The sequence below is a fragment of the Microbacterium sp. AC215 genome (assembly GCF_979258645.1).
In genome coordinates, this window is record NZ_OZ409869.1 from 614,084 (window position 1) to 834,691 (window position 220,608).

General features: G+C 67.4%; 223 protein-coding genes, 7 tRNA genes, 1 other RNA gene and 1 pseudogene (2 of these 232 only partly in view). 82 read left to right on the top strand and 150 right to left on the bottom strand.

What is annotated here, in order from left to right:
• The 9 genes in view from lnt to ACZZZF_RS03255 are tightly spaced (at most 54 nt apart) and all read right to left on the bottom strand, a layout consistent with a single transcriptional unit that may run on beyond the window.
• Positions 1–345, bottom strand: the start of a protein-coding gene (gene lnt, locus ACZZZF_RS03215; protein WP_463497027.1) for an apolipoprotein N-acyltransferase. It extends 1,179 nt beyond the left edge of the window; the window shows 345 of its 1,524 coding nt (coding positions 1–345); the start codon lies at positions 343–345; its stop codon lies beyond the left edge, outside the window.
• Positions 346–356: 11 nt separating this feature from the next.
• A complete protein-coding gene (locus ACZZZF_RS03220) occupies positions 357–2,834 on the bottom strand; it encodes a DEAD/DEAH box helicase (RefSeq protein WP_463497030.1) in 2,478 nt (825 codons plus the stop codon).
• Positions 2,831–3,589 (bottom strand): twin-arginine translocase subunit TatC, encoded by a 759-nt coding sequence (gene tatC, locus ACZZZF_RS03225; RefSeq protein WP_056278720.1) that lies wholly within the window; start codon positions 3,587–3,589, stop codon positions 2,831–2,833. Before tatC ends, ACZZZF_RS03220 begins: the two co-directional genes overlap by 4 nt.
• A gap of 54 nt (positions 3,590–3,643) precedes the next feature.
• Positions 3,644–3,901: a Sec-independent protein translocase subunit TatA gene (tatA, locus tag ACZZZF_RS03230; RefSeq protein WP_053096064.1), complete on the bottom strand. Its 258-nt coding sequence runs from the start codon at positions 3,899–3,901 to the stop codon at positions 3,644–3,646.
• Between the two features lie 27 nt (positions 3,902–3,928).
• Positions 3,929–4,918 carry a helix-turn-helix transcriptional regulator gene (locus tag ACZZZF_RS03235; RefSeq protein ID WP_295102627.1) on the bottom strand — a complete coding sequence of 330 codons (990 nt, stop codon included), beginning with the start codon at positions 4,916–4,918 and terminating at the stop codon, positions 3,929–3,931.
• Entirely contained in the window at positions 4,915–5,910 is a 996-nt protein-coding gene (locus ACZZZF_RS03240) for a helix-turn-helix transcriptional regulator (RefSeq protein ID WP_187249637.1), read from the bottom strand. Before ACZZZF_RS03240 ends, ACZZZF_RS03235 begins: the two co-directional genes overlap by 4 nt.
• Positions 5,910–6,827, bottom strand: coding sequence for a hypothetical protein (locus ACZZZF_RS03245; RefSeq protein WP_053096061.1), 918 nt, complete (start codon positions 6,825–6,827; stop codon positions 5,910–5,912). Before ACZZZF_RS03245 ends, ACZZZF_RS03240 begins: the two co-directional genes overlap by 1 nt.
• A gap of 10 nt (positions 6,828–6,837) precedes the next feature.
• Positions 6,838–7,857, bottom strand: coding sequence for a tRNA (adenine-N1)-methyltransferase (locus ACZZZF_RS03250; RefSeq protein WP_053096060.1), 1,020 nt, complete (start codon positions 7,855–7,857; stop codon positions 6,838–6,840).
• Positions 7,854–8,537 (bottom strand): HAD family hydrolase, encoded by a 684-nt coding sequence (locus ACZZZF_RS03255; RefSeq protein WP_072591272.1) that lies wholly within the window; start codon positions 8,535–8,537, stop codon positions 7,854–7,856. Before ACZZZF_RS03255 ends, ACZZZF_RS03250 begins: the two co-directional genes overlap by 4 nt.
• Positions 8,538–8,628: 91 nt before the next feature.
• On the opposite strand from ACZZZF_RS03255, the gene ACZZZF_RS03260 reads away from it, so the two are divergent.
• Complete coding sequence (locus ACZZZF_RS03260; protein WP_463497031.1) at positions 8,629–9,477, top strand: PAC2 family protein; 849 nt, start codon at positions 8,629–8,631, stop codon at positions 9,475–9,477.
• An 18-nt stretch (positions 9,478–9,495) separates the two neighbouring features.
• On the opposite strand, the gene ACZZZF_RS03265 is transcribed toward ACZZZF_RS03260, so the two are convergent.
• Positions 9,496–10,320, bottom strand: coding sequence for an undecaprenyl-diphosphate phosphatase (locus ACZZZF_RS03265; RefSeq protein WP_053096057.1), 825 nt, complete (start codon positions 10,318–10,320; stop codon positions 9,496–9,498).
• A gap of 45 nt (positions 10,321–10,365) precedes the next feature.
• On the bottom strand, positions 10,366–11,661 hold the full coding sequence (locus ACZZZF_RS03270) for a M20/M25/M40 family metallo-hydrolase (RefSeq protein ID WP_056278716.1): 1,296 nt from the start codon (positions 11,659–11,661) through the stop codon (positions 10,366–10,368).
• A 113-nt stretch (positions 11,662–11,774) separates the two neighbouring features.
• Between ACZZZF_RS03270 and ACZZZF_RS03275 the strand changes: the two genes are divergently transcribed.
• A tRNA-Leu gene (locus ACZZZF_RS03275) sits at positions 11,775–11,857 on the top strand.
• A 122-nt stretch (positions 11,858–11,979) separates the two neighbouring features.
• Here the strand turns inward: ACZZZF_RS03275 and ACZZZF_RS03280 are convergent.
• The gene (locus tag ACZZZF_RS03280) at positions 11,980–13,077 is read right to left on the bottom strand and encodes a VIT1/CCC1 transporter family protein (protein ID WP_072591270.1); all 1,098 of its coding nucleotides are present in this window, start codon (positions 13,075–13,077) and stop codon (positions 11,980–11,982) included.
• 126 nt (positions 13,078–13,203) lie between these two features.
• Positions 13,204–14,946, bottom strand: coding sequence for a DEAD/DEAH box helicase (locus ACZZZF_RS03285; RefSeq protein WP_072591269.1), 1,743 nt, complete (start codon positions 14,944–14,946; stop codon positions 13,204–13,206).
• 147 nt (positions 14,947–15,093) lie between these two features.
• On the opposite strand from ACZZZF_RS03285, the gene ACZZZF_RS03290 reads away from it, so the two are divergent.
• A complete protein-coding gene (locus tag ACZZZF_RS03290) occupies positions 15,094–15,921 on the top strand; it encodes an SGNH/GDSL hydrolase family protein (protein WP_053096053.1) in 828 nt (275 codons plus the stop codon).
• Positions 15,922–15,939: 18 nt separating this feature from the next.
• On the opposite strand, the gene ACZZZF_RS03295 is transcribed toward ACZZZF_RS03290, so the two are convergent.
• Positions 15,940–16,743 (bottom strand): TrmH family RNA methyltransferase, encoded by an 804-nt coding sequence (locus ACZZZF_RS03295; protein WP_463499907.1) that lies wholly within the window; start codon positions 16,741–16,743, stop codon positions 15,940–15,942.
• A 98-nt stretch (positions 16,744–16,841) separates the two neighbouring features.
• On the opposite strand from ACZZZF_RS03295, the gene ACZZZF_RS03300 reads away from it, so the two are divergent.
• Together ACZZZF_RS03300 and ACZZZF_RS03305 are read left to right on the top strand one after the other, a co-directional pair.
• Positions 16,842–17,681 (top strand): Sir2 family NAD-dependent protein deacetylase, encoded by an 840-nt coding sequence (locus ACZZZF_RS03300; RefSeq protein WP_463497034.1) that lies wholly within the window; start codon positions 16,842–16,844, stop codon positions 17,679–17,681.
• The gene (locus tag ACZZZF_RS03305) at positions 17,678–18,265 is read left to right on the top strand and encodes a histidine phosphatase family protein (RefSeq protein WP_463497035.1); all 588 of its coding nucleotides are present in this window, start codon (positions 17,678–17,680) and stop codon (positions 18,263–18,265) included. The genes ACZZZF_RS03300 and ACZZZF_RS03305 overlap by 4 nt, the downstream gene beginning before the upstream one ends.
• A 26-nt stretch (positions 18,266–18,291) precedes the next feature.
• Here ACZZZF_RS03305 and ACZZZF_RS03310 read toward each other — a convergent pair whose 3' ends face one another.
• From ACZZZF_RS03310 to ACZZZF_RS03330, 5 genes are read right to left on the bottom strand one after another with little or no spacing between them, the layout of a single operon-like run.
• On the bottom strand, positions 18,292–19,098 hold the full coding sequence (locus ACZZZF_RS03310) for an HpcH/HpaI aldolase/citrate lyase family protein (protein ID WP_463497037.1): 807 nt from the start codon (positions 19,096–19,098) through the stop codon (positions 18,292–18,294).
• Positions 19,095–19,574, bottom strand: coding sequence for a MaoC family dehydratase (locus tag ACZZZF_RS03315; protein ID WP_463497039.1), 480 nt, complete (start codon positions 19,572–19,574; stop codon positions 19,095–19,097). Before ACZZZF_RS03315 ends, ACZZZF_RS03310 begins: the two co-directional genes overlap by 4 nt.
• A 47-nt stretch (positions 19,575–19,621) precedes the next feature.
• Positions 19,622–20,770, bottom strand: coding sequence for an acyl-CoA dehydrogenase family protein (locus ACZZZF_RS03320; protein ID WP_230100808.1), 1,149 nt, complete (start codon positions 20,768–20,770; stop codon positions 19,622–19,624).
• A gap of 2 nt (positions 20,771–20,772) precedes the next feature.
• A complete protein-coding gene (locus ACZZZF_RS03325; RefSeq protein WP_463497041.1) occupies positions 20,773–22,695 on the bottom strand; it encodes an acetyl/propionyl/methylcrotonyl-CoA carboxylase subunit alpha in 1,923 nt (640 codons plus the stop codon).
• 5 nt (positions 22,696–22,700) lie between these two features.
• The gene (locus ACZZZF_RS03330) at positions 22,701–24,254 is read right to left on the bottom strand and encodes a carboxyl transferase domain-containing protein (RefSeq protein ID WP_463497043.1); all 1,554 of its coding nucleotides are present in this window, start codon (positions 24,252–24,254) and stop codon (positions 22,701–22,703) included.
• 112 nt (positions 24,255–24,366) lie between these two features.
• On the opposite strand from ACZZZF_RS03330, the gene ACZZZF_RS03335 reads away from it, so the two are divergent.
• On the top strand, positions 24,367–24,960 hold the full coding sequence (locus ACZZZF_RS03335) for a TetR/AcrR family transcriptional regulator (RefSeq protein WP_463497044.1): 594 nt from the start codon (positions 24,367–24,369) through the stop codon (positions 24,958–24,960).
• Here the strand turns inward: ACZZZF_RS03335 and ACZZZF_RS03340 are convergent.
• Genes ACZZZF_RS03340 through pdhA form a run of 3 tightly spaced genes read right to left on the bottom strand, consistent with a single transcriptional unit; the run spans position 24,953 to position 28,442 of the window.
• Positions 24,953–26,317 (bottom strand): dihydrolipoamide acetyltransferase family protein, encoded by a 1,365-nt coding sequence (locus ACZZZF_RS03340; RefSeq protein WP_320488243.1) that lies wholly within the window; start codon positions 26,315–26,317, stop codon positions 24,953–24,955. The genes ACZZZF_RS03335 and ACZZZF_RS03340 overlap by 8 nt on opposite strands.
• Complete coding sequence (locus ACZZZF_RS03345) at positions 26,314–27,324, bottom strand: alpha-ketoacid dehydrogenase subunit beta (protein WP_463497046.1); 1,011 nt, start codon at positions 27,322–27,324, stop codon at positions 26,314–26,316. Before ACZZZF_RS03345 ends, ACZZZF_RS03340 begins: the two co-directional genes overlap by 4 nt.
• 2 nt (positions 27,325–27,326) lie before the next feature.
• A complete protein-coding gene (gene pdhA / locus ACZZZF_RS03350) occupies positions 27,327–28,442 on the bottom strand; it encodes a pyruvate dehydrogenase (acetyl-transferring) E1 component subunit alpha (protein ID WP_463497047.1) in 1,116 nt (371 codons plus the stop codon).
• Positions 28,443–28,610: 168 nt separating this feature from the next.
• On the opposite strand from pdhA, the gene ACZZZF_RS03355 reads away from it, so the two are divergent.
• Positions 28,611–29,084 (top strand): Lrp/AsnC family transcriptional regulator, encoded by a 474-nt coding sequence (locus ACZZZF_RS03355; RefSeq protein WP_053096043.1) that lies wholly within the window; start codon positions 28,611–28,613, stop codon positions 29,082–29,084.
• On the opposite strand, the gene ACZZZF_RS03360 is transcribed toward ACZZZF_RS03355, so the two are convergent.
• Both ACZZZF_RS03360 and ACZZZF_RS03365 read right to left on the bottom strand, forming a co-directional pair.
• Entirely contained in the window at positions 29,056–29,673 is a 618-nt protein-coding gene (locus ACZZZF_RS03360) for an alpha/beta hydrolase (RefSeq protein WP_463499909.1), read from the bottom strand. The two genes, ACZZZF_RS03355 and ACZZZF_RS03360, sit on opposite strands and share 29 nt — an antisense overlap.
• Positions 29,674–29,686: 13 nt before the next feature.
• Positions 29,687–29,956, bottom strand: a complete 270-nt coding sequence (locus ACZZZF_RS03365) for an alpha/beta fold hydrolase (RefSeq protein ID WP_463497049.1) — start codon at positions 29,954–29,956, stop codon at positions 29,687–29,689.
• 80 nt (positions 29,957–30,036) lie between these two features.
• On the opposite strand from ACZZZF_RS03365, the gene ACZZZF_RS03370 reads away from it, so the two are divergent.
• The 6 genes from ACZZZF_RS03370 (at position 30,037) to ACZZZF_RS03395 (ending at position 34,488) form a co-directional block, all read left to right on the top strand.
• Positions 30,037–30,789 (top strand): exonuclease domain-containing protein, encoded by a 753-nt coding sequence (locus ACZZZF_RS03370; RefSeq protein ID WP_463497051.1) that lies wholly within the window; start codon positions 30,037–30,039, stop codon positions 30,787–30,789.
• Positions 30,770–31,708: a helix-turn-helix transcriptional regulator gene (locus ACZZZF_RS03375; RefSeq protein WP_053096041.1), complete on the top strand. Its 939-nt coding sequence runs from the start codon at positions 30,770–30,772 to the stop codon at positions 31,706–31,708. The genes ACZZZF_RS03370 and ACZZZF_RS03375 overlap by 20 nt, the downstream gene beginning before the upstream one ends.
• Before the next feature lie 86 nt (positions 31,709–31,794).
• A complete protein-coding gene (locus ACZZZF_RS03380) occupies positions 31,795–32,127 on the top strand; it encodes a DUF7882 family protein (protein WP_463497054.1) in 333 nt (110 codons plus the stop codon).
• Positions 32,128–32,231: 104 nt separating this feature from the next.
• Positions 32,232–33,035, top strand: a complete 804-nt coding sequence (locus tag ACZZZF_RS03385) for a glycosyltransferase family 2 protein (RefSeq protein ID WP_463497056.1) — start codon at positions 32,232–32,234, stop codon at positions 33,033–33,035.
• Positions 33,032–33,865 carry an endonuclease/exonuclease/phosphatase family protein gene (locus ACZZZF_RS03390; RefSeq protein WP_394194145.1) on the top strand — a complete coding sequence of 278 codons (834 nt, stop codon included), beginning with the start codon at positions 33,032–33,034 and terminating at the stop codon, positions 33,863–33,865. Before ACZZZF_RS03385 ends, ACZZZF_RS03390 begins: the two co-directional genes overlap by 4 nt.
• Positions 33,862–34,488: a hypothetical protein gene (locus ACZZZF_RS03395; RefSeq protein ID WP_295102183.1), complete on the top strand. Its 627-nt coding sequence runs from the start codon at positions 33,862–33,864 to the stop codon at positions 34,486–34,488. The genes ACZZZF_RS03390 and ACZZZF_RS03395 overlap by 4 nt, the downstream gene beginning before the upstream one ends.
• Here ACZZZF_RS03395 and ACZZZF_RS03400 read toward each other — a convergent pair.
• Both ACZZZF_RS03400 and ACZZZF_RS03405 read right to left on the bottom strand, forming a co-directional pair.
• Positions 34,470–34,543 (bottom strand) — tRNA-Ile (locus tag ACZZZF_RS03400). The two genes, ACZZZF_RS03395 and ACZZZF_RS03400, sit on opposite strands and share 19 nt — an antisense overlap.
• A gap of 29 nt (positions 34,544–34,572) precedes the next feature.
• The gene (locus ACZZZF_RS03405; RefSeq protein ID WP_295102184.1) at positions 34,573–35,109 is read right to left on the bottom strand and encodes a gamma carbonic anhydrase family protein; all 537 of its coding nucleotides are present in this window, start codon (positions 35,107–35,109) and stop codon (positions 34,573–34,575) included.
• Positions 35,110–35,249: 140 nt separating this feature from the next.
• Between ACZZZF_RS03405 and ACZZZF_RS03410 the strand changes: the two genes are divergently transcribed.
• Entirely contained in the window at positions 35,250–35,735 is a 486-nt protein-coding gene (locus ACZZZF_RS03410) for a Dps family protein (RefSeq protein WP_053096038.1), read from the top strand.
• Between the two features lie 57 nt (positions 35,736–35,792).
• On the opposite strand, the gene ACZZZF_RS03415 is transcribed toward ACZZZF_RS03410, so the two are convergent.
• Genes ACZZZF_RS03415 through ACZZZF_RS03435 form a run of 5 tightly spaced genes read right to left on the bottom strand, consistent with a single transcriptional unit; the run spans position 35,793 to position 40,658 of the window.
• Positions 35,793–37,289 (bottom strand): amidohydrolase, encoded by a 1,497-nt coding sequence (locus ACZZZF_RS03415; RefSeq protein ID WP_320488231.1) that lies wholly within the window; start codon positions 37,287–37,289, stop codon positions 35,793–35,795.
• Complete coding sequence (locus tag ACZZZF_RS03420) at positions 37,286–37,927, bottom strand: FMN-binding negative transcriptional regulator (RefSeq protein WP_463497058.1); 642 nt, start codon at positions 37,925–37,927, stop codon at positions 37,286–37,288. Before ACZZZF_RS03420 ends, ACZZZF_RS03415 begins: the two co-directional genes overlap by 4 nt.
• Before the next feature lie 23 nt (positions 37,928–37,950).
• A complete protein-coding gene (locus ACZZZF_RS03425) occupies positions 37,951–38,949 on the bottom strand; it encodes an Fpg/Nei family DNA glycosylase (protein ID WP_056278701.1) in 999 nt (332 codons plus the stop codon).
• Between the two features lies 1 nt (position 38,950).
• Positions 38,951–39,436, bottom strand: coding sequence for a ribose-5-phosphate isomerase (locus tag ACZZZF_RS03430; RefSeq protein WP_053096034.1), 486 nt, complete (start codon positions 39,434–39,436; stop codon positions 38,951–38,953).
• Positions 39,437–39,473: 37 nt separating this feature from the next.
• A complete protein-coding gene (locus tag ACZZZF_RS03435; protein WP_463497060.1) occupies positions 39,474–40,658 on the bottom strand; it encodes a ferrochelatase in 1,185 nt (394 codons plus the stop codon).
• A 124-nt stretch (positions 40,659–40,782) separates the two neighbouring features.
• On the opposite strand from ACZZZF_RS03435, the gene pepN (ACZZZF_RS03440) reads away from it, so the two are divergent.
• The 4 genes from pepN (ACZZZF_RS03440) (at position 40,783) to ACZZZF_RS03455 (ending at position 46,583) form a co-directional block, all read left to right on the top strand.
• Positions 40,783–43,335, top strand: coding sequence for an aminopeptidase N (gene pepN / locus ACZZZF_RS03440; RefSeq protein WP_463497062.1), 2,553 nt, complete (start codon positions 40,783–40,785; stop codon positions 43,333–43,335).
• 73 nt (positions 43,336–43,408) lie between these two features.
• Positions 43,409–44,482 carry a mechanosensitive ion channel family protein gene (locus ACZZZF_RS03445; protein ID WP_320488224.1) on the top strand — a complete coding sequence of 358 codons (1,074 nt, stop codon included), beginning with the start codon at positions 43,409–43,411 and terminating at the stop codon, positions 44,480–44,482.
• The gene (locus tag ACZZZF_RS03450) at positions 44,437–44,928 is read left to right on the top strand and encodes a globin (protein ID WP_394194394.1); all 492 of its coding nucleotides are present in this window, start codon (positions 44,437–44,439) and stop codon (positions 44,926–44,928) included. The genes ACZZZF_RS03445 and ACZZZF_RS03450 overlap by 46 nt, the downstream gene beginning before the upstream one ends.
• On the top strand, positions 44,925–46,583 hold the full coding sequence (locus ACZZZF_RS03455; RefSeq protein ID WP_463497065.1) for an FAD-binding dehydrogenase: 1,659 nt from the start codon (positions 44,925–44,927) through the stop codon (positions 46,581–46,583). The genes ACZZZF_RS03450 and ACZZZF_RS03455 overlap by 4 nt, the downstream gene beginning before the upstream one ends.
• A gap of 12 nt (positions 46,584–46,595) precedes the next feature.
• Here the strand turns inward: ACZZZF_RS03455 and ACZZZF_RS03460 are convergent, their stop codons facing one another.
• Positions 46,596–47,261, bottom strand: coding sequence for a hypothetical protein (locus tag ACZZZF_RS03460; RefSeq protein WP_463497068.1), 666 nt, complete (start codon positions 47,259–47,261; stop codon positions 46,596–46,598).
• Between the two features lie 51 nt (positions 47,262–47,312).
• On the opposite strand from ACZZZF_RS03460, the gene ACZZZF_RS03465 reads away from it, so the two are divergent.
• On the top strand, positions 47,313–48,200 hold the full coding sequence (locus ACZZZF_RS03465) for an acyl-CoA thioesterase (protein WP_056278695.1): 888 nt from the start codon (positions 47,313–47,315) through the stop codon (positions 48,198–48,200).
• Positions 48,201–48,229: 29 nt separating this feature from the next.
• Here the strand turns inward: ACZZZF_RS03465 and ACZZZF_RS03470 are convergent, their stop codons facing one another.
• From ACZZZF_RS03470 to ACZZZF_RS03485, 4 genes are all read right to left on the bottom strand, one after another.
• Positions 48,230–48,718: an acyl-CoA thioesterase gene (locus ACZZZF_RS03470; RefSeq protein ID WP_056278694.1), complete on the bottom strand. Its 489-nt coding sequence runs from the start codon at positions 48,716–48,718 to the stop codon at positions 48,230–48,232.
• 7 nt (positions 48,719–48,725) lie between these two features.
• A complete protein-coding gene (gene ettA / locus ACZZZF_RS03475) occupies positions 48,726–50,405 on the bottom strand; it encodes an energy-dependent translational throttle protein EttA (RefSeq protein WP_053096025.1) in 1,680 nt (559 codons plus the stop codon).
• An 83-nt stretch (positions 50,406–50,488) separates the two neighbouring features.
• Positions 50,489–50,992 (bottom strand): DUF6993 domain-containing protein, encoded by a 504-nt coding sequence (locus ACZZZF_RS03480; RefSeq protein WP_463497070.1) that lies wholly within the window; start codon positions 50,990–50,992, stop codon positions 50,489–50,491.
• An 81-nt stretch (positions 50,993–51,073) separates the two neighbouring features.
• Positions 51,074–51,619 (bottom strand): single-stranded DNA-binding protein, encoded by a 546-nt coding sequence (locus ACZZZF_RS03485; RefSeq protein WP_053096024.1) that lies wholly within the window; start codon positions 51,617–51,619, stop codon positions 51,074–51,076.
• 202 nt (positions 51,620–51,821) lie between these two features.
• On the opposite strand from ACZZZF_RS03485, the gene ACZZZF_RS03490 reads away from it, so the two are divergent.
• The gene (locus ACZZZF_RS03490) at positions 51,822–52,091 is read left to right on the top strand and encodes a hypothetical protein (protein WP_400340983.1); all 270 of its coding nucleotides are present in this window, start codon (positions 51,822–51,824) and stop codon (positions 52,089–52,091) included.
• Between the two features lie 24 nt (positions 52,092–52,115).
• Here the strand turns inward: ACZZZF_RS03490 and ACZZZF_RS03495 are convergent.
• Positions 52,116–52,191, bottom strand: a tRNA-Arg gene (locus ACZZZF_RS03495).
• A gap of 59 nt (positions 52,192–52,250) precedes the next feature.
• Between ACZZZF_RS03495 and orn the strand changes: the two genes are divergently transcribed.
• From orn to ACZZZF_RS03525, 6 genes are all read left to right on the top strand, one after another.
• Positions 52,251–52,877 (top strand): oligoribonuclease, encoded by a 627-nt coding sequence (gene orn, locus ACZZZF_RS03500; protein WP_463497072.1) that lies wholly within the window; start codon positions 52,251–52,253, stop codon positions 52,875–52,877.
• A 36-nt stretch (positions 52,878–52,913) separates the two neighbouring features.
• Positions 52,914–52,989, top strand: a tRNA-His gene (locus ACZZZF_RS03505).
• A gap of 124 nt (positions 52,990–53,113) precedes the next feature.
• The gene (locus ACZZZF_RS03510; RefSeq protein WP_394194153.1) at positions 53,114–53,743 is read left to right on the top strand and encodes a LysE family transporter; all 630 of its coding nucleotides are present in this window, start codon (positions 53,114–53,116) and stop codon (positions 53,741–53,743) included.
• A 36-nt stretch (positions 53,744–53,779) separates the two neighbouring features.
• Entirely contained in the window at positions 53,780–54,127 is a 348-nt protein-coding gene (locus ACZZZF_RS03515) for a metallopeptidase family protein (RefSeq protein ID WP_056278692.1), read from the top strand.
• Positions 54,124–54,417, top strand: coding sequence for an ATP-dependent Clp protease adapter ClpS (gene clpS, locus ACZZZF_RS03520; RefSeq protein ID WP_053096019.1), 294 nt, complete (start codon positions 54,124–54,126; stop codon positions 54,415–54,417). The genes ACZZZF_RS03515 and clpS overlap by 4 nt, the downstream gene beginning before the upstream one ends.
• Positions 54,414–54,905, top strand: coding sequence for a DUF2017 family protein (locus ACZZZF_RS03525; protein WP_463497075.1), 492 nt, complete (start codon positions 54,414–54,416; stop codon positions 54,903–54,905). Before clpS ends, ACZZZF_RS03525 begins: the two co-directional genes overlap by 4 nt.
• A 1-nt stretch (position 54,906) precedes the next feature.
• Here ACZZZF_RS03525 and ACZZZF_RS03530 read toward each other — a convergent pair whose 3' ends face one another.
• The 6 genes from ACZZZF_RS03530 to gatC are packed head-to-tail and all read right to left on the bottom strand — an operon-like array spanning position 54,907 to position 60,458.
• A complete protein-coding gene (locus ACZZZF_RS03530; RefSeq protein ID WP_157538167.1) occupies positions 54,907–55,488 on the bottom strand; it encodes a nucleoside/nucleotide kinase family protein in 582 nt (193 codons plus the stop codon).
• On the bottom strand, positions 55,472–55,789 hold the full coding sequence (locus ACZZZF_RS03535) for a hypothetical protein (RefSeq protein WP_053096016.1): 318 nt from the start codon (positions 55,787–55,789) through the stop codon (positions 55,472–55,474). Before ACZZZF_RS03535 ends, ACZZZF_RS03530 begins: the two co-directional genes overlap by 17 nt.
• Before the next feature lie 37 nt (positions 55,790–55,826).
• A complete protein-coding gene (gene dinB / locus ACZZZF_RS03540) occupies positions 55,827–57,083 on the bottom strand; it encodes a DNA polymerase IV (RefSeq protein WP_463497077.1) in 1,257 nt (418 codons plus the stop codon).
• Positions 57,084–57,130: 47 nt separating this feature from the next.
• Positions 57,131–58,645 (bottom strand): Asp-tRNA(Asn)/Glu-tRNA(Gln) amidotransferase subunit GatB, encoded by a 1,515-nt coding sequence (gene gatB, locus ACZZZF_RS03545; protein WP_320488209.1) that lies wholly within the window; start codon positions 58,643–58,645, stop codon positions 57,131–57,133.
• Positions 58,645–60,162 carry an Asp-tRNA(Asn)/Glu-tRNA(Gln) amidotransferase subunit GatA gene (gatA, locus tag ACZZZF_RS03550; protein ID WP_463497079.1) on the bottom strand — a complete coding sequence of 506 codons (1,518 nt, stop codon included), beginning with the start codon at positions 60,160–60,162 and terminating at the stop codon, positions 58,645–58,647. The genes gatB and gatA overlap by 1 nt, the downstream gene beginning before the upstream one ends.
• A complete protein-coding gene (gene gatC, locus ACZZZF_RS03555) occupies positions 60,159–60,458 on the bottom strand; it encodes an Asp-tRNA(Asn)/Glu-tRNA(Gln) amidotransferase subunit GatC (RefSeq protein WP_053096012.1) in 300 nt (99 codons plus the stop codon). The genes gatA and gatC overlap by 4 nt, the downstream gene beginning before the upstream one ends.
• Before the next feature lie 67 nt (positions 60,459–60,525).
• Here gatC and ACZZZF_RS03560 point away from each other — a divergent pair, with 67 nt between their 5' ends.
• Entirely contained in the window at positions 60,526–62,226 is a 1,701-nt protein-coding gene (locus tag ACZZZF_RS03560; RefSeq protein ID WP_463497082.1) for a long-chain-fatty-acid--CoA ligase, read from the top strand.
• Between the two features lie 47 nt (positions 62,227–62,273).
• On the top strand, positions 62,274–64,118 hold the full coding sequence (locus ACZZZF_RS03565; protein WP_463497084.1) for a DEAD/DEAH box helicase: 1,845 nt from the start codon (positions 62,274–62,276) through the stop codon (positions 64,116–64,118).
• Between the two features lie 103 nt (positions 64,119–64,221).
• Here the strand turns inward: ACZZZF_RS03565 and ACZZZF_RS03570 are convergent, their stop codons facing one another.
• From ACZZZF_RS03570 to ACZZZF_RS03585, 4 genes are read right to left on the bottom strand one after another with little or no spacing between them, the layout of a single operon-like run.
• Positions 64,222–64,698, bottom strand: coding sequence for a hypothetical protein (locus ACZZZF_RS03570; protein WP_463497086.1), 477 nt, complete (start codon positions 64,696–64,698; stop codon positions 64,222–64,224).
• Entirely contained in the window at positions 64,695–67,010 is a 2,316-nt protein-coding gene (ligA, locus tag ACZZZF_RS03575; protein ID WP_463497088.1) for an NAD-dependent DNA ligase LigA, read from the bottom strand. The genes ACZZZF_RS03570 and ligA overlap by 4 nt, the downstream gene beginning before the upstream one ends.
• A 42-nt stretch (positions 67,011–67,052) precedes the next feature.
• Entirely contained in the window at positions 67,053–68,150 is a 1,098-nt protein-coding gene (gene mnmA / locus ACZZZF_RS03580) for a tRNA 2-thiouridine(34) synthase MnmA (RefSeq protein ID WP_187249587.1), read from the bottom strand.
• A gap of 9 nt (positions 68,151–68,159) precedes the next feature.
• Positions 68,160–69,335, bottom strand: coding sequence for a cysteine desulfurase family protein (locus ACZZZF_RS03585; RefSeq protein WP_463497091.1), 1,176 nt, complete (start codon positions 69,333–69,335; stop codon positions 68,160–68,162).
• Between the two features lie 95 nt (positions 69,336–69,430).
• Here ACZZZF_RS03585 and glgX point away from each other — a divergent pair, with 95 nt between their 5' ends.
• The 3 genes from glgX to glgB all read left to right on the top strand — a co-directional run bounded on the left by glgX (position 69,431) and on the right by glgB (position 75,844).
• Positions 69,431–71,503 (top strand): glycogen debranching protein GlgX, encoded by a 2,073-nt coding sequence (gene glgX, locus ACZZZF_RS03590; protein ID WP_053096005.1) that lies wholly within the window; start codon positions 69,431–69,433, stop codon positions 71,501–71,503.
• Positions 71,504–71,579: 76 nt separating this feature from the next.
• Positions 71,580–73,643: an alpha-1,4-glucan--maltose-1-phosphate maltosyltransferase gene (locus ACZZZF_RS03595; protein WP_463497094.1), complete on the top strand. Its 2,064-nt coding sequence runs from the start codon at positions 71,580–71,582 to the stop codon at positions 73,641–73,643.
• On the top strand, positions 73,640–75,844 hold the full coding sequence (glgB, locus tag ACZZZF_RS03600) for a 1,4-alpha-glucan branching protein GlgB (RefSeq protein ID WP_053096004.1): 2,205 nt from the start codon (positions 73,640–73,642) through the stop codon (positions 75,842–75,844). The genes ACZZZF_RS03595 and glgB overlap by 4 nt, the downstream gene beginning before the upstream one ends.
• Positions 75,845–75,912: 68 nt before the next feature.
• Here glgB and ACZZZF_RS03605 read toward each other — a convergent pair whose 3' ends face one another.
• Both ACZZZF_RS03605 and ACZZZF_RS03610 read right to left on the bottom strand, forming a co-directional pair.
• On the bottom strand, positions 75,913–76,842 hold the full coding sequence (locus ACZZZF_RS03605; RefSeq protein ID WP_285364806.1) for a tetratricopeptide repeat protein: 930 nt from the start codon (positions 76,840–76,842) through the stop codon (positions 75,913–75,915).
• Entirely contained in the window at positions 76,839–78,857 is a 2,019-nt protein-coding gene (locus ACZZZF_RS03610; RefSeq protein WP_463497096.1) for a glycosyl transferase, read from the bottom strand. Before ACZZZF_RS03610 ends, ACZZZF_RS03605 begins: the two co-directional genes overlap by 4 nt.
• A 179-nt stretch (positions 78,858–79,036) precedes the next feature.
• Here ACZZZF_RS03610 and ACZZZF_RS03615 point away from each other — a divergent pair, with 179 nt between their 5' ends.
• Positions 79,037–80,098: an AI-2E family transporter gene (locus ACZZZF_RS03615; RefSeq protein ID WP_053096001.1), complete on the top strand. Its 1,062-nt coding sequence runs from the start codon at positions 79,037–79,039 to the stop codon at positions 80,096–80,098.
• On the opposite strand, the gene ACZZZF_RS03620 is transcribed toward ACZZZF_RS03615, so the two are convergent.
• From ACZZZF_RS03620 to rpsB, 9 genes are all read right to left on the bottom strand, one after another.
• Complete coding sequence (locus tag ACZZZF_RS03620) at positions 80,095–80,808, bottom strand: alpha/beta hydrolase (RefSeq protein WP_463499910.1); 714 nt, start codon at positions 80,806–80,808, stop codon at positions 80,095–80,097. The genes ACZZZF_RS03615 and ACZZZF_RS03620 overlap by 4 nt on opposite strands.
• Before the next feature lie 2 nt (positions 80,809–80,810).
• Positions 80,811–81,098: a hypothetical protein gene (locus tag ACZZZF_RS03625; RefSeq protein ID WP_320488202.1), complete on the bottom strand. Its 288-nt coding sequence runs from the start codon at positions 81,096–81,098 to the stop codon at positions 80,811–80,813.
• A 9-nt stretch (positions 81,099–81,107) separates the two neighbouring features.
• On the bottom strand, positions 81,108–81,782 hold the full coding sequence (locus tag ACZZZF_RS03630) for an aggregation-promoting factor C-terminal-like domain-containing protein (RefSeq protein ID WP_463497099.1): 675 nt from the start codon (positions 81,780–81,782) through the stop codon (positions 81,108–81,110).
• 48 nt (positions 81,783–81,830) lie between these two features.
• Positions 81,831–82,415, bottom strand: a complete 585-nt coding sequence (locus tag ACZZZF_RS03635; protein ID WP_056278677.1) for a DivIVA domain-containing protein — start codon at positions 82,413–82,415, stop codon at positions 81,831–81,833.
• Entirely contained in the window at positions 82,415–83,554 is a 1,140-nt protein-coding gene (locus tag ACZZZF_RS03640) for a phosphatidate cytidylyltransferase (protein WP_056278676.1), read from the bottom strand. Before ACZZZF_RS03640 ends, ACZZZF_RS03635 begins: the two co-directional genes overlap by 1 nt.
• 5 nt (positions 83,555–83,559) lie before the next feature.
• Positions 83,560–84,114: a ribosome recycling factor gene (gene frr, locus ACZZZF_RS03645; protein ID WP_053095997.1), complete on the bottom strand. Its 555-nt coding sequence runs from the start codon at positions 84,112–84,114 to the stop codon at positions 83,560–83,562.
• A 66-nt stretch (positions 84,115–84,180) separates the two neighbouring features.
• Complete coding sequence (gene pyrH / locus ACZZZF_RS03650) at positions 84,181–84,897, bottom strand: UMP kinase (RefSeq protein ID WP_056278675.1); 717 nt, start codon at positions 84,895–84,897, stop codon at positions 84,181–84,183.
• A 90-nt stretch (positions 84,898–84,987) separates the two neighbouring features.
• The gene (gene tsf, locus ACZZZF_RS03655) at positions 84,988–85,815 is read right to left on the bottom strand and encodes a translation elongation factor Ts (RefSeq protein WP_053095995.1); all 828 of its coding nucleotides are present in this window, start codon (positions 85,813–85,815) and stop codon (positions 84,988–84,990) included.
• Between the two features lie 44 nt (positions 85,816–85,859).
• Complete coding sequence (gene rpsB, locus ACZZZF_RS03660; protein ID WP_053095994.1) at positions 85,860–86,804, bottom strand: 30S ribosomal protein S2; 945 nt, start codon at positions 86,802–86,804, stop codon at positions 85,860–85,862.
• A gap of 305 nt (positions 86,805–87,109) precedes the next feature.
• Here rpsB and ACZZZF_RS03665 point away from each other — a divergent pair, with 305 nt between their 5' ends.
• Positions 87,110–87,637 carry a murein hydrolase activator EnvC family protein gene (locus tag ACZZZF_RS03665; protein ID WP_463497102.1) on the top strand — a complete coding sequence of 176 codons (528 nt, stop codon included), beginning with the start codon at positions 87,110–87,112 and terminating at the stop codon, positions 87,635–87,637.
• Between the two features lie 16 nt (positions 87,638–87,653).
• Here ACZZZF_RS03665 and ACZZZF_RS03670 read toward each other — a convergent pair whose 3' ends face one another.
• The 9 genes from ACZZZF_RS03670 to ACZZZF_RS03710 all read right to left on the bottom strand — a co-directional run bounded on the left by ACZZZF_RS03670 (position 87,654) and on the right by ACZZZF_RS03710 (position 94,658).
• Positions 87,654–88,556 (bottom strand): tyrosine-type recombinase/integrase, encoded by a 903-nt coding sequence (locus ACZZZF_RS03670; protein ID WP_463497104.1) that lies wholly within the window; start codon positions 88,554–88,556, stop codon positions 87,654–87,656.
• A 35-nt stretch (positions 88,557–88,591) separates the two neighbouring features.
• A complete protein-coding gene (gene dprA / locus ACZZZF_RS03675; RefSeq protein ID WP_463497106.1) occupies positions 88,592–89,773 on the bottom strand; it encodes a DNA-processing protein DprA in 1,182 nt (393 codons plus the stop codon).
• Positions 89,770–91,299: a YifB family Mg chelatase-like AAA ATPase gene (locus ACZZZF_RS03680; RefSeq protein ID WP_463497108.1), complete on the bottom strand. Its 1,530-nt coding sequence runs from the start codon at positions 91,297–91,299 to the stop codon at positions 89,770–89,772. Before ACZZZF_RS03680 ends, dprA begins: the two co-directional genes overlap by 4 nt.
• A complete protein-coding gene (locus ACZZZF_RS03685; RefSeq protein ID WP_372983585.1) occupies positions 91,296–91,658 on the bottom strand; it encodes a YraN family protein in 363 nt (120 codons plus the stop codon). The genes ACZZZF_RS03680 and ACZZZF_RS03685 overlap by 4 nt, the downstream gene beginning before the upstream one ends.
• A gap of 101 nt (positions 91,659–91,759) precedes the next feature.
• A complete protein-coding gene (locus ACZZZF_RS03690; RefSeq protein WP_042541663.1) occupies positions 91,760–92,086 on the bottom strand; it encodes a DUF2469 family protein in 327 nt (108 codons plus the stop codon).
• 47 nt (positions 92,087–92,133) lie between these two features.
• Positions 92,134–92,793, bottom strand: coding sequence for a ribonuclease HII (locus ACZZZF_RS03695; protein ID WP_053095954.1), 660 nt, complete (start codon positions 92,791–92,793; stop codon positions 92,134–92,136).
• A complete protein-coding gene (lepB, locus tag ACZZZF_RS03700) occupies positions 92,790–93,524 on the bottom strand; it encodes a signal peptidase I (protein WP_053095952.1) in 735 nt (244 codons plus the stop codon). The genes ACZZZF_RS03695 and lepB overlap by 4 nt, the downstream gene beginning before the upstream one ends.
• 118 nt (positions 93,525–93,642) lie before the next feature.
• Positions 93,643–93,990, bottom strand: coding sequence for a 50S ribosomal protein L19 (rplS, locus tag ACZZZF_RS03705; protein ID WP_053099097.1), 348 nt, complete (start codon positions 93,988–93,990; stop codon positions 93,643–93,645).
• A 179-nt stretch (positions 93,991–94,169) separates the two neighbouring features.
• A complete protein-coding gene (locus ACZZZF_RS03710) occupies positions 94,170–94,658 on the bottom strand; it encodes an MFS transporter permease (RefSeq protein WP_072591208.1) in 489 nt (162 codons plus the stop codon).
• A 121-nt stretch (positions 94,659–94,779) separates the two neighbouring features.
• On the opposite strand from ACZZZF_RS03710, the gene map reads away from it, so the two are divergent.
• Positions 94,780–95,562, top strand: coding sequence for a type I methionyl aminopeptidase (gene map / locus ACZZZF_RS03715; protein ID WP_053095949.1), 783 nt, complete (start codon positions 94,780–94,782; stop codon positions 95,560–95,562).
• Here map and ACZZZF_RS03720 read toward each other — a convergent pair.
• Positions 95,542–96,018, bottom strand: a complete 477-nt coding sequence (locus tag ACZZZF_RS03720) for a pyrimidine dimer DNA glycosylase/endonuclease V (RefSeq protein WP_053095948.1) — start codon at positions 96,016–96,018, stop codon at positions 95,542–95,544. The two genes, map and ACZZZF_RS03720, sit on opposite strands and share 21 nt — an antisense overlap.
• The gene (locus ACZZZF_RS03725; protein ID WP_463497111.1) at positions 96,015–96,752 is read right to left on the bottom strand and encodes a class I SAM-dependent methyltransferase; all 738 of its coding nucleotides are present in this window, start codon (positions 96,750–96,752) and stop codon (positions 96,015–96,017) included. The genes ACZZZF_RS03720 and ACZZZF_RS03725 overlap by 4 nt, the downstream gene beginning before the upstream one ends.
• An 87-nt stretch (positions 96,753–96,839) precedes the next feature.
• Between ACZZZF_RS03725 and ACZZZF_RS03730 the strand changes: the two genes are divergently transcribed.
• Complete coding sequence (locus ACZZZF_RS03730) at positions 96,840–97,412, top strand: histidine phosphatase family protein (protein WP_400340965.1); 573 nt, start codon at positions 96,840–96,842, stop codon at positions 97,410–97,412.
• On the opposite strand, the gene trmD is transcribed toward ACZZZF_RS03730, so the two are convergent.
• The 4 genes from trmD to rpsP are packed head-to-tail and all read right to left on the bottom strand — an operon-like array spanning position 97,409 to position 99,414.
• Positions 97,409–98,119: a tRNA (guanosine(37)-N1)-methyltransferase TrmD gene (gene trmD, locus ACZZZF_RS03735; protein ID WP_053095944.1), complete on the bottom strand. Its 711-nt coding sequence runs from the start codon at positions 98,117–98,119 to the stop codon at positions 97,409–97,411. The genes ACZZZF_RS03730 and trmD overlap by 4 nt on opposite strands.
• Before the next feature lie 19 nt (positions 98,120–98,138).
• A complete protein-coding gene (gene rimM, locus ACZZZF_RS03740) occupies positions 98,139–98,750 on the bottom strand; it encodes a ribosome maturation factor RimM (protein WP_053095943.1) in 612 nt (203 codons plus the stop codon).
• Entirely contained in the window at positions 98,743–98,973 is a 231-nt protein-coding gene (locus ACZZZF_RS03745; protein WP_053095941.1) for an RNA-binding protein, read from the bottom strand. Before ACZZZF_RS03745 ends, rimM begins: the two co-directional genes overlap by 8 nt.
• Positions 98,974–98,979: 6 nt before the next feature.
• A complete protein-coding gene (gene rpsP / locus ACZZZF_RS03750) occupies positions 98,980–99,414 on the bottom strand; it encodes a 30S ribosomal protein S16 (protein WP_053095939.1) in 435 nt (144 codons plus the stop codon).
• Between the two features lie 209 nt (positions 99,415–99,623).
• Here rpsP and ACZZZF_RS03755 point away from each other — a divergent pair, with 209 nt between their 5' ends.
• Positions 99,624–100,775, top strand: a complete 1,152-nt coding sequence (locus tag ACZZZF_RS03755) for a glutamate--cysteine ligase (RefSeq protein ID WP_072592271.1) — start codon at positions 99,624–99,626, stop codon at positions 100,773–100,775.
• A gap of 2 nt (positions 100,776–100,777) precedes the next feature.
• Here the strand turns inward: ACZZZF_RS03755 and ACZZZF_RS03760 are convergent, their stop codons facing one another.
• Complete coding sequence (locus ACZZZF_RS03760; RefSeq protein WP_053099094.1) at positions 100,778–101,749, bottom strand: sugar-binding transcriptional regulator; 972 nt, start codon at positions 101,747–101,749, stop codon at positions 100,778–100,780.
• 100 nt (positions 101,750–101,849) lie between these two features.
• On the opposite strand from ACZZZF_RS03760, the gene ACZZZF_RS03765 reads away from it, so the two are divergent.
• The 3 genes from ACZZZF_RS03765 to glpK all read left to right on the top strand — a co-directional run bounded on the left by ACZZZF_RS03765 (position 101,850) and on the right by glpK (position 105,948).
• The gene (locus ACZZZF_RS03765; RefSeq protein ID WP_053095938.1) at positions 101,850–103,559 is read left to right on the top strand and encodes a glycerol-3-phosphate dehydrogenase/oxidase; all 1,710 of its coding nucleotides are present in this window, start codon (positions 101,850–101,852) and stop codon (positions 103,557–103,559) included.
• Positions 103,560–103,651: 92 nt separating this feature from the next.
• Positions 103,652–104,404, top strand: a complete 753-nt coding sequence (locus tag ACZZZF_RS03770) for an MIP/aquaporin family protein (protein WP_053095936.1) — start codon at positions 103,652–103,654, stop codon at positions 104,402–104,404.
• A gap of 29 nt (positions 104,405–104,433) precedes the next feature.
• Positions 104,434–105,948 (top strand): glycerol kinase GlpK, encoded by a 1,515-nt coding sequence (gene glpK, locus ACZZZF_RS03775; RefSeq protein ID WP_053095934.1) that lies wholly within the window; start codon positions 104,434–104,436, stop codon positions 105,946–105,948.
• Between the two features lie 2 nt (positions 105,949–105,950).
• Here the strand turns inward: glpK and ACZZZF_RS03780 are convergent, their stop codons facing one another.
• Positions 105,951–106,886, bottom strand: coding sequence for a LysR family transcriptional regulator (locus tag ACZZZF_RS03780; RefSeq protein WP_053095933.1), 936 nt, complete (start codon positions 106,884–106,886; stop codon positions 105,951–105,953).
• Between the two features lie 78 nt (positions 106,887–106,964).
• Here ACZZZF_RS03780 and ACZZZF_RS03785 point away from each other — a divergent pair, with 78 nt between their 5' ends.
• Positions 106,965–107,873, top strand: a complete 909-nt coding sequence (locus ACZZZF_RS03785) for an EamA family transporter (RefSeq protein ID WP_463497113.1) — start codon at positions 106,965–106,967, stop codon at positions 107,871–107,873.
• Positions 107,874–107,882: 9 nt separating this feature from the next.
• On the opposite strand, the gene ffh is transcribed toward ACZZZF_RS03785, so the two are convergent.
• On the bottom strand, positions 107,883–109,436 hold the full coding sequence (gene ffh / locus ACZZZF_RS03790; protein ID WP_053095928.1) for a signal recognition particle protein: 1,554 nt from the start codon (positions 109,434–109,436) through the stop codon (positions 107,883–107,885).
• A gap of 13 nt (positions 109,437–109,449) precedes the next feature.
• Positions 109,450–110,070 carry a TetR/AcrR family transcriptional regulator gene (locus tag ACZZZF_RS03795; RefSeq protein WP_053095926.1) on the bottom strand — a complete coding sequence of 207 codons (621 nt, stop codon included), beginning with the start codon at positions 110,068–110,070 and terminating at the stop codon, positions 109,450–109,452.
• 93 nt (positions 110,071–110,163) lie between these two features.
• Between ACZZZF_RS03795 and lipB the strand changes: the two genes are divergently transcribed.
• Positions 110,164–110,817: a lipoyl(octanoyl) transferase LipB gene (lipB, locus tag ACZZZF_RS03800; protein ID WP_320488162.1), complete on the top strand. Its 654-nt coding sequence runs from the start codon at positions 110,164–110,166 to the stop codon at positions 110,815–110,817.
• Positions 110,814–111,803 carry a lipoyl synthase gene (gene lipA / locus ACZZZF_RS03805; protein WP_053095923.1) on the top strand — a complete coding sequence of 330 codons (990 nt, stop codon included), beginning with the start codon at positions 110,814–110,816 and terminating at the stop codon, positions 111,801–111,803. The genes lipB and lipA overlap by 4 nt, the downstream gene beginning before the upstream one ends.
• 16 nt (positions 111,804–111,819) lie before the next feature.
• Here lipA and ACZZZF_RS03810 read toward each other — a convergent pair whose 3' ends face one another.
• The 3 genes from ACZZZF_RS03810 to smc are packed head-to-tail and all read right to left on the bottom strand — an operon-like array spanning position 111,820 to position 116,801.
• Entirely contained in the window at positions 111,820–112,320 is a 501-nt protein-coding gene (locus tag ACZZZF_RS03810) for a DUF2004 domain-containing protein (protein ID WP_053095921.1), read from the bottom strand.
• A 44-nt stretch (positions 112,321–112,364) separates the two neighbouring features.
• Entirely contained in the window at positions 112,365–113,237 is an 873-nt protein-coding gene (gene ftsY / locus ACZZZF_RS03815; protein ID WP_053095919.1) for a signal recognition particle-docking protein FtsY, read from the bottom strand.
• A gap of 24 nt (positions 113,238–113,261) precedes the next feature.
• Positions 113,262–116,801 carry a chromosome segregation protein SMC gene (gene smc, locus ACZZZF_RS03820; RefSeq protein WP_463497115.1) on the bottom strand — a complete coding sequence of 1,180 codons (3,540 nt, stop codon included), beginning with the start codon at positions 116,799–116,801 and terminating at the stop codon, positions 113,262–113,264.
• 543 nt (positions 116,802–117,344) lie between these two features.
• Between smc and ACZZZF_RS03825 the strand changes: the two genes are divergently transcribed.
• The 5 genes from ACZZZF_RS03825 to ACZZZF_RS03845 all read left to right on the top strand — a co-directional run bounded on the left by ACZZZF_RS03825 (position 117,345) and on the right by ACZZZF_RS03845 (position 121,905).
• Positions 117,345–117,623, top strand: a complete 279-nt coding sequence (locus ACZZZF_RS03825) for a hypothetical protein (protein WP_463497117.1) — start codon at positions 117,345–117,347, stop codon at positions 117,621–117,623.
• A 13-nt stretch (positions 117,624–117,636) separates the two neighbouring features.
• Positions 117,637–118,725: a GNAT family N-acetyltransferase gene (locus ACZZZF_RS03830; RefSeq protein ID WP_463497118.1), complete on the top strand. Its 1,089-nt coding sequence runs from the start codon at positions 117,637–117,639 to the stop codon at positions 118,723–118,725.
• Entirely contained in the window at positions 118,722–119,801 is a 1,080-nt protein-coding gene (locus ACZZZF_RS03835; RefSeq protein ID WP_463497120.1) for a GNAT family N-acetyltransferase, read from the top strand. The genes ACZZZF_RS03830 and ACZZZF_RS03835 overlap by 4 nt, the downstream gene beginning before the upstream one ends.
• Positions 119,802–119,890: 89 nt before the next feature.
• A complete protein-coding gene (locus ACZZZF_RS03840) occupies positions 119,891–120,586 on the top strand; it encodes an ABC transporter ATP-binding protein (protein ID WP_053099093.1) in 696 nt (231 codons plus the stop codon).
• Complete coding sequence (locus ACZZZF_RS03845) at positions 120,583–121,905, top strand: FtsX-like permease family protein (RefSeq protein WP_394194175.1); 1,323 nt, start codon at positions 120,583–120,585, stop codon at positions 121,903–121,905. Before ACZZZF_RS03840 ends, ACZZZF_RS03845 begins: the two co-directional genes overlap by 4 nt.
• A 3-nt stretch (positions 121,906–121,908) precedes the next feature.
• On the opposite strand, the gene mutM is transcribed toward ACZZZF_RS03845, so the two are convergent.
• The 6 genes from mutM to ACZZZF_RS03875 all read right to left on the bottom strand — a co-directional run bounded on the left by mutM (position 121,909) and on the right by ACZZZF_RS03875 (position 127,020).
• Positions 121,909–122,772: a bifunctional DNA-formamidopyrimidine glycosylase/DNA-(apurinic or apyrimidinic site) lyase gene (gene mutM, locus ACZZZF_RS03850; RefSeq protein ID WP_394194176.1), complete on the bottom strand. Its 864-nt coding sequence runs from the start codon at positions 122,770–122,772 to the stop codon at positions 121,909–121,911.
• On the bottom strand, positions 122,765–123,457 hold the full coding sequence (rnc, locus tag ACZZZF_RS03855; protein WP_053095908.1) for a ribonuclease III: 693 nt from the start codon (positions 123,455–123,457) through the stop codon (positions 122,765–122,767). The genes mutM and rnc overlap by 8 nt, the downstream gene beginning before the upstream one ends.
• Before the next feature lie 17 nt (positions 123,458–123,474).
• Positions 123,475–123,684, bottom strand: a complete 210-nt coding sequence (gene rpmF / locus ACZZZF_RS03860; RefSeq protein ID WP_017830754.1) for a 50S ribosomal protein L32 — start codon at positions 123,682–123,684, stop codon at positions 123,475–123,477.
• A 2-nt stretch (positions 123,685–123,686) separates the two neighbouring features.
• Positions 123,687–124,235 carry a YceD family protein gene (locus tag ACZZZF_RS03865; protein ID WP_053095906.1) on the bottom strand — a complete coding sequence of 183 codons (549 nt, stop codon included), beginning with the start codon at positions 124,233–124,235 and terminating at the stop codon, positions 123,687–123,689.
• An 82-nt stretch (positions 124,236–124,317) separates the two neighbouring features.
• Positions 124,318–124,815, bottom strand: coding sequence for a pantetheine-phosphate adenylyltransferase (coaD, locus tag ACZZZF_RS03870; protein ID WP_053095905.1), 498 nt, complete (start codon positions 124,813–124,815; stop codon positions 124,318–124,320).
• Positions 124,816–124,845: 30 nt separating this feature from the next.
• Positions 124,846–127,020, bottom strand: a complete 2,175-nt coding sequence (locus tag ACZZZF_RS03875) for an ATP-dependent DNA helicase RecG (protein WP_463497123.1) — start codon at positions 127,018–127,020, stop codon at positions 124,846–124,848.
• A gap of 61 nt (positions 127,021–127,081) precedes the next feature.
• Here ACZZZF_RS03875 and rsmD point away from each other — a divergent pair, with 61 nt between their 5' ends.
• Positions 127,082–127,684 carry a 16S rRNA (guanine(966)-N(2))-methyltransferase RsmD gene (gene rsmD, locus ACZZZF_RS03880; RefSeq protein WP_187249563.1) on the top strand — a complete coding sequence of 201 codons (603 nt, stop codon included), beginning with the start codon at positions 127,082–127,084 and terminating at the stop codon, positions 127,682–127,684.
• Here the strand turns inward: rsmD and thiL are convergent.
• Positions 127,654–128,649, bottom strand: coding sequence for a thiamine-phosphate kinase (gene thiL, locus ACZZZF_RS03885; RefSeq protein ID WP_463497126.1), 996 nt, complete (start codon positions 128,647–128,649; stop codon positions 127,654–127,656). The genes rsmD and thiL overlap by 31 nt on opposite strands.
• A gap of 23 nt (positions 128,650–128,672) precedes the next feature.
• Between thiL and ACZZZF_RS03890 the strand changes: the two genes are divergently transcribed.
• Positions 128,673–129,179 carry a DUF3515 family protein gene (locus tag ACZZZF_RS03890; protein ID WP_320488123.1) on the top strand — a complete coding sequence of 169 codons (507 nt, stop codon included), beginning with the start codon at positions 128,673–128,675 and terminating at the stop codon, positions 129,177–129,179.
• 11 nt (positions 129,180–129,190) lie between these two features.
• Here the strand turns inward: ACZZZF_RS03890 and ACZZZF_RS03895 are convergent, their stop codons facing one another.
• The 6 genes from ACZZZF_RS03895 to leuC all read right to left on the bottom strand — a co-directional run bounded on the left by ACZZZF_RS03895 (position 129,191) and on the right by leuC (position 135,549).
• Positions 129,191–130,273, bottom strand: coding sequence for a D-alanine--D-alanine ligase family protein (locus ACZZZF_RS03895; protein WP_400340951.1), 1,083 nt, complete (start codon positions 130,271–130,273; stop codon positions 129,191–129,193).
• Positions 130,179–131,336 (bottom strand): NAD(P)H-dependent glycerol-3-phosphate dehydrogenase, encoded by a 1,158-nt coding sequence (locus tag ACZZZF_RS03900; protein WP_150115057.1) that lies wholly within the window; start codon positions 131,334–131,336, stop codon positions 130,179–130,181. Before ACZZZF_RS03900 ends, ACZZZF_RS03895 begins: the two co-directional genes overlap by 95 nt.
• Positions 131,302–132,057, bottom strand: coding sequence for a lysophospholipid acyltransferase family protein (locus ACZZZF_RS03905; RefSeq protein WP_463497128.1), 756 nt, complete (start codon positions 132,055–132,057; stop codon positions 131,302–131,304). The genes ACZZZF_RS03900 and ACZZZF_RS03905 overlap by 35 nt, the downstream gene beginning before the upstream one ends.
• Positions 132,058–132,062: 5 nt before the next feature.
• Entirely contained in the window at positions 132,063–133,430 is a 1,368-nt protein-coding gene (gene murA, locus ACZZZF_RS03910; RefSeq protein ID WP_053095889.1) for a UDP-N-acetylglucosamine 1-carboxyvinyltransferase, read from the bottom strand.
• Between the two features lie 65 nt (positions 133,431–133,495).
• Positions 133,496–134,095, bottom strand: a complete 600-nt coding sequence (gene leuD, locus ACZZZF_RS03915; protein WP_072591193.1) for a 3-isopropylmalate dehydratase small subunit — start codon at positions 134,093–134,095, stop codon at positions 133,496–133,498.
• A gap of 2 nt (positions 134,096–134,097) precedes the next feature.
• The gene (gene leuC / locus ACZZZF_RS03920) at positions 134,098–135,549 is read right to left on the bottom strand and encodes a 3-isopropylmalate dehydratase large subunit (RefSeq protein WP_056278653.1); all 1,452 of its coding nucleotides are present in this window, start codon (positions 135,547–135,549) and stop codon (positions 134,098–134,100) included.
• A 187-nt stretch (positions 135,550–135,736) separates the two neighbouring features.
• Here leuC and ACZZZF_RS03925 point away from each other — a divergent pair, with 187 nt between their 5' ends.
• Positions 135,737–137,032: an O-acetylhomoserine aminocarboxypropyltransferase/cysteine synthase family protein gene (locus ACZZZF_RS03925; protein WP_463497131.1), complete on the top strand. Its 1,296-nt coding sequence runs from the start codon at positions 135,737–135,739 to the stop codon at positions 137,030–137,032.
• Positions 137,029–138,342, top strand: coding sequence for an LLM class flavin-dependent oxidoreductase (locus ACZZZF_RS03930; protein WP_230100556.1), 1,314 nt, complete (start codon positions 137,029–137,031; stop codon positions 138,340–138,342). Before ACZZZF_RS03925 ends, ACZZZF_RS03930 begins: the two co-directional genes overlap by 4 nt.
• Positions 138,343–138,359: 17 nt before the next feature.
• Here ACZZZF_RS03930 and ACZZZF_RS03935 read toward each other — a convergent pair whose 3' ends face one another.
• On the bottom strand, positions 138,360–138,857 hold the full coding sequence (locus tag ACZZZF_RS03935) for a DUF427 domain-containing protein (protein WP_400340948.1): 498 nt from the start codon (positions 138,855–138,857) through the stop codon (positions 138,360–138,362).
• A gap of 36 nt (positions 138,858–138,893) precedes the next feature.
• On the opposite strand from ACZZZF_RS03935, the gene ACZZZF_RS03940 reads away from it, so the two are divergent.
• Entirely contained in the window at positions 138,894–139,487 is a 594-nt protein-coding gene (locus ACZZZF_RS03940) for an LON peptidase substrate-binding domain-containing protein (RefSeq protein WP_463497133.1), read from the top strand.
• A 51-nt stretch (positions 139,488–139,538) separates the two neighbouring features.
• Here the strand turns inward: ACZZZF_RS03940 and ACZZZF_RS03945 are convergent, their stop codons facing one another.
• Positions 139,539–140,543, bottom strand: a complete 1,005-nt coding sequence (locus ACZZZF_RS03945) for a TerC/Alx family metal homeostasis membrane protein (RefSeq protein WP_053095882.1) — start codon at positions 140,541–140,543, stop codon at positions 139,539–139,541.
• 247 nt (positions 140,544–140,790) lie between these two features.
• On the opposite strand from ACZZZF_RS03945, the gene ACZZZF_RS03950 reads away from it, so the two are divergent.
• The 4 genes from ACZZZF_RS03950 (at position 140,791) to ACZZZF_RS03965 (ending at position 144,294) form a co-directional block, all read left to right on the top strand.
• Entirely contained in the window at positions 140,791–141,348 is a 558-nt protein-coding gene (locus ACZZZF_RS03950) for an RNA polymerase sigma factor (protein WP_056278648.1), read from the top strand.
• On the top strand, positions 141,345–142,424 hold the full coding sequence (locus tag ACZZZF_RS03955) for a DUF4349 domain-containing protein (protein ID WP_463497136.1): 1,080 nt from the start codon (positions 141,345–141,347) through the stop codon (positions 142,422–142,424). The genes ACZZZF_RS03950 and ACZZZF_RS03955 overlap by 4 nt, the downstream gene beginning before the upstream one ends.
• A 77-nt stretch (positions 142,425–142,501) precedes the next feature.
• A complete protein-coding gene (locus ACZZZF_RS03960) occupies positions 142,502–143,050 on the top strand; it encodes an ArsR/SmtB family transcription factor (RefSeq protein WP_072591187.1) in 549 nt (182 codons plus the stop codon).
• Positions 143,047–144,294, top strand: a complete 1,248-nt coding sequence (locus ACZZZF_RS03965) for an MFS transporter (RefSeq protein WP_463497137.1) — start codon at positions 143,047–143,049, stop codon at positions 144,292–144,294. The genes ACZZZF_RS03960 and ACZZZF_RS03965 overlap by 4 nt, the downstream gene beginning before the upstream one ends.
• 52 nt (positions 144,295–144,346) lie before the next feature.
• Here ACZZZF_RS03965 and ACZZZF_RS03970 read toward each other — a convergent pair.
• A tRNA-Glu gene (locus tag ACZZZF_RS03970) sits at positions 144,347–144,419 on the bottom strand.
• 153 nt (positions 144,420–144,572) lie between these two features.
• On the opposite strand from ACZZZF_RS03970, the gene ACZZZF_RS03975 reads away from it, so the two are divergent.
• Together ACZZZF_RS03975 and ACZZZF_RS03980 are read left to right on the top strand one after the other, a co-directional pair.
• Complete coding sequence (locus ACZZZF_RS03975; protein ID WP_053095878.1) at positions 144,573–145,211, top strand: MBL fold metallo-hydrolase; 639 nt, start codon at positions 144,573–144,575, stop codon at positions 145,209–145,211.
• A gap of 1 nt (position 145,212) precedes the next feature.
• Entirely contained in the window at positions 145,213–146,091 is an 879-nt protein-coding gene (locus ACZZZF_RS03980) for an aminoglycoside phosphotransferase family protein (protein ID WP_463497140.1), read from the top strand.
• On the opposite strand, the gene pepN (ACZZZF_RS03985) is transcribed toward ACZZZF_RS03980, so the two are convergent.
• Complete coding sequence (gene pepN / locus ACZZZF_RS03985) at positions 146,088–148,571, bottom strand: aminopeptidase N (RefSeq protein WP_463497142.1); 2,484 nt, start codon at positions 148,569–148,571, stop codon at positions 146,088–146,090. The two genes, ACZZZF_RS03980 and pepN (ACZZZF_RS03985), sit on opposite strands and share 4 nt — an antisense overlap.
• Positions 148,572–148,653: 82 nt before the next feature.
• Between pepN (ACZZZF_RS03985) and ACZZZF_RS03990 the strand changes: the two genes are divergently transcribed.
• Together ACZZZF_RS03990 and ACZZZF_RS03995 are read left to right on the top strand one after the other, a co-directional pair.
• On the top strand, positions 148,654–149,100 hold the full coding sequence (locus tag ACZZZF_RS03990; RefSeq protein WP_463497144.1) for a MarR family winged helix-turn-helix transcriptional regulator: 447 nt from the start codon (positions 148,654–148,656) through the stop codon (positions 149,098–149,100).
• A 35-nt stretch (positions 149,101–149,135) separates the two neighbouring features.
• Positions 149,136–149,993 (top strand): 3-hydroxyacyl-CoA dehydrogenase, encoded by an 858-nt coding sequence (locus ACZZZF_RS03995; protein ID WP_463497147.1) that lies wholly within the window; start codon positions 149,136–149,138, stop codon positions 149,991–149,993.
• Positions 149,994–149,999: 6 nt separating this feature from the next.
• On the opposite strand, the gene ACZZZF_RS04000 is transcribed toward ACZZZF_RS03995, so the two are convergent.
• Positions 150,000–150,959 (bottom strand): DNA topoisomerase IB, encoded by a 960-nt coding sequence (locus ACZZZF_RS04000; protein WP_431739069.1) that lies wholly within the window; start codon positions 150,957–150,959, stop codon positions 150,000–150,002.
• A 194-nt stretch (positions 150,960–151,153) separates the two neighbouring features.
• Here ACZZZF_RS04000 and ACZZZF_RS04005 point away from each other — a divergent pair, with 194 nt between their 5' ends.
• Positions 151,154–151,975: a hypothetical protein gene (locus ACZZZF_RS04005; protein WP_072591174.1), complete on the top strand. Its 822-nt coding sequence runs from the start codon at positions 151,154–151,156 to the stop codon at positions 151,973–151,975.
• A 51-nt stretch (positions 151,976–152,026) separates the two neighbouring features.
• On the opposite strand, the gene ACZZZF_RS04010 is transcribed toward ACZZZF_RS04005, so the two are convergent.
• Together ACZZZF_RS04010 and gltX are read right to left on the bottom strand one after the other, a co-directional pair.
• Positions 152,027–152,098, bottom strand: a tRNA-Gln gene (locus tag ACZZZF_RS04010).
• 149 nt (positions 152,099–152,247) lie between these two features.
• On the bottom strand, positions 152,248–153,753 hold the full coding sequence (gltX, locus tag ACZZZF_RS04015) for a glutamate--tRNA ligase (protein ID WP_056278639.1): 1,506 nt from the start codon (positions 153,751–153,753) through the stop codon (positions 152,248–152,250).
• A gap of 173 nt (positions 153,754–153,926) precedes the next feature.
• Between gltX and ACZZZF_RS04020 the strand changes: the two genes are divergently transcribed.
• The gene (locus ACZZZF_RS04020) at positions 153,927–155,171 is read left to right on the top strand and encodes an acyl-CoA dehydrogenase family protein (RefSeq protein ID WP_463497149.1); all 1,245 of its coding nucleotides are present in this window, start codon (positions 153,927–153,929) and stop codon (positions 155,169–155,171) included.
• Between the two features lie 87 nt (positions 155,172–155,258).
• Here ACZZZF_RS04020 and ACZZZF_RS04025 read toward each other — a convergent pair whose 3' ends face one another.
• The 6 genes and pseudogenes from ACZZZF_RS04025 to ACZZZF_RS04050 all read right to left on the bottom strand — a co-directional run bounded on the left by ACZZZF_RS04025 (position 155,259) and on the right by ACZZZF_RS04050 (position 161,942).
• Positions 155,259–156,023 carry a class I SAM-dependent methyltransferase gene (locus ACZZZF_RS04025; RefSeq protein ID WP_463497151.1) on the bottom strand — a complete coding sequence of 255 codons (765 nt, stop codon included), beginning with the start codon at positions 156,021–156,023 and terminating at the stop codon, positions 155,259–155,261.
• Complete coding sequence (locus ACZZZF_RS04030) at positions 156,020–157,276, bottom strand: MFS transporter (RefSeq protein WP_187249546.1); 1,257 nt, start codon at positions 157,274–157,276, stop codon at positions 156,020–156,022. Before ACZZZF_RS04030 ends, ACZZZF_RS04025 begins: the two co-directional genes overlap by 4 nt.
• A pseudogene (locus tag ACZZZF_RS04035) lies at positions 157,273–158,048 on the bottom strand (fumarylacetoacetate hydrolase family protein). The gene ACZZZF_RS04030 and the pseudogene ACZZZF_RS04035 overlap by 4 nt, the downstream one beginning before the upstream one ends.
• Positions 158,049–158,126: 78 nt before the next feature.
• Positions 158,127–159,227, bottom strand: coding sequence for a branched-chain amino acid aminotransferase (locus tag ACZZZF_RS04040; protein WP_053099091.1), 1,101 nt, complete (start codon positions 159,225–159,227; stop codon positions 158,127–158,129).
• A gap of 60 nt (positions 159,228–159,287) precedes the next feature.
• The gene (locus ACZZZF_RS04045) at positions 159,288–160,331 is read right to left on the bottom strand and encodes a 3-isopropylmalate dehydrogenase (protein ID WP_463497154.1); all 1,044 of its coding nucleotides are present in this window, start codon (positions 160,329–160,331) and stop codon (positions 159,288–159,290) included.
• A 75-nt stretch (positions 160,332–160,406) separates the two neighbouring features.
• Positions 160,407–161,942, bottom strand: a complete 1,536-nt coding sequence (locus ACZZZF_RS04050; protein ID WP_053095866.1) for an MFS transporter — start codon at positions 161,940–161,942, stop codon at positions 160,407–160,409.
• A gap of 112 nt (positions 161,943–162,054) precedes the next feature.
• On the opposite strand from ACZZZF_RS04050, the gene ACZZZF_RS04055 reads away from it, so the two are divergent.
• Positions 162,055–162,600 carry a TetR/AcrR family transcriptional regulator gene (locus tag ACZZZF_RS04055; RefSeq protein WP_053095865.1) on the top strand — a complete coding sequence of 182 codons (546 nt, stop codon included), beginning with the start codon at positions 162,055–162,057 and terminating at the stop codon, positions 162,598–162,600.
• A gap of 72 nt (positions 162,601–162,672) precedes the next feature.
• Here the strand turns inward: ACZZZF_RS04055 and serA are convergent, their stop codons facing one another.
• The 3 genes from serA to ACZZZF_RS04070 all read right to left on the bottom strand — a co-directional run bounded on the left by serA (position 162,673) and on the right by ACZZZF_RS04070 (position 165,260).
• Positions 162,673–164,277, bottom strand: coding sequence for a phosphoglycerate dehydrogenase (serA, locus tag ACZZZF_RS04060; protein WP_295100317.1), 1,605 nt, complete (start codon positions 164,275–164,277; stop codon positions 162,673–162,675).
• A 114-nt stretch (positions 164,278–164,391) separates the two neighbouring features.
• Positions 164,392–164,742 carry a hypothetical protein gene (locus tag ACZZZF_RS04065; RefSeq protein ID WP_056278633.1) on the bottom strand — a complete coding sequence of 117 codons (351 nt, stop codon included), beginning with the start codon at positions 164,740–164,742 and terminating at the stop codon, positions 164,392–164,394.
• Positions 164,739–165,260: a hypothetical protein gene (locus tag ACZZZF_RS04070; RefSeq protein WP_056279044.1), complete on the bottom strand. Its 522-nt coding sequence runs from the start codon at positions 165,258–165,260 to the stop codon at positions 164,739–164,741. The genes ACZZZF_RS04065 and ACZZZF_RS04070 overlap by 4 nt, the downstream gene beginning before the upstream one ends.
• Positions 165,261–165,337: 77 nt before the next feature.
• On the opposite strand from ACZZZF_RS04070, the gene ACZZZF_RS04075 reads away from it, so the two are divergent.
• Positions 165,338–166,267: a hypothetical protein gene (locus ACZZZF_RS04075; protein WP_285362953.1), complete on the top strand. Its 930-nt coding sequence runs from the start codon at positions 165,338–165,340 to the stop codon at positions 166,265–166,267.
• A 67-nt stretch (positions 166,268–166,334) separates the two neighbouring features.
• On the opposite strand, the gene ilvC is transcribed toward ACZZZF_RS04075, so the two are convergent.
• The 7 genes from ilvC to ACZZZF_RS04110 form a co-directional block, all read right to left on the bottom strand.
• Positions 166,335–167,522, bottom strand: coding sequence for a ketol-acid reductoisomerase (gene ilvC / locus ACZZZF_RS04080; RefSeq protein ID WP_268778156.1), 1,188 nt, complete (start codon positions 167,520–167,522; stop codon positions 166,335–166,337).
• Positions 167,410–167,919: an acetolactate synthase small subunit gene (ilvN, locus tag ACZZZF_RS04085; RefSeq protein ID WP_056278631.1), complete on the bottom strand. Its 510-nt coding sequence runs from the start codon at positions 167,917–167,919 to the stop codon at positions 167,410–167,412. Before ilvN ends, ilvC begins: the two co-directional genes overlap by 113 nt.
• A 2-nt stretch (positions 167,920–167,921) precedes the next feature.
• Positions 167,922–169,724 carry an acetolactate synthase large subunit gene (locus ACZZZF_RS04090; protein ID WP_053095859.1) on the bottom strand — a complete coding sequence of 601 codons (1,803 nt, stop codon included), beginning with the start codon at positions 169,722–169,724 and terminating at the stop codon, positions 167,922–167,924.
• Between the two features lie 61 nt (positions 169,725–169,785).
• Complete coding sequence (ilvD, locus tag ACZZZF_RS04095; protein WP_053095858.1) at positions 169,786–171,504, bottom strand: dihydroxy-acid dehydratase; 1,719 nt, start codon at positions 171,502–171,504, stop codon at positions 169,786–169,788.
• Positions 171,505–171,513: 9 nt separating this feature from the next.
• The gene (otsB, locus tag ACZZZF_RS04100) at positions 171,514–172,308 is read right to left on the bottom strand and encodes a trehalose-phosphatase (RefSeq protein WP_463497156.1); all 795 of its coding nucleotides are present in this window, start codon (positions 172,306–172,308) and stop codon (positions 171,514–171,516) included.
• 63 nt (positions 172,309–172,371) lie between these two features.
• Complete coding sequence (locus tag ACZZZF_RS04105; protein ID WP_463497159.1) at positions 172,372–173,781, bottom strand: alpha,alpha-trehalose-phosphate synthase (UDP-forming); 1,410 nt, start codon at positions 173,779–173,781, stop codon at positions 172,372–172,374.
• A 51-nt stretch (positions 173,782–173,832) separates the two neighbouring features.
• Positions 173,833–175,104 (bottom strand): MFS transporter, encoded by a 1,272-nt coding sequence (locus ACZZZF_RS04110; protein ID WP_463497161.1) that lies wholly within the window; start codon positions 175,102–175,104, stop codon positions 173,833–173,835.
• A 237-nt stretch (positions 175,105–175,341) separates the two neighbouring features.
• On the opposite strand from ACZZZF_RS04110, the gene ACZZZF_RS04115 reads away from it, so the two are divergent.
• Positions 175,342–175,623, top strand: coding sequence for a hypothetical protein (locus tag ACZZZF_RS04115; protein WP_053095855.1), 282 nt, complete (start codon positions 175,342–175,344; stop codon positions 175,621–175,623).
• Positions 175,624–175,626: 3 nt separating this feature from the next.
• Here the strand turns inward: ACZZZF_RS04115 and ACZZZF_RS04120 are convergent, their stop codons facing one another.
• Genes ACZZZF_RS04120 through ACZZZF_RS04130 form a run of 3 tightly spaced genes read right to left on the bottom strand, consistent with a single transcriptional unit; the run spans position 175,627 to position 178,278 of the window.
• A complete protein-coding gene (locus tag ACZZZF_RS04120; protein WP_463497163.1) occupies positions 175,627–176,829 on the bottom strand; it encodes an acetyl-CoA C-acetyltransferase in 1,203 nt (400 codons plus the stop codon).
• A 23-nt stretch (positions 176,830–176,852) separates the two neighbouring features.
• Complete coding sequence (locus tag ACZZZF_RS04125) at positions 176,853–177,503, bottom strand: CoA transferase subunit B (protein ID WP_463497165.1); 651 nt, start codon at positions 177,501–177,503, stop codon at positions 176,853–176,855.
• A 1-nt stretch (position 177,504) separates the two neighbouring features.
• Positions 177,505–178,278: a CoA transferase subunit A gene (locus tag ACZZZF_RS04130; protein ID WP_056279039.1), complete on the bottom strand. Its 774-nt coding sequence runs from the start codon at positions 178,276–178,278 to the stop codon at positions 177,505–177,507.
• Between the two features lie 106 nt (positions 178,279–178,384).
• On the opposite strand from ACZZZF_RS04130, the gene ACZZZF_RS04135 reads away from it, so the two are divergent.
• From ACZZZF_RS04135 to ACZZZF_RS04145, 3 genes are read left to right on the top strand one after another with little or no spacing between them, the layout of a single operon-like run.
• Positions 178,385–179,170 (top strand): IclR family transcriptional regulator, encoded by a 786-nt coding sequence (locus tag ACZZZF_RS04135; protein WP_053095854.1) that lies wholly within the window; start codon positions 178,385–178,387, stop codon positions 179,168–179,170.
• 39 nt (positions 179,171–179,209) lie between these two features.
• Positions 179,210–179,647 (top strand): MarR family winged helix-turn-helix transcriptional regulator, encoded by a 438-nt coding sequence (locus tag ACZZZF_RS04140; RefSeq protein WP_056278629.1) that lies wholly within the window; start codon positions 179,210–179,212, stop codon positions 179,645–179,647.
• Positions 179,644–180,870: an MFS transporter gene (locus ACZZZF_RS04145; RefSeq protein ID WP_463497167.1), complete on the top strand. Its 1,227-nt coding sequence runs from the start codon at positions 179,644–179,646 to the stop codon at positions 180,868–180,870. The genes ACZZZF_RS04140 and ACZZZF_RS04145 overlap by 4 nt, the downstream gene beginning before the upstream one ends.
• A gap of 99 nt (positions 180,871–180,969) precedes the next feature.
• Here the strand turns inward: ACZZZF_RS04145 and ACZZZF_RS04150 are convergent, their stop codons facing one another.
• Both ACZZZF_RS04150 and ACZZZF_RS04155 read right to left on the bottom strand, forming a co-directional pair.
• Positions 180,970–181,380: a protease inhibitor I42 family protein gene (locus ACZZZF_RS04150; protein WP_072591162.1), complete on the bottom strand. Its 411-nt coding sequence runs from the start codon at positions 181,378–181,380 to the stop codon at positions 180,970–180,972.
• 110 nt (positions 181,381–181,490) lie between these two features.
• Positions 181,491–181,563: transfer RNA gene (locus ACZZZF_RS04155), tRNA-Lys, on the bottom strand.
• Between the two features lie 145 nt (positions 181,564–181,708).
• Here ACZZZF_RS04155 and ACZZZF_RS04160 point away from each other — a divergent pair.
• Positions 181,709–182,506, top strand: a complete 798-nt coding sequence (locus tag ACZZZF_RS04160) for an inositol monophosphatase family protein (RefSeq protein WP_463497169.1) — start codon at positions 181,709–181,711, stop codon at positions 182,504–182,506.
• Between the two features lie 20 nt (positions 182,507–182,526).
• Entirely contained in the window at positions 182,527–183,090 is a 564-nt protein-coding gene (locus tag ACZZZF_RS04165) for a hypothetical protein (RefSeq protein ID WP_463497172.1), read from the top strand.
• A 3-nt stretch (positions 183,091–183,093) separates the two neighbouring features.
• On the opposite strand, the gene ACZZZF_RS04170 is transcribed toward ACZZZF_RS04165, so the two are convergent.
• Positions 183,094–183,408, bottom strand: coding sequence for a DUF7882 family protein (locus tag ACZZZF_RS04170; protein WP_285362958.1), 315 nt, complete (start codon positions 183,406–183,408; stop codon positions 183,094–183,096).
• An 88-nt stretch (positions 183,409–183,496) separates the two neighbouring features.
• Between ACZZZF_RS04170 and ACZZZF_RS04175 the strand changes: the two genes are divergently transcribed.
• Together ACZZZF_RS04175 and ACZZZF_RS04180 are read left to right on the top strand one after the other, a co-directional pair.
• On the top strand, positions 183,497–184,351 hold the full coding sequence (locus ACZZZF_RS04175) for a transposase (RefSeq protein WP_463497174.1): 855 nt from the start codon (positions 183,497–183,499) through the stop codon (positions 184,349–184,351).
• Positions 184,352–184,476: 125 nt separating this feature from the next.
• Positions 184,477–185,841: an excalibur calcium-binding domain-containing protein gene (locus ACZZZF_RS04180; RefSeq protein ID WP_463497176.1), complete on the top strand. Its 1,365-nt coding sequence runs from the start codon at positions 184,477–184,479 to the stop codon at positions 185,839–185,841.
• A 101-nt stretch (positions 185,842–185,942) separates the two neighbouring features.
• On the opposite strand, the gene ssrA is transcribed toward ACZZZF_RS04180, so the two are convergent.
• Positions 185,943–186,312: a transfer-messenger RNA gene (ssrA, locus tag ACZZZF_RS04185) on the bottom strand.
• 131 nt (positions 186,313–186,443) lie between these two features.
• Between ssrA and ACZZZF_RS04190 the strand changes: the two genes are divergently transcribed.
• Positions 186,444–187,115, top strand: coding sequence for an SIMPL domain-containing protein (locus ACZZZF_RS04190; RefSeq protein ID WP_463497178.1), 672 nt, complete (start codon positions 186,444–186,446; stop codon positions 187,113–187,115).
• 24 nt (positions 187,116–187,139) lie between these two features.
• On the opposite strand, the gene hflX is transcribed toward ACZZZF_RS04190, so the two are convergent.
• Positions 187,140–188,651 carry a GTPase HflX gene (gene hflX, locus ACZZZF_RS04195; RefSeq protein WP_053095845.1) on the bottom strand — a complete coding sequence of 504 codons (1,512 nt, stop codon included), beginning with the start codon at positions 188,649–188,651 and terminating at the stop codon, positions 187,140–187,142.
• Positions 188,652–188,719: 68 nt separating this feature from the next.
• On the opposite strand from hflX, the gene ACZZZF_RS04200 reads away from it, so the two are divergent.
• Positions 188,720–189,361 (top strand): class I SAM-dependent methyltransferase, encoded by a 642-nt coding sequence (locus tag ACZZZF_RS04200; RefSeq protein WP_463497179.1) that lies wholly within the window; start codon positions 188,720–188,722, stop codon positions 189,359–189,361.
• An 18-nt stretch (positions 189,362–189,379) separates the two neighbouring features.
• Here the strand turns inward: ACZZZF_RS04200 and ACZZZF_RS04205 are convergent, their stop codons facing one another.
• The 16 genes from ACZZZF_RS04205 to dapA all read right to left on the bottom strand — a co-directional run bounded on the left by ACZZZF_RS04205 (position 189,380) and on the right by dapA (position 204,656).
• On the bottom strand, positions 189,380–190,030 hold the full coding sequence (locus ACZZZF_RS04205) for an HAD family hydrolase (protein WP_463497181.1): 651 nt from the start codon (positions 190,028–190,030) through the stop codon (positions 189,380–189,382).
• Positions 190,030–190,902, bottom strand: a complete 873-nt coding sequence (gene dapF, locus ACZZZF_RS04210) for a diaminopimelate epimerase (RefSeq protein WP_463497184.1) — start codon at positions 190,900–190,902, stop codon at positions 190,030–190,032. The genes ACZZZF_RS04205 and dapF overlap by 1 nt, the downstream gene beginning before the upstream one ends.
• Before the next feature lie 22 nt (positions 190,903–190,924).
• Entirely contained in the window at positions 190,925–191,401 is a 477-nt protein-coding gene (locus ACZZZF_RS04215; RefSeq protein ID WP_463497187.1) for a GNAT family acetyltransferase, read from the bottom strand.
• Complete coding sequence (locus tag ACZZZF_RS04220; RefSeq protein WP_056278524.1) at positions 191,394–191,921, bottom strand: dihydrofolate reductase family protein; 528 nt, start codon at positions 191,919–191,921, stop codon at positions 191,394–191,396. Before ACZZZF_RS04220 ends, ACZZZF_RS04215 begins: the two co-directional genes overlap by 8 nt.
• Positions 191,922–191,979: 58 nt before the next feature.
• On the bottom strand, positions 191,980–192,918 hold the full coding sequence (gene miaA / locus ACZZZF_RS04225) for a tRNA (adenosine(37)-N6)-dimethylallyltransferase MiaA (protein ID WP_463499911.1): 939 nt from the start codon (positions 192,916–192,918) through the stop codon (positions 191,980–191,982).
• A gap of 32 nt (positions 192,919–192,950) precedes the next feature.
• Positions 192,951–194,498, bottom strand: coding sequence for a tRNA (N6-isopentenyl adenosine(37)-C2)-methylthiotransferase MiaB (gene miaB, locus ACZZZF_RS04230; protein ID WP_463497189.1), 1,548 nt, complete (start codon positions 194,496–194,498; stop codon positions 192,951–192,953).
• A gap of 81 nt (positions 194,499–194,579) precedes the next feature.
• Positions 194,580–195,068, bottom strand: coding sequence for a regulatory protein RecX (locus ACZZZF_RS04235; protein WP_463497192.1), 489 nt, complete (start codon positions 195,066–195,068; stop codon positions 194,580–194,582).
• Positions 195,069–195,464: 396 nt separating this feature from the next.
• Positions 195,465–196,508: a recombinase RecA gene (recA, locus tag ACZZZF_RS04240; protein ID WP_053095836.1), complete on the bottom strand. Its 1,044-nt coding sequence runs from the start codon at positions 196,506–196,508 to the stop codon at positions 195,465–195,467.
• Positions 196,509–196,793: 285 nt separating this feature from the next.
• On the bottom strand, positions 196,794–197,018 hold the full coding sequence (locus ACZZZF_RS04245) for a DUF3046 domain-containing protein (protein ID WP_072591153.1): 225 nt from the start codon (positions 197,016–197,018) through the stop codon (positions 196,794–196,796).
• A 23-nt stretch (positions 197,019–197,041) separates the two neighbouring features.
• The gene (locus ACZZZF_RS04250; RefSeq protein WP_042541772.1) at positions 197,042–197,350 is read right to left on the bottom strand and encodes a helix-turn-helix domain-containing protein; all 309 of its coding nucleotides are present in this window, start codon (positions 197,348–197,350) and stop codon (positions 197,042–197,044) included.
• 141 nt (positions 197,351–197,491) lie between these two features.
• The gene (locus ACZZZF_RS04255; RefSeq protein ID WP_187249525.1) at positions 197,492–197,974 is read right to left on the bottom strand and encodes a CinA family protein; all 483 of its coding nucleotides are present in this window, start codon (positions 197,972–197,974) and stop codon (positions 197,492–197,494) included.
• The gene (pgsA, locus tag ACZZZF_RS04260; protein WP_053095833.1) at positions 197,971–198,546 is read right to left on the bottom strand and encodes a CDP-diacylglycerol--glycerol-3-phosphate 3-phosphatidyltransferase; all 576 of its coding nucleotides are present in this window, start codon (positions 198,544–198,546) and stop codon (positions 197,971–197,973) included. Before pgsA ends, ACZZZF_RS04255 begins: the two co-directional genes overlap by 4 nt.
• Positions 198,546–201,284 (bottom strand): FtsK/SpoIIIE family DNA translocase, encoded by a 2,739-nt coding sequence (locus ACZZZF_RS04265; protein ID WP_056278509.1) that lies wholly within the window; start codon positions 201,282–201,284, stop codon positions 198,546–198,548. Before ACZZZF_RS04265 ends, pgsA begins: the two co-directional genes overlap by 1 nt.
• An 81-nt stretch (positions 201,285–201,365) precedes the next feature.
• Positions 201,366–201,860: a GNAT family N-acetyltransferase gene (locus ACZZZF_RS04270; protein WP_056278507.1), complete on the bottom strand. Its 495-nt coding sequence runs from the start codon at positions 201,858–201,860 to the stop codon at positions 201,366–201,368.
• Between the two features lie 73 nt (positions 201,861–201,933).
• On the bottom strand, positions 201,934–203,610 hold the full coding sequence (locus tag ACZZZF_RS04275) for a ribonuclease J (RefSeq protein ID WP_053095830.1): 1,677 nt from the start codon (positions 203,608–203,610) through the stop codon (positions 201,934–201,936).
• 68 nt (positions 203,611–203,678) lie between these two features.
• Positions 203,679–204,656, bottom strand: a complete 978-nt coding sequence (dapA, locus tag ACZZZF_RS04280; protein WP_053095829.1) for a 4-hydroxy-tetrahydrodipicolinate synthase — start codon at positions 204,654–204,656, stop codon at positions 203,679–203,681.
• Positions 204,657–204,768: 112 nt separating this feature from the next.
• Here dapA and ACZZZF_RS04285 point away from each other — a divergent pair, with 112 nt between their 5' ends.
• Positions 204,769–205,308, top strand: coding sequence for an NUDIX domain-containing protein (locus ACZZZF_RS04285; protein WP_072591150.1), 540 nt, complete (start codon positions 204,769–204,771; stop codon positions 205,306–205,308).
• A 60-nt stretch (positions 205,309–205,368) separates the two neighbouring features.
• Here ACZZZF_RS04285 and ACZZZF_RS04290 read toward each other — a convergent pair whose 3' ends face one another.
• From ACZZZF_RS04290 to ACZZZF_RS04300, 3 genes are read right to left on the bottom strand one after another with little or no spacing between them, the layout of a single operon-like run.
• Positions 205,369–206,130: an SDR family NAD(P)-dependent oxidoreductase gene (locus ACZZZF_RS04290; RefSeq protein ID WP_056278502.1), complete on the bottom strand. Its 762-nt coding sequence runs from the start codon at positions 206,128–206,130 to the stop codon at positions 205,369–205,371.
• The gene (locus ACZZZF_RS04295) at positions 206,130–206,606 is read right to left on the bottom strand and encodes a dihydrofolate reductase (protein ID WP_053095826.1); all 477 of its coding nucleotides are present in this window, start codon (positions 206,604–206,606) and stop codon (positions 206,130–206,132) included. The genes ACZZZF_RS04290 and ACZZZF_RS04295 overlap by 1 nt, the downstream gene beginning before the upstream one ends.
• Positions 206,603–207,412: a thymidylate synthase gene (locus ACZZZF_RS04300; RefSeq protein ID WP_320488063.1), complete on the bottom strand. Its 810-nt coding sequence runs from the start codon at positions 207,410–207,412 to the stop codon at positions 206,603–206,605. Before ACZZZF_RS04300 ends, ACZZZF_RS04295 begins: the two co-directional genes overlap by 4 nt.
• Before the next feature lie 96 nt (positions 207,413–207,508).
• On the opposite strand from ACZZZF_RS04300, the gene ACZZZF_RS04305 reads away from it, so the two are divergent.
• The 3 genes from ACZZZF_RS04305 to ACZZZF_RS04315 all read left to right on the top strand — a co-directional run bounded on the left by ACZZZF_RS04305 (position 207,509) and on the right by ACZZZF_RS04315 (position 209,016).
• Positions 207,509–207,922: a thioredoxin family protein gene (locus ACZZZF_RS04305; RefSeq protein ID WP_053095824.1), complete on the top strand. Its 414-nt coding sequence runs from the start codon at positions 207,509–207,511 to the stop codon at positions 207,920–207,922.
• 16 nt (positions 207,923–207,938) lie between these two features.
• Entirely contained in the window at positions 207,939–208,505 is a 567-nt protein-coding gene (locus ACZZZF_RS04310) for a DUF4395 domain-containing protein (protein ID WP_463497194.1), read from the top strand.
• Between the two features lie 85 nt (positions 208,506–208,590).
• The gene (locus ACZZZF_RS04315) at positions 208,591–209,016 is read left to right on the top strand and encodes an OsmC family peroxiredoxin (protein WP_056278497.1); all 426 of its coding nucleotides are present in this window, start codon (positions 208,591–208,593) and stop codon (positions 209,014–209,016) included.
• Positions 209,017–209,022: 6 nt separating this feature from the next.
• Here the strand turns inward: ACZZZF_RS04315 and ACZZZF_RS04320 are convergent, their stop codons facing one another.
• The 6 genes from ACZZZF_RS04320 to ACZZZF_RS04345 all read right to left on the bottom strand — a co-directional run bounded on the left by ACZZZF_RS04320 (position 209,023) and on the right by ACZZZF_RS04345 (position 216,690).
• Positions 209,023–209,457 (bottom strand): hypothetical protein, encoded by a 435-nt coding sequence (locus tag ACZZZF_RS04320; protein ID WP_083569321.1) that lies wholly within the window; start codon positions 209,455–209,457, stop codon positions 209,023–209,025.
• Entirely contained in the window at positions 209,457–210,197 is a 741-nt protein-coding gene (gene dapB, locus ACZZZF_RS04325; RefSeq protein ID WP_053095820.1) for a 4-hydroxy-tetrahydrodipicolinate reductase, read from the bottom strand. The genes ACZZZF_RS04320 and dapB overlap by 1 nt, the downstream gene beginning before the upstream one ends.
• Before the next feature lie 70 nt (positions 210,198–210,267).
• Positions 210,268–210,870: a histidine phosphatase family protein gene (locus tag ACZZZF_RS04330; RefSeq protein ID WP_053095819.1), complete on the bottom strand. Its 603-nt coding sequence runs from the start codon at positions 210,868–210,870 to the stop codon at positions 210,268–210,270.
• A gap of 80 nt (positions 210,871–210,950) precedes the next feature.
• Positions 210,951–211,979 carry an aldo/keto reductase gene (locus ACZZZF_RS04335; protein ID WP_463497195.1) on the bottom strand — a complete coding sequence of 343 codons (1,029 nt, stop codon included), beginning with the start codon at positions 211,977–211,979 and terminating at the stop codon, positions 210,951–210,953.
• 216 nt (positions 211,980–212,195) lie between these two features.
• Positions 212,196–214,472, bottom strand: a complete 2,277-nt coding sequence (locus ACZZZF_RS04340; RefSeq protein ID WP_463497198.1) for a polyribonucleotide nucleotidyltransferase — start codon at positions 214,470–214,472, stop codon at positions 212,196–212,198.
• A gap of 292 nt (positions 214,473–214,764) precedes the next feature.
• Positions 214,765–216,690, bottom strand: coding sequence for a GDSL-type esterase/lipase family protein (locus ACZZZF_RS04345; protein WP_463497201.1), 1,926 nt, complete (start codon positions 216,688–216,690; stop codon positions 214,765–214,767).
• Positions 216,691–216,844: 154 nt separating this feature from the next.
• Here ACZZZF_RS04345 and ACZZZF_RS04350 point away from each other — a divergent pair, with 154 nt between their 5' ends.
• Both ACZZZF_RS04350 and ACZZZF_RS04355 read left to right on the top strand, forming a co-directional pair.
• Positions 216,845–217,417 (top strand): DedA family protein, encoded by a 573-nt coding sequence (locus tag ACZZZF_RS04350; RefSeq protein ID WP_463497202.1) that lies wholly within the window; start codon positions 216,845–216,847, stop codon positions 217,415–217,417.
• Between the two features lie 39 nt (positions 217,418–217,456).
• Entirely contained in the window at positions 217,457–217,633 is a 177-nt protein-coding gene (locus ACZZZF_RS04355) for a DUF5302 domain-containing protein (protein ID WP_091232420.1), read from the top strand.
• Positions 217,634–217,693: 60 nt separating this feature from the next.
• Here the strand turns inward: ACZZZF_RS04355 and ACZZZF_RS04360 are convergent, their stop codons facing one another.
• Entirely contained in the window at positions 217,694–219,133 is a 1,440-nt protein-coding gene (locus tag ACZZZF_RS04360; RefSeq protein WP_053099083.1) for a cation:dicarboxylate symporter family transporter, read from the bottom strand.
• Between the two features lie 161 nt (positions 219,134–219,294).
• On the opposite strand from ACZZZF_RS04360, the gene ACZZZF_RS04365 reads away from it, so the two are divergent.
• Positions 219,295–220,566: a sensor histidine kinase gene (locus tag ACZZZF_RS04365; RefSeq protein WP_463497204.1), complete on the top strand. Its 1,272-nt coding sequence runs from the start codon at positions 219,295–219,297 to the stop codon at positions 220,564–220,566.
• Positions 220,563–220,608, top strand: partial view of a response regulator gene (locus ACZZZF_RS04370; protein ID WP_187249520.1) — the 5' portion only. The gene runs 653 nt beyond the window's last position; the window shows 46 of its 699 coding nt (coding positions 1–46); the start codon lies at positions 220,563–220,565; its stop codon lies beyond the right edge, outside the window. Before ACZZZF_RS04365 ends, ACZZZF_RS04370 begins: the two co-directional genes overlap by 4 nt.

Here is a 220,608-nt window from a genome sequence, read left to right on the forward strand (position 1 = left end):
TCGGGGCATCCAGCGATAGGCGAGGGTGATCAGGATCACGGCCACCGCCGTGAGCACGCCTTCCAGGACACTCAGCGCCGCCCAGGGCAGCGGGCCCAGGTAGCGAGACGTGAACGACACGAGCAGTCCGAAGAAGAGCACACCGTAGACGAGTCCGACCGCCAGAGCTCCGCCGGCCCGTCGGCCGATCAGCGCCACGAGCAGCAGCGCGGTGGCCGGGAAAGCCAGCACCCACACCGCAGTGGACGGATAGGACAGATTCATCAGGAGCGCGGCCATCGCCGCAGCGGGGAGGGCGAGCGAGAGCGGCAGGAGGGGGCGCTGCGGCACGCGGGGTTCGGGCATCCTTCCTATTCTCACATCGAGGAATAGGCGACGATGCCGCGACGGACGCCGTCCAGAGCCACGCGGGCGTTGCGGGCCAGCGCACCGTCTTCCGCGACGATCGAGAGCTGATCGAGCAGATCGATCGTCTGTTTGGCCCATCGCACGAAGTCGCCGGCCGCCATGTCTGCGTCCACGAGGACGCGGTCGAGCATCCCTCCTCGCGCCCACGAGTGCATCGCACCGGCGAGGCCCGCCGACAGAGGCTCGGATCCCGGCAGATGGTGGTCCTTCTCGAGGTCGTCCAGCTCGGCCCACAGGGTCGTCGTCTTCTCGTACGCTGCGCGGAAGGCACCTCGGGGCAGGTCCCGCTCCCCCGCATTCGCCTCGTCGCGACGAGGCTCGTAGACGAGGCAGCACGCGATCGCAGCGAGGGACGGCGCGTCGAGACCGTTCCACAGCCCCTGTCTGAGAGATTCGGCCACCAGCAGATCGCGTTCGCCGTAGATCCGGCGCATCGTCCGCCCGGCCTCGGTGAGCGTTGTCTCCCCCTCGTCGTCTCGGTGGAGATAGTCCAGGGTCTCGAGCACCTCGACGACGCGATCGAAGACGCGCGCCACCGTGCCGGTCCTCGTCTCGATCTGTCGGCGGATGCGATCGTTCTGACGCTTGAGCTTCCAGTACCGCTCGGCCCAGCGCGCATGGGCTTCGCGATCAGGGCATCGATGGCATCCGTGACGCTGCATGCGCGTGCGGAGGCTGTGGATCTGCTTCATGCGCTTGTCGCGCGATGTGCGCGGCGCGTTCGAGTCCTGGCGGTTCTTCTTCTCGAGATCGCTCAGCTCGCGGCGGATGGAGGCGTAATCGAGGAAGTCGCCGTGATCGCAGACCATCGCCGCCTTGTACCCGTCCAGCGACTCCTCCGCTTCGCGGACCTGTCTCGCCAGTCCGACGACTGCGCGGTCGGCCTGGAACTGCGCGAAAGACGACTCGAGCACTTCGCGGGCCCGGGGCTTGCCGAACAGATCGATCAGGTTGACGGCCATGTTGTACGTCGGCCGGAAGCTGGAGTTCAGCGGATAGGTGCGGCGAGACGCGAGGGCCGCGACCGCCTGCGGATCCATGCCCTCGGTCCACTGCACCACCGCGTGACCTTCGACGTCGATGCCGCGTCGTCCCGCGCGACCGGTGAGCTGCGTATACTCCCCCGATGTGATCGCGACTCGGGCCTCGCCGTTGAACTTCTCCATCTTCTCGAGAACGACGGTTCTCGCGGGCATGTTGATGCCCAGAGCCAGGGTCTCGGTGGCGAAGACGACCTTCACGAGCTTGCGCTTGAAGAGGTCCTCGACAACCTCCTTGAAGGCCGGCAGCAGACCCGCATGGTGCGCAGCCACACCGCGCTCGAGGTTCTCGAGCCACTCCCAGTAGCCCAGCACACCGAGGTCCTCATCCTGCAGCGAACGGGTCCGGTCCTCGACGATCGCTCGAATCTCCGCGCGCTCCTCGGTCGACGTCAGCCGCACGCCCGATCTCCGGACCTGCTGCACCGCCGCGTCGCACCCGACTCTGCTGAAGATGAAGAAGATGGCAGGCAGGAGATTGGCCTGCTCGAGCAGCCGCACCACGTCCGGGCGATCCATGCGCTCGATCCGACGCACATTCGCGGAACGGACGGGGCGACGTCCGCCTCGTGGCGGGCGCTGCGCCTGTCGGCCGGCATGGCGATTGCTCCGATACTCCTGCGCCGAACGATTGTTGTCGTAGTTGGAGCCGGTGAAGGAGCGGATCCGCATCAGCTCCTGATTGACCTGTGCGGTCGCGATCCCCGCCCGATCGTCGAAGAGCGGCAGCAGATCATCGCGGACGAGCACGTGCTGCTCGAGCGGAACCGGACGGATCTCCGAGACGATCACCTCGGTGTCCCCGCGCACAGTGTCGAGCCAGTCTCCGAACTCCTCGGCGTTCGAGACGGTGGCGCTCAAGGAGACCAGCCGTACGTGCTGCGGCAGGTGGATGATCACCTCCTCCCACACTGCCCCGCGGAAACGATCCGCGAGGTAGTGGACCTCGTCCATGATGACGTAGCGGAGGTCCCGGAGCGCGGCCGAGTCGGCGTAGATCATGTTGCGCAGCACCTCGGTCGTCATCACGACGATCCGGGCGTTGCCGTTGATGTTCGTGTCGCCGGTGAGCAGACCGACGTCGTCCGGGCCGTACACATCGACCAGCTCGCGGAACTTCTGATTCGAGAGCGCCTTCATCGGCGTCGTGTAGAAGGCCTTGTCCCGTGGAGTCTGCATCGCGAGATGGATCGCGAACTCGCCGACGATCGTCTTGCCTGCACCGGTCGGCGCGGCGACGAGCACGCTCTGGCCGTCTTCGAGTGCGTGGCATCCTTCGACCTGGAAGGGGTCGAGCTCGAACTTCTGGTTCGCGGCGAAGGCGACGGTCGCCGGGTGCCCTGCCGCCTGTCGAGCCGCGGCGTATCGTTCGGCCGGCGAGCTCATACGGCCACGGGTTCGATGCCTGCAGCGGCGTCGCGCTTGCGCTTGCGTCGGTCGAAGAGCATCGAGATGAAGGTCGCCGCGAAGTACAGCACGATCATCGATCCCATCAGCAGCAGCATCGAGAACACATCAGCAGGCGGAGTCGTGACGGCGGCGAAGATCGTGCACACCAGGATGGCGACTCGCCAGCCCTTCAGGATGTCGCGGCCCGACATGATGCCGGCGAGATTGAGTGCCACCAGGAAGACAGGCAGCACGAAGGCGATGCCGAGCACGAGCAGGAACTTGAAGACGAAGTCGTAGTAGGTGGAGTAGTCGAAGAACTGCGCCATGCCGGTGGGGACGAACGATGCCATGACTTCGATCACATGCGGAAGCACGAAGAACGCGACCGTGCAACCGCCGAAGAACAGCGGGATGGCCGCCCCGAGGAATCCCCAGGTGTACTGGGTCTCCTTCTTCGTGAGCCCCGGCATGACGAAGGCCCAGACCTGCCACAGCCACACCGGCGCGGAGATCAGGAGTCCGATGGCGAAGGCGATCCGCATGCGCAGATCGAACCCGCTCGTCACGGTGGTGAAATTCAGGCCGGTGTACTCGCGCCCCTGCTGCTCCGCGATCGTGGCGATCGGCACCGAGAGCAGGTCGATGATCGGCCCTGTCACGAAGAAGGCGATGATCATGCCGACCACCAGGGCACCAGCCGCGATGAACAGACGCTTACGGAGCTCGATCAGGTGCGCGCCGAGAGACATCCGCCTGTCACGGCCCGGCGTCTCCTGGTCGGCGGAATCGAGAGCGGACACGAACTAGGCGGATCGAGGAGGCTGACCCGGATCCGTGTCGCGAGCCGTCACCGTGGTGTCTGCGACCGAGGTCGTGGTGGTCGGGGATGCCGGATCTGCGGCATCAGTCGCGTCCTCGTTCTTCATCGCCTTCATCTCGCCCTTGAACACCCGGGCGGACTGACCGAGGCTCTTCGCCAGTGCCGGCAGCTTCGCCGCACCGAAGAGCAGCAGGATGACGGCGAGGATGATCAGCAGATGTGGCCAACCGAAAGCGCCCATGATTCTCCTTCGTCGTTTGGTGAAAGTCTAACGGGCGTTGTCGCCTTCGGGGTGGCGATACAGGGCGAGTCCGGCCGCAGCCCATTCCCGCGCCGCAGTTCGAGCGACCCCGGGATCCACCACTTCGAGGGCGCCGCCGAACTTCGCCGCCAGTCGCTTCACTCCCCGAGGGTCTGCGAGATGCAGCCGAACGGTGACGATCCCATCGCTGGCGTCGGAGTTGTCGGCCGTCAGGAAGTCTCCGAGCAGGGGCGCCATCCGCTCGGGCACCCGCACTCGCACCTCCCCCTCGTCCTCGACGGCCGAGAAGGCCTCAGGGACGTGCTCGCCCGCGTGCGTGATCGGGATGTCGGTCAGCCGGGCATCGCTCACGCGATCCAGGTGGAAGGTGCGCATGGCCTGTCGCATGTGGCACCACCCCTGCAGATACCACTGCGCGTTGGTGATGAGCACCTGCACGGGATCCACGGTGCGCGTCGTGGGCGCGGCATCGGGCGCCTGATACGTGAACGACACGGCGACGCCGTTCTGCACGGCCCTCGACACCACCTGGCGGACCTCGTCGACGGCGCTCGGCGCGACGACGACCTCGGCCGGCGCATCGGCCGCGCCGCGCGAGAGCTTCGAGATGAGGCCGCTGACCAATCCCGAGTCGGAGACCGCCGGCACGGCGGCGACCATCTGCAGGCCCGCGAGGAGCGCGGCGGCTTCTCGGGCCGTGAATCGAGGAACCCGGCGCAGAGCGACGTCGTTGGTGATCTCGATGATGTCCTCTTCGTCGAGGAGGTCCCAGTTGATGTCGAACATCTCCTGCGGCTGCTGCCAGAAGCCGGAATCACCGGGCAGTCCGATGACCGTGAGCTTCTCGACCATCTGCCGCATCTCCGTCGAGGTCACACCGAACTCGGCAGCCGCCTCGGCGAGCGAGACCTGTCCGTGCTCGAGGAGATAGGGCACCAGAGTCAGATAGACGCGGACTCGGTCGGCGGCGAGCAGCGGCTTGCCTTGGGCGCTCATCGGACCTCCCCCTCATCCGAATTCGTCGCCACGACCGCGGTCAGGCGATCGACGACCGCCGAGCGGAGCTCCGCAGGCTCGACAACCCGCACCTCGGGACCGTACGACGCGAGCTCGTCGGCGAAGATGTGCAGGTCCACGAACGGGACGAGGATGCCCTGGGTCGCCGCCGGAGTCGCCCGGCGGCCGAGCCGCAGCGACGCCTCGGTGCCGGGTGTGACCTCGAGCAGCGCAGAGTTCTGAGCGGCGACGCGCTCGAGACCGGCCAGGGCACGCTCCCCCGCGCCCTCGCGCAGCGCAGGGTCGAATGCCTTCGCCGTGATCTTCACATCGCCGACGATCCTGCTGAGCAGGAACATGCGGTCCTGCTCGATGTCCACATCGACGCCGAACACGTGCCATCTCGCTTCATAGTCGACGAGTGCGAGCGGGCGGATGCTGCGGCGCCGCGGTGCGCCCTCCCCCGGCTTGAGGTAGTCGAAGACGACCACGCGGCTCTTCTCGATCGCATCCTGCAATGGAGGGAAAGCGGCATCGCGCGCGGTGATCCGCGGCGCGAACCCGATGATCGGTTCGTCGCCGTCGATCCCGAGCGCCCGGATCTTGCGCACGCCGGCCTTGGCGTCGCCGGATGCGGACTCGGCGCTCCACACGCTCCCCGCCAACTGCAGCACGGCGAGCTCGGCGGCCGTGAACTCGATATCGCTGGGCAGGTCGTATTCCGCCTGCGGAATACGGTATCGCGCTTCGCGGAGGTCATTCGGATCGGCCTGATCCCCGATCGTCTCGACGGGGACGCCGAGAGTGCGCAGCTCATCCTTGTCGCGCTCGAACATCTTCTCGAGTGCATCCGAGCGCACGCCCGCATCGGCGCGCTGACGATAACCCGACACGTTGTCGAGGATCTGCTGCTTGGTGAGCCCGATCTCCGTGGCCATGAGCGCCACGACGAGATTCGTCAGGCGCTCTTCCGCGGGAATACGGGCCGCCATCACTGCTCCGGGACGGGAACGACGCCCAGGATGTCGACCACGATAGCGGTCGCCGGGTTTCCGTCTGCCTCGGGCACGACGACCAGGAGCTGGGAGCCGACCGTCGCGCCGACGAGCTCCTTCGCTGCGGGGCCGATGTTGGGCTCGGCACCCCACGTGCTCGAGGTGACCGTCTTGTCGTCCCATCCGAGCGCCATGATGTTGGTCACGATGGTCGATTCCTTCTCGACCTTCTCCCCGTCACCCTTGATGAGCGTCTGAGTGACGGTTTCGGTGGGGGCGTCGCTGTCGGGGATGATCACTCCGGGGGTGCCATCGGGAGCGCGGACGACGGTCGGCAGGCCCCGGGCGTCGTTGAACTGCGATGAGCCCTCGGCGTGAGCGAGGTAGACATCCTGGAGGTCGATGATGGCGACCACGTTCTCATCCTCTTCGAGACCGAACGCCTCGACATTCGCCTCGCCGAAGTCCTCGGGGGTCAGCACCGCGACGATCCGGCTGCCTCCGGTCGCGCACTCCAACACGGTCTCGAGACCGGCGGACCGCTCTGCCCAGTAGGAGATGCTGTGCACACGGCTCGGGTCGCCGTTGAACTCGGACTCGTACAGCTTCTCGCCGCTCTCGCCGCCATAGAAGGCGATGTCGAGCACCATCGGCTGGGAGGTGGTGGTGAGGGTGTTTCCCTCGCCGGTCACCACGTCGGCGAAGGACGTCTCGTCCGCCTTCACCGGGCTGTACACGGTGACGTCCGGAGCCTCTCCGAGGTCGCCCTCGACGGTGACCGAATCCTTCACGGATGCGGTCGATGCCGCCGCCCGATCGCACGCATCACCGGCGAACGAGGGCGCCGAGGCGCATCCGGTCAGAGTGAGGACGGCGAGGCTGATGGTTGCCAGAACGGCGGACGTTTTACGCACGCGCTCCAGTCTATTCCGTCGGTGGCTCGGATTCGCGCGAACCGGCGGCGAGACGGGCGCCCTCAGCGGCCTTCGCGGCCTCTCTCGCCCGCTTGCGCAGATTCTTGTCGTTGATCTCGCGATCGCCGACAGCCCCCGGCGTCCACGCCTCGACATCCGCATCGCCGTAGCTGCTCTTCGATGCCCTACGCTTCACCTGAGGGGCCACGGCGCCCGGCGCCAGCCGACGAGCCGTGAGGAGGAAGCCGGTGTGCGCCACCATCCGGTGATCGGGCCGCACGGCGAGACCCTCGACGTGCCAGCCGCGAACCATCGTCTCGGACGCCTCGGGATCCGTGAACAGGCCCGTGCTCCGGATGTACTCGGCCACCCGCGAGAGCTGCGTGGCGGTGGCCACGTAGCACAGCACGACGCCGCCGGGGGTGAGTGCGTCGGCGACGACATCCATGCATTCCCACGGCGCGAGCATGTCGAGTACGACACGGTCGACCGTGCCCGCCGGGAACTCCGCCGGCAGCGCATCCGCGAGATCTCCCACCACGACGTCCCAGGTGTCCGGCGTCTCGCCGAAGAAGGTCTCGACGTTGCCCCGTGCGACCTGGGCGAAGTCCTCACGACGCTCGAACGACACCAGCCGGCCGACCGGACCGATGGCCCGCAGGAGCGAGAGCGAAAGGGCACCGGACCCGACACCCGCTTCCACGACGACGGCACCGGGGAAGATGTCGGCCTGCATCACGATCTGCGCGGCGTCCTTGGGGTAGACGATCGCGGCGCCGCGCGGCATCGACATCGCGAAGTCGCGGAGCAGAGGCCGGAGCGCGAGGTACTCGTGCCCCGAGCTGTTCGCGGCCACTGAGCCGTCGGGCAGACCGATGAGGTCGCGGTGCCGGAGCACGCCCTGGTGCGTGTGCAGCTCGCCGTCCTCTCGGAGGGTCACGGTGTGCAGGCGACCCTTGGGGCCGGTCAGCTGCACCCGATCGCCCTCGCGGAACGGCCCGCTCGGCCGCTGTGAGGTGGTGTCGGTCATCGGGTGGCTCCCGTCATGGAGGTCTTTCGGTCGAAGAGTTCGATCAGGTCGGCGGCGGTGCGCCCCTCGAGGCTCGGCCACAGCTCATGCGCGCCCACGTGATCGAGCGAGACGATGTGCGGCACGCCGAGGGCGACGGCGCCGGATGCGATGCCCGCGCGGAGCCCGGTCGGCGAGTCCTCGATGACCACAGCATCGGCGATGTCGATCTCAAGCAGGGATGCCGCGTGCAGGTAAGGCTCGGGGTGGGGCTTCGGGTTGGTCACATCATCGCCGGCGACGACGATGTCGAAGGCCTGGAACTCGATCAGGTCGACGACGCTCAGCGCCATGCGACGCAGCGACATCGTGACGAGTCCTGTGGGGATCCCCGCTGACCTCAGGTCCTGCAGCAGCTCGCGGGCGCCGGGCCGGAAGGGCACTCCCTGCGTGCGCAGTGCATCCTGCACGCCGTCGGTGAGGAGCGAGATGATCGCCTCGGCATCCATGTCGACGCCCGCGTTCTGAAGGATGATCGCGCTGTCGATGAGTCCGTTGCCGACGAGCTGAAGCGCATCCTCGTGGGTCCACGTGCCACCGAAGGATTCGACCAGCGCGGTCTCGGCCGCCATCCAGTACGGCTCGGTGTCGACGAGTGTTCCGTCCATGTCCCAGAGGATCGCGCGGGGCTGTCTGCTCACCGAACCATGTTACCCGTGGCTCCACCCCGTCCCCGCGCCGTCGGACTAGCCTGGAGGGATACCGATCCGGAATCCACGAAGGGAGCCCACGATGGATGGCCTCGGTTCACGCATCGTCATCGTCGCCTTCGACGGGTGGAACGACGCAGGGGAAGCCGCGAGCGGCGCGGTCGCCGCACTGCGCGAGACGACGGACTACGACCTCGTGCACTCGATCGACCCGGAGCTGTACTTCGACTACCAGTACACGCGCCCTGCGACGAAGATGGACGCCGAAGGGCGTCGCCAGCTCACCTGGCCCGAAGCCGGACTCTGGCGCCCGCGCGACCCCGGTCCCGGTCCCGAGTTCTGGATCCTCACGGGCGTGGAGCCTGCGCGCACCTGGCAGGCTTTCGCGTCGGAGTTCATCGACGTCGCTCTCCGCGACGACATCACGGGCTTCGTGACGCTCGGCGCGATGCTCTCCGACGTGCCCCACACCCGCCCCATCTCGATCTTCGCCTCGAGCCAGAACGGGCAGGTCCGCGAGGCGCACGGCCTCGAGCGCTCGCTCTACGAAGGCCCCGTCGGAATTCTCAGCGTCATCGAGCACTTCGCCGAGAGCGCCGGCATTCCGACCGCCAGTCTGTGGGCGAGCGTGCCGCACTACGTCGCCTCCGCCACGCCGTCGCCCAAGGTGACCCTCGCTCTTCTCGATCGGCTCGAGGAGCTGACCGGCGTGGATGTGCCTCGAGACCACCTGCGCACCGAGGCCGCCGCCTGGGAGGCATCGATCGATGCCGCCGCCGCGGACGACGAGGACATGACCGAGTACATCCATCAGCTCGAGCGCACGCGCGACACGTGGGACTCCCCCGATGCGTCGGGCGATGCCATCGCTCAGGCCTTCGAGCGCTATCTCAAGCGCCGTGGCGACGGCCCCGGCGACCACAAGCGGTAGTCGCCGGGGCCCTCGTCATCACGCCGCGATGACGCCGGTCCCCAGCAGCACCAGGAGGACGGTGCCCAGGAGGATGCGGTAGATCACGAACGGCAGGAAGCTCCGCTTCGAGATGTAGTTCATGAAGAAGGCGATCACGCCGAGCGCCACGACGAATGCGATGCCCGTCGCCGCGAGCGTGTCTCCGAAGGAGAAGAACGACGGCTCGTCCCAGCTCTTGAACACCTGGTAGAAGCCACTGCCGAAAACGGCGGGGATCGCGAGCAGGAACGCGTAGCGAGCGGCAGCGGCACGCTCGTAGCCGAGGAAGAGTCCCATCGTGATCGTTCCACCGGAGCGCGAGACTCCGGGGATCAGCGCCAGAGCCTGCGCGAAGCCGTACGCGATGCCGTGCGGGTAGGTGAGCTGATCGAGCTTGCGCCGCTTCGCGCCGACGTGGTCGGCGATCCCGAGCAGGATGCCGAAGACGATCAGCATGATCGCGACGATCCAGAGGGAGCGGAAGACGGTCTCGATCTGGTCCTGGAAGAGCAGCCCCAGGACCACGATCGGGATGCTGCCGATGATGATCATCCATCCCATGCGCGCATCCGGATCGCTGCGCGGGACCCTGCCGGTCAGCGACCGGAACCACTGCGCGATGATCCGCACGATGTCGCGCCAGAAGAACACCACGACCGCCGCCTCCGTGCCGATCTGGGTGATCGCGGTGAACGCGGCGCCGGGATCCTCGCCCGACGGCAGGAAGGTGCCGAGGATGCGCAGATGGGCGCTGGAGGAGATCGGGAGGAACTCGGTGAGTCCCTGGACGATGCCGAGGATGAGCGCTTCGAACAAGTGCATGGAGGAGCTTTCTGAGTCGTGGTGCGCGGACGTGGAGCCGAGAGCTCAATACGTGCGCAGCAGATCGGCCAGCACCCGCTGACCGAAGACAAGCGATTCTACGGGCACCCGCTCATCGACCCCGTGGAACATCCCGGTGAAGTCGAGGTCTGCGGGAAGCCGCAGCGGCGCGAACCCGTACCCGGTGATTCCGAGATATGCGAGCGCCTTGTTGTCGGTTCCTGCACCCAGCAGGTACGGGATGACCGGCACGCCGGGGTCATGCCGGCCGAGACTCGCGACCATCGCCTCGACGAGCTCGCCGTCGAAAGGCGTCTCCATGCCGATGTCCCGCACCACCGTCTGGATCTCGATCTCGTCGCCGACGATCTGCTGCAACTCGGCGAGCACGTCGTCTTCAGTTCCGGGGATCACCCGCACGTCGATCAGCGCCTCGGCACGCTCGGGGATCACGTTGTGCTTGTATCCGGCGGACAGGGCGGTCGGGTTCGTCGTCGTGCGGAACGACGAACGGAGGAAGGCCTCGGCGGGCCCCGCAGCCGCCGCGAGGGCATCCGGGTCGTCGACGGAGCGCCCGGTGAGATCGCTCAAGCCCTGCAGCAGTGCCTCGGTGGTGGGAGTGAGTCGCAGGGGCCACCGCGTGCGCCCCAGGGCCGCCACGGCCTCCGCGAGCTTCGTGACCGCATTGTCATCGTGGAGACGGCTTCCGTGGCCGGCGCGGCCCTTCGCCACGAGGCGTATCCAGATGAGCGCCTTCTCCCCCACCTGCAGCAGGTAGGCGCGGCGATCGTCGACCGTGATCGAATAGCCGCCCACCTCGCTGATCGCCTCGGTCGCGCCCTCGAACCACTCGGGGCGGTTCTGCACCACGAGAGCCGATCCCTCCACTCCGCCGTTCTCCTCATCGGCGAAGAAGGCGAGCACCAGGTCGCGTTCGGGCTGCTCGCCCGCTCGCAGCAGGTCGCCGACCGCCGTCAGGATCATCGCGTTCATGTTCTTCATGTCGACGGCGCCCCGCCCCCAGAGCATGCCGTCCTTGACGACGCCCGCGAAAGGATCGACGGTCCAGTCCTCGGCCATGGCCGGGACGACGTCGAGGTGGCCATGCACCACGAGCGCCGGCTTGCTCCGGTCGCGTCCGGGCACCCGCGCCATGACGTTCGTGCGCCGCGGGATGGGCTCGTAGTACTCGACTTCCAGGCCGAGATCCTGCAGATAGGCGCCGACGTACTCGGCCGCTTCCCGCTCGCCCTTCGCGTTGCCCCCGCCGAAGTTCGAGGTGTCGAATCGGATCAGGTCGCGCGCGATGCGAACCACCTCGGGCAGAGACACGTCAGTCATGGAGTCCAGGCTATCGAAAGGCCGTGGCGCGCCCGGGCGTCGCCGTCGGTTTCTGAGTGCCCCGAAGCTCGTGCTAATGTAAATCTTCGTTCGGCAACGAACATCCAACACCTGCGCGGGTGGCGGAATGGTAGACGCGCTACGTTGAGGTCGTAGTGCCCGTAAGGGCGTGGGGGTTCAAGTCCCCCTCCGCGCACAGACAGGCCCCGGATATCCACATGATATCCGGGGCCTTCTTCGTTTCCGATGTCGCCGTGTCATCGGACAGGACTCGCGTGGATCGTCGAGTCCTGTCCGACGCGGTCGGGCCGGCGCCTGTCAGACCGCGCCGACGCCGAACACCAGACCGAGCACGTACGTGACCGCTGCGGCTCCGAAACCGATCGCCAGCTGACGCAGCGCACGACGCAGGGGCGGCCCTCCGGACAGGATGCCGACCATCGCTCCCGTCGACAGGAGCGCGATGCCCACGAGCACGAGAGCGACGACCACCGCTGTGGTCCCCTCGAGCCCGAAGAGCCACGGGAGCACGGGGATGATCGCGCCGGATGCGAAGAGCAGGAAGCTCGAGATCGCAGCGGTCCAGTCGCTGCCGACGATCTCGTGGTCGTCTCCGGCGTGGACGTGGACCGGCCCTGTGGCGGTGCGTTCCACGCCGGCGCGCGCGGCATCGACGATGCGCCGTGCGCGCTCCAGAGCCTCCTGCTGGCCGATCCCGCGCGCCCGGTATACCAGAGCGAGCTCGTTCTCATCGATGTCGAGGTCGGCGGCGGATGCGGCAGCATCCTCGTTGGCCTCCGTCGACGCGAGCAACTCTCGTTGAGACCGCACGGACACGAACTCCCCCGCTCCCATCGACAGCGCGCCGGCGAGCAGGCCTGCGATGCCGCTGAACAGGACGAAACCCGAACTGACGCCCGTGGCGCCGATGCCGAGCACGAGCGCGAGGTTGCTCACGAGGCCGTCGTTGGCCCCGAAGACCGCTGCGCGGAACGAGCCCGACAGGCGACGCCGGCCCCGCGCAGCGAGACCGCGAACCACCTCGTAGTGCACTTTCTCGTCAGCGCGCATCGCCGGCGTCGCGTACTGCTCCGAGTCGTACGGTGAACGTGCCTCGGCGCTCTGCGCGAGGGCCAGCACGAAGATGGATCCGAAGCGGCCCGCCATCCAGCCGAGGAGGCGGGAGCGGATGCCGGCGCGTGGCAATCGGACCGGTTCCGCGCCGAGCAGATCGAGCCAGTGCTGCTCATGGCGCCGCTCGGCGTCGGCGAGGCTGAGAAGGATCTCACGCTCCTCCCCCGTGCGTCGGCTCGCGAGCTTCTGGTACACGTGTCCTTCGGCGCGTTCCTCGACGAGGTACCGCGCCCAGCGGCGGCGGTCTGCGGCGGTGGGCTCGGCGGCAGCGGGGGCTGTCATGAAGTCTCCTGATCGACGGTCCCCGTTCTCGGGGGCAACCGTTCAACGCTAGCTTCGGGAGCCCGTCTCCATCGCACCCGGCGACGGTATTGCCAGCTTTTCGGGTCTCCGAACCGACGCCAGGATTCAGGAGCGGACGCGCTTGCGGAGTACGTCGATACGGGACTGCAGCTGCGTCACGGTCGCCTGGGCGACTGCTGGTCCGCCGCAGATCCGGCGCAGCTCGGCATGGACCGCACCATGCGGTTCGCCCTTCTGACGGGCGTACAGCCCAACGAGGCTGTTCAGCAGCTGCCGTTGCTCGCGCAGCGTGCGGTGCAGGGGCGCAGGGAGCGTCGTCGTCTCGGTGGGACCCGCCTCGGCTTCTCTCGTCTCTCGCAGTCGCGTCTGCCGCGCCTGTCGCTGCATCAGGAGCTCGTGCACGTGCTCGGGCTCGAGAAGACCGGGAAAGCCGATGAACTCCTCTTCTTCGGGGGTGCCCGGTTCGGCCAGCTGACCGAACTCCTGGCCCTCGAACACGACCCGGTCGAAGTGGGCCACCGACGAGAGCGCCTGATAGCTGAATTCCTGGGTCAGCGCGTCGGACGCGTCGTCCTCGCGGTTCGCGGAGTCGAGCAGCGAGTCCTCGAGCCCGTCGTCGTCCTTCGACTGACGGTCGAGCGCGTGATCGCGCTGCTTGTCCATCTCGTTCGCGAGACCCATCAGGACCGGCACCTGAGGGAGGAATACGCTCGCGGCCTCGCCACGGCGGCGTGCTCGCACGAATCGGCCGATGGCCTGAGCGAAGAACAGCGGCGTCGACGACGACGTGGCGTAGACGCCGACCGCGAGGCGCGGCACGTCCACCCCCTCGGACACCATGCGCACCGCGACCATCCAGCGGTCCTCGCTGTTGCTGAACTTCTCGATGCGTTCGGAGGCCGTCGCGTCATCGGACAGGACGATCGTCGGCTGCTGACCGGTGATGCTGTGCAGGATCTTGGCGTAGGCACGCGCGACGGTCTGATCGGTCGCGAGCACCAGGCCGCCGGCATCCGGAACGTGATGCCTGATCTCGGTCAGACGACGATCGGCTGCGGACAACACAGCCGGCATCCACTCGCCCTCGGGGTCGAGCGCCGTGCGCCAGGCCTGCGAGGTCACGTCCTTGGTGTTGTCCTGCCCGAGATGCGTCTCGAGTTCGTCTCCGGTGCTCGTGCGCCATCGCATCTTGCCGGCGTACATGTGGAACAGCACGGGGCGGACGACGCCGTCGGCCAGGGCGCGACCGTAGCCGTAGTTGTAGTCGGTGCGGGAGATCCGTGCACCGGACTCGTCAGGGTGATACTCCACGAACGGGATCGGTGCGGTGTCGCTGCGGAAGGGCGTTCCAGACAGCAGCAGTCGGCGCTTCGCCGGCCCGTACGCGTCTCGGATCGCATCACCCCAGCTGAGGGCGTCTCCGCCGTGATGCACCTCGTCGAGGACGACGAGGGTCTTCGCATCCTCGGTCAGATGACGGTGGACCGACGACTTCGCCGCGACCTGCGCGTAGGTCACGACGGCGCCGTGGTAATGCCGCGCCGGCGCCCAATGACTGTTGCGGAACCGGGGATCCAGACGGATGTGCACCCGCGCTGCTGCATCGGCCCACTGCGTCTTGAGATGCTCGGTCGGCGCGACCACGATGATCCGGTTGACCTCCCCCATGCGCATGAGCTCGACCGCGAGGGTGAGCGCGAAGGTCGTCTTGCCCGCACCGGGTGTCGCCGCGACGAGGAAGTCACGCTGATCCGCCTGGAAGTACTGTTCGAGCGCCTCCTGCTGCCAGGCGCGCAGCTTGTTCGCAGTACCCCAGGGGGCGCGCTGGGGGAAGGACGGAGAAAGCATCGAGTCAACGATAATCGCTGCCGCCGACACTCGGCACGCTCACGCGATCCGCCGCGCGCGTCCTCCCCACAGCCCACGCACCCGAGTAGGCTCGGTCACTGCGTGGCCGCCCCACATGGGCCGCGTTCGTTCGCGAAGGAGAGCTGGATGACAGACCAGGATTCGATCCGAACCCCGGAACTCGACAACGAGAATCCGCACCCCTGGCGGAGGTTCGTCGCGATCGGCGACTCGTTCACCGAGGGGATCGGCGACCCCGACCCGTCGCAGCCCGGCAGCCACCGCGGCTGGGCCGACCGCGTCGCCGAGGTGCTCTCGCGTCAGGTCGACGACTTCGCGTACGCCAACCTCGCCGTGCGCGGCAAGCTGATCGCCCAGATCGTGCGCGACCAGATCGAACCCGCCGTGGCGCTGCATCCCGACCTGATCTCGATCTGCGCGGGCGGCAACGACGTGATCCGTCCGGGCACCGACCCCGACGCCATCGCCGTCCAGCTGGAGGACGCCGTCGCACGCCTGTCGTCGACGGGTGCCGCCGTGCTGCTGTTCACCGGGATCGACACCGCCTTCACTCCTGTCTTCCGAGCGTTCCGCGGCAAGGTCGCGATCTACAACGAGAACGTCCGCGCGATCGCCGAGCGCCACGACTGCATCGTCGCCGACCAGTGGGCGCTCAAGGTCGTGCAGGACATGCGGTTCTTCGATGACGACCGTCTGCACTACAACTCGCTGGGCCATCATGAGGTCGCCCGCATGGCGCTGCGCGCGCTCAACGTGCCCAACGACCTCGAGTCCATGCAGCCCGAGCCGCTTCCGCTGCGCACCTGGCGGGAGGCGCGCTCCGAAGACCTCGGCTGGGCGCGGGAGCATCTGGTTCCGTGGGTGCTGCGGCGTCTTCGCCATGAGTCATCCGGTGATCACATCGTCGCGAAGCGTCCCGAGCCCTCGCCGATCATCTTCCCGTCGTCCGACTGACCATCTCATCTCATCCCGTCAGCGGCGTCCGAGCGCCCACAGCGCCACGGCCGCGGCAGACGCCACGTTCAGCGAGTCGACGCCTCCCGACATGGGAATCGTCACCACGGTGTCTGCCTCGTCGAGGGCGGTGCGTGAGAGTCCGTCGCCTTCGGATCCCATGACGAGAGCGACGCGCTCGGGGCGGGACGCGACGTAGGCGTCGAGAGTCACCGCGTCGTCGCTCAGCGCGAGGGCTGCGACGTCGAACCCCGCGGCATGAAGGTCGGTGACGGCGGACGCCCAGTCCGTGATCCGGGTCCACGGCACCTGGAACACCGTTCCCATGCTGACGCGCACGCTGCGCCGGTACAGGGGGTCGGCTCCCCCGGGAGACACCAGCACGGCATCCGCTCCGAGCGCGGCGGCCGCACGGAATGCGGCGCCGACATTCGTGTGATCGCCGACGTTCTCGAGAATCAGCACGAGCGTGGCGGAGTCGATGACCTCACGCACCGTCGGCAGGTCAGGACGATGCATCGAGGCGATCGTGCCCCGGTGCACGGCAAAACCGGTCAGCGCCTCCGCCACGTCGTCCGGGACGACGTACACAGGTACATCGAGTTCGCCGACGATCGCTCGGATGTCCTCCACCCGCCGCTCCTGAACGAGGACCGATCGCGGATGATGCCCCGCAGCGACGGCTCGCGCGATGACTTTCGTCGATTCGGCGATGTACAGCCCGCCGGCCGGGTCGCTCACACTTCGGAGCGCGGTGTCGGTCAGTGCGCGATAGTCGTCGAGTCGTCGATCATCGGGATTCGTCACGCGCAGCAGTTCCACGAGCCCCAGTCTGCCATCGCTCTCCGAGTCGCCGTCGCGGTCGGCCGCGACGCGTCGAGCGGGCCTGCGCACGCCGTAGACTCGCAGAGGGAGGTCCTGTGAGCGCATCGAGTCCGGTCGAACTGTCGACCACCATCGCTCGCACCGCCGAACTCCTGCACGGTCGAAAGATCGCCTTGCTCACCGGCGCCGGGATCTCCACGGACTCGGGAATCCCCGCTTACCGCGGCGAAGGGTCACGCAACCGGACTGATCCCATGACGATCCAGCGGTACCTGGCCGATGAGACGGCGCGGCGTCGTTATTGGGTCGGCGGGCATCTCGGCTGGCGGGCGTTCGCCCGCGCCGAGCCGAACCCCGGCCATCTCTCTCTCGCCGCCATGGAGTCCTCCGGACACGTCACCGGCGTCATCACCCAGAACGTCGACGGACTGCATCTGCGCGCGGGCAGCTCGCACGTCATCGAAGTGCACGGCACCATGCGCAGGGTTCTCTGCCTGAAGTGCGGCCAGGTCTTCGATCGCCGCGACATCGCAGTGCAGATCGAAGAGCGCAATCCCTGGATCTCCGTCCCCGAGAACGTGGCGCTCGCTCCCGACGGCGACGTGCTCCCCGAGAGCACCGACGGCTTCATCGTGCCGGTGTGCACGGTGTGCGAAGGGATGCTGAAGCCCGACGTCGTGTTCTTCGGCGAATACGTGCCGCAGGGGCGCTTCAAGGCCGCGGAGTCGCTGCTCCGGGCGAGCGATGCGCTGATCGTCGCCGGCTCATCCCTCGTCGTCAACTCCGGTGTGCGCCTCGTCGAGCGCGCACGACGCCGCAGCATCCCCCTCATCATCATCAACCGCGAGCCGACGCGCGCGGATGTCTGGGCCGATGCCACCATCGCCGCAGGCACCAGCGACGTGCTCCCCGCGATCCAGGAGCTCCTCGAATGACTCTGCTCACGCTCATCCGCCACGGCCAGACGGATTGGAACCTCGCCCGACGGATCCAGGGCTCCACCGACATCCCCCTGAACGAGAAGGGCCGTGCGGACGCACGGACCGCCGCGGATCGTCTCGAGGGCGTGACACATCACTCGATCTACGCCAGCCCGCTGAAGCGGGCGCGGGAGACGGCAGAGATCATCTCCGAAAGCCTGGGCCTCGGGGCTCCCGTGCTGGTGCCGGACATGCGCGAGCGCGAGTTCGGTGAGGGCGAGGGCATGCTCGTCTCCGACTACATCGAGAAGTACGGCGATTGGCTCTCGCCGGTTCCCGGCGCGGAGACCCTGGAAGGTGTCGCCGAACGGGTGCTGGTCGCCCTCGACGCGATCGCCCGCGATGCTCGCCGTCGCTCCGCACCGGTGGCGGAGTCCGTCATCGTCGTGACGCACGGCGGCGTGATCCGGTCACTGATCAACCACGTCTCGGGCGGCACGCTGCCGCGCGTCGGCGAGGTGCTCGCGAACGGTTCCGCCCACCGTTTCGAGGCCTCCCCCGGATCTCTGCGTCTCATCGACCAGGCGATCCTGGTCTGAACGACCGACCGCGGGAGATCGTTCGATCAGCGGGTGCGACCGAGCAGCGACCGAGCATGCCTCAGCACGGGCTCGTCGATCATGCGTCCGTCGAAGCGGAACACTCCTCGCTCGCTCGCTGAGGCGGCGAGAACCCGGCGGGCCCACTCGAGCGTCGCGTCGTCCGGAGCGTACGCCGCGCGGATGACCGCCACTTGACTCGGGTGGATGCACGCGGTCGCGATGAACCCGGACGCGGCAGCGTCGACAGCCTCGGCCTCCTGACCTGCGACATCGCCGATCTCGATGTGCACGGCGTCGATGGCGCCTTTGCCCTGTGCCCCCGCTTCGAGGAGAACGCGGGAGCGGGCATAGCGCGCGATGTCTCGATAGCCACCCTCCGGTGTGCGGCTCGATGTGCCGCCGAGGGAGGCGACGAGATCCTCCGCGCCCCACATCATCGCGACGACCTGCGGATGTGCTGCGATGCGATCTGCCGCGTGGATCCCCTTCGCCGTCTCGCACAGGGCGATCAACGAGAACCTCTCGTCGAAAGCGGTGAGGCTCTCAGCGCTCTCGGTCTTCGCGACCATCACGGTGCGGAAGTCGGTCTGAGAGAGCATGGCGAGGTCTGAGACGAGGGCGTCGGAACCCGGTGCGTTCACGCGGACGATCACTCGATCGGGGTCCAGGTCGGCATCGACGAGATTGTCGCGAGCTGCGGCCTTCGCCTCGGCCAGCACCGCGTCTTCGAGGTCGAGGATGACAGCGTCCGCCTTCTCGAGGGCGCCGCGGAACCGTTCGGGTCGATCGGCAGGGCAGAAGAGCAGTGCCGGTCCGAGATCGAAGCTCATCGTTCCCCCTCGGGAAGGCAGTGCACGAGCACTGTTCGGGTCGCGGTGGCGACGACTGTGCCGTCCTGGTTGCGTCCGGTATGCGCGATGGTCACTATCCCCTGCCTCGCTCGCGACGTCGAGAGCCGCTTGTCGACGACCACGGTCTCGGTGTACAGCGTGTCACCGGCGAACAGCGGATGCGGGAAGGCGATCTCGCCCAACCCGAGCTGAGCCACCAGGGTGCCTTGCGTGAGCTGCGCGACGGATGCCCCGACCATGGTCGAGAGCGTCCACATCGAGTTGATCAGACGCGCACCGAACGGCTGCTGCCCATCGGCGAAGGCGGCGTCGAGGTGCAGCGCCTGGGTGTTCATCGTGAGCGTCGTGAAGAGGACGTTGTCGGCCTCGGTCGCGGTGCGCCCAGGGCGATGAAGATACCGGGCATCGGTGACGAACTCCTCGAAGAAGAGACCGCGCTGGACGATGTCGTGCATGATCACCTCACCTCCTCGGTTCGCTGAGCGGATGGCATCCTGCCACGCTACCCGGCGAGCCCCAGCGCTCGCGCGATCACTAGGAGCTGCACCTCGGTGGTGCCCTCGCCGATCTCGAGGATCTTCGAGTCGCGATAGTGACGGGCCACCGGGAACTCGTTCATGAAGCCGTTGCCGCCGAAGATCTGCGTCGCGTCCCTGGCGTTGTCCATCGCGGCCTCGCCCGCCACGAGCTTCGCGATCGCCGCCTGCTCCGCGAACGGCCGCCCGGCGTCACGGAGCCGTGCCGCATGGTGCCAGGCGAGCCGTGCCGTGTGCACTCGGGCACGCATGCGCGCGAGGGTGAACTGCGCGTTCTGTCGCGTGCTGAGGGCGCTGCCGAAGATGGTGCGACTCTTCGCATACTCGACGGCTGCCTCGAGGCAGCCCTCCGCGGCGCCGGTCGACAGCGCGGCGATCGCGATGCGGCCCTCGTCGAGGATGCTCAGGAAGTTGCGGAAGCCGCTCCCCTGCTCGCCCAGGAGGTTGCCGGCGGGGACCCGTGCCCCGGTGAAGCTGAGCGGATGCGTGTCGGACGCGTTCCACCCGACCTTGTCGTACGGCGCCTCGACGGTGAAACCGGGTGTGCCGTTGGGCACGATGATGGTTGAGATCTGCTTGCGGCCCCCCTCGTTCCCGGTGACCGCGGTGACCGTGACGAAACGCGTGATGGGCGTTCCTGAATTGGTGATGAACTGCTTCGACCCGTCGATGACCCATTCGTCGCCGTCGAGCCGGGCGGTGGTCCGGGTCGCTCCCGCGTCGCTCCCGGCCTCCGGCTCGGTGAGGCCGAAGCCCGCGAGCGCTCGGCCGGCGAGCAGGTCCGGCAGGTACTCCTGCTTCTGCTCCTCGGTGCCGAAGCGGAAGACGGGCATCGCACCGAGGCTGACTCCGGCTTCGAGCGTGATGGCGATGGACTGGTCGACGCGTCCGAGCGCCTCGATCGCGATGCCCAGCGCCATGTAGTCGCCGCCCTGACCCCCGTACTCCTCGGGGAACGGCAGGCCGAACAGCCCGAGGTCACCCATCTGGGCGACCACGTCCATCGACAGCGTGTGCGTGCGGTCCGCCTCGTAGGACTGCGGCGCGACGACCGTCTCGGCGAACTCGCGCACCATCGCCGCGAGTTCGCGCTCTTCATCGGTCAGCTCATGCATCGTCACTTCGCCTCCGTCGTCATGTGCGCGACCGGCTGGTCGCGTCGAACCTGATCGCCGACGGCGACCATGAGGCGCACCGTCCCGTCCTGGGGCGCGAGCACCGGGTGCTCCATCTTCATCGCCTCGATCGATACGAGCGGCGTGCCGGCGGTCACGACGTCGCCGTCGCGGACATGCACGGCCACCACGCTTCCCGGCATCGGGGCTCTCGCATCCGGACCGTTCGCGGACTCGCTCTGCTCCGTTTGCTGCAGACGGTGCAGCAACAGGGCTCGGCGATCGAGAGGCTCCAGGCGCACGGTGCGTCCGTCCTCGCTGACCCAGACCGCACCGTCGTCATCCACCGCAGCCATGGCGCGCGACCGCGAGCCGCTGGATGCAGGCGCGGGGATGACCTCGCCGCGTTCGGTCCGGAAGGAGATCTCGCGCCGATCGTCCTGCGTGAGGTCCTGCCACACCGCGCCCGCTCGCTGACTCGCCCTGGTCGCGCCGCCCGCGTCATCCGTGCCCGAGACGGTTCGCCGTGCGGCGGCCAGCATCGTCGGCGATGGCGGCTCCTCGACGAGCGGCAGAAGCGTCTCGATGAGTCCCGTGTCGAGGTCCCCGGCCGTGACCCGCTCATCGCGGCAGAGTGTGCGCAAGAACCCGATGTTCGTGTCCACACCCAGCACGACGGTCCTGCTCAGAGCCTCATCGAGCAGGCGGAGCGCGGTGGTCCGGTCGTCAGCGAACGCGATGATCTTCGCGATCATCGGGTCGTAGAAGCCGGTCACGTCGTTGCCCGTCTCCACGGCCGCATCGACCCTCACGCCGCGCGGCGGATCGAACAGCAGCACGCGTCCGGTCGAGGGCAGGAACCCGCGCTCCGGTGATTCCGCGTACACGCGCGCCTCGACGGCGTGACCGTGCAGACCCGGCGCAGGGTCGAGACGTCCGCCTGCCGCGACGTGGATCTGCAGGGCGACGAGGTCGAGGCCGGTGACCTCCTCGGTGACGGGGTGCTCGACCTGCAGACGGGTGTTCATCTCGATGAAGAAGACCTGGTCCGGAGCATCGGCGTCGATGAGGAACTCCACGGTTCCGGCGCCGACGTACGAGACGCTCTGTGCGGACTGCGTGGCGGCTTCGAGGAGTCGGTCCCTCGTCGACTCGGGGATCCCCGCAGAGGGAGCCTCCTCGATCACCTTCTGGTGACGTCGCTGCAGCGTGCACTCGCGCTCGCCGAGGGTGATCACCGTTCCGTGAGCGTCGCCGAACACCTGGACCTCGATGTGCCGGGGGCGTCGGATGAGCCGCTCCAGGATCAGGGAGTCGTCACCGAACGCCGAACGCGCCACCCGTCGAGCGGACGCCAGTGCGGCGCTGAGCCCGGATGCCGCCTCGACGACCTCCATACCCTTGCCGCCGCCGCCCGCACTCGGCTTGACGAGCAGCGGGTAGCCGACAGCGTCGGCCTCGTCAGCGATCTCCGCGTCCGACAGTCCTCTCGCATCGAAACCCGGCACCACCGGGACCCCGGATCGCACGACATGGTCGCGGGCCTTCGCCTTGTCTCCCATGATCTGGAGTGCGTCGACCGACGGACCGATGAAGACGATGCCGCTCTCCGCGCATGCCTCGGCCAGCCCGACGCTCTCCGAGAGGAATCCGTAGCCCGGATGGATGGCCTGCGCTCCGGTCGCGCGGGCTGCGGCGATGACGGCATCGATGTCGAGGTACGACTCGGCGACCGGCGCCGGGCCGATCCGCACGGCTTGATCGGCCTCGCGCACATGGGGGGCGTCGGCATCCGCATCGCTGTAGACGGCGACGCTGCGGATGCCCATCGCACTGAGAGTGCGGATGACCCGGCGTGCGATCTCGCCTCGATTGGCGACGAGGACGCTGTCGAAACGATGGGAGGTGGAGACACTGTTCGTCATTGCGGTCACATCCGGAAGAGGCCGAAACGCGGCTCGGGCAGCGGGCTTCGCGCGACCACATCGAGGGCGAGCCCCAGCAGGTCGCGGGTCTGGGCGGGGTCGATGATGCCGTCGTCCCACAGGCGGGCGGTGGCGTAGTACGGCTCACCCTGGGTCTCGTACTGCTCCCGGATGGGCTGTTCGAACGCGAGCCTCTCGTCGGTATTCCACGCCTGTCCGCGAGCCTTCAGCTGGTCGTCCTTCACCGTCCCGAGAACGGAGGCCGCCTGGGCGCCGCCCATCACCGAGATACGGCTGGCCGGCCACGTCCACAGGAAGCGAGGCGAGTACGCACGTCCGCACATGGAGTAGTTGCCGGCCCCGAAGGATCCGCCGATGATGACGGTGAGCTTCGGCACGCGGGTGCTGGCGACGGCGGTGACCATCTTCGCTCCGTCCTTCGCGATGCCGCCCGCTTCGGCTTCCGATCCGACCATGAAGCCGGAGATGTTCTGCAGGAACACCAGAGGGATGCCGCGTTGGTCGCAGAGCTCTATGAAGTGCGCGCCCTTCAGGGCGGATTCGCTGAAGAGCACTCCGTTGTTCGCGACGATCCCGACCGGGTGCCCGTGCAGGCGCCCGAAGCCGGTGACGAGGGTCGTGCCGTACTCCTTCTTGAACTCGCGGAACGTGTCGCCGTCGATCAGCCGATCGATCACCTCGTGCACGTCGTACGGGGTGTTGACGTCGACCGGGACGACGTCATAGAGCGAGCCGGGTTCGGACGGCCGACGCGACTCGACCACGTCCCAGACCGGAGCGAGGGGCGACGGCAGGGTGGCGACGATGTCGCGCAGGATCTCGAGTGCGTGCTCGTCATCCTCGGCGAGATGGTCGACCACCCCGCTGCGCCGGGCGTGCAGTTCGCCGCCGCCGAGCTCTTCCGCCGACACGATCTCACCGATCGCCGCTTTCACGAGCGGAGGGCCGCCGAGGAAGATCGTCCCCTGGCCACGCACGATGACGGTCTCGTCACTCATCGCGGGGACATAGGCTCCGCCCGCCGTGCACGAACCGAGCACGGCGGCGAGCTGCGGAATCCCCTCCGCGGACATCCTGGCCTGGTTGAAGAAGATGCGTCCGAAGTGCTCGCGGTCCGGGAACACCTCGTCCTGCTTGGGGAGGAAGGCGCCGCCGGAGTCGACGAGGTAGAGACACGGAAGTCGATTCTCGAGCGCTATCTCCTGTGCGCGCAGGTGCTTCTTGACCGTGAGCGGATAGTAGGTTCCGCCCTTGACTGTCGCGTCGTTGCACACGACCATCACGTGCCTGCCGTGGACGAGGCCGATCCCCGCGATGACTCCTGCGGCTGGCGCCTCTCCCCCGTACAGTCCGTCGGCCGCCAACGGGGCGATCTCGACGAAGGGGCTGCCCTCGTCGAGGAGTCTGGTCACGCGATCACGCGGGAGGAGCTTGCCGCGCGCGATGTGCCGTTCCCGGGATGCCTGCGGCCCCCCTTGAGCGGCGACGGCCAGTCGTTCGTGCAGCTCGGCAGCGAGAGACTGCTGGGTTGCGGGCATCGTGACGTCCTCCTCGACCACATCGCGCCGGCGTCATCGCCCTGGCGCATTCGATGCTTTCTCGGTTAGTGTTCACTAACCGATCGCATCAGGTTAGCGAGGATTAACTGAGATGACAAGCCCTCCCACTGCGCGAGACCGCGCCAAGGCGGAGCGGTCTGACGCCATCCTCCGAGAAGCCGCACGACTCTTCGCCGAGAGCGGATACAACGGTGTGAGCCTCGAAGACATCGGCGCCGCCGTAGGCGTCTCCGGACCGGCGGTCTACCGCCACTTCGCCGGCAAGCAGGCGCTGCTCGGCGCCGTGCTCGTCCAGGTGAGCGATGACCTGGTCTCGGGCGGCACGAGTGTCGCGGCGGGCGGGTCCACACCCGAGGAGCGCATCCGCGCGCTCGTCGCCTTCCACGTGGAGTTCGCGCTGGGTCACGCGGATGTGATCCGAGTGCATGACCGGGACGTCGCGCATCTCGCCGCTCAGGATCATGCCGAGGTCCGCCGGCTGCAGCGCGCATACATCGAGCTCTGGATCGAGACCCTGAGCCCTCTGATCGATGCCGACGCCGACGAGCTTCGTCTGCGGGTGCAAGCGTGCTTCGGGCTCATCAACTCGACACCGCACAGCACGCGCGCGGCGTCCCGGCAGCGCTCCGCCACCGCGACAGTGCTCGCCGCGATGGCGGAATCAGCGCTCCGAGCGACTACCTGAGCAGCATCGCCCTCCCCGGTTCCTCCAACACGTCCGCGACGTCCTTGAGGAACCTCGCTCCCTCCGCCCCGTCGACGATCCGGTGGTCGAAGGACAGGCTGAGAGTCATCACCTGGCGAAGGGCGATCTCGCCGCGGTACTCCCACGGAAGGCGCCGGACGGCGCCGACGGCGAGGATTCCCGACTGCCCCGGAGGCAGGATGGGGGTGCCCGCGTCGATGCCGAACACACCGATGTTCGAGATGGAAAAGGTGCCGCCCGCCAGCTCGACAGGAGATGTGCGTCCTTCCCGCGCGGTGACGGCGAGAGATGCCACCGCATCGGCGAGCTCTGTGAGTGTCAGAGACTCGGCGTCGCGGATGTGAGGCACGATGAGTCCCCGCTCGGTCGCTGCGGCGATCCCGAGGTCCACGTATCCGAACTGCACGATCTCGCCCGCGGACTCGTCCCATCGGGCATTGAGCCCGGGCGTGCGACTCAAGGCGAGACAGGCCGCTTTCGCCACCACCGCAAGCGGACCGATCCGATGCTCCGAGAGTGAGCGGTCGCCCCGCAGCGAGGCGATGAGGTCCATCGTCGCCGTGACATCCACCGTGTGGAAGACCGTGACGTGCGGTGCGGTGAACGCGCTCTCGACCATCGCCGCAGCCGTGTGCTTGCGAACTCCGCGGATGGGGATCCGCGTCTCCCGAGAGCCATCACGGAGGCTCGCGGCATCGTCCGGAACCCGCGGTCGGGGAGGCGCGGGATCGACCTGTTCTGCGGTCGTCGCCGTGCGAGACGCGTAGTCGTCGACATCCCCGCGGGTGATCACGCGATCCCCCACCGTCGCCGCCACCAGCACGAGATCGATCCCGAGACGCTTGGCATACGCACGCACGGGCGGAGTGGAGCGCGGCCGCTCGGCGACGACCTCGACGCTCACGGTCGGCGACGCGTCGTGCGGCGCCGCTTCGAGCACGGCCGTGTCGGTCGCCGCCCGTCCGCCGACCGCACGTCTGGCACGTCGGGCCGGTCGCCCGGATGCTGATGGCGCAGCTCCGTAGCCCACGAGGTTGGGTTGCGCCTTCTCCTCAGCACCGCCGCCATCCGAGGCAGCAGACGAAGCATCGTCGGCTCCCTCGACATCGAACTCGATCAGCGGCGCGCCCACTGCGACGGTCTCCCCCGCCGCAGCATGCAGGGCTGTGACGACGCCTGCGTGCGGAGAAGGCAACTCGACGATCGCCTTGGCGGTCTCGACCTCGGCGAGAGTCTGATTGAGCGCGACGACATCGCCGGGAGCGACGAGCCACTGGACGACCTCCGCCTCTGTGAGTCCTTCTCCGAGGTCGGGCAGTCTGAACTCCGCGTTCACGCGTCTGCTCCCGTCAGGCTGTTCGGACGGTCGAGCACCCGGTCGACGGCGTCCAGCAGTCGGTCGAGATCCGGCAGATGGTATTTCTCGAGCTTCGCCGGCGGGTACGGGACGTCGTGTCCGGTCACGCGCAACGGCGCCGACTCGAGGTACTCGAAGCAGCGCTCCGTGACGCTCGCGATCACCTCAGCCGCCATACCGGCCTCTCGCGACGCCTCGTGCGCGACGACGACACGGCCGGTCTTGCGGACCGACGTCGCCACGGTGTCGTAGTCGACCGGCGACAGCGAACGCAGATCGATGACCTCGAGCGAGATGCCATCGTCTTCGGCGGCCTCGGCGGCCTGCAGCGCGGTCGTCACCATCGCCCCGTAGGTGATGAGCGTCGCATCATCGCCTGTGCGGACGACTCGCGCGAGTCCCATGGGGGCGGCATCCGCGAGCGGGGCGTCGAGATCGACATCGCCCTTGTGGTGGTAGAGCCGCTTCGGCTCGAAGAAGATCACCGGGTCGTCCGACGCGATCGCCTGGCGAAGACTCCGGTAGGCGTCTTCCGGATTGGAGACCGCGATCACACGGAGCCCTGCGGTGTGCACGAAGTACGCCTCAGGCGACTCCGAGTGATGCTCGGCAGCACCGATGCCTCCCGCCCAGGGGATGCGGATCGTGATCGGCATCTTCACCCGGCCCTGCGTCCGGTAGTGCAGCTTCGCCACCTGCGCGACGATCTGGTCGAAAGCCGGATAGACGAAACCGTCGAACTGGATCTCGACCACAGGCCGATAGCCGCGGAACGCCAACCCGACCGCCATGCCGACGATGCCGGATTCAGCGAGGGGCGTGTCGATGACACGCTGGGGCCCGAACTCGTCGAGGAGTCCATCCGTGATGCGGAAGACGCCTCCGAGCTTGCCGATGTCCTCGCCCAGCAGCACGACCTTGTCGTCGTCGCGCATCGCCCGTCGTAGACCTGCTCCGAGCGCCTTTCCGAGAGTGATCTCAGTCATGCTCACGCCTCGCCGTCGAACGACGCGAGGTACGCGGCGTACTCGTCGCGCTGCCGCTCGAGGCCGGAGTGCGGCTCTGCGTAGACGCCGTCGAACACCGCGAGCGGAGGACGCGTCACCATGCCCAAGCACTCGGCGCGCATGTCTCGAGCCGCGGCGTCCGCCGCTCTCTGCGTGTCCGCGAGCTGGTCGTCGTCGAGCTCCCCGATCGAGCGCAGGTGTGCCTCCAGCCGGGCGATCGGGTCACGCTCACGCCATGCCTGGAGTTCGTCGTCGCTGCGGTAGCGGGTCGGGTCGTCGGCTGTCGTGTGCGGCCCCATGCGATATGTGACGGCCTCGATGTAGGCGGGGCCCTGTCCGGACCGCGCGTGCGCGAGAGCCCAGCGCATCGCGGCCATGCAGGCCAGCACGTCGTTGCCGTCCACGCGCAGGCTCGGGATGCCGAAGCCGGGCGCGCGTCCGGCGATCGGATACTGCGATTGCACCGACACCGGCTCCGAGATGGCCCAGTGGTTGTTCTGGCAGACGAACACCACCGGAGCCTGATACGAGGACGCGAAGATCATCGCCTCGTTCACATCTCCCTGGCTCGTGGCACCGTCGCCGAAGTAGGTGACGGCGACCTCGTCCGCATCTTCATGACGGATGCCGAGCGCATACCCCACCGCGTGGAGCGTCTGCGCTCCGATGATGATCTGCAACGGAGCGACGCGGAGCGCTGCGGGGTCGTGACCCGCGCCCTCTTCACCACGCCACATACGGACGAAGTCGCCCGGCTGCGCGCCCCGTGCATAGATGACACCCGTCTCGCGGTAGCTCGGGAAGACGTAATCCTGCGGTGCGAGCGCCCTCGCGGTTCCGATCTGGGTCGCCTCCTGCCCCTGGCATGGCGCCCAGAGCCCCAGCTGGCCCTGGCGCTGGAGCGCCACCCCCTCCGCGTCGATGCGCCGGAGGACGACCATGTCGCGGTGGAGCGCGCGCAGTCCGGCACCGTCGACGTCGGCGACGAACCCGTCGAGACGAGTGTTCGCGACGCGCTCGCCGTCCGGCGCGAGGATGCGCTCCGCGAGTTCGAGATCCTGCGCCATGTCGGCGATCGGAGTGATCTGGGGTGACATCGTCGTCCTCCTCGTTCGTGGCCGTCGTCACGGGTTCTACGCGCGGCCCCGGCCTCAGCGCCGGTTCACTTGAGAGTACGTCCGCTCATCACCTCGCTCAAGCAATCGAGAGCGGCTTGAGCATGTTGCCAAATATGGGGTGCATCGTCCCTGCTATCGTTTGGCACTATGGCCGGACTTGACCGCATTGATCTGGAACTTCTCGCCGCACTCGCCGATGACCCTCGCGTGACGATCGTGGCGCTGGCGGAGAATCTCGGACTCTCCCGCAACACCATCCAGGCGCGCATGGCGCGACTCGAGCAGACAGGGATCTTCCAGTCGTACGAGCGGTCGTTCTCGACCGACGTGCTGGGGTTCCCCCTTCAGGCGTTCGTGAGCATCGGCGTGCGTCAGACCGAATTGCCGCGGATCATCAACGAACTGGCGCGCATTCCCGAGGTCGTGCAGGCGCACGGACTCAGCGGATCGATCGACCTGCTGGCACGCGTCGCGTGCAGGGACGCCCGCCACCTGTTCGACACCGATGCGCGCATCCTGTCCATCGACGGAGTCGAGCGGACCGAGACCTCCCTGGCCATGGGCGAGGTCATCCCCTTCCGGGTTGCCGGCCTCATCGGGCTCGCGAGACGGGAATCCTGAGGAATCGTCGTACGGCGCCTGCAGCCTCGGCAGGCGTCTCGTAATGGATCAGGTGTCCGACCTCGGCGATCTCCACGAGGGTCGCGTCATCGAATCTGGTGGCGAGCTCCCGCTCGACCTCGATCGGTGTGATGTCGTCGCGCTGAGCGGCGATGAGCAGAGTCGGGGTCGGGATCGAGCGGGCGAATTCGCTCACATCATGCGACACGCTCGTCACGAAGGCGTCCCGCAGGACATCGCGGTCGGCGAAGCGCGAGAAGTAGGTGTCGTGCTGATCGTGGATGAAACGGCGCAGCTGCGGGTCCGACGTCTTCGCCATCGCGATGCTCATGACTCTGACGATCAGTCGGTTCCGCAGCAGAGCAGTGCCCAGCCGCTCGGGCAGCCGCGCCCCGAGCGAGTAGTACAGCACGGCCAGCCGCGTCATGATGCCCTTGGGGCCCTCGAGGGCGGGTGCGCCGATCGGATTGATGAGGATCAGCCGCGGAGTCTCGAGCCCTGCCGCCACGGCCGCGGAGGCGACGATCGATCCGAAGGAGTGCCCGAGGATCACCGCCCCGGGGGCTACCGCAGCGGCGAACTCGGTCAGCCACGCGACATACTCATCGAGATTCGTACGAGCGCCCGGCGACGGGCGCCGTCTCTCCGAAGCCGGGAAGGTCGGGAGAGATGACCCGGACCTCGGGAAGGAACGCGAGAACCGGCTCGAGACCGTGGTGCTCACCTCGGAATCCATGCACGGCGACGACTGTCACATCTGCATCGGAGGGACCGTACTCCCAGTACACGGTCGTCCCGCCTCTGGCCTCGACCTCATGACGCACGACCGGCAGTCGGCTCAGACGGTCGGCATACGGAGAGGGCGCTGGCATGGATCAAGTCTAGGGTCGTCGCATGCGGGATCCCCGTGTGCCTCCGCCCCGATGTCGGAGCCCGGTTCTACGGTGAGATCATGCCCCCGGCACCCTCGCTCCCGCACTGGATCACTCGCGTAGGCGTGTTCGACCTCGAGACGACCGGTGTGGACGTGGAGCACGACCGCATCGTCAGCGCACACGTCGGGCTCCTCGACGCCGGCGGCCGCGAGATCGCCGCACGGGACTGGCTCGCGGATCCCGGCGTGCCGATTCCGGACGGCGCCACCGCCGTGCACGGGATCACGACCGAGCACGCGCGCCGCCACGGACGGCGGGGCGCCGAGGTGGTCCGAGAGGTCACGGCGGCCCTGCGATCCCTGCTTTCTCAGGGTGTGCCGATCGTGGCCTACAACGCCGCATACGATTTCTCCCTCCTGGCACACGAGGCGCACCGCCACGGCATCCCGCCACTGGAGGACCCTTCACCGATCATCGACCCGCTCGTGATCGACAAGGCCTATGACCGCTATCGTCCGGGCAAGCGCACGCTCGAGGTGGTCGCAGCCCTCTATGCGGTGCGCCTCGAGGACGCCCACGAAGCGGCGGCGGATGCCGTGGCCGCCGGCCGGGTCGCGCAGGCTCTGGCCCGCCAGTTCGTGCTTCCGGATACGCTGGAAGAGCTGCACACACGCCAGATCGGGTGGGCCCGCTCTCAGGCGGCGAGCCTCACGGAGTACTTCATCCGGATGGGCCGCATCGAACCTGATGAGCGCCTCGACGGAACCTGGCCGGTCCGTGCACGTCGAACCGTTCAGGAGGTGCCCCGCGATGCGATTCCGTACCAGTGACGTCTCGCGTGTCGAGAGCACCTGGAAGCAGTTCGTCCCGTCCGCCGTACTGCACGACGTCGACCCGCAACGCTTCCGCTTCGACTGGCACTCTGCCGATCTCGGTGCCGTGAGTCTCGTGCGGTACGACCTCGCCGCCGAGGTGCGCTCGACAGCCGAACCACAGGACCAGGTGCTGGTCTGCCGTGTCGATGGGCCCGATGCCCGGGTGTACTCCGATCGAGGAGATCTCGATGCGAGTCTCCCCTGGATCTCCGATGGTCCGAGAGTGCGCGCCCGCTGGGATGCGGGAGCGAGGGTCACGGCACTCGTCTTCGAGCGGGACACCCTGACCCACCTCGCGAAGAGGATCAGTGGCGACGACGGCGTATCCGTCCGCGTGGGCGATCTCGCTCCGCGCTCCGCGCACGCTGGGGCCGCCTGGGATCGCATGTTCGCGTATCTCGAGATGAGCGCCGCGGATCTCGTCGACGATGCGGACGATGACGATCTCGTGCGCAGCGAACTGGCCCGCCATGCCGCGGCGACGACGCTCGCGGCCTTCGCGACGACGAGTCGCCTGCAACGGCATCGGCCGGCGCAGAGCACGCCGGCGCCGGCGACGGTGCGTCGCGCCCTCGCCTTCATCGCCGAGAACTCGCACCGGCCGATCACGGTCGACGACGTCGCCGCTGCCGTCCACATCTCGACGCGAGGCCTTCAATACGCCTTTCGGCGCGCGCTCGACACGACGCCGGCGGAGTCGCTGAGGCAGGCGCGCCTCGATGGAGCGCACCGCGACCTGCGTACGGGCTCACCGACGACGGTCGCCGCGGTGGCCCGCCGGTGGGGTTTCTCGCATCCGTCTCGCTTCGCCGCGGCGTATCGCGAGAGCTTCGGCGTGCTTCCTTCTGTGACGGCGGCGAAGCACCGTCGATGACACTATGCGAACAGATTGTTCGCACGTGTCGCGCGCCGCGACCAGCACGCCGAGAGCGGCGCCGACTGAGACATATATTCCGAGATATGGGTTCTCTCTATTACGGCGGCTCGGAGCCGATCCATATCGAAGATCGGGCGCTCGCGCACCTCAAGGTCGTCGTCGCGACGAAGTTGCGTCGCAACGAGAGCTTCACACTCACGTGGAAGCATCCCGACGGTGACACCGAAGGCCGTTCGACGGTCTGGCTGCATCCGTCGATCCCGCTGCGGTTCGTCTTCGACGAGAGCGAGACGCCCGCGCTCAGCCGCCGATGGATCGAGGATCTCGCTCATTCGGCCAACTCGAGCGGGGGCATCACGCTCGTCGACGAGGTCATCGACCCCTCGCCCGACCTCGACGCCGCGGGCACTCACTGACGTCCACAGGCATCGGCACGCACCCGCCGGTGTCAAGTCCCTCGCGCCCGACGTCGGGTGATGCCACGATCGAACCGATGAGGGCACACACCGAGGGGCACACGATGGAGACGGTGGATGGCCTTCCGTCGACGGCGAATCAGGGCACACGGCTCACCACGTCCGTGGTCATCCCGGTCAAGGACGATGCCGAGCTGCTGGCGCGCTGCCTGAGCGCTCTGCACGCCCAGGACCAGCCGGCCGACGAGATCATCGTCGTCGACAACGGCTCATCCGACTCGTCGGCCTCCGTCGCCCTCGCCTGGGGTGCGCGCGTGCTGACGTGTCTCGATCCCGGCATTCCCGCTGCAGCGTCGACCGGGTATGACGCGGCTCTCGGCGAACTGATCCTGCGCCTCGACGCGGACTGCGAACCGGATGCTCAGTGGATCACGGCCATCGTCTCGGCCTTCGACGACGACGAGCACCTCGGGGCGATCACTGGGCCCGCGCGCTTCACGGACGGGCCGGCAGCCCTGCGCACGCCACTCTCGCGGCTCTATCTCGGCGCCTATATGACCCTCTTGAGCGTCACTCTCGGACATCTGCCTCTCTTCGGATCCAATCTCGCGTTCCGCAGGGAGGCCTGGCAGGCCGTGCGGTCCGACGTGCACCGAGGAGACCCCGACATCCACGACGACCTCGACCTCGCCTTCCACCTCGGCGAGAACCACCGCATCGCGCGGCTCCCGCACACCACGATGGGGATGTCGATGAGGCCGCTCACCGCAGGACAGTTCGGTCGACGCGTGCACCGAGGCGTCCGTAGCGTGCTCGTGCACTGGCCCCGCGACTTCCCACCCGTGCGTTGGGGACGGCTCATCGTTCGCCGCCGCCTGTTCAGCACCGCGGGACGGAGCGCCCGGTGACGGTCGTGCCGCTGATCGGTCCCGCTGCTGCACCGGACCTGCACGTGATGTCGTTCAACATCCGTCGCGCGATGGAAGGCGCCCTGCGTCGGAAGCGTGACCGCTGGAGCCATCGCGAGCCTGCGGTCGCCGAGATGGTCCGCTCGGAGCGGCCGACCGTCCTCGGACTGCAGGAAGTGCTCCCCCGATCGCTGAAGGCCGTCGCCGACGCGCTCGGGCGGGACCATCGGTTCGTCGGCAGAGGGAGGAACCGCGATGGCACGGGTGAGGGAACACCCATCCTCTACGACGCATCGCGGCTGGAACTGCGCGGGTGGGACCAACACGCTCTCTCGACACGGATCGACGAGCCGGGCAGCCTGTCATGGGGAGCGCTCTTTCCTCGCATCGTCGTCTCCGCGGAGTTCAGGGACAGGTCGACAGGGGTCGCGTTCCTGGTCGTCAACACCCATCTCGATCATCTCTCGCGTCGGTCTCGGCGACGTTCTGCCGAGGTCATCGCCGCACTGGTTCGCGCGCGCTCCCTTCCGACGGTCGTGATGGGAGACCTCAATGCGGGCCCCGGCTCCCAGGCCCTGCGCACACTCGTCTCGCGCGCCGATCTGAGCGACTCCTGGGGCGCGGCAGATGATCGGCTGACGCCCCTGTGGAGCACCCTCAGCGGATATCGGCGTCCGAAGGTCGGCGGTCGACGCATCGATTGGCTGCTCGTCAGTCCGGATGTCCGAGTCCGTGCCGCTGCAGTGAACGCACACGTCTTCGACGGGATCGCGCCCTCGGATCATCGACCGGTGCAGGCGCTCCTGCGCCTGACGGGGAGGACACCGTGAAAGAGGACTTCCTGCGACCGCCGCGCACCGTCACGGAGTGGTCGGCCGACGCCGTGCGGGCGGTGGGCATCGTCGGGGTCGCCGTCGCGCTGATATGGCTCGCCCCGACCGACGCCGGCATCGCGGCGCTTGCCCTTCCCGCACTGATGCTGCCGCGAGTTCTGGGCATGCGCGGGTGGTTCGACCTCACCGTGTGCGCCACCGTGCTCGTGGCGGCGTGGAGCAATGTGCTCGACCTGTACCGGTCGATCCCCGGATGGGACCTGCTCCTGCACCTGATCTGCACGGGGGTTCTCACGGTCGTCGCCGCGCTGATCCTCACCCGGGCAGATGTCGTTCCCCTGACTCGCGACTCGGGCGCCAGCCGACGCACGTCGCTGATCCTCGCGCCCGTCGTGGCGCTCGCGCTGAGCGCGGTGTGGGAGATGATCGAGTGGCTCGGCTGGGCCTACCTCAGTGACGAGATCTTCGTCACCTACCAGGACACGATCGGCGACATGGTCTTCGGCGCCTTGGGCGGGATCGCCGCCGGAACAGTCCTGGCGACGTCGTCCCTCGATCGACAGCGGTCGACCGATGACGTCGCTGCGGAGCGGAGCAGGAGTAGGGCGGGCGGGACTTGAACCCGCGATCGTTGGGTTATGAGCCCACTGCCTTAACCAGCTTGGCCACCGCCCCGTGAGGACCAGCCTATCGGTCGAATCCGATCAGATCGGTGTCGCCGCGGCGTGGGTCCGGACGTGCGCGAGGTAGACGTCGGCGTTCGCGATCAGGTCGGCACGCTCCTGGTCGCTGAGCGCTCGGCGCACCTTCGCGGGCACCCCGGCCACCAGTGATCCGTCTGGCACCTCTGTGCCTCCGAGCACGACGGCTCCACCGGCGATGAGACAGCCGGCGCCGATGACGGCCCCGCTGAGCACGACGGCTCCCATGCCGATGAGCGAACCGTCTCCGATCGTGCACCCATGGACGACCGCGTTGTGACCGATCGACACCTTCGCGCCGATGACGACCGGATGCGCCGCGTCGACATGGACCGAGACGTTGTCCTGGACGTTGCTGTCCCGTCCGACCACGATGGAGGCAGAGTCGCCTCGAAGGACCGCGTTGTACCAGACACTCGCGCCCTCGGCCAGCGACACGTCTCCCACGATGCGTGCGCCCTCGGCGATGAACGCGTCGGCGGCGATCCACGGGGACTTCCCCGGCAGAGCGAGGACGGAGGCTCCGGCAGCGATGCTCATAAGGTGAGACTATCCTCCCAAGCCCGGATTTCCGCGTGATTCCGGGCCACTAAGCCGAGCCTTCGCTTGCTTGCGGAATGATTTCAGACGAGTAGCGTTGTCCTCATCAGGCACGAAGAGACAACTCCGGAGGAGTCACAATGAGCAAGGTACAGACCGTTTCCACCACCGCCAGCGACCCGACCGTGGCCGCTGCAGCGTCTCAGTTCCTCTCCCCCGTCGTGCTCGGTCTCCAGGCACTGACGATCGACGGCAAGCAGGCGCACTGGCATGTCCGCGGCGCCAACTTCGTCGGAGTTCATGAGCTCCTCGACACCATCGTCGCGCACGCCGGCGACTTCGCCGACACGGCCGCCGAGCGGATCGTCGCCCTCGGTCTCCCGATCGACGCGCGCATCAGCGCCGTCGCCGCCAAGGGCGGTGCGACGTCGGTTCCGGCTGGCTTCACCCAGTCCGATGAGCTCGTGCGCGCCGTCATCTCCGACATCGACGCGATCCTCGTCGACGTGAAGGCAGCGATCGACGGGCTCGACGAGGTCGACCTCACGAGCCAGGACGTCGCGATCGAGATCATGCGCGGGCTCGAGAAGGACCGCTGGTTCCTCGTGTCGCACATCGCAGCCTGAGCACCCACGCGACGAAGAAGGGCACCGGGCTTCCGGTGCCCTTCTTCGTTCTCGCGCTCATCCGCCGTAGGTCAGCCGCCCGGCGACCATCGTCGCCATGACCGGCATCCCTCGCAGATCCGCACCTGATGCGGAGAGCGGGTCGTAGCCGCACAGGGCGATGTCTGCGGCCTCCCCCGGACGCAGAGCCGTGCGGACGCTCGCCTGGATCGCCTGTTCCCTCGTCAGTCGCTCTTCGGGGTGCCAGGGGTCGCGATCATCGTCCGTGCGGGTGACCGCCGCGGCGATCGCCTGCCAGGGATCGAGGGGAGCCACGGGAGCGTCGGATCCGAAGCGGATCTCCACACCGGCGTCTCGGAGGGCACTGAGCGGATAGCCGATCGACGTCTGCCCGGCCCAGTGCCGGCCGACCAGATCCCTGTCATCGAGCGCGTGCTGCGGTTGCACACTCGCGATGACGCCGAGCCTGCCGAACCGCGCGAGGTCGGAGTGCCGCACCAGCTGAGCGTGCTCGATGGTTCCGACGGCACCCGACACCGTGAAGGCGTCCAGCGCCCCGGTGACGGCGCGATCACCGATCGCATGCACCGCGACCGAGAGCCCTGCGCCGGTGGCGGTCGTGAGCAGCTCGGCGAGCTCGGCGGTCGGTACATTGAGCACCCCGAAGTTCTCGGGATCGCCAGGATACGAATGCGAGCAGGCCGCGGTGCGCGTGCCCAGCGAGCCGTCGCTGATGATCTTCAGCGGCCCGATCCGGATCAGGCCGCGCCCGGCTTCCGGTGCGTCCGCCGCCTCGTGCAGCTCGCCCGACCGGAGCCCGGCGCGGATCGCACGTCCGAGGTCGAAAGGGTAGATGGCGAACTCGACACGATGGGCAGCGAACCCGGCGCCGATACGCCGCGGCCAGGCATCGGCGTTCCAGGCCATGTCGAAGTCCACCAGGCCGGTGATGCCTCGAGAGGCGGCCCTCTCCCCCGCGTCGCGGACCGCTCTGTCGCCGCGTTCCGGGTCGACGGCGTTCAGGCGACGGGAGATCTCGAAGGCTTGCTCCTCTCTGAGCATCCCGTCCGGACTGTCGAAGCCCTCGAGCCGCAACGCCGCCGAGTTGAGCCACGTGCTGTGCACATCCGCGTTGATGAGATAGGTGGGCACTTCTCCCGTGGCGCTGTCGAGAAGTGCGAGCGAGGGCTGATCGGGCCACATCGCATCACGGAACCCGCTGCCGACCTTCCGCCCGTCCGGGAGGGGCGCCGCGGAGGACATGATCGCAGCCGCCTCAGACGCGGAGCCCGCGCCACCGAGAGCGACGCGTTCGGCGGCCAGAGCCCACTGCACCGTGTGCACGTGGTTGTCCCAGAGGCCCGGCACGGCCCACGCTCCGTTGCCGTCGAGGATGCGCCCCTGTGGCGGCAGCGCTCCGGCGGGGGCGATGTCGCTGATCCGGCCGTCTTCGATGAAGATGTCGACGGGCTCGTCGTCGATCAGGAACTCCTTGCCCGGTCCTGAGACCCGGACGCCCGACAGGGTGGCCACGCTGTCTGCGGCTCCGGTCACGAGCGGGCTCCGACGCGCGCCTGCTGGGCGCGACGCATCTCGGCGGCGAGGGCGGGCTGTGCGTACGGCCCATCGGCCTCGAGTTCGGCGATGATGGTCTCCACTGTCTCGGCCGGCTTGTTCTGACTCAGTTTGCGTTTGGCGACGACGCGTGTCGGGGTGAGCCTGAATCCCACCGTCCCTGCGGCCAGCCGTGTGATGAACGCGGGGTCGTTCGGCCGTTCCCACATCTGCCGTGGCTCCGGCATCCGCCCCTCGAAACGGTCGACGAGTCGATCGAGAACGGCGAGATTCTCTTCGTCGCTGAGTATCTCGGGAACTCCGGCAAGATGAACGGCCGTGTAGTTCCACGTCGGAACGGACGGGACATCGCCATACCAGCCCGGTGAGATGTAGCCGTGCGGCCCCTGGAACACGATGAGCAGTTCCCTCTCGCCCAAGCCGTGGATCAGGTCGTCGGGCCGGCCGACGTGACCGACGACCGTGAGATCATCGCGATCCTGGTCGAGCAGCACGACGTAGTGAGAGGAGACGAGGCCCTCCGGTCCGTCGCTCACTATGGTCGCCCACGGATCGGCATCGATGACCCGACGGAGCTCGGCCACATCAGCGAGCGTGAAACTGGGGTTCTGACGCATCCTCTCAGCCTACGGCTGACCGGTCAGGCCTGGCAGCGCGGGCACCAGTACAGCTTGCGGGCGCCGATCTCCTCGAGGGCGATCTCGGTGCCGCAGATACGACACGGCAGACCGGCACGATGGTAGACCCAGTGGCGATCGTCGCGGCTCGCCATCGCCGCCCGATAGGCGTCGGGCGACAGATCATCCATGGTCATCATCTGGCCGGTCTCCACACCGACGGCCAGCAGCCGCACCCAGTCGCGCCACAGTGCTCGCACGACCTCCTCGGGCACCTCGCGGCCGGGCGTGTGGGGGTTCAGCCGCTGTCGAAACAGCATCTCCGCCCGATACACGTTTCCGATGCCGCTGACCACGGCCTGATCCATCAGCAGAAGTGCGATCACCGTCTGCTTCTTACGGACCGCCTGCACGAAGCGCTCCTCGTTCTGCGCGGGATCCCCCACGAGGGGATCCGGGCCGAGCTTGGCGACGCTTGCGAGCATCTCCTCCGGACTCTGGAGCACGCAGGCCGTGGGGCCGCGCAGATCGGCAGCCGTGATGTCGGTCATCAGACGCAGTCGAACCTGACCGACGACCGGTGGGGGCCATTCGAGTCCCTCGTCGGCGAGCCCCTTCGTCTGCTCCGACATGCGCACGTGCACCCGAGTCCGGCGAGGTGCGCCGATCGAGGCGAGCGAGTTCTCTCCGGCATCGTCGAGGATCTCCTCGTCGACCACAGTTCCGCGCTGGTTCGTCTGGCCCATGCGGCCGTTCGCAGAGGCGATCGTCGGGTCGACCAGGATGTCGCCGGCGAAGTCCCACGCTCCGTACAGGCCGAGGTGCACCCGAAGCCACACATCGCCTTCGGCCTCGAGGAACATCTGCTTCCCCACCGCCTGCACGCTGATCGCCTCACGACCGTTCAGGACGGCCGCCCCCTCGGCGAATCGTCCCTGGGGGCTCGAGGCGAGCATCTGCTTGCCGACGAAGTTACGGTCGAACTGGCGCGCGATGCGGTGGACCGAATGTCCCTCGGGCATCTCAGGCTCTCGGATCCGGGAGCAGCGAGCCGTTGCGCTCGAAGTCCGCGATCTGACCGATTCGGCGGATGTGGCGCTCGTCCTCCGAGAACGGCGTCGCGATGAAGGTGTCGATGAACGAGGTGACCTCGTCGAAGGAATGCTGCCGCGCCCCGATCGAGATCACGTTCGCGTCATTGTGCTGGCGGGCCAGCTCGGCGGTCGACGTGTTCCACACCAGCGCGGCACGGACGCCCTCGACCTTGTTCGCGGCGATCTGCTCGCCGTTGCCGGAGCCGCCGAACACCACACCGAGCGTCTCGACACCGGCCGCCTGATCCGCGACGACGGCCTGCGCCGCACGGATGCAGAATGCGGGGTAATCGTCGAGCGCGTCGTACTCGATCGGCCCGTGGTCCACGACCTCGTGTCCCGCGCCGCGGAGGTGATCCTGTAGCTGCGTGGAGAAGTCGAGACCGGCGTGATCGGTGGCGATATGGATGCGCATGGCATCCATCCTAGAAGCGCCGCGGGTCAGCGGGTGCTCACGGGGCCACGCCGGCGGCGGCCGGCTTGAATCCGGCGCGGACGTTCTCGCAGCAGCCCGGACGGCACACGTCGAACGCACCCGGCAGCGACGTCACGTGAGGGCGCTCCTCGTTGGGGCGGCCTTCCAGCCGCTCGACGATCAGGTCGACGATGCCGGTGACGAATGACGGCGCCACCCCGGGCGTGGGAGTGCGTGTGAAAGCCAGTCCGGCCTCTTCCGCAGCTTCGGCCGCCTCGGTGTCGAGGTCCCAGAGGACCTCCATGTGGTCGCTCATGAAACCGACCGGCACGACCGCCACGGCTTTCCGACCGCGCTCGGGGAGTTCGCCGATCACGTCGCACACATCCGGCTCCAGCCACGGCTGCGAGGCGGGACCCGAACGGGACTGGTAGACGAGCTCCCACGACACGTCGGCCGCCTCGGGGATGCTCTCGCGGACTCGATCCATGACCCACGCGGCGACCGCGAGGTGCTGCGCCGCGTAGGCGCCGCCCTCGCCCCAGTCGATGTCCCGCGCACCGGAGCGCTCCGCGTCGGCCGTCGGGATGCTGTGGGTCGAGAACAGGATCTGGATGTCCGCGGGGGCGATGCCCTGTCCGAGGAACGCCTCCACGGCCTCGCGGACGCCCGTCTCGAACGACTCGACGAATCCGGGGTGGTCGTAGAAGGGACGGATCTTGTCGATCGTCACCGTCTCGCCGAGCTTCGTCTCCTCGAGCACGCGTGCGAAGTCCTCGCGATACTGCCGGCAGCTCGAGAACGAGCTGTAGGCACTGGTGGCGAACGCGAGCAGCGTCGTCTTCCCGTCGGCGGCCGCCTCGGTCACGACCTCCTCGAGGTACGGACTCCAGTTGCGGTTGCCCCAGTACACCGGAAGATCGATGCCGCGGCGTGCGAGCTCGCCCTCCAGAGCCTCCTTGAGGATGCGGTTCTGACCGTTGATCGGGCTCACGCCACCGAAGTGACGGTAGTGATGCGCCACCTCTTCCAGTCGTTCATCGGGGATACCGCGACCGCGCGTGACGTTGCGGAGGAACGGGATGACGTCGTCCTGTCCCTCGGGCCCTCCGAATCCGGCGAGCAGGATGCCGTCGTACGCCGTCGGCGTCGATACGTAGGGCGCACCTTCGGCAGCGGCAGCAGAGGCAAAGAGGACGTGGTTCGGCTCGATCGCGGTCACCCCTCCATCCTTTCACCTTCCAGACGTGAGACAGGCCGCCGTGCTGGCGTAGGCTGTCATGGTTGCCGTGGGCGCCAACTGCGCTGGGTTGCGGCAGCATCCCCTCACCCCTGGGAGTACAGCTGTGCCTGGAGAGAACCTCACCCGCATCGAAGCGCAGGAGCGCCGCGACGTCATCGACACCCAGTCGTACGAAGTCTCGCTCGACCTGACGAAGGGTGCGGAGGTCTTCGGCTCCCGCAGCGTCGTCCGGTTCACCGCGACGCCGGAGAGCACCACCTTCATCGATCTGATCGCCCGCGACGTGCGCGAGATCTCGCTGAACGGCGAGCAGCTGGACCCCGACGAGGTCTTCGCCGACTCGCGCATCGCACTCGCCGGTCTGCAGGCCGAGAACGTCCTCGTGGTCGACGCGGACTGCCTCTACACGAACACCGGAGAGGGACTCCACCGGTTCGTCGATCCCGTGGACGGCGAGGTCTACCTCTACTCGCAGTTCGAGGTCCCCGACTCCCGACGCGTGTTCGCGGTGTTCGAGCAGCCCGACCTCAAGGCGACGTTCCAGTTCACGGTCACCGCACCGGCGTCGTGGAAGGTCGTCTCCAACTCCCCCACGCCCGAGCCCATCGTGCACGACGACCACTCGGTCGCCACCTGGGGCTTCGAGCCCACCCCGCGCATCTCCTCGTACATCACCGCGCTCGTCGCCGGGCCCTACGAAGCGACGTTCTCCGAGCTCACCAGCGCCTCGGGCCGGGTGATCCCGCTCGGCGTCTACGGACGCAAGAGCCTCTGGCAGCACCTCGACGCCGACTACATCTTCGACAAGACCCGCGAGGGATTCGCATACTTCGAGTCGAAGTTCGGCGTCCCCTACCCGTTCGCGAAGTACGACCAGCTCTTCGTCCCGGAGTTCAACGCCGGCGCCATGGAGAACGCGGGCGCGGTGACCTTCACCGAGACCTACGTCTTCCGCAGCAAGGTGACCGACGCCGTCAAGGAGCGTCGCGTCGTCACGATCCTGCATGAGCTCGCACACATGTGGTTCGGCGACCTCGTCACGATGAAGTGGTGGAACGACCTCTGGCTGAACGAATCGTTCGCCGAGTGGGCGTCGACGATCGCGACCGCCGAGGCCACCGAGTGGACCGAGGCATGGACCACGTTCAACGCGATGGAGAAGACCTGGGCCTACCGTCAGGATCAGCTTCCGTCCACCCACCCGATCGTGGCCGAGATCAACGATCTCGAAGACGTGCAGGTGAACTTCGACGGCATCACCTACGCGAAGGGCGGCTCGGTTCTCAAGCAGCTCGCCGCCTGGGTCGGCATCGAGGAGTTCTTCGCGGGTGTCTCGCAGTACTTCCAGAAGCACTCGTGGGGCAACACCGAGCTGAGCGATCTGCTCACCGAGCTCGAGGCCACCAGCGGTCGCGATCTGAGCACCTGGTCGAAGAAGTGGCTCGAGACCGCGGGCGTGAACACGCTCGAACCGGTTATCGCCGACGACGTCGACGGCACCATCACGCGGTTCGCCGTGACGCAGACTGCTCCCGCGGACTACCCCACCATCCGCCCTCACCGCCTCGGCATCGGCTTCTACAACCTCCAGGACGGCGCACTCGTGCGGTCGCACTATGCCGAGGTCGACGTCGACGGAGACCGCACCGAGGTCCCCGAGCTGCACGGCCTCAAGCGCCCCGACCTGGTGCTGCTCAACGATGACGATCTCGCCTACGCGAAGATCCGCCTCGATGACCGTTCCCTCGCCACGGCGATCGAGCACCTCGCAGACATCCGTGATCCCCTCGCACGCTCGCTCGTGTGGGGAGCGGCGTGGGATCAGACCCGCGACGCCGAGACCGCCGCATCCGATTACATCGATCTGGTGCTGGGGAACATCGGCCGCGAGACGGAGTCGACCACGGTCCGTACGACCCTTGCGCAACTGCGCACGGCTGCGACGCTCTACGTCACGCCGGAGGACCGCCTGGCGGCCCGCCAGAAGGTCGCCGACGGTCTCTGGACACTCGCAGAATCCGCCGAATCGGGCAGCGACAGCCAGCTCCAGTTCGTGACGGCCTTCGCGAACGCGCTCGTCACTCCCGAGCACGCCGGCATCGTGGGTCGACTGCGCTCCGGCGAGGAGACGCTTCCCGGTCTCGAGATAGACGCGGACCTCAGTTGGCAGCTCCTTGTGGGCCTCGCCACGATCGGAGCGACGGACGCAGCATCCATCGATGCCGCGCTGTCCTCGGACAACACCTCGAAGGGCGGCGAGTTCGCCGCGCAGGCCCGTGCCGCGCTGCCGGACTCCGCCTCGAAGAAGGCCGCGTGGGCCTCGCTGATCGATCGTGACGACGCTCCGAACACGGTCGTGCGTTCCGCCGCACTCGGGTTCGTCCACCCGGCGGGCGCCGAATCGCTCCGCGAGTTCGTTCCGGCGTACTTCGACATGCTCGTGCCGATCTGGGAGTCCCGCAGCTACCAGATCGCGCAGTACCTCATCGTCGGCCTGTTCCCCACCGCCATCGCAGATGTCGAACTGCGCGACGCGACTCGGGCCTGGCTGTCCGCGAATCAGGACGCCGCACCGGCACTCCGTCGCCTCGTGCTCGAGAACCTCGCAGACGTCGAGCGGTCGCTCGCCGCGCAGTCTCGCGACGCAGAGGACTGACCCGTCTCTCCCGATCAGGCCTCTGTGCGGTGCATCCAGCCCGCGCAGAGGCCTGATCGCTACTCTGGAGGGGATGATGCAGCCATTCGATACGAACCCTGACCCTGCAGAGACCCCACTCCCCGACTGGTGGATGGATGCTGTCACCGTGCTCCGGGACGTGGGCCTCCAAGCTCTCGGGGTCGTCGCGATCATCGGCGGCTGCATCCTGATCGGTCTGGTCCTCCGGGTGGTCATCCGACGCGTCGTGCACCGGATCGTCGACAGTGCGAAGAGCAAGGCAGACGTCGACGACACCCAGGCCCTCGAGCGATCTCCGCTCGCCGACATGCGCCTCGTGCAGCGGACGCGAACTCTCGGGACGATCCTGCAGAACATCGTCAATGTGATGCTCGTGGTGATCGCGATCGTGCTGGTGGTCAACCATCTGTCCCCCACCCTGCTCGGTTCCCTCACCCTGCTCACTGCGGCGGTCGGCGCGGGCCTCGGCTTCGGCGCTCAGAACATCGTCAAGGACGTGCTGAACGGCATGTTCATCGTCGCGGAGGATCAGATCGGCATCGGCGACGTCGTCGATCTCGGTCTCGCGTCAGGCGTCGTCGAGTACGTGAGTGTGCGCATCACCCAGGTCCGTGATGTGAACGGCACCCTCTGGTACGTCCGCAACGGCGAGGTGCTCCGCATCGGCAACATGTCCCAGGGTTGGGCGCGCGCGATCATCGACGTCGGTGTGCCCGTCGACTCGGACTTCGACAAGGCCGAGCAGACCATGTTGGACACCGCGCTGGCGCTGGCCAAGGATCCGAAGTGGCGAACTCGCATCGTCGAGAAGCCGGAGCTGTGGGGTCTCGAGTCGATCGACGGCGACGCCCTGGTCATCCGTCTCGTGATCAAGGCTCGCGCGAACGCCAAGGACGACGTCGCGCAGGAGCTGCGCAAGCGTCTGCGGTCGGCCCTGCTCGAGAACGAGATCGCGCTCCCGAGCATGACGACGGTCGTGCCCACCGGTCTCGACGGTGCACGCCGGGTTCGAGGTGCGAATCCGCCCAAGACCCGTCCGAACGCGGTCACCGGCGTGCCTGTGATCCCGGACAGGGGAATCTGGCGACGCAAGAAGACGAACGACGACGGGAGCTCCCAGAAGTGACTTTCTACGACGAGGTCGGCGGTCGCGACACCTTCGCGAAGATCGTGTCGGTCTTCTACCGCGAGGTCGCACTCGATCCTGTCCTGAAGCCGATGTATCCCGAAGAGGATCTCGGCCCCGCCGAGGAACGCCTGCTCCTGTTCCTCGAGCAGTACTGGGGTGGCCCCACGACGTACGGCGAGACTCGTGGCCACCCCCGCCTCAGGATGCGCCACATGCCGTTCCACGTCGACCCCGACGCGCGTGACCGGTGGCTCCGGCACATGCGAACGGCCGTGGACGAGGCGCAGTTGTCGCCACTCCACGAATCGACGCTCTGGGACTACCTGGAACGAGCCGCGTATGCCATGGTGAACACATTCGAGCCGTCCGGCATCGGCGCACCCTCCGCCGGGCGTCCCACGCTCGAGACGCGATCACGTCAGGAATCAACGGAGAGCACATGACGACCACGCCCCTGTCTGCAGACGTACTGGTCATCGGATGGGGGCTTGCCGGGCTCGTCGCGGCGAGTGAGGCGTTGGATGCCGGGCGTCGCGTGATCCTCGTCGACCAGGAGCCGCGCACGAATCTCGGCGGGCAGGCGTGGTGGTCGTTCGGCGGACTCTTCTTCATCGATTCGCCCGAGCAGCGACGGATGGGGATCCGGGATTCGCTCGCGCTGGCGACCCAGGACTGGTTCGGAACGGCCTCCTTCGACCGCCCGGAGGATCACTGGCCGCGCCGGTGGGCCGAGGCCTACCTCCAGTTCGCGGCCGGTGAGAAGCGCGCGTGGCTGCGCGAACGCGGCGTCACGTTCTTCCCCGTGGTCGGATGGGCCGAGCGAGGCGGATACGGTGCACTCGGTCCGGGCAACTCGGTTCCGCGATTCCACATCACCTGGGGCACCGGGCCCGGTGTCGTGGCGCCGTTCGCCGCAGCAGTCGAACAGGGTGAGCGCGAGGGCCGGATCACGATCCTGCCCCGCCACCGGGTGACCGAACTCATCACCACCGACGGAGCCGTCACCGGCGCACGCGGAACGATCCTGGAGTCGAGCCCCGCGCTTCGCGGCGTCGAGTCGTCACGGTCCGCGATCGGCGACTTCGAGATCAGCGCCGGAGCGACGATCGTCTCCTCGGGCGGCATCGGCGGCAACCACGATCTCGTGCGTGCGGCATGGCCTGCGAGCCTCGGCGTGCCGCCCGAGCACATGCTGACGGGGGTGCCCGCGTACGTGGACGGATCGATGCACGCCGTCTCGGACGCGGCGGGGGCTCGCCTCGTGAACGGTGACCGGATGTGGCACTACGTCGAAGGCATCACGAACTGGGATCCGGTCTGGCCGTCCCACGGCATCCGCATCCTCCCCGGACCCTCGTCGCTGTGGCTCGATGCCACAGGGACGCGATTGCCTGTCCCCCTGTTTCCTGGCTTCGACACGCTGGGCACGCTCGCCCACCTCCGCCGCACCGGCTACGACCACTCGTGGTTCATCACCTCTCGTCAGATCGTCGAGAAGGAGTTCGCCCTCTCGGGAAGTGAGCAGAACCCCGACCTGACGGGCAAGGACGTCGGTCTGCTGGTGAAGTCCCGACTGGCGAAGGGACCGACCGGCCCGGTGCAGGCATTCCTCGACGAGGGTGAGGACTTCATCGTCGAGAACGATCTCGAGTCCCTGCTCGAGCAGATGAAGCGGCATCCCGGCGGCGAATCGCTCGACATAGACCACGTCCGACGGGAGGTCGTGGCGCGCGACCTGGAGATGGACAACGAGTTCTCGAAGGACGCCCAGATCGGCATGCTTCGCTCCATGCGCGGATACCGCGGCGACAGGCTGATCCGCACCGCCGCACCGCACCGGCTCCAGGATCCGGCAGCAGGTCCGCTCGTCGCTGTGAAACTGCACGTCCTCACGCGGAAGTCACTCGGCGGAATCAATACCGATCTCGACGGCCGCGCTCTCGGAGCCGACGGCGAACCGATCCCCGGCCTGTATGCCGCGGGCGAGGCGAGCGGCTTCGGCGGCGGCGGGATGCACGGCTACCGCGCACTCGAGGGCACGTTCCTCGGCGGATGTCTCTTCTCGGGTCGTCAGGCCGGGCGCGCTGCCGCGCGGTGAGCTCGTACGCGTCTACTGTGCGGAGCCCGTACCCCTGACGGCGGTCAGCCCTGAGGCGACGGGACCTCGGGAGAGGACGTGTCCGCGACGGAAGGCGAGCCGAGTCCATCGCCCCGATTGCATGACCGGAACGTCCTCCTCGCCGGAGATGAAGCCGAACGCGTCCGCCGCGAATGCCACTCCGCGCGGCAGACCGCCGAGATCGTCATCGGGCTCGCCCCAGATGGCCGCACGGAGGGCTCTAACCGCCTCCTCGCCCGCGCCCGGCGTCGCTCCACGAGCGACGGCGCTGATCCCCCACTGGGCGCGTCGGGCGATCACGGATGCCGTCAAAGTCGACGTCGCCTGCCAGGGGCCGCGCGGCGGGGCGACCCCGGCCCACGCGGGTGAGAGCCCGGTCTCCGGCAGTGTCAGGGCGCGCTCGTCGTCCGTCGCTGTGAGCGCGGCGACGACGACGTCGCACTCGAGCTCGGGGTCCGCCTGGACGACTCGCATCGCCAGCACCGTCGGAGTCTGATCGAACAGGCCGTGGGGAGAGAGCGCGGCGCCCGTCAGCGCGAGGACTCCCCTCGCTGCCTGCAGCCGAACCCCTTCATCGGAGATGCGGGTCGCTCGTCCGAGGAAGGTCAGAACGTCCTTCGCGGTCTCGGCGTCTGCGAGAAGAAGCTGGTGGGGCACACCCTCTAAACTAGCAACGCCAGAAGCATCCGCAGTCGCGGGAAGGAAGTCATGACCGCCGACGCCCACGCGATCCGCACCGTCGAACAACTCCTCGACGTGCTCGATCTCGACTCGACGCAGGCACGCACCACCGAGGACATCTTCACCGGTTCGTCGCATCCGATGCCGTCCGGACGGATCTACGGTGGCCAGGTGCTCGCGCAGAGCCTGCTCGCCGCGGAGCGCACGCTTCCGGAGGATCGGGCCGTCCACTCCATGCACGGCTACTTCCTGCGGCCGGGCGACGCGAGTCAGGGAATCACGATCGCCGTGGATCGCATCCACGACGGGCGATCCTTCTCGACTCGCCGATCACAGGCCTATCAGAACGGCGTACCGATCTTCTCGATGATCGCGTCCTTCCAGGACGAGGATCCGGGACTCGAGCATGCCGTCCCCATGCCCGCCGATGTCCCCGGTCCTGACTCCTTGCTCCCCGATGAGCAGCGCGTCGACGGTCTGCCGTCCGGCGTCGTGCGGATGCTCAGTGATCGCGCGGCCGACGTGCGCCATATCGACTCGCCTCTGTTTCTGCCGAGCGCAGACGACCGCGTCCCTCAACAGGGTGTGTGGATGCGCATGAAGGCGCCGCTTCCCGATGACCAGCGCATCCATAGGGCGGCTCTCGCATACCTGAGCGACATGACGATCCAGGAATCGATCCTCCGGGCCCATGGCGTCTATTGGGGCCTGCCCGGGCTCAAGGTGGCGAGCCTGGACCACGCGATGTGGTGGCACCGTCCCGCACGTGTCGACGAGTGGTTGCTCTATCTGCAGGAGTCCCCGAACGCGCGCGGCGGCCGTGGACTCGCCCAGGGACGCATCTACACGCAGTCGGGCGACCTCGTCGCCTCGGTCGCGCAGGAGATCATGGTCAGGGTGCCCGCACCGGCGTGATCCGGCCGGCGCCGACGAGTCAGCTCACCTCACCGGTGGGCGTACTCGATGGACGGTCCGACGTACGGTTCCCAGGCCTCGCGCATCTCCTGCGTGAGCCGCGTGGGTCGTCCGGTCTTCGCATCGACGAGCACGATGATGGCGGTGGAGCGCGCATAGATCGTGCGAGGTTCCGCCGTGGGGTCGTTGTGCACCTCGTAGCAGACCTCGACGCTGGAGCCGCCGAGCTTGCCGAACCACATCTGCACCTCGAGCGGGCGCCGTTGATAAGGCACCGGTGCGAGATACTCGATCTCCTGACGAGCGATGAGCGTCAGCGTTCCCTCGTCGATGCCTGAGTCGAGCACAGCCGTGGATGGCGCCTGCTCACCGGGACCCGCACGCCAGAACGCGCGTACGCGCGCCTCCTCGAGGAGCTTCAGCATCGAGGTGTTGTTGACGTGATTGAAGGCGTCCAGATCCCCCCAGCGGAGGTGGATCGGGATGTGCAGCCGGGATCCCGGTGTCAGGTCGGACATCGGGCGGTCAGTCGCGCGTGAGCTTGCGGTGCGTCGAGCGGTGCGGCTTCGCCGCGTCTGCACCGAGGCGCTGGATCTTGTTCTCCTCGTACGCCTCGAAGTTGCCCTCGAACCAGTACCACTGGTCGGGCTTCTCGTCGGTACCCTCGTACGCGAGGATGTGCGTCGCGATGCGGTCGAGGAACCACCGGTCGTGGGTGATCACGACTGCACAGCCGGGGAACTCGAGCAGCGCGTTCTCGAGGGAGCTCAGCGTCTCGACGTCCAGGTCGTTGGTGGGCTCGTCGAGCAGCAGCAGGTTGCCGCCCTCTTTCAGGGTGAGGGCCAGGTTCAGTCGGTTGCGCTCACCACCGGAGAGCACACCGGCCTTCTTCTGCTGGTCCGGTCCCTTGAAGCCGAACTTCGAGACGTACGCGCGCGAGGGGATCTCCGTCTTGCCCACGGTGATGAAGTCGAGCCCGTCGGAGACGACCTCCCACAGCGTCTTGTCCGGGTCGATGTTCGACCGGGACTGGTCGACGTAGCTGATCTTGACCGTCTCACCGATCTTGAGATCGCCCGCGTCGAGCGGCTCGAGGCCGACGATCGTCTTGAACAGCGTCGTCTTACCCACACCGTTCGGGCCGATCACGCCGACGATGCCGTTCGGCGGAAGGCTGAAGCTGAGGCCGTCGATGAGCGAACGCCCGTCGAACCCCTTCTTCAGGTTCTTCGCGTCGATGACGACACTCCCGAGTCGGGGACCCGCCGGGATCGTGATCTCCTCGAAGTCCAGCTTCCTGGTCCGCTCTGCCTCGGTCGCCATCTCCTCGTACCGCGCGAGACGTGCCTTGGACTTGGTCTGACGGCCCTTCGCGCTCGACCGCACCCACTCAAGCTCCTCCTTGAGGCGCTTGGCGAGCTTGGCGTCCTTCTTGCCCTGGATCTCGAGGCGTTCGCCCTTCTTCTCCAGATAGGTCGAGTAGTTGCCCTCGTACCCGATGAGCCGACCACGGTCGACCTCAGCGATCCACTCGGCGACGTGGTCGAGGAAGTACCGGTCGTGGGTGATCGCGATCACCGCGCCCTTGTACGCCTGCAGGTGCTGTTCGAGCCAGAGCACGCTCTCGGCGTCCAGGTGGTTGGTGGGCTCGTCGAGCAGCAGAAGATCGGGCTTCTGGAGCAGGAGCTTCGCCAGCGCGACTCGGCGCTTCTCTCCACCGGAGAGAGGCGCGATGGCGGCATCGGCCGGCGGCGTGCGGAGGGCGTCCATCGCCTGCTCGAGCTGCGAGTCGAGGTCCCAGCCATCGGCTGCATCGATCTCTTCCTGCAGTGTGCCCATCTCAGCCAAAAGCGAGTCGAAGTCCGCATCCGGGTCGGCCATCAGCATCGAGATCTCGTTGAAGCGGTCGACCTTCGCCTTGATGGCGATGCCGTCCTGGATGTTCTCGATGACGGTCTTGCTCTCGTCGAGCTCGGGCTCCTGCATCAGGATCCCGACGGAGAAGCCGGGAGACAGCTTCGCCTCACCGTTGGACGGCGTGTCCATGCCGGCCATGATCTTGAGGATCGTCGACTTGCCGGCGCCGTTCGGACCCACCATGCCGATCTTGGCACCGGGGAGGAATGCCATGGTGACGTCATCGAGGATGAGCTTGTCGCCCACCGCCTTGCGCGCACGAACCATCGAGTAGATGTACTCAGCCACCGAAAACCGCTCCTTCTGTTGGCGTCGAAGATCGACACTCCAGCCTACCGGCGATCGCAGGGCTCGCTACCGAAGCCGCCGTATCACCAGTCGATTGCCCGCGTCGCACCGACGAGACAGCGCCCTTCTGCGAGCTGGGGCATCACGACGGCGACGGGCTCGCCGGTCGACGGTCCCACCTGGCCGACGAGGCACTCCGCGTCGCCCCAACGCACCGCGAACTGCAGGCTCTCGACCGGGTTTCCGACCGTCGTGACGTCTGCGGTCACCTGCATGGCGGCCTTGTCGAAGCCGGCCGCCGTCAGGGCATCGATATACGCGCGGCCGGAAACCCTCTGCTCGGATGCCCATACGCCGTCGGTCACGGCTGCGAAGAGCGGCAGGTTGTCCTCCGCACTGCCGTCCGCCACGAACACGGGACCTGCCGGAGATGCCGACGGCCCCGGCGACGCAGCGGCGTCGGTCGGACCCGGTGCCGGTGCGGGCGAGACTGTCGGACCGCACGCCGTCAGCAGCAGCACCAGAGTCGTGCCGATGCCGACTGCGATCGCTGAACGCGGTGCGGAGGAGTCCGGTCGTCGAAGCACGAACCGAGTCTACGGGCGTCCTCCTCCGCACGCGTCCGGCTCACCACGATCGAGTGCGTCGGACGCAGTCCTCACCCGACCTCAGGACGCACCGGAACCTGAGGGGAACGAACCCACGAGGTCGCTGCCTGATCCCGCAGGCTCGGCGTCGTTCGCGGCCCACGACGTGTCGATGTCCTTCATCTCATCGCTCGAGCCCAGGCTCCCCGCGTCGTCGCTGACCGCATCCGACGGCGCCGCGCCACCTCGCGGAGGCGCGTCGACGGTCGATCTGGAACTACGGCGATACGCGGTCGTGCCCCAGCGGAGGTCGTGGCCGATCGCATCCGCGTCGATGTCGACGCTGGTCCCCTGCTTGCCGTTGTTCTCCCAGGCGCGGATCTTCATCCTCCCGGTGACGATCACGCTGTCGCCCGCCCGCAGCGAGGCCTTGGCATGCTCTCCCAACTGGCGAAACGCCGCGACCGAATACCAGTTCGTGACCACGTCGATCCAGGTCCGCGTCGATTCGTCGAACCGCCTGTGAGTGCTGGCGAGTCGGAAGTTCGTGACAGGGATCCCGCTGGTCGTGCGCCCCTGGGTGGGATCGGTCGCAACGTTTCCCACGATCGTCACTGTGTCGTACATGTTCGCTCCTCTGTGCCCGGAACGTGCGTCCGGCTCGCTACAGAGTGCGCTCCGGCGGTGCATCCTGCGCACGCGGAACACCAGATCCTGAACAACCAGAATCGACGTCCGCATGTGCAGAAGAACTGCGCTTGCCGCCGCATCACGCCACCCGCGCAATGTCGGTGGTCGGTCATACGTTCGAATCAGGAAAGGAGATTCGATGTCCGCCACCCTGATCACGTCCGTCCCCGAGGTTCCCCACGCGGCGCCGCGGCTGTCGGCGAAGAAGGAGCACCTTGTGCGCGCCTCAGCCCATCTCTGGCGGGTGCAGGACGCGAAGGACCGGGTCCTCGGGCATCTGCGCCTCGTCCCGGATCCCCTCGGGGTCAGGTATCGGGCGGAACGCCTCCACCTCGCCACGTCGTCTTTCCGACTCGTCGGAGACTTCTGGAGCGCAGACGATGCGGTGGCTGCGCTGCGGAACGGATGAGCCTCCGCACACGGGCCCAGGCGATGGTGCCCCCGGCAGGATTCGAACCTGCGACCAAGAGATTAGAAGGCTCCTGCTCTATCCCCTGAGCTACGGAGGCGCACAGAACTACCGTACCGCGCCCGACTCGGATGTCGGAGCCGTCGATAGGATGGCGACATGGTATCTGCCTCAGAGAACGACCGCCTCGTCTGGATCGACTGTGAGATGACCGGTCTCGATCTCTCCGTCGACGAGCTCGTCGAGATCGCCGTCGTCATCACTGATTTCGAACTGCGTCCGGTCGATCCCGGCTTCCAGATCGTGATCCGCCCGAGCGACACAGCACTCGAGAACATGAACGACTTCGTGACGAAGATGCACGAGTCCTCCGGGCTGATCACAGAGATCCCGCATGGCGTCTCGCTGGCCGAGGCCGAGGAGCAGACCCTCGCCTACATCAAGCGGTTCGTCCCCCTCGAACGCAAGGCTCCGCTCGCAGGCAACACCATCGGCACCGACCGCATGTTCCTGGCGAAGTACATGAGCCAGGTGGACCAGTGGCTGCACTACCGCAACGTCGACGTCTCCAGCATCAAGGAGTTGTCGCGGCGGTGGTACCCGCGGGTGTTCTTCCAGGCGCCGGCGAAGGACGGCGGACACCGCGCCCTCGCGGACATCCTCGAGTCGATCCGCGAGCTGCGGTACTACCGTGAGGCGGTCTTCGTCGACGAGCCCGGACCGTCGAGTGACGACGCTCGCGACATCGCCACTCGCACCGTGTCAGAGTTCACCCCGAACATGTAATAGACTCGTCTGGTTGCCAATCGCGATTGGCACATGGTGGGTATAGCTCAGCTGGTAGAGCGCTGGCTTGTGGTGCCGGATGTCGCGGGTTCGAGTCCCGTTACTCACCCCACTCAGAGAAGGTCCGAGTCGAGAGACTCGGACCTTCTTCTGTTCTCCTCGTCGGATGACGCCTCGGTCCTGAAGCCCAGGCGGCCGTGATCGAGAGCACGCTGAGCTGCCCCTAGGATTGCGGGGTGTCGCTCGCCGTGTGGTTCTCGCTTCTGACCGCCTGCGTGGTGATCAGCTTCACACCGGGCGCCGGTGCGATCAACACGATGTCGAACGCTCTGAGTCAGGGCTGGCGCCGATCGATCTGGGGCATCCTCGGGCAGCAGCTGGCTCTCATCCTCCATGTCGTGATCGTCGCCGCCGGCCTGGGGCTTCTCGTCTCGCAGTCCGAAGTCCTCTTCAACGTGATCAGGTATGCCGGCGCGGCGTACCTGGTCTTCCTCGGAATCCGACTGATCCTCACGAGGCCTCGACGTGCCGCCGATGACGACGGGACGGTCGTCGACCTGCACGAGGGCCACTGGTCGATGATCAGACGCGGATTCTGGGTCAACCTGCTCAATCCCAAGGCGATCGTCTTCTTCCTCGCCTTCATCCCGCAGTTCATCCGACTGGACGAGCCCCAACTCCCCCAGTACCTCACTCTCATCGGCACCGTCATCATCGTCGACATCGTGGTGATGTGGGGATTCTTCGCCACAGCGGCCGGACCGTTCCGCAGGCTCACGAGATCCTCGCGGGGGCAGCGGACGCTCAACAGTGTCTTCGGCGTCCTCTTCATCGCCGTCGCGGGCCTCCTCGTCTTCCTCCACTGACACGCAGCTCCCCCAGCCGGCAATAGGCTGGAGCTGATGGAGATGGATGCAGCGGACTTCGAAGAGCTCGTGATCGACGAGCTCGATCGCCTGCCCGACGAGATGGTCGACGGGCTGGAGAACGTGGTGTTCGTCGTCGAGGATCGTCCGGAGGATGGAAGCCTTGACCTGCTCGGACTCTATGACGGCTTGGCCCTGACGGAGCGCACGCAATACGGCTCCGGGGAGCTCCCGGATCGGATCGTCGTCTATCGCGAGTCTCATCTGGCCGCCTGCGACACCGATGACGAGCTTCGCGACGAGATCCACACGACCCTCGTGCACGAGATCGCGCACTTCTACGGCATCGACGACGAGCAGCTCCACACGCTGGGGTGGGCATGAGTCCCCTCGCTACACCTGACATCGACGAACAGCTCGATCTCTCGGCCGCCCCGCTCGAGCCCTGGGAGGTCGTCGTGTGGAACGACCCGGTGAATCTGATGAGCTACGTCGTGCGGGTCTTCCGCACCTACTTCGGATATTCGCTCGAGCGAGCCACGATGCTGATGCGACAGGTGCACCACGACGGTCAGGCCATCGTCGCTACGGGCCCGCGCGAGACGATGGAGGTGCACGCGCAGGCGATGCACGACTACGGCCTCTGGGCGACCGTCCGAAAGGCTTCGAGGTGACCGACCTGACCGTACGGGTGCGGATGGCCCGCGTCGAGGGTGCGCAGCTGGTGCACCTGGTCGACGACTTCCGTGAACTCGTGGGAGCGAACCGCGACGTCGAGGATCCCGCGATCGGTCGCCTGATTCCAGACCCCTATCCCGAAGACGAAGACTCGTCGCGCGCGTTCCGTGACGCGACCCGAGACGATCTCTTGGATCGACGCGCTCTGGACGCGGACATCGTCCGTACCGCACTCGCCGGGATGCGCGGGGACCTCGGCGACATGCCCCAGAACGAAGCCTTCGCAGAGCACGATCTCGACATCCCCCTGTCTGATGTCGACGCGTGGATGCGCACGCTCACCGCCCTCCGACTCGTCATCGCCGAGCGTCTCGGCATCCAGACCGATGACGATCATGATCCCGACGACCCGAGGTACGGCGTCTACGACTGGCTCGGATATCGTCTCGAGCTGACTGTCGAAGCGGCGGACCGCCTTCTCTGAGCTACGGCACTTCAACGACTCTGGTCGCCAGGGAGCGGGGATCATCGCGCGCGATGTGATCGCTTTCCTGCCGCGCCCACTGCTCCCAATGAGGCCGGTACGTCTCGCCATCCCGCGCCAGAGCCCGCGCCTTGCGGCCGGTTTCGGCGGACTCGATCCAGACGCGCACGTCCGCGATCGCCGCGGTGGCCGGCGTCAGTATCCCGCTCCCCTCGATGAGCACGCCCAGCGAGGGGTCTACCGCGTGAGTCTCAGCCTCGGCGCCCTTCGCCCAGTCCCAGCGTCGCCACTCCCCGAGGTACCCGCGACCATGCGGACGCAGAATACCGTTCAGTGCTCGCTCCACTCCGTCGCTGAGGCCGTCCCAACCGGGGTAGATGGAGTCGAGAGCGACGAGCTGCACCCGTCCGGCGATCGGCCAGCGCTGGACGAGCATCCGGGCGAGAGTCGTCTTACCGGCACCGCTGCGACCGTCGATGAGGACGACCGGATTGGCCGCAGACAGCATCCGGATGTCCTCGACGATCTGGGTCGCTGCGCGCTCGAGCGCGACAGCGACCGGGTCGTCACTTCTTGAGTGCACGGATGATGCGAGAGAGCGCGCGCCCGGTGACCCAGATGAACGGCACGGCGACGACGAGCAGCGTCACGATGTTGGGCTCGAATCGCAGTCCCTCCTCGCGGCGGACGTAGACGCCGACCGGAACGGAGACACCGCCGCCACCACCGCCTTCGGCGCCGTCACCGCTGCCTCCGCCGAAGCCGGAGTAGGTGAAAGCGACAGGAGTGATGCTCACTCCATCGACATCCTGCTGTTCGCCGTACGCGCTCTTCACGCCGAACGCGGCGGCCTGCTTTCCGAGTTCCAGTGCAATGTTGGGCATGGCTCCACGCTAGTCCAGGAATCGTCCGCGACAAGCGTCAATCCAGTCCATGGGCCTTGGGATGCTGGGCAGCGCCGCGGCCGTCACCGCGCCCTATGTGGCGCGCTCGACTGATCGTGGCGCTCCCGAACCGTGCCACGGCGTCGTCGACCGCGCCCTCGACGCGTCGCCAGTCCTCATCGTCGTCCCACAGGCCGAACCCGCCACCGCCGGCGGGGCGCAGCTTCTCTGCGCGCACCCCGACGAGCCGCACAGGATCGCGTCGCTCGATCTGATCGAAGAGCGTCTGAGCCGCTTCGCCGATGCGCTGCCCCACCGCGGTGGGTTCCGGGAGCGTCTGTGAACGGCTGATGGTGCGGAAGTCCTCGAACCTGATCTTGATGGCGACGGTCGAGGTCTCCCACTCTGCTTTCCGCAGACGCGCCGCGACGCGGTCCGCGAGTCGCAGCAGCTCAGCCCTGAGGAACGATCGGTCCATGATGTCCGTGTCGAACGTCTCCTCGTGCCCGATGCTCTTCTCCACCCGCTCGGTCTCGACTGCACGGGGGTCCTCCCCGCGGGCGAGTTCCGAGAGCCGAGCGCTCAGAGCCGGTCCGACGGCACGGTCGAGAATCGCCTGCGACGAGGTGCGGATGTCCCGCACTGTGCGAATTCCTCGTCCCTCCAGCGCTTCGGCGGCTTTCGGGCCCACACCCCACATCGCACGCACTGGGCGCGGATCGAGGAAGTCCTGGGTTTCCGATGCGGCGATGACCAGCATCCCGTCAGGTTTCGAGATCGTCGAGGCCATCTTCGCCACATGCTTGGTCGCAGCGACGCCGACGCTGCAGGTGATCCCGACCTCTTCTCTGACTCGCTCGCGAACGAGGTGCGCGATTCTCGCAGGGCTCCCCCACAGACGTCGCACGCCCCGCACATCGAGAAACGCCTCATCGACAGAGAGCGGCTCGACGAGCGGTGTGAACGACTCGAAGATCGCCATGACCTGTCGCGAGACGGCGTGGTATCGATGGAAATGCGGAGGGACGATGCGCGCAGAAGGACACAGGCGCAGAGCCTGAGAGACCGGCATAGCTGCGCGAACGCCGTAGCGACGAGCCTCGTACGATGCGCTCGACACCACCGAGCGACCGTCAGGCGCTCCGATGATCAACGGGAGTCCTCGCAGGCTCGGATCATCGAGCACCTCGACGGCCGCGTAGAACGCATCCATATCGACGTGCAGGATGCTCGTGCCGGTGTCGTCGGCATCCGCGGACGACACGATGCGCCCTCTGCCGTCACCGTGACCCATGACACCATTCTCCCCCGGGCCTCGGACATGAGGCCCGGGGGAACCGGTTACTGCGCAGCGCGCTCGAGGACGAGTTCGCGGACACGGGCGGCGTCCGCCTGGCCCTTCATCGCCTTCATCACAGCGCCGATAACGGCCCCGGCGGCCTGGACCTTGCCGTCCTTGATCTTGGCCAGCACATCGGGCTGCGCTGCGAGTGCGTCGTCGATCGCTGCGATCAGCGCACCGTCATCCGAGACGACCGCGAGTCCGCGGCCATCGACGACCTCCTGAGGCGTGCCCTCGCCCGCGATGACGCCCTCGAGCACCTGACGCGCGAGCTTGTCTGTGAGCGTTCCGGCGTCGACGAGTTTCTGCAGGGCCGCGACGTTCTCCGGCGAGACCAGCTCGGTGACGTCCTTCTCCTGTGAGTTGGCGAGGCGCGTGATCTCGCCCGTCCACCACTTCCGGGCCGTCGCCGGAGACGCGCCGGCGGCGATCGTCGCTTCGACGACCTCCAGCAGCCCTCCATTGCGCACGTCCTGGAACTCCAGGTCCGTGAAGCCCCACTCGGCCATCAGACGGCGTCGACGGGCGACGGGCTGTTCCGGGAGCTCGGCACGCAGGGCTTCGATCAGCTCTGCTGCAGGCTCCACCGGCAGGAGGTCGGGCTCAGGGAAGTAGCGATAGTCGTCCGCATCCGACTTCGGACGACCGGGCGAGGTCGTCCCGGTGTCCTCGTGCCAGTGTCGCGTCTCCTGAGTGATGGTCCCGCCATCGGCGAGGATCTGCGCCTGACGCTGGATCTCGTACCGGACGGCACGCTCGACCGAGCGCATCGAGTTGACGTTCTTCGTCTCGGTGCGGGTGCCCAGCTTCTCCTGTCCGCGGGGACGCAGCGACACGTTCGCGTCGCAGCGCAGGTTGCCTCGTTCCAGACGCGCCTCGGAGATCCCGAGGCTGCGCACGATGTCACGGATCGTCGCGACGTATGCCTTGGCGACCTCGGGGGCGCGGTGCTCGGTGCCGAAGATCGTCTTCGTCACGATCTCGACGAGCGGCACACCGGCGCGGTTGTAGTCGACGAGCGAGTATTCGGCTCCCTGGATGCGTCCGGTCGCGCCACCCATGTGGGTGAGCTTGCCGGCGTCCTCCTCCATGTGGGCGCGCTCGATGGGGATCTGCACGATCGTGCCGTCCTCGAGCTCCACCTCGACGGAACCCTCGAACGCGATCGGCTCGTCGTACTGGGAGATCTGGTAGTTCTTGCCGAGATCCGGGTAGAAGTAGTTCTTCCGGGCGAAGCGGCTCGACGGTGCGATCGAGCATCCGAGAGCGAGACCTAGACTGATCGACGAACGGATCGCCGTCTCGTTCACGACCGGGAGCGATCCGGGCAGGCCCAGATCCACCGGCGCGATCAGCGTGTTGGGCTCGGCGGCGTGGTAGAGCTCGTTCGCCGGGTTCGGCGCGTCCGAGAACATCTTGGTGTGCGTGTTGAGCTCGACGTGGACCTCGAACCCGAGCACGGGCTCGTACAGTTCGAGCGCTTTGTCGAAGTCCATGAGCTTGGCGGTGGCCATCAGCGGGTCCCTCCCACGAGCTGGGGTGCACGCGTGAGAAGCGGCGCTCCCCACGAATCGACGAGCAGCGTCTCGACGGCCGCGCCCACCTTGTAGAGTCGCGCATCCTCCCGCGCCGGTGCGATGAACTGGATGCCGACGGGCAATCCGTCTTCCGACGCGAGTCCGCTGGGGACCGAGATGCCGGGAACGCCCGCGAGGTTGACGGGAATGGTCGTGATGTCGTTCAGATACATCTGCAGCGGATCGTCGATCTTCTCGCCGATCTTGAACGCGGTGGTCGGAGCCGAGGGCGTCGCGATGACGTCGACCTCCGCGAAGGCGTTCGCGAAGTCCTGCTGAATGAGCGTGCGCACCTTCTGAGCACTGCCGTAGTACGCGTCGTAGTAGCCGGCCGACAGCGCGTAGGTGCCGAGGATGATGCGTCGCTTCACCTCGTCGCCGAAACCGGCGTCACGCGTGGCGGACATGACGTCCTCGACGGTGGGGGTGCCGTGGGGCGTGACGCGCAGGCCGAAGCGCACCGAGTCGAACTTCGCGAGGTTGCTCGACGCCTCTGCAGGCAGGATCAGGTAGTAGGCCGCGACGCCGTACTCGAAGTGCGGAGCGCCGATCTCGACGATCTCCGCGCCCTGCGCCTCCATCATCGCGAGCGCGCTGCGGAACGATTCGGCGACACCGGGCTGGAACCCGCTGTCCGGCAGCTCGCGGATGACACCGACCTTGAGCCCCTTGAGCACGTCACCGCGCGCGCCCTCACGGGCCGCGTCAGCGAACGAGGGCCACTCGTCACGCAAAGACGTGGAGTCCTTCGGGTCGTGCCCGCCGATCGCATCGTGCAGGAGACCCGCGTCGAGCACTGTACGCGTGACGGGTCCGACCTGGTCGAGGCTGGAGGCGAGTGCGATGGCCCCGTAGCGGCTGACGCCGCCGTAGGTCGGCTTGACGCCCACCGTGCCGGTGACATGAGCAGGCTGACGGATCGAGCCGCCGGTGTCGGAGCCGAGTGCCAGCGGAGCCTCGAAAGCGGCGACTGCTGCCGCCGATCCGCCGCCGGAACCGCCCGGGATCCGGTCGAGGTCCCACGGGTTGCGGGTGGGACCGTAGGCGGAGTGCTCCGTCGAGGACCCCATGGCGAACTCGTCCATGTTGGTCTTGCCGAGCGGGATCAGCCCCGCCGCGCGCGAGCGGGCGACGACCGTGGCGTCGTACGGCGAGCGGTAGCCCTCGAGGATCCGCGAGCCGCTCGTCGTCGGTTGGTCGGTCGTCACGAGGACGTCCTTGATGGCGAGCGGCACGCCGGCGATCGGGCCGAGCTGCTCACCCGCCGCACGCTGGGCGTCGACAGCGGCGGCCGCCTCGAGCGCACCCTCGTTGATGTGCAGGAAGGCATGAACGTCGCCGTCGACGGCTGCGATGCGGTCGAGGTGAGCGCGAGTGGCCTCGACGCTCGAGATCTCGCGGCTGGCGAGCTTGTCGGCAAGCTCCGCCGCAGTCATGCGGATGATGTCGCTCACTGCTCTTCTCCCAGGATCGCGGTGACGCGGAATCGGCCGTCGGCCTGATCCGGCGCGTTCTGGAGCACCTGCTCGTGTGTGAGGGTCTCGCCCACCACATCGGGACGGTAGACGTTGCTCAGCGGAATCGGATGACTCGTCGCTGCGATGTCGGGGCCTGCGACCTCCGACACCTTCGCGATGTTGTCGACGATGGCATCGAGCTGGCCCGTGAGTCGGGACACCTCGTCGTCGTTGAGCTGGATGCGCGCGAGCACGCCGAGATGACGCACGAGATCAGGGGTGATTTCAGACACGGCCCCAGTCTAGTTGCCGTGCTCACCGGGTCCCTGCAGTCCGGCGAAGCCGCCCTATGCTGGGCGGGTGAGCTCGTACCAGCCTCCTCGCCCATGGATCGCCAGCTATGCCGCAGGCGTCCCGGAAGACCTCTCCCCCGTGTCCGAATCGCTGGTCGACATCGTCGCCGCGTCCGCCCGCGACTACCCGGATGCCCCCGCCCTGCAGTTCTTCGGTCGTGAGACGTCGTACTCAGAACTGCAGAATGCGATCGACCGAGCAGCCGCAGGACTGCGCGACCTCGGCGTGCGGGCGGGCGATCCCGTGGCGATCGTGCTTCCGAACTGTCCGCAGCACATCGTGGCGTTCTACGCGGTGCTCCGTCTCGGCGCCGTCGTCGTCGAGCACAACCCGCTCTACACTCCGCGCGAGCTGCGGAAGCAGTTCGAGGACCATGGCGCGAAGCACGCGATCGTGTGGAACAAGGTCGTCGCCACGGTGCAGGAGTTCCCCGCCGACCTCGCCGTGACGAACCTCATCTCCGTCGATGTGACGCGCGCGATGCCCCTCCTCACTCGTGTGGCGCTGCGGCTGCCGGTGGCGAAGGCCCGTGAGTCTCGCGCCGCTCTGACCGAGAAGGTGCGAGGAACCGTCACCTGGGACTCGCTGGTGCAGTCCGCCCCGATCCCTGCCGCGCACCCGAAGCCCGCCACCGACGACCTCGCGATCATCCAATACACGTCCGGCACGACGGGAACCCCCAAGGGCGCCGCCCTGACCCACGGCAACCTGCTCGCGAACGCCGCGCAGTCGCAGGCATGGGTTCCGTCGATCCAGCGCGGCAAGGGCTGCGTCGTGTACGCGGTGCTGCCGATGTTCCACGCATACGGTCTCACGCTCTGCCTGACATTCGCGATGTCCATGGGTGCGCGCCTGGTGCTCTTCCCGAAGTTCGATCCGGATCTCGTGCTCGACGTGATGAAGAAGCACCCCGCCACCTTCCTTCCCCTCGTGCCCCCGATCGCCGACCGCCTGCTGTCGGCGGCGAAGGCGAAGGATGTCTCGCTCGACGGCATCGAGGTCGCGATCTCCGGTGCCATGGCTTTGCCGCACGAACTCGTGGTGCCGTTCGAGGCGGCGACGCATGGCTTCCTCGTCGAGGGGTACGGACTCAGCGAGTGCTCCCCCGTGTTGATGGCGAACCCCGTAGCTGACAACCGCGTGCCCGGCACCGTGGGACTTCCTCTTCCGGCAACCGAATGCCGCGTCGTCGATCCCGAGAACCCGACCGTCGACGTTCCTGAAGGATCCGCGGGTGAGCTCCTGGTGCGCGGACCCCAGGTGTTCTCCGGCTACTACGGCAAGCCGGAGGAGACGGAGGCCGTCTTCGTCGACGGCTGGTTCCGCACCGGTGACATCGTGACGGTCGACGAGGCGGGTTTCATCCGGATCGTCGACCGCATCAAGGAGCTGATCATCACCGGCGGCTTCAATGTGGCCCCCACCGAGGTCGAGAGCGCTCTGCGTCAGCATCCTCAGGTCGTGGACGCTGCCGTGGTCGGTCTGCCGAGCGACCACTCCGGCGAGGAGGTCGTCGCCGCGATCGTCGTCGACGCGGGGGCAGACGTCGACGTCGAAGCGATCCGCGAGTATGCGCGCAGCATCCTCACCCCGTACAAGGTTCCGCGGCGTCTGTTCATCGTCGACGAGCTGCCCAAATCGCTGATCGGCAAGGTGCTGCGTCGCCAGGTCAAGGAGAGACTGCTCACTCTGACTTCCGGCTCCTGAGGGCGCCCTCACAGGCGCGGAATCCCGCGAAGCGCTACCCTTGGTCAGTGACTCCTGAAGACGCTGTGCCCACCGACGCCCCCGAGACCCCTGGATTCGAGGAGCTCGGCATCACCGGCCCCGTCCTCAAGGCCATCAAGGACCTCGGCTACGAGACCCCCTCCCCCATCCAAGCCGCCACGATCCCGACCCTGCTCTCCGGTCGCGATGTCGTCGGTATGGCGCAGACCGGAACGGGAAAGACCGCGGCATTCGCGCTCCCCGTGCTCGAGCGCCTCGACGTGTCCCAGAAGACCCCGCAAGCTCTCGTGCTCGCTCCGACCCGCGAGCTCGCTCTGCAGGTGTGCGAGGCGTTCGAGTCGTACGCGTCGAAGATGAAGGGCGTCCACGTCCTCCCCGTCTACGGCGGACAGGGCTACGGCGTGCAGCTGTCGGCGCTGCGCCGCGGCGTGCACGTGATCGTCGGCACCCCCGGTCGCATCATGGACCACCTCGCCAAGGGCACCCTCGACCTGTCCCAGCTGCAGTACCTGGTGCTCGATGAAGCCGACGAGATGCTCAAGATGGGCTTCGCCGAAGACGTCGAGCAGATCCTCGCGCAGACGCCCGAGGAGAAGCAGGTAGCCCTCTTCTCAGCGACCATGCCCCCGCAGATCCGCCGACTCGCGCAGAAGTACCTGCGTGAGCCCGAAGAGATCAGCATCAAGTCGAAGACCGCCACCGGCACCAACATCACACAGCGGTACCTCGTGGTGTCGTACGCGCAGAAGGTGGATGCGCTCACTCGCATCCTCGAGGTCGAGAACTTCGACGGCATGATCGTGTTCGTCCGCACGAAGAACGAGACCGAGACGCTGGCCGAGAAGCTGCGTGCCCGCGGATACTCCGCCGCCGCCATCAACGGCGACGTGCCCCAGGTCCAGCGTGAGCGCAGCGTCAACCAGCTCAAGGCGAGCAAGCTCGACATCCTCGTCGCGACCGACGTGGCCGCTCGCGGTCTCGACGTCGAGCGCATCAGCCACGTCATCAACTTCGACATCCCCACCGACACCGAGTCGTACGTGCACCGCATCGGCCGCACCGGCCGCGCGGGACGCACCGGAGACGCGATCAGCTTCATCACCCCGCGTGAGCGCTACCTGCTCAAGTCGATCGAGAAGGCCACGCGTCAGCAGCCCACTCAGATGCAGCTGCCCAGCCTCGACGACGTGAACACCACGCGCCTCGCCCGCTTCGACGACGCGATCACGACCGCGCTCAGCGATAGCACCCGCATCGAGAAGTTCCGCGACATCATCGACCACTACGTGCGCAACCACGATGTGCCCGAGGCCGATGTCGCAGCTGCGCTCGCTGTCGTCGCCCAGGGCGATACTCCTCTGCTGCTCGACCCGGCCGACGACGCCCTGTCGAAAGCGGTCGAGTACGACAACCGTCCGCCGCGCGAGAGCAACACTCGCGAGCGTCGCGAGACCCGCGAACCGCGCGAGCGCCGTGGGCGCGGCGACTACAAGCCGTACCGCATCGAGGTCGGACGCCGTCACCGCGTCGAGCCCCGTCAGATCGTCGGCGCACTCGCGAATGAGGGCGGCCTGGGTCGTGATGACTTCGGCGCGATCAACATCCGGCCGGACTTCACTATCGTCGAGTTGCCGGCGAACCTCGACTCGTCCGTCCTGGAGAAGCTGAAGGACACCCGCATCTCGGGTCGGCTCATCGAGATCAAGCCCGACCGTGGGCCTGGAGCCCGTCGTAACGACGGCCCTCGTGACGGCGCCCGTGGTGGGTTCGAGCGCCGCGATGACCGTCCGCGCTACGACCGTGACGACCGTCCTGCTCGCACCGATGAGCGAGGCGAGAAGCCGTTCCGCAAGCCCCGACACAAGGGCTGATCAGCCGTAGAACGCATCGAGCGCGCCGTGCCCGGACGAAAGTCCGGGCACGGCGCGCTCGCGTGCACCGATGAGCAGCCATCCTGAAGGGCCAGCCTGCGCGTCAGGCTCCTGAAGGCCTGTGGCGGGCGAGACGCGCGGCCACGTCGATGAGCTGTTCAGGGCGCGCGAGCAACGCTCTCTGCTCCGGGTTGTCGATGAGATGCTGCAGCAGCCGGTGTGCCCCGTCCACCGTCGGTGTCCAGTAGCCGCCGACGTGGTGACGGCTCAGCGGTGCGATCGACGTTTCCCCATCTGCCAGGAGCTCGACCGCGCCATCCTCAGGGTCGAATCCGAGATCGGACACGGCGAGGAACGTCACGGCGCCGAGGACGAGCGTGCTCATGAGGCCGGGCAGACGGAACCGCGTGGTGGGCACGTCGAGGATCACTCGCTGCACCTGAGACCAGGGAATGATCCCCCGGTTCTCTGTGCCGTGGCGGATCAGCAGCGCATCAGGCGTCAGACGCAGGTGGTTCCGCCCCGGGTCTCCCACAGCCATCGCGCCGGAGACGGCGATCAGTGGTCCATATCGCCTCATCCCAGAGCGTCCGGCCCCTCCGTGACGAGGATGTGGAACTGAGCGGCATCGAGGATGCGGATGCCGAGCTCCTCCGCCTTCCCCAGCTTCGACCCCGCTCCGGGACCGGCCGCGACGAAGTCCGTCTTCTTGGAGACGCTCGACGCGGCCTTACCGCCCGCCTTGAGGATGGCCTCCTGCGCTCCATCTCGGGTGTACCCGTCGAGTGAACCGGTCGCGACGACCGTGATCCCGTCCAACACACCGCCCTGGACGACTGCCGCGCCCGGACCGGGATGACCGGGCGTGGCCCACTGGACGCCTGCCTCGGCCCAGCGACGAACGATGTCCTGGTGCCAGTCGACATCGAACCACGCGAGCAAGGAGTCGGCGATGATGCCGCCGACTCCTTCCACAGCGGCGAGCTCGTCGCGAGAGGCCGCGCGGATCGCGTCGAGCGAACCGAACCACTGCGCCAGCGCCCTCGCCGCGACCGGCCCGACGTGACGGATGTTCAGTGAGACGAGCAGCCGCCAAAGGTCCTTGGTCTTCGCCTTCTCGAGTTCCGCGAGCAGAGTCACAGCTTGAGAGGAGGGCTGGGGGCCCTCCAGCCCCGACTTCTTCTCTGCCGCGGTCGGGTTGCGTCGGAATGGCGCCCTCGTCTTCAGGAGACCGTCTTCGTCCTCCTTGGGCAGCCCCGTCTCGGCATCGCGCACGACGAGCTCGATCGGCACGATCTCATCGAGCGTCAGCGCGAACAGTCCGGCTTCGGTCTCGAGAGGCGGTGTCGCCGGCGAGGTCGGCTGGGTGAGCGCGGCCGCCGTGACTTCTCCGAGCGCCTCGATGTCGAGGGCGCCCCGCGAACCGATGTGCTCGACACGACCGCGAACCTGGGCCGGACACGAGCGCGCGTTGGGGCAGCGCAGATCGATGTCGCCCTCCTTCATCGGACGCAGCGGCGTGCCGCACTCGGGGCATTCGATCGGCATCACGAACTCCCGCTCGGTACCGTCGCGTTTCTCGACGACCGGACCGAGGACCTCGGGGATCACGTCGCCCGCCTTGCGCAAGACGACGGTGTCGCCGATCAGCACTCCCTTGGCTTTCACCACGTCCTTGTTGTGCAGCGTCGCCTGCCTGACGACGCTCCCCGCGACCTGGGCGGGAGCCATCACCGCGAACGGCGTCGCCCTGCCGGTTCGACCCACAGACACGACGATGTCGAGCAGCTTCGTCTGCACCTCTTCGGGCGGGTACTTGTACGCGATCGCCCAGCGAGGCGCCCGACTGGTGGCGCCGAGCTCGTCGTGGAGGGACAGCTCGTCGACCTTGACGACGATCCCGTCCAGCTCGTGCTCGATATCGTGCCGGTGCTCGCCGAAGTACTCGACGAACGCAACCACGTCGTCGATGCTCGTGCACACCCTGGTGTGCGGGCTGGTCGGCAGCCCCCAGTCCGACAGCTTGTCGTAGACCTGACTCTGTGCGGCGACCGGCGGATTCTCCCAGGCCCCGATGCCGTGCACGTACAGCGCGAGCGACTCGATGCGCAGCATCCCCGCCTCGAGTTCGAGCCCCTCCTTCTTGTCGATCTGCTGACGCAGGCCACCACTCGCCGCGTTGCGCGGATTCGCGAACGAGGGGAACCGCCGAGCCGCAGCAGTTCGCGCCTTCTCTTCGTCGAACGGCTTCTTCGCTCCGCTCCGAGCCTCCCAGCGGGCGAGAGCATCGGCGTAGGCCCGGTCGCGGAACTCCGCCTGTGCGGCATTCAGGCGCTCGAAGGCGGCCACGGGAATGAACACCTCGCCGCGCACCTCGACGATGGGAGGGTGACCTTCGCCGCTGAGCTCGAGGGGGATCTCGGGAAGGCGCAGCGCGTTCTCGGTGACGATCTCACCGACGCGCCCATCTCCCCGCGTCGCCGCCGACGTCAGCCGCCCGTTCTCGTAGCGGAGATTGATCGCGAGGCCGTCGATCTTGAGTTCGGTGAGCCAGTCGACAGCTCGCCCCGCAGAGGCGCGCGTCTTGGCGGCCCAATCCCTGAGCTCGTCGATCGAGAACACGTTGTCGAGACTCAGCATCCGCTCCGCGTGCTCGATGGTGGCGAGCCCGGTGGCCTCGGCCGCCCCCACCATCTGAGTGGGCGAGTCCTGACCCTGCAGCTCGGGATGCATCCGCTCCAGCTCTTCGAGCCTGTGCATCCACCCGTCGTAGGTGAAGTCGTCGACGAGTGAAGTGTCGCGCCCGTAGTACGCGTCCTTCGCTTCGAGGATTCGAGTGGTCAGCTCGTCCGCTTCGATACGGGCGTCTTCCAGCGAGATGTTCTCCGGCACCCCGCCAGTCTACGAGCGGGCGCCGACATCGAGAGGCAGGCGCTATGCGTCGACCGGCACTGCGGACACGGTGCGGTCGATCGTGAACTGGCCGAGCACGCGCGTTCCGACGTACAGCACGGCGGTCTGGCCCGGCGCGACGCCGTTGAGCGGCTGCTCGGGAACGACGCGCACGCCCTCGGGCGAGACGAATGCCCGGGCTGCTTCCGGCTCGGCGTGGGCGCGGATCTGCACCTCGCAGTCGAACTCGGAGTCGACGGGCGCTGCGCCCGCCCAGCTGAATCGATCGCCCGAGATCTCACGCGTCGCGAGCGCCTCCTTCGGCCCCACGACCACCGTGTTGGACACCGGCCGCACCTCGAGCACGAAGCGGGGCTTGCCGTCGGCCGCCGGGACGCCGAGCTTCAGACCACGGCGCTGACCGACCGTGAAAGCGTGCGCGCCCTCGTGCGAGCCGACGACGGAACCCGTGCGGTCGACGATCTCACCGGTGGCGGTACCGACCTTCTCGGCCAGCCAGCCTCGCGTGTCACCGTCGGGAATGAAGCAGATGTCGTGGCTGTCGGGCTTCTGCGCGACACTCAGCCCACGCTCCTCCGCCTCGGCACGCACGACCGCTTTGGACGGAGTCGTTCCGAGCGGGAAGTAGGTGTGCGCGAGCTGCTCGGCGGTGAGTACGCCGAGCACATAGGACTGATCCTTGGCGTTGTCCGCGGCTCTGTGCAGCTCGAGACCGGCGTCCGTGGGGATCAGCGTCGCGTAGTGCCCGGTGCACACCGCGTCGAAACCGAGCTCGATGGCGCGCTCGAGAAGGGCGGCGAACTTGATCTTCTCATTGCAGCGCATGCAGGGATTGGGGGTGCGCCCTGCCTGGTACTCCGAGACGAAATCGGCGATCACGTCGTCGCGGAAGCGCTCGGAGAAGTCCCAGACGTAGAACGGGATGCCCAGGAGATCGGCCGCACGACGCGCATCGAGCGCATCCTCGATCGTGCAGCATCCCCGGCTTCCGGTGCGCAACGTGCCGCCCGCCCGGGACAGCGCGAGATGCACGCCGACGACGTCGTGCCCCGCGTCCACGGCCCGTGCGGCCGCGACTGCGGAGTCCACTCCGCCACTCATGGCCGCAAGAATCCTCATGGGACCAGTCTACGAGCGTGCGGCTGAGCCGGAGCCGGAAGCCCGCAGGTAGGCCTCGCCGATGGATGCGAGGACGGCATCGACGTCGGCGTCCGTCGATGTGCGTCCCAGCGTGAATCGGAGCGCGCTGCGCGCGTCCTGCTCACTGCGCCCCATCGCCATCACGACATGCGATGGCTCCGCCACACCCGCCTGGCAGGCCGACCCGGTCGACGCGGCGATGCCTGCCATGTCGAGAAGGAAGAGCAGGCTCTCCCCCACCGCTCCGGGAAACAGTATGTGGGCGTTGCCGGGGAGCCGTCGCGAGCCGTCTCCCAGAAGCTCGGCCTGCGGCACCCGCGCCAGGATGCCGTCGATAAGCCGATCGCGCATCGTCGCCAGCCGCGCGGTCTCCGTCTCTCGCTCCGACTCGGCGAGCTCGAGCGCGGTGGCGAAGGCCGCGGCACCGGCCACGTCCTGCGTTCCGGCGCGAAGTCCGCGCTGCTGCGCGCCGCCGCGAAGGAGTGCGGAGAGCCGCGCGGTGCGAGCGACCACCAAGGCTCCGACGCCGACCGGCGCGCCGATCTTGTGTCCGGCCACGCTCATCGCGACCAGACCGACCGAGTCGGGCGCATCGCCTCTCAGCGCGCGGAACGACAGAGGCAGGTGGCCGAGGGCCGCGACCGCATCGAGATGGAGGGGAACGAGCGCCTGCGCGGTCGACGACGCCAGCATCGCGGCGTCGTTGATCGTCCCGGCCTCGTTGTTGGCGACGAGCGCGGTCGCCAGCGCCGCGCCCGGAAGCTGGGCAGTGAACTCGTCCACGTCGATGGCCGCCGAGCGATATACCGGAACAGCGCGCAGCACCGCCCCTGCCGCCACCAGGGCCTCGACGGTGTCCATCGTGGCGTGGTGCTCGGCATCCGGCATCACGATGGCACCCGACTCCGCCGGCCGCGCCTGCCACAACCCCTGAAGCGCGAGATTGATCGACTCCGTGCCCCCGGAGGTGAACACGACCTCGATGGGGTCGCAGTCGAGCACTGCGGCCGAGCGCTCGCGTGCCTCCTCGAGCAGGCGCCGCGCGTCCTGGCCGGCACCGTGCGTCGATGACGCATTCCCGACCATCTCGCTCGCTTCGAGCCACGCCTCCCGCGCCTCGGGACGCAGCGGCGTCGTCGCGGCGTGGTCGAGATAGTGCTGCATCCCTCCACTCTCCCCCATTTTCCGCGCAGTGGCGTGCACATGGAACTGAGTGCATGCTGTCCTGAGACCCGAGCGCAGACCTCTATGGTGTACTCATGCCCGCGATCCGAGACATCACCGTGCCCGGCGGTACTGCACTCGACAACCTCGGTGTGCGCCTTCACGACGGCGTCGGAACCCTCCGCGTCTGGTCGCAGAACGCGTCCTCCATCGAACTCGTCGTCTTCGATGCCACCGACCTCGACTGGGTCATCGACCAGGTCGATCTCGCGCGCCTTCCCGGCGGCATCTGGGAGGTGACGACAGAACTGCTCCAGCCGGGCACCCGGTATGCGATCCGCGTCGGAGGGCCACACGGGCCGGGGAACACGTTCAACCCCGAGACTCTGCTCCTCGACCCCTACGCTCGCGGTCTCGCGCAGGGCGACGGCTACGAGGAGTGGCGCTCCGTGGTGATCGTCGACGGGTTCGACTGGGGAGAGTCCGTCAAGCCACGGATACCGCTCGACCGCACCGTGATCTACGAGGGGCACCTGAAGGGGCTGACCAAGCGTCAGCCCGATGTGCCCCCGGCGCTGCACGGCACATACGCCGGACTCGCGCATCCCGCGATGATCGAGTACTTCCACTCGCTCGGGATCACCTCGATCGAGCTCCTGCCCGTCCAGGCGTTCGTTCCGGAGCCTCGCCTGCTCGAGCGCGGCCTCACGAACTACTGGGGCTACAACACCCTCAACTTCTTCACACCGCACAACGCCTACGCCACGGAGGACGCACGCAAAGGCGGCCCCGAGGCCGTTCTCGCCGAGTTCAAAGGCATGGTGCGACTGCTGCACGAAGCCGGACTCGAAGTCATCCTGGACGTCGTGTACAACCACACGTCGGAAGAGGGCCTCGGTGGACCTCGGTCCAGTCTGCGCGGCATCGACAACGCCAGCTACTACCGACAGGACGCATCAGGCGCGTACATCGACACGACAGGCTGCGGCAACACGCTCGACACCTCGACCGATGCCGGAGCGCGCCTCGTGCTCGACTCGCTGCGCTACTGGGCGCAGGAGATGCAGATCGACGGATTCCGCTTCGATCTCGCGGCCGCGATCGCGCGCGACGGCTCGCACACCTATACGCCCGAGCACCCGCTTCTCACCGCCATCGCGAACGATCCGATCCTCCGCGACACCAAGCTCATCGCCGAGCCGTGGGACGTCGGTATGGGCGGCTGGCAGACCGGCAACTTCCCGAACGGCTGGATGGAGTGGAACGACCGCTACCGCGACCGGGTCAGGAACTTCTGGCTGAGCGACATCGACTATGCGCGTCGTGCGTCCGCTCCGGTCGGCATCGGGGGCTTCGCGACGCGTCTCGCCGGCTCGTCGAACACTTTCGCCGATGTTCGGGGACCGCTGGCCAGCATCAACTTCGTCACCGCGCACGACGGCTTCACCATGCACGACCTCGTGTCGTACGACGTCAAGCACAATGAGGCGAACGGCGAACAGAATCGCGATGGTGCCGACATGAATCGGGCTTTCAATCACGGTATCGAGGGGCCGACCGACGACCCTGCGATCCTCGCTGCCCGGCGAAAGGCGATGCGCAACCTGCTCGGCACCCTGCTGCTGTCAGCCGGGATCCCCATGCTCACGGCCGGCGATGAGGTCGGTCGGACGCAACGCGGAAACAACAATGCCTACGCCCAGGATTCGTCGATGACGTGGCTCGGCTGGGACGCGGAACCGTGGCAGGAGGACCTGCGCGCACACGTCGCTCGACTCATCCAGCTCCGTTCCGAGAATCCCGCCCTGCGTCCGAGCCGGTACGCCCGACTCGGTGAGCACATCCCCAACGCCTCTGTCATGGACTGGTTCGACCAGAACGGCGAGACGATGGAGAGCCAGCAGTGGACGGACCCTGGTAACCGCACTCTGCAGTATGTGGCGGCCTCGACCCCCGATCGCGAATCGGCCAATCGGATCCTCCTCATCGTGCACGGGACGGAGTCGCCCATCGACGTGCGTCTGCCCGACGACCTCGAGGAGGCGACGCGTTTCGTCTCGCTGTGGTCGAGCGCCGACGACCGCCCGCAAGACGGCGGCGAGGTGTTCGCCCCCGGCGACGTGCTGCCCATCCCCGGCACCTCCATGCGACTCTTCCGCGTGGAATGAACGGCGGCGCGCCGGGGCCCTCCGCGAGCTACCCGCTTCACGCCGCGAGCGGTACATTCGGGGGGTGGCCGCACGTATGAGCAGCATCAGTCCGAAGGCTCTCCGAAGCCCCGCGCAGATCCCGTCGCGCCCGCTGGGCGCCGTCTCGGACGGCGACGGACTCGTCGCGACGCGAATTCCTCTGGTGGGCGGCGCACCGTCCGTCCCCGGAGGCTTCGCGCCCAAGGCGTTCGTCGGCGAGGTGGTGCCGTTCAGCGTCGTCGCCTTCCGTGAAGGGCACGACCTGATCGGGGTGCAGCTCCGGTTGACGGCCCCGAACGGCGAGGAGTCCCTGCACCGATTGACACCCTTGCTCGATGGGAGCGATCGCTGGGCAGCGGAGGTCGCTGTGGACATGCAGGGCCCGTGGGCGTTTCGCTTCGAGGCGTTCTCCGACGACTTCGCGACCTGGGCGCACGCCGCCGAGGTGAAGGTCGCCGCGGGCGTCGATGTGCCGGTCATGGCAGCCCTCGGCGCCGAACTTCTCGCGCGCGCAGCGAAAGAGAAGGATCGCCCTGCGGCTCAGCGCAGACGCATCAGCGAACTCGCCACCGCACTGGCGGGGGGCGATGCAGAGACCACCACCGCGGTCTCGACCGACGCAGAGCTGGGCGGTCTCTTCCATGAGCGGCCTCTCATGACGCTGCGTTCAGCATCTGCCACGCACACTCTGCTCGTGGAGCGGACCGCCGCAGGCGTCGGTGCCTGGTACGAGTTCTTTCCCCGCTCGGAGGGCGCGAAACGCCTGAAGGACGGCACTGTCAAGAGCGGTACGTTCAGGACAGCCGCCAAACGTCTTCCCGCTGTCGCCGCCATGGGCTTCGACGTCATCTACCTGGTGCCGATCCATCCGATCGGAACGACCAACCGCAAGGGACGCAACAACACTCTGACGACGGAGCCAGGCGATCCGGGCTCACCGTATGCCATCGGCTCCGCTGACGGCGGCCACGACGCGATCCACCCGGAGCTCGGCAAGCCGGCCGACTTCCGCGCATTCGTCAGGGCGGCGAAGAACGAAGGGCTGGAGGTCGCTCTCGATCTCGCGCTGCAGGCCTCTCCGGACCACCCGTGGGTCGACGAGCACCCCGAGTGGTTCACCACTCTCCCGGATGGCACCATCGCCTACGCAGAGAACCCGCCCAAGAAGTACCAGGACATCTACCCGCTGAACTTCGACAACGATCCCGCCGGTATCTACCAGGAGATGCTCCGCATCGTGCAGCACTGGGTTCGCGAAGGCGTGAAGATCTTCCGCGTCGACAACCCGCACACGAAGCCGCTGCAGTTCTGGGAATGGCTCATCGCGACCGTGAACGCCCAGGACCCGGACGTGATCTTCCTGGCCGAGGCGTTCACTCGACCCGCCGTGATGCGTGCGCTCGCGGCCGTGGGGTTCCAACAGAGCTACAGCTATTTCACCTGGCGCAACACCAAGGCGGAGCTCGAGGAGTTCCTCACCAGCGTCTCGCACGAGACGAGCGACTACATGCGGCCGAATCTCTTCGTGAACACGCACGACATCCTCACGGAGTACCTGCAGTTCGGCGGCCGCGCCGCCTATCGGATCCGCGCCTGCATCGCCGCCACCGCCGCCCCTGTGTACGGCGTGTACGCCGGGTACGAGCTCTTCGAGAACGTGGCGAGGCCCGGTTCCGAGGAGAACATCGACAACGAGAAGTACGAGTTCAAGTTCCGGGACTGGGAGGGCGCGGAGGCATCGGGTGACTCGCTTGCGCCTCTCCTGCGCCGACTGAACGAGATCCGCCGTGAGCACCCGGCTCTTCGACAGCTCCGCAATCTCTCCGTGCACTGGAGCGACGACGACTCGGTGCTCGTCTACAGCAAGCACCTCGATGCGGCGTTCACCGGCACGGGCCACTCCGATACGATCCTCGTCGTCGCCAACGTCGATCCGCACTCCGTGCGTGAGACCACCGTGCACCTCGACACCACGATCTGGGGCGTACCACCTGGCGAGCCGTTCGAGGTGGAGGACCTGCTGACCGGTGCCGTGTGGACGTGGGCCGATCACAACTACGTGCGCCTCGACGCCTTCGCCGAGCCGGTGCACATTCTGAAGGTGAGGAGACGAGCATGAGCTACGTCGAAGATGCCACTACATCACCGGACTGGGCGGCTGTCGCAGCCGGCGCCCATCACGACCCGCACGCGGTGCTCGGCTCCCACCCGTTCACGGATGCGAGTGACCGGACCGTCACGGTGATCCGCGCTCGCCGACCTCTCGCGTCCTCGGTCGCAGCCGTCTTCGAGGACGGGAGCCGATTGGAGCTCGATCACGTCGCACACGGCATCTGGGAGGCCCAGCACGACGGTGCCCCGGTGGCGTATCGCATCGCCACCGCGTACGGCGACGACGACGAGACGATCACCGGCGACCCGTACCGGCACCTCCCGACTCTGGGCGACGTCGATCTCCATCTGATCGCCGAAGGGCGGCACGAGCGGCTGTGGCAGGTGCTGGGTGCGCACGCGACGGTCGCAGACGCCGAAGACGGCGTCGCATTCGCCGTCTGGGCCCCGAACGCCACAGCCGTGCGAGTCGTCGGAGATCACAACGGGTGGAACGGCGAAGCGCACGCGATGCGCTCGATGGGCGTGAGTGGCGTCTGGGAGCTGTTCATCCCCGATCTCGCCGTCGGAACGACATACAAGTATCAGATCCGCACCCGCGGCGGCTCCTGGATCTTCAAGGCCGACCCGATGGCGCAGGCCGCGCAGGTGCCGCCCGAGACCGCGTCGGTGGTCACGCGGTCGGACTACGCATGGTCAGACGGCGCGTGGATGACCCGCCGGGCAGCGACTCACGCGGTCGCTCAGCCGCTGTCGGTCTACGAGGTGCACCTCGGCTCCTGGCGCGGAGGCCTGAGCTACCGCGATGCCGCAGAACCGCTGATCGCACACGTCACCGAGGCCGGTTTCACGCACATCGAGTTCATGCCGCTCGCCGAGCATCCGTTCGGCGGCTCCTGGGGCTATCAGGTGAGCGGGTACTACGCGGCGACCAGTCGCTTCGGCAGCCCGGATGACCTGCGATACCTCATCGACCAGCTGCATCAGGCCGGAATCGGCGTGATCATGGACTGGGTGCCCGGGCACTTCCCCAAAGACGCGTTCGCCCTCGCGAGGTTCGACGGACAGCCGCTGTACGAGCACCCCGACCCTCGTCGCGGTGAGCATCAGGACTGGGGAACGCTCATCTTCGACTACGGTCGCCCTGAGGTGCGCGGATTCCTGGTCGCGAACGCACTGTTCTGGCTGAGCGAGTTCCATGTCGACGGCCTGCGAGTGGATGCCGTGGCGTCGATGCTGTACCTCGACTACTCGCGTAACGAAGGCGAATGGGAGCCGAACATCCACGGGGGCCGGGAGAACCTCGAAGCGATCCGCTTCCTCCAGGAGGTCAACGCGACCGCCTACCGCCTGCACCCCGGCGTGCTGATGATCGCTGAGGAATCGACGAGTTTCCCCGGTGTGACCGCACCCACCGACCACGCGGGTCTCGGCTTCGGGTTCAAGTGGAACATGGGCTGGATGAACGACTCCCTCCAGTACATCGAACGAGACCCGATGTATCGCGCGCACCACGAAGGTGAGATGACCTTCTCGTTCGTCTACGCGTTCGGGGAGAATTATCTGCTGCCGATCAGCCACGATGAGGTCGTGCATGGAAAGGGCAGCCTCGTCTCGAAGATGCCCGGCGACCACTGGCACAAGCTCGCCAATGTCCGCGCATACCTCGGATACATGTGGGGTCACCCCGGAAAGAAGCTCCTCTTCATGGGGCAGGAGTTCGGGCAGCTCGCCGAATGGTCGGAATCCCGCCAGCTCGACTGGTGGCTCCTCGACCAGCCGTCGCACGCGCAGCTGCAGGGTTTCGTCGGACAGCTCAACCGCACCTATCGCGCTCAGGCCCCGCTCTGGGAGCGGGACAACGACGGATCCTCGTTCTCACGCCTCGGCGCCCCGAGCTGGGATCCCAATGTCATCGCCTTCGAACGCCGCGACGCACATGGCGGCCGTCTCGTGGTGATCAGCAACTTCGCCGGCGTCGAGCGCAGCGGTTACAGCCTCGCGCTGCCGATCCCCGGCGTGTGGCAGGAGATCCTCAACACGGACGCCGCAGAATACGGCGGTCGCGGATCCGGCAATCTCGGCATGGTCGTCGCGCACTCGGAGGACGACGGACCGGCCGTGGCGACGATCACGGTTCCCGCACTGTCGACCATCTGGCTGCGCCACGAGAGCGACCCGCACGTGCCCACGATCAGCCGCGGCTGACAGCCTCTGCCGATCAGCGAGACGGCCCCGGCCCGACAGAGCCTGGGCCGTCTCGCTGCACTCTCAGCTCAGAACAGCAGGGAAGACAGTCTGTTGCGCGCGGTGATGACGCGTGGATCTGCGACGCCGATCAGGCCGAACAGCTCGAGAAGACGTTCCCGCACGGGCGTTCGCTCATCCGAGGGCAGCTGGGCGAACAGGTCGAGAAGCCTTCCGAACGCATCATCGACATGGCCTCCCGCGAGGTCGAGGTCGGCGACGTCGAACTGGGCCTGGATGTCCAGGGGTCCGGCTGCGGCCGCGGCCCGAGCATCTTGGAGATCGAGTTTCTGGACGCGGTCGAGCAGACGGACCTGGCCCAGGCCTGCGATCGCATCCTCATCGCGCGGATTCTCCGCGAGAGCCTTCTCGTATGCCACGACCGCCGCGGCGTAGTCGCCGTTCTCGATCGCGGCGAAAGCCTCCGCGTGCAGCGGCGGCATCGGTGGCTCCTCCGGCGTCTGCTCGCCCTCGGGCGCCTCTCCGACGTTCAACGTGCCCGTCACCCCGTTCTGAGCAGCGAGCTGAAGCAGCTGCGCGAAGACCTCTCTGACCTGTTGCTCGGGCACTGCACCGGTGAACATCGGAACCGGCTGACCGGCGATGAGTGCCACGACCATCGGGATCGACTGCGCGCGGAATCCCTGGGCCAGCTGCGGGTTGGCGTCGACATCGACCTTCGCGAGAAGCACCCTGCCGCCGAGTTCACGCGTCACCTTCTCGATGATGGGGCTCAGCTGCTTGCACGGCCCGCACCATTCGGCCCAGAGGTCGACGACCACCGGCACTGTCCGGGAGAGCTCGAGGATCTGACCGAACGACTCGTCGGTCGCATCGACGACGATGTCCACGGCCCCGGGAGCAGGGCTCTGCGCTCCGGCGGCAGCAGCCGCGGGCCGGTTTCGCAGAGAGGAGAGGTCGACGGCTCCACGGAGCGCGGCGGGAGAGATATCGGTCATTTGATCACCTCGACGGAGAGTAGGTCCTGTCGGACCGCCATGAGTCGGATCTGCTCCGTCGAGCCCTGCGCGGGAACGGAGAAGAACAGCTGGAATTCGTACTTGGTCGTGAAGCCCTTCGCGGACTCCGTGACACCCGTCAGCGCCTTCGCCTGCGGATTCGCGTCTTCCAGTCGGATGACGGCGTCCGGTGACGTCGGGGTGACCGATTCGGTGTCGATGAGCGAGACGGCCACGATCGCACCGCTGTCCAGCGTGGTCATCGAGACCGGCTCGGAATCGGCCGGGAGGATGTCGAAGGCGGTCTGAGAAGTCTCCGCCGCTCCGTTGTCCGCCAGCGTCTGCACGACCGCCTGCCGGCTGTCGCGAATCGACTGGGCGAGGTTCTGCGAGATCTCGTCGAACATGCCGTACGAAGGGCTGGCCTCGCCCGCGTCGACGACGTCGGCGAAAGTCGCCGCTAGCTCTCCCGGCGGGATGCTGAGGAATGCGGAATCGTCGGGAACGAGCGAGGTGCCGAGCCACGACGCAGCCACGTCGGGGAAGACGGCATCCGCAGACATCTCGGCCATGTTCGTGACCTTGTAGTTCGACCACGGATCCTGCTGCGTCATGGTCAGGATGACGGGGGGAACGGTGTCGTCGTCAGCGCTCTTCGAGAGCAGGAGCACCGTGCGCGGCCACCGGTCGGTGGCTTCGGGAAGCACGACCTCGACGTCATCGGTCGGGAGTGCGGCGGGCGGTGCGGTCTCCGGAAGAGCTGTCCGAAGCGCGTACTCGGTGGTGCGAGCCGTGAGCGCCGGGCCGTCCAGACGAGTGCCGGCCAGAGCGATGTCCATCGACGCGTCCGCGTCGGACAGGGTCGTCGACACTTCCTGCAGGATCCGCTTCGCCTGAGCCTCCGTCACTGCCGGGGGCTTCTGATTGTCCGGGGCGATCACCGTCGCGCTGGGAGACGGCGAGGGCGTTCCCTCTCCGAGCTGCGGCCATGAGTCAGGCGAGCAGCCGCTCGCGAGCAACGCGGTCACGGCGAGGGCGGGGACCGCGAGCAGGCGCCGTCGACGGTTCACGGGTCGCGCACGCAACTCCGTCTTCCGATCGGGGTCTGGGTTCTTCAGACCGGCGGCGTCGACTGCCCCCGGGTCACCGACGGCTGCCGCGTCAGAGTCTGCGCCGGTCCGACCGGGCTCATCCCCGGCAGCGGTGGTCGAGGTGTCGTCGATCGCCGCGCGTTCCGATGGCGGCAGCTGAGCCACGTCGATCGGCTCGGTGGCCGGAAGGGGGCCGGGGCCCTTGCGCCGCGGTCCTCGCCCGCGACGCTGGTGCCGGATCGCGAGGACGTAGAGCACGAGTCCGACGAGAAGCATCGCCGCGCCCGCCGCCATGAGCGGTCCGGCGAGAGGGGTGGACGTGTCCAGCGGCCAGGACACCACGATGTCGTCCGGTGCGTCGGCGGTGCCGTCGTACGCGATGATCAGACTCACGCCCTCGGGCAGCTGCATGTTGTCTGCGATGAGTGTGTCGGTCTCGGTGAAGGAGTCCAGCCAGAGGTCGGAGCCGGCGGGGTTGCGGCCCGGCTCTGCGGCTGCATCGCCCTCGGCGGGCGTCTCCGCCGGCGCCGGGGTCTCGGCCGCGGCCGGTGTCTCGGCAGGGGCGGGGGTTTCGGAGGCCCCATCACCTTCCGGTGCTGATCCGGCGGGGACCAGCTCGACCTCCAGGTCACCGTCGTCGCCGACCGTCACGCGGTTGTACGACGAGTCGGCAAGCCACGCTTCCATGTCGGCGGTGCGGCCATAGGCGGCGAAGATCTCGCCCTCTCCGCGCACCAGCAAGGTCTGAGATCCCGGGTGCTCACGAAGGACGTCGCCGTCCATCAGCACAAACGGGGCGGGTTCCTCTGCAGCGACTGAGACTTCCTGAGTCGACGGACCCATGAAGATGGTTCGCTGCGCGATGCCCGCAGCGATCAGTCCCGCAGCCAGCACGAAGGCCACGACGGCCCATACGAAACGCACGAATAGTCTCCTCACACGGCCCGGACGCACGCCCGAGTCGCAACACTCGACATTTCAGACTAGCGAAATCACCTGTGTGTTGCCCACGAGGGGCATGCGGCACCACGTGCGGCACGTCGTCCCGGCCGGTCGTGGTGCGGTGGATACGCTTGCAGAGTCCCCCATTCCGAGGAGCAACGATGAAGATCCACAACCCGTTCCGCACCGCCCTCGTGGCGACGCTCGGCGTGGGACTGGGAATCCTGCTGATCGGAAGCGTGGAGAGCCTGTCGACCGTGCTGCTCTACGTCGGTACGGCTCTCTTCCTCAGTCTCGGCCTGGATCCGCTCGTCTCCTTCCTCGAGCGCAGGCGTCTCCCCCGCTGGCTCGCCGTGCTCATCACGATCCTCGCGGTGCTCGGGATCTTCGCCGGGATCATCCTGATCGTCATCCCCGTGCTGGTCGACCAGATCTCGCAGCTCATCGCCGAGATCACGGCCATCGTCCAACGCGGGACATTTCTCCTCGACCTGCGCCAGTGGATGGTCGACACGTTCCCCAATCTCAAGGTGGATGACGTCTTCGCCTATGTGACCGACTGGCTGGAGACGAACCTCGCCCAGATCGGGGGGTCCATCGGGCAGGGCGTGCTCGCCGCCGGCGGGGCACTGCTGAGCGGACTGTTCGGCGCGTTCATCATCCTCATCCTGACGATCTATCTGACGGCCTCGACACCGTCGCTCAAGCGCGCCGTCTACCAGCTCGCTCCTGCATCCAAGCGCGAGCGCTTCATCGACCTGGCCGAGCAGATCACCGATTCGGTCGGCTACTACGTCATGGGCCAGGTCTCCCAGGGCGTCATCAACGGCATCCTGAGCATGATCTTCCTCACGATCATCGATGCGCCGTTCCCGGCCGTGCTCGCCGTCGTCGCCTTCTTCTTCTCACTGATTCCACTCGTCGGCACCCTCACGGGGTCGACCATCATCGTGCTCGTGTGCCTGATCCCCGGCCTGGGATCACCGGCGACAGCGATCGCCGCCGCCATCTACTACCTCATCTACATGCAGATCGAGGCGTACGTGATCTCGCCGCGCATCATGAGCCGGGCCGTGTCCGTACCCGGAGCGGTTGTCGTCGTCGCGGCGTTGGCGGGCGGAAGCCTCCTGGGGCTGCTCGGCGCGCTGATCGCGATTCCGGTGGCAGCCAGCATCCTGATCCTCTACCGGCAGGTGCTGATCCCTCGCATGAACGAGCTCTAGTCGGCGGGCCACTCCGTCGGCAGCGGAAGAGCTGCCGGGTTCACGGCAGCGACGATCTCGGTGAGGACTCTCCGAGTCTGGCTCTCCCCCACCCAGAGGTGCTTGCCACCCTCGACGGCGATCAGCTTCGCATGCGGAATCGCGGAGAAGCGCTCGCGTGCTTCGGCCGGGCGGAGGTAGTCGTCGAGCTCGGGTACCAGCACCACGACGTCAGCAGCGGAGTCGGCCCACTCCGCCACCTCGGCGTCTGTGGCGCGGTGAAGTGGCGGGGACAGGAGGATGATCCCCTCGACATCGTGTTCCCGACCGTACTTCAGCGCGAGTTCGGTGCCGAACGACCAGCCGAGCAGCCATGGGCGCGGAAGACCGCGCTCGCGCACGAAGCCCATCGCCGCCGCGACGTCGAACTGCTCCGCCTCTCCCCCATCGAACGCGCCATCGCTGGTGCCACGCGGAGAGGTGGTCCCTCTCGTGTTGAAGCGCAGCACAGCGAGGTCCGCGAGCGCAGGGAGACGGGCGGCAGCCTTGCGGATGATGTGCGAGTCCATGAACCCGCCGGCCGTCGGGAGAGGATGCAGCGTGACGAGCGTGGCCACGGGCGCCGACGAAGCGGGAACCGCCAGCTCTCCGACCAGCGTCAGCTCGTCTGCGGTCTCCAGTGCGATGTCTTCGCGCCGCGCAGGCAGCTCGATCGGTCCACGGATCTCCATGCTCACGCAATCCTCCAACAGTGTGTGTGCCAATGCCTCCGTGCCGCGAGGTCTGCGGCGTCACCGAGCACCCCGTCTGCGCGCCAGATCACGAGGTGAGCGGTTCCGGGAACAACCGATCGCCCGCACCCAGGACAGATGTACTCCTTCAGCGCCTGAGCTGCCGACACCGGCTGGACGGTCCACTCGGAACCACGACGGACTTCCGTGCGCTTCCAGGACGAGAGGAGTCGATCGAGCGAATCGTCGGTGTCAGGGCGCGCCGGACGGCGTCTGCGAGAGCGGGCCATGAGGCCGACTCACCACCAGTGGTTGTTCGTCCAGAAGGCGTGGGCGCCCGCCCAGCTTCCGTATCGACCCGTGGCGTATCCGGTTGCCCAGCGCAGGTTGTCCACCGGGTCGTAGCCGTTGCCGGGAACCTTGCTGCATGGCAGAGCCTGGACGAGCCCACACGCTCCAGAGGACTTGTTCGTCGCGTTCGGGTTCCAGCCGCTCTCGCGGGAGACGATGTAGTCGACGAAGCCCCAGTCGGACTCCGCGATGCCCGCTGCGGCCATCCACTCCGCAGGGGCTCCCCCGCCGGTGTAGTACAGAGGAGCGCTGGGACCGGGTTTCGATGACCCGGACGACGCGGTCGTCGGGGTCGGGGTGGGAGTCGGCTTGGGCGTCACGTAGACCGAGAACGATCCACGCTGAACCGGTGCGATAGCGGCACCCTCTGCGGTCACCGTGAGATTCTGCGTCTCCGTGAGCGCCGCTGAGTACGCCGACTCGGGGCCTTCCGTCTCAGGCTGCTGAGCCAGCGCGACGCCGGTCGGGGCGACCATCGCGGCCGCGAAACCCACGACCGCGAGGGCGCTGACGAAACCGACGACGCCCCGTCGGCGGCTACCGCTGCGCGCCGAAAGCGCCGCCGATGCAGGCACCGGCGTGACGTCATTGCGATGAGGTGTGATGTCGTTTCGGGAGTTCACGATGAGTGGCAGTCTACCCCGTGAGGCGTGAGTCGGCCATCAGAACGCTCAGCGAACCGCCAGGATCACATCGACGGTAGCGTCGAGAAGGGCATCCACCTGCTCTTCCCGGTACCCGCCGCGCTGCATGCGGAACGCCGCCGAACGCAGCTGCTCGGCCGTCAGCGGTTCGCCGTCTCGCAGATAGCGGGCGATGCGGGTGCCCACATGGTCGACCTCGTCGATGCGATACCCGAAGGTGAGGACGCCCGTGCGCGCGAAACGCTGACGCTTCGGACGCGCGAGGTGGTCGAGGATGATCTGGGCATCGTCTCGTGCCTGCTCGACCCATGCCCCCGCGCCCTGCGACCGGACGGCCCGGTCACGCGCGCGAGCCGCCAGTGCGTCCTCGACTCTCCCGAGCGCCGCATCGACCTCTGCCACGACATAGCCGTTCTTCACGAGCGGGAAGGACGCCACCCGTACGTCGGCTGCGCCGAGATCGTCCGCGTCGCCTTCGAATGCAGCCCGAGCGGCTGCGAGGAACGTGTCGACCGCTGCGCGGTGATAGCCGCGCACGCGCCCGGTCGTCACAGAGAACGCGGCCGGAGGCTGAACCGAACCGTCCGATGTTCGCACGTCGTCGAAGACCATCACAGCACCACCCAGGAGGAGAAGAGGAAATACAGGCACAGCGCGGGCACCGTCGACGGAAGGATGCTGTCGAGTCGATCGAGGAGCCCGCCGTGACCGGGCAGCCAGGAGCTCATGTCCTTGATTCCGAGATCACGCTTGAGCATGGACTCCCCGAGGTCGCCGAGGGTCGCGGACAGCAGGATGGCGACGCCGAAGATCACGCCGATCCACCACGGCAGGTGCAACAGGAAGATCGCGAGGAGGACACCCGCCGTGATGGAACCCACCACGGCTCCACCGAACCCTTCCCACGTCTTCTTGGGACTGATTCGCGGGGCCATCGGATGCCGGCCGAAGGCCAGCCCGGCGGCATACGCGCCGGTGTCCGCCACGACGGCGATGGCGATGAAGCTCAGCACCCACCACTGGCCACCCTCCTGCTTGAGCAGGATCAGGGCGACCGCCGCGAGGAACGGCACGTAGATCTGAACGAAGCCTCCGATGACGGCATCCGTCAGCACATCGCCGTAGGTTCTCCCGTCCTTGGCGACCATCTGGGCGACCAACCGCCACACGATCACGAATGCGACGGCGAAGAACAGCATCACCCAGACGAACCACAGGTCGAGGAAGAACGCGGACAGCACGAGCAGCGTCGCCGCCACGAACTGAGCGATCACGTCGATCCGCCGCCCGGACGCGCGCAGTGCCAGCGAGAGCTCGTACACTCCGAGCAGCGCCGCTGCCAACGCGAACGGCACGAAGAGGACCTTGATGAACAGCAGCGAGGCGAGCAGGGCGGCGCCGAACGCCAGCCCGATCAGCGTCGCGAGGATCAGGTCACGCCCTGTGCGCTCCTTGATGCGCTCGTTCGCCTGGTCGAGCTGCCCGCGAGCATTCGTGACGTGGGTCCCGAACTCGTCGCGTGCGGCACGCCACTGCTCTCTGATCGCGTTGTGATCAGCTGTGTCCAACGGGGACTCCGTCATCGCGCGCTCCTCGGCGGGGAGAGGTGGACGTGGCGGGATGCTCGTCGCGTCGAACGCCGGGAAGGCGCCGTCGACCAGCGGGATGGCGCCGGTCGAGGTCGACGAGTCGCGCGCCTCCCGGCGCGTCTGCGGCTTGTCGGTGCCGTCATCGGTGCGTTCGTCGGACATGCCGCCTACACCTCGAGGAGCTCAGCCTCTTTGCGCTTGAGTGCGTCGTCGATGAGGTCGACGTGCTGGCGCGTGAGGGCGTCGAGTTCCTTCTCTCCGCGAGAGATCTCGTCTTCTCCGAGCTCGCTCTTGAGACCGTCGAGTTCGTCCTTGGCCTTGCGACGGATGCCGCGCACGTGCACCTTGGCGTCCTCGGCCTTGGTCTTGACGAGCTTGACGTACTCCTTGCGGCGCTCAGCCGTGAGCTCGGGCATCGTCACGCGGACGAGGTTGCCGTCGTTCGTGGGGTTCGCGCCGAGGTTCGGCATGTCCCGGATCGCCTGCTCGATCCCCTTCAGAGCACTCTTGTCGTAGGGAGTGATGATGAGGGTGCGCGCCTCCTGGTTCGCCAGAGAGGCGAGCTGGGCGAGCGGCGTCGGCGTTCCGTAGTAGTCGACGAGCACCTTCTGGAAGAGCTGCGGGTTGGCGCGACCCGTGCGCACCGTGGAGAAGTCCTCCTTGGCGGCCTCGACCGCTCGTGCCATACGGGAGGTGGTTTCAGCGAGGACATCCGCGATCACGGTGACTCCTATCGTCGGGGTGTTCTGAAATTCTATCGGGCGCGGCGCGTGAGCACCGTCAGGGACTCAGGCGGTGACGAGAGTGCCGATCGGCTCTCCGAGGAGCGCACGCGTGACATTGCCCGCCGGCTCCATGCCGAACACCCTCATGTCCATGTTGTTGTCCATGCAGAGGCTGAACGCGGTCGAGTCGACCACCTTGAGGCCGCGCTGAAGGGCATCGCGGTAGGTCACGCGCTCGATGCGCTCGGCGTCGGCGTGCTTGTTCGGGTCCGCGGTGTAGATGGCGTCGACGCCGTTCTTGGCCACGAGCACCTCCTGCGCCCCGATCTCCAGCGCGCGCTGCGCGGCGACCGTGTCGGTGGAGAAGTACGGGAGGCCCGCTCCGGCGCCGAAGATGACGACGCGGCCCTTCTCCATGTGCCGCTCGGCCCGCAGCGGGATGTACGGCTCGGCGACCTGCGTCATCGAGATCGCGGACTGCACGCGGGTCGGCGCTCCGGCCTGCTCGAGGAAGTCCTGCAGCGCGAGGGCGTTCATCACCGTGCCGAGCATGCCCATGTAGTCGGCTCGCCCCCGGTCCATTCCGCGCTGGCTGAGTTCCGCTCCGCGGAAGAAGTTGCCGCCGCCGACGACGATCGCGATCTCTACGCGGTCGACGGCCGCGGCGATGTCACGGGCGATCTGGCTGACGACGTCGGGGTTGACGCCGAGCTGTCCGGCGCCGAACGCCTCACCGGAGAGCTTCAGGAGAACGCGACGGCGTCCGTTGCCTTCGGTCATGGGGGTGTTCCTCTCGTCCCGATTCAAGATAGTGCCTTCTGGGCATGAAGAAGGGGTTCGGATCATGTGATCCGAACCCCTTCGACGGTGTTACGCGCCGACCTTGAAGCGCGCGAAGTCCGTCACGGTGATACCGGCGTCCTTCGCCACCTGGGCGACGGAGAGCTTGTTGTCCTTCGCGTAGTCCTGCTCGAGCAGTGCGACCTGCTTGATGAACGCGGAGACACGGCCCTCGACGATCTTGGGCAGAGCCGCTTCCGGCTTGCCCTCGTTGCGGGAGATCTCGGTGACGATCTCGCGCTCCTTCTCCACGGCGTCAGCCGGGACGTCCTCGCGGGACAGGTACGACGGGTTCGCGAACGAGATGTGCTGCGCGATGCTGCGAGCGGTCTCGGCGTTGTCACCCGTGTAGGCGACGACGACGCCGATCTGCGGCGGGAGGTCCTTGCTCGTGCGGTGCAGGTAGACCTCGACGTTGTCGCCGGTGATCGTGCGAACGCGACGAAGTTCGACCTTCTCGCCGATGATCGCAGCCTCTTCCGAGATGACCTGTTCGACGCTCTTGTCGCCTGCCTGGGCGGCGAGTCCGGCCTCGACCGAGTCGGCCTTGACGGCCGCGACAGCGTCGGCGACCTTGTCGGCCAGTGCGATGAAGCGCTCGTTCTTCGCGACGAAGTCCGTCTCGCAGGCGAGCTCGATCAGCGTCACTGCGCCGTCCTGCTCGCGAGCGACGATGAGGCCCTCGCTGGTCGAACGGTCGGCACGCTTCGCGTTGCCCTTGGCACCCTTGAGACGCAGGATCTCGGTGGCCTTCTCGACGTCTCCGTCGGCCTCCTCGAGCGCCTTCTTGGTGTCGACCATTCCCGTTCCGAGCTGCTCACGCAGCGCCTTGAGGTCGGCGATGGTGAAGTTGGCCATGTGTGGTGGCTCCTTGCTTCGTGATGTGTGTGGTGGTCGCGGAATTACTTGGCGTCTGCTGCCTCGGCGGCGGCGACCTCAGCGGTCTCCTCACCGGAAGCGGCAGCGATGGCCTCGTCGTGCGCCTCGGCGCCGGCCTCGTCAGCAGCGGTCTCGTCGGCAGCGGGGGTCTCGACGGTGGCAGCCTCGTCAGCTGCGGCGTCATCGACCTCTGCGGCGTCAGCCGACTCCTGCACGGGAGCCTCGAGGAGCTCCTTCTCCCAGTCGGCGAGCGGCTCAGCGTCACCCGTCTCGGGGTTGTGCTTCTGCTGCAGGCCCTCTGCCGCTGCGTCCGCGATGATGCGGGTGAGCAGCGAGACGGAGCGGATGGCGTCGTCGTTGCCGGGGATCGGGTACTGGAAGTCGTCCGGGTCGGCGTTGGTGTCGAGAATGCCGATCACCGGGATGCCGAGCTTCTTGGCCTCGTCGATGGCGAGGTGCTCGCGCTTGGCGTCGACGACCCAGAGAGCGGACGGCGTCTTGGTGAGGTTGCGGATACCACCGAGCGACTTGTGGAGCTTGTCGAGCTCACGCTTCTTGAGAAGGAGTTCCTTCTTGGTGAAGCCCGAGGCAGCCGGGTTCTCGTAGTCGAGCTCCTCGAGCTCCTTCATGCGAGCGAGACGCTTCGCGATGGTCTGGAAGTTGGTGAGGAGTCCACCGAGCCAGCGCTGGTTGACGTAGGGCTGGCCGACGCGCGTGGCCTGCTCCGCGAGGATCTCCTGCGCCTGCTTCTTCGTGCCGACGAAGAGGATCGTGCCGCCGTGCGCGACGGTCTCCTTGACGAAGTCGTAGGCCTTGTCGATGTAGCCGAGCGACTGCTGGAGGTCGATGATGTGGATGCCGCTGCGCTCCGTGAGGATGAAGCGCTTGACCTTCGGGTTCCACCGACGGGTCTGGTGTCCGAAGTGCACGCCGCTGTCGAGCAGCTGGCGGATGGTGACCACAGCCATGGTCGTCTCCTTGTTCCGGCGCGATTCTGCGCCCTTGAGGTTGTCGAGTCGATCGGACGACCGAACTCCCTGGTGCCCGGCGCACACCCGCCTGAGTGGAATCAGGACCAGTGGGAGTGGATGCCACGACCGAAGTCGCTCTGGGCACGCGTAGTCACCCCGAGATCGAGGTGCTCCAACAGCATACAGGATGCGGCGGCCTCACTCCTCCTGCACGATGCACCGAAGCCATGTCTTCCCCACATGGATCGCGGGGGTTGCGATGACGCGTCCCTCCGCCGGCGGGAACGACGGACCATTGCCTCATGAACTCCCGCGCACGCGCGACCATCGCGTTCCTTCTGCTGGTCGTCCTGATTCTCGTCGCTCCGATCCCGGCGCGTGCGCGCGCGTCATCCGCGGAAGGTGTGAAGTATCCCGTCTGGCTCTGGCCGACCGATGAGCGCCGCGCGATCGCGTCGCCGTATCGCGCTCCCGCGCACGAGTACGGTGCCGGCCATCGAGGGATGGACCTCGCGACGACGCCCGGGGCTGTGATCCGCGCTCCCGCCGACGGGACGATCGCATTCCGCGGAACCGTCGTCGACAGGCCTCTGATCACGATCGAGCACCCCGGTGGCTACGTGTCGACGTTCGAGCCGTTGTCCTCCGAGCTCTCGCCGGGAGACGCGATCTCATCGGGGCAGGTGATCGGCACCGTGGCTGCCGGTGGCCACGCGGCGCCCGGCACTCTGCACCTCGGTGTGCGAATGGATGGCGCGTACATCAACCCGATGCTCCTCTTCGGCGCCGTACCCAGGGCGGTGCTGCTCCCCTGCTGCACGACCCCATGAATCGGTGACCGGGTGTTCAGGCGCGCGGGTGTGCGAGGCGATACGTCGCGGTCAGCCGTTCGGCGGACACGTGGGTGTAGATCTGGGTCGTACCGAGACTCGCATGGCCGAGGATCTCCTGCACCGCTCGCAAGTCCGCGCCGCCGTCCAGGAGGTGGGTCGCGGCAGTGTGTCTCAGCGCATGCGGGCCGACCGTGTCCGTCCCGATGAACGGTGCGAGCACGTCGGCGACGAGCGAATAGACCGCGCGCGGTCCGATCCGCGCGCCTCGACTGCCGAGTAGCAGAGCCGGCGACGGTCGGGCAGCTCGTGCGGCGAGTGAGGGGCGCCCTCGAGACAGGTAGGCACCGGTGGCATCACGTGCAGGAGCACCGTAGGGCACCACCCTCTCTTTCGCGCCTTTTCCCAACACGCGCGCCGTGCCCCGGTCGAGGTCCAGATCGTCGACATCGAGTCCGCACAGCTCGGAGACTCGGATCCCTGCCCCGTACAGCAGCTCGAGAATCGCATGGTCGCGGAGCGCGATCGGATCACCGGCGGCGGCGGCGTGCCGTTGCGCCTCGAGAAGAGTCGTCATCGCGTCCTGAGAGGCGATGACGGGCAGCGTCCGCCCCCGCTTCGGGGCTACCAGCCGGAGACTCGGATCGTGTGCGACGAGCTGCTGCTCCTGCGCCCAGCTGAAGAAGGACCGCGCCGCCGCGGCGCGCCGCGCGAGTGTTGACCGCGCGTCCCCCCGTTGAGTCGCGCGCCACAGCCAGTCGCGCAGTGTCTCGAGTGTGACGTCTTCGAGCTCGCGATCGCCGACGGTCTCCGCGAGATCACGGAGATCAGATCGGTAGGCCCGCACAGTCGCTGAAGACAGCCGACGCACTCGGGAGAGATGCTCGGTGAAGGCGTGTGCTGCTGCCTGGAACTGCATGGATCAAGTGTGCAGGAGCGCGAATCCGCGCGGTGTCAGCCGCGCCGCTCTCCGTCCGGCCGTTTCCGCCATCCGCTCTCGACGCGCGTGACAATCCCATCCAGCTCCAGGAGCCCGAGGAGGGCACCGATCCTCTCGGGAGCGAGCCCCGATATTCGGGAAAGCTCGAGAACGGGTCGTGCGGAGCGACTGCTCAGGGCGTCGAGCACCCGAGACCGATCCGGGTCCGTGGCTCCGCCAACGGTCGTCCCGGGTGCGGCGTCACCCCACAACTCGCGTATCTCAGCGGCGGTCGTGACGCATCTCGCGTCGTATTCACGAAGAAGCCGATGACAGCCGGCCGACGATGCGGAGGTCACAGGCCCAGGCACCGCACCGAGCGGCCGTCCGAGCGCAGCCGCGTGTCCTGCGGTGTTCAGTGAACCGCTCCGCCACCCTGCCTCCACCACGACCGTCGCGTCGCCGAGAGCGGCGATGAGTCTGTTGCGCGAGAGGAATCGCCACTTCGTCGGCGCGGTGCCGCAGGGCACTTCGCTCACCACGGCTCCGGTCTCCACGATTCTCCGCAGCAGCTGCTGATGGCCTTGGGGATACGCGCGATCGACTCCCCCGGCGAGGAAGGCTACGGTCTTGCCGCTCACGCCGAGGGCGGCCCGATGGGCTGCCCCGTCGATGCCGTACGCTCCGCCGGATACGACGACCGTGCCGGTGGCTGCGAGCTCGCCGGCGAAGTCACCGGCGAGCATCTCTCCATAACCGCTGGCCGCCCTCGCGCCCACGATCGCGACTCGGCTCGGAGCCGTGAGCAGCGCCGGGTCCCCGCGAACCCAGAGCACTGTCGGCGCATGCGCCCCAAGGTCGTCGAGAGATCTCGGCCAGAGGTCGTCCCCCGGCAGAAGCAGCCGAGCGCCGACCTCGGCTGCTGCACGGATCGCATCGAGAACGCTGCGCGCATCCGCGCGGACCATCCACCTGGCTCGTCCCTCGGCGAGAGTCCGTTCACTGACCTCCGAACTCGCCACGGCCCCTCCGCCGATCGCCAGCCCCAGTGATGCCACTGCGCCCCGCTCCGCGATGAGCGCTCCGGCGACTCCGTCCCCCGGCTCGGTGAGGACTGACCACGACACTCGTGCCAGCGCCTCGTCCAGGTCATCGACTAGTCGCACCTGTCGCAGCGATCGCCGCACCGCCGCATCGCCTCTGAGAGACTCGATCACGATAGGTATCCCCTCTTCAAGAACAGTGCCCGTCCTATTTCTTCCCGGCCTGGACTGTCGACCTCGGCGAGGTCCGCCATGGTCCAAGCCAGCCGCAGAACCCTGTCATAGCCGCGAAGAGTGAGCGCTCCCCGCTCGAGAGCCCTGTCCAGTGGCGCCCTTGCCTCTGCGGCGATCCGCAGATCGAGCTGTCTCAATCGGGCGCCCGGAACCTCGCTGTTGCGGACCCACGGTGTCCCCCGCCACCGCGAGACGGCCCGCTCACGCGCCTGCACGACTCTCGCTCGAGCTCGCTCGCTCGTCACCTCCGTACGGTCGCCGATCATGGCCCGAGCAGCAGACACGCGCGAGACATGCAGCTCGATATCGACCCGGTCGCGAAGCGGACCGGAGAGTCGGGTCGAGTATCTCCGGATCGCCAACGACGGACATGTGCATTCCGCACCGCGCACCCCGTAATTGCCGCACGGGCACGGATTGAGCGCCATGACGAGTTGGAAGCGTGCGGGGAACTGTGCGGTGACGCCCGATCGACTCACCTCGATGACGCCGGACTCGAGCGGCTGCCGCAGTGCGTCGAGCGCGACTCTCGAGAATTCCGCTGCTTCGTCGAGGAAGAGCACACCTCTGTGCGCGCGAGAGATGGCGCCAGGACGAACAGACCTCGTGCCGCCTCCGACGAGCGCCGCAACCGAGGCGCTGTGGTGAGGCGACTCCATCGGTGGCGTGGCGTCGAGAGCTCGCACAGCGTCGCCGGTGAGTGAGCGGATCGAGGCCACTTCGAGAGCCTCGTCGTCGGAGAGACTTGGAAGTATGCCGGGGAGTCGCCGCGCGAGCATGGTCTTACCTGCGCCTGGCGGGCCGCTGAGCAGCATGTGGTGGCCTCCTGCTGCCGCGACGATCAGCGCCTCGACGGCCTCGTCCTGTCCGACGACGTCCGCGAGGTCCAGCCTCTCGCGATGCTCCGGCGCGAGTGTCGCCGAGGCGACCGGATCGGCATCGAGCACGTCGATCTCCGCGCCGTGCCAGACGGCGACCTGCGAGAGACTCGCTGCTGCGCGAACCTCGATTCCGGGCACCAGCCTCGCCTCCGCCTCGTTGCCCCACGGCACGATCACGGTGTCGAACCCCGCACGCGCAGCGGCGAAGACGGACGGGAGCACCCCGGGCACGGGACGGAGCCGGCCGTCGAGTCCGAGTTCGCCGAGATGCACCGTTCCCGCGATGGACCGCGTCGACAGCGCTCCCCCTGCCGCGAGAGCGGCGACCGCGATGCTCAGGTCGAAACCGGCTCCCTGCTTGGGGAGGCTGGCGGGCGAGAGGTTGACCGTGAGGCGGCGGCGCGGAAGATCGAGTTGCGTGTTCTTGCAGGCGTTGTGAACCCGCTGAACCGCCTCGCCGAGCGCTTTGTCCGGCAGGCCGATGATCTTGAAGTCGGGGGTCTGGTTCGAGATGTCGGCTTCGACCTCGACCATGTGCCCGTCGACCCCGGTGAGCGCGACCGCCCACGTGCGGGCCGTTTTCACGACACGTCCACGAGATGTTCGAGAGTGCTGTGCTGCGGGTCGGCTCCGATGATCCCGATCGCCTCGATCCGGATCGCGAGGCCGACCGCCTGTTCGGGATGCTCGGCCGCCCACGCATGAGCCAATTGCCACAGTCGTCGGATCTTGCGGGAATCCACGGCCTCGAACGGGTGTCCGTGGGAGATCGTCCGTCGTGTCTTGACCTCGACGATGGCGAGGTGGTGACCGCGACAGGCGACGATGTCGATCTCGCCCTGCGCACATCGCCAGTTGCGGTCGAGGACCACATATCCGATGCCGGTCAGATACCGAACCGCATGTTCTTCGCCGGATCTACCGAGCTCGTCTTTCGCTGCCATGAAGACAGCCTGTCGATCGGGATCGACGACCGCGCTTCAGGAGTGGGGACGTTGCGGAGTGCGGGGACAGCCCATCAGAAAGCCGGACTGTGCAGAAGTGGTCACTCCCCGTCGAGCGACAGCTCCTGGGGCAGCTCGAACTCGCGGCGCTGAAGCTCTTCGACGTTGACGTCCTTGAACGTCAGCACGCGCACAGCCTTCACGAAGCGGTCGGCACGATAGATGTCCCACACCCAGACGTCACTCATCGAGATCTCGAAGTAGAAGTCGTGCTCGGTGTCACGACGCACGACGTTCACCTCGTTGGCGAGGTAGAACCGGCGTTCCGTCTCGACAACGTACTGGAACTGCGCGACGACATCGCGGTATTCGCGGAACAGCGCCAGCTCGAGCTCGCGGTCGTAGTCGTCGAAGGCTTCCTCATCCATGATCACTCCATCCTAGAGTCGGCGACGCGTCGATGACGCACGCAGGCTCAGAACAGAGTCGGGACATCCGCGATCGCCCAGGATGATCGGTGGTGTGGAGAGAGCCCGAGGCTGCGGATCGCATCGCGATGCTCGAGGCTCGCGTATCCCTTGTTCCGGTCCCACTGGTACGCGGGGTGACCCTCGTGGAGCTCCGCCATGTAGGTGTCCCTCGCCACTTTCGCGATCACCGATGCCGCCGAGACCGATGCGCAGTCGCGGTCGCCCTTGACGACCGGTCGCACCCGTAGAGGCACCGGATGCACCCGCGAGACATAGTCGTGGTTGCCGTCGAGGAGCACCAGAGCCCCGTCGAGGCGAACTCCCGAATCGACGACGCTCTGCACGGCGCGCGACGCTGCAAGACCGAGCGCTCGCATGATGCCCACCTCGTCGACCTCGGCCGCGCTGGCCCAACCGACTCCAGAAGCTTGCACCCATGCCGCGGCTCGCGCAGCGACATCGGGCCGACGCCGCTCGGTGACCAGCTTCGAATCCCGAAGCCCTTCGGGAACGCGGCGGCGCGCCCCTGCCGCATCCATCACGGCAGCTCCGACCGCCACCGGCCCGGCAAGCGCACCGCGTCCGACCTCATCGAGGGAGATGATCAGATCGCACTCGCTCAGCAGCCTGCGCTCCAGAGTGAGCTTCGGAGCGACGACGGTCATTCCGGATCCGGGACGCCGTTGAAGCTGTCATGGTGGCCGTCGATCGTGCCCAGACGGTCGAAGGGCCACGTGGTGAAGAACGCCTTGCCCACGACGTTCTCGATCGGGACGAAGCCGCCGCTCGGAAGATCCTGATGCGCCCGCGAGTCGCGCGAGCGATCGCGGTTGTCTCCGAGGAGCCACAGCGACCCATCCGGCACGACCACGTCGAACGGATCGTTCGACGCTGCGGTGTCGCCGTCTGGCAGGTTGAGGTAGCTGAGCTCGTCGATGGGCGCTCCGTTGACCGTGATCTGTCCGAGCGCGTTGCAGCAGACGACGTGGTCACCCGGGAGACCGATCACACGCTTGACGAGGTGATCCTGCGAATCCGTGGCCGAGATCCCGACGACGTTGAGCATCCAGTCGAAAGCCTCGACGAGAGGCGGCTGCGCAGGAGTCTGCGGCTGGCCGTCGAGCCACCCGCCCGGGTCCTTGAAGACCACGACGTCGCCGCGTTCGTAGGCGGTCCACCGCGGCGTCAGCTCGTCCACGAGGATCCGATCGTTGACCAGGAGAGTTCGTTCCATCGACGCGGACGGGATGTAGAAGGAGCGGACGATGAAGGTCTTGACGACGAAGGAGACGAGCGCCGCGATGACGACGATCACGAGGACGTCGCGAAGGAACACGAGGAACCCACGACGCCGCTTCGTCGGTCGAGCGGACGCGGCGGCGGAGTCAGTCGTCATGGGGTTTCCTTCACAGTCTCGCACCGCACGGAGACGGCAGTATCAAGGGTCGCACACCCCGGGGAGAACACAGCACCCCGGGACATCGTGTCCCGGGGTGCTGTGGAGAGCCTGCGCGTCAGTTGTCGCGCTTCTCCTTGATCTTGGCCTTCTTGCCCCGCAGCTGACGGAGGTAGTAGAGCTTCGCGCGACGCACGTCACCGCGGGTGACGACCTCGATGTGGTCGATCACCGGGGAGTGCACCGGGAACGTACGCTCGACGCCCACCTGGAAGCTGATCTTGCGAACGGTGAAGGTCTCGCGCACGCCGTCGCCCTGGCGGCCGATGACGACGCCCTTGAAGACCTGGATACGCGAGCGGGTGCCCTCGGTGATGTTCACGTGCACGTTGACCGTGTCACCGGGGTGGAAGACGGGAACGTCTGAACGCAGGGATGCTGCGTCGACGGCGTCGAGGATCTGCATGATCGTCTCTCTCTGCACTCGCCTCAGGTCGGTTGCATGCTGTAAGTAGGAATAAGAAGAAGTGTGTGCTGAACGGCGCCGAAGCGTCCGTGGGCTCCCCTGAGGCAGAACCGGTCACGGCACAAACACTCATTCTGCCATGGATGCCGCACACGGCCAAAACGTCGCCTGCGCTGCCGTCACTCCGGCGAGTCCTTCTCCCGGATGACGAAGACCTCTCGCACGCGGGTCTCCGGCGCGGGCTCGTCGACGCCGGGAACGGTGGACCACGAGATGGTCTCGCGGATCCGTGCTCCGCTTCCCTTCGCCTCGTTCCACAGCTGCCAGAGCTGCAGCCAGACCAGACCGATGCCGACGACGACGGCGGCGGCGAGAAGCCAGCCGAACGCGCCGTCGATGAAGCATCCGACAGCGATGGTCAGCCCGTGCCAGAGCGTGAAACCGCCGACATCCCACCACGAGACGGCCCTCTCGACCCGCACCGACGGGCGAGACCGAGTCAGGAGCGTGAGAAGAAGCTGGCCGACGAACACGGAGGGGACCGCGATGAAGAGGACCCAGAGGATGGCCCAACCGCCTTGGAAGACGCCCCACCCCACGAGCAACCAGAGCGGCAGGAGGAACGCTGCCGGAATGAGCCACCGGAAGAACGCCTGACGCAACCACATGTCACAAATCGTACGACGGCGTGCGGCCGATGATCCAGGTGTTCGCTCTGAGCACGCGGCCTCGAGGCGGACGCCCGTCACCCGGAGATCGGGGAGAATGGAGAGGACGAGAGGACACCCGATGATCGAACTGCGCACCCCTGCCGAGATCGACGAGATGCGCGCCGCCGGTCGCTTCGTGGCCGAGACCCTGGCGACCCTGCGCGACGAGACGAAGGTCGGCACGAACCTGCTGTCGATCGATCGCCGAGCGCACGACATGATCCGCAAGGCCGGAGCGGAGTCCTGCTACATCGACTACCACCCGTCCTTCGGCGCCAGTCCCTTCGGCAAGGTGATCTGCACCTCGATCAACGACGCTGTACTGCACGGCCTCCCCCACGACTACACGCTGCGAGACGGCGACCTGGTGTCGCTCGATTTCGCCGTCTCCGTCGACGGATGGGTGGCCGACTCCGCGGTGTCCTTCGTCGTCGGCACTCCCCGCGACGAGGACCTCCGCATCATCGAGACGACAGAGCGCGCTCTCGCTGCGGCCATCGACGCGGCCGTGGTCGGCAACCGGATCGGTGACATCTCAGCCGCCATCGCCGCGATCTCACACGGCGAGGGGTATTCGATCAACACCGACTTCGGCGGTCACGGTGTCGGACGCATCATGCACGGCGACCCCCACGTCCCCAACGACGGTCGCGCCGGACGTGGATTCCCGTTGCGCGAGGGCCTCGTGTTCGCGCTGGAACCGTGGCTGCTCGAGACCACGGACGAACTCGTGACCGATCCCGACGGATGGACCCTGCGGAGTGTGGACGGTTCCAGGGGCGCGCATTCGGAGCACACCGTGGCCGTGACGGCCGATGGCCCGATCGTCCTCACCGACAGGTCATTCCTCGGCGTTCGCTGACCCGCGGGGCTCAGCCGGCGGCAGCGCGCGTTCCCACGCGGCGACCGGACCCTCGAGGACGTGGAACGCAGGATGCGGTTCGGGCACCGAGACCGCGGACCAGAGTCCGAGCACGTCGGGATTGCGCTCCGCGAGCTTCGCGCTGAGATGCGACCATTCCAGCGCGAGCTGGCCGGTGGTCACGGACAGGATCGACTCACCTCTCGCATCCGGTCGATCGATTCGCGATCGGTCGAAGGTATAGCTGCGCACGTCCGCCTCGACGGCGACGCCCCGAAGGTACGCGCCGATGGCATCGAGCGGATCGGGATAGGCACGGAACCGCTCCAGTTGGGGGTGACCGGTGTAGCCACGGGTTCGCCCGGCGAGCACCGCTTGAGCGAGCAGCGCCTCCCGCCAGCAGGCCACCAGACCCTGGCGATCGAGGTACTGCGGGTGCAGTGACCAGATCCTCATGCGCGCCGATAGACGAACACGTCGGTGATGATCGGCAACTCGAGCTGTTCGCGCCCGCGTGTGTCCGGGTCCCCGTCGAGCACCGCTTCGATGGCGGTCGTCATCACCGAACGGGCATGGTCGTCGGCCACGAGGAAGGTGCTCACCGTCGACCAGCGACGGAGGTACGCCTCGCGGCTGATCTGCTCCGTCCAGTGGATCGATTCGCTCGTCACGAACGTGAATCCGGGGAGCTCCGCCGCGGCGGTGCTGGTCGTTCCGTCCGTGTCAGCGACCGCGGGGTGCGCGATACGGTGCGCTGCTCGATCCCACGAACTCGACGGATCCGAGTGGTTCCAGACCAGCCCGAGAGTTCCGCCCGGCGTGAGGATGCGCGAGATCTCCGCACAGGCAGACTCACGATCGAACCAATGGAACGCCTGCGCGACGGCGACGACATCCGCCGTGCCGTCCGGCAACGGAATCCGCTCGGCACTGCCGATGAGGCCTTCCACATCCGGAAGCTTGGCTCGCAGAACCGACAGCATCTGTTCGGAGGGCTCGACAGCGATCACGCGTTCCGCTCGGGCCGACAGCAGTTCCGTGAATTTCCCGGTGCCCGCGCCGAGGTCCAGCGCAGTCCCGATGCGCTGTGGTGCGATGAGCTCGACCGCCTCCACGGGGAATCCGGGACGGTAGCGGTCGTAATCCGCCCCGATCGTCTCGAACGACTTCGCCAGCACCTCATCGACCATGGTGCGACGCTATCAGCCGCCGATTCCGCCAGTACGGAGGCGACGCGGCTATGCCATCCTGAGTCCATGATTCCGGAGGATCGGCATGTGCCAGAACACCTGTTCCTGGTGCGGCACGGGCAGACCTGCTGGAACCTCGATCATCGGCTGCACGGACAACTCGACTCGCCTCTGACCGAGGACGGCATCCTTCAGGCGCAGAGCGTCGCCGCGCGCCTCGTCGACCGAGGCATCACCACCGTGTGCTCCAGCCCGCTCGGCCGCGCGCTCCGGACCGCGGTCATCGTCGCCGATCGGATCGGCGCAGATCTCGTGGAGGTACCGGAGCTCGCCGAGCTCCATCACGGTGAGATGGCCGGCCTGACCTGGTCCGAGATCGATGAACGATTCCCCACCGCCCGCGAGGACCGGGCTGAGAACCGATATGGTTGGGCATTTCCCGGAGGTGAGAGCTACGCCCAGGCGAAGGGACGTGCCCGCCGGGCGCTGTCGGTGTGCGGGTGGGCTTCGTCCGGGATCCCGCTGCTGGTGAGTCACGAGATGATCGGTCGGCTGCTGCGTGCGGAGCTCCGGGGCCTGGACCCCGCATCCGCGCTCTCGCTGCGGCACCCTCAGGGCGTGGTGTTCGAGATCGACTCGGGGATCGAACGGATCGTCTAGCGGTCGTCGTCCGGCAGCAGATCCGGGCGCCGACGTCGCGTCCGTTCGATCTGCTGATCCCGCCGCCAGGAAGCGATCACGCCGTGATTGCCGCTCAGCAGTACGTCCGGCACCGGTCGCTCTCGCCACACCGACGGCTTCGTGTAAGACGGGTACTCGAGGAGTCCGTCCTCGTGAGACTCCTCGACGAGGCTCGCCGGATTTCCCACAACACCGGGGATCAGGCGACCGATGGCCTCGATCATCGCCATCGTCGCCACTTCCCCGCCGTTGAGGACGTAATCGCCGAGACTGATGAGCCGCACCTCGCCGAGCGATGAGGCGTATTCGAACACCCGCTCGTCGATCCCCTCGTATCGACCGCATCCGAAGATGAGGTGGTCGCGAGTGCTGAGATCGCGTGCGGTGGCCTGCGTGAAGACCTCGCCTGCGGGCGAGGGGAAGATGATCGTGGGCCGACTGCCCTCTTCGGACGGAGCAGATGATGCCAGCTCGTCGAGCGCGAGCCCCCAGGGCTCCGGCTTCATCACCATCCCCGCCCCACCCCCGTAGGGGGTGTCGTCCACGGTGCGGTGACGATCGGACGTCCACTCACGGAGGTCTCGGACACGCAGGTCGAGGATGCCGGTACTCTGCGCCTTCCCGAGCAGGGAGAGCGTCAGACCGTCGAAGTACGACGGGAAGATCGAGAGGACATCGATGCGCACTGGCGGGCCGAACGGGGGATCAGTCGGTGGCGTCGGAGTCGGAGGACTCCCCCGCCTCCGTCGCATCGGACGCGTCAGGGAGCTCTTCGAAGAGGCCCGCAGGCGGCGTGACGATGACGCGCCCGGCGCTGATGTCGACCGTGGGAACGATCGCCTGGACGAACGGCACCATGATGTCCTGCTCGCCGGACCTGACGATGAGCAGATCCTGCGCAGGGAAATGCTCGACGCGAGCCACCTTGCCCACGACGACGCCGTCACGGACGACGTCGAGACCCACGAGCTGATGGTCGAACCACGCGTTGTCCTCGACCTCGTCGTTGTCCTGATCGATCCAGAGGATGGCTCGGACGAGAGTCTCTGCGCCCTCGCGATCGTCGACATCCTTGAGGAAGACGACGGGGTTGCCGTTCATCACGCGGTATTCGCGAACGACGACGGTCTTGCCGTGCCACGGAGATGCCTCAGGCACCTGCAACGTGAACTCGGCTCCCGGAGTGAATCGGCGTTCCGGGTTGTCGGTGTACAGCTCGAGCTTGAGAGCGCCCTTGAGGCCGTGGGCCTTGACGAGGCGCCCCACCCGCAGCTGGTTCTTGCCCTGGTTGCGGTCCTTGGACACCACGTCAGTCATCCGCGACGTCGACCCGGACACGCCGCCCATCCGCGAGAGCGGCGATGAGCGTGCGCAGTGCTTTTGCGGTGCGGCCGCCGCGCCCGATCACTCGACCACGGTCGTCGGGGTGCACACGCACCTCGAGCAGGTCGCCTCTCGGCGTCGTGGAAGCGTTGATGCGGACATCTTCAGGGTGATCGACGATCCCCTTGACGATGTGTTCGAGCGCGGCGGCGAGCACGACGAATTACTCTGCGTCGGCGGCGGGAGCCTCTGCGGCCTCCGCGTCGGCCTTGGCGGGAGCCTCCTCAGCGGGGGCCTCCACCTTCTTCTCGGCCTTGGGCTTGACGACGGACTTCTTGGACGCGTCGATCTCGAACGGAACCTTGGGCTCCTTGACCTTCAGCGTGGACTTCGCGTCCTTGTCGCCCTTGAACTTGCCCCAGTCGCCCGTGATCTTGAGCAGAGCAGCGACCTGCTCGGTCGGCTGAGCGCCGACGGAGAGCCAGTACTGCGCACGGTCGGAGTCGATCTCGATGAACGAGGGCTCCTCGGTGGGGTGGTACTTGCCGATCTCCTCGATCACGCGACCATCGCGCTTGGTCTTCGAGTCGGCGACGACGATGCGGTAGTACGGCGCACGGATCTTGCCCAGGCGCTTGAGACGAATCTTGACAGCCACGATTCTCCTGAATTGTGTGGAAGGTAACGAACCGATCGCCTGGAGAGTGGGGTGCACACCCGGCGGAAGCTCAAATAGGGAGGACGAGTGCTGGATAGAGGGTCGAGCACGTCGTCCGACCTTCTATTCTGCCAGATCCGCGGCCCAGGAGCGAAACGCGGCGACACGACGGTTGCCGTGTCGCCGACAGCGCGTGTCAGACTGTGCTCGTGAAGCTCGATTTCGCGCCATCGGCCCGGTCCACCGTCGGTCTCGAGTGGGAGATCATGCTCGCCGATCCGGTGAGCGGTGATCTCGTCGGCCGCGCCCCCGAGTTGCTGTCCGCACTCGAGGATGAGAGTGCAGAAGAACGGCACACCGTGACCGGCGAGCTCCTCACCAACACGATCGAGGTCACCAGCGGCATCGGCGATTCCGTGGCCCATGCCGTGGACGACATCGCCAACGCGATCACCGCTGTTCGTGCGGCGACGGATCCGGCCGGCATCGAGCTGCTCTCGGCCGGCAGTCACCCGTTCGCGCAGTGGTACCACCAGGAAGTGACCGACAAGACGCGCTACCACACCCTGATCGAGCGCACCCAGTGGTGGGGTCGGAACATGATGATCTGGGGGATCCACGTCCACATCGGCGTGGAGGATCAGCGCAAGGTCATCCCGATCATCAACGCCCTCGCCGCTTATCTCCCGCATCTGCAGGCTCTCTCCGCCTCGAGTCCGTTCTGGGCCGGTGAGCGCACCGGATACGCCTCGAACCGTGCTCTGGTGTTCCAGCAGCTGCCCACTGCGGGGCTCCCGTGGCCGCTGCAGGACTGGTCGGAGTACGAGGCCTACCTCGACGACATGGTGCGCACCGGTGTGATGGCGGACGCCACCGAAGTGCGCTGGGACATCCGGCCCGCACCGCGGTGGGGGACGATCGAGGTGCGGGCATGCGACGGGCTCTCCACGCTGCCGGAGCTCGCGGCAGTGGCCGCGCTCGTGCAGGTCCTGGTCGAGCATCTCTCGCGTCAGATGGACGAGGGACTCCCCCTCGCGCAGATGCCTGCTTGGTACCACCGGGAGAACAAGTGGCGCGCCGCGCGCTACGGCTTGGACGCGCGGGTGATCGTCGACGCCGCCGGAACCCAGCGTCCCGTGCGGGAGCATCTTTCGGAGGTGCTCGAGGAGCTCGCCCCGGTCGCGGTCGAACTCGGCTGCGTGCGTGAGTTCGGCAGCATCGAGACGATCCTCACGGACGGCGCGAGCTACGAGCGTCAGCTGACGATCGCGAACGCGACGGGCGGCGACCTCGGTGCAGTCGTCCAGCATCTGATCCGAGAGTTCCGCTCCGGCCCGGAATCCTCGACCGACGAGCCGTAGGGTCAGTCCTCGACGAGCCTGCGCGCGAGTCCTTCATCGAGCACCACGTCCGTGATGAGGTCGGCGGCGATGGCGGCGCGGAGGCTGGCGAGCTTCGGAACACCGGACACCACGCACACGCGTCGGGGCACCCGCCGCAGCCTGTCGAGACCCGGACCCGTCGCCCGTGCGTTGACACGGATGTCCCTCCAGGATCCGTCCGCGCGGAAGAAGACCGTGGCCACGTCGCCGATCGCATGGTCCTCCCGGAGGCTCCGGTAGTCGTCGCGACCGAGATAGCCGCCGACGTACACGCGACTGGGGACCTCCGCGGCGGGCGAGCCGAGACTGAACACGGCGATGTCCATCTTCGACTGCAGGTCGAGCACCCGCAGAGTGCTCCGCTCTCGCCACATCGCCTCGCGCGTCGAGGGATCGTCGAAGAACGCGGGCACGGGGAACTGCTGCACCTGCGCACCGAACGCGCTGCCGAAGCGCTGGAGGATGTCGCTCGAGTACTCGACCCCGCTGGTCTGCGTGTTCCCGGCACCGTTCAACTGCACGAACGTCGTGTTGTGCGTCTCCTTCTGCGTGAGACCACGACTGACCGCGCTGATCGTGGATCCCCACGCGACACCCACGATCATGTTCGAGTCGACGAACTGCGACAGCAGCCGCCCTGCGGTCAGAGCCACCCGCTCGAGCCTCTCGACCTCGCTGACGATCTCGGGGATCGGTACGACGTGGGCCACGAGGCGATGCCTGTCCCGGATGCGCTGCTCCAGCATGCCGAGTCGCTCGAGAGGCGAATTGATGCGGATGTCCACGAGTCCGCTCTCCCGGGCGAAGCTGAGCAGGCGCGACACCGATGATCGCGAGGTCTTCAGCTCCTGCGCGATCACCTCCATGGTCTTGTCCTGCATGTAGTAGAGCTGTGCCGCGGTGAGCGCGGCGATCAGCTTGGAATCGCGCGATCCCGCGTCAGACTGGCGCATGACGACCTCCTCGAGTCGATCTTTGCACATATGTGCAACGGGCTTGCGCGTGGTGGGCGATCAGGTCGAAGCTGGGAGCACGCACAGAGAAGGGTCGAAGATGATCGAGTCGACACACTCATCACCGGAACGCGCGGCAGTCCGCGCCGTCCGTGAGTCCGGACGCACGAGCGTCCTTGTCATCGGAGCCGGGATCAACGGGATCTCCGCGTTCCGTGATCTGGCGCTGCAGGGCGTCGACGTACTGCTCGTCGAGCGAGGCGACTTCGCCTCCGGCGCTTCGGCTGCGTCGAGCCACATGATCCACGGCGGCATCCGCTATCTCGAGAACGGCGAGTTCCGACTCGTGCGCGAATCGGTCGAAGAGCGCAACGGTCTGCTGAAGATCGCCCCGCACTACGTCAAGCCGCTCGAGACGACGATCCCCATCTACTCGACCTTCTCCGGCATCCTGTCCGCCCCCCTGCGCTTCCTCACGCACAAGAGCGGCAAGCCCCAGGAGCGTGGAGCGTTCCTGATCAAGGTCGGACTGACGATCTACGACACGTTCTCCCGCGACGGCGGCATGGTGCCCCGTCACCGGTTCCTGGGTCGCAAGCGCTCGCTCGCCGAGCTCCCCTCGCTCGACCCGAACATCAAGTACACGGCCACCTACTACGACGCGTCGATGCACGACCCGGAGCGCCTCGCGCTCGACGTCCTGCAGGACGGACGCGCCGCACACCCCGGCGCCGTCGCACTGAACTACGTCGAGGCGATCGCGCGCGACGGCGAGAAGGTCGTCCTCCGCGATCGTGAGAGCGGGACCGAGTTCACCGTCACCGCCGATGTCGTCGTGAACGCATCCGGTCCGTGGACCGATCTCACCAACGACGCGCTGGGCAACGACACGCGCTTCATGGGCGGCACCAAGGGATCCCACATCGTCCTCGACCACCCCGAGCTCCTCGAGGCGACGCGCGGACGCGAGATCTTCTTCGAGCACTCCGACGGTCGCATCGTCCTGATCTACCCGCTCAAGGGTCGCGTTCTCGTGGGGACGACCGACATCGATGCAGACCCCCGCGAGGTCCCGGTGTGCACCGAGGAGGAGATCGACTACTTCTTCGACCTCATCCACCACGTCTTCCCGACGATCGACGTGACCCGCGAGCAGATCGTCTTCAACTTCTCGGGGATCCGTCCGCTCCCCCGGCATGAGGACACCGCGCCGGGATTCGTCTCTCGCGACTATCGCATCGAAGTCGACGAGAAGGGTGCCGCCCCTCTCGTGAGCCTCGTCGGAGGCAAGTGGACCACCTTCCGAGCCCTCGGCGAATCGCTCTCCGACGTGGTGCTCGGTCTGATCGGTCGCACCCGCACCGTGTCCACCGCCGGACGCGCCATCGGCGGAGGCCGTGACTTCCCGCGCACCGAGAAGGCACGTCGCATCTGGATCCAGGAGAACCTGCCCGGAGCCGGCGATCGCGCCGAGCGTCTTCTCGCCCGATACGGAACCCGCGCCGCGCAGGTCTGGGAGTTCATCGAGCAGGGAGACGACGCGCCTCTGGTCGGCGGCGACCTCTCGACGCGTGAGCTGGCATGGATGGTCGAGAACGAGATGGTCGCGCGACTGCAGGACGTCGTTCTGCGCCGCACCAGCATCGCTTTCACCGGCAACGCCGACGCGGATGTGCTCGAAGAGCTTGCAGACGCGCTGTCTCCTCTGCTCGACTGGGATCGCGCACGGCACGATGCCGAACTCGAGCAGACGCGGGCGCTGCTGAACGAACGCCATGGACTCCAGATCTCGTCACGCGCACGCGGCTGACGAGACATCCGAACACCGCCCTCCACGCGGTGCAATTCCCAACAAGTGCCAGCGCTAAGGGGCCCTGGCACTCAAGAAAGGTCAATGAAGACATGACTGAAGTGAATCTCGGTCTCTACTTCCTCTCGGAGTTCGTCGGCACAGCGCTGCTGATCCTCCTCGGATGTGGTGTGGTCGCCAACGTCGCACTAGCCAAGAACAAGGGCTTCGGCGGCGGTTTCCTGATGGTCAACTGGGGATGGGGTCTCGCGGTCTTCGTGGGTGTCCTCGCCTCCGCCTACTCCGGCGCCATCCTGAACCCTGCTGTCGGCATCGGCCTTCTCGTCGCAGGCAAGATCGACTTCTCTCAGTTCGCGGTCGCGACCGGTGCTGAGCTGCTCGGCGCGATCGTCGGTGCGATCCTCACCTGGCTGGCCTACAAGCAGCACTTCGACGAGGAGCCCGACCCCGCCAACAAGCTCGGCGTCTTCTCGACCGGTCCCGCGATCCGCTCGTACGGCTGGAACCTCGTCACCGAGGTCATCGGCACGTTCGTCCTCGTGTTCGCGGTCTTCGCGTTCGCTGACTACGGCGACATCGAGATCGGCGTCCCCGGAGGCCTCGGCCCGCTCAGCGCCCTTCCCGTCGCACTCGTCGTGGTCGCCATCGGTGCATCGCTCGGTGGACCGACCGGATACGCGATCAACCCGGCACGTGACCTCGGCCCCCGCATCGCCCACGCCATCCTCCCGATCAAGGGCAAGGGTTCCAGCGACTGGTCCTACTCGTGGGTCCCGGTCGTCGGTCCGCTCATCGGTGGTGTCCTCGCCGCCGTCGCTGCGCCGGTACTGCTCAACCTCGCCTGAACCCGAACCTGACTTCAAAGGAGAACACAATGGCCGACTACATCATCGCCATCGATCAGGGCACCACCTCCAGCCGCGCGATCATCTTCGACAAGAAGGGCAGCATCGTCGCGACCGGTCAGAAGGAGCACGAGCAGATCCTGCCCAAGGCAGGCTGGGTCGAGCACGACCCCGCTGAGATCTGGCGCAACGTGCAGGAGGTCATCGGACTCGCACTGAGTCGCGCCGACCTGACGCGCCACGACATCGCCGCGGTCGGAATCACGAACCAGCGCGAGACCGCTGTCGTCTGGGACAAGACCACCGGCAAGGCCGTCTACAACGCCATCGTCTGGCAGGACACCCGTACGCAGGAGATCGTCGACCGCCTCGCGGCCGACGGCGGGGTCGAGCGGTTCAAGCCCATCGTGGGCCTCCCCCTCGCCACCTACTTCTCCGGCACCAAGATCGCCTGGATCCTCGAGAACGTCGAGGGCGCTCGCGAGAAGGCGGATGCCGGCGACCTCGTCTTCGGCACGACAGACAGCTGGGTGCTCTGGAACCTCACCGGCGGTGTCGACGGCGGCGTTCACGTGACGGACGTCACCAACGCCTCGCGCACGATGTTCATGGATCTCGAGACGCTCGAGTGGCGCGACGACATCCTCGAGGCGTTCGGCGTTCCCCGCTCGATGATGCCCGAGATCCGCTCCTCCTCCGAGGTCTACGGCGCAGCCGAGGACTCGTCGCTGCTGCGCGAGACGCCGATCGCCGGCATCCTCGGCGACCAGCAGGCCGCGACCTTCGGCCAGGCCGCATTCAACACGGGCGAGAGCAAGAACACCTACGGCACCGGGTGCTTCCTGATCTTCAACACGGGTGAGGAGATCGTCCACTCGAAGAACGGCCTGCTCACCACTGTCGGCTACAAGCTCGGCGACGGACCGACGCACTACGCGCTCGAGGGCTCGATCGCCGTCACCGGATCCCTGATCCAGTGGCTGCGCGACCAGCTCGGCATCATCGGCTCCGCTCCCGAGGTCGAAGAACTCGCGAAGCAGGTCGACGACAACGGCGGCGTGTACATCGTCCCGGCGTTCTCCGGTCTGTTCGCGCCCTACTGGCGTCCGGACGCCCGCGGCGCCATCGTGGGCCTCACCCGCTACGCGAACAAGAATCACATCGCTCGCGCAGCGCTCGAGGCGGTCGCATTCCAGACCCGCGACGTGCTCGACGCCGTCAACGCGGATGCCGGAGTCGACCTCACGGAACTCAAGGTCGACGGCGGGATGGTCGCGAACGACGCGCTCATGCAGTTCCAGGCCGATGTGCTCGGTGTGCCGGTCGTTCGCCCCGTCGTGGCGGAGACGACAGCGCTCGGCGCCGCTTACGCGGCCGGTCTCGCCGTCGGATTCTGGAACGGACTCGACGATCTCTCCGCCAACTGGCAGGAGGACCGCCGTTGGGAGCCCTCCATGGAAGACGGAGAGCGCGATCGCCAGCTGCGTCTGTGGCGCAAGGCCGTCAGCAAGTCGATGGACTGGGTCGACGAAGACGTGAAGTGACCTCAGATACCTGAGTGGGCGGGCCCGGAGGATTCCTCCGGGCCCGCTTCATCATTCCGGCGCGACGTCATCGACTCGACGACGCGGAGGAAGGCGGACGTGACGTTGCGCGGGGCGCGATCGTCCCAGGCGACGTACTGAACCCGTACGGGACCATCGACGAGATCGACCGCCGCGACGTCGAAGGACGACGTAGCGATCACCCCCGGTGCCAGCAGTGAGATCGCGAGCCCCTGGGAGACGAGACCCAGTATCAGCTCAGACGAGTCCGCTTGGAAGGGCACGTCACGTGTGATGCCGGCTGCCGCGAAGGCAGCGTCCGCCTGGGCGCGGCCAGATGTGCCCGCGGGAAAGTCTGCGAAGACCTCATCCGCGAGGTCGGCGAGGCTGACGCCGACATGCCCGGAGATGCGGTGAGCAGGGGATGCCGCGACGACAAGGCGTTCGCGGGCGAGTGCACGAAATGCCACGCTCCGAGGCTCGACCCCCTCTCGCAGTCCCAGCAGAGCGACATCGAGGTCGCCGCGCCGAACGGCCTCCACCAGCGTGTCGCTGTTGCCGACCGTGAGCTCGACCGCGGCATCCGGATGAGCGGCGCGGAACCGTGCGATCGCTTGCGGGACAGGGACGGCGCTGCCCGTAGGGATGACACCGAGATGAAGGGTGCCCACGACGCGGCCGGCCGTGGCAGCCGCAGCGTCACGCGCATCGTGCGCTGCTCTGACCGCCCGATTCGCATGGACGAGGAATGCCTCACCCGCCTCGGTGGTGCGTACGCTGCGGCTCGATCGGACGAACAGCCGCTGCCCGAGTTCCCGCTCGAGAGCAGCTATCTGGTGGCTCAGCGCCGACTGCGTCACGAAGCAGCGCTCGGCGGCGCGCGTGAAACTGGCGGATGACGCGACTTCGACGACGTATCTCAACTGCTGCAGATCCATGCATTCATGATCGCAGTTCATGTGTCAGGTGAGAACCATGCGTTGGACTCATGGCTAATGGGCATTCAGGCTGAAGGAATGAACCGCCTAGCCCTGCTGCTGCTCACCGCGCTGGCCCCTCTGTCGTGGGGCACCACCTACCTCGTGACGACGGAGTTGCTCCCGACCGGTCATCCCCTCTTCGCAGGACTCCTCCGCGCGCTTCCTGCGGGACTCGTCGCACTGGCGATCGGTCGCGCTCTGCCGCGCGGAGCCTGGTGGCTGAGATCTCTCGCACTCGGAACCCTCAACATCGGCGCATTCTTCCCGCTCCTGTTCATCGCCGCGGAAAGGCTGCCCGGCGGAGTCGCCGCCGCCGTCGCGGGTGTCCAACCGCTGACCATCCTCGGACTGAGTGCTCTGCTGCTCGGAGACCGCATCCGCCCTGTCACGGCAATCGCTGCCGCCGTGGGTGCCGGAGGCGTCGCTCTCGTCGTGCTCGGACCAGCAGCCCAGCTCGATGCCCTCGGCATCCTGGCGGCACTCGGCGCGGTGACTGCGACCTCGGTGGGCATGATCCTCACCAAGCGCTGGGGGCGCCCGGCAGGCGTGGGGGCCGTCGCCTACGCGGGGTGGCAGCTGACTGCGGGCGGGCTGGTCCTGCTGCCCCTCGCCCTGTTGTTCGAAGGCACTCCCCCGACCGTCGACGGCGGAGCAGCGCTCGGGTACGTCTGGCTCGGATCGGTGGGAGGCCTGCTCGCCTACATACTGTGGTTTCGAGGCATCCAGCAGCTGCCGGTGATCGCACCCGGGCTGCTCGCTCTGCTCTCCCCCGTCGTGGCGACTCTGCTGGGCGCACTCGTCGCCGGCGAGAGGTTCACGACGGCTCAGGTCGTCGGTGTCGTTCTCGTCCTGGTCGCCCTCGTCGGAGGACAGCTGACCGCGCTCCGGCGACCCCGCCGGTCGTCACGTGTTCCCGAACCGGCGCTGCCCGCGCGCCGACTCTGAAGGGACGCCTCAGCTCTTGCCGAAGAGCTTCTGGATCTCCGCGAGGTCGGCTTCGCTCGGCGCCTTCGCGCCCCCGAGACCGAAACCCGAACCCGTCGGAGTCGACGTCGGAGCGAGGCCGGCGTTCTCGGCGGCGCGCTTGGCGGGGTTGCCCGAACGTGAACCGCCGGAGGACTTGCCCTTCTTGCCGCGCTTCGACGACGCGCCGGGCTTGCCCATGCCGGGCATCGACCCCATGCCGGGGATGTTCGGGGTGCCACCGCGCGCGACGGTCTTCATCATCTTCGCGGCCTGATCGAAGCGCTGGACGAGCTGGTTGACATCCGTGACCGTCATTCCCGAACCGCGGGCGATACGCAGGCGACGCGAGCCGTTGAGGACCTTCGGATTGCGGCGCTCACCGGGAGTCATGGAGCGGATGATCGCCTCGGTGCGATCGATCTCGCGCTCGTCGAAGTCCTCGAGCTGCTGCTTCATCTGCCCCATGCCGGGAAGCATTCCCAGCATCTTCTTCATCGATCCCATCTTCTTCATCTGCTGAAGCTGGTCGAGGAAGTCTTCGAGTGTGAACTGCTCGGTCGCGAGCTTCTCGGCCATCTTGACGGCCTCTTCCTCATCGAAGGCCTGCTGGGCCTGCTCGATGAGGGTGAGGATGTCGCCGAGATCCAGGATCCGGCTGGCCATGCGATCGGGGTGGAACGGCTCGAGGTCTTCGAGGCGCTCACCGGTCGATGCGAAGATGATCGGGCGTCCGGTCACGGAGGCGACGGACAGCGCCGCACCACCGCGGGCATCTCCGTCGAGCTTCGACAGCACGACGCCAGTGAAGTCGACACCCTCCTGGAACGCACGAGCGGTGTTCACCGCATCCTGGCCGATCATGGCGTCGATGACGAAGAGAACCTCGTCGGGGTCGGTGGCCTTGCGGATGTCGGATGCCTGCTTCATGAGCTCGGCATCCACGCCCAGGCGTCCGGCGGTGTCGATGATGACCACGTCGTGCTGGTGACGTCGCGCATGCTCGACACCGTCACGCGAGACCTTGACCGGGTCGCCCACGCCGTTGCCCGGCTCGGGTGCGTAGACGGTGGCACCGGCCTGCTCGGCGACCACCTGGAGCTGGTTCACGGCGTTCGGGCGCTGGAGGTCCGCCGCGACGAGCAGAGGAGTGTGTCCCTCCCCCTCGAGCTGCTTCGCGAGCTTGCCCGCGAACGTCGTCTTACCCGACCCCTGGAGTCCTGCGAGCATGATGACCGTCGGCGCGGTCTTGGCGAACTGGAGACGACGCTGCTCGCCTCCGAGGATCTGCACGAGCTCCTCGTTGACGATCTGCACGACCTGCTGGGCCGGGTTCAGTGCCTTGTTGACCTCGTCGCCGAGGGCACGTTCGCGCACCTTCGCGGTGAAGTCCTTGACGACCGTGAGCGCGACGTCGGCGTCGAGCAGCGCACGCCGGATCTCGCGCACTGTGCCGTCGACGTCGGCCGCAGTGAGCTTTCCCTTCGTGCGAAGGTTGCGGAAGGTCTCGGTGAGCCGATCGGAGAGCGTGCCAAAGGTAGCCATGGTGACACCGAGTTTACGCGAATCCTGACCCGTTCTCCGCGCTCGCTGCCGCGGTCCACGGCAACCGCGCGATCGCGCGCACAGCGTCGGCGAATCGATCGCTGACCGAACCGCGACCTGCGCCGCTCTCGGCCCAGGCTCGCACCGCAGCGAGAACCGCGGCGGCCCACGTCGCTGCCGCGATGTCGGCGGTGAGCGCGGGGACGCCGGAGCGCCGGGCGAGATCGGCGAGGGTCGCAGCCAGGCGCGCCTGTCGCCGTGCGGCGTCCTGCTCGAGTTCGTCGTCGAGCCCCATCGCGGACGAGTTGTTGATCGCGAGTGCGAGGCTGTCGGGTGCGAAGTCGTCGACGAGAGCCGAGAGGATGCGTCTGACGTGCGCGCCGTCGCGATCTTCGTGCACCGCGACCAGATCTTCGACCGCACGACCGATGCGGTCGTCGAGACCGGACCAGAGCACGTCGCTCTTCGACGAGAAGTAGTTGAAGAAGCTCGAGCGGCTCACTCCGGCTCGCTGGGTGATGTCGGCGACCGAGGTGGCGTCGTATCCCTGCTCGAGGAACAGCTCGCAGGCAGCCTCGGCGAGAGTCTCCCGCGAAGACGCCTTAGGCCGCCCTGCTCGGCTCGTGCTGCTCATGTCAACACGCTACCGCGCGTCGCTGCGGCGCGCCGCGGTCAGTGCGGAGGAGTATTCTTAGACGCAATCCATCTATTGACGAGAGTGGTCTCCATGCTCGAGATACTGACGGCGGGTCTCGCCCCGGCGTACGTCCCCTACACCGTGGGCTGGGATCTGCAGCGCAGCATCCATGCCGACGTCGTGTCCGGCACCCGTCCGGACACGCTCATCCTCCTCGAGCATGAGGCCGTGTACACCGCCGGCAAGCGGACCGAGCCGCAGGAGCGCCCCCACGACGGCACTCCGGTGATCGACGTCGACCGCGGCGGGAAGATCACCTGGCATGGCCCCGGCCAGCTCGTGGGATACCCGATCGTCCGACTGCCCGAGCCGATGGACGTCGTCGCTCACGTCCGCCGCCTCGAGCGCATCCTGATCGACGTGCTCCGTCCGCTCGGCGTCGACGGGTACCAGGTCGAGGGACGCAGCGGCGTATGGGTCCGCCGCCCGCTCTCGGAGGACAAGGTCGCGGCGATCGGGGTGCGTGTGCAGCAGGGCGTCACGATGCACGGCTTCGCGATCAACTGCGACAACACTCTCGCGGGCTTCGGCGGCATCATCCCGTGCGGGATCACCGACGCGGGCGTGACGACGGTGAGCGAGGTCGTCGGTGCTGACGTCTCCCCCGCCGACATCAGCGCCTCCGTGTCCGCCGCCTTCCTCGCCGAATACTCGACCGCCGACCGTGTAGGAGCCTCCAGATGACCGCCGCACCCGAGGGACGCAAGCTCCTCCGCCTCGAGATCCGCAACGCCGAGACGCCCATCGAGCGCAAGCCGGAATGGATCAAGACGAAGGCGAAGATGGGGCCCGAGTACACCGCGCTCCACTCGCTGGTGAAGAGCGAGGACCTCCACACCGTGTGCCAGGAGGCGGGGTGTCCGAACATCTTCGAATGCTGGGAGGATCGAGAGGCGACCTTCCTCATCGGCGGTTCGCAGTGCACCCGTCGGTGCGACTTCTGCCAGATCGACACCGGCAAGCCCGACGCCTACGACACGGACGAGCCGCGCCGGGTCGCCGAGAGCGTCGTGCGGATGAACCTCCGCTATGCGACGGTCACCAGCGTCGCCCGCGACGACCTCCCGGACACCGGAGCCTGGCTGAATGCCGAGACCGTCCGGAAGATCCACGAGCTCAACCCGAACACCGGAGTAGAGCTGCTCGCCAACGAGCACAACGCCGATCCGGCCTTCCTCGGCCAGATCTTCGACGCACGCCCCGAGGTCTTCGCCCACAACGTCGAGACCGTGCCGCGCATCTTCAAGCGCATCCGCCCTGCATTCCGGTACGAGCGCTCGCTCGATGTGATCACGCAGGCACGCAACGCGGGACTGATCACCAAGTCCAACCTCATCCTCGGAATGGGCGAGGAACCGGAGGAGGTCGTCCAGGCGCTGAACGACCTGCACGACGCCGGCTGCGACATCATCACCATCACGCAGTATCTGCGGCCGTCTCCTCGTCACCTGCCTGTCGCACGCTGGGTCAAGCCGACGGAGTTCGTGGAGTTCAAGGAGGAGGCCGAGCGGATCGGCTTCCTCGGCGTGCTCGCAGGCCCCCTCGTGCGCTCGTCCTACCGCGCCGGCCGGCTGTGGGCGCAGTCGATGGTGTCGAAAGGACGCGAGATCCCGCCGCACCTGGCGCACATCGCCGAGAGTGCAGACCTCGGCTTCGCCCAAGCCGTCTGAACTGAGGCGGGAACGGTCAGTCCGCGCTCATCACGGATTGCACGCTGCCGTCGGAGCCGAGGTTCACGAGCAGGACGTCGTCGGTGGTGGTGGCGTCAAGCGCGTACTCCAACACGGCGAAGGGCTCGGACCCACCGTGCTCGTCGGCGAGGATCGTCATGCTCATGAGCCGGAGCGATCGGATGATGTCGACGGCGGCGTCACCGCTCACGTCGACGAGGACGTCTTCGAGCTCGTCACCATACGCCTCCTGCTGCTGAAGGATGTACTCGGTGACCTCGCTCGTGCGATCGTCGACCTCCGCGAGCATGCCCCGCCGCGAGACCGCGTCGACGTTCTCGATCCCCGCGATGAGCGAAGCGGCGATGTCGAGCGCGTCGGCAGAGACATCGTCCTGGTCAGGAGCCGTGAGGTCGACGGTGACGCTCTGGTCACCGAGCTCCACCGTCTCGGACCAGAAGATCGAGCCGTCGGGCCCTGAGGACAGGAGTCCGAAGTAGTCGTGTTCGATCGCCATAACGCTATGAAACCAGCCTCGTGCTCGCGGCGGTAGTCCCGTCGTCAGCCGACGAGCGACTTGACGAAGACATGGGGGGTGAATCCGGTCAGATCATCGATACCCTCGCCCTGCCCGAGGAGCTTGACGGGGATGCCGGTGCGCTCCTGCACGGCGAGGACGAAACCGCCCTTCGCCGATCCGTCGAGCTTGGTCAGGACGAGACCGGTGACGCCGGCATGCTGGAGGAAGGCCTCGGCCTGCATCACTCCGTTCTGCCCGGTCGTCGCGTCGAGCACGAGAAGGACCTCGCTGATCGGCGCTTGCTTCTCGATCACGCGACGGATCTTTCCCAGCTCATCCATCAGCCCGCCCTTGGTGTGCAGACGACCGGCCGTGTCGATGATCGCGATCTCGATGCCCTCACGCTGGGCGAACTCGATCGTCTGATAGGCGACGGATGCCGGATCCTGGCCCTCCTGCTGGGGACGGACGATCGCCGCTCCCCCGCGCTGCGCCCAGGTGGCGAGCTGATCGACGGCCGCCGCACGGAACGTGTCGGCTGCGCCGACCACCACGCTGCGCTGGAACCCGCGGAGAAACTTGGTGAACTTGCCGATCGTCGTGGTCTTGCCGACGCCGTTGACGCCCACGACGAGCACGACCGCCGGTCGCTCGGTGAGCTTCAGGGTGGTGTCGAACTTCGCGAAGTGCTCCTCGAGCGTCTCGCGCAGCATCCGCTGGAGATCCTGCGGATCGGTCGTGCGGTAGCGCTCGACCTTCTCTCGAAGCTCCTCGACGACCCTCTCGCTGATGTCGGGACCGAAGTCAGCCGTGATGAGGGCGGTCTCGAGGTCCTCCCACGTCGTCTCGTCGATAGTGGGCTTGACGAACATCCCGCGCAGCGCGCGAGTGAGGGACCACGACTTCTCCGCCATGACTCCAGCCTACGGGTAGCGCCGTCAGACGGCTGCCGCGCGGTCGCCCACGCGCTGCCCGACGACCGCAGAGACGCCGTCCTGACGCATCGACACACCGTAGAGAGCGTCCGCGATCTCCATGGTTCGCTTCTGGTGGGTGATGACGAGCAGCTGCGAGCTCTCGCGAAGCTGCTCGAACACGGTGAGCAGGCGGCCGAGATTGGCGTCGTCGAGCGCCGCCTCGACCTCGTCGAGGATGTAGAAGGGGCTCGGGCGCGCCTTGAAGATGGCGACGAGCAGCGCGACCGCGGCGAGGGAGCGTTCACCTCCCGAGAGCAGGGAGAGCCGCTCGATCTTCTTGCCGACCGGACGCACCGACACCTCGATGCCCGTGGTGAGCATGTTCTCGGGATCTGTGAGCGAGATGCTTCCGGATCCGCCGGGGAACAGCAGCGGGAAGACCTCTCCGAACGCGACCCTCGTGTCTTCGAACGCGCTCGCGAAGATCGTCTGCATCCGCTCGTCGAGATCGGCGATGATCGTGAGCAGATCCTGACGGGTCTGGGTCAGGTCGGCGAGCTGTTCGGTGAGGAATGCATGGCGCTGCTCGAGTGCCGCGAACTCCTCCAGCGCGAGCGGGTTCACGCGTCCGAGTTGAGCGAGCTTGCGCTCCGCATCAGCCAGTCGACGCTGCTGAATCCGTCGATCGAACGGGATCGCCGTGTCGAGCTGCTCGTCATCGGCCGGCTCCGCAGCGGGGTCCCGCGGAACGAGCTGGTCGGGACCATATTCCGCAACGAGAATATCTTCGTCGAGCGCGAGCTCCGACGCCACCCGCTCCAGGAGGCTGTTGAGGTGCAGCTTCTTCTCATGGATCTGCAGCTCGAGACCGTGGACGCTCTCGGTGAGGCCGGCCAACCTCTCCCGGAGCGAGGTCTCCTGCGCGCGCAGAGCCGTCAACTCCTGGTTCTGCGCCGATCGCGCCGACTCCGCCTCGGCCAGCGCGACGCGTGCCTCGGTGACGGACCGATCGATCGAATCGAGGATGCGCGGGAGCTCTAGCGCGACGCCGGATGCCGCCTCGCGCTGCGCACGGCGGATGACGGCCCGGCGCGCTGCCTCGGCAGCCGCGTCCCGCTCCTGCTCGCGCTGCCGCTCGAGACCGACGACCCGGGACTGGGCAGCGCGCACGCGCTCACGCAGCGTCTCGATCTCCAGGCGAGCCCTGACCTCGCCCTCGCGTGCGATCTCGAGCGCTTCGAGCAGTCCGTCACGCGCTGAGGCGTCGAGCACGGGCCGCGGCGCCGCGACAGCGGCGTCCCACTCGGCCTTTGCTGCCTCCGACGCTGCCTCGGCCTCCTGCACCGCGCTCTGCGCCTGCGCGAGCCCGTTCTCGAGTCGCTCGCACTCGGCGACCGCCGACTCGTGGGTGACCGTGATGCGGTTGACCTGCTCGGCGTGCGTCGCCAGCGCGGCATCGTGCTCGCGGAGCGCCCGGAGCGCGTCCTTCGCCAGACGACGGGATGTCTCGACGGACTCGTTCGCGTCCTCACGCGCCTCCCGCAGCGAGTCGACGATGACCTGCACTTCGGCCAGGCGGTCGTTCGCCGCGTCTCGTTCGGCGGCGAGCTCGAGGCGCGAGCGTTCGCCGCCGGAACCCGTGCGCAGAGTCTGAGCGGTGACGACGTCGCCGGCGGTGGTCACGATCGTGGTGGTGGTGTCGCCGGCGAAATCGAGTGACACTCGCGCGGCACGCGCTGCGTCGAGGCTGTCTGCGATGACCACGTGCGACAGGATCCCGAGGACGCCGTCCGGCGCCGTGACCGTGTCGACCGCGCGGGTCACCCCATCGATGGCGGGCAGCTCGATCGACGGACGCGCGGAGTCGGCGATCACGAAATCGACCACTCCCCGTCGCTGCTCCGACGCGTCGCCGGCGAGGTCGAACGCATCGTCCGCGCCGTCGACGAGGACGCCTTCAGTGAGGGGACCCAGCACCGCCGCGACGGCAGCTTCGAATCCGCTCCTGACCTGCACCGAGTCGCCCACGAGTCCGCGTATCCCCGGACCGCCGGTCTTCACGATCTCCGCGGCTCCTCCGGAGATCGCGAGCGCGCTCCCGAGCGCCGCCGACTTCGCGGTGAGCGCGTCGACCTCGCGTTCCGCTGCGTGCAGCCGCTCTCGGAGTGTCTCCCGCTCGGCTTCGGCCGCGGTCACAGCCCGCTGCGCGCTCTCGTACGTTGCGGAATGCTCGGCTGCCGTCCCCTCAGGCGCCTCTGCATCGGCGATCGCCTCGAGGGCTTCCGCTGCGTCACGACGGCGCGCGTTCGCCGCCTCGAGAGCGTTCTCCTGTCGAAGAACCGCGCCCCGCACGGCAGCGAGAGCGGACGCGGCCGCATCGGCTGTGCCACGCAGCGAACTGATGCGCATGTCGTACGCCGACACCAGCGCGCTCTGTTCGGCGATGTCGACGTCGAGAGTGTCGAGTTCGGCGCGCGCGAGCATCACCTCGCGGCTCGCCACGGTCGCCGCTTCCTGGGCGTCACCGAGGCCAGCGGAGATCACGGTGATCTCATCTTTCGCCTCGTCGATCGTGCTCTGCGTGACCGTGACGGCGGTCACGGCCGCGTCATCGTCGTCCGAGCCGAGCAGCGCGAGCCGCTGATTGGCCAGAGTGTAAAGCCCGCGCATCCGCTCCTGCACCTGCTCGAGACCGAAGGCGACGCTTCTCGCCTGATCCACCGCGGCCGAGTTCTGATCCTGCTCGAGCCGTGCGATGTTCGCCCGCACCGCCTCCGCCTGATCGGACAGCACCAGTCGTTCGGTATGTCTCTCGTTCTCCGTGCGCGTGTGATCGGCCAGGGCGGTGCGCAGCGCCACGACGTCGTCGGCGAAGATCCGGGCCTTGGCATCGCGGACGACCGCGGCGATCGTCTGCGCCTCTCGCGCGATCTCGGCCTGGCGTCCCAGCGGCTTCAGTTGACGGCGGATCTCACCCGCGAGGTCGCTCAATCGCGTGAGGTTGGTCTCCATCGCATCGAGCTTGCGAAGGGTCTTCTCCTTGCGCCGCCGATGCTTGAGGATGCCGGCGGCCTCTTCGATGAAGCCACGACGGTCTTCCGGCGATGCCTGGAGCACCGTGTCCAGCCGGCCCTGTCCGACGATGACGTGCATCTCGCGTCCCAGCCCCGAGTCGCTGAGGAGCTCCTGCAGATCGAGCAGACGGCAGTTCTCTCCGTTGATCGCGTATTCGCTCGATCCGTTGCGGAACAGAGTCCGGCTGATCGTGACCTCGGCGAACTCGATCGGCAGTGCGCCGTCGCTGTTGTCGATCGTCAGCTGCACCTCGGCGCGGCCCAGCGGCCCCCGGGTCGAGGTGCCTGCGAAGATGACGTCTTCCATCTTGCCGCCGCGCAGCGTCTTGGCCCCTTGTTCGCCCATGACCCACGCGAGGGCGTCCACCACGTTGGACTTGCCTGACCCGTTGGGTCCGACGATGCAGGTGACACCCGGCTCGAAGACGAAGCTGGTCGGCTGCGCGAAGGACTTGAACCCCTTGAGGGTCAGGCTCTTCAGATGCATGCGCGTACCGCGTCTCGGGGGTGAATCACGCCCATACGCTACCGGAATGACGGCTCAGAACGGGCATCCCGCGCGGGTTCGCAGTGAACCGGAATTCCGCGCGACACGCCGATCCACGCCGGTCATGCTTGACGGACACGCCCGGGTTTCGCTACCGTAACCTCCGGATCGCCACACGAAAGGAGGTTACCGATGATCACTCAGCTCACTGCTCAGGCCACTGGCCTCGCCGCGCCATTCGCGCCGCGCTCTGCGCACTCGGTAACCGCCGGCGTCCGTCGAAGCGCTCTCTCGTAGAACCGCAGCCCGAGAACTCTGCCCCGAACCATCCACCGGTCTCCGACCTGTGATGGGGCTTCTCGCCCGCTCTACTCCGCGCTCCGCCCTCTGATCCTCTCCGGATCACGGCTCTCCGCCGATCCCGGCGCTCGCCTTCGGGCGCACCGGGCTCTCGACTCTCACCGCGCACCGCCGCCCTTCACCGAAGGCCCTGCGGCCGCGTTCGCCGCACCCATCACCACCATTCATCTCGAAGGAATCATCGTGAACACCACGCTGTACCGCAGCATCCCCCACCCTCCGGATACCGAGGACCAGCAGGTCCTCCACATCCCCGCACCCGATGAGCTGCGGCGCCTCGCGCTGGCAGATCGTCTCTCTCTCCGGATCGGCGTCTGGCTGCTCCAGAGGGCACAGCGCCCTCGCCCGGTACGTCGTATCGCCGCCGCCGAAGCGGATGCGCTGCGTCTCGATCGACGTGATCGCACGCCCGGCGAGACCTACGCCCTGCTCACCTACGACCTGCAGCGTCAGCTGCGCTGACCTGGAGATCACCATGAGCATTCCGCTCACCCCTGATGCGTCGCTGCATCCGCTCGTGCTGCCGGCACGAGCGGATGCGGCTGACGCCGCCGAATTCCGTGAGCTCGCCCGTGTTCGCAACGCCGTCTACCGAGCGCTCACCGGACGCACCGAGCAGGATCTGACGCCAGAGGCGCTGCTTCCGATCCTGCGCTCTCGCAAAGAGCGCACGACTGCCGTGTGGGCGGTGCGCGTCGGAGGCGAGATCGTCGGGCGCACAGTCATCGACATTCCTCATGAGGAGGGGTCGCGTGTGGCGATCGCCGCGATCGAGATCCACCCCCGTGTCTGGGGTCAGGGGATCGGAACCGCGATCCTGCCGCACGTCGAGGCCTTCGCCCGTCTCCACGGCCGCGCGGTCATTCAGAACTGGACGGAGCAGCCGGCCAGCGACGGACCCAGGCTGCAGGCGAAGACGGGCTTCGGCAGCGTTCCGGACGATCACGTCGCACGATTCCTCATCCGCCATGGATTCACCCTCGAGCAGGTCTATCGGGTGAGCCGCCTCGCGGTCACCCAGGAGACGGTTCAGCGTGCCGAGGAGCTGCGGGAGGACGCGCGAGCGCTCTCACAGGACTATCGCGTGCTCCAGTGGATGCTTCCGACGCCACCGGAGCACGTCGACGGCTACGCATGGCTCAAGTCGCGCATGTCGACCGACGCCCCCTCGGCCGATCTCGAGACCGACGAGGAGGCCTGGGACGCAGAGCGTCTGGTCGCCACGGAGAAGAGGGTCGCGGAGATGGGCCAGATCATGCAGGTCACTGTCGCGCAGCACATCCCGACAGGCGAGCTCACCGCATTCACCGAACTCGGAATCGGTCCGGATCCCACCGCCACCACACACCAGCACGACACTCTGGTACTCACCGAGCACCGCGGCCATCGTCTGGGGCAGCTCGTGAAGTGCGAAGCGTTCCTGTCGTGGACAGGCATCGCTCCCGCGTCACGCGACGTGATCACTTACAACGCCGAGGAGAACCGGCCGATGCTCGCCATCAACGAGGCGATGGGATTCACGGCCATCGCCTACGAAGGCGCGTGGAAGAAGGAGCTGTCATGAACACAAGCACACTGACGATCACACCTCTGGCCGTCCCCCGCGCGCTGGACGCCGAGGATGCCGCGGACTTCCGCGCATACGGAGAGCTCAACAGGCAGATCTGCGAGGAGCTGGTCGGTCTGCCCGACATCGCCCCCGATGCCGCGCAGATGCTCGCATCGTGGCAGGATCCCAGCGATACCCTGCAGACCGGGTTCGTCGCCAGGCTCGGAACCGAGATCGTCGGCATGATCACTCTCTCCTACGCTCAGGAGGCGGACGCGAACGCCGCAGAGGCGGACCTCCTCGTGCCGGCGAGCCAATGGGGACGCGGTGTCGAAGACGCTCTCCTGTCGCTCGCCGAGTCGGAGGCGCGCGCACACGGCCGATCCCTGGTGCAGACCTGGACGCTGCACAGGCCCATGGAGTCGGACCGGATGATCACACCGCGAACAGGGTGGGGTCGCATTCCGGCGATTCCGCTGTCGGACGCTCTCGTCGCCCGCGGATACGAGTTCGAACAGGTCGAACGCAACAGCGAGCTCGATCTGCGCTCCGACCCCGCCCCGCTGCGGGCCGCTCTGGAATCGGCGAAGACCGCCGCCGGCGACGACTACCGGGTGCTCCAGTGGATGGCGCCGACACCGCCCGAGTTCCGTGACGGGTACGCGGCGATCCTCGCTCGCCTGTCTACCGACGCCCCGAGCGGCGACATGGACTTCGTGGCCGAGGAGTGGGATGCGGAACGTGTCGTGCGCCGTGAGCGACGGCTCACGGGGGCCGGTCAGGCTCTGTCGATCGTCGCGGTGCAGCATGTGCCCAGCGGAGACCTGGTGGCCTACAACGAGCTGCTCGTCGGGGCGGACCGCGCAGGAGTGACCCACCAGCTCGGCACTCTGGTGTCTCGCGAGCACCGCGGGCACCGTCTCGGCACGATCGTCAAGTGCGCGAATCTCCTCCGTTGGAGAGAGCTCATGCCGCTCACCCCGACGGTCTCGACGTTCAACGCAGAGGAGAACCGTCCCATGTTGAGCATCAACGAGGCGATCGGTTTCGCGCCTGTCTCCTATGCGGGAGCGTGGCAGAAGCGGATCTGATCGAGATCATCCGAGCGGTGTACACGGCCGGCCACGGATCATCCGCCCGGCCGATGCAGCGGTCTCCGTATGGCCGCGAGGCTGGATGCATGAACACGACGGTCCTCGACGCACGCTCTCTGACCAAGTCCTACGGAACGACCCGCGCACTCGCCGGGGTGGATCTCACCATCCACCGCGGCGAGTCGGTCGCCATCATGGGTGCCTCCGGGTCGGGCAAGACCACTCTCCTCCATGTCCTCGCCGGCATCATCAGTCCGGACTCGGGCACAGTGTCGTTCCAGCCCTCGGTCGGTCAGGCGGTGGAACTCGCCGGACTCGGAGAATCCGCTCGTTCCCGGCTGCGGAGAGAGCGGTTCGGGTTCGTCTTCCAGCAGGGTCTGCTCATTCCGGAGCTCACGGCGGTCGAGAACGTGGCGCTCGCATCGATGATCAACGGAGTGAAGAGAGCGCAGGCCACCGCTCACGCGGCGTCCTGGCTCGCCGCGCTCGGGCTGGCCGGGATGGAGGACCGCCGAATCGGCGAGCTGTCCGGCGGGCAGGCGCAGCGCGTCGCGATCGCACGGGCTCAGGCGACGGGTGCGGAACTCGTGTTCGCCGACGAGCCGACCGGCGCCCTCGACTCGCACACGTCGCAGGACGTGATGAATGCGCTGCTGTGGTCGACGACGGGCCAAGGGCGCACGCTGCTCGTCGTGACACACGATGCAGACGTGGCGGCGCGCTGCTCGCGGATCGTCTCCGTGCGCGACGGCCAGATCATCTCGTCGGCGGTGACGGCATGAACGCCCGCGTCCTGGCTGTGCTTCTTCGCGCCGGGACGGGAGAGAAAGCGGTGCTCGCGCTTCCGGTCATCGCTTTCGGCATCGTCACCGCCCTCGTACTGACCGTCGTGGGCGGGGCTCAGTCGTTCTGGACCTGGACCGATGAGTACGCGCCGGTGTACCAGGCGTTGGCCGCGATCGCGCTCGTGCTCCTCATCGTCCCGCTGATGAATCTCGGCGGGGCGGCCGCCCGTCTCTCAGCCCGCCGTCGTGACGAGCGTCTCTCGACCCTGCGGCTTCTCGGCGTGACGCCTCTGGGCGTCGGCGTCGCTACGGTCATCGAATCCATGATCGTCGCGGCCGCCGGTGCCGTCGCCGGAGTCGTCGTCCATCTCGCCCTCACCCCTCTCGTCGGACTCATCCCGTTCCGTGGCACGGCTCTCGGCGTCGAGGCGATCATGCTCTCGCCCTTCAGCGTTCTCGCCGTCGTGGGAGGCGTCCTTCTCGTGGCGGCAGCGAGTGCTGTGCTGGGGCTCCGGCGCGTGATCATCTCGCCCCTCGGCGTGCGCCTGCGGACGACCGTCTCCACCGCGCACTGGTTCCGCGCGATCATCGCAGTCTCCGTTCTTGCGCTCGTGTTCGTCCTTGTCACGGTCTTCCCTTCCGTCGCAGGACTCGCGGCGACCATCGCCGTCCTCGCCCTGTTGTTCGCCGTCTCCCTGGCGGTGCTCAACGTGATCGGACCATGGGTCCTGAAGGTCGCCGCCGGCCGTCAGCTGCGCAAGGCCGAGCACGCAGATCGGCTGCTCGCCGCCCGTCTGGTGCTGGACTCCCCCAAAGCCGCGTGGCGTCAGGTGAGCGGCATCGCGATGGCGAGCTTCATGGCCGTGTTCGCAGGAACCGGAGTCTCCCTGATGAATGTGATGAACAGCGGCGACACGACGTCCGCGGATGCGGCCCTCGCCGCGGACATGCGCACCGGCCTCGTCATCACCCTCGTCGCTTCATTCCTGATGGTCGCGGCATCCGTGGGGGTCAATCAAGCCGCGGCCGTTCTCGATCAGCAGGAACTCCACCGGAGTCTGCACCGGCTGGGCGTGCCGCTCGCGATCGTCGACAGCGCACGCCGCCGGGCGATCATGTCTCCACTCCTCGTGACCGCGATCGGCTCGGCGACCTGTGCCGGCGTGCTGGTCTTCCCGCTGCTGGGGATCGCCCTGGTCACGGCACCCGAGTCTCTCCTCACGATCGCGCTCGTACTGGCCGTGGGGATCGGAATCGTCTGGATGAGCACTCGAGCGACGCGGCCGCTGCTCGCCCGGTCGTTCGAGATGGTGTGAGTCTCAGCGACGCCGCTGGCAGCGCGGACAGTAATGACTCGAGCGGTTCATGAAAGCCTCCCGGCGGATCAGAGTGCCGCAGCGCGGGCACGGCTGTCCGCCTCGACCGTACGCGTTGAGCGAGTGGGCGAAGTAGCCTGCCTGACCGTTCACATTGACGTACTGGGAGTCGAAGCTCGTGCCGCCCTCTGCAAGGGCCTTCACGAGCACCACTCTGATCTCGGCGAGGAGTCGCCTGCTCGCTTGCGTCGACAGCGCACTCGCGAGAGTCGCCGGGTGGATGCGCGCAGCCCACAGCGCCTCATCCGCATAGATGTTGCCCACGCCGCTGATCGTCTGCTGATCGAGCAGCACTCGCTTGATCGCACTGCCGCGTGTGCGGAGTGCACGCAGGAAGCGATCGTCGTCGAACAGCGGGTCTATCGGATCACGGGCGATGTGCACGACCTGAGTCGGGATCCACGTCGGTCCGTCCGGCACCAGACCGTCGACCGCCAACGACCCGAAAGTCCTCTGGTCGGCGAAGACGATCGCGAGCTCGCCATGCCGAGGATGCTCGATGCTGATCCGGATGCGCTCGTGGCGTTCCGCCTCGGCGTCCGGCGCGCGCAGCAGCATCTGTCCGCTCATTCCGAGGTGCGCGATCAACGCGGAATCAGCGGTGTCCAGCGGCAGCCAGAGGAACTTGCCCCGTCGGTCGGCTGCAGTGACTCTGCGTCCCTCCAGGCGCGCGACGAAGTCGGACGGCCCGGCCGCATGCCGTGTGAGAGCTCGTTCATCGAACACGCTCACGGCCGTGATGAACGAGCCGATCACCGCGGGAGCGAGACCCGCCCGGACGACCTCGACCTCGGGAAGCTCAGGCACGCTCGTTGAGCAGTCGCCACGCGCTGAGCGCGGCGGCCATCTCTGCCGTCTTCTTGCTGCTGCCCTTGCCGGTCATCGCCAGATCGCCGACGACCACGGTTGCGAGGAATCGACGATCGTGGTCGGGGCCGCTCGCCTCCACCGAGTACTGGGGCGGAGTCGCACCGACTCGCGCAGCCAGCTCCTGCAGGCTCGTCTTCGGATCCATCGCCGCGCCGTAGCGCTCGGGGTCGGCGAGGAGCGGCGCGGTCAGCCGGAGCACGAGCTCGGTCGCCGCCTCAGGACCCGCTGACAGATACGTCGCGCCGATCACGGCTTCCATCGTGTCGGCGAGGATCGAGTCCTTGTCGCGACCGCCCGTCTGTTCCTCACCGCGTCCCAGCAGCAGATGGCTGCCGAGATCTATCGCTCTCGCGACCTCGGCGAGAGCGACCGTCGAGACGACGCTCGCGCGCCGCTTGGCCAACTCCCCCTCATCCAGCCCCGGATGGGTCGTGAAGAGCATCACCGTCACGGCTTGTCCGAGAACGGAGTCGCCGAGGAACTCGAGACGTTCGTTATGGGGGATGCCGCCGTGCTCGTAGGCATAGGAGCGATGGGTGAGCGCCAACTCCAGAAGCTCCGCGTCGATATCGACGCGGAGCTTCTCTGGGAGCGGTCTCGTCCCCCCAGGGACCTCAGTCACAATCGTGAAGTCGCGACTCAGACGTCGGCGACCTTGCGACCCTTGTACTCGAGGAAGAGCTCGGTGCCCTGCGAGTCGGTGACGACCTTGGCCTGGTGAGGACGGCTGTAGACGACCTGACCGTTCTCGATGGTCTTGACGAGTGCGACAGGCGCCGCCTTCCACTGCGCGCGGCGCGAGCGGGTGTTCGAACGGGATACCTTGCGCTTCGGGGGGTTACCAGCCATGACTAGCTCTCTTCTTTCTCGGCGGCTCGGCTCTGTGCCTCACCGTCTTGGTCTGTGATCTGCTGGAGCGCGCTCCACCGAGGATCGATGGGAGCCACCTGCTCCGTCCCGGTGCTCGCGGTCAGCCTCTCGCCCGTCTCCGGGTCGAGCCCGGGGCAATCCGGCTGACACACCGGCTGAAATGGAAGCGCCAATACGGCCGCATCCCTGACTAGAGTTTCAAGATCCACGTGGTCGTCTTGAACCTCGAAGTCAGTTTCTTCCTCACCAGGATACGCGAAAAGCTCCTGGAACTCGACTTCGACGGGCCGGGTGATGTCGATCAGGCATCTTCCGCATACGCCGGAGTACTCAGCGTCGGCGGTTCCGGAGACCAGGATGCCCTCGTGAACCGACTCGAGACGCACGTCCAGGTCGAGCGCAGAACCGGCTTCATACGCGACGATTCCCTCTCCCCAGCCTTCGCCGAGGGTCACCGAGAACTCGTGCTCGCGCATCTCGCCCGGCTTGCGGACGATGTCACGGACGGGCAGGACGAAGGGACCATTCATTCGGGAACGCACCCGGCAATGGTACCGGCTCCTGCGGGATGGAGGCTGGTTCCGCGCTGTGTGGAGACGGCGCCTCCGGAAATCAGATCCCGCGTGATCCGGTGTCGAGGAAGGAGGCGACTGCCGGAGGCACGAACGGCGACACGTCACCGCCGAGGCCGGCCACCTGGCGGACCAGGGAGCTGGAGACCAGGGCATGCGCGGGGTCGGGCAGGAGGAAGACCGTCTCGATGTCGGCGAGGTGACGGTTGACGATCGCCATCGGGGATTCGTACGCGACGTCGATCTGCGAACGGATGCCCTTCACGAGAACTCCCGCACCGACGTCGCGGGCGTAGTCCACGAGCAGCCCCATGCTCCAGGAGCCCACGACGACGTTGTCGCCGATCCCGTCCTCAGCGATCGACTGCTCGAGCAGCGACATCCGCTGAGCGATCGGGAGCAGCGCCTCTTTGCCGGGGTTGTGCACCACGAGCACGTGGAGTTCGTCGTACAGCTTGGCTGCGCGACGGATCACGTCGAGATGACCCAGGGTCGGCGGATCGAACGATCCAGGGACGACGGCGATCCGGCTGCTCATGCCCCCAGCCTAAAGCACGCGATGCCGCGGTCAGTTCTTCGCGAGTGCCGCCCGGTCGTCGTCGCTCACGCGTCGCTCGATCGCCGAGCGGAGTCCGGGATTCGCCCGCAGATCCGGGTCGTCGGAGAGGATGCCCTCCGCGAGCTCCCGGGCTCGGACGATCAGGCCCGAGTCCTTGACGACCCGCAGCAGCTTCAGGGAGGACCGAGCTCCAGCCTGTGCGGCACCGAGCACGTCACCTTCACCGCGGAGCTCGAGATCGACCTCCGCGAGAGCGAATCCGTCGAGAGTCGCTGCCACCGCGTCCACGCGTTCGCGCGCCACTGACCCCTCTTCGGCTTCGGTGACCAACAGGCAGAGCCCTGGAACGCCTCCTCGACCGACACGGCCCCTCAGCTGGTGCAGCTGCGACACCCCGAACCGATCGGCGTCGAGAACGATCATGGTCGAGGCGTTCGGGACGTCGACGCCGACCTCGATCACGGTCGTCGCCACCAGCAGGTCGATCTCGCCGCGCGCGAAGGACTGCATGACGGCGTCCTTCTCGTCGGACGGCATGCGACCGTGCAGCACGGCCCGTCGGACGTTCCCGAGCCGGGGGTGCGTCGCCAGGGCCTCATCGAGCTGCACCACGCCCCAGCGAGGACCTGACGCACCCTCGGGCGGGATCAGGGGCTGCTCCCCCGCTTCCGCCGTCTTCTTGGTCGTGTCGATCGCCGCGCATACCGCGAACACCTGTCGGCCCTGAGAGATCTCCTCGGCGGCGCGCTCCCAGACTCGATTGAACCAGCCGGGATGCTCTGCGAGCGGAGCGACGAAGGACTCGATTCCGGCTCGCCCCTTGGGCATCGTGCGGATCACGGAGGTGTCGAGATCGCCGAACACCGTCATCGCGACCGTGCGCGGGATCGGGGTCGCGGTGAGAACCAGCGCGTGCGGGCTGGACCCCTTCGCGCGGAGCGCCTCTCGTTGCTCGACTCCGAACCGGTGCTGCTCGTCGACGACGACGAGGCCGAGATCAGCGAAGGTCGTCTTCTCGCCGAGCAGCGCGTGCGTGCCCACGACGATCAGCGCCTGTCCGGAGGCGACGCGGAGCGCAGCCTTGCGACGCTCGGCGGCCGGCATCTGACCGGTGAGCAGGGTGGGCATCACGAGCGGTGACATCTGCGGCCCGAGCATCTTCGCGATCGATCGCAGGTGCTGCCCTGCGAGCACCTCGGTCGGGGCGATCAGCGCCGCCTGACCGCCGGACTCGGCCACCTGGAGCATCGCACGCAGCGCGACGAGGGTCTTGCCGGACCCGACCTCACCCTGCACGAGACGATTCATCGGCCAGGCGGCGACGAGGTCGCTCGCCACCTGCTCGCCGACCGTCTTCTGGTCGGGCGTGAGGTCGTACGGCAGCGAGGCGTCGAAGCGCTCGAGCAGCCCACCGGGCTTCCACGGACGCGCGGTCGCCGACAGCGATCGCACGGCATCCCGCTGCTGCAGGAGGGCGGTCTGGAGAGTGAGCGCCTCGTGCATCCGCAGGGTGCGGACCGCAGGATCGATGTCGTTGCGGGTCTTCGGGCGGTGAATCTGCTCGAGCGCCTCTCGGGCGGTCAGAAGTTCCTCCCGCGCGCGGACATCGGGGGCGAGAGGCTCCGGCACGTCGCCGAGGCCGTCGAGCGCCCGCGTGATGAACTTCGCGATCTGCCACGTCTGCAGCGTCGACGTCGCGGGATAGATGGGAATCAGCACGGCAGCGCGCGCGTCCGCCCGGCGTCTGGCCGCATCCTCATCGTCGAACAGCTCGTACTCGGGATGCGCGAACTGCGTCATGCCGTTGAACTCGCCGACCTTGCCCGAGAAGACACCTCGACGTCCGACCGCGAGGTCCTCGGAGCGCCACTTGGCCGCACCCAGGTTCTTCGCGAAGAACGTCAGAGACATCTTGCCGATGCCGTCGCCGATCACGACGTCGACCATCGCACCGCGACGGTTGCGCATCGCCCTGGCGCTGGAGGACAGCACCTCGGCGACGATCGTCACCGTCTCACCCAGAGGGAGTTCACGGATCGGGGTCAGCTCGCCCGGATCCGCGTACCGTCGGGGATAGTGCGACACGAGATCGCCGACCGTCTTCATGCTGAAGGCTCTGTCGAGAGACTTCGCCGGCGTGGCGCCCAGCGCCTCCTCGAGCGACGAATCCAGCGTGAGCGACATGATCCGAGTCTAGGAGGCCGCACGGACACGACGTGCGCCGCAGCTGTCGTATCGTGAACGGGTGACAAGGATCATCGCCGGAACAGCGCGCGGCGCGCGGCTCGACGTGCCCCGCGCGGGAACGAGACCCACCAGCGACCGCGTGCGGGAGTCGCTCTTCGGAGCGCTGGAGTCGGCGGACGCCATCGTCGGCGCGCGGGTGCTCGACCTCTATGCCGGCTCGGGTGCGCTGGGACTGGAGACCCTCAGCCGCGGCGCGACGAGCGCGGATCTCGTCGAGCACGGCCGAGAGGCGGCGTCGGTGGTCCGCCGCAACGCCGCCACCGTCGCGAAGGCCGGAGCGCCGAGCGCGAGGGTGCACCAGAGCACCGTCCGATCGTTCCTGCTGCGCGCCTCCGGCCCGTACGACCTCGTGTTCTCGGATCCCCCGTACGACCTCGACGACGAGGCGATGACGGCGGACCTCGTCACGCTCGCGCCGCTTCTCGCTCCCGACGCGCTCGTGATCATCGAGCGCGCCCGGCGATCGACCCCTCCCGACCTCGCTGCGGCCGGACTGGAGCTGATCCGCGAGAAGGCCTACGGCGACACCGCGCTCTGGTGGGCCGAGCCCACTCCCGCGACGGAGTCGTCTCAGCCCGAGGCCGAGTCCCAGTCGCGATAGGGATCCCAGCCGCTGACGTCCGCGGGTGCGCCGTCGACCAGCAGCTCATGCTCGCCCTGGGGCACGACAGTGCCGATGACGCGGAAGCCCGCCGGCACGATCCCCGGCGGGAAGCAGGCGAGCAGGGCGTGATCCTCGCCACCGGCGAGAGCTCGCTGGGGGCTGTCGCCGAGGGCTGCGCTGTCGAGTGCGATGGTGACCTCGGAGGCCGCTGCCATCCGTCGCGCGTCGAGCGCGAGCCCGTCTGAGATGTCCATCATCGCGGTCGCGCCCGCGGTGGCAGCGAAAGGGCCGAGACCGATCGGCGGCGATGGACGGAGCTGTGCAGCCAGAGCAGCGCTCTCACCCGGGGCGAGCAGGGACGGATCGACGGGGACCGGCGCCTCCCCCTCACGGAACCTTCCGAAGAGCACCGAGAGTCCGTGAGCGGCGTGCCCCAGTTCGCCTGCGACCGCGACCGCGTCACCGACCCGTGCACCCGACCGGGTCACGGGCGGCCGGCCCTCGAGATCGCCGAGCGCGGTGACCGCCACGGTCAGGACGTCCGAGACCGTGAGATCGCCGCCGACCACCGCGCATCCCGGTGCGAGTGCGGCGCAGGCTTCTCGGAAGCCGTCTGCGAGGCGCTCGATGAACGACAGTCGAAGGTCGCGAGGAACGGCCAGCGCCACCAGGAGCGCCGTCGGCCGTGCGCCCATGGCCGCCACGTCGGCGAGGTTGACGGCGGCGGCCTTCCAACCGAGGTCGTACCCAGACGACCACGCGAGCCGGAAGTCCGGGCCGTGCACGAGAGTGTCCGTCGTGGCGACCACCGAACCCGAGGGAGCGGCTATCACCGCCGCATCGTCGCCGGGTCCGACGAGCGTGTGAGAGGCCCGCGCCGTCCGCGCCAGGATCGCTCGGAGGATCTCCCCCTCCGACAGTTCGCCGAGGGTCGGATCATCGTCGCGAGGTCGGGAGGACATGCAGTCAAAGGTAGCCTGGATGCATGCCCCGCTCTCGCCGTCTCGCTGTCGTCGCGGGCTCGCTGGCCCTCCTCGCCGCACTGTCCGGCTGCTCGACGACGATCCACCTCGAACCCGCTGAGGACGCCAACGATCCGGCCTGCGCCGAGGTGTCCGTGCTGCTCCCCGACGCCGTCGGCGATCTCGATCGGGTGTGGACCGATGCTCAGGCGACCGGAGCCTGGGGCGACCCGACCGTCGTGCTGCGATGCGGCGTCGAACCGCCGGCGCCGTCGACAGAGGTGTGCACGACCATCGGCAGCGTCGACTGGCTCGTTCTCGATCAGGAGGAAGACCGGCAGCGTCTCGTGACGTACGGTCGCGAGCCCGCCATCGAGGTGATCATCCGCCGTGGCGAGGAGATCGACTTCCGCACGGTCGTCGAGAGCCTCTCCACGAGCATCCAGTCGGGCCTCGCACCGGCCACGGCACGCTGCACCGACCGGGTGCCCACCGACGAGAACCCGGACGACGGATCGACCGAAGGCTGACGCGTCGAGGGTCAGCGGCGCAGGCCCGCCTCGATCAACTCGGAGATCAGGTCGCCGTAGCTGAGTCCGGACGCCACCCAGCACTTCGGGAACATCGAGATCGGAGTGAATCCCGGCATCGTGTTCAGCTCGTTGACCACGAGCTCTCCCGTAGGCGTGAGGAACATGTCGACGCGCGCAAGACCTCGCCCGTCCACCGCCTCGAACGCACGGACTGCGGCATCCTGAATGGCCGCGACCTCGGATTCCTCGAGCTCCGCCGGGCACACGACGTCGACGCCGTCGCCGCCGAGGTACTTTCCCTCGAAGTCGTAGAACCCTCGAGTCGTCAGCACGATCTCGCCAGGAAGCGACGCTCGGACGCCGTCGGCCCCTTCGAGCACGGCGACCTCGATCTCGCGGCCGACCACGCCCGCCTCGATCAGGACCTTGTCGTCTTCTGCGAACGCGATCGCCAGCGCCGCATCGAGCTCGTCGGCGCTCTCGACCTTCGAGACGCCCACGCTGGATCCCGCGCGAGCCGGCTTCACGAAGAGCGGCAGGCCGAGCGCCGCCGCCGAATCGCGGATCGCGACGGCATCCTGTTCCCACTGGCGCGCGCGCACCGTCAGTCCGGCCGCCACCGCGATACCGGCGGCCCGCAGCGCGATCTTCATGAAGTGCTTGTCCATGCACAGTGCGGAGTCGAGCACCCCGCCGCCGGCGTAGGGGACCTCGAGGGTGTCGAAGTACCCCTGGATGGTGCCGTCCTCGCCGTGCGGGCCGTGGAGGATCGGCAGCACGATATCGATCTCGCCGAGGGATTCGGTGGTGCCGTCGGTGCGCACGACGCGCAGGCTGCGGTCTCCGCCGGGCTCCGGCCACAGCACCCGTGTGCCGTTGTCGGCGACCTCAGGCAGGTGAGCGGCATCCAGTGGGAACTTCGCCGGGTCGTCGTCCTCGAGGACGAAGGCGCCGTCGCGGGTGATCCCGACCGGGATCACGGCGTACCGATCGCGATCAATCGCGCCCAGCACTCCGCCCGCCGTTGCGGAACTGATCGAATGCTCGCTGGAGCGCCCTCCGAAGAGCACCACCACCGTCTGCTTGTCCATGGTTGGTCCTCTCACCCTGCGGGGTGTCGTCGTCCGTCGTCAGGTGGGGTGCGATGTCACGGGGGTTCATCTTGCCGTCGAGCACCATCTTCACCTGCTCGACGATGGGCATGTGCACGTCGGACTCGCGGGCGAGTTGCAGCACGGGCGCCACGGACGCGAGGCCCTCAGCGGTCTGCTGCATCTGCTTCACGACGTCCTGGAAGCTGTATCCCTGGCCGAGCAGGCGCCCGGCCGTGTTGTTGCGGCTCAGCGGGGACTGACATGTCGCGATGAGGTCGCCCAGGCCCGCGAGTCCCTGCAGGGTCTCGGGGTGAGCGCCGTTGGCGACGGCGAAATCGGTCATCTCCACGAGCCCGCGGGTGATGATCGACGCCTTGGTGTTCTCGCCGTACCCGACGCCGTCGACGATGCCGATGGCCACCGCGATGAGGTTCTTCAGCACTCCCCCGAACTCCGTGCCGATCACGTCGGTGTTCACGAACGTCCGGAAGTAGCTGTTACGTGCCGCGCGCGCGACCTCCTCGGCGGTCTCCCGACTGCGTGAGGAGATCACGGCGGCCGTGGGCTGCTCGCGAGCGATCTCGAGCGCGAGGTTCGGCCCGGAGGCGACCGCGATGCGGTCGGGATCGCAGCGCAGCTCCTGCTCGATGACCTGGCTCATCCGGAGCCCCGTCGTGCGCTCGACGCCCTTCATCAGGCTGACGATCTTCGCGTCGTTGTCGGCGAGCAGCGGCCGAAGCGCCTTGAGGTTCTCCCGCAGCGACTGACTCGGCACCGAGAGATACACCTGGTCGACATCGCGGAGCGCGATCGCCAACTCGTGCGTCGCAGACATCGTGCGCGGCAGGTTGATGCCGGGCAGATAGCGGGAGTTGCGCTTGGCCTCGTCGATCTCGTGGGCGAGTTCGGCTCGGCGCGCCCACATCGTGACCTGCGCCCCGCCGTCGGCGAGGATCTTTCCGAACGTGGTGCCCCAGCTTCCGGCACCGATCACCGCGACGCGTGGTCCTGCGGGAGCGTTGCGCTTAGGAGTCAAGGCGACCCGTCTCCTTCTGTCCATGGGCGGACGGGTTCCAGCGCTCGGCCGGAGCCTTCTCGTCACGCAGGTCCTCGAGCAGCGCCGTGATGGCCTGCATCAGTCGTTCGGTGGCTTCGTTCAGCGCAGATGCCTCGCCTGCACGACCACGGAGGTCCGACAGATCGACGGGATCGCCGATGACGACGTCCACGGGCTTGCGCAGCGGCCAGAGGCTGAGCCCCTTCTGGTAACGCCCCATGATCCGCTGGGTGCCCCAGTGGGCCATCGGGATGAGTGGGATGCCGTCGGTCAGCGCGAGCCGGACAGCCCCGGACTTTCCGCGCATCGGCCACATGTCGGGGTCGCGGGTCAGCGTGCCCTCCGGATAGACGATCACACCGCGACCGTGCTCGACGAGCTCGGCCGACTGCTGGAGCGTCTGCTTCGCCGCGGATGCCGACGAGGCGCGTGCCACGGGGACCATTCCTGTCGCGCGGAGCACGGCTCCGAGCACAGGAACCTTGAAGAGACTCTCCTTCGCCATGAAGCGCGGAGCTCGACCGATGCGCCACACCGCGAGTGCGACCACGAGCGGATCGAACTCGGAGTAGTGGTTCGGGGCGAGAACGTACGCTCCCTCACGCGGGAGCTTCTCGCTTCCCGTGATGCGGAGCTTCGCGACGAGCGAGATCAGCGGCACGGCGATCGCCGCGACCGGCCAGAACGCACTCGGTCGCGTGGTCTCCGTCGAGCGGGAACCCATCGGGGTCACCGGATGACGTCGAAGTCGGCGCCCACGGCATCGAGCTTGGCGAGGAACTTCTCGTAGCCGCGGCTGAGGATGTCCACTCCGGACACCCTCGACTCGCCTTCGGCGGTCAGCGCCGCGATGACGTGGCTGTATCCGCCGCGAAGGTCGGGAACGACGATGTCTGCGGCGTGCAGCGGCGTCGGGCCGGTGATGACGGCGGCCTGCTCGAGGTCCCGGCGCGGGACACGACGGGCTCCGTCCTGCAGTCCGCGGGGGTGCACGACGATGTCGGCGCCCATCTTGACGAGCGCCTCGGTGAAGCCCAGACGGTTCTCGTAAACCGTCTCGTGCACGACCGAGCGGCCCTTGGCCTGAGTGAGCGCCACGACGAGAGGCTGCTGCCAGTCGGTCATGAACCCGGGGTGCACGTCGGTCTCGACGATGACCGGCTTGAGCTCGCCGTCGCGACGGAACAGGATCCCGTCCTCCTTGATGTCGAACCATCCGCCGGCCTTGCGGAACACGTTGAGGAACGTGAGCATCTCCTGCTGCTTCGCGCCGCCCACGAAGATCTCGCCGTCGGTGGCGAGTGCGGCGGACGCCCAGGATGCGGCTTCGTTGCGGTCGAAGATCGAGCGGTGGTCGTACCCCCGAAGCGTCTCGACACCCTCGATGAGGATGACGCGGTTCGGCTCGTAGGAGATGATCGCGCCCATCTTCTGCAGCACCGCGATCAGATCCATGATCTCGGGCTCGATGGCGGCGTTGCGAAGCTCCGTGGTGCCCTCGGCGCGAACGGCCGTGAGCAGCACCTGCTCGGTCGCTCCGACACTCGGGTACGGGAGGTGGATGTTCGCACCGTGCAGGCGCGCACCACCCGTCGACAGGCGGATGCCGCTCGGCAGCTTCTCGACGATGGCGCCGAACTTGCGGAGCGCGTCCAGATGGAAGTCGATCGGGCGGTCGCCGATGCGGCAGCCGCCCAGGTCGGGGATGAAGGCCTGACCGAGACGGTGCAGCAGCGGGCCGCAGAAGAGGATCGGGATGCGCGAGGCACCCGCGTGAGCGTCGATCTCCTCGAAGTGGGCCGACTCGACGTCGCTGGGGTCGAAGACGAGAGCTCCGGGCTCATCGCCGTCGGAGACCCGCACGCCATGGACCTCGAGAAGCGAGCGGACGACCGCGACGTCGCTGATGGCCGGCACGTCGCGCAGCACGCTGACGGTCTCTCCGAGCAGGGACGCGACCATCGCCTTGGTCGCGAGGTTCTTCGCGCCCTTGACGTCGACGCGGCCGCGCAGCGGGCGCCCTCCGCGAATGGCGAGGACGTCTCCGGTGAGTGGGGGGACTCCGTCCGGAAGAGCGTCGCGCACAGGTGTCGTCATTCGGAGCCTCACTTCATTCAACGGAATTCGGGGCGGGGTCGCCCTCGGCTCCCCCGCCCCGCCGTTCACTGCTGAACGGGAAGGGTCCGGGGCCGCCACGACTCGCGACGGGCCTCGAACTGCGCGATCTTGTCTTCGTTGCGCAGGGTGAGCCCGATGTCATCGAGCCCTTCGAGGAGCCGCCATCTAGTGTAATCGTCGATCCCGAGGTCAGCCTGGATCTCACCGATCGATGCGACTCGCGCCTCGAGGTCGACCGTGATCGAAGCCCCGGGATTCCGGTCGATCTCAGCCCAGATCCGCTCGAGATCCTCTTCGGAGATGGTGGCGGCGAGGAGCCCCTGCTTGCCCGAGTTGCCCCGGAAGATGTCGGCGAAGCGCGGGCTCAGGACCACCGCGAAGCCGAAGTCGCGCAGCGCCCAGACGGCGTGCTCGCGGCTGGATCCGGTGCCGAAGTCGGGGCCGGCGACGAGCACCGATGCGCCCTGGAAAGCCGGCTGGTTGAGCACGAACTCGGGATCCTGACGCCAGCCGTGGAACAGTGCGTCCTCGAAGCCGGTCTTCGTGACCCGCTTGAGGAACACGGCGGGGATGATCTGGTCCGTGTCGACGTTCGAGCGCTTCAGCGGGGCGGCGATGCCGGTGTGGGTGGTGAACTTCTCCATGGTCAGACCTCCGCCATCTCGTTCAGGTCGCTCGGACTCGACAGCGTGCCGCGGATCGCAGTCGCGGCGGCGACGAGCGGCGACACCAGGTGCGTGCGTCCACCCTTGCCCTGCCGGCCCTCGAAGTTGCGGTTGGAGGTCGACGCGCAGCGCTCCCCCGGCGCGAGCTGATCAGGGTTCATCCCGAGGCACATCGAGCACCCCGCGAATCGCCACTCGGCTCCGAAGTCCTTGATGATCTTGTCGAGCCCTTCGGCCTCCGCCTCCAGCCGCACCCGGGCAGAGCCGGGAACGACCATGACGCGGACGCCGTCGGCCTTCTTCTTGCCTTCGACGATCGACGCGAACGCGCGGAGATCCTCGATGCGGCTGTTCGTGCACGACCCCATGAAGACGGCGTCGACCGGCACCTCCTTGAGAGGCGTGCCAGGCGTCAGATCCATGTACTCGAGAGCCCGCTCGGCTGCGGCACGCTCATTGGCATCGGCGATCTCTGCCGGGTCGGGAACCGCCGCCGACAGCGAGCTGCCCTGACCGGGGTTGGTGCCCCACGTCACGAACGGCTCGAGCTCATCGGCATCGATGAAGACCTCGGCGTCGAACGTCGCCCCCTCATCCGTCGGCAGCGTTCGCCAGTACGCGACGGCGTCGTCCCAGTCCTGCCCCTTCGGGGCGTGCGGGCGACCCTTCAGGTACTCGAAGGTCGTCTCGTCGGGCGCGACCATGCCGGCACGAGCGCCGGCCTCGATCGACATGTTGCAGATCGTCATCCGGCCCTCCATCGACAACGCCCGGATCGCGCTGCCGCGGAACTCCAGGACGTAGCCCTGACCGCCGCCGGTGGTGATCTTCGCGATCACCGCGAGGATGATGTCCTTCGCGGTGACGCCGGGTCGCAGCGTGCCCTCGACGTTGATCGCCATGGTCTTGAACGGCTTCAGCGGCAACGTCTGCGTCGCCATGACATGCTCGACCTCGCTCGTGCCGATGCCGAAGGCCATGGCGCCGAACGCGCCGTGCGTCGATGTGTGCGAGTCGCCGCAGACCACCGTGATGCCGGGCATGGTGAGACCGAGCTGCGGCCCCACGACGTGGACGATGCCCTGTTCGGCGTCGCCGAGCGAGTGCAGACGCACGCCGAACTCCGCGGCGTTGCGGCGCAGCGTCTCGATCTGCGTGCGGCTCGTGAGGTCGGCGATGGGCTTGTCGATGTCCCAGGTCGGCGTGTTGTGGTCCTCGGTGGCGATCGTCAGGTCGAGGCGCCGCAACGGTCGCCCCTCCGACCGCAGTCCGTCGAACGCCTGCGGGCTCGTCACCTCATGCACCAGGTGCAGATCGATGTAGATGAGGTCCGGCTCGCCGTTCTCGCCCTTGACGACGAGATGGTCGTCCCAGACCTTCTCGGCGAGGGTCCTGGGACGGACGGGAGCAGTGTCTGCTGCGGGGGTGTTCATTGCGTGTCTCCTGAAGCTGGCGGTTCGGCCCACGATGGACTCCGCGACGAGGAGGGGCTCAGAACGAGGTCTCGTCGCGGCCGCTAAGAAGGAGCACGATCCGCATGACGTCAGATTACCACCGCTTCAGCGCCCGGAGTCTCCGCGTGACACGCTACTGTCACCCGCACCTTCGAGAGGCACCCGCATGACCGACGACAGCACCGGATTCGCCACGAGAGCGGTCCACGCGGCCCGCAATCAGGGGCCCGCATCGTCGAGGGCGACGCCGATCTACCTGACGGCGGGCTTCGAGTTCGACGACTTCGACCACGCCGCCGACCACTTCGGCACCGGCGCGGGGTTCGGATACACGCGCACGGGGAATCCGACGGTGCACGCCGTCGAGCGCCAGCTCGCCGCACTCGAATCCGCCGCGGAGGCCGTGCTCGTCGCCAGCGGCCAGGCCGCGGTCGTCACCGCACTGCTGACCGTCGCCGGAGCGGGCGATCACATCGTCTCCTCGACGCACATCTACGAAGGCACGCGAGGGCTTCTGCTCGACAACCTCGCTCGCCTCGGCATCGAGACGACGTTCATCGACGACATCGCCGACCCCGGCGCCTGGCGGGGTGCGATCCGCCCGACCACCCGGGCGCTGTTCGGCGAATCCATCGCGAACGCGCGCAACGACATCCTCGACATCTCCGCGGTGAGCGCGGTCGCCGACGCGTTCGCCATCCCGCTCATCGTCGACAACACCCTCGCGACGCCGTTCCTGCTCCGGCCGCTCGAGCACGGCGCCGCCATGGTGGTGCACTCCGCCTCGAAGTTCCTCGCCGGTCACGGGTCGGTGCTCGGCGGCGTGATCCTCGACGACGGTCGCTTCGACCCGGCGAAGGCGGGGCACAACGCTCCACATCTCGTTCTGCCGGGGCGCGGCGGGTTCCCGAGCGTGGCTTCGCGTCATGGCGGCAACGCGCGCATCGCCTACGCGCGCGAGTCCGTCGCTCCGCGATTCGGCGCGTCCCCGTCGCCGCTCAACGCGTTCCTGATCGGACAGGGCGCCGAGACCCTCGGTCTGCGGGTCGAGCGGCAGTCCCGGAACGCCCTCGAGATCGCCCGCTGGCTCGCCGCGCAGGAAGCGGTCGAGAGCGTCGACTACGTCGGCCTCGACACGCATCCCGACCACGGCCTCGCCGAGAGGTACCTCTCGGGAGGGTACGGCTCGATCTTCACCTTCACGCTCCGCGGGGGCCTCGACGCCGCACGCGACTTCGTCGAGAGCGTCGACGTGTTCACGCACATGACCCACATCGGCGACGTGCGCTCGCTGGTGCTGCACCCCGCGACCACCAGCCACTCGCATCGCACGCCCGAGGAGCGAGACGTCCTCGGAGTGCAGCCGGGAACCCTGCGGCTGTCGGTCGGCATCGAAGACGTCGCCGACCTCCTCGGCGACCTGGCCCGAGTCCTGGAACCCGCACGGGAGGCCGTCTCATGACCAGGCCCCAGCACTTCGGGTGGTTCCTGGCACGCGGCTTCGGCCCGCAGGGGTGGGGCTATCCGTCGCTGGACTGGGACTACGACTGGACCCGTCCGGAGATCTACCAGGAGGCGGCTCGCACGCTCGAGCAGGCAGGCTTCGACCTCCTCATCATCGAGGACGCGCCGTCGCTCGGCTCGCCCGACACCATCGACCTCCGGGTGCGCCATGCCTTCGGCGGCCCCAAGCACGACCCGCTGCTGCTCGCGCCCTACCTCTTCCAGGCGACACGGCATCTCGGGGTCGTGCCCACCGTGAACCCGGCGGCGTACCTGCCGTATACCGCGGCTCGGCAGTTCTCCACGCTTCAGCACCTCAGTGGCCACCGCCTCGGGCTCAACGTGGTGACCGACACCGGCAGTGCGCGACATTTCTCCGCCGCGGAACAGCTCGGGCACGATGCGGCATACGACCGCGCCGAAGAATGGCTCGCCGGCATCCGCTCGCTCTGGCGCAGCTGGGACGACGGTGCGCTGGTCCGCGATCGCGAGACCGACGTGTTCGCCGACGGATCGACGCTGCGCTCCGTGCAGCACCGCGGAACGCACTTCGACTTCGACGGCCCGTTGAACGCCGTGCCGTTCACCGACGGGGAGCCGTCGATCGTCTCCCCCGGCGGGTCCGGCCGCGGCCTCGGATTCGCCGGCGCCAACTCCGATGTGCAGCTCGCCCTCGCGCCGCTGGACGAGGCCTCGGTGCGTGCCTATCGAGCGAAGATCCACGATGCGGCGATCGCCGCCGGACGCTCGCCGGACGACATCAAGATCCTGTTCGCGATCCAGCCGGTGATCACATCATCCGCCGAGGAGGCCGACCGAATCGTCGCCGCCTCCGCGCATCCCGACGACGCGACCCTCGTACAGATCGCACGCAAGCAGTCCAGCGACCTCGAGACGGATCTGACCTCGCTCGATCTCGACAGACCACTCGACCTCGAGATCTTCGGCGAGCACGTCTCGCGCGGGAGCATCCAGCGCCTGATCGGCGACCGCGGAGACGATGCTCCTCTGCGAGTCCATCTCGCCGCGCTCGCTCGGACGGGCCGCATCTCCGATCGCTCGGGTTTCGTCGGCACTGCCGAGGAGTTCGCAGATCTGATCGAAGAGCTCGGCGAGTGGGGCAACGACGGCGTCCTGCTGTGGGGCGACTTCCACCCCGTCACGCTGCATCGGACGCTGGATGAACTCGTGCCCGTTCTTCGACGCCGGGGCATCCTGCGCCGGGACTACGTCGACGGAGGGCTGCAGGCGAACCTCCGCGCGTTCTGACGCGTAGGCGAGCAGGGTCACCAGCCCAGGGTGCCGGGTGCACCCTTGAAGGGGCCGACGACCGTCGACGTGACCCACCCGCCGTAGAACCCGCCCGGCTGCGGTGTGACGACCTCGTCCCCCACCGTGCACTCGTCCATCGGACCCGCATAGACGGCGACCCGGTCTGCCAGCATCTCGAAACCTCGAGAGGGATTCGGGTAGTTCCAGGCGGCCCCGGCCGCCGTCTGCGCTCCACCTCGCACGTCGAGGTAGCGTGCGGCTCCCTTGAACTCGCAGAACGAGGAGCCCGGCGCGTCAGAGAGCGAGCCCGCGGTGAAGTCGGCGATCGGCAGGTAGTACACGGGAGGATGGCTCGTCTCGAGGACTCGCACCGCGTCGCGCGTGTCGGCGATGAGCTGGCCGCCGAGGCGGACGGTGATGCGCGCAGCCACGGGCTCGATCTTCGGCGGTCGAGGATAGTCCCAGACGGATTCCTGACCGGGCGAGGGCACGAGAGGGCGGGGTCTGCGCATCTGTTCACTGTACGTCGCACGGTGTTGACTGGGGCCATGTCAGAAATACCGATGTTCCCGCTGGGGTCGGTGCTCTTCCCGTACACCCCGCTCCCGCTCCGCGTGTTCGAGCCGCGGTACCTCACCATGATCGGACAGCTGCTCGACGAGGACGACCCTCAGTTCGGCGTCGTGCTCATCGAGCGCGGACATGAGGTCGGCGGTGGCGACCGCCGCAGTGGAATCGGCACGATGGCGCGCCTGGTGAGCGTGGCGGCCGATGCCCAGGTGCTGCACAGCCTGGCGGTCGGCACGGCACGCTTCACCGTCGACCAGTGGCTCGACGAAGCTCCTTACCCGCGCGCAGAGGTGACCCCGCTGCCCGAGCTGACCTGGAACGACGCACTCACCCCCCTGCGCACCGAAGCCGAGGCGATCGTGCGCCGGGTGCTGGCACGCACCGACTCGCCCTGGGACGCCGACACCGAGCTGTCGGAAGAACCGCTCGCGGCCGCCTGGCAGCTCGCCGCCATCGCGCCGCTGGGCGAATACGACCAGTACACGCTGCTGCAGTCCAGCACGGTGGGCGCTCTGCTGCGTCAGGTGATCGATTTCACGCTCGACGCCGAGGCGCTCTGGACAGCGGAGTGACACGTCTCCTGCTCGTCGCGGGAATCGCGGGCGCCGCGGAGAGCGACCGCCTCACTCGACCGTCGGGCTGACCCGCTGCGCCCGCTTCTCCCGAGACGAGGCGATGAGGCTGGCGACGGTGGCCACGGTCATCGCCACGACGATGACGCCCAGCGACACCATGTTGTCGATGTCGGGAACCCACTCGACATGCTGACCGCCGTTGATGAACGGCAGCTCGTTCTCGTGCAGCGCGTGAAGGATCAGCTTGATGCCGATGAATCCGAGGATGACCGCGATCCCGTAGTGGAGGTAGCGCAGACGATCGAGCAGATCACCGAGCAGGAAGTAGAGCTGGCGCAGACCCATGAGCGCGAAGATGTTCGCGGCGAAGACGAGGAACCCGTTGGTGGTGATCTCGAAGATCGCCGGGATCGAGTCGATCGCGAAGATCAGGTCGGTGACGCCGATCGTGATGAACACGATGACCATCGGCGTCCACATGCGCTTGCCGTCGACGGTCGTGCGCAGCTTCGAGCCGTCGTACTCCTCGCTGATGTCGATGCGGCGCCGCAGCAGGCGCACGATGAAGTTCTCCTTCTTCACATCGTCTTCGTGCTCGCCCTCGGGCATCGCCTGCTTGATCGCGGTGTAGATGAGGAAGGCACCGAAGATGTAGAAGATCGGCGAGAAGTGCTCGACGATCGTGACGCCGACGAGGATGAACGCTCCGCGGAGGACGAGGGCGATGATGATGCCGACCATCAGCACCTGCTGCTGCAGGCGTCGCGGCACCGCGAACTGCGCCATGATCAGCACGAAGACGAAGAGGTTGTCGATCGAGAGGCTGTATTCGAGCGCCCAGCCGGTGATGAAGTCGCCGGCGTTTCGCCAGCCTGCGACGTTTCCGAGAAGAACCGCGAAGAGCAGCGCGAGTCCGACGTAGAACACCACCCACAGGGTCGACTCCTTGGTCGAGGGGATGTGGGGGCGAAGTCGGATCAGAAGCAGGTCGCCGATCAGGATGATCGTGAGGACGATCATCGAGGTGATCTCGAACCAGACAGGGATTTCCAAGGGCGTACAGCACCTTTCGGGAGGGTCGGAAAAACGCCGAAAGTCTCTCCCACGCACAGAGTGCGTCGCACGACCGGAGCAGCGATGTCGGTGCTCGTGATGACGGTGGATGCGCTTGCGGGATACTCCCTCTCGCCTCAGCAATGGTAGCGGAGTCGAAGACGCTTGCGGATGCCGCCGGCACCGATCTGAGACGATGGGGCGTCGACCGACACTTCCTGGGTGAGAGACACCGAACGGAATCGGGATGCCAGTGCAGACGAGTGACCAGAGAGTGGCGGCGCGGGCCGCGGCAGGTGACGAGAGCGCCTTCCGCGAGCTGTACCGCGCGTACGCCCGCCCGGTCTACTGGATCGCACACGGGATCGTCGGCGCCGCCGCGGATGCCGAGGACGTGACTCAGGAGACCTTCGTCACGGCGTGGCGGAAGCTGCCGGGGTTCGAGCTGCAGGGAGACTCCATCCTCCCGTGGCTCGCGACGATCTGCCGCTTCCAGGCCGCGAACCGCCTGCGCCAGCGCAGACGCGACCAGGCCAACACCGCGGATGCGGTCGATGAGACCCTTCCCTCGACGGTCAGCGTGGAGGAGCAGGTGATCACCGCGGACCTCGCAGAGCGGATCGCGGCCGAGGTCGGCACCCTCAGCGACCTCGATCGCGCGATCTTCCGCCTCTGCGCCGCGGAAGGCTACGCCTACCAGGCTGCGGCCGAGGAGCTCGGCGTGAGCCACGCCATCGTCCGGAACCGTCTCTCCCGAGTCCGCACCCGACTGCGTGGTGCCGTGAAGGAAGCGAGCGACGCATGAACGACACCTCCACCGAGCCACTGCCCGAGCTCACCGATGCCGCAGTGGAGCGCATCGAGAGAGCCGTGTTCGAGGACATCGCCGCCGAGCTGCCGCGGCAGTCGCCTGCAGAGAAGCGCGGTCGCGTTCGTCGTCGTCGGTGGCTCACCGGCACCGGCATCGCCGCGGCGTTCGTCATCGGCGTCCTCATCACCCCGCCCATCCTCACCGCGGTCGGCGGTTCGGCGACGAGCTCGGCCGACGGCGGGGGCGTGACTGTCGTCGAGGACGCTCGCTCGGGCGCCGTCGACCAGAGCGCGCCCTCGGCTCTGACCGAGTCAGCCGAGTCGGGCGCGGTCGCCGGAGATGTCGCAGCGGGTGATCGTGAGATCATCGCCACGGCCAACGCCACGGTGGAGGTGAAGGACGTCTCGGACGCCGCGGTCGCCATCGGGGCACTCGCAGAGTCGCATGGCGGCTACGTCGAGAGCACCGAGATCGGCGGGACCCCTGCCGTGGACGCCTCCTCCGATCCTGTCGCCGCGGACTCGGAGTACGGCTGGATCAGCATCCGCGTGCCGTCGGCGGAACTTCCCGCCGTCATCGATGAGCTCACCGAATCCGGCGAGGTGCTCTCCTCCTCCATCGCGCAGCAGGATGTGACCTCGACCGCGATCGATCTGCGAGCGCGCATCGATGCGACCAGGGCATCCGTCCAGCGACTCAGCGAGCTCATGTCCCAGACCGGCACCGTCGCGGAGCTCATCGAGGCGGAGGTGGCGCTGACCGATCGTCAGGCGCAGCTCGAGTCGTACGAGCAGCAGCTCGCCTCGCTCGAGGGCCAGGTCGCGATGTCGAGTCTCTCGGTGCAGCTGACCCGCACCGCCGCGCCGACGACGGCCGATCCCGCAGGATTCTCCGATGGGCTCGTCGCGGGATGGAACGGGCTCGTGGTCTCGCTGAACGCCCTGGTGGTCTCTGTCGGATTCCTGCTTCCGTGGCTCGCCGTGGCCGGGCTGGTCGTGCTGATCATATGGGGCGTCCGCCGAGCACGCCGCGGTCGTCGAGGCTCCGACGCGGCGGGTACCGACACCTGAGATCACCCTAAATCTCGGATTTCCGGGGTATACAAGAACTCTTGTGAGAATCGGGAACCGGTTCTAACGTGACGTTCATGGAAGACATCTCGGTCGTCACCGCCGTGCACCACCCGCTGCGCCGACGCATCTACGACTACCTGCTGCTGTACGGCACATCGCAGGTCACGGCACTCGCCCGGTCGCTCGATGCGCAGGTCGGCAGCATCAGCCATCATCTGCGGATGCTGGAGCGGGCGGGCCTCGTCGAGCGCGCCGAGGACCCGTCGGGCGACCGGCGCACGAGCTGGTGGAAGATCGCCCGTCGCGGCCTGACCTGGTCGGCGGAAGACTTCGCGGACTCCCCCGCCGACGCGCTTCTGGCGCGCGAAGCGCAACGGCAGAGCATCCGGATGCAGATCGAGCGCCTCCAACGCTGGCAGCGCCGGCACGATGATCCGGCCGTCGCCGGCTATGACGCCTCGAACACCGAGACCACGGCCTGGGCGACGCCGGACGAGCTGCGCGACCTCAGCTCGAGGCTGTCGGCGACGCTGAAGGACTGGCGCGACTCGGTCGATCTCGAAGACGGGCAGCAGCGGACACCGATCTTCTTCTTCGCGCACGCCTTCCCGACGACACCATGACCGCCGCAGACCCTGTGCAGCTCGTCGAGCCGCCGGCGTTCCGACGAGACCATCGAGTGCATGCGTGGATCCTCGTCAAGGCGCTCTCGGACGCGGGCGACGCCCTGTGGACGATCGCGCTGGCGTGGACCGCCGTGCAGACGGCCTCGCCTGCGGTCGCAGGACTCATCGTCGCCGCCGGCACTCTGCCTCGTGCGGTCGTCCTGCTGTTCGGCGGCATGATCGCCGACCGCGCGGACGCGCGCCGAGTGATGATGCTGTTCAACGCCGTCCGGGTGGGCGTTCTCGTGACGGTGGCGCTCTGGGTGCTCTCCGCGCCGCCCACCGTGGGTGTGCTCCTCCTCGCCGCCATCGCATTCGGCGTCTGCGACGCCTTCTACGAGCCCTCGGCGGGCACCGTCGCCCGCCAGCTCGTGCGAGCCGCTGACCTGCCGTCCTACGGCGCTCTCTCGCAGACCGCATCGCGACTCGGAACGATGGCTGGCGCGGCCGTCGGCGGTGTGATCGTCGCGTCCGCGGGCCTCGTCGGAAGCGCGGCGGTGAACGCGGTGACTTTCACCGTCGTCATCGCGTTCATCGCCATCTGGCTCAGACCGCGGTTCCTGCTCGCACGGGCAGACCGACAGTCCGCTCTTCGCGACATCGCGGGTGGATTCGCCCACCTCGGCGCACATCCGACCACCCGCACGCTCGTCATCGCCCTCTCGGGGCTCAACCTCGCGGTCGGTCCGGCCGTCGGGATCGGCCTCGCGCTCCGAGCACACGACGAAGGCTGGGGCGCGCCGGCTGTAGGGCTGTTCGAAGCTCTGTTGGGACTCGGCGCGGCGATCGGCGCCGTGTCCGTCGCCAGGTGGCGGCCTCGGCGCGAGGCACGCGCGGGATTCCGTGCTCTGATGCTGCAGGGATTGGCCATCGTCGCACTCGGCTGGGGTCCCGCGTGGAGTGTCGGAGTCGCTGCCTTCGTCATCGGTGCGACCGCCGGCTACGCATCGGTGCTGCTCAGCGCCACGTTCTCGGCAACCGTCGACACCGCGTACCTCGGCCGCATGAGCTCCATCACCCGGTTGGGCGACGACTGCCTGATGCCGCTCGCGATGGCCGCGTTCGGTCTGCTCGCGTCGACCACCGCGCTCTGGGTTCCCTTCGCCCTCTTCGGTGGAGCGATGACGGCATCGATGGTGGCGCCGTTGGCCAACCCCGCGTTCCGGAGCATGTCGCTGCGTACAGCCGTCGGACCCACATGATGGATGCGGAGACGACGAAAGCCCTCGGAGAACCGAGGGCTTTCGCTTGTTGTGACCCCAGCGGGATTCGAACCCGCGTTACCGCCGTGAGAGGGCAGCGTACTAGGCCGCTATACGATGGGGCCGTCTGGCGGAACGTTTCCGTGCCGCGACAACTGTTCAAGTATGCCACGACGATTCTCACGTCGCCAAATCGAGCGGGGCGGTCTTCAGATCCCGGGCGTGGCGCACCTGCCGAGGGGTTTGCCACGGCGCCCCTGAAGGAGTTGACTCATCTCATGCGCGTCACCAAATTCGAACATGCCGCTCTTCGCATCCAGCAGGGCGATGACGTCCTTCTCCTCGACCCGGGCTCGTTCACCTCTCCCCTGAACGATCTCTCGGGTCTCGTCGCTGTCGTGATCACTCACGAGCACCCCGACCATTGGACCCCCGAGCACCTGGATCGGATCCTGCGCGCAGCCCCCGGCACCCCGATCTACGCCCCGGCGGGCGTCGCGCGCGCCGCCGACGGCTATGACATCTCCGTGGTCGCTCCGGGCGAGACGGTGGAGGTCGGTGCGTTCACGCTCCGCTTCTTCGGCGGCACGCATGAGGTGATCCACTCGTCACTGCCGGTGGTCGAGAACGTCGGCGTGCTGATCAACGATGTCTTCTACTATCCGGGCGACTCGTACGCGATCCCCGAGGGCGTCGAGGTCGGCACTCTCGCGGCACCGCTCGGCGCGCCGTGGCTGAAGATCGGCGAGGCCATGGACTACGTCCTGGCCGTGAAACCACGGCGGGCGTTCGGCACTCACGACATGACGCTTTCCGTCGCGGGCAAGACGATGCACCGGCAGCGGCTGCAGTGGGCGACCGAGCAGGGCGGCGGCGAGTTCTCGATACTCGAACCGGGCGACTCGCTCGACATCTGACGTGGCGGACTCCCCCTCTGCCGAGTACTCGCTCAACGAGGGCGGCGTACGAGATCTCCTCCGAAGCACGGACCCCGCCCTCGCCGAGCTTCCGCTGAGGCTGTTCGCCGACGGCTGGGACAACTCGATGTGGCGCCTCGGCTCCGAACTCGCCGTGCGGCTGCCTCGACGCGATCTCTCGGTACCGCTCATCACCCACGAGCAGCGTGCCCTGCGCACGATCGGGCCGGCTCTCGCCGCCGTCGGCCTCCGTGCGCCCGTCCCCGTGATCGTGGGCGAGCCGAGCGCGCACTTTCCGCGACCCTGGTCCGTTCTGCCCTGGATCCCCGGAACGACGGCGCTCGCCTCCTCCCGCCCGGACAACGCGACCTGGGCGCCCCGACTCGCGGACGCCCTGCGCGCGCTGCACGTGGCCGCGCCGGTCGATGCTCCCCGCAACCCGGTGCGCGGACGCGCCCTGTCCACTCGAGACGCCGCCATTCGGCCACGTCTGGACGCGTTCGACCGCCGGACGGCACTGCGCGACGCCTGGGCCGCGGCACTCGCAGCGCCGCCCGCATCGGAGCAGGTCTGGATCCATGGCGATCTGCACCCGGGCAACGTGCTCGTCGCCGACGGCACGCTCACCGCGCTCATCGACTTCGGCGATGTCACGGTCGGCGACCCCGCCTACGACCTCGCCTCGGCCTGGATGCTCTTCGACGCCTGCGGCCGAGAGGCATTCCGGCGAGCGACGAGGGAGCGTTACGACGACGCCACCTGGACCCGCGCGAGAGGCTGGGCGGCGTACATCGCCCTCGTCCTGATGACTCAGAGCGATGACAGGCCCGAGTACTTCGCCGTCGGAGTGAGCACGGCCGACGCGCTCGAAGAGGACTAGCTCTGCGCGGCTCGAACGCGCAGAGCTCGCGCCAGGTGGTCGCGCTGTTCGATGACGATCCGGCGCAGAGCGGCGGGCGCCGTGTCGTTGTCCGCGAGCCAGGCATCCACGGCATCGAGTGTGGGCGAGGCGGGGAAGAGTCCGACCACGAGGCGTTGCGCCAGCTCGATGCTCCGTGTCGCCCACGCATCGCCGATCCGCCCGAAGTACTCGGCATCGAACCTCTCGATGAGATCGCGGCGTCCTCCGGCTCGGAACCCGCCGATCACCGCGTCGAGATGATCGTTGCTGAGCGATCCGTCGTTCCACGCCGCGTCCCAGGCGGCAGCCCGGACGTCCGGTTCGGGACGCGAGGCCAGGGCCCTGCGGGCAGCGGTGCGTCCGCTGCCCGTGTCGTCGGACTCCAGCTCCGCGGCCACCGCATCGGCATCCGCGTGTCCCGTGGTGACGAGGGCGGTGAGGAGCTGCCACCGCAGATCCGGGTCGATCGTGAGCCCGTCGGGGGCATCGCCATGCAGGATCGCGCGGATGTCTTCTGCACGCACATCGTCGAAAGCTGATGCCGATGCGAGCGCACGCGCCCAGGAGAGCTGTGCATCGCTACCGGCATCGGATGCCTGGAGCGCAGTCCACGCGGTCTCGACCCATGCTGTCAACTCACGCTGTCGCGCGTCATCGCTCGCGTAGTTGCGGATCGCGAAGAGCGTATTCGCGAGGATGCCGGCGAGAAGGCCGATGTTCGACTCCCGCGGAGCGTGGGCACGAACGATCTCGGCGTACCGAGCGACCGCGAGCTCGCCGTCGCGGGTGGCGTTCCAGAGCGATGACCAGATGACAGCCCTGGCGAGAGGATCGTCGAGCGAAGACAGTGATTCCCGCACCGTCGCCAGAGAGGCGTCATCGAGACGCACCTTGGCATAGGTGAGGTCGTCATCATTGAGGAGCACGAGATCCGCAGCCGGGATGACGACCGGTGTCCGCTCGTCGTCGATGTCGAGCGCGATCTGATCGCGACGAACGACCCTCCCGTCGACACGATCGTAGAGACCGATGCGCAGGCGGTGCGGCCGAGGGTCGCTCTGCATGACGGCGGCGCCGCCGTCGGCATCCCGCTCCACCCACAGCGTCGAGACCCCGGTGGTCTGCAACCAGGCACGCGACCAATCGGTCATGTCCCGCCCGGAGACCGCACTCAACTGCACGAGGAAGTCGTCGAGGGTCGTGTTGCCGAAGGCGTTCGCCGCGAAGTACCGCCGCGCGCCCTCGAAGAACGCCTCGTCGCCGACGAACGCGACGAGCTGCTTGAGCACGGCGGCACCCTTGGCGTAGGTGATGCCGTCGAAGTTCAGCTTCGCCGCCTCGAGATCGGGGATGTCCGCGACGATCGGGTGCGTCGTGGGCAACTGGTCCTGCTGGTACGCCCACGCTTTGCGGTTCGCAGCGAATTTCACCCAGGCGTCGTGGAAGCGCGTCGCCACCGCCGAGGCGTGCGAACCCATGTAGTCGGCGAACGACTCCTTGAGCCACAGGTCGTCCCACCACTTCATCGTGACCAGGTCGCCGAACCACATGTGCGCCATCTCATGCAGGATCGTGTTCGCGCGAGCGGCACGCTGGGCATCCGTGGCGGCCCCTCGCGACAGGTAGGACTCTGTGAATGTCACGAGGCCGGGGTTCTCCATCGCGCCGAGGTTGTATTCGGGCACGAAGATCTGGTCGTACTTGCCCCAGGGATAGGGGTAGGCGAACGCGTCGGTGAAGAAATCGAGACCCTGTCGGGTGATCTCGAGGATCTCGTCCGACTCCAGGTACTGCGCGAGGGACTGTCGCGCGAACAGAGCCAGCGCGATGCGCTGATCGTCGCGCTGCCATTCGCCGTCGACTCGAGCGTAGGGTCCCGCCGCGATGGACGTGATGTAGCTGGAGATCGGGAGCGTAGGAGCGAACTCGACACGTTGCACGCCGACGCCGGCGTCGACGCTCACCGCCGCCTGGTTCGACAGCACCTGCCAACCCGCCGGAGCATCGATCACGAACGTGTAGGGCGCCTTGATGTCGGGCTGCTCGAAGCAGGCCATCACCCGTCGCGCGTCGGCGGGCTCGTACTGCGTGTAGAGGTAGGTGCGGTCATCGACCGGGTCGTGGAACCGGTGCAGGCCTTCGCCGGATCGGCTGTAGCTCGCGACAGCCTCGACACGGACGACGTTCTCGGTCCCGAGGCCGCTCAGCTCGATGCGCGACCCGTCGTAGACGACATCGCGGTCCACGCCGTTGACGACGACCCTCTCGACACTCTCTCCGATGAAGTCCACCCAGGTCGAGTCCGCCGTCGCGGTGAAATCCAGGGTCGTGGTCGTGGAGAACCCGCTGCGTGCCCGCTCCGGCGCACCCGTGAGGTCGAGTTCTACGCGGATGCTGCGCACGGAGACGGCGGCGGATCGCGCCGCGGTCTCCTCTCGGGAGAGATTGGCTGTGTCCATGCCTCCATCCTTTCATCCGCGTTCCCGCCCTGCCGAACCTACGTACGTTGCCTCACGCAACAGAAGAGCGTAGAGTTGCGCTATGCAACATGAGACTGGGTCAGACGAACGCCGAACCGACAGCGCCGCCGTCCTGAAGTCGCTCGTCGCGATCACGCGGCGCGGCCTGGTCGACGCCCGCGCGGGAGAGCCGACGCTCTCGATGACCGACCAGTCCATCGTCATGGCGATCGCCGATCAGCCCGGGATCCGGTCGACGGACATCGCCCGGATGTTCCGGCTGAACCGCTCGACCGTTTCGCGTCAGCTGTCCGCACTCATGTCTCTCGGCCTCGTGCAGGAGACCCCTTCGAACTCCGGACGCGGCCGACCGCTCGAGCTGACCGCCGAGGGCGAAGAGGCATTCCGCGGCACACTGCGATCGCTGCAGGACGTCATCGACGCCCATCTCGCGCAGTGGACGGATGACGAGGTGCAGCGCTTCGCGCATGATCTCCGGCGTTTCGACAGAGGCGACGAACAAGCCTGACCACGGCCCACAAGGCCACCAGAGGAAGAAGAGAAATGAAGAACATCACTGTTCTCGGCACCGGCGTGCTCGGATCGCAGATCGCGTTCCAGACCGCCTTCCACGGTTTCGACGTCGTCGCATACGACATCGATCAGTCCGCGCTCGATCGCGCGGCCGAACGACTCGAGGGTCTCGCCTCGCGCTACATCGCAGACGGCGTGGAGAATGCCGCTGACGGCGGCGCGAAAGCCGCGATCGACCGCATCCGGCTCACGTCCGACCTCGCGGATGCAGCCGCTGCAGCTGACCTCATCATCGAGGCGGTGCCCGAGAACCTCGAACTCAAGCAGAGCATCTACCGGACCCTCGCCGACGCCGCACCGGCGACCACGATCTTCGCGACCAACTCCTCGACCCTCCTGCCGAGCGCGCTCGCGGAATCGACGGGTCGCCCCGACCGGTTCCTCGCCCTCCACTTCGCGAACGAGATCTGGTCGCACAACACCGCCGAGGTCATGGGAACCCCCGCAACCGACCCCACCGTCTACGAGACGGTCGTCGAGTTCGCGACGCAGATCGGGATGGTCCCCATCCAGATCAAGAAGGAGAAGGCGGGCTACCTGCTGAACTCGCTGCTCGTGCCCTTCCTCCAGGCCGGGGCCGAGCTGCTCGTCGACGGCATCGCCGAGCCCGCGGACATCGACGCGACCTGGCGGATCGGCACGGGCGCGCCGGCAGGCCCCTTCGAGATCTACGACATCGTCGGTCTGACGACCGCCTACAACATCTCGCGCATGGGCGGCGAGAAGCAGCAGCGCTTCGCAGACCTGCTCAAGGAGCGGTACATCGACCACGGCAAGCTGGGGGTCGCGACGGGCGAGGGGTTCTACACCTACCCTCGCGAGAGCTGACGCCCCTCACCGCCCGAGGAGCTTGCGGATGGCAGTCTCCGGCGACACCGACAGGTCGAGAGTGCGACCGCGCGCGTAGAGCCGGAAGACCCGCGGGTCGATATAGCTCCCTCGGGCGACCGCGAGAGTGTTGCCGAGCGCCGACGCCGTGGCCTGCACAGCGAGGCGCTCGGCGCGCCGTCGATCGGTCTTCGTCTCGAGTCGGCCGATCCGCGCCAGCGCGTCCGCCGCGAGGATCGTACCGTGCAGCGTGCGGAAGTCCTTCGCGGTGAACGACGATCCCGCCACCTGCCGTAGATAGTCGTTGACCTCGCTCGAGGTGAGGCGCACCCGGCGACGGCCCTTGCGATAGGCGAGCAGCGGAGCCTTCGGCGAACCGACGGCGAACTCCGACAGCGCCTCGGCGAGCGGCGCATCGGTGATCTCGATCGAGGCGAGCTGCTTGCTCTTCGCAGGGAAGCTGAGCGCGACCGTACTCCCGTCGATCCGCACGTCCCGTCGCCGAAGCGTGCTCAGGCCGCGACTGCCGTGTTTCACCAGGTAACGCTCCGAGCCGATGCGCAGTGCAGCGTCGTCCAGCAGCCGGAAGGAGACGGCGAGGGCGCGGTCACGTGTCAGTCCCGGTTCACCGATGGCACGGGTGACCTTCGCCCTGGCGGCGGGCAGCGCCTCGGCCAGTTTGAGCGCCCGGGCGAACTTGCGCTGATCTCTGCCGGTGCGCCAGAGGGGATGGTAGAGATACTGACGTCTGCCCGCATCGTCTGTGCCGACCGCCTGAATGTGAGCGAGGGGGTCGGCGGCGATCCACACGTCTTTCCACGCGGGAGGTATCGCGAGGTCCCGGATGCGCTCTCGATCGGCCTCGGCCACGGGCGTGTTACCGGCATCGACGTATCGGAAGCCGGAGCCCGATCGCACGCGTCGAATTCCCGGCGTCTCGCCGGGGACGACTCTCGTGAGTGCCATTGGCATCCTCCCTGTCATGCCGCGTCGGGCATCTGCGATCACGATGCCCGGCCCGGCGACGGCAGTGAAGGGCATGGCGCGACACGGGCGCGCTCTGCTAGGCGATATCTCCCTCCGGACGGCATGCTCCGTCGGCAGCGGCATCGCGCCGATCGGATTGTCCGGGCACCCGATGGTCTGCCATCCTCGTGACTATGGCGATGTCATTCGAGGAGTTCCGTGCGTCCCTGACCCGTGCAGATCTGCGCGCCCCACTCGGGTTGCAGCTCACCGACCTCGAAGCCCGACAGGTGGCCGACGACACCGCGTCCGCTCAGAGCTGGTACGCCTACTGGGTGTCGACCCAGCCGACCGCTCCCCCGCCGCCCACGGGCCCCGCATACGACGCACCTCCTCCGGCGTACGACGCACCTCCTCCCGCATACGACACGGCGCCCGTGTACGCCACGCAGGCCCCGGCGCCAGCAGGCCCGCCGGTGTACCCGGGATACACGGCCGCGCCCGACGGCCCTCCGGGTCAGAAGAGGCGTGTCGGTCTCTGGGTGGCGCTCTCGATCGTGGGCGCGCTCCTTCTCATCGCCGCGATCGTCGTGATCTTCGCCTTCGCCACGGCGCGACACTGGACCAAGACCGATGTACCCGAGCAGCCAGAGACCTTCCGCAGCGAGGAGTACGAGACCGGGCGCTACGACGTCACGATGGACGACGTGAACCCCTGCAGCGTGAACCAGGACTGGACGGACTGCACGAACCTCATGGTCGCGACCTACACGGCAGCCTGCGTCGATGTCGAGCTCACCGAGAGCGCGACCCGCCTGTGCGCCGAGTACAGCGCGGCGATAGACGAGATGAAGGCGCAGGACGGCGACGGCTACTTCGTGGCCACGCTCGGCAGCTATGGCAGCCTTCACCGGACGCCTGAGATCGATACACGTCAGGTGTCGAACGACGACTACGAGCCGGCCGTCACGCACGAAGCGGTGTGCTACCTCGGATTCATCGGAGAGTGCGAATAGGCACACGCCCGGTAACGACAAAACCCCCGCCTGAGCGGGGGTTTTGTCTTGCTGGGGTACCTGGACTCGAACCAAGAACAACGGAACCAGAAACCGCCGTGTTGCCAATTACACCATACCCCAAGGGCGAAACCGGAGTCTCGCACCGAGAGTCAAGCTTACCCGAGCCGCGGCCCTAATGCCAAAACGCCGCCGTTCGTCCGGGCGCGTCGCGGGCGGAGATGACGAGGGAGAGCACTCATCGGCGACTCTCCCTCGTCGACCAGGCCGTCTCAGCCGGCCAGGAACTCCGACAGCAACCGGAGCCGTCGCAGCGACTCGTCCTTGCCCAGGAGCTCCATGGATTCGAACAGCGGCGGCGAGATGCGGCGTCCCGTGATCGCGACACGCGGAGGACCGTAGGCGACACGCGGCTTGAGCTCGAGGCTCTCGACGAGCGCCGCTGCGAGAGCCTCCTGAATCTTCTCGGGCGTGAAGTCGGTCACCGGCTCGAGAGCCACCACGCACGCGTCGAGCACCTCGCCGGCGTTCGCAGGGAGCCCCTTGAGCGCGTCGGCGTCATACGAGACGTCGTCGGAGAAGAGGAAGCCGACCATGCCGGGCACGTCGCCGAGCAGCTGCACGCGCTCCTGCACGAGCGGGGCGACCCGGAAGGCGAGCACGAGCTCTTCGTGAGTCGGCTCGTCGAAGAGGCCGGCGGCCGCGAGGTACGGGATCGTCCTCTCGGCGAAGTCCTTCTCGTCGAGCTTGCGGATGTGGTCGCCGTTGATCGACTCGGCCTTCTTCTGGTCGAACCGAGCCGGGTTCGGGTTGACGTCCACGATGTCGAACGCCTCGGTGAACTCCTCGAGCGTGAAGACATCGCGGTCGTGACCGATGGACCAGCCGAGCAGCGCCAGATAGTTCAGCAGCCCCTCGTGGATGAATCCGCGATCCCGGTGCAGGAAAAGATCCGCCTGAGGGTCGCGCTTGGAGAGCTTCTTGTTGCCCGTCTCGCCGAGCACGAGCGGCATGTGAGCGAACCGCGGGACGAACGTGGTGACGCCCGCATCGATCAGGGCCGCGTACAGCGCGAGTTGACGAGCCGTGGAGGGCATCAGGTCTTCGCCGCGCAGAACGTGCGTGATGCCCATGAGCGCGTCGTCGACGGGATTAACGAACGTGTAGAGCGGGATCCCGTTCGGACGCACCACGACGAAGTCCGGGAAGGAACCGGCGGGGAAGGTCACCTCACCGCGGATCAGATCGACGTAGGTGAGGTCCTCGTCCGGCACGCGCAGTCGGAGTGCCGGCTGACGACCCTCCGCGCGGAAGGCGTCCTTCTGCTCGGTCGTGAGATCCCGGTCGTGATTGTCGTAGCCGAGCTGCTTCGCGCGTCCGGCCGCCTCGTTGCGGGCGTCGATCTCCTCCGCCGTGGAGAAGCTCTCGTACAGGGCGCCGGAGGCGAGGAGCTTGTCGATCACGCCGCGATAGATGTCGTGACGCTCGGACTGGCGGTACGGGGCATGCGGCCCACCGACCTCGACGCCCTCATCCCAGTCGATCTTGAGCCAGGTCAGAGCGTCGACGAGCTGGCGGAAGCTCTCCTCACTGTCGCGCGCGGCGTCGGTGTCCTCGATTCGGAACACCATCTTCCCGCCGTTGTGGCGGGCGTACGCCCAGTTGAAGAGGGCCGTGCGGACCATGCCGACGTGCGGCAGTCCGGTGGGCGAGGGGCAGAAGCGGACGCGTACGTCGGAGCCGCTGGCGGTCGTGGTGAGGGGGTGCGGGGTAGCCATATCCCCTCGATTCTAGTTGCCGGGTGGCGTCTCGACCTCCCCGATCGCCAGCGGTCGCGGGCCGCTCAGGAGGGGTCACCGTGGGTAACAGTCCCTCACCCTGGGTAACAACCCGCATTCGACGCCGACGCGCTCCTATCGTTGCCGCATCGACCAACCGGAAGGGTGACAACATGACAATCACGGATGCAGTGACCACAGGCCTCAGCGATCGCTGGCGCGGCACGCCAAGACCTCAGACGAGCCTCGAGTGGATCGACCGCGCCGAGGAGGTGGCCGACATCCTCGCGGTGGACGCCGTCGAGCGGGACCGCGCGAATGCGACCCCTCGGGCCGAGGTCCAGCTGCTCAAGGACTCGGGGCTGGTCACCCTGCTCGGCCCTCGCGCCCACGGCGGCGCCGGTGGGAGCTGGGACACCGCCTACAAGGTGATCAGGGCGGTGGCCCGCGGCGACGGGTCGATCGGACAGGTTCTCGGGTATCACTACCTCTGGGCGTGGGCGGCCCGTCTCGTCGGAACCGAAGAGCAGATCGCCGCGGTCGAGGAGCTGTACACCGCGAACGACTTCGTCTTCGGCGGCGCGGTCAACCCGCGCGACTCCGACTTGGTGATCCGCGAAGACGGCGATGATCTCGTGTTCTCCGGGCGCAAGTCCTTCTCGACGGGCGGCCAGATCTCGGACCTGACCGTCCTCGAAGGCGTCCTCGAAGGCACCGAGACGCACATCTTCGCGATCGTCCCCACGGCTCAGGAGGGGATCGTCTTCGGAGACGACTGGGACAACCTGGGGCAGCGACTCACCGAATCGGGCTCGGTCGAGATCCGCGACGTCCGAGTCCCCTGGTCGGCGGCAGCCGGCTTCGTCGACCGGGTGTTCCGCCCCTTGACCTACAACACTCTGAACGTGCCGACCATCCAGCTCGTCTTCGCGAACTTCTACCTCGGCATCGCACAGGGTGCCCTCCAGACGGCATCCGCCTACACGCGATCTGTGACCCGCCCGTGGCCGTACGGCGGCGATGACAAGCAGCACGCGACAGACGAGTGGTATCTGCTCGAAGGCTATGGCGAGCTGGCATCGAAGCTGTGGGCCGACGAAGCGCTGCTCGATGCCGTGGGCGCCGAGATCAGTGCGGTGCTGCACGCCCCGCGCGAAGAACTCACTGCACGTCGACGTGGCGAGATCGCCGTGCGCATCGCGGCGGGGAAGCTGCGCATCGTCGACGACGGCCTGGAGGTCGCCACGAAGATCTACGAGCTCACCGGCGCCAGGGCCTCGGCCAACTCGGTCGGCCTCGACATCTTCTGGCGCAACCTGCGCACGCACAGCCTGCACGACCCGATCGCGTACAAGAAGCGGGAGGTCGGCGACTACGTGCTGCGCAACGAGGTGCCTGAGCCGACCTGGTACACCTGATCGCCGCGATTCAGGTGCTCCTCGGTGCCGCGCTCACGGAGGCGGTCGTGGCACCGGGGAGCCCTGGGCATTCTGCCCTGGGCGGTCTCAGCCTCGCGGCGCGACGGCGACCGCCGCAGAATGCGCCAGCGGCAGGCGTCCGGCGATCGACCGCTCGGCGCACACTAACTCGAAGGCCGCGCGGAACGAGCGCCGACCGGCGTCGTCGAGCGCACGGTAGAACTGACCGGCTCCCCCGACGCCTCCCTCGGCGGACGCCCACAGCGCAGTCGCATCGGCCGACCACGTCCAGGTGATCTCAGACACCTGCGGGCGCGGCCAGCCCGCGTCGTCGAGCATCCTCGCGAAGCCGTCGACGGTGCGCTCGAAGTCTCTCTCCGGCGGCAGTCGCTCCCCCGTCGCAGGAATGAGTGCCGCACGCTCGCACACCTCCCGCCAGAGCCAGGTGGGCGAGTTCGTCCAGATCGTCGCCGACACCAGATCTACGGAGACGCGGAGGAGCTCCGCCGCGGATGCTCGGGGGTCGGCGACGTGGTTCAGCACGAAGTTCGCCACGACGACGTCGAACTGGCCGTCCTCGAAAGACAGGTCAGGCAGCGTTCCGTCGCGCACCGGAATCTCGGGATGCTCGCGCAGCGCGACGTCTCGCATCGTCGGCTCGGGCTCGCATCCGGTCGCATCCCAGCCGGCATCGGCGAATGCGGCCGTGAGCATTCCTGTGCCCGACCCCACGTCGAGCAGCGTCCGCTTCCCAGGGGTTCCGAACGCTCCGAGCAGGGCCTCCGCGGTCCCGACGCAGAGCGACGCGTAGGAGTCGGCGTATGCGCGCCCGGTGCCCGCCCAGTCCTTCATCCGCGCGAGCGGCCGAGCGGCGACAGCGCGACGATGGCGATGACGATCACCGATGCCGCGATCCCGAGCCCTGCGTACTGGAAGTTCGCGAGCACCACACCCGCGAGCACAGCGCCTGCTGCGGCCGAGAGGCTCATCAGCGAATCGCTGCGGCCCTGCCTGCGCGTGCGGATCTCGGGGGCACTCGACTCGGTCAGCAGCGCAGCCCCTGCCACCGTCGCCGCGCTCCATCCGAGTCCCAGCAGGATGAGAGCGACGATCACGCCCCACTCCCGATCGTTCGCGAAGACGGCGAAGGCGAGCGCCCCGCCGAGAAGGATCTGACCCAGCAGAACCACGCGCAGCCGGCCCCATCTGTCGGCGAGGATGCCGAAGACGGGCGACAGCGCGTACATGCCTCCGACGTGCAGGGCGATCGTGATGCCCACGAGAGCCGAGACATCGGCCGGGGTGGGCGCCATGCCGTGTGCACCGTGCGCCATATGGGCGAGGTGGACCGGGGTCATCGCCATGACGGAGGCCATCACCACGTGCGAACCGGCCACCGCGAACATCGCGTAGCGCGCGACCACAGGTCGGTCGGCGACGACGGCGCCCGTCGCCTTCGCGGCCGCCGAGGCGAGCCGCTGCGCTGCCAGAAGCGGGTCGGGGCGGAGCGCCACGAGGTACAGGACGAGCGCGACGCACTGAGCGACGAACGAGAAGGCGTAGGAACCGGTCTGTGGCGGCATGCCGATCGCCGCCCCGACGATCTCCCCGGGCCCCAGCAGCAACGGCCCAGCGACACCGCCGATGGTGGTCGCCCAGACCACGATCGAGAGATCCCTTCCGCGATGCTGTGGTGCGGCGAGGTCGGTCGCGGCGAACCGCGACTGCAGATTGCCCGCATTGCCGGCGCCGATCATCAGGATGCCGACGAGCAGCAGCGGGAACACCCGCACCGACGCCGCGAGGATCACCACCGCGATGCCGACGAGTGCGAAGAGGTTTCCCAAGGTGAGGGCTCGGCGTCGACCCACCTTGGCAGCCAGGCGCGCGAGCGGGATGGCGCACAGCGCGGCGCCGAGGGTGACCGACGCCGTCGCGAGACCCGAGAGGGCGTCGCTGCCCGAGATGTCAGCCGCAAGCAGAGCGCCGAGAGACACCGTCGCCCCGAAGGCGATCCCGCCCAGTACCTGCCCTGTGGAGAGAACCAGCACGGTTCGCCGCTGCACCGCCGCCTGCTGAGCAGCCGTGAGGGCGACGCCGGTCATGATGCGCGCACGGCGTCGCGCACGGTGTTGCGCAGGATACCCAGTCCGGTGATCTCGACCTCGACGGTGTCCCCGGCGACGAACTCCCCCACACCTGCCGGCGTACCCGTGAGGATGACGTCGCCGGGCAGCAGCGTGAAGGCCGCCGAAGCATGCTCGATGATCGCCTCGACCGAATGGATCATGTCGGTGAGCGGCGCCTTCTGCCGCACCTCGCCGTTGACGCGGGTCTCGATCGTCGCGACCGAGGGGTCGAAGTCGGTGCTGATGGTCGGGCCGAGAGGGCAGAAGGTGTCGAAGCCCTTCGCCCGAGCCCACTGACCGTCCTTGCGCTGGAGGTCACGCGCGGTGACGTCGTTGGCGATCGTGTAGCCGAGCACGTGATCGAGGGCATCCGCGGCCTTCACGTTCTTCGCGACCCTGCCGATCACGACAGCGAGCTCACCCTCGTACTCTGTCTGCTCCGAGATCGAGGGGCGCACGATGGCGTCTCCTGGGCCGATGACGGCGGTGTTGGGCTTGAGGAACAGCAGCGGCTCCTCGGGGGCGACTCCCCCATCTCGGCGGCGTGATCGTGGTAGTTCTTGCCGACGCAGACGATCTTGGAGCGCGGGATCACCGGAGCGAGGATCACCGCGTCCGCGATCGGCACTCGGTCACCCGTGGGCTCGTAGCCCGCGAAGAGCGGATCGCCCGAGAGGACGACGAGGTCGGTGTCATCGACGATCCCGAAGAGGATGGCGTCGTCATGGCTGAATCGGGCGATCTTCATGCCACCAGCCTATCCAGCGTGCTGCACGACGAGACCCCGCTGCACGGAAGCGCAGCGGGGTCTCGAGAGTACGAAGGCTCAGGCGTCGAGCCGCAGAAGCCAGCCGTGCTTGTCCTCACGGCGGCCGTACTGGATGTCGGTGAGCTCTTCGCGCAGCGACAGGGCGAGTTCGCCGAGCGGCTGCGGCTCATCGAAGCCCTCGCCGACGAGAGCACCGATGGGAGTCACGACGGCGGCGGTGCCGCAGGCGAAGACCTCGACGATGTCGCCTGAGGCCACACCCTCGCGCCACTCGTCGATGGAGATCGGACGCTTCTCGACCGCGTAGCCGCGGTCTTCGGCGAGCTGCAGCAGCGAATCGCGTGTGATCCCCTCGAGGATGCTGTCGGACTCGGGCGTCACGACGCGGCCGTCTTTGAAGACGAACACGACGTTCATGCCGCCGAGCTCCTCGACGTTGCGCTGCTCGTTGAGGAACACGACCTGGTCGCAGCCCTTCGCGCTCGCCTCACTCTGCGCGAGCAGGCTCGAGGCGTAGTTGCCGCCGGTCTTCGCCTTGCCGGTGCCGCCCTTGCCGGCACGGGCGTAGTCCTCGGAGAGCCAGATCCGCACGGGCTTCACTCCCCCGGTGAAGTACGCTCCGGCTGGGCTGGCGATCACGTAGTACGCGACCTTCTGAGCCGCGCGAACACCGAGGAAGGCCTCCTTGGCGAACATGAACGGACGCAGGTACAGGCTCTGGTCGGCACCTGAGGGAACCCAGCGACCGTCGACCGCGATGATCTCGCGCAGCGACTGGATGAAGTACTCGGTGGGCAGCTCCGGGAGCGCGAGTCGACGCGCGCTGGCCTGCAGTCGTGCCGCGTTGCGGTCGGGGCGGAACGTGTGGATCGAGCCGTCGGCGTGACGATAGGCCTTGATTCCCTCGAAGATCTCCTGGGCGTAGTGCAGCACGGACGCGGCCGGGTCGAGCGGGATGGGTCCGTAGGGCTGCACGCGCGGTCGGTGCCATCCGCCCTTGACGGACCAGCAGATGTCGACCATGTGGTCGGTGAACACGACACCGAACCCCGGGTTCTCGTGAACCTCGGCGACCCGACCGGGCGTCGCGGCGGTCAGGTTCTTGGTCACAGCGAACTCCAGCGGAGCCACGGTGGTCTCGGCGTCGATGGTCGTCATCTCGTCATCCATTCCTCATGCGGCGCGCATCCTCGCGCCGTCTCAGCCTACGCCTGTCGGTCAGAGCAGAGCAGCGATCGCGGAGCCGATCTCCGCGGTCGTGCGCGCACCCGTGCGGGTCGCGATGTCGGATTCGACGGCGGCACTCACTCGAGCGGCCTCCGCTCCGAGTCCGAGGTGGTCGAGCAGCAGCGCGACCGACAGGATCGCCGCGGTGGGGTCGGCCTTCTGCTGCCCCGCGATGTCGGGAGCCGAGCCGTGCACCGGCTCGAACATCGACGGGAAGGTGCCGTCGGGGTTGATGTTGCCCGATGCGGCGAGTCCGATGCCGCCGGTGACAGCGCCTGCGAGATCGGTGAGGATGTCGCCGAAGAGGTTGTCGGTGACGATCACGTCGAAGCGCGAGGGATCGGTGACGAGGAAGATCGTCGCGGCATCGACGTGCAGGTAGTCGACGGACACGTCGGGATGCTCGGACGCGACTTCGTCGACGACGCGCTGCCAGATGGCGCCGGCGTGCACGAGCACGTTCGTCTTGTGCACGAGTGTGATCTTCTTGCTGCGACGTTCGGCGAGATCGAACGCGTATCGCACGACCCGCTCGACACCGAATGCAGTGTTCACCGACGTCTCGTTGGCGACCTCGTGCGGTGTGCCCTTGCGGATCGCGCCGCCGTTGCCGACGTACGGCCCCTCAGTGCCCTCGCGGACGACGACGAAGTCGATCTCGCCGGGGCTCGCGAGCGGGCCCGAGGCGCCGGCGAAGAGCTTGGACGGACGCAGATTGACGTAATGATCCAGCGTGAAGCGGAGTTTCAGCAGCAGGCCGCGCTCGATGTTCGCGTCCTTCAGGCGCGGGTCTCCTGGCGTGCCGCCGACCGCGCCGAGCAGGATCGCGTCGTGTTCGGAGATCGACTGCAGATCATCGTCGGTGAGAGTGTCGCCCGTCTCGAGGAAACGGGCGGCGCCGAGCGAGAAGCGCGTCTTGTCGAACGTCACATCGCTCGATGCGGTGACCGCGTCGAGGACCTTCTCGGCCTCGGCGACGACCTCTGGGCCGATTCCGTCACCGGGGATGACGGCCAGCTTCACGACACGCGACATGACACTCCTTGCATCGGGATGGACCGGCCGACGCTCGGATGCATGCCGAGCGGGCCGGTCCTCCCAGCGTACTGGTCAGTGCGAGGGCGCCTTGCGCAGTGTGACGGCGGCGATCACCCCGGCCACGATCACCAGGCCTGCGCCGATCAGCGAGGTCACCAGGACACCCGATCCGAAGGCGGCGGCAGCCGCATCCCACAGCGCGTCTCCGAGCTGCGCGGGCAGATCCTTCGCGGCAGTGTAGGCGCCGGCCAGCGTCTCCGTCGCGGCGTGCGCCGCCTCCGCTGGGATGCCGGAGGGAATCACCAGCGCCCCGCGGTAGAACGCGGTGATCAGGCCGCCGAGGACGGCGGTGCCGAGCACCGCTCCCAGCTCGTAGGCGGTCTCGGAGACGGCGCTGGCCGCGCCCGCCTTCTCGGCCGGAGCACTGGACAGGATCAGCTCGTTCGAGATCGTCTCCGCCGCCCCGATGCCGATGCCCAGCACCACGAAGGCGATGATCAGCGGAGCGACGCCGTGATCCGCCGTCGTGAACGCGACCAGGAGGTAGCCGGCGACAGAGAACGCGAGACCGGCGGGCACGAGCACGTGCGGTGGCACTCGCCGTGAGATCGGCACGACCGAGAGGCCGGCGACGATCATCGCGGCCATTCCGGGCACGAGCGCTGCGCCGGCCGTCATCGGCGAGAGGCCGAGGACGAGCTGCAGGTGCTGCGACACGAAGTAGAGGAAGCCTACGAGCGCCACGACGCTCAGGAGGTTCACGAGGATCGCCCCCGAGAAGGAGCCCCGGCGGAACAGCTGCATGTCGAGCATCGGGACCTCGGCAGCGAGCTGACGCCGCACGAAGAGATACCCCATCACGATGCCGAGCAGCGCCCACACCCCCGCAGTGAGGCTGGGGCCGTCGACGGCGAGCGACTTGATCGCGTAGACGACCGGGATCATCGCTGCCATCGAGAGCATGATGCTGACGATGTCGATACGTCCGGGGTGCGGGTCACGGCTTTCGGGAACGAGCAGCGGCGCCGCGATGAGGAGCGGGATCAGCACGGGCACGGCGATCAGGAAGACCGAGCCCCAGTCGAAGTGCTCGAGCAGGAAGCCGCCGACGATCGGGCCGAGGGCCGAGCCCGCGGAGAACGCCGACGCCCAGACCGCGATGGCGAGGCGCCGCTGATCGCGGTTCGTGAAGATCGAGCGCAACAGCGAGAGGGTCGACGGCATCAGCATCGCACCGAAGAAGCCGAGCAGCGCTCGCGCGGCGATGAGAAGACCTGCCGTGGGGGCGAACGCAGCGAGTGCCGACACGGCCGCGAAGCCGGTCGCGCCGATCAGCAGCATCCGACGACGCCCGAAGCGGTCTCCGAGTGTGCCCATGGTCACGAGCAGCCCGGCGAGCACGAGCGGATACACATCGATGATCCACAGCTGCTCCGCTCCGGTGGGCGCGAGCGCGATGGAGATCTCGGGCAGTGCGAAGCTCAGCACCGTGTTGTCCACCGACACCAGGAGCACCGGCAGCATGAGGACGACGAGTGCCGCCCAGCCACGGGCGCCGACGCGGGGAGCATCCGTCTCTGTCGTCGGGATCGACGCAGTACGGGTCATGGAACACCTCTCAGGATCACGACGGCATCGTTACTGAACCGTCCAGATGGTATAGTAACAGAATCGTCATACGGCCGCGCTACTGTGAATCGAGACGAACAGAGGATCCCCGATGCCCCGACCTCCCCTCGCCCGCGAACGCGTCCTGGACGCCTTCGAATCGATCGTCATCGAAGACGGTGAGCGGGCGGCCACGTTGGATGCGACAGCGAAGGCCGCCGGCGTGTCGAAGGGCGGCCTCCTCTATCACTTCGGCTCGAAGGACGAGCTGGCAGCGGGCCTCATCGAGCGCCTCGATGCGCTCACCACTCTGGATCTCGAGCGGATGACCTCGGCCGAAGAGGGCCCCGTCGCGTACTACGTGCGGACCTCCGTGATGGAGGACGACGCGCTGGACCGCGTCCTCATCGCCGCCACCCGCCTGGCCCAAGGCGGCTCGGCACCCGCTGCCGACGCGCTGCGACGCAACCGCGACCGCTGGGAGGACACGATCCGTCCTCATGTGCGGGATGCCGCGAGCCTCGATCTCGTGATGCTGCTCAGCGACGGTCTGTATTTCAACAACTCGCTCGATGTGCACGGCCCCGAGCGCCTGGTGCCGAGAAGTGACGAGCTGTCCGACCTGATCGCGCTCGTGCTGCGCGCCACCGCTCCCTGAGGCCGGGAACGACAGAGCGGGAGGAGCGACCTCCCGGCCGCTCCTCCCGCTCTGTCGGAGTCTCCCCTGCGATCAGACCTCGGTGATCTCGATCTGACGGAACAGGTCTGCGTCGATCTCGTTGCGCAGGTCGTCGAGCAGATCGTCCGAGACCGGCGAGTCGAGGGTGAGAACGCTGAGTGCCTGATCGCCCGCCCCCAGGCGCGAGATCTGCATGCCTGCGATGTTGATACCGGCCTCGCCGAACTTCTGACCGTAGACCGCGACGATGCCGGGACGGTCGGTGTAGAGCATCACGACGTGGTGCTTCTCGATCGGCAGCTCGAGGGCGTGGTCATTGATGGCGACCAGCTTCTCTGCCTGCTTGGGGCCCGTGAGGGTGCCCGACACCGACAGCTGCGTACCGTCGGAGAGCGCTCCGGCCAGAGTGATGACGTTGCGGTACTCGTCGCTCACGTCGTCCTTGAGCAGACGGACCGCGATACCGCGCTGGTCGGCGAGCAGCGGTGCGTTGACGTACGACACGGTCTCGCTGACGATGTTCGTGAAGACGCCCTTGAGCGCGGCGAGCTTCAGCACGCTCACGTCGTAGTCGTTCAGCTCGCCGTGCACCTCGACATCGAGGCTCGTGAGAGGCGACGTCGAGAGAGCCGCGAAGATCTGGCCGAGCTTCTCGACGAGCGAGATGCCGGGGCGCACATACGGGTCGATGACTCCCCCGGCCACGTTGACCGCATCGGGAACGAGGTCGCCGCCGAGCGCGAGGCGCACGGAACGCGCGACCGAGACTCCGGCCTTCTCCTGCGCCTCCTCCGTGCTGGCACCCAGGTGCGGAGTGACGACGACGTTCGGGAGGTCGAGCAGCGGACGAGCAGTTCCGCCCTCGGCCGGGGGCTCGGAGGTGAAGACGTCGAGACCCGCACCCGCGATCTCACCGGCGACGAGGGCCGCGTGCAGCGCTTCCTCGTCGATGAGGCCACCGCGGGCGACGTTGACGACGAAGGCCGTGGGCTTCATGGCCGTGAACTGCTCGGCACCGATCATGCCGGTCGTCTCCGGCGTCTTCGGCATGTGGATCGTGAGGAAGTCCGCCTCTGCGACGAGCTCGTCGAGCGAGAGGAGCTGCACACCGAGCTGCTGCGCGCGGGCCGAGGTGACGTAGGGGTCGTAAGCGACGACGCGCATGTCGAACGCGGCGAGGCGCGCGGCGACGAGAGCTCCGATGCGGCCGAGGCCGACGATGCCGACCGTCTTCTCGAAGAGCTCGGCTCCCGTGAACGAGCTGCGCTTCCACTGACCGGCCGCGAGCGATGCGTGTGCGGCGGGGATGCGACGGGCGAGGCTGAGGATGTGGCCGACCGTCAGCTCGGCGGCCGAGACGATGTTCGAGGTCGGCGCGTTGACCACCATGACACCCGCTGCGGTGGCCGCCTTGATGTCGACGTTGTCGAGCCCGACGCCCGCGCGGGCGACGACCTTGAGCTTCGGAGCGTGGGTGAGCGCCTCTTCGTCGATGTGCGTCGCCGAACGGATGAGCACCGCGTCGGCATCCGCGAGCGAGGCGAACAGCGCTTCGCGGTCGGTGCCGTCGACGTTGCGAACGTCGAAGTCGGGGCCGAGGGCCTCGATCGTGGCGGGAGAGAGAACTTCAGCGATGAGCACGACGGGCTTCGGCACAGGGATCCTTCGGGGCAGCGCGACAGGGGGCCGATGCGCCGCACACCGTGGGGGCGCGATCCCTTCAACTGTACCCGAGCGGCTCCGCTGCTCCGTGCCGTGTGACGCCGTCTGTCAGAGAGCGACGGTCACGAGATCGGACATGTTGAGGATGCTGTAGCCGATCAGGCTCAGCCAGAACACCGCCACGACGCCGAGACCCGCCAGCAGCACCAGAGCGAGCTCGCCCGCGCGTCGCCGTCGCCCGATCACGTACGCGAACACGAAGACGAGCGCCGGGAACACCACTCCGAAGAGAAGGGTCACCCAGCCGATGCCGGTGAGTCCGCTCTGGGCCATGGAGACGAGATGAGCGACGGCATTCCAGATCGCATAGGCGTAGAAGAGTCCTGCGACTCCGAGCACGAGTGCATTGAGCCACCGCGGGGAGGCGGAGGTCGCCGGAGAGGTCGACTGCTCGGTCATGATCCGATCACCCCCACCGTCACGAAAGGCCAGGGCACGAGCAGCACGACTCCGAGCAGCAGCAGTCCGACCCGGACCCACGTCGCCTTCGCACGGGTCAAGACCCACACCGCGAGGAACCAGAGCGCGGGCGCCGCGACCGCGAGCACGAACCACGGCACGTACATGGCATCGGCCACGATCAGATTGGCCAGCGGCTTCAGCCGCAGCCCTCCGACGACCCAGCCGATGCTGTACAGGAGGTACACGCCGCCGACGACCCCGAGGGTCAGCAGCATCGCGGTGCTCAGGTGTGCTGATTCCTGCTCGTCCGGCATCGTGACGGTGCCGTCGGTCTCGACGCGACCGACGGCCTCGCTGCCGCGGCCGACGGCGTTCCAGCCATCCGGCAGCGCCGCATCATCGGCGTGATCCCGCTGGGTGGACGCCTCGCTCTCAGAGCGCTTCGGAGTGCGCGCCTTCGGCGCGACGCCGTCGTCGCCGTCCCAGCTCAGGGCATCGTCGGAGTCGGAAGTCATGTCCCCAGCGTAGGACACGTCGTCCACTATGCTCGGGGGCATCTGGGCCACCGCGGCCCTCTCCGGAAGGGAAGCCAGTGGCCGAGCAGAACGACAGGGTCGACCAGAGCACACCGGGCGGAGCCGACGAGCCCGCCGCGGGATGGAAGCCGACAGCCGCGGCGAAGTCGCGGGCGACGACCTTCCGCTGGATCGCCGCGGTCCTGTGGGGTCTCGCCATCGCGGCCGAGGCGGTGTCGATCTTCTGGCTGCTCCGCCAGCGCGAGTACGTCGGCGAGGACGGCACGCTCGTGCGCGACCCCGACACGGGCCTCCTGGAGGAGCAGGGCGTCACGGCGCAGTTCCCGCAGTGGGCGTTCGTCACGCTTCTCGTCCTGCTCGTGGTCATCGCCGCGCTCGCGATCACCGGCTCGGTGCTCTGGAAGAAGGCCAACAGGCTCGACCCCGCGCGCCGATCCGAGACCGTGCGCTTCTTCGTGCAGAACCAGCTCGGCGCGATCATCGCGATCGTGGCCTTCCTCCCCCTGGTGATCCTGATCTTCCTCAACAAGGACATGAGCAAGGGGCAGAAGACGACGGCCGGCATCGTCGGCGTGGTCCTCGCCCTGCTCGCCACAGTGATCGGTGTCGACTTCAACCCGCCGTCCGTCGAGAAGTACACGGCCGACCAGTCGGCGGTCATCCTGATGCTCGGAAAGGACGAGGTCGTGTGGGTCGACGGCGGTGCGGTCTACCACGTGTGCGATGAGGTCTCCGACATCCAGACCGGCAGCGAGAAGCGCACCGGCACCACGGCTGAGGCCGTGGAGGCCGGCAAGAGCCGCCTCACGCTGAAGTTCGCCTCCGAGCTGCGCACCTGCGGTCTCGCCGTGCCCGAGAACGCCGACGAGATCGAGGACGCGTTGCGCGAGATCCAGGGCGGAGCGGTCGACACTCTTCTGCCCGCGCCGGTATGGGCCGACCCCGCCGACGCCCCGATCGAGGTCGAGGAGGCTCCGGCGGAGTGACCCGCAGAACCGCGAGAAGGGGCCCGGTGCGATCCGCACCGGGCCCCTTCCCTTCGACCGTCTCAGATCAGCGCGCAGCGCTGCCGTCGACGTAGTCTTCGTCCTGCTGCTTCCATGCGAAGAGCGAGCGCAGCTCCTTGCCGGTGGCCTCGATCGGGTGCGTCTCCTCCTTGGCGCGCAGTGCCAGGAACTCCTCCGCGCCGTTGTCCTGGTCGTCGATGAAGCGCTTCGCGAAGTTGCCGTTCTGGATGTCCGCGAGGATCGCCTTCATCGACTCCTTGACCTCGGGGGTCACGACGCGGGGACCCGAGACGTAGTCGCCGTACTCAGCAGTGTCGGAGACCGACCAACGCTGCTTCGCGATGCCGCCCTCCCACATGAGGTCGACGATGAGCTTCAGCTCGTGCAGCACCTCGAAGTACGCGATCTGCGGCTGGTATCCCGCTTCGGTGAGCGTCTCGAAGCCGGCCTGCACGAGGTGGCTGACGCCACCGCACAGCACGGCCTGCTCGCCGAACAGGTCGGTCTCGGTCTCTTCGGTGAAGGTCGTCTTGATGACGCCGGCACGGGTGCCGCCGATGGCCTTCGCGTACGAGAGCGCCGTGGCCCACGCGTTGCCCGATGCGTCTCGCTCGACGGCGATGATGTCGGGGATTCCACGGCCGGCGACGAACTCGCGACGGACCGTGTGACCCGGAGCCTTCGGGGCGACGAGGATCACGTCGACGCCCTCAGGAGCATCGATGTAGCCGAAGCGGATGTTGAAGCCGTGCGCGAAGGCGAGCGTCTTGCCCTCGGTGAGGTTCGGTGCGATCGACTCGCTGTAGATCGTGCGCTGGTGCTGGTCAGGCGCGAGGATCATGATGAGGTCGGCCCACTGCGTCGCGTCGGCGACGGTCTTGACCGCGAATCCGGCCTCTTCCGCCTTCGGCGCCGACTTCGACCCCTCCTTGAGGGCGATGGCGACCTCGACACCCGAGTCGCGAAGGTTCTGCGCGTGCGCGTGACCCTGCGAGCCGTAGCCGACGATCGCGACCTTCTTGCCCTGGATGATCGACAGATCGGCGTCTGCGTCGTAGAAGATCTCGGTGCTCACTGGTTTCTCTCCTTGATTGATGTTCGTGTACGTGTGTGAAATCTGGTCAGCCGCGCAGGACGCGCTCGGTGATGCTCTTGCCGCCGCGGCCGATGGCGAGGAGGCCCGACTGCGCGATCTCCTTGATTCCGAAAGGCTCGAGGGCGCGGAGCATGGCATCGACCTTGCCCCGGTCACCGGTGACCTCGATCACCAGCGCGTCGGAGGCGTAGTCCACCACAGACGCGCGGAACAGGTTCGCCACCTCGATGACGTTCGACCTGGTCGCGTTGTCGGTGCGCACCTTGACGAGCATGTGCTCGCGCTGCACCGAGGTCGGGAAGTCGAGCTCGACGATCTTGATGACGTTGATCAGCTTGTTGAGCTGCTTGGTCACCTGCTCGAGAGGAAGATCCTCGAGATCGACGACGACCGTGATGCGCGAGATGCCAGGCACCTCGGTCACGCCCACCGCGAGAGAGTCGATGTTGAAGCCACGGCGTGCGAACAGTCCCGCGACTCGGGTCAGCAGGCCGGGGGTGTTCTCCACGAGGAGGCTCAGCACGTGAGTCGACATGGTCAGTCCTCCTCGTCGAATGCGGGCGCGTGCTCGCGGGCGTACTGGACGTAGCTGTTGCTCACGCCCTGGGGAACCATCGGCCACACCATCGAATCGGCGCTGACGACGAAGTCGATGACGACGGGACGGTCGTTCGTCTCGAGGGCGAGCTTGATCGCGGCATCCACCTCCTCCTCCTTCTCCACGCGGATCGCGAGGCAGCCATATGCCTCCGCGAGCTTCACGAAGTCGGGGATGCGGACGGTGCCGTGACCGGTGTTGAGGTCGGTGTTCGAGTGGCGGCCGTCGTAGAACAGCGTCTGCCACTGGCGCACCATGCCCAGCGACGAGTTGTTGATGATCGCGACCTTGATCGGGATGTTGTTGATCGTGCAGGTGGCGAGCTCCTGATTGGTCATCTGGAAGCAGCCGTCACCGTCGATCGCCCACACCACACGGTCGGGCTCGGCGACCTTCGCGCCCATCGCAGCGGGAACCGAGTAGCCCATGGTTCCTGCGCCCCCGGAGTTCAGCCAGGCGTTGGGGCGCTCGTACTTGATGAACTGCGCAGCCCACATCTGGTGCTGTCCCACGCCCGCGGCGTAGATGCCCTCCGGCCCGGTCAGCTCACCGATCCGCTGGATCACGTACTGCGGCGCGAGGAGGCCGTCGGTCGTCGGCGCGTACCCGAGCGGGAACTCGTTGCGCAGCCCGTCGAGGTACGACCACCACTCCTCGGTGTCAGGGGTCGTGGTGGTGATCGCGGTGCGGAACGCCGACTCGAGATCGACCAGCACGTCGCGGACGTCGCCCACGATCGGCACGTCTGCGGTGCGGATCTTAGAGATCTCGGCCGGATCGATGTCGACGTGCACGACCTTGGCGTTCGGCGCGAAGAGCGCGGCCTTGCCGGTCACGCGGTCGTCGAACCGCGCCCCGAGGGACACGATCAGGTCGGCCTCCTGCAGCGCCAGCACCGCCGGAACGGTGCCGTGCATGCCCGGCATGCCGAGGTGCTGCTGGTGGGAGTCGGGGAAGGCGCCGCGAGCCATGAGTGTGGTCACGACGGGCGCATTCGTGGTCTCGGCGAGGGCGAGCAGCTCGGCAGACGCGCGACCGCGGATCACACCGCCGCCGACGTACAGCACCGGCTTCTTGGCCTCGGCCAGAAGGGCCGCCGCCGCCTGGATCTGCTTGCCGTGCGCTTTGGTCACGGGGCGGTATCCGGGCAGGTCGTACTTGGGAGGCCAGACGAACGGCGCCATCGCCTGCTGGGCGTCCTTCGTGATGTCGACGAGCACCGGTCCCGGTCGGCCGGTCGAGGCGATCTCATAGGCCGCCGCGATGGCGCCCGGGATCTCCGACGCATCCTTCACGAGGAACGAGTGCTTCGTGACCGGCATCGTGATGCCGACGATGTCGGCCTCCTGGAACGCGTCAGTGCCCATCAGCGTCGAGAACACCTGCCCGGTGATCGCGAGCAGCGGCACCGAGTCCATGTAGGCGTCGGCGATCGCGGTCACGAGGTTGGTCGCACCGGGACCTGACGTCGCGATGCAGACGCCGACCTTGCCCGAGGACGACGCGTAGCCTTCGGCGGCGTGTCCCGCTCCCTGTTCGTGCCGCACGAGGATGTGCCGCAGCTCGGCGGCGTCCATCAGCGGGTCGTAGACCGGGAGGATCGCTCCTCCGGGAAGACCGAAGACGTCCTTGACGCCGAGAAGCTCGAGCGTGCGGACCACGGCCTCGGCTCCGGAGATCTCCGGTGCGGCGGACTTGGGTGCGGGCGGCCTCGGCACAGCCGAGACGGTGTCAGCAGTCATGACACTCCTTCTGATGGTCTGTTGGCGACGTCGGAGGCTGGGATGCCGGAGCCGACGCGGATCAGCCGGTCGTCGCGCCCTCGGCGGCGGACCGCACGAGACGCGAGTACTTGGCAAGAACGCCACGGGTATAGCGCGGGGGTAGCGGCTCCCAGCCAGAGCGGCGGGAGGCGAGCTCCGCCTCGTCGACGAGTAGGTCGAGAGAGCGAGCTGCGATATCGACCCGTATCAGATCACCATCGCGCACGAAGGCGATAGGACCTGCGTCCACCGCTTCGGGTGCTATGTGGCCGATGCACAGGCCGGTTGTGCCGCCTGAGAATCGTCCGTCAGTCAAGAGTAGTACATCTTTTCCGAGCCCCGCGCCCTTGATGGCCGCGGTGATGGCGAGCATCTCGCGCATACCGGGTCCGCCCTTCGGACCCTCGTAGCGGATGACGATGACGGTGCCCGCCTCGATCTCGCCGTTGGCCACGGCGTCCATGGCCGCGCGCTCGCGCTCGAACACCCGGGCGGAGCCCTCGAAGACGGCCGCGTCGAAGCCTGCGGTCTTCACGACGGCACCCTCGGGCGCGAGCGACCCGTGCAGGATCGTCAGGCCGCCGGTCGCGTGGATCGGGTTGTCGAAGGTGTGGATGACCTCGCCGTCGATCGGCTGCGGGTCGAGGTCCGCGAGGTTCTCGGCGAGCGTCTTGCCCGTCACGGTGAGCGCGTCACCGTGCAGCAGGCCCTCGTCGAGCATCGCCTTCATGATCACGGGGATGCCGCCATGGCGGTCGACGTCGTTCATGACGTACTTGCCGAACGGCTTCATGTCCGCGACGTGCGGCACCTTGTCGCCGATGCGGTTGAAGTCGTGCAGGCTCAGCTCGACCTCGGCCTCGCGCGCGATCGCGAGCAGGTGCAGCACGACGTTGGTCGAACCGCCCAGGGCCATCGCGAGGGCGATCGCGTTCTCGAACGCCTCCTTGGTGAGGATGTCGCGGGTCGTGATGCCCTGGCGGAGCAGGTTGACGACGGCCTCGCCGGAACGGTGCGCGAAGTAGTCACGACGACGATCCGCGGCGGGCGGAGCGGCGGACCCGGGAAGGCTCAGGCCCAGGGCCTCGGCGACCGACGCCATCGTGTTCGCCGTGTACATGCCACCGCAGGCGCCCTCACCCGGTGCGATCGCGCATTCGATGCGCTTGAGGTCCTCTTCGCTCATGAGTCCCGCGCGGCAGGCGCCGACGGCCTCGAACGAGTCGATGATCGTGACGTCCTTCTCGGTGCCGTCCGAGAGCTTGACCCAGCCCGGTGCGATGGAGCCGGCGTAGAGGAACACGCTCGACAGGTCGAGCCGGGCGCTGGCCATCAGCATTCCGGGGATCGACTTGTCGCAACCGGCGAGCAGCACCGATCCGTCGAGTCGCTCGGCCATCATCACGGTCTCGACCGAGTCGGCGATGACCTCGCGCGACACGAGCGAGAAGTGCATGCCCTCGTGGCCCATCGAGATGCCGTCCGAGACCGAGATCGTCCCGAACTGCAGCGGGTACCCGCCGCCGGAGTGCACGCCCTCCTTGGCACCCTGCGCGAGCCGGTCGAGGCTCAGGTTGCAGGGTGTGATCTCGTTCCAGCTGGAGGCGATGCCGATCTGGGGCTTGTCCCAGTCGGCGTCGCCCATGCCGACGGCACGGAGCATGCCTCGGGAGGTCGTCGCCTCGATGCCGTCGGTGACGACGCGGCTGCGGGGCTTGATGTCGATGGGCGCGCTGGTGGAGGGATCATGCGAGGACATGACGGAAGTCTATTCCCGCCGGGAGGTGCGCTCGTCCGCGAGCGCCTCCAGAAGCAGGGCGATCTGTTGTGGGTTCTCCACACGAAGCTCGGCGGCGCTCTCCCCCGGTCCCACGCGGACGCCGAGATCGTCGCCGCTGAGCACGCGCATGGCGTCCTCGTCCGTGACGTCATCGCCGGCGAAAAGGATAGCGGTGGCGTCGAAATGCTCGCGCAGCGCGGTCATCGCGGCATCCTTGCCCTCGTTCCGCGACGAGAACTCGAGCACACGGTGCCCCGAGCGGCGTCGCCAGTGCGGGAAGCGCTCCGCGACGAGTGCATCGATCTCGGCGAACACCGCCTTCTCGACCTCCGGTGTGGCCGTGCGGGTGTGCACACCCATTCCGAAGGTCTTGGGCTCGAGCTCCGCTCCCTCGTATCGATCGATGATCGGCCGCGCGGCCTCCCACAGCTCCTCTCGCGACCCCTCCGCGGTGTCGCCGTCGGCCTCGTTGGCGCCGACTCCGGGATACCAGTACTGCGCACCGTGCGATCCGGCCAGCGCGATCAGCGAGTCATCCGTGTGCTCGGTGATCACCCGCAGATCGTGCATGCTGCGCCCGGAGACGTAGGCGACGACCGTGTCGGGGAGCCCCGCGAGACGGGCGACCTGCACCGCGACCTCGGGCAGAGCCCTGGCGGCCATCGGATCGGGGACGAGCGGAGATGCCGTGCCGTCGAAGTCCAGCGCGACGATCAGTCTGGGTGTAGCGGCGATGGCGCTCAGCGCCGGGTCTGCGGCTCCGGGGGTCCAGCTACGGGTCACAGTGTCTCCAATCGAGGCGGTGTCCTCCCAGTATGACCCGGCGGAACGGTGCGACCCGGCCGATCAGCGTCCGCGGACGTCCGCGAGTGCGCGCAGGAACGACGACGACCACGCGTTCACGTCGTTCTCCAGCACGCGACGTCGCAGCGACCGCATCCGCTTGCCCTGCTCAGCGGGCGTCATGGTGACCGCGGTCATGATCGCGTCCTTCAACCCGGCGATGTCGTGCGGGTTGACGCGCACCGCCTGCCGCAGCTCGTCGGCGGCGCCCGTGAACTCGCTCAGCACGAGCACCCCGCGATTGTCGGCCCGCGTCGCGACGTACTCCTTCGCGACGAGGTTCATGCCGTCGCGCAGCGCGGTCACGAGCATGACGTCGGCGGCGAGGTACAGTGCGACCATCTCCTCGCGCGGGTAGCCCTGGTGCAGATAGCGGATGGCGGTGTGCCCCATGGTGTCGTGATCGCCGTTGATGCGCCCGACCGCGAGTTCGATCTCATCGCGAAGATGCACGTACGCGTCGACACGCTCTCGGCTCGGACTCGCGACCTGCACGAAGGTGACGTCGTCGACGCTCAGCTTGCCGTCTTCGAGGAGCTCGCCGTACGCCTTGATGCGATGCCGGATGCCCTTGGTGTAGTCGAGGCGGTCCACGCCCAGGAGGATCTTCTTCGGGTTGCCGAGGCTCGCTCTGATCTCGGCCGCGCGCGCTCGGACATCGGGGTGTGCCGCGAGCTCGAGGTACGGAGCGGTGTCGATCGAGATCGGGAAGGCCCGAGCGACGGCGGTGCGCGTGCCGCCCCCCTCGGTCGGGATGGTGACCGCCGACCCCTTCACCTCGTGACGCAGACGACGGCGCACCGCGGTCAGGAAGTAGGTGGCGTCCTGTGCGCGCTGGAAGCCGATGACATCAGCGCCGAGCAGGCCTTTGAGCACCTGATCACGCCACGGGAGCTGGGCATAGAGCCCGTGCGCGGGGAACGGGATGTGGTGGAAGTAGCCGATCGTGACATCGGGCCTCAGTTCGCGGATCATCTGCGGCACCAGCTGCAGCTGGTAGTCGTGCACCCAGACGGTGCCGTCCTGTGCGACGACGTCGGCGGCTGCCTCCGCGAAACGGCGGTTGACCTTGACGTACGCCTCCCACCATTCGCGGTGGTACTGCGGCGGCGCGATGACGTCGTGGTACAGCGGCCAGATCGTGTCGTTCGCGAAGCCCTCGTAGTAGTCGGCGACCTCCTCGGCGCTGAGCGGCACCGGGATCAGGTCGATGCCGTTGATCTCGAATCGATCCAGCTCGACATCCGGCTGGCCGGCCCACCCGACCCAGGCTCCGCGCGCACTGCGCATCATCGGCTCGAGTGCGGCGACCAGACCGCCCGGGGAGGTCCGCCACTCCTCGTCTCCGTCAGGACCCACGACCCGGTCGACGGGAAGTCGGTTGGCGACGACGACGAAATCTGCGACTGACATGGGTGAGTGCTCCTGACGATGCAGTGGGGGTGCTCCTCAGGCTACAGAAGCTCAGACCGAGGCTACGCGAGGTCGGGGGCCGCTCAGCCACCAGTTGACAAGCCCGGCGACGAAGGCTATCGCCGCAGAGATGATCGGCAGCACGAGAGCGCTGGTCGTTCCCGCGCTCTCGGCGAGCTCTCCCGCCACGGCCGCGCCGAGGGACTGGCCGACGACGATCCCCGAGCCGAGCATCGTCATCACGGTCGCCGAGCGCCCCAGAGGGCTGCGCGCAGCCCCGAAGCTGTACTGCGTGACGAGGGTCGGGCCGATGCCGATCCCCATGATCCCGAGAGCGATCATCATCGTCGCCGGCGAGTCGACGAGGAGCAGCAGCAGGCTTCCGCCGAGCAGGATGCCGGCGAACAGCAGCCAGCGCGCGCGGAGCGAGAACCGCACCGGGAGCCACGCGACGCCGAGCGCGAGAATCGCCGACCCGACGCCCATCACGCCGTAGAGGAGCCCTGCCTGTTCTGCGGCGCCGCGGTCCGCCATGAAGGAGGTGAGCGATGTGAGCATCGTGCCGAAGAACATGCCGACGCCGAGGATGCCGACTACCACGATCAGCAGACGCGGGCTGAAGAGCTCGGTCACGGCCGACGGCGCCCGCCCGTCCTCGCGTCGGTGCACCGAGACGACACGCGCGCTCGGATGCAGGGCGAACGCGCCCACGAACACGACCGTGAGCACCGCCGCACCGATGAGCGGGGCCCACGGCGCGATGGCGGAGGCGAGGATGCCGACGATGAACGGGCCGAACACGAACACGGTCTCATCGGCGGCGGACTCATACGCCATGGTCCCCGAGACGGTGCGCGTGCGCGCCGCCTCAGGCATCCGATCGGCGATCATCGTCACGAGTCTGGATCGAGACATCGGAGCGACCTGCGGAGCGGTGGCGCCGATGCCGAACGCGGATATCAGCACCAGCGCGTCCGCTCCCCCCGTGTAGACGACGACGGTGAAGAGCACCAGCATCGCCCCGTTGGCGATCGCCAGGATCAGCAGCACCATGCGCTGTCCGAACCGATCGGCGGCGGCGCCGAGCAGAGGTCCGAAGCATGCTGTGCCGAGTCCGACGGCCGCGGAGGTGAGTCCGCCGAGCGAGAGCGAACCGCGCGCCGAGACGACGACCGTGAGCACTCCGACGACCATCATCGCGAACGGAAGCCGGGCGATGAACGCGATGATGAAATACGGGAGCCCCGCGATGCGGAGCAGTCCTCGCTCCTCAGCCGCGGGGATCGGGGCAGGGTGCTCGGGAATGGGAGTTGCGTGTGTCATGGGCTCTCGCGCGTCCACGGACGCGGGGTCGGGTGCCGCCGCTGTCCGCCGGGAAGCCGGCGGCCGGTAGATACACGGATTGCGGCCGCGGACCAGCCGCGACCCTTCCATGGTAGCGCGGTCGGCGGGACGACGCCTGGGTTCCCGGGCCGCCTCATCGACGGACGGCTCTGACAGATTCCCCGCCGAGTTGTCAAGGCGGGGCGCGACGCAGCCGTCGACAGGTAGCGTGAAGTCATGAACTACCTCTCGGGCACCGGAATCGTCGGCGCGATCATGACGGGCGTCACTCTGCTCCGCGGATCCCGCGACACCAAGATCACCTGGCGCTCCGCCCTCGCGTGGGTGAGCTGGGGAATCACGCTCGCGCTGTCGATCGGCGCTGTCATCGACACCCGCCGCGCGAAGCAGGGTCGCCCCGTGTCGCCCGATTCGCCGGTCTATGCCAAGCAGCAGAAGGAGCGCGAGAAGGAAGCCAAGAAGCAGCGCTCCGAGGGCGTCAAGCCGATCAAGCGCTGAGTCTCAGCGGGTGAGGATCAGCGCCTCGCCCTGACCGCCTCCTCCGCACAGCCCCACAGCCGCGACGCCGCTTCCTCTGCGAGCGAGTTCGTGTGCCATGTGGACGACCAGACGTGTGCCTGACGCGCCGATCGGATGACCGATCGCGATGCCGCCGCCGTGGACGTTCACGATGTCGCTGGAGAGCCCGAGCTCGAGCTGCGATCGGGCGACGACCGCTCCGAAGGCCTCGTTGATCTCGACGACATCGAGGTCTGCGGCCGTGATGCCCTGCTTCTCGCACGCGAGTTCGATGGCCCGCGCGGGCTGCGCCTGCAGCGAGTTGTCCGGCCCTGCGGTCTGCCCGCTGGCGCCGACGGTGACGAGCACCGGCCAGCCTCTGGTCGCCGCCGTGGCGCGGGTCGTCACGACGACCGCCGACGCTCCGTCGGAGATCTGAGACGAATTGCCGGCCGTGATCGAGCCGCCCGCGGCGAACGCCGCCCGAAGGCCCGCGAGAGACTCGACGGTCGTGTCGGGCCTGATGCCCTCATCGGCGGTGACGAGCGTCGGCTCCCCCCGCCGCTGGGGAACGGCGACGGACACGATCTCATCGTCGAAGACGCCGGCGGCCTGAGCCGCCGAAGCACGCTGATGCGACAGCGCCGCCACCTGATCCTGAGCCCCGCGCGTCAGCTCGTAGCGGGCGTTGTGGCGCTCGGTGGACGCGCCCATGCTCTCTTTGTCGTACGCGTCGGTGAGGCCGTCGTGGGCCATGTGATCGAGCACCTCCACGCTGCCGTACGTCCATCCGTCCCGCGACCCCATGAGCAGGTGCGGAGCCCTGGTCATGGATTCCATGCCCGCCGCGACGACGACCGCCGCGTCTCCCGTCCGGATCATCCGAGCCGCGTCGATGATCGCCGTGAGACCTGAGAGGCACACCTTGTTCACGGAATGGGCGGGAACGTCCCAGCCGATACCGGCTCCGATCGCCGCCTGTCTCGCTGCGTTCTGTCCCGAGCCGGCCGCGAGGACCTGGCCGACGATCACGGCGTCCACGTCCGAGGGATCGATGGACCCCTGTTCCAGGGCACCTCGGATCGCGAATGCGCCGAGCTCCGGCGCGCTGAAGCTCGCCAGCTGTCCCTTGAGGCGGCCCTGGGGAGTGCGTGCCGCGGCGACGATCACGACGTCCGCGTCGCTCGAGTGGTCTGGGGCGTTCATCTCCGCCTCTCCGTTCTGTGCGTTCATCGGTCGTGCAGTTCTTCGGGGACCGTGAGTGTCGGCTCCGTCGCCGCCACGACCTGCTCCACCGTCACGCCCGGTGCGAGCTCGACGAGCGAGAGACCGTCCGGCGTCATGTCGATCACCGCCAGGTCGGTGATGATGCGATCGACGACCCCGCGGCCTGTGAGTGGAAGCGAGCAGTCGTGCACGATCTTCGCCGATCCGTCCTTCGCGGTGTGCTCCATCAGCACGATGACGCGCGCGGCACCATGCACGAGATCCATCGCGCCGCCGGGTCCCTTCACCATCTTGCCCGGGATCATCCAGTTCGCGAGGTCTCCGGTGGCGGACACCTGCATGGCGCCGAGGATCGCCGCGTCGATCTTGCCGCCTCTGATCATGCCGAAACTCGTCGCGGAGTCGAAGTACGCGGCACCGGCCAGCACCGTGACGGTCTCTTTGCCGGCGTTGATCAGGTCCGGATCCACCGCGCCCTCGTGCGGGTACGGTCCGACGCCGAGGATGCCGTTCTCGGATTGCAGCACGACGGTCACGCCGTCGGGCACGTGGTTCGGCACGAGCGTGGGCAGCCCGATGCCGAGGTTGACATAGGAGCCGTCCCGCAGCTCTGCGGCAGCGCGAGCGGCCATCTCATCGCGTGTGAGCGCCATGTCAGACTCCTTCCGGCGTGACGGTTCGACGTTCGATGCGCTTCGGGATGTCGGTGCCGACCTCGACGACGCGGTGCACGAAGACACCCGGCAGATGGACGCGGTCCGGATCCAGCTCCCCCGGTTCGACGAGCTGCTCCACCTGCGCGATGCAGATTCGTCCGGCCATCCCCGCGAGGGGGTTGAAGTTGCGCGCCGCCTTGTTGAAGATCAGATTCCCGTGCCTGTCCCCCGCCAGCGCATGCACCAGCGCGAAATCGGTGGTGATCGCCTCTTCGAGCACATACTCACGCGGCCCTGCCGCGGTGTCGAAGGTACGAACATCCTTCGCCGGAGACGCCACCGCGATGCTGCCGTCGGGGTTGTAGCGTCGCGGGAGCCCACCCTCGGCGACCTGTGTGCCGACGCCGGTCTGGGTGAAGAATGCGGCGATCCCAGACCCTCCCGCCCTGAGCTTCTCGGCGAGGGTTCCCTGCGGTGTCAGCTCGAGCTCGAGTTCGCCGGAGAGGAACTGCCGTTCGAACTCCTTGTTCTCCCCGACGTAGGACGAGGTCATCTTGCGGATCCGGCGAGCGGCGAGCAGGATGCCGAGCCCCCAGTCGTCCACTCCGCAGTTATTGCTGACGATGCTGAGCCCGCTCGTGCCCCGAGCGAGCAGTGCGTCGATGAGCGCAGTCGGATTCCCGGAGAGCCCGAATCCTCCGACGGCGAGAGACGCACCGTCCTCGATGTCTGCGACCGCTTCTTCGGCGCTCGCCCACTGTTTGTCGATCACGCATGCTCCTTCGAATGACGCTCGTTCCTTCAGCATCCGCTCTCCGGCATCCTCGAGGGAAGAACACTCTTGCGATGTGGACACATCAACGAATAGCGTCCACATTATGGAACCCTCCGCCTCGATTCCCGGAACGCAGGCGATCGCGCGCGCCGCGAAGCTCTTGAGGCTCGTGACCTCCAGCGGCCACGACGGTGCGTCGCTCCAGGAGCTGTCCGCGTCCGCCGGGTTGTCCCGCTCGACCGCGCATCGCCTGCTCTCCGCACTTCGCGCCGAGGGTCTGGTCGACCGCGACGAGTCCTCCACTCGCTGGATGCCCGGGCCGGAGCTCTATCTCATGGGATCCGTCGCCGCAGCCCGTTACGACGTGACTGCCCTGGGGCGTGACATCGTCCGCTCGCTCGCGGTCAAGACCGAGGAGAGCGCCTTCCTCTCGGTGCGCCGTGCCGATGAGACGGTGTGCCTCGTCCGCGAGGAGGGCTCCTTCCCGATCCGGTCATTCGTGCTGAGCGAGGGCGTGCGGTTTCCGCTCGGCGTGGCAAGCGCCGGGCTCGCCATCCTGGCATTCCTCCCTGACCACGATGTGGACGCCTATCTGGAGCGTCATCCGGAGCTCGAGGCCAACTGGGGCAGATCTCACGGCGCCGCACCTCTGCGAACACGGCTGGCCGAGACGAAGGAGAGAGGCTATGCGGTGAATCCGGGGCTGATCGTGGAGGGCAGCTGGGGTCTCGGCGCGGCGGTCTTCGATCGCTCGGGTCGACCGGAATGGGCCTTGAGCCTGACCGGCGTGGGATTCCGCTTCGGCCCTGATCGGATCGGCGAGCTGGGCAGGACGCTCCTCGCCCATGCGCACCAGCTCTCGGCTCGGATCGCGGGGGCTCGGCGCTGACCCCGACTTATACATACCAGTGGGTATATACTTTCTGGTATGAATCGTCAAGATGTCATCCCCTCGCTCGTGCTCTCCGGGTATGCGCTCGGCCGGATCGCCGCACAGGACGCCGGCAATGATGCGCCTGCCGCGCAGTGGCGGGTGCTGAGTCTGCTCGAGCAGTCCGGGCCCAAGCGGGTCGGAGAGCTCGCGGCAGCCGCACGCACGACCCAGCCCGGGATGACCCGGCTCATCGGGAATCTCGAGCGCGAGGGATTGGTCCTTCGCTCCCCCGTCGCCGAGGACTCTCGCGCGACAGCCGTCGCCATCACCGCGGCCGGGTCCCACGCGCTGCAGTCATGGCGCGAAGAGTTCCGTGACACGCTCGCCCCTCGCTTCGCCGACCTCGACGGCGACGAATGGAGCATCCTGACGCGCGCCGCCGAGATCCTCGCGGCGCACACCACCACCGACTCGACAGGAGCAGCAGCGTGAACACCCCCGCCACCTCAGTGCGGAAGCAACCAGCCCAGGTCTGGGCCGTCGCCTTCGCGTGCGTCGTCGCATTCATGGGCATCGGACTCGTGGATCCCATCCTCCCCGCGATCGCGGAATCCCTGCAGGCGACCCCGTTCGAGACGGAGCTCCTGTTCACGAGCTATCTCGCGGTCACCGGTCTCGCGATGCTCGTGACCAGCTGGATCTCGAGCCGCATCGGCGCCAAGAAGACGCTTCTGATCGGGCTGGCGCTCATCGTGGTGTTCGCCCTGCTCTGCGCGCTCAGCGGCAGCGTCGACGCGGTCATCGGCTTCCGCGCAGGATGGGGTCTGGGCAACGCGCTGTTCATCTCCACCGCTCTCGCGACGATCGTGGGCGCGGCATCGGGGGGCAGCTCAGCTGCGATCATCCTCTACGAGGCAGCCCTCGGGCTCGGTATCGCCATCGGCCCGCTTCTGGGCGGCCTGCTGGGCGAGCAGAGCTGGCGTGCACCGTTCTTCGGAGTGGTGGTGCTCATGGCGATCGCGTTCCTCGCCGTGCTCGTGCTTCTGCGCGGACCCGAGGACAAGCGCGCGCCCATCCCGTTCTCGGCACCCTTCAGGGCCCTGGGTCGTCCTGCACTCGCGATTCTCGCGATCGCGGCCTTCTTCTACAACATCGGCTTCTTCATCCTGCTCGCGTTCTCGCCGTTCCCTCTGGGCTTCGGGGCCATGGGGATCGGCTTCACGTTCTTCGGCTGGGGCCTCGCCCTCGCCGTCACGAGCGTCTGGGTGGCTCCCCTGCTCATGCGCCGGATGTCCCGCACGAGCGTGATCCTCACCGTCCTGCCGCTTCTCGCCGTGGATCTGATCATCGCCGGCCTGCTGGTCGAATCCGCCACTGCGCTGGTCGTGTGCATCGTCATCGGCGGACTGCTGCTGGGTGTGATGAACACCGTGCTCACCGAAGCGGTGATGGAGGCCACGGACCTGCCCCGCTCGGTCGCATCGTCGGCGTACTCGTCTGTGAGGTTCCTCGGCGGAGCCATCGCGCCGCCCCTCGCAGCGGCCCTCTGGCACGCGCTCAACGCGACGATCCCGTATCTGGTCGCCGCTCTCGCCGTGCTCATCGCAGCGGCGACGATCTTCTGCGGCAGGAAGATCCTCGCGCACATCGACGACGAGCCCGACGACGCCGCGATCGAGGACGCGCAGGCCATCCTGCTCGGCGACGCCGGGTGACACGCCAGCCTGCTGCGTTCGATGCCGTGGGGCGATGAGCGAGCTCTCAGAGCGCAGCAGACCCACCGGCGGCGCTGTCATCGCGATCGCCTGATCGACCTACTTGACGGTGACCGTGATCTCCGCGGTCTTCTGGTCGTCGAGGTCCTCGGGAACGGCGCCGCGGAATCGGTACTCGAACTGGATCACGGTGGTTCCCTCACCCACGGGCGCGAAGCGGTAGGTGAGCGCGCTCGGCGCTCCGGTCTCACCCTCCTCGCCCAGGTACCGCGACCGCTCGTCGCCCGGTCCCAGAACCGCCGGATCGGGCTCCCGCGTCAGCACCCACTCCTCACCGACGGTGGGATTGATGTCACCGAAGTCGACCACGAGCGCCTCATCCGGGGCCAGCGTCACCGAAGAGGCCGTGTAGGCGATGCTCGTCTCGAGCCCAGCCGAGCATGCGGTGAGCGGAAGACTGCAGACGGCCACGATCGCTCCGACTGCGAATCTCTTCACCCGTGCGCGCATCGCCACCCCTTAGCGTTTGCATCAAACTAGCGCACGGAAAGCGCTGTTGGCGGCATCACCGCGACGCAGAAAAGCCCCGATGACTGGCGAGAGTCATCGAGGCTGATCCGTGCACCCCCTCGGACTTGAACCGAGAACCCACTGATTAAGAGTCAGTTGCTCTGCCGATTGAGCTAGAGGTGCGTGGCGCGGTATTCCCCGGCCGAGGAATTACATTACCAGCCGATCGCCGCGGTGCGAAATCGAGTCGGGTCCCACGTGTCCGCCGCGCGTGTCGCCCCGTGTCGCGAGCCCTCGGGTCCCCGGGCGGGGCGGTTATCCTGGAGATGTGACCGCCTCCCCCCGCGTCGACGACTTCTCTCGCGACCTCGCACTCGCCCTTCGACTCGCCGACGCCGCAGATGGGCAGTCGCTCCCCCGGTTCGACAGCTCCGACCTGGAGATCTCGACCAAAGCGGACAATTCGCATGTCACCGATGCGGACCTCGCCACCGAACGGGCGATCCGCGCCATCCTGTCGATCGAACGGCCCGACGACGGCATCTTCGGCGAGGAGTTCGGCGCTGAGGGCAGCACCCATCGGCAGTGGATCATCGATCCCATCGACGGCACCGCGAACTTCCTCCGCGGAGTGCCGCTGTGGGGCACGATGATCGCCCTCGCGGTCGACGGCGTACCGCAGGTCGGAGTGGTCAGCATGCCCGCGATCGGACGCCGCTGGTGGGCGGCGTCAGGGTCAGGGGCATGGACGGCGACGGATGCCGAACCGCGCCGCGTCTCGGCATCCTCCGTGTCGTCTCTCGATGACGCGAGCGTGAGCTTCCAGAGCATCACCCAGTGGGCTGAGTCCGGTCACCTCGACCAACTGCTGAAGCTGGCCGACCGGGTATGGCGCGACCGCGCCTACGGAGACATCTACGCCTACATGCTCCTGGCCGAGGGGCGGATCGACATGGTCGCGGAATTCGGCGTCAAGGAGTACGACGTCGCGGCCGCAGTCCCGATCGTGCGCGAGGCGGGCGGTCGGATGACCGGTTTCGACGGCGCAGAGACGATCTCCGACCTCTCGGCGCTCGCCACCAACGGCATCCTCCACGACGCGTTCCTCGCACTTCTGCACGACTGACCCCGATGAAGGCACGCGCGATGAACCGCTTCACCTCCGCCGCACTCGGTGCGCTCCTGCTCACCGTCGCGCTCGTCTCCTGCGCAGCGACGCCCGAGGGAGCGCCGTCGCCCACCCCCGACTCGCCGAAGCCCTCCCCCACGGCGACTGCGGAGCCGGCAGCCACTCCCACACCCTCCGCGGCGGTGGAGCCAGCCTGCGACACGATCGTCTCGACCGGAACCGTGCAGGCACTCACCGATCAGGGCTGGACCTTCGAGGAGAAGGAGTTCGTGGTGGGTGGCGTGACGCTCGCCGACGGGCTCCTCTGCTTCTGGGCCGACTACAGCGTCGCCTCAGATCACGGTCAGCTCTACGGGTGGTCGACGATCAGCGCTGAAGACGCCACTGCCGCACAGACCTCCCTCCTCGGAGAGGGCTGGACCCGCGAGGACGGCCCCGACGGCATCTACATCACCGAGAACCCGCAGTTCGCGATGGGCACCGACGAAGACGGCTACGGCATGACGTATCTGTTCGGCGACGGCTGGGTGAAGTTCGCGGACACGCGCCAAGGCCTCATCCTGATCGAGTGGGCCGGCTGACGCTCACTCGACCGGAGAATCGATCACCTCGTCGACGAGGAGGATGCCGCCTGTCGAGTTCACCGACTGCATCAGATCGTCGATCCACCGCGGGTTCAGCTGAGGCTGCTCCGGCTCGTCGAAGGTGAAGCGCAGCGGGATGGACGGATGGATCCAGATGGTGGATCGCCCGCCGGGCTCTCCCTCGGGATGACGCCATGACAGGGTGAAGCTCTCCTGACGGCGGAGCTTGGTCGCGATGACGATCTTCAGATGCGCGAGTGCTCGATCCTCGATGTGGATCGGAACGTCCGACGCGCCATAGAACAGCGTTGCCATGCGAACCAGAATACTGGCACAGGTGGCTCGGAACGCGCATCTGACGTGGCAGGGAGGAGCTCATCCTGCGCGGTGTATCGTCGCACGCATGGACTCCCCGCTCGCTGACATCGCAGTGGAGCTGTACACGGGGTCACCTGCAGAGTTCGTGAGCGCACGCAACGCGCGCGCCGCCGAGGCCGACGACGCGGGCCTCGCCGCGCAGATTCGCGATCTGAAGAAGCCGTCGGTCGCCGCCTGGGTGGTCAACGTCTTCGCACACGAGCGCGCCGCGCAACTCGGAGAAGCGCTTCAACTCGCCGAAGAGCTCCGCGAAGCTCAGGCGGACCTGGATGCTCGCGCGCTCGCGCAGCTCGGTCGCAACCGCCGCGCCCTCACGAGCCGACTCGCGGCAGATGCCGCTGCGCTCGCTGAAGCGCGCGGACAGCGCGTCACGGCTTCGACGAGAGAGGCGGTTCAGCAGACCATCAGCGCGGCCTTCTTCGATCCGACTGCGGCCGCCGCCGTCGCCTCGGCGAGGCTCGTGCGCGAGCTGGAACCGGCCGGCACGTTCGCCGACATCGCCGACACCCTCGTGGGTGGAGGCGCACCCGCACCGCCCGCGATCTCGCCCACACCCGTCGACGAGGTGCGGTCACGCAGAGAGCGACGGGACGCGGAACGGGCCGTCAGAGAAGCCCAGAAGGCTCACGACACGGCGGCACGCGAAGCGGCGACGGCCGACCGAGCACTCCGCGATGCTGCGGTGAAGATCGAAGCCCTCACACGCCGTGAGCGTGAACTCGAAGCTGACCTGGCGAACGTCCGACATGAAGCGAAGCGCGCGCGAGAAGACGCCGAGGAGGCGGAGGCCGAACAGGAATCGCTCGCGCAGCGAGTGCGGGAGTCGGAAGAGCATCTCCGCACCGCAGAGGACGCTCTCGACCGGCTCACCACCGGCTGACCACCGACGCGGGAGGACGTGTCAGCGGACGCACGCGCCGTCGAACGACCTCGACAGCGTACCGGTATTCTGTGTGTATCCTGAGCGCGAGGCTCCACGGCGGAGCCGATTTCACAGGGAGTGGCATGCGCAATCGGTTCCTGAGTGCCATCCTCGTCGCGACCGCGGTCGTCGCAGGCTCGCTCACTCCGTCAGCGGCGGTGGCAGCGCCTCCGCCAGCGGCGGAAAGGGTACCCGTCGGCACGCTCCTCGATCAGCTGCGTGTCGAGGCTCCGTCCACCGTGAAGTACGACCGCGACCTCTTCTTCGAAGGCGCGGATCTCGACGGGGACGGATGCCGCACCCGTCAGGAGGTGCTGCTCGAGGAGTCCGACATTCCGACGACCGTCACCGGCGCGTGCACCGTCACTGGAGGTCAGTGGTTCTCCTACTACGACAACGTCACGCACATCGACCCCGCCGCGATCGAGATGGATCACCTTGTCGCGCTCAAGGAAGCGTGGGCGTCCGGCGCGTGGGCCTGGACCGACGCGCAACGACAGAGCTACTCCAACGACCTCGACGACCAGCGCACCCTGACCATGGTCACCGCCGCCGTGAACACCGCGAAGGCCGACAAAGATCCTGCATCCTGGTTGCCTCCATACCGGCCGATGCGGTGCAACTATGTGTCCGAGTGGGTCGCGGTGAAGTGGCGGTGGAACCTGTCCGTCGACCCCGTCGAGAAGAGCGCCATCCAGACACTCCTCCAAGAATGCGGTCCCCAGTGGGACGCCTGGATGCCGGCGACGCCCACCGTCGGACGGCCCTCCGCGCCGCCGATGCCAGACCCCGTCGGCGTGTACCGGTTCTGGAGCCCCGTCTACCAGGGGCACTTCTTCACCACTGACCCGACGGAGCGCGATCAGATCATCGCCCGTTGGCCGAACGTCTGGACCTACGAGGGGCAGCGGTACACCGCGTTCACGACCCAGGTCGCCGGAACCATCCCGCTCTACAGGTTCTGGAGCAGCACGTACTCGGGACATTTCTACACCGCAGACCCCGCCGAGCGCGCGGCTGTCATCGCCAAGTGGCCGAACATCTGGAAAGACGAAGGGATCGCGTACTACGTCTACCCGGCCGACTCCACGCAGGCCGGCACCGTTCCCGTCGCGCGGTTCTGGTCGAACTCCGCGGCTCATCACTTCTACACCGCGGACGCGGCCGAACGAGATGCAGTCCTCGCCAAGTGGTGGCGGGTGTGGATCTACGAAGGCGACAACTTCCGAGTACCGTCCTCAGGCATCCCCGTCCCTCAACCGCCTCAGCAACCTCAACCGCCTCAGCAACCGGGGAACCCCGGGGACACGCGGAATTGCACGGACTTCGCGAACTACGCTGCAGCGAAGGAATGGTTCGACCGGTTCTACCCCTACTACGGCGACGTCGCAAAACTCGACTTCGACAACGACGGCATCCCCTGCGAGACCCTGCCTGGCGCGCCGTAGGCCGAGTCTGAGCCGCGCCGATTCCCGATCACGCATCCAAAGGCCCGCCTCCCTAGTGATCATCACCAGGGAGGCGGGCCTTCTTGCTTGTGACAGCGACGTGGTGGAGCTGGGGGGAATCGAACCCCCGTCCAACGCTGAGTCTCCACGCCTTCTCCGGGCGCAGTCTGTGAAGACGTTCTGCTCGGCTCCGACCTTTGTCACAGACACCTAAGTCGACGAGCCCAGCCTGGGAAGAGTCCCACGTGACGTCCAGACGCCATCACGCAGCAAGATTCCTAAATGACGCCAGGATCCGTATCGGAATCACATACGGCCTGACGGACTATCGGGCTCGCTTATGCAGCGAGGGCGAAGTCGTTGCGCTTGGTTTCGGCAACTATTTTTTTGCAGAGAGCGTTTACGAGATAACTCTGCATCCTCGGCCCGCTTCTCGTGGATTCACAGGCGCTGTCGAAACCGATCAGCCCCGTGGTCCTTCTCTCGAAGGAGCCGCTGTCACTCTGTGTACTTATCATCCCGGGAACCGGAGTCCCCGAGCCTCACAGACTACAACGTTCGCGAGGCCTTCGCCATTCCATGCCCTGGCGTAGAGTCACGACATGAGCGAAGTCACCGTCACCGTCCGCGGCGATCACGAGGCGCGAGTTGCGCCCGAGCGCGCCACCATCCACGTCAGTGTCCGCGCAGACGGCGCCGACCGCGCAGGAGTGGTCGATAGCGTGATGCATCTCACCGAGCCGGTGCGCGAGAGCATCACCGCGCGGCTGGACACGGGTATCGTCGTCGACTGGTCCAGCAAGCGGTTGTCCGTGCGCGCCGAGCGCCCGTGGAACTCGGAGGGCACGCAGCTCGCGCCCGTTCACTACGCCGGCGTGGATCTGACTGCGACGTTCGCCAAAGCCTCGGCGCTCTCGCTCTGGGTGTCCGAGGTCTCGGCATGGGACGGTGTCGAGGTCGGCTGGGTCGACTGGCACCTCACCGCCGAGACGAGGTCGCGGGTCGAACGGGAGGTCGCCGCGCAGGCCGTCGGAGCGGCCGTGACGCGCGCGCAGGCATACGCCACAGCGCTCGGACTCGGTTCCGTCGTTCCCGTCGAGATCGCCGATGTCGGGCTGATCGCCCCCGCACCCGTTCAGCCGCTCGCGGGCATGCCCAAGATGCGCGGGGCGATGATGCAGGAGTCCCAGGACGTGGGCGGGCCGTCAATGGACTACGAACCCGACGAGATCGTCATCTCCGCAACGGTCGAGGCGCGATTCGTCGCGCGCTGAACCGCGCCCCGCACCGCAAAGCGGTCAGGCGTCGATCGCGAACGGCGCCAGATCGGCGGCGAGTCGCTCCGATACACGCGCGTGCACGACTGTGCCCTGCTCGCTGTGGTCCACCGCCAGCAGCATCCCGGTCTCGTGGATCGCCGCGACCAGATCACCCCTGTCATAGGGAACGACCGCGTGCACCTCCACGGCCGGCTTCGGAAGCGCCTCTTCGATCGCCGCTCGAAGCTCTTCGATGCCCTCGCCCGACCGGGATGAGACGAAATGCGCCGTGGGCTCGAGGCCTCGCAGCACGAGACGCTCGTCGTCGTCGATCAGATCGGCCTTATTGAACACCACGAGCTCGGGCATATCACGCACACCGACGTCGCCCATGACGTCCCGCACGGTCTGCAGTTGACCGGCGGGGTCGGGGTGAGATCCGTCAACGACGTGCAGCACGACGTCGGCGTCGCCGACCTCTTCCAACGTGGATCGGAAAGCCTCGACGAGCTGGTGCGGAAGGTTGCGCACGAAGCCGACGGTGTCCGTCAGCGTGTACACACGCCCGTCCGACGTCTCCGAGCGGCGGACCGTCGCGTCCAGCGTCGCGAACAGTGCGTTCTCCACGAGCACCCCTGCGCTCGTGAGAGCGTTGAGAAGGCTCGACTTGCCGGCGTTGGTGTATCCGGCGATGGCCACGGAAGGAATCGTGTTGCGCTTGCGCTCGGCGCGCTTGGCCTCTCGCGCCGGGCCGAAGTCACGGATCTGCCGACGAAGGAGCGCCATCTTGGTGCGGATGCGGCGACGGTCGAGCTCGATCTTCGTCTCACCGGGGCCACGGGAGCCCATTCCGGCACCACCGGCACCGACCTGGCCACCCGCCTGACGGCTCATCGAGTCACCCCAGCCGCGCAGGCGCGGCAGGAGGTACTCGAGCTGCGCGAGTTCGACCTGGGCTTTGCCCTCACGGCTCTTGGCGTGCTGGCTGAAGATGTCGAGGATGACGGTGGTGCGGTCGATGACCTTGACCTTGACCACGTCCTCGAGAGCTCGTCGCTGGCTGGGGGCGAGTTCCGTGTCGGCGATCACGGTGTCCGCGCCCGTGGCCGCCACGATGTCCTTCAGCTCCTGCGCCTTGCCGCGCCCGATGTAGGTCGCGGCGTCCGGGTGCGGCCGCCTCTGCAGAACGCCATCGAGGACAACGGCTCCTGCGGTCTCCGCGAGGGCTGCGAGTTCGCGGAGCGAGTTCTCCGCGTCTTCCTGAGCGCCCTGCGGATACACGCCGACCAGCACCACGTTCTCGAGCCGGAGCTGGCGGTACTCGACCTCCGTGACGTCTTCGAGTTCTGTGGAGAGACCGCCGACGCGCCGCAGCGCATGACGATCCTCGAGGTCCCACTGGTCGCCGTCCGAGAACGCGTGTGACGCGGTGGACTGGTCCTGCAGCGCCTGAGCGGCGCCGAAGACTCGTGCCTCCGTCCGCTTCTCCGCATTCGCGAGAACGCGATCGACTGCTTCGTCACCTGTGGAGTGTGTGCTGGTCTCCGTCATCCGTCCCTTATCTCTGGGTTTTGTTGCGAGCCTTAACCTTAGCCCGCGCTGTCCGCTACGCTCACGGTATGGGGTCCGACCATTACTTCACCGCGGCCCCGGCAAGCCCCGAGAACCTGCGATCGATCCGTGTGACGCTCGCAGGCCGAGAGCTGGACGTCACCACTGCTGGCGGCGTCTTCAGCCCGGATCGGCTGGATGCCGGTACTGCCGTCCTTCTCGCAAACACGCCTCCGGTTCCGCCGGGAGGCCATCTTCTCGACCTCGGAAGCGGGTGGGGACCGGTCACGCTGTCGATGGCATTGGCCGCGCCCCATGCGACCGTATGGGCGGTCGATGTGAACGAGCGGGCTCTGGATCTCGTGCGTCGCAACGCCGCGGCTCATGGTCTCAAGAATGTCAACGCCTCACGGCCCGAGGATGTTCCCGCTGACGTGACTTTCCGCTCGATCCGCTCGAATCCTCCGATCCGCGTCGGCAAGAACGAGCTTCACGGCCTGCTCGAGAAGTGGATCCCCCGCCTCGACGAGCGCAGCGACGCGTGGCTCGTCGTGCAGCGCAACCTCGGCGCGGATTCGCTGCAACGGTGGATCGGCTCGACGTTCCATCCTGGTTTCAGCGTGCACCGCACCGCGACCTCCAAGGGCTATCGCATCCTCAAGGTGCGCAAGCACGGCACTCCGCCCACCGAGCCGATCGCTCTCGTCTGACGTCTCGCCGCAGCGACATCAGCGACCGAGAAGGTCGGGAAGGTCGCGCATGTCGGCGAACACGACGGCTCCTTCCTGTTCGAGCCACTCGGCTGGGGTGAGCCCGCCGGCGTAGCCGTATACCCGCATCCCGGCGGCTCGAGCGGCGCGGACGCCGAACCGGCTGTCCTCGACCACTGCGCAGTGTTCGGGGTCCACCCCGAGCCGATCTGCGGCGTGCAGAAAGAGATCCGGGGCGGGCTTACCGACGACCACGTCGTCCACGCTGAAGATCCGTCCCTCGAATCGCGGAAGGAGACCGGTCATCCCGAGCGTTCTCCGGATCTTCGCATGGGTACCGCTCGAAGCCACGCACGTGGCCGTCACGATCTCGTCGAGTGCGCGCTCGACGCCGTCCACCGCGATCAGCTCAGCGAAGGCAGCGACGTACCACGGCTGATAGGTCGCCTCCCAGTCGTCGGGAAGCGGGCTCCCGAGGAACGACTCGATCGCGGAGCGGAAGTAGGCGGCAGAACGTCCGACGAACCGGTGCACGATCTCGTCCGAGGACAGTTCCCACCCGAGATCGGCGAGTACCCGCCGGTCCACCTCGATCGAGAGCCGCTCGCTGTCGACGAGGACTCCGTCGCAGTCGAAGATGACCAGATCGATCGGACCGGTCGCGCCCATCAGATCAGGTCGACCTCGCCGCTGAACACGAGCTGCGCGGGGCCGGACAGCGCGACGTGCTCGCCGTCCTCCGCGGGGAACATGCGCACGCCGAGCGTGCCACCCGGCACCTCGACCCGCCAGTTGTCGGGCGCCTTCGCACCTGCCCAGTAGCGCACCGCCAGAGCTGTGGCCGCCACACCCGTGCCACAGCTGAGGGTCTCCCCCACACCGCGCTCGGAGACGCGCATCGAGACGTGCCCGATCCCGTCCCGCACAAGCGGCTCACCCGGGACGATGAACTCGACGTTCGCACCCGCGGGCGGGGTGGGTTCGAGCACCGGAGCACGGTGGAGTTCGAGTGAGGCGAGTTCCGCCTCGGATGCGAGGGCGACCACCACATGAGGATTCCCGACGTCGATGCCCAGCCCCGGGCGCGTGACGGGGAGCCCGTCCGCCGTGACAAGAGGGTCGTCGCCGGAGAGCTTCCACAGGCCGAGATCCACCTGATATCCCGTCTCACTGCGGGTCACGTCGCGCACGCCCGCTCGGGTTCCGATCGGGAGCGTCGAGCCGGGCTGGATCGTGGCGAGCCCGGAGCGCACGAGATAGTGCGCGAAGACGCGGATGCCGTTGCCGCACATCTCGGCGATCGATCCGTCGGCGTTGCGGTAGTCCATGAACCATTCAGCTGCCGGCTCCTCAGCGAGTGACGCCCGCCCGTCCACGATCGCTGCAGAGCGCACGACACGAAGGATGCCGTCGGCTCCGATGCCGCGGCGCCGGTCACAGAGCACTGCGACCTGTTCCGAGCTGAGTTCCAGTGAGCCGTCGGGGTCGGCGATGATCACGAAATCGTTGCCCGTGCCGTGCCCTTTGGTGAATGCGACCATTCGTCCAGTCTAGAGATCTCGGCTAGGCGTCGACGATCAGGCGTCTGCCCGTGTTCGACACGGAGAATCGTTCGTAGCCCAGGTCGTCGTAGAAACCGAGGACGCCTTCGTTCCCCTCCCTGACCATGAGCTGCACCTTCGGGCAGCCCATGGCGATGAGAAGCCGTTCGGCCTCGTGCACGAGTGCTCGCGCGATCCCCCGCTGGCGGTGCGACTTGGCGGTCGCCAGGTAGTACAGCCAGCCGCGGTGGCCGTCGTAGCCGGCCATGACCGTCCCGAGGATCGACGCTGAGCTCGATTCGGGCTCGGTGCTCTCGACGACCAGAAACAGCTCCGGCTGCACCGTGAGCTTGCGCTCGATGTCGAGCCGCGGATTGTTCCACGGGCGCGTGAGCCCGGCCTCGTCCCAGAGCGCGACAACCGCCTCGGTGTGCGCCCGGTCGAACGCCCGGACCGGCCAGCTCTCGACTGCGCGCCGAGGGGCTGACGCCTCAGCCACGGCGCACGCGGTAACGCCCGCACATGAAGTTGCGGTTGCGAGCCACCTCGAGGAGCTCGAGGTCCAGCATCCGCGGCAACAGGGGTGCCCCGGATCCGAGAGTGACCGGCGCGTACTGCACCCACACCTCATCGAGAAGACCCGCATCCGCGAACTGCCCGGCCAGGTCTCCGCCACCGACGACCCACAGATCCTTGCCGCCGGCGGCAGTGACCATCTCGGAGTGAACGGCGGTCACATCGCCCTGCGCCTTGCGGACGTCGGCGCCGACGGGAATCTCGAGCTCCCTGTGCGTGAACACCCAGGTCGGCTGCTCGTAGCCCCAGCGCCCTTCTTCGTGCTGCATGACCCAGTTGTAGGTCGATGCCCCCATGGCCAGCGCCCCGATCGTCTTCTCGAACGCCCCATAGGACATCGGTCCTTCGGCGTCGATGTCCTGCTTGAGGAGCCAATCGAGGGAGTGCTGGTCAGTCGCGATGAAACCGTCGAGGCTGCTCGCCGTGTAGAAGTGGGTGGCCATGCATCCACCTTCTCATCGGTCACCGACATCGCGCGATGGCGGTGAGGGAGATGTCGACTCAGGACTCGACGAGTGCCGTCGCGTCGACCGGGGGTTCGTGCCAGGTGAGACCCGGATACCGCTTGAACCAGGACACCTGACGTCGGGCATACCGACGCGTGAGGGCCTGCGTCTCGGCGATCGCCTCGTCTTGACTGAGCCGCCCGTCGATCTGCCCCAGAGCCTGGGAGTAGCCGATGGCACGCTGCGCAGTGACGCCATCCTCGAGCCCTTGCCGCCGGAGCCCCGCCACCTCGTCGACGAGGCCTGCACGCCACATCTGTTCGACCCGTGCGTCGAGCCGTTCGACGAGGACGCTGCGCTCGACATGGAGACCGATCAGTCGGGTGTCCGCCTGCCAGAGCGACGGCTGTTCCGGCAGAGCGGCACCGTGCGTGGCGCTGCCCTGCTCGAGCACCTCGAGGGCGCGGATCACGCGTCTCCCGTTGTGCGGGTCGACGCGCGCCGCCGTGGCGGGGTCGAGCGCTCTCAGGCGGTCGAGCATCGCCCCCGCACCCTCGTCCTCGAGCTCGCGTTCGAGCCGAGCGCGGATGACCGGATCGCGCGGCGGGAAGGCGAAGTCGAAGACGACGCTGGAGACGTAGAGTCCGGAGCCGCCGACGAGGATCGCGTCAGCACCACGGCGCTGGATATCGATGATCACGGAGCGCGCAAGAGGCTGATACCAGGCGACCGCCGCTTCCTCGTCAACCTCGCGCACGTCGAAGAGGTGGTGCGGAATACCGCGTCGGTCTGCGGCGGCGAGCTTCGCCGTGCCGATGTCCATTCCGCGGTAGAGCTGCATCGCATCGGCGTTCACGATCTCGGCCGCGTTGCCCCGCCGGCGCAGCGCCTCGGCGAGATCGAGCGAGAGATCGCTCTTGCCCGTCCCCGTCGCGCCGACGACCGCCCAGAGCCGCGGCGCATCCTGCGTGCCGCCCGGCTCCGTACCCGTCATCCCTTGGATACCGGCTTCGCCGCGAGCAGCGGTCACCTGCCGACGCGCAGCGTCGGCAGGCCGAGAGACACCGCCCGCGTGCCGTCGGGCGCCACAGGCGCCGGCACGGCGCACGATTCCGCCTGGGCGCGATCCCAGGCGTCCCCGCCGCGCGTGCGACGGATCTTGAGCGGGGAGCCCGTCGGGTCATCGGCGAGCAGGTGGAACGGAGCCGCATGGGTGATGGTCACCGAGACGACGTCACCGGGCCGGGGAACAGCCGACCCCGGGGTCACCTCGAAGTGCACGAGGCGGTTGTCTTCTCCCCGGCCGGTCAGCCTATGCGTCTCGGCGTCCTTCTTGCCCTCGCCCGTCGAGACGAGGACCTCGACCTCGCGGCCGATCTGCTTCTGGTTCTCTTCGAGCGAGATGCGCTCCTGCAGCGCGATGAGCCGGTTGTAGCGTTCCTGCACGACGGCCTTCGGAACCTGGTCTTCCATGGTCGCCGCCGGTGTGCCCTCGCGGATCGAGTACTGGAAGGTGAAGGCGCTCGAGAAGCGGGCCTGTTCGACCACCCGCATCGTGTCCTCGAAGTCCGCCTCGGTCTCACCGGGGAACCCGACGATGATGTCGGTGGTGATCGCGGCATGCGGAATGCGATCACGGACGCGGTCGAGGATTCCGAGGAACCTCTCACTGCGATAAGAACGACGCATGGACTTGAGGATGCGATCGCTGCCGGACTGCAGCGGCATGTGAAGCTGCGGCATCACAGTGGGAGTCTCAGCCATCGCGTCGATCACGTCGTCGGTGAACGCAGCCGGGTGAGGACTCGTGAAGCGAATGCGCTCGAGTCCGTCGATCTCGCCCGCCGCGCGCAGGAGCTTGCCGAATGCCTGGCGATCGCCGAACTCCACGCCGTAGGAGTTGACGTTCTGTCCGAGCAGGGTGACCTCGATGGCACCGTCCTCCACGAGGAGGCGGATCTCGTTCAGGATGTCACCCGGACGGCGGTCCTTCTCCTTGCCGCGAAGACTCGGAACGATGCAGAAGGTGCACGTGTTGTTGCATCCGACCGAGATGGACACCCACCCGCTGTGCGCAGAGTCACGCTTGGTCGGGAGCGTCGAGGGAAACACCTCGAGCGACTCGAGGATCTCCAGCTCGGCGTCACCGTTGTGTCGCGCTCTCTCGAGAAGGCCGGGAAGCGACCCCATGTTGTGCGTGCCGAAGACCACATCGACCCATGGGGCCTTGTCGAGAACGGCTTGCTTGTCCATCTGGGCGAGACAGCCCCCGACGGCGATCTGCATGCCGTCCTTGCGGCGCTTCACCGAAGCGAGCTGACCGAGGGTCCCGTAGAGCTTGCCCGCGGCATTGTCGCGAACTGCGCACGTGTTGATGATCACGACATCGGCCTCGGCGCCGTCCGTGGCTCGGACGTATCCCGCACTTTCGAGCGAGCCCGAGAGACGTTCGGAATCGTGGACGTTCATCTGGCAGCCGAAGGTGCGGACCTCGTACGAACGCTGGCGCCCGTTACGGTCGATTGCGGCTGACGACGACGCGATGATCGTCGGTTCACTGCGCGGGATAGTCATGATCTCCCCATTGTACGAGCGGTTCCCTCTCGCTGCCGCTGACCGGGCCGGCTACCGGGCAGGTGCGCGCCCCCCGCCGCCTCAGTCCGAATCGACGAATCGGACCCGCGACGAGGAAGAGCCGGAAGAACCCTCGGCGAGGGCCGTCTTCGCAGCCGTCATCGCGACAGAACCGTTGTACCCGCGACGTGATAGCTGACCGACGAGGCGTCTCAGAGCAGTATCCGGGTCAAGGCGGGACATCGATCGTGCTTTCGAGCGAGCGTACTCGAGTGCGCGCTCCGCGTCGTCGTCGGGAACATCGCCCAATGCCGCGTCGATCACATCGCGGGGAATCCCCCGCTGCGAGAGCACCCGCGAAAGAGCGACCCGCCCCTGTCCTTTTCGCTCGATTCCCGACATCACGAGCTGATCGGCGAGAACCGCGTCATCGAGGTAGCCGCGGCGACAGAAGTCGTCGATCACGTCGTCGATCGACCCGGAGTCGAGCCGGACGCCGTTCTCTTCGTAGCCCCTGAGCACCATCCGCGCCTCGGACAACGAGAGCGATCGAGCCCTCAGCTTGCGCACGAGAAGCTCCTCGGCGTCGACGCGCAGCTTCGACGGATCGACGCCGCTCTCATCTGCTGAGTCGTCGTCGTGTGGTTGCAGTGCACGCAATCGGGGTGCAGACCGAGCCGCAGCGCCTCGAGCAGGATGCCGTTCGCTGGGCCCACGAGAGTCGACGAGTGGAGCTGGAGCCGAGTCGCCGGTGGAGGCGACTCCCACCGCCGTCGATTCCACGAGGCCTGCGTCTTCCGCGGCGCGGGGGGTGACTGCATCGGACCCGCCAGTACTTCGATCGACCGGCGTCATCCGCGCGGAATCGCGGCCGAACAGAGGGATGATGGGGGCGAGCTCCTGAGGCTCGCCCCCGCCATCACTCATGGTTCACTCCGGTTGCGCCACAACCGCGAACCATCACGATCATGCCGGGCGGCGCTCGGCGAGCTCGTCAGCAGGTGCCTCGGTGGCTCCTCCGATGCCGAGCTTCTGCTTGATCTGGGTCTCGATCGCCAGCGCGATGTCGGGGTTCTTGAGCAGGAACGTTCGCGCGTTCTCCTTGCCCTGTCCCAGCTGGTCACCGTCATAGGTGTACCAGGACCCGGACTTCTTGACGATGCCGTGCTCCACACCGAAGTCGATCAGGCTGCCCTCACGGGAGATGCCGACGCCGTAGAGGATGTCGAACTCAGCCTGCTTGAACGGCGGAGCCATCTTGTTCTTCACGACCTTGACCCTCGTACGGTTTCCGACTGCGTCGGTGCCGTCCTTCAGAGTCTCGATTCGGCGGATGTCCATTCGGACGGACGCGTAGAACTTCAGCGCCTTTCCACCCGCGGTGGTCTCCGGCGAGCCGAAGAAGACACCGATCTTCTCTCGCAGCTGGTTGATGAAGATCATCGTGGTGTTCGTCTGGTTGAGCCCACCGGTGAGCTTTCGCAGCGCCTGAGACATCAGACGAGCCTGCAGACCCACGTGGGAGTCACCCATCTCGCCCTCGATCTCGGCTCGAGGCACGAGCGCGGCCACGGAGTCGATGACGATCAGGTCGATCGCCCCGGAGCGGACGAGCATGTCCGCGATCTCGAGCGCCTGCTCACCCGTGTCGGGCTGCGAGACGAGAAGGGCGTCGATGTCGACACCGAGCTTCGCGGCGTAGTCAGGGTCGAGCGCGTGCTCGGCGTCGATGAAGGCAGCGATTCCGCCGGCGCGCTGAGCGTTGGCGATCGCGTGGAGGGTGAGCGTCGTCTTACCCGACGACTCAGGACCGTAGATCTCGACGATTCGTCCACGCGGCAGTCCTCCGACGCCGAGGGCGACATCGAGAGCGATGGAACCGGTCGGAATGACGGCGACAGGCGCACGCTCGTCGCTGCCCAGTCTCATGACCGAGCCCTTTCCGAACTGACGATCGATCTGGGCGAGGGCGGTCTCGAGGGACTTCTCGCGGTCAGCGGGTGATGGCATGACGTGCTCCTTATGCTCGCGTGGTGCCGCCTGTAGGCTGTCGCGGTCCTCCCGGCTGGGCGGAACTCTCCGACAAGGCGTATGGCTCTTCGGCTTGTTCTTCACCGTAGGAGGAGCCTCCGACATTGCGTCGTCAGCACCGCGAAACAGGGAGAGAAACGTCTCTGAACCACTTGTGCAGAAGACTACGCCCGTTTCGAACACATATTCGACGACACGCCGTCGCGGCGTGTCGCAAATCGAAACCGCCTCGAACGCGGCCCTCGCCGCGAACGCCTCAGAGGGTCATCGCTTGCGCGGCTCCAGACGACCTGCACCGTGTCGCCGCTCCACGGGGACATCCGTCTCGGCGCACAGCGCCAGCCAGATCTCGCGCGGTGCGACGCCAGCGTCCAGCGCTTCGTCGGCAGTGCGCCCGGCGAGCTGAGTCAGAACGAGGTCGCTGATCAGAGATGACCCGCGACCGCCGAATTCCGCATCGACTGCGCGGAGGAACTCACTACGTCGCATCAGAGGCTATGAGAGTCCGACGTTCAGTGGAGCGACAGCTCGGGCTCGACAGAAGCCACGAGGTCGTCCGGAACGACATCAGGGAAGACCTGAATGCCTTCGAGGACCGAGATCCGGTCGCCGACCTCTCGCATGATGATCGAGATGGGAACATCCAGAGCGTCAGCCACCGAGGCGAGAATCTCACTCGATGCTTCCTTCTGGCCCCGCTCGACCTCGCTGAGATAGCCCAGCGCCACAGAAGCCTTGCTTGCAACCTGCCGGAGCGTCCGCCCCTTCTGCAGGCGGAAGTCCCTCAGCACATCGCCGATTTCCTGTCGTACAAGAATCATCGGAACCTCCTCCCAGATCGCCTTCTCGAGGTCTCCCTCGAAGAGACCGCCAGTCTAGTCCTACCGACCTTCACAAAATCTACCTTCGCACGCTGTGCTTTCGGTGTGAGCACATAGGACATAACGGAGCGCACCCATCCCCTATTCCCGCAGAACCCGAGCGAGCATATCGATCGCCGCGTCGACCGCCCGCGCCCGCACCTCTGCACGATCACCGGCGAATCGAAACAACTCGGTGACCGAGGAATCCGGCGTCACCACGGCCACATGCACCGTGCCGACCGGCTGACCGTCAGGTGAGTCCGGCCCCGCGATACCCGTGGTCGAGACGCCGACGTCGGCAGGGGCCCCGTCGACGTTCAACGCACCGCGCACCCCCGCCGCCATCTGGAGAGCGACGTCGGGGTGGACAGGACCGTGCGCGTCGAGCAACGCGTCGTCGACGCCCAGCAGCGTGTGCTTCACCGGGGTGGCATACGCGACGATCGCTCCGCGCAGGGAGGCGGACGCCCCCGGCACGGAGACGAACTCGGCCGCGAGAGCACCGCCCGTCAACGACTCCGCGACACCGAGCGTCCAGCCACGCTCGACCAGCGCGGCGAGGACGGCCGACGCAGATGTCACGAGGGCTGCCGCGCGCCTCGCACCTGCGCGACGATGTAGTCGATTCCGCTCGCCACGGTCAGGATCAGCACGAGCACCATCAGGATCGCGGTCACGAGCAGCCACGGCTCCAGCCCGATCACGACGTGCAACGGAAGCAGCGCCCAGGACAAGGCCACCGCCTGCACTGCCGTCTTGATCTTGCCCATCCAGGCCGCAGCCACGACGTGCTCCTTCGCCACCATGAGACGGTGGATCGTGATGCCCCACTCCCGAATGAGGATGATAATCACCAGCCACCAGTTCAGCTCGCCGAGTATCGCGAGACCGATGAAACCGGCGCCGGTGAGCAGCTTGTCGGCGATCGGGTCCCAGAGCTTTCCGAAGTCGCTGACGATCTCGTAGCGGCGGGCCAGATAGCCATCGACCCAATCGGTCGAGATCGCGACGATGAAGAGAACGGCGGCGATCCAGCGGACAGCGATGTCGTCGAGTCCGAACGTGCCACCGATCAGCAGGAGGACGAAGAAGATCACCGCGAGCGGTATGCGCGCGACCGTGATCGCGTTGGGAAGCTGCCGTGGAATGGCCATCAGTCGCGTCCCGTCAGTCCCCAGGCGTCTTCGTCGCCATCGTCTTCAGCCTCGACCACCGGAAGTCCCTGGAACTGCGCCTCGACCGGGTCGTGCGGCGTTCCGGCAGCAGTCGCGGCCGAGGAGGGGGCAGGCGGCTTCGGCGGGGTGTCGTCGCCTCGCAGCTTCGCCATGACCTGGGGCAGCTGTTCGGCCGTCGCCAGCACATCGCGCGCCTTGGATCCTTCTGACGGGCCGACGATCTCTCGCGACTCGAGGAGGTCCATCAGGCGACCGGCCTTCGCGAACCCGACGCGGAGCTTGCGCTGCAGCATCGACGTTGACCCGAACTGCGACGACACGATGAGTTCGGCCGCGGCGAGAAGAAGCTCGAGATCGTCGCCGATGTCCTCGTCGACCTCCTTCTTCTTCGTGGGCTCCAGCGCTTCCTGGACGTCGGCGCGGTAGTCCGGACGGGCCTGACGCGTCACGTGCTTGACGACCGCGTCGATCTCCTTCTCATCGACCCACGCACCCTGCAATCGGAACGGCTTGGACGACCCCATGGGCGAGAACAGCGCATCGCCCTGTCCGATCAGCTTGTCGGCGCCGGGGCTGTCGAGGATCACGCGGCTGTCTGTGACGCTCGTGACGGCGAACGCGAGGCGTGAGGGGACATTCGCCTTGATCAGACCGGTCACGACATCGACGCTGGGTCGCTGCGTCGCGAGCACGAGGTGGATACCGGACGCGCGTGCGAGCTGGGTGATGCGGACGATCGAGTCCTCGACGTCGCGCGGGGCGACCATCATCAGGTCCGCCAGCTCGTCGACGACGACGAGGAGGTACGGGTAGGGCTTGAGCACGCGTTCGCTTCCCACGGGAAGCTCCACCTCGCCGGCGCGGACGGCACGGTTGAAGTCGTCGATGTGACGGAACCCGAACGACGCGAGGTCGTCGTACCGCATGTCCATCTCCTTCACGACCCACTGCAGCGCTTCCGCCGCCTTCTTGGGGTTCGTGATGATGGGTGTGATCAGGTGCGGCACCCCGGCGTAGCTCGTCAGCTCCACGCGCTTGGGGTCGATCAGGACCATCCGCACATCCGTGGGTCGGGCGCGCATGAGCAGACTCGTGATCATCGAGTTGACGAAGCTCGACTTTCCGGAGCCGGTGGAACCGGCGACAAGCAGGTGAGGCATCTTCGCGAGGTTGGCGATGACGATGTTCCCACCGACGTCCTTTCCGACGCCGATCGTCATCGGGTGGGTGCTCTTGTGCGCTGCCGGAGACCTGAGCACATCGCCGAGCGCGACCATCTCCTTGTCGGCGTTCGGGATCTCGATTCCGATCGCGCTCTTTCCGGGTATCGGCGAGAGGATCCGCACATCGTTCGATGCGACCGCATACGCGAAGTTGTTGCTCAGCTGGAGGATCTTCTCGACCTTGACGCCGTGCCCCACCTCGACCTCGTACTGGGTGACCGTGGGGCCACGCGAGAAACCAGTGACCTTCGCGTCGACCTTGAACTGTGTCAGCACGCTCGTGATCTGCTCGATCACCTTGTCGGTCGCCTCGGAGCGCGCGACCGGTGGAGGCCCTTCGACCAGAAGACCTGGCGACGGCAGCACGTACGGGGCGACGGGGGCCTGGGGGCCTCGCTCCCCCGGCCCGGCCGTGCCGAAGCCGTCGAGACCCGGAAGCTCCGGCATCTCTCCGGTGTCGGACTCGTCGTCTAGCAGTGCGGTGGTCTGCTGCCCTGCCAGGGATTCCGTCACGGACCGCACGTCCGTCAGCACCTCGGTCGCCGCGTCATACGGATCTTCCACGACGACGGCCTGATCGTAAGCCGGAGTCGGCTCGGAGGTCGTCAGCAGCGCGGTGATGTCGTCGGAGCCCAGCGTCCCCTCGTCGGGGTCTTCCTCACGGCCGGTCTTGTTCCGCCGCCACCAGGGAAGGACGTCGGGGTCGTCGACCTTGTCGGACTCGTCGATCGCCGCGGCTTCCTTCGCAGGCTTCTCGGTGCGCTCAGCGTCGAACATCCACGCGTAGAGGTCGCCCAGGCGCTGCCCGATACGGTTCGGCGGAGTCTTGGTCAGGATCAGGATGCTGAGTCCCGCCAGCAGGGCCAGGACGATATAGGCACCCACCGGAGTGAGATACGAGAGCGGCTCACCGATCATCCAGCCGAAGAGACCGCCCGCTTCGCTGAGCGCAGGCATGCCGTCCCGGGGCTGCGCACGAACGAGCAGTCCGGCGGAGTCGACTCGACCCGCTGCGATGTGGCAGAAGCCTGCCAGGGTGAGCACGAAGAGTCCGAAGCCGATGCCGATGCGCCCGTTGTCGTGGACGGACGAGGGATGGCGGAACAGCCACCCTGCCAGCAGCAGCAGCAGCACGGGCATGACGAAAGCCACACGCCCGACCAGAAGCCCCACCGAGTAGGCGCTGATGTTCGACGCGACCTCGTTGCCGATGAAGAACCATTCGTTGACCGCTCCGGCGATCGCCAGAAGCACCAGCAGGAAGGGGAATCCGTCGCGCCGGTCATCCTTTTCGAGCGTCTCCGGGCCGAATGCCCGGAACAGACCACCGACGCCGTGGGCGAGCCCGTTCCACGCTCGTACCGCCACCGGAGGCTTGTCGATCTCGTCGATGTACTTCTTCGGCGCAGCCTGGGCCTTCGGCGCAGCCTGCCGCTTCGGGCGAGGCGTGGCGCTCTCGGACGCGCGCGCGGACTTCGTGGTACTCCTGGCCATGCTCTCACGTTACGGCCAGAGGCCGACATTCACCCGTAATGACGCGGCATTCCGGCCGGTTCCCGGGCCCGCGAAGGGAGATCAGGACGTGCGATGCACCATCGTGTCACGGAGATCCCCCGCGTCGGTGACCACGAAGCCCTCCGACCGATACAGGGCGTGCGCGAAGTTGTCCCGTTCGACGCTGAGGCTGATCCGAGGGTGCCCCTGCTCGCGCGCGTGGGTGACGAGGCGTCGAAGCAGGGTCCGTCCGACTCCGTGCGCCCGCCAGATCGGCTGCACTCCGATGATGAGCTCGGGCACCGCGGTTCCGACGAAACCGAAGCCTGCGTCGTCCGGCGCGAGCATCCGATACCACGCCGCACCGATGGGTCGCAGATCGGAGTCGAGCGCAATGAAACCGGCATCCGCCGGCCGCATCCACCCCGCGATGTAGCGCCGGTGCTCGACGGCGCTGAGAATCTCATGCCGAGCGCGTGCCCCGCCGGAGCGCCAGTTCGCCGCCTCGACGACCATGTCGCCGAGGAAGCTCCCGTCCGCCTGGTCGGCGGGTCGAATCGAGAAGACGTCCGGCATGGAGTGAGCCTAGGCCGTTCGCGTTACAGCCGAGTGTCGGTCGACTGGGAACCCGCGAACCACCGGGCTCCGATCACGCTTCGATGACCAGCGGGACGATCATCGGACGACGACGGAGCTTCTGGTTGACCCAGCGCCCGATGGTCCGACGGATGACCTGCGAGAGCGCATGCGTGTCGCGCACGCCGTTGCCGGAGGCCTCCTTGAGGGCGGCGATGATCTTCGGGGTGACGTCATCGAAGACGGAATCGTCTTCGGCGATGCCACGCGCGTGGATTTCCGGACCGGAGATGATGCGACCGGTGGCGGCATCGACCACGACGATCACGGAGACGAAGCCCTCTTCAGCCAGGATCCGACGATCCTTGAGGTCTGCGTCCGTGATCGCGCCGACGGTCGAGCCGTCGACGTACACGAAACCGAGATCGAGCTGGCCGACCACTCGGGCGTCGCCGCCCTTCAGGTCGATGACCGTGCCGTTCGAGGCGATGATCGTGCGCTCGGCCTCGATGCCCGTGTCCTGCGCCAGCTTGGCGTTGGCGATCAGATGGCGGTACTCGCCGTGCACCGGCAGCACGTTCTTGGGTCGCAGGATGTTGTAGCAGTAGATGAGCTCACCCGCTGCAGCATGGCCCGAGACGTGCACCTTGGCGTTCGCCTTGTGCACCACGTTCGCGCCGAGCTTGGTCAGACCGTCGATCACGCGGTACACGGCATTCTCGTTGCCGGGGATGAGGCTCGAGGCCAGGATGACGGTGTCACCCGGTCCGGGCTCGATCGCATGGTCGAGGTTGGCCATGCGACTCAGAACGGCCATGGGCTCGCCCTGCGAGCCGGTGGACATGTAGACGATCTTGTCGTCCGGAAGGTCGCGGGCCTTCTTGTAGTCGATGAGAAGACCGCTCGGCACCTTCAGGTATCCGAGGTCCTCGGCGATCGTCATGTTGCGCAGCATGCTGCGTCCGAGCAGCGCGACCCGTCGGCCGTGCGCATGCGCGGCGTCGAGAACCTGCTGCACGCGGTGCACGTGACTCGAGAAGCTCGCGACGATGACCCGGCGAGGCGCCTTGCCGATGACCTGATCGAGCACGGGGCCGATCGAGCGCTCCGTGGGAGTGAACCCGGGCACGTCGGCGTTCGTCGAGTCGACGAGGAACAGGTCGACCCCTTCCTCGCCGAGGCGGGCGAACGCGCGGAGGTCGGTGATGCGTCCGTCGAGCGGAAGCTGGTCCATCTTGAAGTCGCCGGTCGCCAGCACGAGGCCCGCGGGAGTGCGGATCGCCACGGCGAGTGCGTCCGGGATCGAGTGGTTGACCGCGACGAACTCGAGGTCGAACGGTCCGACCTGCTCCCGCTGGCCCTCCTTCACCGTGAGGGTGTAGGCCTTGATGCGGTGCTCCTTGAGCTTCGCCTCGACCAGCGCGAGCGTGAGGCCCGATCCGATCACGGGGATGTCGCTCTTCAGGCGCAGCAGGTAGGGAACGGCACCGATGTGGTCCTCGTGCCCGTGGGTGAGGACGACTCCGACGATGTCGTCGAGGCGGCTCTTGATCGGCTCGAAGTCCGGCAGGATCAGGTCGACTCCGGGCTGGTGCTCCTCCGGGAAGAGCACTCCGCAGTCGACGATCAGGATCTTGCCGTCGAACTCGAAGATGGTCATGTTGCGACCGATCTCACCGAGTCCGCCGAGCGGAGTGACCCGCAGCGTCCCCTCGTCGAGAGCTGCGGGTTCTGCGAGCGGGATGGACATGCTGTCTCCTCAGTCGGACACTCCACGCGTCCGTTCGTTCATGGTGACGCGCCTCGGCGCGTGCGTTCTCAGCGGGTCGTGCCGTGCACCTTCGGCAGGGCGCCGCCCGCGGCCGCGTTGCGGTCGGGGCGGAAGTTGGAGAAGTCTGCTCCCGGAACGTCCCTCACGAGATCGAGCTCGTCCTCGATGAGCGCGGCCTCCCACTCTTCAGGACCCACCAGGGGCAGACGCACGCGGGGGCTGGAGATCCGGCCCAGGCCGTGCAGGATGTACTTCGCGGCGACGGTTCCCGGGACATGCGTCATGACCGCGCGCACGAGCGGCTCGAGCCTCTTGTGCTCTGCCGTGGCCGTCGTCAGGTCGCCTCGGTTGACGGCGTCGATGATAGTGCGGTACGGAGCCGCCGCGACGTTGGCGGTCACGCCGATCAGGCCGGTCGCGCCGATGGCGAGATGTGGCAGAACATTCGCGTCGTCTCCCGAGAAGTACATGAGGTCGGTCTGGTTCAGGACGCGGCTCACCTCGGAGAAGTCGCCCTTGGCGTCCTTCACGGCGAGGATGTTCGGGTGCTTGGCGAGGCGCAGGATGGTCTCGTACTTGATCGGCACGCCGGTGCGACCGGGGATGTCGTAGAGGATCACCGGCAGGTCCGTGGCGTCGGCCACCAGGCGGAAATGCGTGAGGATCCCGGCCTGGGTCGGCTTGTTGTAGTACGGCGTGACGATCATGATGGCGTCTGCGCCGGCCTTCTCGCTCGCCTTGTAGAGCTCGATCGCGTGCGCGGTCTCGTTGGATCCACCGCCGGTGATGATCTTGGCGCGTCCGGCCGAGACCGACTTTCCGACCTCGACGAGCTTGAGCTTCTCAGGGTCCGTCAGGGTCGAGGTCTCGCCGGTCGTTCCCGTCACGACGATTCCGTCAGCACCGGCGGTGATGACGTCATCGATGTGCTTCTCGACGGCGGGCCAATCGACTTCGCCGTCGGCCGTCATCGGAGTGACGAGCGCGACGAGAACCTGTCCGAAGGGGTTGCCCGAGTGCGTCATGCCCCCAGCGTATCGGTTCGAATGCCGCTCACCCAGACGAGGGACGGCGGATGACATCTCCCCGGACGATCGCGACCATCATCTTGATTGGGATCCACATAGGCTCGACTCCATGGCATGGGTCACACGCGAATCGTCGACGGTGTACGAGAACCGGTGGATCGAGGTTCGGGAGGACCAGGTCACGGGGCCCGGGGGCGATGGCATCTACGGCGTGGTGACCATGCGGCATCCGGCAGTCTTCGTCGTCGCACTCGATGACGAGGACCGCGTCTGCCTCATCACTCTCGAGCGCTACACGACCGGAGTCTCGATCGAGATTCCTGCCGGAGGAAGCGACGGCGAAGAACCGCTCGCGGCAGCGCAGCGCGAGCTGCTCGAGGAGACGGGCTTCGTCGCCGAGGACTGGACGGAACTCGGAACGATGAACGCCCTGAACGGGATCGCCCACGCCCCCGAGCACGTGTTCCTCGCTCGGGGACTGACTCCGTCCGACGACTCCACTCGCACGCAGGCGGAGGAGGGCATCGACGCCGTCACCTGGGTACCGTTCTCCGACGTCCTCGGCATGATCTCCGATGGCCGCATCACCGATGGAGAGACCGTGGCGGCGATCGGATACGCCGGTATCCGTCTGGGCAGATTCCGCTGATCTCCTAGCGCCCTCATTCGCGCACGGCGCGCCCGCAGCGGGACGCGGTCGACGTTCAGATCAGACGCGGCCGCGACGTGCGACGCCGGAGGTCAGCGCGCTCGGAAGCAGGGACGCGACAGCGACGATCGCCTTGTAACGCAGCGACGGGATCGAGACGGCCCTTCCGCGCGCCGCGTCACGGAGCGCCTCGCGGACCACATTCCGGGCGTCGAGCCACATGAAGCCGGGAACGCCCTCGTGCCCCGGTTCGAGTCCCATCCGCTCGTGGAAGGTCGTGTGCGTGAAACCCGGGCAGACGGCGGTGACCGTCACTCCGTCGGGTGCGTACTCGACATTCGCCCAGCGGCTGAATCCGATCAACCAGCTCTTGCACGCGGAATACGTGGAGCGCGAGATGAACCCTGCGACGGACGCGACGTTGATGATCCGGCCCCCACGGCCGCGCATCGTCTGAAGCGCCGCGTGCATGAGCCGCATCGACGCCTCGACGTGAACGCGCAGATGGCGCACCTCGTCGTCGATGTCGTTGTCGGCGAACTGCAGCGGGAGGCCGAAGCCTGCGTTGTTGATGAGAAGGTCGACCGGATCGGAGGCATCACGGAGACGGTCGGCCACGCGCTCGACATCCTCGTCGATCGACAGGTCGGCGGGAAGCACCTCGACCGCGACACCGTGCTCGCTGCGCAACTCGGCCGCCACGACCTCGAGATCGCCGGCGGAACGTGCGACGAGGATCAGATCGGCTCGGCGCCGGGCCAACTGGCGCGCGAACTCTGCGCCGAGGCCGGCGCTCGCTCCGGTGATCAGTGCGGTGGGCATCAGCGCTCGTATCCCAGGAAGCGGAACCGGATGCCGGAGCGCGACGTCTGCCACTCCCCCTCGTTCACGAGCCGCCACCCGGCTTTGGACGGCGCATACGCGTCGCCGGAGACCTCGATGTCGAGCTCGGTGACTTCGAGGCGGTCGGCGTCGGCGATCACCAGGCGGAAGATCTCGGCGCCGCCGATGATCCATACCTTCTCGTGGCCGCGCACCGCGTCCGTGACGGTCGCGGCACGACGGGCGCCGTCCGCGGACCAGTCCTGCTGGCGGGTGATGACGATGTTCTCTCGCCCTGGAAGCGGGCGGAAGCGCTCAGGGAGCGAGTCCCACGTCTTGCGACCCATGATCACGGGAGCGCCGAGGGTGACTTCCTTGAAGTGAGCGAGATCCTCGGGGACGTTCCAGGGCATGCCGCCCTCTGCTCCGATGACGCCGCCGTGCGCCTCGGCCCAGATCAGCCCGACCCAGGTCATACCGCGACCGCCGCCCTGATCGGAGCGTGGTGCTGGTAATCCTCGACGACGAAGTCCTCGTAGTCGTAGTCGAGGATCGACTCGGGCTTCCGGGCGAACCTCAGCGTCGGGTATGGATACGGTTCGCGCGTGAGCTGTTCATTCACCTGGTCGAGGTGATTGTCGTAGATGTGGCAGTCACCCCCGGTCCAGACGAAGTCACCCGGCTCGAGTCCCACCTGCTGGGCGACCATCAACGTCAGCAGGGCGTAGGACGCGATGTTGAACGGGACGCCGAGGAACAGGTCGGCGCTGCGCTGATAGAGCTGGCAGGAGAGCTTGCCGTCCGCCACGTAGAACTGGAACAGGGCGTGACAGGGAGCAAGCGCCATGTCGGGGATGTCCGCCGGGTTCCAGGCAGACACGATGAGTCGCCGGGAGTCGGGCGTCTGCCGGATCTGCTCGATCACCTGAGCGAGCTGATCGATGCTCTCACCCTCCGGCGTCGGCCAGCTGCGCCACTGCACTCCGTAGACCGGACCCAGATCGCCGTCGGCATCCGCCCATTCGTCCCAGATGGTGACGCCATGCTCCTGCAGCCACTTCACATTCGAGTCGCCCCTGAGGAACCAGAGGAGCTCGTAGGCGATCGACTTGAAGTGCACCCGCTTCGTGGTGATGAGCGGGAAGCCCTCGGAGAGATCGAAGCGGATCTGCCGCCCGAAGACGCTGGTGGTGCCGGTTCCTGTTCGATCGGACTTGTGAGTGCCGGACTCCAGCACGTCTCGGAGAAGGTCTTCGTACGGCGTCGGGACGGCTGCGCTCATGTGTGCCAGACTACCCGCCCTGGGGGCTGTCGAGTCGGATCGTCACGATGCGACATATCGGCCCGGGCGGTGCCGGATCGCCCGTATTCTCGACGCATGTCACCCGCCGTCGCCCTTCTCCTCGCCGCAGCGCTGCTCGTGCTCGCCGGCACGATCGGTGTCGTGCTGAGACTTCTCGACGGACGGCGTCGCGGAGGCGGCCATCTGCGCTTCGATCCGAACGACGCGGGCGTGTCGCGCCTGGGCGCGAGAGCGACAGTCGTGCAGTTCAGCACCGAGATGTGCACCCGCTGCCCCCAGGTACGACGCATGCTCAGCAGCTACGTCGCAGAATCGGAGGGCCTGGACCACGTGGAGGTCGACCTGACGCATCGACCGGATCTGTCGGCTCGATACAAGGTCATGCAGACACCGACGACCTTCATCGTCGACGGATCAGGAGCCGTCCGCGCACGCTTCCATGGCGTGCCCCATCGACACGCGCTGAACGACGCGCTGGCAACCGTATGACGAGGACGGAAAGCACATGACGACACCGGCCGGCATCGATCCCCGCGGCCCGCGATTCGCAGCGACGGTCACGACAGTGCTGCTGCTCGTCGCGACATATCTGGCGCTGGTCGGCATCTCGACCGCACGGACCTTCGGCTGGTTCGCCTATCAGCCGCTCGACTCGGCCGACATCGACTCGGCCACGTGGGCCGTGACGTCGGCGACCCTTGCACAGCGCGCGCTGGACCCGGGGTTCCTCCTCACGATCGTGATCGCCCTGCTGTTCCTGTGGGGCGTCCTGTCACCCGCGACTGCACCATGGGGCGTCGTGTTCCGCAGGGTCATCCGTCCGAGACTGGCCGCTCCGACCGAGCTCGAGGATCCGCGTCCACCGCGGTTCGCCCAGGGTGTCGGTCTCGTCGTCGTCACGATCGGTCTCGTGCTGCACCTCGCCGGGGTCCCGTGGGCGCTGCCCATCGCGACCGCCGCCGCTTTCATCGCCGCCTTCCTCAATGCGGCGTTCTCCTTCTGCCTCGGATGCCAGATCTATCTGCTGCTGCAGCGAGCAGGCATCCTCGGTCGCGCGGCGTCGACCGCCTGAGCGCTGTTCCGCCGCACGCCCACGCTCGATAGGCTGGCCGCACACGCGACCCGCATCGAGCAGCGCGCGATACAACGGAGGAATCATGCCCGTCACCAGCGAAGCCACCACCACCTGGACCGGATCCCTCACCGAGGGCTCGGGCACAGTCGCGTTCTCCTCGTCGAAGCTCGGGACCTTCCCGATCAACTGGAAGGCCCGCAGCGAGGGCAGCGACACCACCACCACGCCTGAAGAGCTGATCGCCGCCGCCCACGCGTCGTGTTTCAGCATGGCGCTGTCTCACGCGCTGTCCGAGAACGGCACTCCGCCGGAGCGCGTCAACACGAGCGCGTCCGTCACCTTCAAGCCCGGTGTCGGAATCAGCGGAAGCCACCTCAACGTGAACGCGGTCGTCCCCGGGCTCAGCCCTGAGGAGTTCCAGTCGATCGCTGCCGAGGCGAAGGTCGGCTGCCCCGTATCGCAGGCGCTCGCCGGCATCGAGATCACGCTCGAGGCCACGCTCGCCTGACGTCGGTCATCCGCGAGCGATGCGAATCGCCTCGCGGATGCTGGCGCGAGCGTCCTTGCGGCGGCCAGCGGCATCCTGGACGACGCCGAGTCGGTAGCGCGCGCGCCAGTCCGTCGGCTCCGCATCCGCCTCCCCCGCGTATCTCGCGATGAGCGGGTCGGCGTCGGCACGAGCGATTCGGCCACTCGGCGTCAGCTCGGACTCCGCCGCGGGCATACCGCCCTCGGCATCGAGCTCACGCCCGAGCCGGTCGGCAGCGAACCCGAACTGCATCTCTCGGACAAGCGCCCATGCCCCGATCGGGGCGAGAACGATCAGCGCGATGCCCATGCCGATGGACACCGGTGTGCCGACAGCGAAGAACATCACGGCCAACCAGATGGCGACGGCGAGGTAGACCAGCAGTGCGGCGGCCATCAGGCCGACGCCGATCCGCGACATCACGAGCGGATGCCGATGTCGATCATGCTCTCGAGCCCGACGAAGACGCCGATCGCCTGGGCCGCGAACGGCACCGCGAGACGGATGCCCGGGGCGTAGGCGAGTGCGGGGTCGACCGTGTCATGCGTGAACGTGAGGGACTCACCGGGGCCGGACAGGACGACCTCCTGTTTGGCGATGACGCCGGGACGCCGGAGCGAGTGGATCGGCACGCTGCCGACCTGCTGTCCGCGCGCTCGCTGGTCGGCGTGCGGTGCGCTGACGGGACCCTGTTCGGCGCGTGCGGCGGCGATGAGCTCGGCCGTGCGCACCGCAGTGCCGCTCGGCGAATCCACCTTCGCCTCATGGTGTGCCTCGACGATCTCCGCCGATCCGAAGAACGGCGCGGCTGCTGCGGCCAGAGCCGAACCGAGCACCGATCCCAGCGAGAAGTTCGGGATGAAGACAGCCCCGGTTCCGGCGTTCTCCACCAGAGGACGCACGAGTGCGATCCGCTCGGTGGACCATCCCGACGTGGCGACAAGAATGTTGATCTCGCGCTCGACCGCAGCGCGCACGACGTCGACACTGACCTGAGGCGTGGTCGCATCGATCACCAGGTCCGCACCGTCGAGCTCGGCGAGGTCGCTACGAGACGTCAGCACGCGCGTCACCTCGAAGCCCTCGAGCTCGTCGATCACCGCACCGATGATCGATCCGAGCTTCCCGGTTCCGCCGACGAGTGCTACCTGGGTGGTCATGCGTTCAGTCTATTTCGCGACGTCGATCCGCCCGGCGCGGCGGGCCGGAACTCAGGGAATCAACCGGGAATCAGACGGGCATCGCATCGGGGATGCCGGTGCGCAGCTCGACCGGGAGGTGCCCGGTGTCGTTGTGAGTGAGGAGCGTCCAGGGCCGGCCCTGTTTCTGGGCGATCACCGTGAGGCCGCAGTGCGCCTGGTTCAAGGTCATCCATCGCCACTCGGGGGCACCGAGGACCTCCCGCACGAACCACGAGATCACGAAGTTGTGGGTGATGAGCACCTCGTGCACGTCACCCGGTTTGCGCACCAGGAACTCGTTGACCGCGTCGAACATCTGAGCACGCCCGGCATCGAGCTCCGCCTCGGTCACCGAGCCGAAGAACGGTTCGTAGGCGGCCGGGGTCTCGTCGGTCATCCCCGTGGGCACGCAGTCGAACAGCAGTGCGGTCGGCTCTGGATCGACCGACGGGAGCCGCTCGGCGATCGCACGGGCCGTCTCGTTGGCGCGCAGGAGCGGAGAGTGCCAGACGGCGTCGAGCGGGAGTCCCGAGAGCCGATCTGCGATGAGTTCGGCCTGACGCTGGCCACGCGGCGACAGGGGTCCGTCGGCGAGACCGTGCTCGGCGTCCTGATGTTCACCATGTCTGACCAGATATATGTAATGCGTCACAAACTCGCTCGCTTCATCGACAGCGTCCGCCGGGATTCACTCCACCCTATGCCAGGTCTGTGACAGAGGCGTTACGACGCTCAGTTGCCGGCGCGAGTGAGATCGGTGACCTGTGCGCGCGACAGCGTGACGCCGGCGCCCTGCATCAGCTCGTCGACGTGCTCGGTCGCGAAGGTGTTGACGATGGGCGCCGCGATGGTCCGCTGCGCGAGCAGCCACGCGATGGACACGGCGGCCACGGGAACCTCGAGTTCGGTCGCGACCTGGTCGAGAGCCCGCAGGATCTTCGTGCCACGCCTGTTGAGATGCCCCCGCAGCTGCTCCCCGCGTACGCCCCGCGAGGTCAGCGCCTTGCTGCGGTGGCGACCGGAGAGGAAACCGTGCTCGAGAGCGTGCGACGGCGTGACCGCGAGGCTCTGCGCACCCGCCACCAGACGCAGGTCCCCTTCGAACGGCTGACGGCGGACGAGGTTGTACGGCGAATCGATGACCTCGATGCGTGGGTACCCGGCCGAGGCGAGGATGCGCGCCTCCACGAGCCGCTCGGGTGCGAAGCCGAATGCGCCGAGTGCGCCGATCTTGCCCGCGTCGACCATCCACTCGACCGTCGCGAGGGTGTCCTCGAGATTCGTCGTGCGGTCGAGCGTCGCGTCGAGATACAGCACGTCGATGCGCTCGACGCCGAGTCGCGTGAGCGACCCCTCGACAGCGCGGACGAGGTTCACCGAGCCGAGACCCGGATTGTCTGCGTGAGCACCGATCCGCACGCTCAGCAGGGCGCGGTCGCGTCGCCCTCTGGACTGCAGCCATTGGCCGATGATGTGCTCGCTGCGACCGCCGGAGAATCCGTCGGCGGTGTGGATGGCGTTGCCACCGAATTCGACGTAGCGGTCGAGGATCCCATGGCTCGTCTCGAGATCGACGTTCCAGCCGAACTCCGCCGCACCGAGCATGAGCGGAAAGGTCTCGAGCCCGGTCTCGCCGAGAGGGACGCGGATGGTCTCCCCTATTCCGGGTCCGACGATCGGGATGGGTGCGGACGGGTGCTCTGCGGCGCCCTGCTGCGCGCGATCGGCCGGCGCTCCTGCGCCTACACTGAACAACCGCATATCCTCACCCCCGCGTCAATCGGTGCGTACCGACCTGCGTCACTGCCTGAAATGCACCCCCCGGTGCGTACTTCGAGAGTAGGCGAGATCTGCGAACTCCCCGACCAATACGGGGAACGGCGCAAGAACTTCCCATAACGGTTTGATCACATCGGATACGACGAAGCCCGGACCGTCCGTGTGGACAGCCCGGGCCTCGTGTCGAAGCGCTGGCGATTACTCGGCAGCGGCCTCGTCAGCAGGAGCTGCGTCCGCTGCGGGGGCGTCGTCGAGCACGGGCTCGAGCGACAGCTTGCCGCGGTCGTCGATCTTCGTGATCTTCACGAGGATCTTCTGGCCGACGGACAGGACGTCATCGACGTTCTCGACGCGCTTGCCACCGGCGAGCTTGCGCACCTCGGTGACGTGCAGCAGGCCGTCCTTGCCGGGCAGCAGCGAGACGAACGCACCGAACGTCGCGATCTTCACGACGGTTCCGAGGAACTGCTCTCCCACCTCCGGGTTGGTCGGGTTCGCGATCGCGTTGACCTGGGCACGGGCAGCCTCGGCCGAGGGGCCGTCGGTCGCGCCGATGTAGACGGTGCCGTCCTCCTCGATGGAGATCTGCGCGCCGGTCTCGTCCTGGATCGCGTTGATCGTCTTGCCCTTCGGGCCGATCAGCTCACCGATCTTGTCGACCGGGATCTGCACGCTGATGACGCGCGGCGCGGTCGGCGCCATCTCGTCGGGAGCGTCGATCGCGGCGTTCAGCACGTTGAGGATGGTCAGACGGGCGTCGCGAGCCTGGGTCAGCGCGCCGGCGAGCACCGACGACGGGATGCCGTCGAGCTTCGTGTCGAGCTGGATGGCCGTGACGAACTCGCTGGTACCGGCGACCTTGAAGTCCATGTCGCCCAGTGCGTCCTCCGCGCCGAGGATGTCGGTGAGGGCCGCGTAGCGCGTCTCTCCGTCGACCTCATCGGAGACGAGTCCCATCGCGATGCCGGCGACGGCTGCGCGCAGAGGCACACCCGCGTTCAGCAGCGACAGGGTCGACGCGCAGACGGAACCCATCGACGTCGAGCCGTTGGAGCTCAGCGCCTCGGAGACCTGACGGATCGCGTAGGGGAACTCCTCGCGGCTGGGCAGCACCGGCACGAGCGCGCGCTCGGCGAGGAAGCCGTGCCCGATCTCGCGACGCTTCGGCGAACCGACCCGGCCGGTCTCACCGGTCGAGTAGGGCGGGAAGTTGTAGTGGTGCATGTAGCGCTTGCTCGTGGTCGGCGACAGCGAGTCGATCTGCTGCTCCATCTTGAGCATGTTCAGCGTGGTGATTCCCATGATCTGGGTCTCGCCGCGCTGGAAGATCGCGGAGCCGTGAACGCGCGGGATGACCTGGACCTCGGCGTCGAGCGGACGGATGTCGGCCAGGCCGCGGCCGTCCATGCGCACGCTCTCGGTGAGGATGCGGCCGCGGACGATCTTCTTCGTGACGGACTTGTACGCTGCGGAGAACTCGATCGGGGCTCCAGCGGGCAGGTTGCCTGCTTCGACCGCTTCGATGAGCTGCGCCCTGACGCGGTCCTTGACCTCGTCGTCCTTGCCCTGACGCTCCTGCTTGTCGGCGATCTGGTAGACGTTCACCAGGTCGTCGTAGGAGCGCTCGGCCACGAAGTCGTAGACCTCGCTGGAGTACGGCGGGAAGACCGGGTACACACCCGGCTCCTTCGACGCGCTGGCGGCGAGCTCGGCCTGAGCCTTGACGAGCTGAGCGATGAAGGGCTTCGACGCCTCGAGGCCCTGCGCGACGACAGCCTCGTCGGGCTTGGTGGCGCCGGCCTTGATGAGGTTCCAGCTGCCCTCGGTGGCCTCAGCCTCGACCATCATGATCGCGACGTCTTCGGTGCCGTCGGACTTGGTGACGACGCGACCGGCGACGATCAGGTCGAACACGGCCTCGCTGACCTGCTCAGCCGTCGGGAACGCGACCCACTGGTCCGCGTTCTCGCCGTGGCCGGGGATGAACGCGAGGCGCACACCGGCGACGGGACCCGAGAACGGGAGACCCGAGATCTGCGTCGACGCGGAAGCCGCGTTGATCGCGAGGGCGTCGTAGAACTCGCCCGGGGCGATCGACAGGACGGTGATGACGATCTGGACCTCGTTGCGCAGGCCGTCGACGAACGACGGACGCAGCGGACGGTCGATCAGACGGCAGACGAGGATCGCCTCGGTCGAGGGACGTCCCTCACGACGGAAGAACGAGCCGGGGATCTTGCCTGCTGCGTACGAACGCTCTTCGACGTCGACCGTCAGCGGGAAGAAGTCGAAGCCCTCGCGCGGGTGCTTGCCTGCGCTGGTGGCCGAGAGGAGCATGGTCTCGCCGTCGAGGTACGCGGCGACTGCGCCCTGAGCCTGCTGCGCGAGGCGGCCGGTCTCGAAGCGGATGGTGCGGGTGCCGAAGCGGCCGTTGTCGAGAACGGCCTCGGTGGCGGTGATTTCAGGACCTTCCAAGAGGTCTCTCCTTCTTTGTTTAGACTCGCGAGTCCGTGTGACGCGCGAGCGCATTCATGAAGGAGCGGATTCAGCCGGATACGGGCGCGCGGGCATCCCCGCGAATCTCACCTGCGCTGGCCACCAGTAGAAAGCCACCCGACGTCGCGCCGAGGAACCCACCACAGGGGACCAGCTCTCCGCCGATCGCTCCATGAGTCGATATGAAGTTGTGCGGTCGACACACGTCGACCTCCTCCAGCCTATCAGCGCGGCCTTGAATGTCCTCCGTTTCCGTCTGCGGCGGGTTCGGTCAGTGGACCTTGACGTCCTGCGGAGCGCTCGATCGTCCGAGATAGACGTAGTCGTCGTGCTTCGCGACCCGGCCATCCCCGGCCGCCCGACCGTGCAGTCGTCGCCACACCCAGGGCAGCGCATGGCGGCGCCACCACAGTCCCGCGCCGATCTGCTCGTTCTCATGCAGCGCGGCATCGAGCACCCCCAGCGCGTCGGCGTGCGGCACCGAGAGGACCTCGCCCGCGCGATACGCGAGGAATCTGTGACCACGACTGCTGAGGTGGACGAGGTCCTCCCCCCAGTTCGGGCGATCCGGAAGCGACGGGTACAGGTCGGTGTCGATCAGGATCGCGCCCGTCCGCGCGGCGATGCCGGACAGTGCCGTGGCGAATGCCGCGAACCTCCTGGTGTAGATCCCGGCCGCTCTCCGACGGGGCAGGAACGGAGTGACGAGCAGCACGTCGGCCCCGATGTCGCGGAGCCGGGTGACCGCGCCCTCGAGCTCCGCGGCGAGCGCGGGCACGTCGACCGTCGACTTAACCAGATCGTTGGCGCCGATCAGGATGGACACGAGGTCCGGCTGCAGTTCGAGCGCTCGATCGAGCTGGGTGCCGCACACATCACGCACACGCTTCGACCGGACGGCGAGGTTCGCATACCGGAGACCTCCGCGTGCGGCGAGCAGCAGGGCGAGCCGGTCGGCCCATCCACGGAGCGCACCATCCGGTGCCGGATCGCACAGGCCTTCCGTGAGCGAGTCCCCCAGCGCCACGTAACGCCGCCAGGTGCGCGCTTGCACCGGGGCGGTGGGCTCCGGCCGCGTCAGGCGGCGAGCGCGCGCTCCCTCATCGATCATCCTGAGCTCTCGGGCCTCCTCGTAATGCCCCATCAGCTGAGAACAGACGTTCGCCCAGCTGCGACCCTGCACGGCCTCGCGTCCTGCGGCGCCGAACGCCCGGCGTTTGCGGCCGTCGCCGGTGAGGTCGACCACGCGCATCCGCAGGTCGCCGAGATCGCCGGGACGGTAGAGCCATCCGTCGATTCCCATCCGGACGAGGCCGAGGGGGCCGCCGCGACCGGTGGCGACGACGGGCACCCCGCTGGCGTGGGCCTCCTGGAGGGTCTGTCCGAAGGTCTCGCTCTCTCCCGGGTGCACGAACACGTCGAAGGATGCCATGGCTGCTGCGAGCGCGTCGCCTTCGAGGTGCCCGAGAAAGCACGCACCGGGCATCAGGGACTCGAGTCGAGGCCTGCTCGGTCCGTCCCCCACGATCACGAGGCGCGCACCGGGGATCGTCTGCAGCACTGCCAGGTCTTCCACCTGCTTCTCGGGTGCGAGCCTGCCCACGTAGCCGATCACGACCTCGCTCGCCCACTCCGCGCGCAGTGTCGCGCTCCGGCGGGCCGGCTGGAACCGCTCGGCATCCACGCCTCTCCCCCACAGACGGATGCGATCCACACCGAGCTCCGCGAGTTGCTGCGCCGAGTCGGGCGACGGCGCGAGCGTGATGGTCGCGCGCCGATGGAGCCGCGCGATGTGCGATTCGGCGACACCGGTCGCCACAGGGATGCGATACCTCTGCGTGTATGCCGCGACATCGGTCTGGTACGCGGCGACGGCGGCGACGCCGATGTGCTCTGCGGCGAGCGCGCCTCGCCATCCGAGGGCGAAGGGCGAAGCCAGGTGGACGACATCGGGGTGGAAGCGTCGCAGCGATGCCGCGACCTGACGTGCAGGCGGGGTTCCCACGCGCACACTGCGGTACCCCGGCAGCGCGAGGCTGGGGACCGCTTCCACAGCGGCCCCGTGCACCTCCCCGGGGATGCCGGTCCCATCGGGCGCGATCACATGCGCATCATGGCCAGCACGTTCGAGGTGACTGAGGATCTGCAGGACGGATCCGGTGACACCGTTCATGTGCGGAAGGAAGGACTCTGTCACGATCGCGACTCTCACGTCCTCAGGATGCAGCCCTCGACTCCCACCCGAGGCGCGAATCGGGTCGGAGCACCAGAAGTTCACCGGATGCTGGACGGCTCTTCACCGGCTATCCCGGCGTTGGTTCCCGTTCACCTCCGACGACCACGGTGGGAACGTGTCCACTGAACTGCTCGACGGCCCCTGGGCTCTGGTGGTCATGAGCCTGCTCGTGGTGGGCGACTCGTTCTTCGTGGTGGTTCCGGGAGAGATCGCGGTGACCGCGCTCGGCGCCGTCGCATCGACGACCGGCGATCCTCCTCTGTGGGGTGTGATCCTGTGGGCGGGCATCGCCGCGGTCGCCGGAGACGTCACCTGCTATCTCGTGGGTCGCAGCGTGGGCGTCGACAGATGGCGCTGGATGCGCACGCCCCGAGTGCGCCGAGCGCTCACCTGGGCGCGGCTGCGTCTGGAAGGCGGGACCGCCACCGTGCTCTTCACCGCGCGCTTCGTCCCTTTCGCTCGACTGGCGATCAACCTCATGGCAGGGGCCTCGCGCATCCCGCCGGCTCGGTATCTGCCGCTCGTGACGATCGCGGCGTTCGGGTGGTCCGCCTACCAGGCATCCGTGGGCGCCATCGTCGCCGTGCTGCTTCCGGGAGGCCCTCTGGTCGCCGTCCTGGTGTCCGTCATCGTCGCCGTCGGGCTCGGCGCCGCGATCGATGTCGTGTCGCGCCGAGCACGGAACTGATCCACCCATGCCTCAGATGCGTGCCCTAGGCTGGCGAGCATGAGCACCGAAGAAGGCGCCTCCTCCAGCGAGGAGATGAAGCGCAAGTTCAAGGAAGCGCTCGAGAAGAAGAACGCGCACCACCGGCAGGGCGAGGCCCACCTGGATGGCGACTCCGCCGTCCACGGCGCGCCCGCCCCGCAGACGCGGCGCGAGTTCCGACGCAAGAGCGGTTGACCACACGGATGCGGGAGCCGACTGCCGTCGACTCCCGCATCCCTCTTCTCAACAGGCAGCTCAGCTTCGCGCCGCGCGCGCCCGTGCCCGCTCCTCCTTCGCCGCCATCTCGTCGAGCGCGGATTCCTTGAGGCCCTGGATGTCTACGGCCGTGCTCTCGTCCGCCATGCCGTGGTCGTCCACGCCGTCGAGCGAGGACTCCTCGAACGGCAGCGCGCCGCTCAGCACCTGCTGCACGCGTTCGCGATCGATCTGGCGCGTCCAGGTGCCGATGAGCAGCGTCGCCACCGCGTTGCCGGTGAAGTTCGTCAGGGCCCGTCCCTCCGACATGAACCGGTCGATGCCCACGATCACGCCGACGCCGTCGACCAGGTCGGGACGGTAAGCCTGCAGCCCGCCGGCGAGAGTGGCGAGTCCGGCTCCGGTGACACCGGCGGCCCCCTTGCTGGCGATGATCATGAAGACGAGCAAGCCGATCTGCTCACCGATCGTCATCGGCTGCCCCATGCCGGTCGCGATGAAGAGCGACGCCATCGTGAGGTAGATCGCCGTGCCGTCGAGGTTGAACGAGTACCCGGTGGGGACCGTGATGCCGACGACGGGCTTGGATACCCCGATGTGCTCCATCTTCGCGATCAGACGCGGAAGGGCGGACTCAGATGACGAGGTGCCGACGATCAGCAGGTACTCGCGGGCGAGGTACTTCACCAGGCTGAAGATGTTGACCCGGGTGACGGCGAAGAGCAGGGTTCCGAGCACGACCACGATGAACAGGATGCAGGTGATGTAGAACGCGACCATCAGCACGCCGAGGCTCCAGATCGCGGCGATGCCCGTCTTGCCGACGACCGCGGCGATGGCTCCGAACGCGCCGAGCGGTGCAAGCCACAAGATCATGCCCAGGATGCGGAAGACCAGCTTCTGGAGGTTCTTGACCGCATCCATGATCGGGGCGCCCTTTTCGCCGAGTCCCTGGAGCGCGAACCCGACGAGCAGCGCGATGAACAGAACCTGCAGCACGCTCTCGCCCGTGAAGGCGGAGAAGAACGTCGTCGGGATGATGCCCAGGATGAACTCCGTGGTGGTCTTCGCCTCGGTCGCTGTCGCGTCATAGCTGGAGTTCGCCATATCGAGGCCCGCACCGGGGTGGATGATGTTGCCGACCACCAGCCCGATCGCCAGCGCGAACGTCGACATGACCATGAAGTAGAGCAGCGCGAGTCCGCCGATCTTGCCGACGGTCGCTGCCTTGGCGATCGAGCCGACGCCCACCACGATCGTGCAGAAGATGATCGGCGCGATCATCATCTTGATGAGAGAGACGAAGCCCTTGCCGATCGGTTCGAGGCTCTGTCCGACCTCGGGCCAGATGAGGCCGACCGCGGCTCCGAGCACGACGGCGATGATCACCGACACGTACAGCCACGTATGCCTGTCCCATGCCTGCTTGCCGCGCCGCCAATGGAATCCGGGAAGCGAGAACCCTGTCGTGATGGCCATGTTTTCCTCCTTGATCATGAACGTCTTCGTCTCATGCCCTCGGGCGCCCTCGCCTTCGGTAAGCTCACCGTCGCGGACATCACTCGGCAAAGCCATTTGTGGTCGTATTGGTCATTACCGATATGCCGGACTCCGCGATCACCGTTGATCGGAAGGACGCGATGAGACCTGCCCGCAGCATCGCCTCACGGGTGTTCGCCGTGCTCCTGGTCGCCGCGCTCGTCGTGGGAGCTCTGGTCGCCGTCTTCCTCGTGATCGATGCGCAACGCGCCACGCATGCCGAGGCCGAGCGCGTCACGGCGGCGACAGCAGTGACTCTCGCCGTGTCGCCGCTCGTGATCGACACCCTCGAGGTCGGCGATGCCGCAACGGCCACGCAGACCCTCGAGCCCTATGCGCTCGATGTGATCTCGGACGCGGATCTCGACTTCGTGACGATCATGACGCCTGACGGCACCCGCGTGACCCACCCTGACATCGAGCAGATCGGGGCGAGATACCTCGGCACCATCCCCGACACGCCTCGAACCTTCACCGAGGTGTTCACCGGCACTCTCGGGCCCTCGGTGCGAACCATCGTTCCGGTACTCGCCTCCGATGGCGAACCGGTGGGCTGGGTCTCGGCCGGCGTGACGACCGAGACCATCTCCGACACCCTGATCCGTCGTCTCCCCCTGTCACTCGGCATCACCGTCGGCCTCGTCGCTCTCGGTGCGCTCGGCGCGTGGATCGCTCGCCGGTTCACGCGCGGTATCGCCGGAGACCTGCCACCGGGTCAGGTGAGGGACGCCGTGTCGTCATACGAATCCCTGCGCACTCTGGGTGACGCGCTGCGCGCTCAGACGCACGAGCACGGCAATCGCATGCACACGGCGGTCGCGCTTCTCGAGCTCGGCCGTAGCGAGGAGGCGATCGACATCCTGACCGAGACCTCACGCCAGAGTCAGTCGCTCGTCGATCAGGTCACCGCACGACAGGCCGGCGACCCCGCCGTCGGTGCCCTGCTTCTCGGCAAGGCGTCGCAGGCCAGGGAGCGCGGGATCGACTGGCGGGTGAGCATCGACCCGGACACTCCCGCCTCCCCGCTCTCCCCCGTCGACAGCGTCGCCGTGCTCGGCAACCTGATCGACAACGCGATGGATGCCGCCGCCACCGGCGCCGAGCGCTGGGTGGGGGTCTCGCTGCGCCCCTCGAAGAACGGCGGAATCGTCCTCGAAGTCTCCGACGGCGGTGACGGCATACCCTCCGACCTGCGCGAGCGCGTCTTCACCCAGGGCTTCTCGACCAAGCCTGCAAGCAACCACGGGCGCGGAGTCGGGCTCGCTCTCGTCCGCGCGGTGGTGGCCGGGGTGGGCGGCACTGTGGAGCTCTCCGCTCATCCGACCACGTTCACCGTCACCCTCCCGCCGGCGAGAGGACGCAGGAGCCCATGATCCGCACGCTGATCGTCGATGACGACGCTCTGACACTCGAGC

What these genes read in the sequence shown, in the direction of transcription:
- ACZZZF_RS03220 (WP_463497030.1), bottom strand. Translation starts at nt 2,834, where the DNA reads ATGAGCTCGCCGGCCGAACGATACGCCGCGGCTCGACAGGCGGCAGGG.
- tatC (WP_056278720.1), bottom strand. Translation starts at nt 3,589, where the DNA reads ATGTCTCTCGGCGCGCACCTGATCGAGCTCCGTAAGCGTCTGTTCATC.
- tatA (WP_053096064.1), bottom strand. Translation starts at nt 3,901, where the DNA reads ATGGGCGCTTTCGGTTGGCCACATCTGCTGATCATCCTCGCCGTCATC.
- ACZZZF_RS03235 (WP_295102627.1), bottom strand. Translation starts at nt 4,918, where the DNA reads ATGAGCGCCCAAGGCAAGCCGCTGCTCGCCGCCGACCGAGTCCGCGTC.
- ACZZZF_RS03240 (WP_187249637.1), bottom strand. Translation starts at nt 5,910, where the DNA reads ATGGCGGCCCGTATTCCCGCGGAAGAGCGCCTGACGAATCTCGTCGTG.
- ACZZZF_RS03250 (WP_053096060.1), bottom strand. Translation starts at nt 7,857, where the DNA reads ATGACCGACACCACCTCACAGCGGCCGAGCGGGCCGTTCCGCGAGGGC.
- ACZZZF_RS03260 (WP_463497031.1), top strand. Translation starts at nt 8,629, where the DNA reads ATGGATGGCCTCGGTTCACGCATCGTCATCGTCGCCTTCGACGGGTGG.
- ACZZZF_RS03265 (WP_053096057.1), bottom strand. Translation starts at nt 10,320, where the DNA reads ATGCACTTGTTCGAAGCGCTCATCCTCGGCATCGTCCAGGGACTCACC.
- ACZZZF_RS03270 (WP_056278716.1), bottom strand. Translation starts at nt 11,661, where the DNA reads ATGACTGACGTGTCTCTGCCCGAGGTGGTTCGCATCGCGCGCGACCTG.
- ACZZZF_RS03280 (WP_072591270.1), bottom strand. Translation starts at nt 13,077, where the DNA reads ATGACAGCCCCCGCTGCCGCCGAGCCCACCGCCGCAGACCGCCGCCGC.
- ACZZZF_RS03285 (WP_072591269.1), bottom strand. Translation starts at nt 14,946, where the DNA reads ATGCTTTCTCCGTCCTTCCCCCAGCGCGCCCCCTGGGGTACTGCGAAC.
- ACZZZF_RS03290 (WP_053096053.1), top strand. Translation starts at nt 15,094, where the DNA reads ATGACAGACCAGGATTCGATCCGAACCCCGGAACTCGACAACGAGAAT.
- ACZZZF_RS03305 (WP_463497035.1), top strand. Translation starts at nt 17,678, where the DNA reads ATGACTCTGCTCACGCTCATCCGCCACGGCCAGACGGATTGGAACCTC.
- ACZZZF_RS03310 (WP_463497037.1), bottom strand. Translation starts at nt 19,098, where the DNA reads ATGAGCTTCGATCTCGGACCGGCACTGCTCTTCTGCCCTGCCGATCGA.
- ACZZZF_RS03315 (WP_463497039.1), bottom strand. Translation starts at nt 19,574, where the DNA reads ATGCACGACATCGTCCAGCGCGGTCTCTTCTTCGAGGAGTTCGTCACC.
- ACZZZF_RS03320 (WP_230100808.1), bottom strand. Translation starts at nt 20,770, where the DNA reads ATGCATGAGCTGACCGATGAAGAGCGCGAACTCGCGGCGATGGTGCGC.
- ACZZZF_RS03325 (WP_463497041.1), bottom strand. Translation starts at nt 22,695, where the DNA reads ATGACGAACAGTGTCTCCACCTCCCATCGTTTCGACAGCGTCCTCGTC.
- ACZZZF_RS03330 (WP_463497043.1), bottom strand. Translation starts at nt 24,254, where the DNA reads ATGCCCGCAACCCAGCAGTCTCTCGCTGCCGAGCTGCACGAACGACTG.
- ACZZZF_RS03335 (WP_463497044.1), top strand. Translation starts at nt 24,367, where the DNA reads ATGACAAGCCCTCCCACTGCGCGAGACCGCGCCAAGGCGGAGCGGTCT.
- ACZZZF_RS03345 (WP_463497046.1), bottom strand. Translation starts at nt 27,324, where the DNA reads ATGACTGAGATCACTCTCGGAAAGGCGCTCGGAGCAGGTCTACGACGG.
- pdhA (WP_463497047.1), bottom strand. Translation starts at nt 28,442, where the DNA reads ATGTCACCCCAGATCACTCCGATCGCCGACATGGCGCAGGATCTCGAA.
- ACZZZF_RS03355 (WP_053096043.1), top strand. Translation starts at nt 28,611, where the DNA reads ATGGCCGGACTTGACCGCATTGATCTGGAACTTCTCGCCGCACTCGCC.
- ACZZZF_RS03365 (WP_463497049.1), bottom strand. Translation starts at nt 29,956, where the DNA reads ATGCCAGCGCCCTCTCCGTATGCCGACCGTCTGAGCCGACTGCCGGTC.
- ACZZZF_RS03370 (WP_463497051.1), top strand. Translation starts at nt 30,037, where the DNA reads ATGCCCCCGGCACCCTCGCTCCCGCACTGGATCACTCGCGTAGGCGTG.
- ACZZZF_RS03375 (WP_053096041.1), top strand. Translation starts at nt 30,770, where the DNA reads ATGCGATTCCGTACCAGTGACGTCTCGCGTGTCGAGAGCACCTGGAAG.
- ACZZZF_RS03380 (WP_463497054.1), top strand. Translation starts at nt 31,795, where the DNA reads ATGGGTTCTCTCTATTACGGCGGCTCGGAGCCGATCCATATCGAAGAT.
- ACZZZF_RS03385 (WP_463497056.1), top strand. Translation starts at nt 32,232, where the DNA reads ATGGAGACGGTGGATGGCCTTCCGTCGACGGCGAATCAGGGCACACGG.
- ACZZZF_RS03405 (WP_295102184.1), bottom strand. Translation starts at nt 35,109, where the DNA reads ATGAGCATCGCTGCCGGAGCCTCCGTCCTCGCTCTGCCGGGGAAGTCC.
- ACZZZF_RS03410 (WP_053096038.1), top strand. Translation starts at nt 35,250, where the DNA reads ATGAGCAAGGTACAGACCGTTTCCACCACCGCCAGCGACCCGACCGTG.
- ACZZZF_RS03420 (WP_463497058.1), bottom strand. Translation starts at nt 37,927, where the DNA reads ATGCGTCAGAACCCCAGTTTCACGCTCGCTGATGTGGCCGAGCTCCGT.
- ACZZZF_RS03425 (WP_056278701.1), bottom strand. Translation starts at nt 38,949, where the DNA reads ATGCCCGAGGGACATTCGGTCCACCGCATCGCGCGCCAGTTCGACCGT.
- ACZZZF_RS03430 (WP_053096034.1), bottom strand. Translation starts at nt 39,436, where the DNA reads ATGCGCATCCATATCGCCACCGATCACGCCGGTCTCGACTTCTCCACG.
- ACZZZF_RS03445 (WP_320488224.1), top strand. Translation starts at nt 43,409, where the DNA reads ATGATGCAGCCATTCGATACGAACCCTGACCCTGCAGAGACCCCACTC.
- ACZZZF_RS03455 (WP_463497065.1), top strand. Translation starts at nt 44,925, where the DNA reads ATGACGACCACGCCCCTGTCTGCAGACGTACTGGTCATCGGATGGGGG.
- ACZZZF_RS03465 (WP_056278695.1), top strand. Translation starts at nt 47,313, where the DNA reads ATGACCGCCGACGCCCACGCGATCCGCACCGTCGAACAACTCCTCGAC.
- ACZZZF_RS03470 (WP_056278694.1), bottom strand. Translation starts at nt 48,718, where the DNA reads ATGTCCGACCTGACACCGGGATCCCGGCTGCACATCCCGATCCACCTC.
- ACZZZF_RS03485 (WP_053096024.1), bottom strand. Translation starts at nt 51,619, where the DNA reads ATGTACGACACAGTGACGATCGTGGGAAACGTTGCGACCGATCCCACC.
- ACZZZF_RS03490 (WP_400340983.1), top strand. Translation starts at nt 51,822, where the DNA reads ATGTCCGCCACCCTGATCACGTCCGTCCCCGAGGTTCCCCACGCGGCG.
- orn (WP_463497072.1), top strand. Translation starts at nt 52,251, where the DNA reads ATGGTATCTGCCTCAGAGAACGACCGCCTCGTCTGGATCGACTGTGAG.
- ACZZZF_RS03515 (WP_056278692.1), top strand. Translation starts at nt 53,780, where the DNA reads ATGGAGATGGATGCAGCGGACTTCGAAGAGCTCGTGATCGACGAGCTC.
- clpS (WP_053096019.1), top strand. Translation starts at nt 54,124, where the DNA reads ATGAGTCCCCTCGCTACACCTGACATCGACGAACAGCTCGATCTCTCG.
- ACZZZF_RS03535 (WP_053096016.1), bottom strand. Translation starts at nt 55,789, where the DNA reads ATGCCCAACATTGCACTGGAACTCGGAAAGCAGGCCGCCGCGTTCGGC.
- dinB (WP_463497077.1), bottom strand. Translation starts at nt 57,083, where the DNA reads ATGGGTCACGGTGACGGCAGAGGGCGCATCGTGTCGTCCGCGGATGCC.
- gatB (WP_320488209.1), bottom strand. Translation starts at nt 58,645, where the DNA reads ATGGCCACCGCCAAGCTCATGGACTTCGACAAAGCGCTCGAACTGTAC.
- ACZZZF_RS03570 (WP_463497086.1), bottom strand. Translation starts at nt 64,698, where the DNA reads ATGAGGCGATATGGACCACTGATCGCCGTCTCCGGCGCGATGGCTGTG.
- mnmA (WP_187249587.1), bottom strand. Translation starts at nt 68,150, where the DNA reads ATGAGGATTCTTGCGGCCATGAGTGGCGGAGTGGACTCCGCAGTCGCG.
- ACZZZF_RS03585 (WP_463497091.1), bottom strand. Translation starts at nt 69,335, where the DNA reads ATGCAGCACTATCTCGACCACGCCGCGACGACGCCGCTGCGTCCCGAG.
- glgX (WP_053096005.1), top strand. Translation starts at nt 69,431, where the DNA reads ATGCCCGCGATCCGAGACATCACCGTGCCCGGCGGTACTGCACTCGAC.
- ACZZZF_RS03595 (WP_463497094.1), top strand. Translation starts at nt 71,580, where the DNA reads ATGAGCAGCATCAGTCCGAAGGCTCTCCGAAGCCCCGCGCAGATCCCG.
- glgB (WP_053096004.1), top strand. Translation starts at nt 73,640, where the DNA reads ATGAGCTACGTCGAAGATGCCACTACATCACCGGACTGGGCGGCTGTC.
- ACZZZF_RS03605 (WP_285364806.1), bottom strand. Translation starts at nt 76,842, where the DNA reads ATGACCGATATCTCTCCCGCCGCGCTCCGTGGAGCCGTCGACCTCTCC.
- ACZZZF_RS03615 (WP_053096001.1), top strand. Translation starts at nt 79,037, where the DNA reads ATGAAGATCCACAACCCGTTCCGCACCGCCCTCGTGGCGACGCTCGGC.
- ACZZZF_RS03620 (WP_463499910.1), bottom strand. Translation starts at nt 80,808, where the DNA reads ATGGAGATCCGTGGACCGATCGAGCTGCCTGCGCGGCGCGAAGACATC.
- ACZZZF_RS03625 (WP_320488202.1), bottom strand. Translation starts at nt 81,098, where the DNA reads ATGGCCCGCTCTCGCAGACGCCGTCCGGCGCGCCCTGACACCGACGAT.
- ACZZZF_RS03635 (WP_056278677.1), bottom strand. Translation starts at nt 82,415, where the DNA reads ATGGTCTTCGACGACGTGCGAACATCGGACGGTTCGGTTCAGCCTCCG.
- ACZZZF_RS03640 (WP_056278676.1), bottom strand. Translation starts at nt 83,554, where the DNA reads ATGTCCGACGAACGCACCGATGACGGCACCGACAAGCCGCAGACGCGC.
- pyrH (WP_056278675.1), bottom strand. Translation starts at nt 84,897, where the DNA reads ATGACCGAAGGCAACGGACGCCGTCGCGTTCTCCTGAAGCTCTCCGGT.
- tsf (WP_053095995.1), bottom strand. Translation starts at nt 85,815, where the DNA reads ATGGCCAACTTCACCATCGCCGACCTCAAGGCGCTGCGTGAGCAGCTC.
- rpsB (WP_053095994.1), bottom strand. Translation starts at nt 86,804, where the DNA reads ATGGCTGTGGTCACCATCCGCCAGCTGCTCGACAGCGGCGTGCACTTC.
- ACZZZF_RS03665 (WP_463497102.1), top strand. Translation starts at nt 87,110, where the DNA reads ATGAACTCCCGCGCACGCGCGACCATCGCGTTCCTTCTGCTGGTCGTC.
- ACZZZF_RS03670 (WP_463497104.1), bottom strand. Translation starts at nt 88,556, where the DNA reads ATGCAGTTCCAGGCAGCAGCACACGCCTTCACCGAGCATCTCTCCCGA.
- ACZZZF_RS03685 (WP_372983585.1), bottom strand. Translation starts at nt 91,658, where the DNA reads ATGGCAGCGAAAGACGAGCTCGGTAGATCCGGCGAAGAACATGCGGTT.
- ACZZZF_RS03690 (WP_042541663.1), bottom strand. Translation starts at nt 92,086, where the DNA reads ATGGATGAGGAAGCCTTCGACGACTACGACCGCGAGCTCGAGCTGGCG.
- ACZZZF_RS03695 (WP_053095954.1), bottom strand. Translation starts at nt 92,793, where the DNA reads ATGACCGTCGTCGCTCCGAAGCTCACTCTGGAGCGCAGGCTGCTGAGC.
- lepB (WP_053095952.1), bottom strand. Translation starts at nt 93,524, where the DNA reads ATGACGACTGACTCCGCCGCCGCGTCCGCTCGACCGACGAAGCGGCGT.
- rplS (WP_053099097.1), bottom strand. Translation starts at nt 93,990, where the DNA reads ATGCAGATCCTCGACGCCGTCGACGCAGCATCCCTGCGTTCAGACGTT.
- ACZZZF_RS03710 (WP_072591208.1), bottom strand. Translation starts at nt 94,658, where the DNA reads ATGTGGTTGCGTCAGGCGTTCTTCCGGTGGCTCATTCCGGCAGCGTTC.
- map (WP_053095949.1), top strand. Translation starts at nt 94,780, where the DNA reads ATGATCGAACTGCGCACCCCTGCCGAGATCGACGAGATGCGCGCCGCC.
- ACZZZF_RS03720 (WP_053095948.1), bottom strand. Translation starts at nt 96,018, where the DNA reads ATGAGGATCTGGTCACTGCACCCGCAGTACCTCGATCGCCAGGGTCTG.
- ACZZZF_RS03725 (WP_463497111.1), bottom strand. Translation starts at nt 96,752, where the DNA reads ATGGTCGATGAGGTGCTGGCGAAGTCGTTCGAGACGATCGGGGCGGAT.
- rimM (WP_053095943.1), bottom strand. Translation starts at nt 98,750, where the DNA reads ATGACTGACGTGGTGTCCAAGGACCGCAACCAGGGCAAGAACCAGCTG.
- ACZZZF_RS03760 (WP_053099094.1), bottom strand. Translation starts at nt 101,749, where the DNA reads ATGCGCCAGTCTGACGCGGGATCGCGCGATTCCAAGCTGATCGCCGCG.
- ACZZZF_RS03765 (WP_053095938.1), top strand. Translation starts at nt 101,850, where the DNA reads ATGATCGAGTCGACACACTCATCACCGGAACGCGCGGCAGTCCGCGCC.
- ACZZZF_RS03770 (WP_053095936.1), top strand. Translation starts at nt 103,652, where the DNA reads ATGACTGAAGTGAATCTCGGTCTCTACTTCCTCTCGGAGTTCGTCGGC.
- glpK (WP_053095934.1), top strand. Translation starts at nt 104,434, where the DNA reads ATGGCCGACTACATCATCGCCATCGATCAGGGCACCACCTCCAGCCGC.
- ACZZZF_RS03780 (WP_053095933.1), bottom strand. Translation starts at nt 106,886, where the DNA reads ATGGATCTGCAGCAGTTGAGATACGTCGTCGAAGTCGCGTCATCCGCC.
- ACZZZF_RS03785 (WP_463497113.1), top strand. Translation starts at nt 106,965, where the DNA reads ATGAACCGCCTAGCCCTGCTGCTGCTCACCGCGCTGGCCCCTCTGTCG.
- ffh (WP_053095928.1), bottom strand. Translation starts at nt 109,436, where the DNA reads ATGGCTACCTTTGGCACGCTCTCCGATCGGCTCACCGAGACCTTCCGC.
- ACZZZF_RS03795 (WP_053095926.1), bottom strand. Translation starts at nt 110,070, where the DNA reads ATGAGCAGCACGAGCCGAGCAGGGCGGCCTAAGGCGTCTTCGCGGGAG.
- lipB (WP_320488162.1), top strand. Translation starts at nt 110,164, where the DNA reads ATGCTCGAGATACTGACGGCGGGTCTCGCCCCGGCGTACGTCCCCTAC.
- lipA (WP_053095923.1), top strand. Translation starts at nt 110,814, where the DNA reads ATGACCGCCGCACCCGAGGGACGCAAGCTCCTCCGCCTCGAGATCCGC.
- ACZZZF_RS03810 (WP_053095921.1), bottom strand. Translation starts at nt 112,320, where the DNA reads ATGGCGATCGAACACGACTACTTCGGACTCCTGTCCTCAGGGCCCGAC.
- ftsY (WP_053095919.1), bottom strand. Translation starts at nt 113,237, where the DNA reads ATGGCGGAGAAGTCGTGGTCCCTCACTCGCGCGCTGCGCGGGATGTTC.
- smc (WP_463497115.1), bottom strand. Translation starts at nt 116,801, where the DNA reads ATGCATCTGAAGAGCCTGACCCTCAAGGGGTTCAAGTCCTTCGCGCAG.
- ACZZZF_RS03830 (WP_463497118.1), top strand. Translation starts at nt 117,637, where the DNA reads ATGAGCATTCCGCTCACCCCTGATGCGTCGCTGCATCCGCTCGTGCTG.
- ACZZZF_RS03835 (WP_463497120.1), top strand. Translation starts at nt 118,722, where the DNA reads ATGAACACAAGCACACTGACGATCACACCTCTGGCCGTCCCCCGCGCG.
- ACZZZF_RS03840 (WP_053099093.1), top strand. Translation starts at nt 119,891, where the DNA reads ATGAACACGACGGTCCTCGACGCACGCTCTCTGACCAAGTCCTACGGA.
- ACZZZF_RS03845 (WP_394194175.1), top strand. Translation starts at nt 120,583, where the DNA reads ATGAACGCCCGCGTCCTGGCTGTGCTTCTTCGCGCCGGGACGGGAGAG.
- rpmF (WP_017830754.1), bottom strand. Translation starts at nt 123,684, where the DNA reads ATGGCTGGTAACCCCCCGAAGCGCAAGGTATCCCGTTCGAACACCCGC.
- ACZZZF_RS03865 (WP_053095906.1), bottom strand. Translation starts at nt 124,235, where the DNA reads ATGAATGGTCCCTTCGTCCTGCCCGTCCGTGACATCGTCCGCAAGCCG.
- coaD (WP_053095905.1), bottom strand. Translation starts at nt 124,815, where the DNA reads ATGAGCAGCCGGATCGCCGTCGTCCCTGGATCGTTCGATCCGCCGACC.
- ACZZZF_RS03875 (WP_463497123.1), bottom strand. Translation starts at nt 127,020, where the DNA reads ATGTCGCTCACGCTGGATTCGTCGCTCGAGGAGGCGCTGGGCGCCACG.
- thiL (WP_463497126.1), bottom strand. Translation starts at nt 128,649, where the DNA reads ATGTCCTCCCGACCTCGCGACGATGATCCGACCCTCGGCGAACTGTCG.
- ACZZZF_RS03890 (WP_320488123.1), top strand. Translation starts at nt 128,673, where the DNA reads ATGCCCCGCTCTCGCCGTCTCGCTGTCGTCGCGGGCTCGCTGGCCCTC.
- ACZZZF_RS03895 (WP_400340951.1), bottom strand. Translation starts at nt 130,273, where the DNA reads ATGGACAAGCAGACGGTGGTGGTGCTCTTCGGAGGGCGCTCCAGCGAG.
- ACZZZF_RS03900 (WP_150115057.1), bottom strand. Translation starts at nt 131,336, where the DNA reads ATGGACAGAAGGAGACGGGTCGCCTTGACTCCTAAGCGCAACGCTCCC.
- ACZZZF_RS03905 (WP_463497128.1), bottom strand. Translation starts at nt 132,057, where the DNA reads ATGGGTTCCCGCTCGACGGAGACCACGCGACCGAGTGCGTTCTGGCCG.
- murA (WP_053095889.1), bottom strand. Translation starts at nt 133,430, where the DNA reads ATGACGACACCTGTGCGCGACGCTCTTCCGGACGGAGTCCCCCCACTC.
- leuD (WP_072591193.1), bottom strand. Translation starts at nt 134,095, where the DNA reads ATGGAGAAGTTCACCACCCACACCGGCATCGCCGCCCCGCTGAAGCGC.
- leuC (WP_056278653.1), bottom strand. Translation starts at nt 135,549, where the DNA reads ATGAACACCCCCGCAGCAGACACTGCTCCCGTCCGTCCCAGGACCCTC.
- ACZZZF_RS03925 (WP_463497131.1), top strand. Translation starts at nt 135,737, where the DNA reads ATGACCGACGACAGCACCGGATTCGCCACGAGAGCGGTCCACGCGGCC.
- ACZZZF_RS03930 (WP_230100556.1), top strand. Translation starts at nt 137,029, where the DNA reads ATGACCAGGCCCCAGCACTTCGGGTGGTTCCTGGCACGCGGCTTCGGC.
- ACZZZF_RS03935 (WP_400340948.1), bottom strand. Translation starts at nt 138,857, where the DNA reads ATGCGCAGACCCCGCCCTCTCGTGCCCTCGCCCGGTCAGGAATCCGTC.
- ACZZZF_RS03940 (WP_463497133.1), top strand. Translation starts at nt 138,894, where the DNA reads ATGTCAGAAATACCGATGTTCCCGCTGGGGTCGGTGCTCTTCCCGTAC.
- ACZZZF_RS03950 (WP_056278648.1), top strand. Translation starts at nt 140,791, where the DNA reads ATGCCAGTGCAGACGAGTGACCAGAGAGTGGCGGCGCGGGCCGCGGCA.
- ACZZZF_RS03955 (WP_463497136.1), top strand. Translation starts at nt 141,345, where the DNA reads ATGAACGACACCTCCACCGAGCCACTGCCCGAGCTCACCGATGCCGCA.
- ACZZZF_RS03960 (WP_072591187.1), top strand. Translation starts at nt 142,502, where the DNA reads ATGGAAGACATCTCGGTCGTCACCGCCGTGCACCACCCGCTGCGCCGA.
- ACZZZF_RS03965 (WP_463497137.1), top strand. Translation starts at nt 143,047, where the DNA reads ATGACCGCCGCAGACCCTGTGCAGCTCGTCGAGCCGCCGGCGTTCCGA.
- ACZZZF_RS03975 (WP_053095878.1), top strand. Translation starts at nt 144,573, where the DNA reads ATGCGCGTCACCAAATTCGAACATGCCGCTCTTCGCATCCAGCAGGGC.
- pepN (WP_463497142.1), bottom strand. Translation starts at nt 148,571, where the DNA reads ATGGACACAGCCAATCTCTCCCGAGAGGAGACCGCGGCGCGATCCGCC.
- ACZZZF_RS03990 (WP_463497144.1), top strand. Translation starts at nt 148,654, where the DNA reads ATGCAACATGAGACTGGGTCAGACGAACGCCGAACCGACAGCGCCGCC.
- ACZZZF_RS03995 (WP_463497147.1), top strand. Translation starts at nt 149,136, where the DNA reads ATGAAGAACATCACTGTTCTCGGCACCGGCGTGCTCGGATCGCAGATC.
- ACZZZF_RS04000 (WP_431739069.1), bottom strand. Translation starts at nt 150,959, where the DNA reads ATGGCACTCACGAGAGTCGTCCCCGGCGAGACGCCGGGAATTCGACGC.
- ACZZZF_RS04005 (WP_072591174.1), top strand. Translation starts at nt 151,154, where the DNA reads ATGGCGATGTCATTCGAGGAGTTCCGTGCGTCCCTGACCCGTGCAGAT.
- gltX (WP_056278639.1), bottom strand. Translation starts at nt 153,753, where the DNA reads ATGGCTACCCCGCACCCCCTCACCACGACCGCCAGCGGCTCCGACGTA.
- ACZZZF_RS04020 (WP_463497149.1), top strand. Translation starts at nt 153,927, where the DNA reads ATGACAATCACGGATGCAGTGACCACAGGCCTCAGCGATCGCTGGCGC.
- ACZZZF_RS04025 (WP_463497151.1), bottom strand. Translation starts at nt 156,023, where the DNA reads ATGAAGGACTGGGCGGGCACCGGGCGCGCATACGCCGACTCCTACGCG.
- ACZZZF_RS04030 (WP_187249546.1), bottom strand. Translation starts at nt 157,276, where the DNA reads ATGACCGGCGTCGCCCTCACGGCTGCTCAGCAGGCGGCGGTGCAGCGG.
- ACZZZF_RS04040 (WP_053099091.1), bottom strand. Translation starts at nt 159,227, where the DNA reads ATGACGACCATCGACGCCGAGACCACCGTGGCTCCGCTGGAGTTCGCT.
- ACZZZF_RS04045 (WP_463497154.1), bottom strand. Translation starts at nt 160,331, where the DNA reads ATGTCGCGTGTCGTGAAGCTGGCCGTCATCCCCGGTGACGGAATCGGC.
- ACZZZF_RS04050 (WP_053095866.1), bottom strand. Translation starts at nt 161,942, where the DNA reads ATGACCCGTACTGCGTCGATCCCGACGACAGAGACGGATGCTCCCCGC.
- ACZZZF_RS04055 (WP_053095865.1), top strand. Translation starts at nt 162,055, where the DNA reads ATGCCCCGACCTCCCCTCGCCCGCGAACGCGTCCTGGACGCCTTCGAA.
- ACZZZF_RS04065 (WP_056278633.1), bottom strand. Translation starts at nt 164,742, where the DNA reads ATGACCGAGCAGTCGACCTCTCCGGCGACCTCCGCCTCCCCGCGGTGG.
- ACZZZF_RS04070 (WP_056279044.1), bottom strand. Translation starts at nt 165,260, where the DNA reads ATGACTTCCGACTCCGACGATGCCCTGAGCTGGGACGGCGACGACGGC.
- ilvC (WP_268778156.1), bottom strand. Translation starts at nt 167,522, where the DNA reads ATGCCATGCTCCGCGCCCTCGAGCCTTTCGGAATCAAGGAGATCGCGC.
- ilvN (WP_056278631.1), bottom strand. Translation starts at nt 167,919, where the DNA reads ATGTCGACTCACGTGCTGAGCCTCCTCGTGGAGAACACCCCCGGCCTG.
- ACZZZF_RS04090 (WP_053095859.1), bottom strand. Translation starts at nt 169,724, where the DNA reads ATGACTGCTGACACCGTCTCGGCTGTGCCGAGGCCGCCCGCACCCAAG.
- ilvD (WP_053095858.1), bottom strand. Translation starts at nt 171,504, where the DNA reads ATGTCCTCGCATGATCCCTCCACCAGCGCGCCCATCGACATCAAGCCC.
- ACZZZF_RS04105 (WP_463497159.1), bottom strand. Translation starts at nt 173,781, where the DNA reads ATGTCAGTCGCAGATTTCGTCGTCGTCGCCAACCGACTTCCCGTCGAC.
- ACZZZF_RS04110 (WP_463497161.1), bottom strand. Translation starts at nt 175,104, where the DNA reads ATGACACACGCAACTCCCATTCCCGAGCACCCTGCCCCGATCCCCGCG.
- ACZZZF_RS04115 (WP_053095855.1), top strand. Translation starts at nt 175,342, where the DNA reads ATGAACTACCTCTCGGGCACCGGAATCGTCGGCGCGATCATGACGGGC.
- ACZZZF_RS04120 (WP_463497163.1), bottom strand. Translation starts at nt 176,829, where the DNA reads ATGAACGCCCCAGACCACTCGAGCGACGCGGACGTCGTGATCGTCGCC.
- ACZZZF_RS04125 (WP_463497165.1), bottom strand. Translation starts at nt 177,503, where the DNA reads ATGGCGCTCACACGCGATGAGATGGCCGCTCGCGCTGCCGCAGAGCTG.
- ACZZZF_RS04135 (WP_053095854.1), top strand. Translation starts at nt 178,385, where the DNA reads ATGGAACCCTCCGCCTCGATTCCCGGAACGCAGGCGATCGCGCGCGCC.
- ACZZZF_RS04140 (WP_056278629.1), top strand. Translation starts at nt 179,210, where the DNA reads ATGAATCGTCAAGATGTCATCCCCTCGCTCGTGCTCTCCGGGTATGCG.
- ACZZZF_RS04150 (WP_072591162.1), bottom strand. Translation starts at nt 181,380, where the DNA reads ATGCGCGCACGGGTGAAGAGATTCGCAGTCGGAGCGATCGTGGCCGTC.
- ACZZZF_RS04165 (WP_463497172.1), top strand. Translation starts at nt 182,527, where the DNA reads ATGAACCGCTTCACCTCCGCCGCACTCGGTGCGCTCCTGCTCACCGTC.
- ACZZZF_RS04170 (WP_285362958.1), bottom strand. Translation starts at nt 183,408, where the DNA reads ATGGCAACGCTGTTCTATGGCGCGTCGGACGTTCCGATCCACATCGAG.
- ACZZZF_RS04175 (WP_463497174.1), top strand. Translation starts at nt 183,497, where the DNA reads ATGGACTCCCCGCTCGCTGACATCGCAGTGGAGCTGTACACGGGGTCA.
- ACZZZF_RS04180 (WP_463497176.1), top strand. Translation starts at nt 184,477, where the DNA reads ATGCGCAATCGGTTCCTGAGTGCCATCCTCGTCGCGACCGCGGTCGTC.
- ACZZZF_RS04190 (WP_463497178.1), top strand. Translation starts at nt 186,444, where the DNA reads ATGAGCGAAGTCACCGTCACCGTCCGCGGCGATCACGAGGCGCGAGTT.
- hflX (WP_053095845.1), bottom strand. Translation starts at nt 188,651, where the DNA reads ATGACGGAGACCAGCACACACTCCACAGGTGACGAAGCAGTCGATCGC.
- ACZZZF_RS04200 (WP_463497179.1), top strand. Translation starts at nt 188,720, where the DNA reads ATGGGGTCCGACCATTACTTCACCGCGGCCCCGGCAAGCCCCGAGAAC.
- ACZZZF_RS04205 (WP_463497181.1), bottom strand. Translation starts at nt 190,030, where the DNA reads ATGGGCGCGACCGGTCCGATCGATCTGGTCATCTTCGACTGCGACGGA.
- dapF (WP_463497184.1), bottom strand. Translation starts at nt 190,902, where the DNA reads ATGGTCGCATTCACCAAAGGGCACGGCACGGGCAACGATTTCGTGATC.
- ACZZZF_RS04220 (WP_056278524.1), bottom strand. Translation starts at nt 191,921, where the DNA reads ATGGCCACCCACTTCTACACGGCGAGCAGCCTCGACGGTTTCATCGCG.
- miaA (WP_463499911.1), bottom strand. Translation starts at nt 192,918, where the DNA reads ATGACGGGTACGGAGCCGGGCGGCACGCAGGATGCGCCGCGGCTCTGG.
- miaB (WP_463497189.1), bottom strand. Translation starts at nt 194,498, where the DNA reads ATGACTATCCCGCGCAGTGAACCGACGATCATCGCGTCGTCGTCAGCC.
- recA (WP_053095836.1), bottom strand. Translation starts at nt 196,508, where the DNA reads ATGCCATCACCCGCTGACCGCGAGAAGTCCCTCGAGACCGCCCTCGCC.
- ACZZZF_RS04245 (WP_072591153.1), bottom strand. Translation starts at nt 197,018, where the DNA reads ATGCGACGTAGTGAGTTCCTCCGCGCAGTCGATGCGGAATTCGGCGGT.
- ACZZZF_RS04250 (WP_042541772.1), bottom strand. Translation starts at nt 197,350, where the DNA reads ATGATTCTTGTACGACAGGAAATCGGCGATGTGCTGAGGGACTTCCGC.
- pgsA (WP_053095833.1), bottom strand. Translation starts at nt 198,546, where the DNA reads ATGGCCATTCCACGGCAGCTTCCCAACGCGATCACGGTCGCGCGCATA.
- ACZZZF_RS04265 (WP_056278509.1), bottom strand. Translation starts at nt 201,284, where the DNA reads ATGGCCAGGAGTACCACGAAGTCCGCGCGCGCGTCCGAGAGCGCCACG.
- ACZZZF_RS04270 (WP_056278507.1), bottom strand. Translation starts at nt 201,860, where the DNA reads ATGCCGGACGTCTTCTCGATTCGACCCGCCGACCAGGCGGACGGGAGC.
- ACZZZF_RS04275 (WP_053095830.1), bottom strand. Translation starts at nt 203,610, where the DNA reads ATGTCCATCCCGCTCGCAGAACCCGCAGCTCTCGACGAGGGGACGCTG.
- dapA (WP_053095829.1), bottom strand. Translation starts at nt 204,656, where the DNA reads ATGACGCACTCGGGCAACCCCTTCGGACAGGTTCTCGTCGCGCTCGTC.
- ACZZZF_RS04285 (WP_072591150.1), top strand. Translation starts at nt 204,769, where the DNA reads ATGGCATGGGTCACACGCGAATCGTCGACGGTGTACGAGAACCGGTGG.
- ACZZZF_RS04290 (WP_056278502.1), bottom strand. Translation starts at nt 206,130, where the DNA reads ATGCCCACCGCACTGATCACCGGAGCGAGCGCCGGCCTCGGCGCAGAG.
- ACZZZF_RS04295 (WP_053095826.1), bottom strand. Translation starts at nt 206,606, where the DNA reads ATGACCTGGGTCGGGCTGATCTGGGCCGAGGCGCACGGCGGCGTCATC.
- ACZZZF_RS04300 (WP_320488063.1), bottom strand. Translation starts at nt 207,412, where the DNA reads ATGAGCGCAGCCGTCCCGACGCCGTACGAAGACCTTCTCCGAGACGTG.
- ACZZZF_RS04305 (WP_053095824.1), top strand. Translation starts at nt 207,509, where the DNA reads ATGTCACCCGCCGTCGCCCTTCTCCTCGCCGCAGCGCTGCTCGTGCTC.
- ACZZZF_RS04310 (WP_463497194.1), top strand. Translation starts at nt 207,939, where the DNA reads ATGACGACACCGGCCGGCATCGATCCCCGCGGCCCGCGATTCGCAGCG.
- ACZZZF_RS04315 (WP_056278497.1), top strand. Translation starts at nt 208,591, where the DNA reads ATGCCCGTCACCAGCGAAGCCACCACCACCTGGACCGGATCCCTCACC.
- ACZZZF_RS04320 (WP_083569321.1), bottom strand. Translation starts at nt 209,457, where the DNA reads ATGTCGCGGATCGGCGTCGGCCTGATGGCCGCCGCACTGCTGGTCTAC.
- dapB (WP_053095820.1), bottom strand. Translation starts at nt 210,197, where the DNA reads ATGACCACCCAGGTAGCACTCGTCGGCGGAACCGGGAAGCTCGGATCG.
- ACZZZF_RS04335 (WP_463497195.1), bottom strand. Translation starts at nt 211,979, where the DNA reads ATGCGGTTGTTCAGTGTAGGCGCAGGAGCGCCGGCCGATCGCGCGCAG.
- ACZZZF_RS04355 (WP_091232420.1), top strand. Translation starts at nt 217,457, where the DNA reads ATGAGCACCGAAGAAGGCGCCTCCTCCAGCGAGGAGATGAAGCGCAAG.
- ACZZZF_RS04360 (WP_053099083.1), bottom strand. Translation starts at nt 219,133, where the DNA reads ATGGCCATCACGACAGGGTTCTCGCTTCCCGGATTCCATTGGCGGCGC.
- ACZZZF_RS04365 (WP_463497204.1), top strand. Translation starts at nt 219,295, where the DNA reads ATGAGACCTGCCCGCAGCATCGCCTCACGGGTGTTCGCCGTGCTCCTG.